203 protein-coding genes, 3 tRNA genes and 1 pseudogene (2 of these 207 running past the window's edge) are annotated in these 228,533 nt (G+C 72.3%); 73 read left to right on the plus strand and 134 right to left on the minus strand.

Annotated features, from left to right (window positions below; translation table 11 throughout):
* Positions 1–867: the 5' portion of a DUF6879 family protein gene (locus BJY16_RS01695; protein ID WP_185037372.1), read on the minus strand. 57 nt of this gene lie to the left of the window's left edge; the window shows 867 of its 924 coding nt (coding positions 1–867); it begins with the start codon at positions 865–867; its stop codon lies beyond the left edge, outside the window.
* Between the two features lie 124 nt (positions 868–991).
* On the opposite strand from BJY16_RS01695, the gene BJY16_RS01700 reads away from it, so the two are divergent.
* Complete coding sequence (locus BJY16_RS01700) at positions 992–1,942, plus strand: FAD-dependent oxidoreductase (protein ID WP_185037373.1); 951 nt, start codon at positions 992–994, stop codon at positions 1,940–1,942.
* 1 nt (position 1,943) lies between these two features.
* On the opposite strand, the gene BJY16_RS01705 is transcribed toward BJY16_RS01700, so the two are convergent.
* A complete protein-coding gene (locus tag BJY16_RS01705; protein ID WP_185037374.1) occupies positions 1,944–2,441 on the minus strand; it encodes a hypothetical protein in 498 nt (165 codons plus the stop codon).
* A gap of 147 nt (positions 2,442–2,588) precedes the next feature.
* The gene (locus tag BJY16_RS01710; protein WP_185037375.1) at positions 2,589–3,593 is read right to left on the minus strand and encodes a threonine ammonia-lyase; all 1,005 of its coding nucleotides are present in this window, start codon (positions 3,591–3,593) and stop codon (positions 2,589–2,591) included.
* Positions 3,594–3,677: 84 nt separating this feature from the next.
* On the opposite strand from BJY16_RS01710, the gene BJY16_RS01715 reads away from it, so the two are divergent.
* A complete protein-coding gene (locus BJY16_RS01715) occupies positions 3,678–4,553 on the plus strand; it encodes a LysR family transcriptional regulator (RefSeq protein ID WP_185037376.1) in 876 nt (291 codons plus the stop codon).
* Between the two features lie 11 nt (positions 4,554–4,564).
* Here BJY16_RS01715 and miaB read toward each other — a convergent pair whose 3' ends face one another.
* Together miaB and BJY16_RS01725 are read right to left on the minus strand one after the other, a co-directional pair.
* A complete protein-coding gene (gene miaB, locus BJY16_RS01720; RefSeq protein WP_185037377.1) occupies positions 4,565–6,064 on the minus strand; it encodes a tRNA (N6-isopentenyl adenosine(37)-C2)-methylthiotransferase MiaB in 1,500 nt (499 codons plus the stop codon).
* Positions 6,065–6,085: 21 nt separating this feature from the next.
* Entirely contained in the window at positions 6,086–6,553 is a 468-nt protein-coding gene (locus BJY16_RS01725) for a hypothetical protein (RefSeq protein ID WP_239178004.1), read from the minus strand.
* A 135-nt stretch (positions 6,554–6,688) separates the two neighbouring features.
* Between BJY16_RS01725 and BJY16_RS01730 the strand changes: the two genes are divergently transcribed.
* The 4 genes from BJY16_RS01730 to BJY16_RS01745 all read left to right on the plus strand — a co-directional run bounded on the left by BJY16_RS01730 (position 6,689) and on the right by BJY16_RS01745 (position 10,120).
* Complete coding sequence (locus BJY16_RS01730) at positions 6,689–7,432, plus strand: amino acid ABC transporter ATP-binding protein (protein ID WP_185037379.1); 744 nt, start codon at positions 6,689–6,691, stop codon at positions 7,430–7,432.
* Between the two features lie 90 nt (positions 7,433–7,522).
* Entirely contained in the window at positions 7,523–8,461 is a 939-nt protein-coding gene (locus tag BJY16_RS01735; protein WP_185037380.1) for a glutamate ABC transporter substrate-binding protein, read from the plus strand.
* A 71-nt stretch (positions 8,462–8,532) separates the two neighbouring features.
* Positions 8,533–9,189, plus strand: a complete 657-nt coding sequence (locus tag BJY16_RS01740) for an amino acid ABC transporter permease (protein ID WP_185037381.1) — start codon at positions 8,533–8,535, stop codon at positions 9,187–9,189.
* Between the two features lie 73 nt (positions 9,190–9,262).
* Positions 9,263–10,120, plus strand: a complete 858-nt coding sequence (locus BJY16_RS01745; RefSeq protein WP_185037382.1) for an amino acid ABC transporter permease — start codon at positions 9,263–9,265, stop codon at positions 10,118–10,120.
* A 76-nt stretch (positions 10,121–10,196) separates the two neighbouring features.
* Here the strand turns inward: BJY16_RS01745 and rny are convergent, their stop codons facing one another.
* From rny to BJY16_RS01775, 6 genes and pseudogenes are all read right to left on the minus strand, one after another.
* The gene (gene rny / locus BJY16_RS01750) at positions 10,197–11,921 is read right to left on the minus strand and encodes a ribonuclease Y (protein ID WP_185037383.1); all 1,725 of its coding nucleotides are present in this window, start codon (positions 11,919–11,921) and stop codon (positions 10,197–10,199) included.
* Positions 11,922–13,839: 1,918 nt separating this feature from the next.
* Positions 13,840–14,436, minus strand: a pseudogene (locus BJY16_RS01755) (regulatory protein RecX); the annotation flags it as partial.
* Between the two features lie 935 nt (positions 14,437–15,371).
* Complete coding sequence (gene recA / locus BJY16_RS01760) at positions 15,372–16,418, minus strand: recombinase RecA (RefSeq protein WP_185037384.1); 1,047 nt, start codon at positions 16,416–16,418, stop codon at positions 15,372–15,374.
* 177 nt (positions 16,419–16,595) lie between these two features.
* Entirely contained in the window at positions 16,596–16,796 is a 201-nt protein-coding gene (locus BJY16_RS01765) for a DUF3046 domain-containing protein (RefSeq protein WP_185037385.1), read from the minus strand.
* 154 nt (positions 16,797–16,950) lie between these two features.
* Positions 16,951–17,616 carry a UdgX family uracil-DNA binding protein gene (locus BJY16_RS01770; RefSeq protein WP_185037386.1) on the minus strand — a complete coding sequence of 222 codons (666 nt, stop codon included), beginning with the start codon at positions 17,614–17,616 and terminating at the stop codon, positions 16,951–16,953.
* An 81-nt stretch (positions 17,617–17,697) separates the two neighbouring features.
* On the minus strand, positions 17,698–19,041 hold the full coding sequence (locus BJY16_RS01775; RefSeq protein WP_185037387.1) for an aminotransferase class I/II-fold pyridoxal phosphate-dependent enzyme: 1,344 nt from the start codon (positions 19,039–19,041) through the stop codon (positions 17,698–17,700).
* A gap of 52 nt (positions 19,042–19,093) precedes the next feature.
* Here BJY16_RS01775 and BJY16_RS01780 point away from each other — a divergent pair, with 52 nt between their 5' ends.
* Positions 19,094–20,335 (plus strand): bifunctional pyridoxamine 5'-phosphate oxidase family protein/GNAT family N-acetyltransferase, encoded by a 1,242-nt coding sequence (locus BJY16_RS01780; protein WP_185037388.1) that lies wholly within the window; start codon positions 19,094–19,096, stop codon positions 20,333–20,335.
* Between the two features lie 14 nt (positions 20,336–20,349).
* Positions 20,350–21,006, plus strand: coding sequence for a leucine efflux protein LeuE (leuE, locus tag BJY16_RS01785; protein WP_185037389.1), 657 nt, complete (start codon positions 20,350–20,352; stop codon positions 21,004–21,006).
* 10 nt (positions 21,007–21,016) lie between these two features.
* Here the strand turns inward: leuE and BJY16_RS46825 are convergent, their stop codons facing one another.
* Positions 21,017–23,329, minus strand: coding sequence for a serine/threonine protein kinase (locus BJY16_RS46825; RefSeq protein WP_239178006.1), 2,313 nt, complete (start codon positions 23,327–23,329; stop codon positions 21,017–21,019).
* Positions 23,330–23,438: 109 nt separating this feature from the next.
* Here BJY16_RS46825 and BJY16_RS01795 point away from each other — a divergent pair, with 109 nt between their 5' ends.
* Positions 23,439–28,301: an Lhr family helicase gene (locus BJY16_RS01795; RefSeq protein ID WP_185037390.1), complete on the plus strand. Its 4,863-nt coding sequence runs from the start codon at positions 23,439–23,441 to the stop codon at positions 28,299–28,301.
* A 139-nt stretch (positions 28,302–28,440) separates the two neighbouring features.
* On the opposite strand, the gene BJY16_RS01800 is transcribed toward BJY16_RS01795, so the two are convergent.
* On the minus strand, positions 28,441–29,367 hold the full coding sequence (locus tag BJY16_RS01800; protein WP_185037391.1) for an LLM class F420-dependent oxidoreductase: 927 nt from the start codon (positions 29,365–29,367) through the stop codon (positions 28,441–28,443).
* Positions 29,368–29,440: 73 nt separating this feature from the next.
* On the opposite strand from BJY16_RS01800, the gene BJY16_RS01805 reads away from it, so the two are divergent.
* Both BJY16_RS01805 and BJY16_RS01810 read left to right on the plus strand, forming a co-directional pair.
* Positions 29,441–30,232, plus strand: coding sequence for an SAM hydrolase/SAM-dependent halogenase family protein (locus BJY16_RS01805; RefSeq protein ID WP_185037392.1), 792 nt, complete (start codon positions 29,441–29,443; stop codon positions 30,230–30,232).
* A 112-nt stretch (positions 30,233–30,344) separates the two neighbouring features.
* A complete protein-coding gene (locus BJY16_RS01810) occupies positions 30,345–31,187 on the plus strand; it encodes a DNA-formamidopyrimidine glycosylase family protein (RefSeq protein ID WP_185037393.1) in 843 nt (280 codons plus the stop codon).
* Between the two features lie 369 nt (positions 31,188–31,556).
* Here the strand turns inward: BJY16_RS01810 and pspM are convergent, their stop codons facing one another.
* From pspM to rimO, 6 genes are all read right to left on the minus strand, one after another.
* Positions 31,557–32,378, minus strand: a complete 822-nt coding sequence (gene pspM / locus BJY16_RS01815) for a phage shock envelope stress response protein PspM (RefSeq protein ID WP_239178007.1) — start codon at positions 32,376–32,378, stop codon at positions 31,557–31,559.
* Positions 32,379–32,415: 37 nt separating this feature from the next.
* Complete coding sequence (locus BJY16_RS01820; RefSeq protein ID WP_185037394.1) at positions 32,416–33,279, minus strand: PspA/IM30 family protein; 864 nt, start codon at positions 33,277–33,279, stop codon at positions 32,416–32,418.
* Positions 33,280–33,651: 372 nt separating this feature from the next.
* Positions 33,652–34,050 carry a helix-turn-helix domain-containing protein gene (locus tag BJY16_RS01825; protein WP_185037395.1) on the minus strand — a complete coding sequence of 133 codons (399 nt, stop codon included), beginning with the start codon at positions 34,048–34,050 and terminating at the stop codon, positions 33,652–33,654.
* A gap of 159 nt (positions 34,051–34,209) precedes the next feature.
* Entirely contained in the window at positions 34,210–34,695 is a 486-nt protein-coding gene (locus tag BJY16_RS01830) for a CinA family protein (RefSeq protein ID WP_185046219.1), read from the minus strand.
* Between the two features lie 67 nt (positions 34,696–34,762).
* Positions 34,763–35,356: a CDP-diacylglycerol--glycerol-3-phosphate 3-phosphatidyltransferase gene (pgsA, locus tag BJY16_RS01835; protein WP_185037396.1), complete on the minus strand. Its 594-nt coding sequence runs from the start codon at positions 35,354–35,356 to the stop codon at positions 34,763–34,765.
* Complete coding sequence (gene rimO, locus BJY16_RS01840) at positions 35,353–36,813, minus strand: 30S ribosomal protein S12 methylthiotransferase RimO (protein ID WP_185037397.1); 1,461 nt, start codon at positions 36,811–36,813, stop codon at positions 35,353–35,355. The genes pgsA and rimO overlap by 4 nt, the downstream gene beginning before the upstream one ends.
* Positions 36,814–36,980: 167 nt before the next feature.
* Here rimO and BJY16_RS01845 point away from each other — a divergent pair, with 167 nt between their 5' ends.
* The 3 genes from BJY16_RS01845 to BJY16_RS01855 are packed head-to-tail and all read left to right on the plus strand — an operon-like array spanning position 36,981 to position 39,374.
* Positions 36,981–38,186, plus strand: coding sequence for a glycosyltransferase 87 family protein (locus tag BJY16_RS01845; RefSeq protein WP_221501859.1), 1,206 nt, complete (start codon positions 36,981–36,983; stop codon positions 38,184–38,186).
* Positions 38,183–38,881 carry a helix-turn-helix transcriptional regulator gene (locus tag BJY16_RS01850; RefSeq protein ID WP_185037399.1) on the plus strand — a complete coding sequence of 233 codons (699 nt, stop codon included), beginning with the start codon at positions 38,183–38,185 and terminating at the stop codon, positions 38,879–38,881. The genes BJY16_RS01845 and BJY16_RS01850 overlap by 4 nt, the downstream gene beginning before the upstream one ends.
* Positions 38,882–38,912: 31 nt before the next feature.
* Positions 38,913–39,374, plus strand: a complete 462-nt coding sequence (locus tag BJY16_RS01855; protein WP_185037400.1) for a DUF3291 domain-containing protein — start codon at positions 38,913–38,915, stop codon at positions 39,372–39,374.
* A 171-nt stretch (positions 39,375–39,545) separates the two neighbouring features.
* On the opposite strand, the gene BJY16_RS01860 is transcribed toward BJY16_RS01855, so the two are convergent.
* The gene (locus tag BJY16_RS01860) at positions 39,546–42,038 is read right to left on the minus strand and encodes an FtsK/SpoIIIE family DNA translocase (RefSeq protein WP_185037401.1); all 2,493 of its coding nucleotides are present in this window, start codon (positions 42,036–42,038) and stop codon (positions 39,546–39,548) included.
* Between the two features lie 116 nt (positions 42,039–42,154).
* Between BJY16_RS01860 and BJY16_RS01865 the strand changes: the two genes are divergently transcribed.
* Positions 42,155–42,541, plus strand: a complete 387-nt coding sequence (locus tag BJY16_RS01865) for a YbjN domain-containing protein (RefSeq protein WP_185046220.1) — start codon at positions 42,155–42,157, stop codon at positions 42,539–42,541.
* Positions 42,542–42,597: 56 nt separating this feature from the next.
* On the opposite strand, the gene BJY16_RS01870 is transcribed toward BJY16_RS01865, so the two are convergent.
* From BJY16_RS01870 to BJY16_RS01890, 5 genes are all read right to left on the minus strand, one after another.
* Positions 42,598–44,151, minus strand: coding sequence for a S1 family peptidase (locus BJY16_RS01870; RefSeq protein WP_185037402.1), 1,554 nt, complete (start codon positions 44,149–44,151; stop codon positions 42,598–42,600).
* A gap of 94 nt (positions 44,152–44,245) precedes the next feature.
* Entirely contained in the window at positions 44,246–45,934 is a 1,689-nt protein-coding gene (locus tag BJY16_RS01875; protein ID WP_185037403.1) for a ribonuclease J, read from the minus strand.
* A 13-nt stretch (positions 45,935–45,947) separates the two neighbouring features.
* Positions 45,948–46,841, minus strand: coding sequence for a 4-hydroxy-tetrahydrodipicolinate synthase (gene dapA, locus BJY16_RS01880; protein ID WP_185037404.1), 894 nt, complete (start codon positions 46,839–46,841; stop codon positions 45,948–45,950).
* 26 nt (positions 46,842–46,867) lie between these two features.
* Positions 46,868–47,425, minus strand: a complete 558-nt coding sequence (locus BJY16_RS01885) for a DUF2752 domain-containing protein (protein ID WP_185037405.1) — start codon at positions 47,423–47,425, stop codon at positions 46,868–46,870.
* A gap of 17 nt (positions 47,426–47,442) precedes the next feature.
* The gene (locus BJY16_RS01890) at positions 47,443–48,660 is read right to left on the minus strand and encodes a winged helix-turn-helix domain-containing protein (RefSeq protein ID WP_185037406.1); all 1,218 of its coding nucleotides are present in this window, start codon (positions 48,658–48,660) and stop codon (positions 47,443–47,445) included.
* A 41-nt stretch (positions 48,661–48,701) separates the two neighbouring features.
* Here BJY16_RS01890 and BJY16_RS01895 point away from each other — a divergent pair, with 41 nt between their 5' ends.
* The 3 genes from BJY16_RS01895 to BJY16_RS01905 all read left to right on the plus strand — a co-directional run bounded on the left by BJY16_RS01895 (position 48,702) and on the right by BJY16_RS01905 (position 52,072).
* On the plus strand, positions 48,702–49,205 hold the full coding sequence (locus tag BJY16_RS01895) for a GNAT family N-acetyltransferase (protein WP_185037407.1): 504 nt from the start codon (positions 48,702–48,704) through the stop codon (positions 49,203–49,205).
* A gap of 9 nt (positions 49,206–49,214) precedes the next feature.
* Positions 49,215–49,775: a GNAT family N-acetyltransferase gene (locus BJY16_RS01900; protein ID WP_185037408.1), complete on the plus strand. Its 561-nt coding sequence runs from the start codon at positions 49,215–49,217 to the stop codon at positions 49,773–49,775.
* 1,079 nt (positions 49,776–50,854) lie between these two features.
* Positions 50,855–52,072, plus strand: coding sequence for an IS110 family RNA-guided transposase (locus BJY16_RS01905; RefSeq protein WP_311775284.1), 1,218 nt, complete (start codon positions 50,855–50,857; stop codon positions 52,070–52,072).
* A 139-nt stretch (positions 52,073–52,211) separates the two neighbouring features.
* Here BJY16_RS01905 and dapB read toward each other — a convergent pair whose 3' ends face one another.
* The 6 genes from dapB to BJY16_RS01935 all read right to left on the minus strand — a co-directional run bounded on the left by dapB (position 52,212) and on the right by BJY16_RS01935 (position 59,124).
* Entirely contained in the window at positions 52,212–52,964 is a 753-nt protein-coding gene (gene dapB / locus BJY16_RS01910; RefSeq protein WP_275408105.1) for a 4-hydroxy-tetrahydrodipicolinate reductase, read from the minus strand.
* A complete protein-coding gene (locus tag BJY16_RS01915; RefSeq protein WP_239177891.1) occupies positions 52,954–53,913 on the minus strand; it encodes a phosphatase PAP2 family protein in 960 nt (319 codons plus the stop codon). The genes dapB and BJY16_RS01915 overlap by 11 nt, the downstream gene beginning before the upstream one ends.
* 68 nt (positions 53,914–53,981) lie before the next feature.
* Positions 53,982–55,316 carry a M16 family metallopeptidase gene (locus tag BJY16_RS01920; RefSeq protein ID WP_239177886.1) on the minus strand — a complete coding sequence of 445 codons (1,335 nt, stop codon included), beginning with the start codon at positions 55,314–55,316 and terminating at the stop codon, positions 53,982–53,984.
* Entirely contained in the window at positions 55,317–57,641 is a 2,325-nt protein-coding gene (locus tag BJY16_RS01925; RefSeq protein ID WP_185037412.1) for a polyribonucleotide nucleotidyltransferase, read from the minus strand.
* A gap of 187 nt (positions 57,642–57,828) precedes the next feature.
* Complete coding sequence (gene rpsO, locus BJY16_RS01930) at positions 57,829–58,098, minus strand: 30S ribosomal protein S15 (RefSeq protein ID WP_185037413.1); 270 nt, start codon at positions 58,096–58,098, stop codon at positions 57,829–57,831.
* A gap of 93 nt (positions 58,099–58,191) precedes the next feature.
* A complete protein-coding gene (locus BJY16_RS01935) occupies positions 58,192–59,124 on the minus strand; it encodes a bifunctional riboflavin kinase/FAD synthetase (RefSeq protein WP_185037414.1) in 933 nt (310 codons plus the stop codon).
* 90 nt (positions 59,125–59,214) lie between these two features.
* On the opposite strand from BJY16_RS01935, the gene BJY16_RS01940 reads away from it, so the two are divergent.
* Together BJY16_RS01940 and BJY16_RS01945 are read left to right on the plus strand one after the other, a co-directional pair.
* Positions 59,215–61,956 carry an ATP-binding response regulator gene (locus tag BJY16_RS01940; RefSeq protein ID WP_185037415.1) on the plus strand — a complete coding sequence of 914 codons (2,742 nt, stop codon included), beginning with the start codon at positions 59,215–59,217 and terminating at the stop codon, positions 61,954–61,956.
* The gene (locus tag BJY16_RS01945) at positions 61,953–62,345 is read left to right on the plus strand and encodes a response regulator (protein WP_185037416.1); all 393 of its coding nucleotides are present in this window, start codon (positions 61,953–61,955) and stop codon (positions 62,343–62,345) included. Before BJY16_RS01940 ends, BJY16_RS01945 begins: the two co-directional genes overlap by 4 nt.
* 24 nt (positions 62,346–62,369) lie before the next feature.
* Here the strand turns inward: BJY16_RS01945 and truB are convergent, their stop codons facing one another.
* From truB to rimP, 10 genes are all read right to left on the minus strand, one after another.
* Positions 62,370–63,251 (minus strand): tRNA pseudouridine(55) synthase TruB, encoded by an 882-nt coding sequence (truB, locus tag BJY16_RS01950; protein WP_185037417.1) that lies wholly within the window; start codon positions 63,249–63,251, stop codon positions 62,370–62,372.
* Between the two features lie 60 nt (positions 63,252–63,311).
* Entirely contained in the window at positions 63,312–64,604 is a 1,293-nt protein-coding gene (locus BJY16_RS01955; RefSeq protein ID WP_185037418.1) for an MATE family efflux transporter, read from the minus strand.
* A gap of 468 nt (positions 64,605–65,072) precedes the next feature.
* Positions 65,073–66,092 carry a DHH family phosphoesterase gene (locus BJY16_RS01960; RefSeq protein WP_185037419.1) on the minus strand — a complete coding sequence of 340 codons (1,020 nt, stop codon included), beginning with the start codon at positions 66,090–66,092 and terminating at the stop codon, positions 65,073–65,075.
* Positions 66,089–66,562 (minus strand): 30S ribosome-binding factor RbfA, encoded by a 474-nt coding sequence (gene rbfA, locus BJY16_RS01965; protein ID WP_185037420.1) that lies wholly within the window; start codon positions 66,560–66,562, stop codon positions 66,089–66,091. The genes BJY16_RS01960 and rbfA overlap by 4 nt, the downstream gene beginning before the upstream one ends.
* 115 nt (positions 66,563–66,677) lie before the next feature.
* Positions 66,678–66,971, minus strand: a complete 294-nt coding sequence (locus BJY16_RS01970) for a DUF503 domain-containing protein (RefSeq protein ID WP_185037421.1) — start codon at positions 66,969–66,971, stop codon at positions 66,678–66,680.
* Between the two features lie 33 nt (positions 66,972–67,004).
* Complete coding sequence (locus BJY16_RS01975; RefSeq protein ID WP_185037422.1) at positions 67,005–68,030, minus strand: TRM11 family SAM-dependent methyltransferase; 1,026 nt, start codon at positions 68,028–68,030, stop codon at positions 67,005–67,007.
* Positions 68,031–68,107: 77 nt separating this feature from the next.
* The gene (gene infB, locus BJY16_RS01980) at positions 68,108–71,212 is read right to left on the minus strand and encodes a translation initiation factor IF-2 (protein ID WP_185046221.1); all 3,105 of its coding nucleotides are present in this window, start codon (positions 71,210–71,212) and stop codon (positions 68,108–68,110) included.
* Positions 71,213–71,319: 107 nt separating this feature from the next.
* The gene (locus BJY16_RS01985) at positions 71,320–71,706 is read right to left on the minus strand and encodes a YlxR family protein (protein WP_185046222.1); all 387 of its coding nucleotides are present in this window, start codon (positions 71,704–71,706) and stop codon (positions 71,320–71,322) included.
* On the minus strand, positions 71,684–72,700 hold the full coding sequence (gene nusA, locus BJY16_RS01990) for a transcription termination factor NusA (RefSeq protein ID WP_185037423.1): 1,017 nt from the start codon (positions 72,698–72,700) through the stop codon (positions 71,684–71,686). The genes BJY16_RS01985 and nusA overlap by 23 nt, the downstream gene beginning before the upstream one ends.
* Positions 72,697–73,320: a ribosome maturation factor RimP gene (rimP, locus tag BJY16_RS01995; RefSeq protein WP_185037424.1), complete on the minus strand. Its 624-nt coding sequence runs from the start codon at positions 73,318–73,320 to the stop codon at positions 72,697–72,699. Before rimP ends, nusA begins: the two co-directional genes overlap by 4 nt.
* 196 nt (positions 73,321–73,516) lie before the next feature.
* Between rimP and BJY16_RS02000 the strand changes: the two genes are divergently transcribed.
* The 3 genes from BJY16_RS02000 to BJY16_RS02010 are packed head-to-tail and all read left to right on the plus strand — an operon-like array spanning position 73,517 to position 75,135.
* Positions 73,517–73,969: a hypothetical protein gene (locus tag BJY16_RS02000; protein ID WP_239177887.1), complete on the plus strand. Its 453-nt coding sequence runs from the start codon at positions 73,517–73,519 to the stop codon at positions 73,967–73,969.
* 11 nt (positions 73,970–73,980) lie between these two features.
* The gene (locus BJY16_RS02005) at positions 73,981–74,409 is read left to right on the plus strand and encodes a ferritin-like domain-containing protein (protein WP_185037426.1); all 429 of its coding nucleotides are present in this window, start codon (positions 73,981–73,983) and stop codon (positions 74,407–74,409) included.
* Between the two features lie 18 nt (positions 74,410–74,427).
* Positions 74,428–75,135, plus strand: coding sequence for a nucleotidyltransferase domain-containing protein (locus BJY16_RS02010; protein ID WP_307836003.1), 708 nt, complete (start codon positions 74,428–74,430; stop codon positions 75,133–75,135).
* Positions 75,136–75,163: 28 nt separating this feature from the next.
* Here BJY16_RS02010 and BJY16_RS02015 read toward each other — a convergent pair whose 3' ends face one another.
* On the minus strand, positions 75,164–75,862 hold the full coding sequence (locus tag BJY16_RS02015) for a VIT1/CCC1 transporter family protein (protein ID WP_185037428.1): 699 nt from the start codon (positions 75,860–75,862) through the stop codon (positions 75,164–75,166).
* A complete protein-coding gene (gene map / locus BJY16_RS02020; protein WP_185037429.1) occupies positions 75,859–76,716 on the minus strand; it encodes a type I methionyl aminopeptidase in 858 nt (285 codons plus the stop codon). Before map ends, BJY16_RS02015 begins: the two co-directional genes overlap by 4 nt.
* A gap of 79 nt (positions 76,717–76,795) precedes the next feature.
* Here map and BJY16_RS02025 point away from each other — a divergent pair, with 79 nt between their 5' ends.
* Entirely contained in the window at positions 76,796–77,116 is a 321-nt protein-coding gene (locus tag BJY16_RS02025; RefSeq protein ID WP_185037430.1) for an STAS domain-containing protein, read from the plus strand.
* Here the strand turns inward: BJY16_RS02025 and BJY16_RS02030 are convergent.
* The 15 genes from BJY16_RS02030 to BJY16_RS02100 all read right to left on the minus strand — a co-directional run bounded on the left by BJY16_RS02030 (position 77,097) and on the right by BJY16_RS02100 (position 96,649).
* Positions 77,097–80,612, minus strand: a complete 3,516-nt coding sequence (locus BJY16_RS02030) for a SpoIIE family protein phosphatase (RefSeq protein WP_185037431.1) — start codon at positions 80,610–80,612, stop codon at positions 77,097–77,099. The genes BJY16_RS02025 and BJY16_RS02030 overlap by 20 nt on opposite strands.
* Before the next feature lie 79 nt (positions 80,613–80,691).
* Entirely contained in the window at positions 80,692–81,432 is a 741-nt protein-coding gene (locus tag BJY16_RS02035) for a gamma-glutamyl-gamma-aminobutyrate hydrolase family protein (RefSeq protein WP_185037432.1), read from the minus strand.
* Positions 81,433–81,447: 15 nt separating this feature from the next.
* Positions 81,448–82,140 (minus strand): gamma-glutamyl-gamma-aminobutyrate hydrolase family protein, encoded by a 693-nt coding sequence (locus tag BJY16_RS02040; RefSeq protein ID WP_185037433.1) that lies wholly within the window; start codon positions 82,138–82,140, stop codon positions 81,448–81,450.
* Between the two features lie 179 nt (positions 82,141–82,319).
* The gene (locus BJY16_RS02045) at positions 82,320–83,084 is read right to left on the minus strand and encodes a 3-oxoacyl-ACP reductase (RefSeq protein WP_185037434.1); all 765 of its coding nucleotides are present in this window, start codon (positions 83,082–83,084) and stop codon (positions 82,320–82,322) included.
* Entirely contained in the window at positions 83,085–84,449 is a 1,365-nt protein-coding gene (locus BJY16_RS02050; protein ID WP_185037435.1) for an aldehyde dehydrogenase family protein, read from the minus strand.
* 16 nt (positions 84,450–84,465) lie between these two features.
* The gene (locus tag BJY16_RS02055) at positions 84,466–85,812 is read right to left on the minus strand and encodes a glutamine synthetase family protein (RefSeq protein ID WP_185037436.1); all 1,347 of its coding nucleotides are present in this window, start codon (positions 85,810–85,812) and stop codon (positions 84,466–84,468) included.
* 13 nt (positions 85,813–85,825) lie between these two features.
* The gene (locus BJY16_RS02060; protein WP_185037437.1) at positions 85,826–87,358 is read right to left on the minus strand and encodes an amino acid permease; all 1,533 of its coding nucleotides are present in this window, start codon (positions 87,356–87,358) and stop codon (positions 85,826–85,828) included.
* 595 nt (positions 87,359–87,953) lie between these two features.
* A complete protein-coding gene (locus BJY16_RS02065; protein ID WP_185037438.1) occupies positions 87,954–89,009 on the minus strand; it encodes an ABC transporter permease in 1,056 nt (351 codons plus the stop codon).
* Entirely contained in the window at positions 89,006–89,899 is an 894-nt protein-coding gene (locus BJY16_RS02070) for an ABC transporter ATP-binding protein (protein ID WP_185037439.1), read from the minus strand. Before BJY16_RS02070 ends, BJY16_RS02065 begins: the two co-directional genes overlap by 4 nt.
* A 61-nt stretch (positions 89,900–89,960) precedes the next feature.
* Positions 89,961–90,620, minus strand: coding sequence for a response regulator (locus BJY16_RS02075; RefSeq protein ID WP_185037440.1), 660 nt, complete (start codon positions 90,618–90,620; stop codon positions 89,961–89,963).
* The gene (locus tag BJY16_RS02080; RefSeq protein ID WP_185037441.1) at positions 90,617–91,900 is read right to left on the minus strand and encodes a sensor histidine kinase; all 1,284 of its coding nucleotides are present in this window, start codon (positions 91,898–91,900) and stop codon (positions 90,617–90,619) included. Before BJY16_RS02080 ends, BJY16_RS02075 begins: the two co-directional genes overlap by 4 nt.
* A gap of 620 nt (positions 91,901–92,520) precedes the next feature.
* On the minus strand, positions 92,521–92,988 hold the full coding sequence (locus BJY16_RS02085; RefSeq protein WP_185037442.1) for a hypothetical protein: 468 nt from the start codon (positions 92,986–92,988) through the stop codon (positions 92,521–92,523).
* Positions 92,989–93,020: 32 nt separating this feature from the next.
* Positions 93,021–93,605 (minus strand): TetR/AcrR family transcriptional regulator, encoded by a 585-nt coding sequence (locus BJY16_RS02090; RefSeq protein WP_185046223.1) that lies wholly within the window; start codon positions 93,603–93,605, stop codon positions 93,021–93,023.
* A gap of 15 nt (positions 93,606–93,620) precedes the next feature.
* On the minus strand, positions 93,621–95,753 hold the full coding sequence (locus BJY16_RS02095; protein WP_185037443.1) for a YhgE/Pip domain-containing protein: 2,133 nt from the start codon (positions 95,751–95,753) through the stop codon (positions 93,621–93,623).
* Positions 95,750–96,649, minus strand: coding sequence for an ABC transporter ATP-binding protein (locus BJY16_RS02100; RefSeq protein WP_185037444.1), 900 nt, complete (start codon positions 96,647–96,649; stop codon positions 95,750–95,752). The genes BJY16_RS02095 and BJY16_RS02100 overlap by 4 nt, the downstream gene beginning before the upstream one ends.
* Before the next feature lie 112 nt (positions 96,650–96,761).
* Between BJY16_RS02100 and BJY16_RS02105 the strand changes: the two genes are divergently transcribed.
* Both BJY16_RS02105 and BJY16_RS02110 read left to right on the plus strand, forming a co-directional pair.
* Positions 96,762–97,748, plus strand: a complete 987-nt coding sequence (locus BJY16_RS02105; RefSeq protein WP_239177888.1) for an LLM class F420-dependent oxidoreductase — start codon at positions 96,762–96,764, stop codon at positions 97,746–97,748.
* Positions 97,749–98,042: 294 nt separating this feature from the next.
* Positions 98,043–98,741 (plus strand): ArsR/SmtB family transcription factor, encoded by a 699-nt coding sequence (locus tag BJY16_RS02110; RefSeq protein WP_185037445.1) that lies wholly within the window; start codon positions 98,043–98,045, stop codon positions 98,739–98,741.
* Between the two features lie 440 nt (positions 98,742–99,181).
* On the opposite strand, the gene BJY16_RS02115 is transcribed toward BJY16_RS02110, so the two are convergent.
* Positions 99,182–99,781 carry a PadR family transcriptional regulator gene (locus BJY16_RS02115; protein WP_185037446.1) on the minus strand — a complete coding sequence of 200 codons (600 nt, stop codon included), beginning with the start codon at positions 99,779–99,781 and terminating at the stop codon, positions 99,182–99,184.
* A gap of 123 nt (positions 99,782–99,904) precedes the next feature.
* On the opposite strand from BJY16_RS02115, the gene BJY16_RS02120 reads away from it, so the two are divergent.
* Positions 99,905–100,744 carry a GNAT family N-acetyltransferase gene (locus tag BJY16_RS02120; RefSeq protein ID WP_185037447.1) on the plus strand — a complete coding sequence of 280 codons (840 nt, stop codon included), beginning with the start codon at positions 99,905–99,907 and terminating at the stop codon, positions 100,742–100,744.
* A 51-nt stretch (positions 100,745–100,795) separates the two neighbouring features.
* Here the strand turns inward: BJY16_RS02120 and ispG are convergent, their stop codons facing one another.
* From ispG to BJY16_RS02140, 4 genes are read right to left on the minus strand one after another with little or no spacing between them, the layout of a single operon-like run.
* On the minus strand, positions 100,796–101,968 hold the full coding sequence (gene ispG, locus BJY16_RS02125; protein ID WP_185046225.1) for a flavodoxin-dependent (E)-4-hydroxy-3-methylbut-2-enyl-diphosphate synthase: 1,173 nt from the start codon (positions 101,966–101,968) through the stop codon (positions 100,796–100,798).
* Positions 101,969–101,976: 8 nt separating this feature from the next.
* Positions 101,977–103,263, minus strand: coding sequence for a M50 family metallopeptidase (locus tag BJY16_RS02130; protein WP_185037448.1), 1,287 nt, complete (start codon positions 103,261–103,263; stop codon positions 101,977–101,979).
* Positions 103,263–104,471, minus strand: a complete 1,209-nt coding sequence (dxr, locus tag BJY16_RS02135; protein ID WP_185037449.1) for a 1-deoxy-D-xylulose-5-phosphate reductoisomerase — start codon at positions 104,469–104,471, stop codon at positions 103,263–103,265. The genes BJY16_RS02130 and dxr overlap by 1 nt, the downstream gene beginning before the upstream one ends.
* 19 nt (positions 104,472–104,490) lie before the next feature.
* Positions 104,491–104,979, minus strand: coding sequence for a YcxB family protein (locus BJY16_RS02140; protein ID WP_185037450.1), 489 nt, complete (start codon positions 104,977–104,979; stop codon positions 104,491–104,493).
* A 53-nt stretch (positions 104,980–105,032) separates the two neighbouring features.
* On the opposite strand from BJY16_RS02140, the gene BJY16_RS02145 reads away from it, so the two are divergent.
* Both BJY16_RS02145 and BJY16_RS02150 read left to right on the plus strand, forming a co-directional pair.
* A complete protein-coding gene (locus BJY16_RS02145; RefSeq protein WP_221502197.1) occupies positions 105,033–105,857 on the plus strand; it encodes a YhjD/YihY/BrkB family envelope integrity protein in 825 nt (274 codons plus the stop codon).
* Complete coding sequence (locus BJY16_RS02150; protein WP_185037452.1) at positions 105,854–107,434, plus strand: phytoene desaturase family protein; 1,581 nt, start codon at positions 105,854–105,856, stop codon at positions 107,432–107,434. Before BJY16_RS02145 ends, BJY16_RS02150 begins: the two co-directional genes overlap by 4 nt.
* A gap of 928 nt (positions 107,435–108,362) precedes the next feature.
* Here the strand turns inward: BJY16_RS02150 and BJY16_RS02155 are convergent.
* Positions 108,363–109,928 (minus strand): Rieske 2Fe-2S domain-containing protein, encoded by a 1,566-nt coding sequence (locus BJY16_RS02155; RefSeq protein WP_185037453.1) that lies wholly within the window; start codon positions 109,926–109,928, stop codon positions 108,363–108,365.
* A 146-nt stretch (positions 109,929–110,074) separates the two neighbouring features.
* On the opposite strand from BJY16_RS02155, the gene BJY16_RS02160 reads away from it, so the two are divergent.
* Positions 110,075–110,311 (plus strand): DUF2631 domain-containing protein, encoded by a 237-nt coding sequence (locus BJY16_RS02160; protein ID WP_185037454.1) that lies wholly within the window; start codon positions 110,075–110,077, stop codon positions 110,309–110,311.
* A 58-nt stretch (positions 110,312–110,369) separates the two neighbouring features.
* Here BJY16_RS02160 and BJY16_RS02165 read toward each other — a convergent pair whose 3' ends face one another.
* The 7 genes from BJY16_RS02165 to rpsB form a co-directional block, all read right to left on the minus strand.
* A complete protein-coding gene (locus tag BJY16_RS02165; protein WP_185037455.1) occupies positions 110,370–111,629 on the minus strand; it encodes a DivIVA domain-containing protein in 1,260 nt (419 codons plus the stop codon).
* Between the two features lie 37 nt (positions 111,630–111,666).
* The gene (rlmN, locus tag BJY16_RS02170; protein ID WP_185037456.1) at positions 111,667–112,842 is read right to left on the minus strand and encodes a dual-specificity RNA methyltransferase RlmN; all 1,176 of its coding nucleotides are present in this window, start codon (positions 112,840–112,842) and stop codon (positions 111,667–111,669) included.
* A gap of 43 nt (positions 112,843–112,885) precedes the next feature.
* Complete coding sequence (locus BJY16_RS02175; protein WP_185037457.1) at positions 112,886–113,878, minus strand: phosphatidate cytidylyltransferase; 993 nt, start codon at positions 113,876–113,878, stop codon at positions 112,886–112,888.
* On the minus strand, positions 113,878–114,435 hold the full coding sequence (gene frr, locus BJY16_RS02180; RefSeq protein WP_185037458.1) for a ribosome recycling factor: 558 nt from the start codon (positions 114,433–114,435) through the stop codon (positions 113,878–113,880). The genes BJY16_RS02175 and frr overlap by 1 nt, the downstream gene beginning before the upstream one ends.
* Before the next feature lie 54 nt (positions 114,436–114,489).
* A complete protein-coding gene (gene pyrH, locus BJY16_RS02185) occupies positions 114,490–115,242 on the minus strand; it encodes a UMP kinase (protein WP_185046226.1) in 753 nt (250 codons plus the stop codon).
* 108 nt (positions 115,243–115,350) lie between these two features.
* Positions 115,351–116,181, minus strand: a complete 831-nt coding sequence (gene tsf, locus BJY16_RS02190) for a translation elongation factor Ts (protein ID WP_185037459.1) — start codon at positions 116,179–116,181, stop codon at positions 115,351–115,353.
* A 75-nt stretch (positions 116,182–116,256) separates the two neighbouring features.
* Positions 116,257–117,141 carry a 30S ribosomal protein S2 gene (rpsB, locus tag BJY16_RS02195; protein ID WP_185037460.1) on the minus strand — a complete coding sequence of 295 codons (885 nt, stop codon included), beginning with the start codon at positions 117,139–117,141 and terminating at the stop codon, positions 116,257–116,259.
* A 412-nt stretch (positions 117,142–117,553) separates the two neighbouring features.
* Between rpsB and BJY16_RS02200 the strand changes: the two genes are divergently transcribed.
* The 3 genes from BJY16_RS02200 to BJY16_RS02210 are packed head-to-tail and all read left to right on the plus strand — an operon-like array spanning position 117,554 to position 120,674.
* Complete coding sequence (locus BJY16_RS02200) at positions 117,554–117,913, plus strand: YraN family protein (RefSeq protein WP_185037461.1); 360 nt, start codon at positions 117,554–117,556, stop codon at positions 117,911–117,913.
* Complete coding sequence (locus BJY16_RS02205) at positions 117,913–119,463, plus strand: YifB family Mg chelatase-like AAA ATPase (RefSeq protein ID WP_185037462.1); 1,551 nt, start codon at positions 117,913–117,915, stop codon at positions 119,461–119,463. Before BJY16_RS02200 ends, BJY16_RS02205 begins: the two co-directional genes overlap by 1 nt.
* Positions 119,464–119,498: 35 nt before the next feature.
* Positions 119,499–120,674 (plus strand): DNA-processing protein DprA, encoded by a 1,176-nt coding sequence (locus tag BJY16_RS02210; protein ID WP_185037463.1) that lies wholly within the window; start codon positions 119,499–119,501, stop codon positions 120,672–120,674.
* Positions 120,675–120,894: 220 nt separating this feature from the next.
* Here the strand turns inward: BJY16_RS02210 and BJY16_RS02215 are convergent, their stop codons facing one another.
* Positions 120,895–121,080 carry a DNA-binding protein gene (locus tag BJY16_RS02215; RefSeq protein ID WP_185046227.1) on the minus strand — a complete coding sequence of 62 codons (186 nt, stop codon included), beginning with the start codon at positions 121,078–121,080 and terminating at the stop codon, positions 120,895–120,897.
* Between the two features lie 1,992 nt (positions 121,081–123,072).
* Between BJY16_RS02215 and BJY16_RS02220 the strand changes: the two genes are divergently transcribed.
* The 4 genes from BJY16_RS02220 (at position 123,073) to BJY16_RS02235 (ending at position 126,597) form a co-directional block, all read left to right on the plus strand.
* The gene (locus tag BJY16_RS02220; protein WP_185037464.1) at positions 123,073–123,333 is read left to right on the plus strand and encodes a hypothetical protein; all 261 of its coding nucleotides are present in this window, start codon (positions 123,073–123,075) and stop codon (positions 123,331–123,333) included.
* Positions 123,334–123,575: 242 nt separating this feature from the next.
* On the plus strand, positions 123,576–123,980 hold the full coding sequence (locus BJY16_RS02225) for a winged helix-turn-helix domain-containing protein (protein ID WP_185037465.1): 405 nt from the start codon (positions 123,576–123,578) through the stop codon (positions 123,978–123,980).
* Positions 123,981–124,121: 141 nt separating this feature from the next.
* Positions 124,122–125,381: a tyrosine-type recombinase/integrase gene (locus BJY16_RS02230; protein WP_185037466.1), complete on the plus strand. Its 1,260-nt coding sequence runs from the start codon at positions 124,122–124,124 to the stop codon at positions 125,379–125,381.
* A gap of 28 nt (positions 125,382–125,409) precedes the next feature.
* Positions 125,410–126,597: an aminotransferase class V-fold PLP-dependent enzyme gene (locus tag BJY16_RS02235; RefSeq protein WP_185037467.1), complete on the plus strand. Its 1,188-nt coding sequence runs from the start codon at positions 125,410–125,412 to the stop codon at positions 126,595–126,597.
* Here the strand turns inward: BJY16_RS02235 and BJY16_RS48245 are convergent.
* The 13 genes from BJY16_RS48245 to proS form a co-directional block, all read right to left on the minus strand.
* Positions 126,565–127,206 (minus strand): M23 family metallopeptidase, encoded by a 642-nt coding sequence (locus BJY16_RS48245; RefSeq protein ID WP_203759205.1) that lies wholly within the window; start codon positions 127,204–127,206, stop codon positions 126,565–126,567. The genes BJY16_RS02235 and BJY16_RS48245 overlap by 33 nt on opposite strands.
* A gap of 71 nt (positions 127,207–127,277) precedes the next feature.
* Positions 127,278–127,601 carry a DUF2469 domain-containing protein gene (locus BJY16_RS02245; RefSeq protein ID WP_014447123.1) on the minus strand — a complete coding sequence of 108 codons (324 nt, stop codon included), beginning with the start codon at positions 127,599–127,601 and terminating at the stop codon, positions 127,278–127,280.
* The gene (locus tag BJY16_RS02250; RefSeq protein ID WP_185037468.1) at positions 127,598–128,443 is read right to left on the minus strand and encodes a ribonuclease HII; all 846 of its coding nucleotides are present in this window, start codon (positions 128,441–128,443) and stop codon (positions 127,598–127,600) included. Before BJY16_RS02250 ends, BJY16_RS02245 begins: the two co-directional genes overlap by 4 nt.
* Positions 128,443–128,928: an NUDIX hydrolase gene (locus BJY16_RS02255; RefSeq protein ID WP_239177889.1), complete on the minus strand. Its 486-nt coding sequence runs from the start codon at positions 128,926–128,928 to the stop codon at positions 128,443–128,445. The genes BJY16_RS02250 and BJY16_RS02255 overlap by 1 nt, the downstream gene beginning before the upstream one ends.
* 44 nt (positions 128,929–128,972) lie before the next feature.
* Positions 128,973–129,635, minus strand: coding sequence for a signal peptidase I (lepB, locus tag BJY16_RS02260; protein ID WP_185037469.1), 663 nt, complete (start codon positions 129,633–129,635; stop codon positions 128,973–128,975).
* Positions 129,632–130,522, minus strand: coding sequence for a signal peptidase I (gene lepB, locus BJY16_RS02265; protein ID WP_185037470.1), 891 nt, complete (start codon positions 130,520–130,522; stop codon positions 129,632–129,634). Before lepB (BJY16_RS02265) ends, lepB (BJY16_RS02260) begins: the two co-directional genes overlap by 4 nt.
* Before the next feature lie 152 nt (positions 130,523–130,674).
* Positions 130,675–131,031, minus strand: coding sequence for a 50S ribosomal protein L19 (gene rplS, locus BJY16_RS02270; protein ID WP_185037471.1), 357 nt, complete (start codon positions 131,029–131,031; stop codon positions 130,675–130,677).
* 125 nt (positions 131,032–131,156) lie between these two features.
* Positions 131,157–131,921: a tRNA (guanosine(37)-N1)-methyltransferase TrmD gene (gene trmD / locus BJY16_RS02275; protein ID WP_185037472.1), complete on the minus strand. Its 765-nt coding sequence runs from the start codon at positions 131,919–131,921 to the stop codon at positions 131,157–131,159.
* Entirely contained in the window at positions 131,918–132,484 is a 567-nt protein-coding gene (rimM, locus tag BJY16_RS02280; RefSeq protein WP_185046229.1) for a ribosome maturation factor RimM, read from the minus strand. Before rimM ends, trmD begins: the two co-directional genes overlap by 4 nt.
* Before the next feature lie 6 nt (positions 132,485–132,490).
* Positions 132,491–132,748: an RNA-binding protein gene (locus BJY16_RS02285; RefSeq protein ID WP_014447131.1), complete on the minus strand. Its 258-nt coding sequence runs from the start codon at positions 132,746–132,748 to the stop codon at positions 132,491–132,493.
* A complete protein-coding gene (rpsP, locus tag BJY16_RS02290) occupies positions 132,726–133,250 on the minus strand; it encodes a 30S ribosomal protein S16 (RefSeq protein WP_185037473.1) in 525 nt (174 codons plus the stop codon). The genes BJY16_RS02285 and rpsP overlap by 23 nt, the downstream gene beginning before the upstream one ends.
* 174 nt (positions 133,251–133,424) lie before the next feature.
* Positions 133,425–134,081 (minus strand): ribonuclease FAU-1 family protein, encoded by a 657-nt coding sequence (locus BJY16_RS02295; RefSeq protein ID WP_185046230.1) that lies wholly within the window; start codon positions 134,079–134,081, stop codon positions 133,425–133,427.
* A gap of 42 nt (positions 134,082–134,123) precedes the next feature.
* Positions 134,124–135,530: a proline--tRNA ligase gene (proS, locus tag BJY16_RS02300; protein ID WP_185037474.1), complete on the minus strand. Its 1,407-nt coding sequence runs from the start codon at positions 135,528–135,530 to the stop codon at positions 134,124–134,126.
* An 83-nt stretch (positions 135,531–135,613) separates the two neighbouring features.
* Between proS and BJY16_RS02305 the strand changes: the two genes are divergently transcribed.
* Together BJY16_RS02305 and BJY16_RS02310 are read left to right on the plus strand one after the other, a co-directional pair.
* Positions 135,614–136,117 (plus strand): SigE family RNA polymerase sigma factor, encoded by a 504-nt coding sequence (locus BJY16_RS02305; protein ID WP_185037475.1) that lies wholly within the window; start codon positions 135,614–135,616, stop codon positions 136,115–136,117.
* The gene (locus BJY16_RS02310; RefSeq protein ID WP_185037476.1) at positions 136,107–137,462 is read left to right on the plus strand and encodes an outer membrane protein assembly factor BamB family protein; all 1,356 of its coding nucleotides are present in this window, start codon (positions 136,107–136,109) and stop codon (positions 137,460–137,462) included. Before BJY16_RS02305 ends, BJY16_RS02310 begins: the two co-directional genes overlap by 11 nt.
* Positions 137,463–137,521: 59 nt before the next feature.
* On the opposite strand, the gene BJY16_RS02315 is transcribed toward BJY16_RS02310, so the two are convergent.
* The 4 genes from BJY16_RS02315 to BJY16_RS02330 form a co-directional block, all read right to left on the minus strand.
* Positions 137,522–138,598 (minus strand): amidohydrolase family protein, encoded by a 1,077-nt coding sequence (locus tag BJY16_RS02315; RefSeq protein ID WP_185037477.1) that lies wholly within the window; start codon positions 138,596–138,598, stop codon positions 137,522–137,524.
* Between the two features lie 26 nt (positions 138,599–138,624).
* The gene (locus tag BJY16_RS02320) at positions 138,625–139,239 is read right to left on the minus strand and encodes a Uma2 family endonuclease (RefSeq protein WP_185037478.1); all 615 of its coding nucleotides are present in this window, start codon (positions 139,237–139,239) and stop codon (positions 138,625–138,627) included.
* A gap of 65 nt (positions 139,240–139,304) precedes the next feature.
* Positions 139,305–140,855 carry a signal recognition particle protein gene (gene ffh / locus BJY16_RS02325; RefSeq protein ID WP_185037479.1) on the minus strand — a complete coding sequence of 517 codons (1,551 nt, stop codon included), beginning with the start codon at positions 140,853–140,855 and terminating at the stop codon, positions 139,305–139,307.
* 65 nt (positions 140,856–140,920) lie between these two features.
* Positions 140,921–141,148: a hypothetical protein gene (locus BJY16_RS02330; RefSeq protein ID WP_185037480.1), complete on the minus strand. Its 228-nt coding sequence runs from the start codon at positions 141,146–141,148 to the stop codon at positions 140,921–140,923.
* Between the two features lie 219 nt (positions 141,149–141,367).
* On the opposite strand from BJY16_RS02330, the gene BJY16_RS02335 reads away from it, so the two are divergent.
* Together BJY16_RS02335 and BJY16_RS02340 are read left to right on the plus strand one after the other, a co-directional pair.
* Positions 141,368–143,089 carry a stealth family protein gene (locus tag BJY16_RS02335; RefSeq protein ID WP_185037481.1) on the plus strand — a complete coding sequence of 574 codons (1,722 nt, stop codon included), beginning with the start codon at positions 141,368–141,370 and terminating at the stop codon, positions 143,087–143,089.
* A gap of 28 nt (positions 143,090–143,117) precedes the next feature.
* Complete coding sequence (locus tag BJY16_RS02340; protein ID WP_185037482.1) at positions 143,118–144,380, plus strand: nucleotide sugar dehydrogenase; 1,263 nt, start codon at positions 143,118–143,120, stop codon at positions 144,378–144,380.
* Positions 144,381–144,505: 125 nt separating this feature from the next.
* Here BJY16_RS02340 and BJY16_RS02345 read toward each other — a convergent pair whose 3' ends face one another.
* The 3 genes from BJY16_RS02345 to BJY16_RS02355 form a co-directional block, all read right to left on the minus strand.
* On the minus strand, positions 144,506–145,723 hold the full coding sequence (locus BJY16_RS02345) for an IS110 family RNA-guided transposase (RefSeq protein ID WP_311775284.1): 1,218 nt from the start codon (positions 145,721–145,723) through the stop codon (positions 144,506–144,508).
* An 812-nt stretch (positions 145,724–146,535) separates the two neighbouring features.
* Positions 146,536–146,970, minus strand: a complete 435-nt coding sequence (locus BJY16_RS02350) for a GtrA family protein (protein ID WP_185037483.1) — start codon at positions 146,968–146,970, stop codon at positions 146,536–146,538.
* Between the two features lie 291 nt (positions 146,971–147,261).
* A complete protein-coding gene (locus BJY16_RS02355; protein WP_185037484.1) occupies positions 147,262–148,893 on the minus strand; it encodes a hypothetical protein in 1,632 nt (543 codons plus the stop codon).
* A gap of 85 nt (positions 148,894–148,978) precedes the next feature.
* Here BJY16_RS02355 and BJY16_RS02360 point away from each other — a divergent pair, with 85 nt between their 5' ends.
* The gene (locus BJY16_RS02360) at positions 148,979–150,940 is read left to right on the plus strand and encodes an acyltransferase family protein (RefSeq protein WP_185037485.1); all 1,962 of its coding nucleotides are present in this window, start codon (positions 148,979–148,981) and stop codon (positions 150,938–150,940) included.
* Here the strand turns inward: BJY16_RS02360 and BJY16_RS02365 are convergent.
* Both BJY16_RS02365 and BJY16_RS02370 read right to left on the minus strand, forming a co-directional pair.
* Entirely contained in the window at positions 150,923–151,588 is a 666-nt protein-coding gene (locus BJY16_RS02365; RefSeq protein WP_185037486.1) for a hypothetical protein, read from the minus strand. The genes BJY16_RS02360 and BJY16_RS02365 overlap by 18 nt on opposite strands.
* 3 nt (positions 151,589–151,591) lie before the next feature.
* Positions 151,592–153,766 carry a glycosyltransferase gene (locus BJY16_RS02370; protein WP_185037487.1) on the minus strand — a complete coding sequence of 725 codons (2,175 nt, stop codon included), beginning with the start codon at positions 153,764–153,766 and terminating at the stop codon, positions 151,592–151,594.
* A 101-nt stretch (positions 153,767–153,867) separates the two neighbouring features.
* Here BJY16_RS02370 and BJY16_RS02375 point away from each other — a divergent pair, with 101 nt between their 5' ends.
* Entirely contained in the window at positions 153,868–156,159 is a 2,292-nt protein-coding gene (locus BJY16_RS02375; RefSeq protein WP_185037488.1) for a glycosyltransferase family 2 protein, read from the plus strand.
* Between the two features lie 131 nt (positions 156,160–156,290).
* Positions 156,291–156,776 (plus strand): CAP domain-containing protein, encoded by a 486-nt coding sequence (locus BJY16_RS02380; RefSeq protein WP_185037489.1) that lies wholly within the window; start codon positions 156,291–156,293, stop codon positions 156,774–156,776.
* 78 nt (positions 156,777–156,854) lie between these two features.
* On the opposite strand, the gene BJY16_RS02385 is transcribed toward BJY16_RS02380, so the two are convergent.
* The 7 genes from BJY16_RS02385 to ftsY form a co-directional block, all read right to left on the minus strand.
* Positions 156,855–157,910 (minus strand): O-methyltransferase, encoded by a 1,056-nt coding sequence (locus BJY16_RS02385; RefSeq protein WP_185037490.1) that lies wholly within the window; start codon positions 157,908–157,910, stop codon positions 156,855–156,857.
* A 65-nt stretch (positions 157,911–157,975) separates the two neighbouring features.
* Positions 157,976–160,165: a glycosyltransferase family A protein gene (locus BJY16_RS02390; RefSeq protein ID WP_185037491.1), complete on the minus strand. Its 2,190-nt coding sequence runs from the start codon at positions 160,163–160,165 to the stop codon at positions 157,976–157,978.
* Between the two features lie 30 nt (positions 160,166–160,195).
* The gene (locus BJY16_RS02395; RefSeq protein ID WP_185037492.1) at positions 160,196–162,466 is read right to left on the minus strand and encodes a [protein-PII] uridylyltransferase; all 2,271 of its coding nucleotides are present in this window, start codon (positions 162,464–162,466) and stop codon (positions 160,196–160,198) included.
* Positions 162,467–162,472: 6 nt separating this feature from the next.
* Positions 162,473–162,811: a P-II family nitrogen regulator gene (locus tag BJY16_RS02400; RefSeq protein ID WP_014694245.1), complete on the minus strand. Its 339-nt coding sequence runs from the start codon at positions 162,809–162,811 to the stop codon at positions 162,473–162,475.
* A 35-nt stretch (positions 162,812–162,846) separates the two neighbouring features.
* Entirely contained in the window at positions 162,847–164,214 is a 1,368-nt protein-coding gene (locus BJY16_RS02405; RefSeq protein ID WP_185037493.1) for an ammonium transporter, read from the minus strand.
* A 174-nt stretch (positions 164,215–164,388) separates the two neighbouring features.
* Positions 164,389–165,204: an aminoglycoside phosphotransferase family protein gene (locus BJY16_RS02410; protein ID WP_221501865.1), complete on the minus strand. Its 816-nt coding sequence runs from the start codon at positions 165,202–165,204 to the stop codon at positions 164,389–164,391.
* Between the two features lie 56 nt (positions 165,205–165,260).
* The gene (ftsY, locus tag BJY16_RS02415) at positions 165,261–166,430 is read right to left on the minus strand and encodes a signal recognition particle-docking protein FtsY (protein ID WP_185037494.1); all 1,170 of its coding nucleotides are present in this window, start codon (positions 166,428–166,430) and stop codon (positions 165,261–165,263) included.
* A 123-nt stretch (positions 166,431–166,553) separates the two neighbouring features.
* Here ftsY and BJY16_RS02420 point away from each other — a divergent pair, with 123 nt between their 5' ends.
* Entirely contained in the window at positions 166,554–168,233 is a 1,680-nt protein-coding gene (locus BJY16_RS02420) for an alkaline phosphatase D family protein (protein ID WP_185037495.1), read from the plus strand.
* Positions 168,234–168,275: 42 nt separating this feature from the next.
* Complete coding sequence (locus BJY16_RS02425; RefSeq protein ID WP_185037496.1) at positions 168,276–168,797, plus strand: DinB family protein; 522 nt, start codon at positions 168,276–168,278, stop codon at positions 168,795–168,797.
* Here the strand turns inward: BJY16_RS02425 and BJY16_RS02430 are convergent.
* The 4 genes from BJY16_RS02430 to BJY16_RS02445 form a co-directional block, all read right to left on the minus strand.
* Entirely contained in the window at positions 168,794–169,480 is a 687-nt protein-coding gene (locus tag BJY16_RS02430) for a hypothetical protein (protein WP_185037497.1), read from the minus strand. The genes BJY16_RS02425 and BJY16_RS02430 overlap by 4 nt on opposite strands.
* Before the next feature lie 78 nt (positions 169,481–169,558).
* Complete coding sequence (locus BJY16_RS02435) at positions 169,559–170,176, minus strand: HAD family hydrolase (RefSeq protein ID WP_185037498.1); 618 nt, start codon at positions 170,174–170,176, stop codon at positions 169,559–169,561.
* Positions 170,177–170,182: 6 nt separating this feature from the next.
* Positions 170,183–173,764, minus strand: a complete 3,582-nt coding sequence (gene smc / locus BJY16_RS02440) for a chromosome segregation protein SMC (RefSeq protein WP_185037499.1) — start codon at positions 173,762–173,764, stop codon at positions 170,183–170,185.
* A 387-nt stretch (positions 173,765–174,151) separates the two neighbouring features.
* A complete protein-coding gene (locus BJY16_RS02445) occupies positions 174,152–174,346 on the minus strand; it encodes a hypothetical protein (RefSeq protein WP_185037500.1) in 195 nt (64 codons plus the stop codon).
* A gap of 634 nt (positions 174,347–174,980) precedes the next feature.
* On the opposite strand from BJY16_RS02445, the gene BJY16_RS02450 reads away from it, so the two are divergent.
* The 4 genes from BJY16_RS02450 to BJY16_RS02465 all read left to right on the plus strand — a co-directional run bounded on the left by BJY16_RS02450 (position 174,981) and on the right by BJY16_RS02465 (position 182,451).
* Positions 174,981–176,489 carry a DUF3492 domain-containing protein gene (locus tag BJY16_RS02450; protein WP_185037501.1) on the plus strand — a complete coding sequence of 503 codons (1,509 nt, stop codon included), beginning with the start codon at positions 174,981–174,983 and terminating at the stop codon, positions 176,487–176,489.
* 448 nt (positions 176,490–176,937) lie between these two features.
* On the plus strand, positions 176,938–179,979 hold the full coding sequence (locus BJY16_RS02455; RefSeq protein ID WP_185037502.1) for a hypothetical protein: 3,042 nt from the start codon (positions 176,938–176,940) through the stop codon (positions 179,977–179,979).
* Positions 179,976–180,545: a spherulation-specific family 4 protein gene (locus BJY16_RS02460; RefSeq protein WP_185037503.1), complete on the plus strand. Its 570-nt coding sequence runs from the start codon at positions 179,976–179,978 to the stop codon at positions 180,543–180,545. The genes BJY16_RS02455 and BJY16_RS02460 overlap by 4 nt, the downstream gene beginning before the upstream one ends.
* A gap of 688 nt (positions 180,546–181,233) precedes the next feature.
* Positions 181,234–182,451, plus strand: coding sequence for an IS110 family RNA-guided transposase (locus BJY16_RS02465; protein ID WP_311775285.1), 1,218 nt, complete (start codon positions 181,234–181,236; stop codon positions 182,449–182,451).
* 140 nt (positions 182,452–182,591) lie between these two features.
* Here the strand turns inward: BJY16_RS02465 and mutM are convergent, their stop codons facing one another.
* From mutM to rsmD, 9 genes are all read right to left on the minus strand, one after another.
* Positions 182,592–183,434 (minus strand): bifunctional DNA-formamidopyrimidine glycosylase/DNA-(apurinic or apyrimidinic site) lyase, encoded by an 843-nt coding sequence (gene mutM, locus BJY16_RS02470; protein WP_185037504.1) that lies wholly within the window; start codon positions 183,432–183,434, stop codon positions 182,592–182,594.
* Between the two features lie 9 nt (positions 183,435–183,443).
* Complete coding sequence (locus tag BJY16_RS02475) at positions 183,444–184,640, minus strand: putative hexosyltransferase (protein ID WP_185037505.1); 1,197 nt, start codon at positions 184,638–184,640, stop codon at positions 183,444–183,446.
* Entirely contained in the window at positions 184,618–185,355 is a 738-nt protein-coding gene (gene rnc, locus BJY16_RS02480; protein WP_185037506.1) for a ribonuclease III, read from the minus strand. The genes BJY16_RS02475 and rnc overlap by 23 nt, the downstream gene beginning before the upstream one ends.
* Positions 185,352–186,254 carry a phosphate acyltransferase gene (locus BJY16_RS02485; RefSeq protein ID WP_239178012.1) on the minus strand — a complete coding sequence of 301 codons (903 nt, stop codon included), beginning with the start codon at positions 186,252–186,254 and terminating at the stop codon, positions 185,352–185,354. Before BJY16_RS02485 ends, rnc begins: the two co-directional genes overlap by 4 nt.
* Before the next feature lie 21 nt (positions 186,255–186,275).
* On the minus strand, positions 186,276–186,449 hold the full coding sequence (gene rpmF / locus BJY16_RS02490; RefSeq protein WP_067685631.1) for a 50S ribosomal protein L32: 174 nt from the start codon (positions 186,447–186,449) through the stop codon (positions 186,276–186,278).
* 5 nt (positions 186,450–186,454) lie between these two features.
* Entirely contained in the window at positions 186,455–187,018 is a 564-nt protein-coding gene (locus tag BJY16_RS02495) for a YceD family protein (RefSeq protein ID WP_185037508.1), read from the minus strand.
* A 72-nt stretch (positions 187,019–187,090) separates the two neighbouring features.
* Entirely contained in the window at positions 187,091–187,588 is a 498-nt protein-coding gene (locus BJY16_RS02500) for an SPFH domain-containing protein (RefSeq protein ID WP_185037509.1), read from the minus strand.
* 92 nt (positions 187,589–187,680) lie between these two features.
* Positions 187,681–188,160 carry a pantetheine-phosphate adenylyltransferase gene (gene coaD, locus BJY16_RS02505; protein WP_185037510.1) on the minus strand — a complete coding sequence of 160 codons (480 nt, stop codon included), beginning with the start codon at positions 188,158–188,160 and terminating at the stop codon, positions 187,681–187,683.
* Positions 188,157–188,720: a 16S rRNA (guanine(966)-N(2))-methyltransferase RsmD gene (gene rsmD, locus BJY16_RS02510; RefSeq protein WP_185037511.1), complete on the minus strand. Its 564-nt coding sequence runs from the start codon at positions 188,718–188,720 to the stop codon at positions 188,157–188,159. Before rsmD ends, coaD begins: the two co-directional genes overlap by 4 nt.
* Before the next feature lie 393 nt (positions 188,721–189,113).
* Between rsmD and BJY16_RS02515 the strand changes: the two genes are divergently transcribed.
* Entirely contained in the window at positions 189,114–190,655 is a 1,542-nt protein-coding gene (locus tag BJY16_RS02515; protein WP_185037512.1) for a hypothetical protein, read from the plus strand.
* An 89-nt stretch (positions 190,656–190,744) separates the two neighbouring features.
* Here BJY16_RS02515 and BJY16_RS02520 read toward each other — a convergent pair whose 3' ends face one another.
* From BJY16_RS02520 to BJY16_RS02530, 3 genes are read right to left on the minus strand one after another with little or no spacing between them, the layout of a single operon-like run.
* A complete protein-coding gene (locus BJY16_RS02520) occupies positions 190,745–191,080 on the minus strand; it encodes a DUF952 domain-containing protein (RefSeq protein WP_185037513.1) in 336 nt (111 codons plus the stop codon).
* A complete protein-coding gene (gene recG, locus BJY16_RS02525) occupies positions 191,077–193,260 on the minus strand; it encodes an ATP-dependent DNA helicase RecG (RefSeq protein ID WP_185037514.1) in 2,184 nt (727 codons plus the stop codon). Before recG ends, BJY16_RS02520 begins: the two co-directional genes overlap by 4 nt.
* Positions 193,257–194,831 (minus strand): fatty acid kinase ATP-binding subunit FakA, encoded by a 1,575-nt coding sequence (locus BJY16_RS02530; RefSeq protein WP_185037515.1) that lies wholly within the window; start codon positions 194,829–194,831, stop codon positions 193,257–193,259. Before BJY16_RS02530 ends, recG begins: the two co-directional genes overlap by 4 nt.
* 158 nt (positions 194,832–194,989) lie before the next feature.
* On the opposite strand from BJY16_RS02530, the gene rpmB reads away from it, so the two are divergent.
* Positions 194,990–195,181 carry a 50S ribosomal protein L28 gene (gene rpmB / locus BJY16_RS02535; protein ID WP_122980959.1) on the plus strand — a complete coding sequence of 64 codons (192 nt, stop codon included), beginning with the start codon at positions 194,990–194,992 and terminating at the stop codon, positions 195,179–195,181.
* A 56-nt stretch (positions 195,182–195,237) separates the two neighbouring features.
* Here the strand turns inward: rpmB and BJY16_RS02540 are convergent, their stop codons facing one another.
* The gene (locus tag BJY16_RS02540) at positions 195,238–195,702 is read right to left on the minus strand and encodes a GNAT family N-acetyltransferase (protein ID WP_373873489.1); all 465 of its coding nucleotides are present in this window, start codon (positions 195,700–195,702) and stop codon (positions 195,238–195,240) included.
* Between the two features lie 13 nt (positions 195,703–195,715).
* On the minus strand, positions 195,716–196,654 hold the full coding sequence (locus BJY16_RS02545) for a thiamine-phosphate kinase (RefSeq protein ID WP_185037516.1): 939 nt from the start codon (positions 196,652–196,654) through the stop codon (positions 195,716–195,718).
* A 99-nt stretch (positions 196,655–196,753) separates the two neighbouring features.
* Between BJY16_RS02545 and BJY16_RS02550 the strand changes: the two genes are divergently transcribed.
* Positions 196,754–196,987: an Lrp/AsnC family transcriptional regulator gene (locus tag BJY16_RS02550; RefSeq protein WP_067685920.1), complete on the plus strand. Its 234-nt coding sequence runs from the start codon at positions 196,754–196,756 to the stop codon at positions 196,985–196,987.
* 3 nt (positions 196,988–196,990) lie between these two features.
* Positions 196,991–197,641: a DUF3515 family protein gene (locus BJY16_RS02555; protein ID WP_185037517.1), complete on the plus strand. Its 651-nt coding sequence runs from the start codon at positions 196,991–196,993 to the stop codon at positions 197,639–197,641.
* Positions 197,642–197,651: 10 nt separating this feature from the next.
* On the opposite strand, the gene BJY16_RS02560 is transcribed toward BJY16_RS02555, so the two are convergent.
* On the minus strand, positions 197,652–198,746 hold the full coding sequence (locus BJY16_RS02560; RefSeq protein WP_185037518.1) for a D-alanine--D-alanine ligase family protein: 1,095 nt from the start codon (positions 198,744–198,746) through the stop codon (positions 197,652–197,654).
* A 109-nt stretch (positions 198,747–198,855) separates the two neighbouring features.
* Between BJY16_RS02560 and BJY16_RS02565 the strand changes: the two genes are divergently transcribed.
* Complete coding sequence (locus BJY16_RS02565) at positions 198,856–199,302, plus strand: hypothetical protein (RefSeq protein WP_185037519.1); 447 nt, start codon at positions 198,856–198,858, stop codon at positions 199,300–199,302.
* Positions 199,303–199,971: 669 nt separating this feature from the next.
* Here the strand turns inward: BJY16_RS02565 and BJY16_RS02570 are convergent.
* The 4 genes from BJY16_RS02570 to BJY16_RS02585 all read right to left on the minus strand — a co-directional run bounded on the left by BJY16_RS02570 (position 199,972) and on the right by BJY16_RS02585 (position 203,390).
* On the minus strand, positions 199,972–200,331 hold the full coding sequence (locus tag BJY16_RS02570; protein WP_185037520.1) for a hypothetical protein: 360 nt from the start codon (positions 200,329–200,331) through the stop codon (positions 199,972–199,974).
* Between the two features lie 244 nt (positions 200,332–200,575).
* On the minus strand, positions 200,576–201,679 hold the full coding sequence (locus BJY16_RS02575; RefSeq protein WP_185037521.1) for a cystathionine gamma-lyase: 1,104 nt from the start codon (positions 201,677–201,679) through the stop codon (positions 200,576–200,578).
* Positions 201,676–202,668 carry an NAD(P)H-dependent glycerol-3-phosphate dehydrogenase gene (locus BJY16_RS02580; RefSeq protein WP_185037522.1) on the minus strand — a complete coding sequence of 331 codons (993 nt, stop codon included), beginning with the start codon at positions 202,666–202,668 and terminating at the stop codon, positions 201,676–201,678. Before BJY16_RS02580 ends, BJY16_RS02575 begins: the two co-directional genes overlap by 4 nt.
* Positions 202,665–203,390, minus strand: coding sequence for a lysophospholipid acyltransferase family protein (locus tag BJY16_RS02585; protein WP_185037523.1), 726 nt, complete (start codon positions 203,388–203,390; stop codon positions 202,665–202,667). The genes BJY16_RS02580 and BJY16_RS02585 overlap by 4 nt, the downstream gene beginning before the upstream one ends.
* A 217-nt stretch (positions 203,391–203,607) precedes the next feature.
* On the opposite strand from BJY16_RS02585, the gene cofC reads away from it, so the two are divergent.
* Genes cofC through BJY16_RS02605 form a run of 4 tightly spaced genes read left to right on the plus strand, consistent with a single transcriptional unit; the run spans position 203,608 to position 207,646 of the window.
* The gene (gene cofC / locus BJY16_RS02590; RefSeq protein ID WP_185046232.1) at positions 203,608–204,243 is read left to right on the plus strand and encodes a 2-phospho-L-lactate guanylyltransferase; all 636 of its coding nucleotides are present in this window, start codon (positions 203,608–203,610) and stop codon (positions 204,241–204,243) included.
* A gap of 10 nt (positions 204,244–204,253) precedes the next feature.
* On the plus strand, positions 204,254–204,451 hold the full coding sequence (locus tag BJY16_RS02595; protein ID WP_185037524.1) for a cold-shock protein: 198 nt from the start codon (positions 204,254–204,256) through the stop codon (positions 204,449–204,451).
* A gap of 55 nt (positions 204,452–204,506) precedes the next feature.
* Entirely contained in the window at positions 204,507–206,768 is a 2,262-nt protein-coding gene (locus BJY16_RS02600) for an RNA degradosome polyphosphate kinase (RefSeq protein ID WP_185037525.1), read from the plus strand.
* Entirely contained in the window at positions 206,768–207,646 is an 879-nt protein-coding gene (locus BJY16_RS02605) for an NUDIX hydrolase (RefSeq protein WP_185037526.1), read from the plus strand. Before BJY16_RS02600 ends, BJY16_RS02605 begins: the two co-directional genes overlap by 1 nt.
* On the opposite strand, the gene BJY16_RS02610 is transcribed toward BJY16_RS02605, so the two are convergent.
* The 4 genes from BJY16_RS02610 to leuC all read right to left on the minus strand — a co-directional run bounded on the left by BJY16_RS02610 (position 207,603) and on the right by leuC (position 211,125).
* The gene (locus BJY16_RS02610) at positions 207,603–208,013 is read right to left on the minus strand and encodes a hypothetical protein (protein ID WP_185037527.1); all 411 of its coding nucleotides are present in this window, start codon (positions 208,011–208,013) and stop codon (positions 207,603–207,605) included. The genes BJY16_RS02605 and BJY16_RS02610 overlap by 44 nt on opposite strands.
* 93 nt (positions 208,014–208,106) lie before the next feature.
* The gene (locus BJY16_RS02615) at positions 208,107–208,901 is read right to left on the minus strand and encodes an HU family DNA-binding protein (protein ID WP_185037528.1); all 795 of its coding nucleotides are present in this window, start codon (positions 208,899–208,901) and stop codon (positions 208,107–208,109) included.
* 162 nt (positions 208,902–209,063) lie between these two features.
* Entirely contained in the window at positions 209,064–209,654 is a 591-nt protein-coding gene (gene leuD, locus BJY16_RS02620) for a 3-isopropylmalate dehydratase small subunit (protein ID WP_185037529.1), read from the minus strand.
* 16 nt (positions 209,655–209,670) lie between these two features.
* Positions 209,671–211,125 carry a 3-isopropylmalate dehydratase large subunit gene (leuC, locus tag BJY16_RS02625; RefSeq protein ID WP_185037530.1) on the minus strand — a complete coding sequence of 485 codons (1,455 nt, stop codon included), beginning with the start codon at positions 211,123–211,125 and terminating at the stop codon, positions 209,671–209,673.
* A 49-nt stretch (positions 211,126–211,174) separates the two neighbouring features.
* Here leuC and BJY16_RS02630 point away from each other — a divergent pair, with 49 nt between their 5' ends.
* Positions 211,175–211,861 (plus strand): IclR family transcriptional regulator, encoded by a 687-nt coding sequence (locus BJY16_RS02630; protein WP_071807642.1) that lies wholly within the window; start codon positions 211,175–211,177, stop codon positions 211,859–211,861.
* 439 nt (positions 211,862–212,300) lie between these two features.
* On the opposite strand, the gene BJY16_RS02635 is transcribed toward BJY16_RS02630, so the two are convergent.
* The 3 genes from BJY16_RS02635 to BJY16_RS02645 all read right to left on the minus strand — a co-directional run bounded on the left by BJY16_RS02635 (position 212,301) and on the right by BJY16_RS02645 (position 214,542).
* Positions 212,301–212,969 carry an MBL fold metallo-hydrolase gene (locus BJY16_RS02635; RefSeq protein WP_185037531.1) on the minus strand — a complete coding sequence of 223 codons (669 nt, stop codon included), beginning with the start codon at positions 212,967–212,969 and terminating at the stop codon, positions 212,301–212,303.
* Positions 212,970–213,207: 238 nt separating this feature from the next.
* Positions 213,208–213,283, minus strand: a tRNA-Glu gene (locus BJY16_RS02640).
* Between the two features lie 317 nt (positions 213,284–213,600).
* Positions 213,601–214,542 (minus strand): 3-methyladenine DNA glycosylase, encoded by a 942-nt coding sequence (locus BJY16_RS02645; RefSeq protein WP_185037532.1) that lies wholly within the window; start codon positions 214,540–214,542, stop codon positions 213,601–213,603.
* Between the two features lie 268 nt (positions 214,543–214,810).
* Here BJY16_RS02645 and BJY16_RS02650 point away from each other — a divergent pair, with 268 nt between their 5' ends.
* From BJY16_RS02650 to BJY16_RS02675, 6 genes are all read left to right on the plus strand, one after another.
* Positions 214,811–215,734 (plus strand): ABC transporter ATP-binding protein, encoded by a 924-nt coding sequence (locus BJY16_RS02650; protein ID WP_239178008.1) that lies wholly within the window; start codon positions 214,811–214,813, stop codon positions 215,732–215,734.
* Positions 215,731–216,570 carry an ABC transporter permease gene (locus BJY16_RS02655; RefSeq protein ID WP_185037533.1) on the plus strand — a complete coding sequence of 280 codons (840 nt, stop codon included), beginning with the start codon at positions 215,731–215,733 and terminating at the stop codon, positions 216,568–216,570. The genes BJY16_RS02650 and BJY16_RS02655 overlap by 4 nt, the downstream gene beginning before the upstream one ends.
* A 7-nt stretch (positions 216,571–216,577) precedes the next feature.
* On the plus strand, positions 216,578–216,820 hold the full coding sequence (locus tag BJY16_RS02660) for a helix-turn-helix transcriptional regulator (RefSeq protein WP_185037534.1): 243 nt from the start codon (positions 216,578–216,580) through the stop codon (positions 216,818–216,820).
* Positions 216,821–216,859: 39 nt separating this feature from the next.
* A complete protein-coding gene (locus tag BJY16_RS02665; protein ID WP_185037535.1) occupies positions 216,860–217,654 on the plus strand; it encodes a fumarylacetoacetate hydrolase family protein in 795 nt (264 codons plus the stop codon).
* Between the two features lie 98 nt (positions 217,655–217,752).
* A tRNA-Gln gene (locus BJY16_RS02670) sits at positions 217,753–217,824 on the plus strand.
* A 55-nt stretch (positions 217,825–217,879) separates the two neighbouring features.
* A tRNA-Glu gene (locus BJY16_RS02675) sits at positions 217,880–217,952 on the plus strand.
* 723 nt (positions 217,953–218,675) lie between these two features.
* Here BJY16_RS02675 and arfB read toward each other — a convergent pair.
* The gene (arfB, locus tag BJY16_RS02680) at positions 218,676–219,116 is read right to left on the minus strand and encodes an alternative ribosome rescue aminoacyl-tRNA hydrolase ArfB (RefSeq protein WP_185037536.1); all 441 of its coding nucleotides are present in this window, start codon (positions 219,114–219,116) and stop codon (positions 218,676–218,678) included.
* Positions 219,117–219,202: 86 nt separating this feature from the next.
* Between arfB and BJY16_RS02685 the strand changes: the two genes are divergently transcribed.
* From BJY16_RS02685 to thrS, 5 genes are all read left to right on the plus strand, one after another.
* Positions 219,203–220,525: a M16 family metallopeptidase gene (locus tag BJY16_RS02685; RefSeq protein ID WP_239178010.1), complete on the plus strand. Its 1,323-nt coding sequence runs from the start codon at positions 219,203–219,205 to the stop codon at positions 220,523–220,525.
* Positions 220,522–221,862: a M16 family metallopeptidase gene (locus tag BJY16_RS02690; RefSeq protein ID WP_185037538.1), complete on the plus strand. Its 1,341-nt coding sequence runs from the start codon at positions 220,522–220,524 to the stop codon at positions 221,860–221,862. Before BJY16_RS02685 ends, BJY16_RS02690 begins: the two co-directional genes overlap by 4 nt.
* Before the next feature lie 82 nt (positions 221,863–221,944).
* Complete coding sequence (locus tag BJY16_RS02695) at positions 221,945–222,946, plus strand: endonuclease/exonuclease/phosphatase family protein (protein ID WP_185037539.1); 1,002 nt, start codon at positions 221,945–221,947, stop codon at positions 222,944–222,946.
* Positions 222,943–223,479 carry a GNAT family N-acetyltransferase gene (locus tag BJY16_RS02700; protein WP_185037540.1) on the plus strand — a complete coding sequence of 179 codons (537 nt, stop codon included), beginning with the start codon at positions 222,943–222,945 and terminating at the stop codon, positions 223,477–223,479. Before BJY16_RS02695 ends, BJY16_RS02700 begins: the two co-directional genes overlap by 4 nt.
* Before the next feature lie 138 nt (positions 223,480–223,617).
* On the plus strand, positions 223,618–224,817 hold the full coding sequence (thrS, locus tag BJY16_RS02705) for a threonine--tRNA ligase (RefSeq protein ID WP_185037541.1): 1,200 nt from the start codon (positions 223,618–223,620) through the stop codon (positions 224,815–224,817).
* Here the strand turns inward: thrS and cimA are convergent.
* Positions 224,796–226,370, minus strand: coding sequence for a citramalate synthase (gene cimA, locus BJY16_RS02710; RefSeq protein WP_185037542.1), 1,575 nt, complete (start codon positions 226,368–226,370; stop codon positions 224,796–224,798). The genes thrS and cimA overlap by 22 nt on opposite strands.
* Positions 226,371–226,588: 218 nt before the next feature.
* Here cimA and BJY16_RS02715 point away from each other — a divergent pair, with 218 nt between their 5' ends.
* The gene (locus tag BJY16_RS02715; protein ID WP_185037543.1) at positions 226,589–226,846 is read left to right on the plus strand and encodes a hypothetical protein; all 258 of its coding nucleotides are present in this window, start codon (positions 226,589–226,591) and stop codon (positions 226,844–226,846) included.
* A gap of 10 nt (positions 226,847–226,856) precedes the next feature.
* Entirely contained in the window at positions 226,857–227,600 is a 744-nt protein-coding gene (locus BJY16_RS02720; protein WP_185037544.1) for a tyrosine-protein phosphatase, read from the plus strand.
* Between the two features lie 70 nt (positions 227,601–227,670).
* Here the strand turns inward: BJY16_RS02720 and BJY16_RS02725 are convergent, their stop codons facing one another.
* Positions 227,671–228,533, minus strand: partial view of a hypothetical protein gene (locus BJY16_RS02725; RefSeq protein ID WP_185037545.1) — the 3' portion only. It continues 37 nt past the right edge of the window; only the last 863 of its 900 coding nucleotides appear in the window; its start codon lies beyond the right edge, outside the window — the gene reads right to left on this strand; its stop codon occupies positions 227,671–227,673.

The following is a 228,533-nucleotide window of genomic DNA, read 5'->3' on the forward strand; positions in this document are numbered from 1 at the left end:
GGCCTCCAGCGGCCGGCTGATCCGCCACAGGTGGTCGAAGATGTGGGTCAGCTCCTGGACCCGGCGCTCCCGCATGATCAGCCGGGTCTGGGCGAGGACCGGCCGGGCGTCCGGCTCGGTGATCGAGGCGGACATCGTCTCGTAGCCGACCGCGCCGTCGAAGATGATGAAGTCGACGATCGAGGTCCGCATCGCGTGCGGGATGGCGTCGTGGTCGAGCACCCGCACGTCGATGCCCATCTTCCCCTGGTAGCGGCAGGCGTCGGCGAACTCCTGCTGGCCGGCCATCTCCGGCCGGGGCAGCAGGAAGATCCGGCGGATCCGGACCCCGCGTTCCACCGCCTGGCGCTGGTACTCCAGGTAGTGCCGGCCGATGTCGCTCTGCCAGAACCCGCGGTCCACGCCGTCGGTGCTGATCGCGTCGAGGCTGGTGGTGGTGTGCCGGGCCAGGCCGAGCAGCCAGTCCCGGTCCTCGCCGTAGTAGGTCGCGTCGCCGCCCTCGGACAGCTCGGCCATGAACTCGGCCAGCTCACGCAGCCGGGACTCGGCGAGGCTGTGGATGATCGGCGGCGAGGTGGGCAGGATGCCGGTGGAGTGCCGGACCAACTGGGCCAGTACGTCGTGCTGCACCGCCGAGCTCTCGATCAGGTGGAACAGCTCGGTGGCCTTGTTGATCTCCGAAAACTTGCGGTCGACCAGGATGTTGATCTCGCGCAGCGATTCCAGCTGACGGCTCTCCACCACGGTCAGCCGATGCTCGAACATGATCAGGAACCGGACGATGAGCACGATCCCGCCGATCAGCACGGAGAGCAGCAGGCTGATCCCCAGCGGCTGGTCCAGGGCGTTGGTCAGGAGAAACGTCAAACCACCCGACGCCACGGTGGCGAGAGTCAGACGAAGGACATCGTTCTTGGTGCCCGCTGCGGCCATGTCTCCATTGGACCGCATCCACGTTACGGATTTCGACCCGCGCCGATACCCTGGGCTGATGGCCGCTACTGCGAAACCGCTCCTGGTGGTCGGGGCGGGCGTCATCGGGCTGACCACTGCGATCCGGCTCGCCGAGGAGGGCCTGCCGGTACGGGTCCTGGCCGACGAGCCACCGTCCCGGACCACCTCGGCCGCCGCCGGCGCGATGTGGGAGACCTGCCTCACCGATCATCCGGACCTGGACCGCTGGAGCCGGGTGTGCTTTCAGCGGTTGCTGGCGCAGGCGCCGGATCCGGCCGCCGGGATCCGGGTGGTGCGCGGGGTGGAGGCGACCCGCGACCGGATCGAGACACCGGACTGGGCCCGCCGGCTGCCGGACCACACCGAGATCGACCCGGCCACCCTGCCCCCGGGCTTCCTGTCCGGCTGGGGCTTCACCACCGCTCTCATCGACATGCCGGTCTACCTGAGCTACCTGACCGGCCTGCTGGAGCGCCACCGGATCACGATCGAGCGGGCGCACGTGACCGACCTGGCCGACCTGACCGGCGAGGCGCCGGTCGTGCTCAACTGCACCGGGTTCCGCGCCGCCCAGCTGGTCGGCGACCCGTCCGTCGAGCCGCTGCGCGGGCAACTCGTGGCGGTCCGCAACCCGGGGATCACCGAGTTCTTCTGCGAGCACACCGACGACCCGACGGCGGTGGTCTATCTGCTGCCGCACGGCGACACGCTGATCATCGGCGGCAGCGGCGAGAAAGGGTACGAGCGCCCGGCGCCCGACCCGCGGATCACCCGGGAGATGCTGGACCGGGGGATCGCGCTGTTCCCGCGGATCGCCGGGGCGGAGGTGCTCGGCGAGCGGGTCGGGTTCCGCCCCTACCGCTCGCCGGTCCGGGTGGAGCGGGACGGCCGGGTGATCCACAACTACGGGCACGGCGGGGCCGGGGTCACCCTCTCCTGGGGCTCCGCCGAGGACGTCTGCCGGATGGCCGTGGAGCTGCTGGGCTGACTCAGCCGACCGGGAGGGGTACGGCGGAGAGCGCGCTGCGGCGGGCGCCGGCCGGCCACACCCGGCGAACCTGTTTGCCCCGGGCGACCGCCCAGGCCACCGTCTCGGCGGTGCCGCCGCGCAGGCCGACGCCGCTGCCGTCCCAGACCGCGATGAGCAGGTCGCAGCGCTCCACCACCTCGCGGCTGGCCGCCTCGTAACACCCCTCGGGCGGCCCCGGCACGGTCAGCCGGGTCACGTCGGTGGCGTGCCGGAGCAGGGCGCAGAGGTCCCGATCGTTCTCCGGGGCGGCGGAGTGCTCCGGGACCGGCAGCACCGCCTCGAAGGTGCCCCGGCAGGCCCGGACCGCCTCGGCGAAGATCCGGTCGGCGCCCTCGGCCAGGCAGGTCACCCCGTGCACGCCCTTGTGCGCGCGCAGCTCCTTGACCAGCTCCCGGTAGATCAATCGGCGAGCGGACGGTTCGAGCCGGATGTGGCCCGTCACCCCGATGCGGATCATCGTTTCCCCCTCGCCACCCGGCTGTCCGATCATGCCGGGAGAAGTGCCCGGTTCGCTCCAGTGTCCGACAAACGGACGACTTCGAAGCTCACCTCGTCCATTATTTCCGGAATGTCGCGAATTGCCATCCGGCGATGATTCCGGCGATCAGATCATTTGCGCAGGTGAAGCGGGTGAAGCGGGAGTAGCGACTGACGCGTCCGGCACTGCCAGATCCGCCAACTCGGCCGGGACGGCGTTGCCCCCGGTGCAGACCACCGCCACCGACCGCCCGGCGAACAGCTCCGGACGACTCAGCACCGCGGCCGTCGCGGCCGCCCCGGCCCCCTCGGCCAGGGTGTGCGCGGCGGTCGCCAGCAGCCGCCGGGCCGCGCCGATCTCCTCGTCGGTGACCAGCAGGAAGTCCGCCAGGCCGGCCCGCATCAGCCGCTGCGGCAGGGCGAAGCCCCGGCCGGTGGCCAGCCCGGCCACCGCGGTCCGGTTCGGCCGGGCGAGGAGCTCGCCGGCCCGCCAGGAGTCGTGCGCGGCCGGCGAGGCGGCCGACTGCACGCCGATCACCGCGCAGCCCGGCGCCAGCGCCGCGGCCGCCAGGCAGGCCGCGGCCGCCCCGGTGCCGCTGCCGACCGGCACCACGATCGCGTCCAGGTCCGGCCGCGCCTGGAGAATCTCCAGGTAGAGCGTGCCGACCCCGGCCAGCAGCTCCGGCGTGTCGCCCGGGCTGACCAGCCGGGCCCCGGACTGCGCGGCCAGCCGCTCGGCGCGCCGCCCGGCCTCGTCCAGCGAATCCCCGGTCAGTACCGCCCGGGCGCCCCAGGCCTCGACCGCGGCCGCCCGGGCCGGATCGGTGCCGGCCGGCATCACCACCGTGCACGGCGCGTCGTACCGGTGACTGGCGTAGGCCACCGACTGCGCGTGGTTGCCGGTCGACCAGGTGACCGTGCCGCGGGCCCGCTCGGCCGCGGTCATGCTCGCCAGCAGGGTCAGCCCGCCGCGCACCTTGAACGCGCCGATCGGCTGCGTGTTCTCGTGCTTGACCAGCACCGCGGCGCCGGTGGCCCGGTCCAGCAGCGGATAGCCCCAGAGCGGGGTGGGCGGCAGGTGGCGGCGGACGACGTCGTGCGCGGCCCGGATGTCCGCGAAGGTCAACTCCATGTCCCGATCGTCGGCCCGGCCCCACCCATCGGTCCAATGCCGGATCACGAGCAAACCCATAGACCCGGTTGATACGTTGGCCGCATGCTCGACGTCTCCCGGTTGCGGGTGCTGGTCGCGGTGGCCCGGCACGGCTCAGTCACGGCCGCCGCCCAGGCGCTGCACTACGCCCAGCCGTCGGTCAGCCACCACCTGGCCCGGCTGGAGGCGGAGACCGGCAGCCGGCTCGTGCAACGGGCCGGGCGCGGCATCCGGCTCACCGACGCCGGCCGGATGCTGGCCGAGCGGGCCGAGGAGATCCTCGGGCGGCTCGACGCCGCGGAGGCGGAGCTGGCCGCGCACACCGGGCTGCGGTCCGGCCGGGTCCGGCTGGCCGCGTTCCCGTCCGCGCTGGGCACCTTCGTGCCGGTCGCGGCGGCCGCCTTCGCGGCCGAGCACCCGGGCGTGGACCTGCGCTTCACCGAGGCCGGGCCGCCGGCCGCGGTGCGCCTGCTGCGCAGCGGCGAGGTGGAGGCCGCGGTGCTGTTCACCTATCCGGGCGAGCCCGCGCCGGACCTCGACGGGCTGCGCCACGAGCTGCTGCTGGAGGAGCCGATCCACCTGGTGACGCCGGCCGACCGGCCGGGCGGCACGCTCGCCGACCACCGGGACCGGCCGTGGATCAGCGGCTGCGAGCGCTGCCGGGCCGAGCTGGTCCGGCTCTGCGCGGTGGCCGGTTTCACCCCGGAGGTCCGATTCACCACGGACGACTTCGTCGCCGTGCAGGCGCTGGTCGCGGCCGGCTTGGGCGGCACGGTCCTGCCCGGGCTGGCGCTCGCCGCACACCACAACCCTGACGTACGCACGGTCGCGCTGGACAGCCGTCGCACCGTCTACGTCGCGGTGTACGGCGACGTACCGGACCCACCGGCGACGACGGCCCTGTTACGTCACCTGCGGACCGCCGCCCGCGCCCTTTAGCCGGGCGCGGGTCAGAGCGCGCAGCCGTCGGCGGCCGGCGGGAGCGGGGCCGGGACCCCGATCGTCGGCAGGCCGAGCGAGACGCCCTTGAGTTTCGGGGTGCGGCCGGCCTCGAAGGCGTCGCCGGCGCGGGTGCGGCGGTGCAAGAGCGGGGCGCCGTCCGCGTTCAGGTGGTGCGGGGCGGCGTAGGTGATCACCGTCTCGACGATGTCGCCGGGGCGCGGGGCGCGGTCACCGGTCAGGTCGCCGGTGGCGAAGTGGACCAGGCGGCCGTCCCGGGCACGGCCGCTCATCCGGCCGGTGCGCTCGTCCTTGCGACCCTCGCCGACCGCGACCAGGACCTCGACCTTCTCGCCGACGAGCTTCTTGTTCTCGGCCCAGGTGATCTCTTCGAGGGTGGCGATCAGGCGGTCGTACCGCTCCTGGACGACCTTTTTCGGCACCTGCTCGTCCATGGTCGCGGCCGGGGTGCCGGGACGCTTCGAGTACTGGAAGGTGAAGGCGCTGGAGAAGCGGGCCTGGCGGACCACCTCGAGGGTCTGCTCGAAGTCCTCGTCGGTCTCCCCGGGGAAGCCGACGATGATGTCGGTGGTGATCGCGGCGTCCGGCATCGCGGCCCGGACCTTCTCGATGATGCCCAGGTATTTCTCCTGGCGGTAACTGCGGCGCATGGCCTTGAGCACCCGGTCGGAGCCGGACTGCAGCGGCATGTGCAGCGAGTGGCAGACGTTCGGCGTCTCGGCCATCGCGGCGATCACGTCGTCGGTGAAGTCCTTCGGGTGCGGGCTGGTGAACCGGACCCGCTCCAGCCCCTCGACCTCGCCGCAGGCGCGCAGCAGCTTGCCGAAGGCGAGCTTGTCACCGAACTCGACGCCGTAGGAGTTCACGTTCTGCCCGAGCAGGGTGACCTCCAGGACACCCTCGGCGACCAGGGCGCGGACCTCGGCCAGGATGTCGCCGGGACGGCGGTCCTTCTCCTTGCCGCGCAGCGACGGGACGATGCAGAAGGTGCAGGTGTTGTTGCAGCCCACCGAGATGGAGACCCAGCCGGCGTAGGTCGACTCGCGCTTGGTCGGCAGCGTCGACGGGAAGACCTCGAGCGCCTCGAGGATCTCCACCTCGGCGGCCTCGTTGTGCCGGGCGCGCTCCAGCAGGGCCGGCAACGAGCCGATGTTGTGGGTGCCGAAGACCACGTCGACCCAGGGCGCCTTCTTGACGATGTCGCCCTTGTCCTTCTGCGCCAGGCAGCCGCCGACGGCGATCTGCATGCCCGGGTTCTTCAGCTTGGTCGGCCGCAGGTGGCCGAGGTTGCCGTAGAGGCGGTTGTCGGCATTCTCCCGGACCGCGCAGGTGTTGAAGACCACGACGTCGGCCGCCTCCGGATCGGCGGCGCGCACATAGCCCGCGTCCTCCATCAGGCCGGAGATGCGCTCGCTGTCGTGCACGTTCATCTGGCAGCCGTAGGTGCGCACGTCGTAGGTGCGGGAGGCGCCGGGTATCTCAACAGTCATGGCAATTGACCAGGGTACTGCTTACGCGGCGGCGGGTCGCTCGGGCGTCGGGTCGGGTTTCCAGCGCGACCGGTGGCAACCCGGGTGGGCCGCGCAGGCCGGGTCGTCGCCGGTGCACGGGCGCGGGTGCCACCGCTCCGCGCCGTCGTCGGTCTCCCGCTCGTCCACGTGCACCGGGCGCAGGGTGCCGTCCGGGTCGGCGCAGACGTACCGGGAAGGGTTGAGGGTGTCGTCGGGGACCAGGACCGCGGCCGCGAGCCGGACCGCGACGGCGCTCGCGATGGTCTCCTCGTCCACCTCGTCCGGGGCCAGGTAGACGTCGACGAGTGTCGGGAAGTCGCCACCCACGTGATAGACGTCGCAGAGCATGGCATCCGGCCCGGTCGTCCCGATCTCGGTCACGCCGCGTTCCAGAGCCCCGGCCAGGGCATCCCGCACCCGGTCGGGCTCGATCCGCACCGCGACGGACCAGTTCCAGAGGCCAGCCATACCTGCCATCGTGTCCGTTTCTCTCCCTGGGTGGCGACTGCGTTACTGCTCCGTGACCATTCTCGTCACTATCCGATACCTCTGTCCCCCTAGGGTGTCTCCCATCGAGTGACCCGACGAGCGGATGGACACGGGGTGACAGGCGAGGCTCTCATCGTTCTGGAGAACGTGAACAAGTGGTTCGGCCCGCTGCACGTGCTGCAGGATGTGGATCTGTCTGTCGAGCGCGGTGAGGTGGTCGTCGTGATCGGGCCCTCCGGGTCCGGCAAGTCGACGCTGTGCCGGGCGATCAACCGGCTGGAGCCGATCGACTCCGGGACGATCACGTTCGACGGTCAGCCGCTGCCGGCCGAGGGGCGGCCACTCGCCCGGTTGCGCAGCGAGGTCGGCATGGTCTTCCAGTCGTTCAACCTGTTCGCGCACAAGACCATCCTGCAAAATGTGATGCTCGGTCCGGTCAAGGTCCGTAAGGAGAAACCGGCCGCGGCCCGGGAGCGCGCCATGGCGCTGCTGGAGCGGGTCGGCATCGCCAGCCAGGCGGACAAGTTCCCGGCCCAGCTCTCCGGCGGTCAGCAGCAGCGGGTGGCGATCGCCCGGGCGCTGGCCATGCAGCCCAAGGCGCTGCTCTTCGACGAGCCGACCAGCGCGCTCGACCCGGAGATGGTGGGTGAGGTGCTGGACGTGATGACCTCGCTGGCCAAGGAGGGGATGACCATGGTGGTGGTCACCCACGAGATGGGCTTCGCCCGGCACGCGGCGAACCGGGTGGTCTTCATGGCCGACGGCCAGCTGGTCGAGCAGGCCCCGCCGGCCGAGTTCTTCGCGAACCCGAAGAGCGACCGGGCCAAGGACTTCCTTTCCAAGATCTTGACGCACTGACATACAGATGTCGACGTACTGAACACACCCCAATGACCGGCCCCCAAGCCAATTCCAGGGTCTGATCTGGAGCAGAGGAGAGAGTTGATCATGGGTATGAAGCGGGTAGCGGTGTTCGCCGCCGCGGCGGCGTTCACCTTCACGCTGACCGCATGTGGCGAGGAGGGCACCCCGACCCCGAGCGGCGCCGGCAACGGCAGCGGCGCGGCGCCGGTCTCCGACACCTGCAAGTCGTCGGGTGCCACGTTCACCGCGGACACCGCCGCCGCGGTGAAGGGCAGCCCGACGTTCGACAAGATCAAGTCGGCGAGCAAGGTGACCATCGGGGTCAAGTTCGACCAGCCGAACCTGGGCTACAAGGACACCTCCGGCACCCGGTGCGGCTTCGACATCGAGATCGCCCAGTACCTCGCCTCGAAGCTGGGCGTCGACCCGGCGAAGATCGAGTACAAGGAGATCCCGTCGGCCAACCGGGAGACCGCGATCAAGGGTGGGGAGATCGACTACTACGTCGGCACCTACTCGATCACCGACAAGCGCAAGGCGGACGTCTCGTTCGCCGGGCCGTACTTCGTCGCCGGCCAGGACCTGCTGGTCCGCAAGGACGAGACGACGATCCAGGGCAAGGACACCCTCAAGGGCAAGAAGGTCTGCTCGGCGCAGGGCTCGACCCCGATCCAGCGGGTCCGTGACGAGGGTCTGACCGAGCCGGAGAACATCGTCGAGTTCAAGACCTACTCGGAGTGCGTGTCGCAGCTGCTCGACAAGAAGGTCGACGCGGTCACCACCGACGACGCGATCCTCAAGGGCTACGCCGCGCAGAACTCGACCGACCTCAAGGTCGTCGGCAAGCCGTTCAGCACCGAGAAGTACGGCATCGGCCTGCCGCGCGACGACAAGGCCCTGCGCGACTACGTGAACGACCAGCTGGAGGCCGCCTTCAAGGACGGCACCTGGCAGAAGATCTACGACGGCACGCTGGGCAAGTCGGGCTCGCCGGCCACGCCGCCGACGCTCGAGCGCTACTGATCCACATCTGCTGAAGCCGAGGCCGGGCGGACCATCCGCCCGGCCTCGGCCGGTACGGCTTAGGACGGGGAATGACGGAGTTCCTGCACGTACTGACCGACCACTGGGACCTGTTCCTCAAGGGCTTCGGGAACACGGTGAAGCTGTTCCTGGTCGCCGCGGTCGGAAGCCTGCTGCTGGGCACGCTGCTCGGCGCGTTCCGGGTGTCGCCGATCCCGGCGCTGCGCTGGTTCGGCGCGGCCTACGTCAACATCGTGCGCAACACGCCGCTGACGCTGGTCTTCGCGTTCCTGGTCTTCGCCGTCCCGAAACTGGACGTCAACCTGGAGTACCAGACCGCCGCCTTCACCGCGCTGACCGTCTACACCGCGGCGTTCATCTGCGAGGTGGTCCGGGCCGGCGTGAACACGGTCGCCCCCGGGCAGGCCGAGGCGGCCCGGGCCCTGGGCCTCACCTTCGACCAGGTGCTCCTGCAGGTGGTGCTGCCACAGGCGTTCCGGTCGATGGTGCCGCCGCTGATGAGCGTGCTGATCGCGATGCTGAAGAACACCACGGTGGCGGCCGGCTTCTCGGTGCTGGAGGCGGGCGCGATCCCGTCGTACATGTCGGAGTTCGGTGAGCCGCAGTTCTACGTGCTGATCTGGATCGTGGTCGGCTTCCTGATCCTGATCACTCCCCTGGTCCTGCTGCAGCGGTTCCTCGAGCGGAAGTTGACGGTGGCCCGATGAGCGAGCGTGCGAGCGAATCCATGAGTACAGTCGTCAGCTCATCGCGACGCCGGGGCGCAGCGGAGGTGGCGCGATGAGCTCGTCAGTGCTCTACGACCTGCCCGGCCCGCGCGGCCGCCGGCGCAACCTGATCATCGGCGTGCTGGCCACGCTGGCGATCGCCGGGCTGATCGCCTGGGTGATCTACCGGTTCTACAAGACCGGCCAGTTCGAGGCGCGGCGCTGGGACCAGTTCAAGTTCAAGGCCGTCCAGATGGAGATCGTCGACGGCCTGGTCGCCACGCTCACCGCGGCCGGCATCGCGACCGTGCTGGCGCTGCTCTTCGGTGCGATCTTCGCGGCCGGCCGGCTCAGCGAGCACCGGATCCTGCGGACCCCGTCGACCTGGGTGGTCGAGCTGTTCCGGGCGATCCCGCTGCTCATCCTGATCTTCTTCGGCTACTACGTCCCGCTGCAGTACGGCTGGTCGATCAGCAACCTGTGGGCCCTGGTCATCGGCCTGACGCTGTACAACGGGTCGGTGCTCGCGGAGATCTTCCGGGCCGGCGTCAACGCGGTGCCGCGCGGGCAGTCCGAGGCGGCCTACGCGATCGGCCTGCGGAAGAACCAGGTGCTCCGGCTGATCCTGCTGCCGCAGGCGATCCGCTCGATGCTGCCGGCCATCGTGAGCCAGCTCGTGGTGCTGCTCAAGGACACCGCGCTCGGCTTCATCATCACCTACCCGGAGCTGCTGACGGTCGGCAAGACGATCGGCGGGCGGCTCGCCTTCGGGTTCCCCTACGTGCCGGCCTACCTGGTGATCGGGGCGATCTACATCAGCATCTGCGGGCTGCTGTCGAGCTTCGCGTGGTGGCTGCAGCGCCGGCTGACCCGGGTGCGGACCACGGCGGCCAAGCCGCTGCCGCTGACCGATGTCAACCGGCAGGTCTGAGGCTGGTCACGACCGCCGCTTCACGGTACGGCGGGAGGCTCCCGTCGTACCGTGATCGTGGTCTGCTCCTGATCGTCTATCGGGCCAGTTCGGTGACGCGGGACTCGCGGACGACGGTGACGCGGATCTGACCGGGATAGGTCAGCTCCTCCTCGATCTGCTTCGCGACGTCGCGGGCCAGCACCGCGGCGCCGATGTCGTCGATGTCGTCCGGGCGGACCATCACCCGGATCTCCCGCCCGGCCTGCATCGCGAAGACCTTCTCGACGCCGACCTTGCCGCCGGCGATCTCCTCGATCCGCTCCAGCCGCTTGACGTAGGCCTCCAGGCTCTCCCGGCGCGCGCCCGGCCGGCCGCCCGAGCAGGCGTCCGAGGCCTGGGTGAGCACCGCCTCGATGGTCTGCGGCGGCACCTCGTTGTGATGCGCTTCGATCGCGTGCACGATGTCCTCGTGCTCGCCGTACTTGCGAGCCACGTCCGCGCCGATCAGCGCGTGACTGCCCTCCACCTCGTGGGTCAGCGCCTTGCCGATGTCGTGCAGGAAGGCGGCCCGCTTCATGGTCGGTACGTCCAGGCCCAGCTCGGCAGCCATGATCCCGGCGATGTGCGCGGTCTCCACCAGGTGCTTGAGCACGTTCTGGCCGTAACTCGTGCGGTACCGCAGCCGGCCCAGCAACTTGACCAGCTCCGGGTGGATGTTGGTGATCCCGACGTCGACCAGCGCCTCCTCGGCGGCCCGGTCGCAGAGCCGCTCCACCTCGTTGCGCGCCGAGTCGAAGACCTCCTCGATCCGGTGCGGATGGATCCGGCCGTCCAGCACCAGCTTCTCCAGCGTCAGCCGGCCCACCTCGCGGCGCACCGGGTCGAAGCAGGAGAGCAGCACCGCCTCCGGGGTGTCGTCGATGATCAGGTTCACCCCGGTGGTCGACTCGAAGGCCCGGATGTTGCGGCCCTCCCGGCCGATGATCCGGCCCTTCATCTCGTCACTCGGCAGGTGCAGCACGCTGACCACGCTCTCCGCCGTCTGCTCGCTGGCGATCCGCTGGATCGCGTCGACCACGATGTGCCGGGCCCGGGTGTCCGCGGTGCTCCGGGCATCCTGCTCGATGTCCCGGATCAGGATCGCGGCCTCCCGCTTCGCCTGACCCTCGATCGACTCGATCAGCTCGCCCTTGGCGGTGTCGGCGGTGAGCCCGGCGATCCGCTCCAGCTCCCGGCGCTTCATCTCCTCGGCCGCCCGGATCTCCGTCTCGCGGCTGCGCAGGTCGGCTTCCTTCTTGGTCAGCTCGGCCTCCATCGCCCCGAGCCGGCGCTCCCGTTCGACCAGGCGCTCGACCTCCTCGGCGTGCAGCCGCTCACGCTCGTCGATCCGGGCGGCGCGCCGCTCCACCTCCGCCGACTGCTCCTTCACCGTGGCGTTGAGCAGGGCGATCTCCCGCTCACCGGAGCGGCGGGCGGCGGTGCGCAGCTGCTCGACGTCCGCCTCGGCCTGCCGGTGGGCGTGCTCCAGGATGGTGTCGGCCTCGCTGTGCGCGTTCTCCAGGACCCGGCGGGCCTCGGCCCGGGCGGCGGCGGCCTCGGCCTTCGCGGCGGCTGCCTCGGCGCGCACCGAAGCCGCCTTGGCGTTCGCGTCGGCGACCTTCGCCTGAGCGTCGCCGACCTCCTGCTCGTGCCGATCGTGGGCGTCCTGCCGTTCGGACCGCAGCTGGCGCAGGGCACGGGCACCCAGCGTCAGGCCGACGATCACCGACACGGCGAGCACGACGATCGCTACTACGAGCACCCAGTACTGGGGGGCCATCTCGCCGCGTCTCCCTTCGCCGCCGGCGCGGTGTGCACGCGCGCGGGCTCTCTGCGGGATGCCCGACCAAGGCAGATGACCACAGGCGGCACCGGGCCCCGGCTCACACGCTCCGCCGTACGGCTACCAGCTTCGCCTCTCGGGAAGGCTGGATGCCGCCTGTTCCGGCTTCCTGACCTCTCCTCGCCGGAATCGGGGGTGGCTTTCGCCCTCCCGGTCCGGTTCGTCGGTTCTCTGGTCCGGTCCGGTTCGTCGGTTCTCTGGTCCGGGCCGGTGCCGTGGGTTCGGCTCGGGCCCGGCCCTGGCGGGGTCGGGTCCGGTGGGGCCGATCAGCTGCGGCGTCTTCGGAGTCACGGCCTCTCCCGGTCCAGCGGCGCCTTCTGCCGGCGGCGCCGGCACGGGCCGGGTCGCCTTCGGTGGCGTCGCCCCGGGTCGGTGGCGTCGCTGCGGTCGGTGGCGTCACCTCGATGGGTGGCGTCGCCTCGGGTCGGCGGCGTCCTCGACCCGGCCGGATGGCTGGGCTCGGCCGGGGCGGCGGGACCCGGACCGGTGGCGATGGTCTGACCTTTCCTCGGCCGGCTCCCCGCGGAACTTCGCATCGCCGGTCGGATCCTGGTCGTGGCCGCGCCACATGTCCGCTGTCACGGCCGCTCCGGAGTGCCGAAGCCGGTCCACGAATGTCGACGGAGTGTGACAAGCTTTGAAACGATTTCTCGTCCCGCGAAGCTGTGTCGGTCCCCGCCGGCGGTGCGGTCGGCTTCCGCGTCCGGGTCAGCTGCTGATGGCTCGGATCAGAGTGTGTGGAGTTGTGGGGTCGACCGCTGCTATGCCACGCCGCCCACCGCGCGGTCAGCGGTCGGCGGAGCCTGCGGCGGGCCGGACCCGCCAAGTGATGCCGTAATGTAATGCGATCTATGTTGTGTGTGTTGCTTGCGATGGTCGAGCAAACCTTGTGTAACGCGAGGCTAGGTCGCGAGTGCCGCTTCGGTCAAGGACTCATGATTCGGCAGCGGATAGGACGTAGGGCACAGACGTGCTTACGCCCAGCTCACGATATCGCCCGGATATTTCCGACGTGCCGGGCCATCGAGCCCTTTCGCCCCCGGCCGATCTCCGTCGTTTCGAGGCCGTCACCCATTATCCCGCCCGTCGACAACCGGACGCCCATCACACTGAGCGTGATGGAGACCGCTCCGGCGTCCGGGAAACCGGAGGTTCCCGCCGAATGGGTGGAGTTCCTCACCACCGGACTATATCGGGGCGAGATGCTGCTATCGGGGTGAATGCCACCAGGTAGTGGCGTGGCCGGGCAGACCCCGGCCTGGCTCCCGAAGCGGCGTCGGAACGTGCCCCACGCGGTCCGGGCGGATCGGTGCCGGTGTCTCTCCGCTCATCGACACTTGTTACAAAGCGCAACCGTGAGCCGGGCACGCAGCGCTCCCCCAGCGCCCCGAAATGACCGCTGATCGCCGCCGGGTGAGCTGTGGCGCTCTCCTCAAGGCGAGCGTCGCACTTTCTCAAGGTGAGCTGTGACGCTCTCCTCAAGGCGAGCTGTCGCGCCCCCTCAAGGCGCGAGTCCTGCCGGACCGGCGATCTGATCCCACGCACCGAAGCGACCTGGGCCAAGTCCCCCGGCGAGAGGACACCCAGACAGGGCCTGCCGACCCAGCCAACCCCCGGAGCCGCTTGGACCGATCCGCCGACGAGAACGCGTCCAGACAGGCCCACCGACCTGATCGCACACCTCGACGTCATCTGGGCTGACTCCACCAACGAGAAGCATCCGGGGCGGTCAGGAGAGGGTGGGGCAGCGGACGGCCAGGAAACCGTGGGGCACCGGACGGCCACGAGACGGTGGGCACCGCGCGGCCACGAGACGGTGTTCACCGCGGCCAGGAAGCGGCCAGGCACCGGGCGGTCAGGAGGAGGGGTCGTCTGCCTGGTCGGCCAAGGCGTCGGCGTCCACGCCGTCGGCGAACTCGGCGGCTTCGGCGTCGCGGGCGGCCAAGGCGTCCTTGACGGCGCGGATGGCTACGCCGGCCGGGTATCCCTTGCGGGCGAGCATCGCCACGAGGCGGCGGAAGACGGCCTCCGGGGTGCCGGTGGCGCTGCGCAGCTTGCGGTCGACCAGGGCGCGGGCGGTCTCCGCCTCCGCGTCCGCGTCGACGGCCTCCAAGGCCTCGCTGGCCACCTCGGCGTCGACGCCGCGCTGGCGCAGCTCGTTGGCGAGGGCGCGGCGGGCCAGCCCACGACCGTGATGCCGGCTGGACACCCACGCCCGGGCGAACGCCGCGTCGTCGATGATGCCGACCTCGTCATACCGGTCCAGGACCTCGGCGATCACCTCCTCGGAGATCTCCTTCCGGACCAGCACCTTGGCCAGCTCAGCTCGGGTCCGCGGACGCACCGCGAGCTGCCGCAGACAGATCTCACGCGCCCGCTCGGACTCCGTCTGCTGCGGCCCAGCCGACCGGCGCGCCGCACCGTCGCCGGCCCCCGAGCCAGCACCGTCCCCGCCACCGGAACGGCTCCCGCCACCCCAACGACTGGAGCCGCGCCCGCCACCGCCCGACCGCCCGGAACGATCCGAGCCACCCGAACCACCGGAGCCGAACCCGCCGCCCGACCGCCCGGAACGATCCGAGCCACCCGAACCACCGGAGCCGAACCCGCCGCCCGACCGCCCGGAGCTGCCCCACCGCTCGGAGCCGAACCCGCTAACCGGACGATCCGCGTCGCCCGGCCGCTCCGAGCCGGAACCGAGGCCATCCGAACCGGTCCACCGATCCGAGCCGGAAGCGCTGCCCCACCGCTCGGAACCGGAACCAAGGACATCCGAACCGGTCCACCGATCCGAGCCCGAAGCGCTGCCCGAATGATCGGAGTCGCTGCCTGACCCGCTGCCAGAACGATCCGGGCGGCCCGGACCGGCCGCCCCACTCGAACGGTCAGGATCGCTCCGCCGACCAGCGCCGGAGGCATCGCCCGAGTCATCCCGGGTGTCCGAGGCGCCTTGCTCGCTCGGGCGGCCCGCGCCTGAATGGCTCCAGCCATCCGGGATGCCGCGGCTGACCAGGCGATCCAGACTCTCGCCGGCCCGATCTGCCGAGCCGGCACGGCCGCCCGGAGCGCTCCGGCGGCCGGAGCGGCCCCAGGCGCCGGCAGCGCCTGAGGACTCGTCGCCGGCAGGCTCCGGGTCGGAGGAGGAGTCGGCCGGCCCCTCGTTGGCCTCGCTGGAGGAACCGAACGTCTGCCAGAGGCCCTCGTCGTCCTCCGGGCGGCGGCGACGGGCATAGCCGCCCCGCCGGCCACCGCCGCGGCGCGCCGGGCCCGAGGCGCGGTCGCCCTCGGAAGTGTCATCCGGCGCGTCGGAGCCGGTCCGGGGCGGGAGGGGATCCCACCCGCGCCCGGACCGGGCACCACGTCGTCCGGCCATCGCGGACTACCGGATCAGAAGTCGACCGGCGGCAGCTCGGGGCCGCCCGCGGCGTCCCCGGTGGTCTGGCCGACGCCCAGCTTCTCCAAGATCTTCTTCTCGATCTCGGCGGCGACGTCCGGGTTCTCCTTGAGGAACTCGCGCGCCTTCTCCTTGCCCTGGCCGAGCTGGTCGCCGTCATACGTGTACCAGGCGCCGGACTTGCGGATGATGCTCTGCTCGACGCCGACGTCGATCAGCGAGCCCTCGCGGGAGATGCCCTTGCCGTACATGATGTCGAACTCGGCCTGCTTGAACGGGGCGGCGACCTTGTTCTTCACCACCTTGACCCGGGTGCGGTTACCGACCACGTCGGTGCCGTCCTTCAGGCTCTCGATGCGGCGCACGTCGAGCCGGACCGACGCGTAGAACTTCAGCGCGCGACCACCGGTCGTGGTCTCCGGCGAGCCGAACATGACGCCGATCTTCTCGCGGAGCTGGTTGATGAAGATCGCGGTGGTGCCGGTGTTGTTCAGCACACCGGTGATCTTGCGGAGCGCCTGGCTCATCAGACGAGCCTGCAGACCGACGTGGCTGTCACCCATCTCGCCCTCGATCTCGGCACGCGGCACCAGGGCGGCGACCGAGTCGATGACGATGATGTCCAGCGCGCCGGAGCGGATCAGCATGTCGGCGATCTCGAGCGCCTGCTCGCCGGTGTCCGGCTGGGACACCAGCAGGGCGTCCGTGTCGACGCCGAGGGCCCGCGCGTACTCCGGGTCGAGGGCGTGCTCGGCGTCGATGAACGCCGCGACCCCGCCGGCCTTCTGCGCGTTGGCCACCGCGTGCAGCGCGACGGTCGTCTTACCGCTGGACTCCGGGCCGTAGACCTCGATGACCCGGCCGCGCGGCAGGCCGCCGACGCCGAGGGCCACGTCCAGCGCGATCGAGCTGGTCGGGATGACGGCGGTCTGCACCACCGGCCGCTCCCCCAGCCGCATCACGGAGCCCTTGCCGAACTGCTTGTCGATCTGTGCCAGCGCCAGTTCGAGCGCCTTTTCCCGGTCCGGTGCTGCCACCATTGCCGTCACCCCTGTATTGGACTTCGCGTTCTTCGCCACGGCCGACACGGTATGCGGTGGGTATGACAAAAATCCTCCGCCCTACCCAGGGCTGTGGATGGCCGAGCCGCTGTGGACAATAGCCGAACACTTGTACGACATCGAGCGACACGCCAGAACAAGCGTACGAAAAATGACTCAGTGCAGCTGGGAGGGCACCCGATCGGGGTACGACGCCACCACCGCGCGCCAGATGGTAGCCGTCTCGACACCCTGCGCAATCGCCTGATCGATGGTCCGGCCGCCGAGCGCCGCGAAAGCGTGATCGGCCGCGATGCTGCGGGCGTAAGCCGCTCCGAACGCCTGCTCCAGGCGCCCCCAGAAATCCGTCAATCGCACGTGACGAGGGTACCCACGCGGTATCCGGGCGACACGCTCCGTGCAGTGGCCCCCGCTCGGCGGAGAGGTGCTTTGTGACCTGCGGCACGGGCGGTGGGCGTACCCGAAATGTGTCTGGTCGTCCGGCGATCGGAAGCCGAGCGGGCGGCGAGAGTCAGGCGGCGATCGCCCCGGCCGCGACCTTCAGGTCGTCGACCAGGCCCTGATAGGCGATGTCACGATTGTCCGCGCGCAGCACCGCCGACGGGTGGATGGTGGCCAGCGCCTGGATCTCGGCGACCGGGAAGTCCTCCGGATGCTCGGCCGAGCCCGGCCACGGCATCAGCCGCCCGCGGGACTTGGTGACCCGGAACGAGGGGCCCAGCAGCGCCTTCGCCGCGGTCGCCCCGAGCAGCACCACCAGCTGCGGCTGCAGCAGCGCGAACTCGGCGACCAGCCAGGGCCGGCAGGCGGTGATGTGGGCCGGGCCGGGGGTCTGGTGGATGCGCCGTTTGCCGCGCAGCTCGAACCGGAAGTGCTTCACCGCGTTGGTGATGTAGAGGTCGGCCGGGTCGATCCCGGCGTCGTCCACGGCGTCGCGCAGCAGCCGCCCGGCCGGGCCGACGAACGGCAACCCCTTCTGGTCCTCGACGTCGCCGGGCTGCTCGCCGACGAAGACGACTCGGGCGTGCGGGGCGCCGCGGCCGAAGACCGTCTGGGTGGCGTCCTCGTGGAGCTCACAGCCCCGGCAACCGGACGCGGCCTGCTTGAGCTCGTCGATGCTGTGCGGCTGCGACGGCACCCACTGCTGTGCGCCGACCGGCGCTTCGGTCCCTGGCATGCCCTCCGTTTTACCCGGGCGAGCACCCGTCACGCCGACCGGGCCCACTCTCCCGGAGGACACCGATCCGCCACCGGCGGACTATCGCGTCACCCCGGTGGTGGCGGGGCGGACCGCGGTGGCCACCGCCCGGGCGAGCGCCGGCATGTCCGGCTCGGCCAGCGGGCTGACGGTGATCCGGACGCCGGGTGGCGAGGCGACGCGGAACAGCGCCCCGGGCGCCACCGCGAACCCCGCGTCGCGGAGCACGGTGATCGCGTGGGTCTCGTCGGGGACCGGGACCCAGACGTTGATGCCGGTGTCGCCGGAGGACGGGACGCCGTGCTCGCGGAGCCGGTCGCGCAGGGCGGTGCGCCGGGCCGCATAGGACCGGGCCGCCGCCGCGACCAGCTCGGACACCTCGGGGTCGCGCCAGAGCTGGAGCAGCAGCCGCTGGGACAGGGTGGACACCCAGCCCATCCCGATCCGCATCCGGCCGGCGACCCGGGCCACCGACGTCTCGTCCCCGGCCAGCAGGGCGACCCGCAGGTCCGGCCCGAACGGCTTGGAGGCCGACCGGATGAAGGCCCACCAGCGGGTCACCGGGCCGACGCAGTGCGGCGGCTGCTCGGCCAGCTCGGCGGCGTGATCGTCCTCCATCAGCAGCACCTCCGGATGCGCGCCGAGCAGCTCGCGCAGGACGGCGGCCCGGGTGGCGCTGACCGCGGCGCCGGTCGGGTTCTGCGCGCGGACGGTGATCACCACGGCCCGGGCTCCGGCGCGCAGGGCGGCGGCCAGCGACTCCGGATCGGGGCCCTCGGCGTCCAGCGCGACCGGCAGCGGCCGCATGCCCAGGGCGGCGATCAGGTCCAGCAGCGCCGCCCAGCCCGGGTCCTCGACGGCGACCGCGTCACCCGGCTTGAGATGGGCGGTGAGCAGCCGCTCGATCGAGTCGAGGGTGCCGGCGGTGACAGCGATCGCCGCGTCGCCGGCCGGCACGCCCTCGGCGAGCAGGCGGGGCCGGGCCGCCTCGATCAGCTCCGGCAGGGTGGTCGCCGCGGTGTAGCCCCGCGGCGGCCCGACCCGCTCGGCGACCGCTCGCAGGGCCGGGCCCAGCGGGGGCAGGAACCGCAGGTCGGGGTCGCCGGCGGAGAGATCCAGCAGGCCGGGTGGCGCCGGGAGCCGCAACGCCGACCGGGAGACCGCCACCGGCGGGCGGGACCGGATCCGGGTGCCGCGCCGGCCCTCGGTCTCGACCACGCCGCGGTGCCGCAGCTCCTGGTAGGCCTTGGCGACGGTGGCCGGGCTGACGTGCAGCGCGGCGGCGAGCGCCCGGACCGGTGGCAGGGCCGCACCGAAGGCCCAGTCGCCGCGCATCACGCCGGCCTCGATGCTCGCCGAAATCGCGGCGGCGGTCTCCCCGGTCACCTGATATTGTCCTGACACAGTCGCGATTCTGTACTAGTACAAGCCGGAAAGCAAGCACGGGAGGGCCCTGATGACCGACGCCTACGCCGTCACCGCACGCACCACCGCGCTCCGCAACCGGAAACGGATGCACTACGACAAGGAGAGCGCGCACGCCATCCTCGACGAGGCGTACGACTGCTCGGTCGCCTTCGTGGTGGACGGCGAGCCTCGCGTGCTGCCCACCCTGCACGTCCGGGTCGGTGGGACGCTCTACGTGCACGGCTCCACCGGCGGCCGGATGGCGCTGGCCGCCCGGGGCGACGGCATCCCGGTCTGCGTCAGCGTGACCCTGCTCGACGGCCTGGTGTTCGGGCGGTCCCAGTTCCACCACAGCGCCAACTACCGCTCGGTGGTCGCGCACGGCGTCGCCCGCCCGGTCACCGACCCGGCGGAGAAGTCGGTGGCCATGCACGCCCTGGTGGAGAAGGTCGGCGTCGGCCGGGCCGCGGACAGCCGCCCGCCCACCGGGCAGGAGATGGCGCAGACCAGCGTGCTGGCGTTGCCGCTGGCCGAGGTCTCGGTCCGGGTCCGCGACGGCGGGGTGGCCGACGACCCGGCGGATCTCGGCCTGCCGCACTGGGCCGGGGTGCTGCCGCTGCGCCGGGTGGCCGGCCCGCCGGAGACCGACGCCGGCGTCCCGGTCCCGCCCCCGGCCTACCTGCCCGGCCGCACCTCGGCGCGGTGGTCGACCCCGGTGCTGCTGACCGGCCGGCACGTCCGGCTGGAGCCGCTCGCCCCGGCGCACGCCGAGGGCATGTTCGAGGCGCTGGACGACGAGGAGGTCTGGCGGCACATCCCGACGCCGCGGGCGCGCTCGGTGGCCGACATGGCCGCGGACATCGCCGAGGTGATCCGCGGTCAGTGGCGCGGCGACCGGGCCGGCTGGGCCCAGGTGGACCCGGCGTCCGGCGCGGTGATGGGCATCACGACCTACCACGACGTCGACCCCGATCGGCGCTCGGTCGGGATCGGGCACACCATGCTGGGCCGCAAGTGGTGGCGGACCGGGGTGAACACCGAGGCGAAGCTGTTGCTGCTGGAGCGGGCGTTCGACGTGCTCGGCGCGGCCCGGGTGTTCTGGTACACGGACATCCGCAACGAGCGGTCACAGGCCGCCATCGCCCGGCTCGGAGCCAGCCGGGACGGGGTGATCCGCCGGCAGCGGCTGCGGCCGGACGGCAGCTGGCGCGACACCGTACTGTTCGCGATGACGGCGGACGAGTGGCCGGCCGCGGCGCAGCGCCTGCGGGACCGCCTGGCCGCCGCCTGACAAGCGGAAGGGGCATGACCATGCTGGGCATCACTGACTTCTGGACCTACGTGCTCGGCGTGGTCGCCATCATCCTGCTCCCCGGGCCGAATTCGATCTTCGTACTCTCGGTCGGCGCCCGGCGGGGCGTGCGCGCCGGTTACCAGGCGGCGTTCGGCGTCTTCCTGGGCGACGCGGTGCTCATGATCCTGTCGGCGACCGGCGTGTCCTCGCTGCTCGGGACGTACCCGCCGCTGTTCCTGGTGCTGAAGTACGCCGGCGCCGGCTACCTGGCCTGGGTCGGGGTGAACATCATCCGCGGCGCCTGGGGCAAGTGGCGCAGCCGGGGTGAGCTGGCCGCGGCGGTCGAGGAGACGCCGGCCGAGCTGCAGCGGCCGTTCCGGCGGGCCGCGGTGATCAGCCTGCTGAACCCGAAGGCGATCCTGTTCTTCGTCTCGTTCTTCATCCAGTTCGTCCAGCCGGGATATCCGCATCCGGCGCTGTCGTTCCTGGTGCTCGGCGCGGTGGTGCAGTTCTTCAGCGCGCTCTACCTGACCGCGCTGATCTTCGGGGGCCGGTTCCTGGCCGGGCAGTTCCAGCGGCGGCGCCGGCTGGCCGCCGGGGCGGCGACCGGGGTGGGCGCGCTGTTCGTCGGGTTCGGCATCAAGCTCGCCACGGCGAGCGTGAGCTGACCGTACGCGGTCATCCGCGCCGGGCGGCGCGGGAGGCCGCGGCGCTGTCGGCGTAGAAGGTGCTCCGTACCATCTGCACCTTGCCGAACTCGGCGGCCCAGACGGCGTCCGGGGTGGACCAGCCGAGCGCGTAGGCCCGGCCACCGGCCGCGAACCAGCGGGTGGTGGCCCGGCGGAGCACGCCCGCCTCGCCGCGGTAGCGGTAATCCCAGTCGGCGGCCTCGTGCAGCAGCGTGACCGGGGCGATCGCGATCAGCGCGTAGTCCCGGACCCGGCCGCCCAGCCGCAGCCGGCGGTCCTCGGCCCGGCAGCCCTGGAGCGGATCGGCCCCGCTCCGGCGGCCCACGTCCAGGCTCAGCACCCGGGTCGTCCGCGGGTCCCGGAAACAGTAGGTGCTGCCCAGCCGGTGGTAGGTCCAGCCGTCCGGGACCGGCAGGTGGAACCCGCTCCCGTCGGTGAAGTAGGACCATCCGGCCTGCAGGGTCCAGCCGTTCACCCCGCGGGCCGCGCCCGGCTTCGGCGCGACCGGCACCCCGGCGGGCGGCGGCGCGTCGCAGACGATCGGCGAGAAACCGCCGGGCCGAGCCACCGCGGGGGTCACCGGCGAGGCCCGCGACACGGACGGGGAGACGACCGGCGGGCGGACCATTTCCGGTACGAGGCCGCTCTGCCGGACCAGGTGCAGGCCGGCCAGGGCGCCGCCGAGCAGCGCGACCAGCGCCAGACCCACGATCATCAACCGGATCCCGGTACGACTCAGCACCGGGCGCCGCGGGGTCCACCGCCGCGACGTCGCCCGGGCGGTGCCCAGCCGGCCGGCGAACGGCCCGCGTGGTCTCGGGATCCGCCCGCCGGTCGCCTGGTTGCCGCGGCGCAGGAACCGGCTGGCGGCCGGCCGGCCGGCGGCGGACGGGGACCGGTTCGGGCGGAACCGGCCGGCCCGCGGTCCCCGGTTGCCGGCGGCACCCCGGTGCCCGGTGTCGTAGTGGCCATGGCTCGCGGCCGCCGGGACCGGGGTGGCGTGGTGGTGGCCGGGCTCGTCGTGGGCGATGAAGGTGCCCTCGATGTAGCGCCCGGTGAACCCGGGGCTGGAGATGCTGTCGCCGGCGTCGTCCGCGGTGGGTCCGGCCGGGGAGACCGGGTCCGGGCTCCCCCCGGCCGGCCAGTGCCCGGATGGGAGCCACCAGCCCCCCGAGCCGGTGGTGTCGCCGGCCGGATCCGCGCCGGCCGCCTCCGGCTCCCGCTCGGCCCCCAGCTCCCGCTCGGCCCCCAGCTCCCGCTCGGCCGCCGGCTCCCGCTCGGCCGCCGGCTCGGGGAGCACGGCGGCGACCGGCGCGGTGTCGGTCAGCGGCGACCCGGCCGGGGGCGCACTCGCCGCCGGCCGATCGAATCCGGCCAGGTTGGGGGTGTCTTCGTCCTCCGCGCGCCGCGTGCCCGCGGCCGGCGGCGGCGTCTCGCCGACCGGCGTCGCGGGGCCGCGCCGCTGGGCGGGCACCACCGGGTCGGCGTCCTTGACGATCGCCCGGAGCTGCCGGTCGGCCTCCTCGGCGGTCAGGCGCGCCTGCGGTTCGTACCGGAGAAGGCCGTGCAGGACCGGGGCGAGCGGCCCGGCCCGGGCCGGCGGATCCGGCGGCTCGGTGGCCAGCGCGGCGAGCGTGGCCATGGCGCTGTCCCGGGCATACGGCGACTGGCCCTCGACGGTCGCGTAGAGGGTGGCGCCGAACGACCACAGGTCGGACTCCACCGTGGAGGCGCCGTCCCGGGCGCGCTCCGGGGAGACGTACTGCGGCGAGCCGACGATCAGGCCGGGGGTGGTGACCATGCCGTCGTCGACGAAGGTGGCCAGACCGAAATCGGTCAGCAGCACGCGCCCGTCGGAGCCGATCAGCACGTTGTGCGGCTTCACGTCGCGGTGCAGCACGCCGGCCCGGTGCGCGGCGGTCAGCGCGTCCAGCACGGCCAGGCCGATCCGGGCCGCCTCCACCGGCGGGTACGGCCCCTTGGTGAGCAGCACCTGGTAGAGCGAGCGGGAGGCGACGTACTCCATGACGATCCAGGACAGGCCCTCGTCGTGCAGCACGTCGTAGACCCGGACCACGTGCGGATGGGTCAGCCGGGCGGCGCTGCGCGCCTCCCGCAGCGTCCGGTTGTGCAGCCGGTCCTTCTCCGCGGAGGTCATCCAGTCCGGCGGGACGATCTCCTTGATCGCGACGTCCCGGTCCAGCATCTGATCCCGGGCCAGCCAGACCCGTCCCATCCCGCCGGCGCCGACCGGTTCCAGAAGACGGTACCGACCGGCGACGAGCATCTGCCTGACCGCCATCGGCACCCACCCATCACGTCGGCTATCAGGATAATCACGGACAGAGCGCCCAGGGAACGACGATCACCCGGCCCCCGCGCGCGGGTTTTTGTCGTACCCCCGGGGAAGGATGGATGGCGTGCGAGAGGTGCTCGAGAAGTTCGGTCCGGCCACCAGGGCGTGGTTCACGGCCGCGTTCGCCGCGCCCACCGCCGCCCAGGACGGGGCGTGGCGGGCGATCGGTGCCGGCCGGCACGCGCTCGTGGTCGCGCCCACCGGTTCCGGCAAGACGCTGGCCGCGTTCCTCTGGTCGCTCGACCGGCTGGCCCGCGAGCCGGCTCCGGAGGAGGTCCGGCGCCGCTGCCGGGTGCTCTACGTGAGCCCGCTGAAGGCGCTGGCCGTCGACGTCGAGCGCAACCTGCGGGCACCGCTGACCGGCATCCGCCAGGCGGCCGGCCGGCTCGGCCTGCCCCCGCCGGAGATCACCGTCGGGATGCGCACCGGGGACACCCCGGCGGACGAGCGGCGCGGGTTCGCCCGCACCCCGCCGGACATCCTGATCACCACGCCGGAGTCGCTGTTCCTGCTGCTCACCTCGGCGGCGCGGGAGTCGCTGCGGGGTGTCCAGACGGTGATCATCGACGAGGTGCACGCGGTCGCCGCCACCAAGCGCGGCGCGCACCTGGCGCTCTCCCTGGAGCGGCTGGACGCGCTGCTGGAGCGGCCGGCGCAGCGGATCGGGCTGTCCGCGACGGTGCGGCCGATCGAGGAGACCGCCCGGTTCCTCGGCGGGTCGCAGCACGTCGAGATCGTCCGGCCGCCGAGCGCCAAGACCATCGAGGTCTCCGTCGAGGTGCCGGTGGAGGACATGACCCGGCTCGACGAGGCGCCGGCCGGCGACGACCTGGAGGGCGGGCGGCACACGCCGTCGATCTGGCCGGCGGTCGAGGAGCGGGTGCTCGACCTGATCGAGGGGCACCGGTCGACGATCGTCTTCACGAATTCGCGGCGCGGGGCGGAGCGGCTGTGCGCCCGGCTCAACGAGCTGGCGGCGGAGCGGGCCGAGCTGGCCCGGCTCACCGAGGAGGCGGCGGAGCGGGGTGAGCCGGTCCGGCGCGGGGAGGCGCCGCCGGACGACCAGCCGGACACCGGACCGGACGACTGGCGGGGCTCCGGCGAGGCCGGCGGCGGGCTGGGCTCCGGGCGTACCGGAAGAGGGACCGCGGCCGACGCGGACCCGGCGGCGATCGGCGATCTGCTGGCCGGCGGACCGGCGGCTTTCGCGCCGCGGGCAGGCGGCCCGCCCGCGGCGATCCGGAGGAGCGGAGCCGGCAGCGGGCGGGGGGACGGGCCCGGCACCGCACGGGGGAACGGGCCCGGTGCCGCGCGGGCGAACGGGTCCGGCGGTATGCCGGCGGCGGTCATGGCGCAGGCCGGCGCGGCCTCGGGGGCGCCGCCGGTGATCGCCCGGGCGCACCACGGCAGCGTGTCCCGGGAGGAGCGCAAACAGATCGAGGAGGCGCTCAAGTCCGGCCGCCTGCCGGCCGTGGTCGCCACCTCCAGCCTGGAGCTCGGCATCGACATGGGCGCGGTCGACCTGGTGGTGCAGATCGAGGCGCCGCCCACGGTCGCGGCCGGTCTGCAGCGGATCGGCCGGGCCGGGCACCAGGTCGGCGCGGTGTCGCGCGGCGTGGTCTTCCCCAAGCACCGCGGTGACCTGCTCTCCTGCGCGGTGGTCGCGGAGCGGATGACGGACGGCGCGATCGAGGAGCTGCGCTACCCGCGGAACCCGCTCGACGTGCTGGCCCAGCACGTGGTGGCGATGGTGGCGCTGGACCCGTGGCCGGTCGACGAGCTGGCCGGGCTGGTCCGGCGGGCCGCGCCGTTCGCCGAGCTGCCCGAGTCGGCGTTGCACGCCGTGCTGGACATGCTCTCCGGGCGCTATCCGTCGACCGCCTTCGCCGAGCTGCGGCCCCGGCTGGTCTGGGACCGCGGCACCGATCTGCTCACCGGCCGGCCGGGCGCTCAGCGACTCGCGGTGACCAGTGGCGGCACGATTCCGGACCGGGGCATGTTCGGGGTCTTCCTGGCCGGTTCCGAGCGGGCCTCCCGGGTCGGCGAGCTGGACGAGGAGATGGTCTACGAGTCCCGGGTCGGCGACGTGTTCCTGCTCGGCTCGACCTCGTGGCGGATCGAGGACATCACCCCGGATCGGGTGCTGGTCTCCCCCGCGCCGGGCGCGCCGGCCCGGATGCCGTTCTGGAAAGGCGACTCCCCCGGCCGGCCGATCGAGCTGGGCCGGGCCATCGGGGCCCGGCTGCGCGCGCTGGCCAAGGCCGGGGACGAGCCGGCCGTCGCCGCGCTGCGCGAGTCCGGCCTGGACGAGTGGGCGGCCGGCAACCTGGTGACCTACCTGCGGGAGCAGCGCGAGTCGACCCGTCACCTGCCGGACGACCGGACCATCGTGGTGGAGAAGTTCCGCGACGAGCTCGGCGACTGGCGGATGACCGTGCACTGTGTGCTCGGCGCCAAGGTCAACGCGCCGTGGGCGCTGGCGATCGCCCGCCGGCTCAGCGAGCGCTACGGCGTGGACGGCCAGGTGATGCCCTCCGACGACGGCATCGTGGTGCGGCTGCCGGACACCGCGGACGAGCCGCCCGGCGCCGACCTGGTCGCCTTCGACCCGGAGGAGATCGCCCAACTGGTCGAGGAGTCGGTGGGCACGTCGGCGCTGTTCGCCTCGCGGTTCCGGGAGTGCGCGGCCCGGTCGCTGCTGCTGCCTCGCCGCGACCCGCGCCGCCGCCAGCCGCTCTGGCAGCAGCGGCAGCGCTCGGCGCAGTTGCTCGACGTGGCCCGGGAGTTCGCCGACTTCCCGGTCACCCTGGAGGCGGCCCGCGAGTGCCTGCAGGACGTCTTCGACGTGCCCGGCCTGATCGGCCTGATGCGGGAGATCGCCGGGCGCAAGGTCCGCCTGGTCGAGGCGGAGACCCCGCGCCCCTCCCCGTTCGCCCGGTCGCTGCTCTTCGGCTACGTCGGCGCTTTCCTGTACGAGGGGGACGCTCCCCTGGCCGAGCGCCGCGCCGCCGCGCTGGCCCTGGACGCCACCCTGCTCGGCGAGCTGCTCGGCCGGGTCGACCTGCGCGAGCTGCTCGACCCGGCGGTGGTCACCGAGACCGAGGCGCAGTTGCAGTGGCGCACCACCCAGCGCACCCCGCGCGACGCCGAGGACGCGGCCGAGCTGCTCCGGCTCCTCGGCGACCTGTCCGCCGCCGAGCTGGCCGAGCGCGGCGTGCCGGAGGACTGGGCGCGCTCGCTGGAGTCGGCACGCCGGGCGATCCGGGTGCGGGTGGCCGGCGAGGAGCGCTGGATCGGCATCGACGACGCGGGGCGCTACCGGGACGCGCTCGGCGTGGCGCTGCCGGTCGGCGTGCCGGAGGCCTATCTGGAGCCGGTCACCGATCCGCTCGGTGACCTGGTCGCCCGCTATGCCCGCACGCACGGGCCGTTCCTCGCGGCGACCTGCGCGGCCCGGTTCGGGCTGGGCGTGTTCGTGGTGGAGCAGGCGCTCAAGCGGCTGAGCGGGGCCGGCCGGGTCACGTCCGGCGAGTTCTCCCCGGAGGGCGCCGGCACCGAGTGGTGCGACGCCGAGGTGCTGCGCATGCTGCGCCGGCGCTCGCTGGCCGCGTTGCGCCGGGAGATCGAGCCGGTGCCGCCCCGGGTGCTGGCCGCGTTCCTGCCACGCTGGCACCAGGTGGGCGGCAACGCCCGCGGGGTGGACGCGCTGGCCGCCGCGATCGAGCAGGTGCAGGGCGTGGCGGTGCCGGCCTCGGCGTGGGAGCGGCTGGTGCTGCCGGCCCGGGTGGCCGACTACGCGCCGCCGCTGCTCGACGAGCTGTGCGCCGGCGGCGAGGTGCTGTGGGCCGGGTCCGGCTCGATCGCCGGCGGCGACGGGTGGGTGACGCTGGCCTACGCGGACAGCGCTCCCCTGCTGCTGCCCCCGCCGGACGACGAGTTCGCGCTGACCCCGGCGCACCAGGCGGTGCTGGACGCGCTCGGCGACGGTCAGGCGCTGTTCTTCCGTTCGCTCTCCGACCGGATCGGCGCGACCGACGACACCGAGCTGGCCGCGACGGTGTGGGACCTGGTCTGGGCCGGCCACCTGACCAACGACACGCTGGCGCCGCTCCGGGCGCTGCTCGGCGGCAGCGGCGCCCACAAGGCGAAAGCCGCGCCGGCCCGGACCCGCTACCGGCGTCCTGGCCGCCCGCACCTGCCGTCCCGGACCGGGCCGCTGCACATGGCCGGCCGCTGGTCCCGGCTGCCGGAGCGGGACCCGGACCCGACCCGGCGGGCGGCCGCGCTCGCCGACCTGCTGCTGGAGCGGCACGGGGTGGTGACCCGCGGCGCGGTGATGGCCGAGGGGGTGACCGGTGGGTTCGCCGCGGTCTATCCGGTGCTGAGCGCGCTGGAGGAGCGCGGGGCGGCCCGCCGGGGCTACTTCGTGGAGGGGCTCGGGGCGGCGCAGTTCGCGGTGCCCGGGGCGGTGGACCGGCTGCGGGCCCTGGCCGAGCCGGCCGAGCTGGCCAAACGCACCGGGACCGGCGCGCTGGTGCTGGCCGCGGCCGATCCGGCGAACCCTTATGGCGCGGCGCTGCCCTGGCCGGAGCGGATCGTGGACAGCGGCGACGGGGAGCCGGTCGCCAAGGCCGGGCACCGGGCCGGGCGCAAGGCCGGGGCGCTGGTCGTGCTGGTCGGCGGCGAGCTGGTGCTCTATGTGGAGCGCGGCGGCCGGACGCTGCTGTCGTTCGCCGACGACCCGGAGGCGCTGGTGGCGGCCGGGCAGGCGCTGGCGGCTTCGGTGCGGTCCGGGGCGCTGGGGGCGATGTCGGTGGAGCGGGCGGACGGGGAGTCGGTGCATTCGTCGCCGCTGCGGGAGGCGCTGACGGCGGCGGGGTTCCGGGCTACGCCACGGGGGCTGCGACTGCGCGGCTGAAAACGGCCGCAGGGAAAGGCCGCCACAGGGAGCGGCCGCAGCAAAAGGCCGCCGCAGGGAAAGGCCGCAGGGAAAGGCCGCCGCAGGGAAAGGCCGCGCGGGCGAAAGGCGGCCGCCTGGACGGCGGCCGCCACCGCGCTCAGAGCTGGGGCAGCACGTCCGACGCGACCAGCTGCACGTGATCGAGGTCGGACAGGTCCAGGACCTGGGTGAAGAGCCGGGACGCGCCCGCCTCCGCGTACCGCCCGATGGTCTCGACCACCTCGGCCGGGGTGCCGACGATCCCGCCGTTCTCCCGCATCTCCTCGACCTCGCGGCCGATCGCGGCGGCCCGGCGGCGCACCTCGGCGTCGTCGCGGCCGACGCAGAGCACCGCCGCCGCGGAGAACGCCGGCGGCTCGGCCCGGCCGACGGCCTCGCTGGCCGCGCGGACCCGGTCGAACTGCGCCGGAATGTCAGCGATCTTGGAGAACGGGACGTTGAACTCGGTCGCGAACCGGGCCGCCAGGTCCGGCGTCCGCTTCTTGCCGTGCCCGCCGACGATCACCGGGACCGGCGACTGGACCGGCTTGGGCAGCGCCGGCGAGTCGCTGAGCTGGTAGAACTTCCCGTCGAAGTCGAACGTCGAGCCGACCGGCGTCTGCCACAGCCCGGTGATGATCTCGAGCTGCTCCTCCAGCCGGTCGAACCGCTCGCCGACCGCCGGGAACGGGATGCCGTAAGCCCGGTGTTCGGCGTCGAACCAGCCGCCGCCGAGGCCGAACTCGATCCGGCCGCCGCTCATCGCGTCCACCTGGGCGACCGCGATCGCCAGCGGCCCGGGCAGCCGGAAGGTGGCCGAGCTGACCAGCGTGCCGAGCCGGATCCGGGAGGTCTGCACGGCCAGCGCGGCCAGGGTGATCCAGGCGTCGGAGGGACCGGGCTGCCCGGACCCGTCGCCCATCTTGAGGTAGTGGTCGGAGCGGAAGAATCCGTCGAAGCCGCCGTCCTCGGCGGCCTTGGCGACCCGCAGCAGGTCATCGTGGCTGGCACCCTGCTGGGGCTCGGTGAAGATCACGAGGCGCATGCGTCAACCCTGCCAGATCGGTACGGCGTGCCCGGGCCGCATCCGCCGACAACTGGCAGTAACGTTGGCCACCATGGGCGGCTATGGATGGGTCAGCTTCACCACCGACTACGGCACCTTCGACGGTTTCGTCGCGGCCTGCCACGGCTCGATCGCCCGGATCGCTCCGGACCTGCGAGTGATCGACGTCACGCATCACGTGCCACCCGCCGACGTGACCCGCGGCGCGGCGGTGCTCGCCCAGACCGCGCCCTACCTGCCGCCGTCGGTGCACCTCGCGGTCGTCGACCCGGGCGTCGGCACGGCCCGCCGCGGCGTGGTGCTGAGCACGCCGAACGGGTTGCTGGTCGGCCCGGACAACGGCCTGCTGATCTGGGCCGCCGAGACGCTCGGCGGCATCGTCGCCGCCCACGAGCTGAGCAACAAGGACTGGATGCTGGGCGACGTCTCGCGCACCTTCCACGGCCGGGACGTGTTCGCCCCGGCCGCGGCCCGGCTGGCAGCCGGCGCGGACCCGGCCGAGGCCGGCCCGGCGGTCGACCCGGCCTCGCTGGTCCGCCTGCCCGACCCGGTGGCCGCGGTCGGTGACGGCTGGCTGGAGGCCGAGGTGCTGACCGTGGACCGGTTCGGCAACGTGCAGCTGGCCGCCGAGGGCGCGATGCTCACCGGCCTGGGCACGGAGCTCATGGTGAACGGCACGGTCCGCGCCCGGCGGGGCGGCACCTTCGCCGACGTGAACGCCGGTGAGCTGCTGGTCTACGCCGACTCCGCGGACCGGGTGGCGATCGCGGTCAACAACGGGCGGGCCGTGGTCGTGCTCTCCGTGGTCCCCGGCGACGTGGTCCGGATCGCCGAGCGCCGCTGACCGGACCGCATCCCGGAACCGGACCGCGCCGGGCACCGACACGTCCTCCTCACCTGCGGAGAGATGCTCCTGCGGATGCTTAAGTGCGGACCAGCCGGGCAGGATGGAGTCCATGCCGGAAGGGGACACCGTCTGGAACACCGCCCGCGTGGTGGAGCGCGCCCTCCTCGGCGAGGTGCTGACCGGTTCCGACTTCCGGGTTCCTCAGCTGGCCACCACCGACCTGACCGGCTGGACCGTGGCCGAGTCCGCCAGCCGCGGCAAACACCTCCTGCTCCGCCTCACCCGAGGCGCCGGGGGCGCGGTGGAGCGGCTCACGCTGCACTCGCATCTGCGGATGGACGGGGCGTGGCGCGTCTACCGGCCCGGTGAGCGGTGGACCGGGCGGCCGGCGCATCTGATCCGGGTGGTGTTGCGGACCGCGCGGGCCGTCGCTGTCGGCTACCACCTGCACGACCTGACGCTGATCCCGACCGAGCGGGAGGATCAGCTGGTCGGGCATCTGGGGCCGGACCTGCTCGGCGCGGACTGGGATCCGGCCGAGGCCACCCGCCGGATCGCCGCCCACCCGGACGTCACGATCGCCGAGGCGCTGCTCGACCAGCGGAATCTGGCCGGGGTCGGCAACCTCTACAAGGCGGAGACGCTCTTCCTGCGCGGGCTCTGGCCGTGGACCCGGGTCGCCGACGTTCCCGACCTCACCGGAACGGTGGAGCTGGCCCAGCGCCTGGTCGCCTCCAACCGCGGCCGCTGGACCCAGACCACCACCGGCTCGCTGCGCCGGGGCGAGACGAGCTACGTCTACGGCCGTCGCGGGCAGCCGTGCCGCCGGTGCCGCACCCCGGTCCGCAAGGTCGAGCGCGACCCGACCCGCGCCCGCGCCGAAGTGGAGGACCGCATCACCTACTGGTGCCCCCGCTGCCAGCCCGAGCCCGCCACCACCAGCTCCCACTGACGCCCGGGCCAGCCGGCTCCGGCTCGCGAAGGGTTCACCCGAGCCGGTCGGCCTCACGCGGCCAGCCCGAACCCAGGTCCCCGAGCCGGTGCCCTGACGGAGTGACCCGAGACCGACCGGGCCGGCCGAAGCAGGCCGCCGTGCGGGCCGCCGCTCTGCGAGCGAATTCGGCGCGACCACGGCCGGGGTGGCAAGAGTTTCCGGCGCGAGCACGGCCGGGGTGGCGAGGGCGGTCCGGCACGAGGACGGCCGGATCGGCTGGCCCAGCGGGAGCGGCCCCGCACGAGAACGCCGGGGCGAGCAGAGCTGGCGGAGCCAGCGGAACGGCATGGCATGGCTCGGCCAGCGGAGCGAGACGGCGTGGGGCGGTCAGCTGGGCTGGCGGGAACGGTCCGGGGAGTGGTCGGCCGGGTCGGTGGGCTGGCGGGGTGGGGTGGTGGTGAAGCGGGCCGTCTGGTCGCGGAGCTCGGCCAGGCCCTCGGCGATGCCGCGGAGGCGCTCGGTGGCCTCGACCAGGCTGAAATAGGCCGGGTGGCGGGTGTCGGTCATCGGCTGGCCGTCCTCGGCGACGTAGCCCGCGGAGGCGGCGACCAGCTCCTCGAACGCGGTGACGCCCTCGGTGAACTGCTCGACCAGCGCGGCGTGCGACTGCTCCAGGGCGGAGCGGCGGTCCGGCTGGCCGAGCGGGATCGCCTTCTCCACACTGGCCACCCGCTGGCCGAGGTCGCGTAGCCAGTGCTCGGCGGTGGCCGCCTCCAGCGCGGCGGTCTCGCCGGCGCCGGTGAGCCGGCCGGCCAGCCCGGTCATCGTGGCCGACGCGCGCTCCAGCCGGTCCCACGCGTCGGCGATCACCGAGCCGCGCAGGGCGTACCGGTTTTTCTGCCGGCGGACCTCGTTGAGCACCGTACGGCCCACCTCGGACCGCTCCAGCGCCCTCGCGAACCGCGGCAGGGGCAGGCTCGGCTCCGGGGTGGGCTGGGCGTCCAGCTCCCGGTAGTCACGCCAGCGCCAGCGAGCCAGGACCACCGAGGCGCCCGCCCCGGCGGCCCAGGCCGCGTCCGCTATCCCGAGGCCGGAATAGGGCACCAGCACGACGGTGGCCGCGGCCAGGCCGCCGCCCAGCACGCTCCACCGGCGCGCCGACCCGTGCAACCGCTTCAGCCGGCGAAGATATCTCCCCCGCTCGTCCACGTTTCGCCTCCCGCCGCTCGGAGCTGCTCGAAGAGGATCAGCCGGCGGCGGTGGTGTCGCCGCGCTTCTGGTTCATGCTGGCGCGGATCTCGTCCAGCCGGGCCACGCTGGCCGGGTCGGCGGCCGGCGCCGCGGAACCCTGACCGACGGCGGGCTGCGCCGGGCTGCCGCCCAGCTTCTCCCCCGCCATGCTAGACCGGATCTGCTCCAGGCGGGACGCGCCGGCCAGGTCCAGACTGGACTTCTGCACCTCGAGCATGCGGCCCTCGACCGAGTTGGAGGCCAGCTCGGCGCGACCCATCGCGTTCGCGTACCGCTGCTCGATCTTGTCGCGGACCTGGTCCAGCGACGGCGTGTTGCCGGGCGCCGCGAGCTCCGACATGGACTCCAGCGACTTGGCCACGGTCTCCTGCATCTTGGCCTGCTCGAGCTGGCTGAGCAGGCGGGACCGCTCGGCGATGCGCTGCTGGAGCACCATCGCGTTGTTCTCCACCGCCTTGCGGGCCTGACCGGCGGCGGCGAGGGCCTGGTCGTGCAGGGTCTTCAGGTCCTCCATCGACTGCTCGCCGGAGACCAGCTGGGTGGCCAGGGTCTGCGCGGTCTGCTCGTACTTCTGCGCCTCGGCCTCGTCGCCGCCGGCGCGAGCCCGGTCGGCGAGGACCAGCGCCTGCCGCGCCATGCCCTGGAGTTTCTCGACCTCGGACATCTGCCGGGACAGCTTCATCTCGAGCTGCCGCTGGTTGCCGATGACGGCGGCAGCCTGCTGCACGAGCGCCTGGTGCTGTCGCTGGGCGTCCTCGATGGCCTGCTGGATCTGCACCTTCGGGTCGGCGTACTCGTCGATCTTCGCGCCGAAGAGCGCCATCATGTAATGCCAGCCCTTGACGAACGGGTTCGCCATCTCGCGGTATCCCCTCAATGTCGCTCGGTCGGACGCGTCACGACCGGACCGGATCCGGGCGGCGACGCGAAACCATCGTGTCAGCCCGACGCCAGCGGCGTCACGTGACCTACGGGGGATCTCAGGGTCTCCCCTGGCATCGAGCCTGAGAACGAGGCTACGCCCCGGAGGGGTACAGCCGCGACCGGCACCGGGCCCGGAACAACGGCGCGGTGACGGAAAAAGCCCGGAACGACCGGCATGGTGCGGTCGAATCCGGGCCTTTCGCCGTCGGGTCGCCGAGGGCACGCCGGTAACCGGCGGGAGATCGCTGGATGAGGAGCGGACCGGGCCACGGAGACGGCCGGGCTGGACCGCGGAGATCGTGGCGGACTAGGCCGCGTAGACCACGTCACGCTTCTTGGTGCGGGTGGCGTGCAGGGTCGCCTTGAGCGGCGAGTCCTGGCGGACCGACACCGAGACGCTGCCGTCGGTGGCGACCTGGCGGGCGGCCTCGGCCGGCTGGCCGTCGACCGGGACGAGCACACCCTCCATGTTCTCCGCGAGGGAGAGAGTGTTGCTCACCTCACCGAGCAGCTCGGAGAGACGTGCGCCGAGGGCGTCGCAGATGGCCGCGAGCAGCTCGCTGGAGGCCTCTTTCTGGCCGCGCTCGATCTCGGACAGATAACCCAGGCTGACGTTCGCGGCGGTCGACACCTCGCGCAGCGTGCGGTGCTGTCCCTGCCGGCGCGCACGAAGTGCGTCGCCGATAACCCGGCGTAGCAGGACCATGGCACCTCCTCCTGCGGGCGGGGCCGCCGGCACACGCCGGAGGCTTCCCGCAACCGTACCTGCCGCGAGCGACGGCGACATCCCGCCCCGCCGAATTCCTCGGCCGGCCCGCCCGCGGCACCCACCGACAACCGGCTCAGCGACGGCGATATTCCCAGGTCACACCGGAGCCGGTGCGGCACGCAGAACGTCGGTGAGCAATTCAAGGACGGCGGTCACACTTTCGATACGGATGGCCGCCCGGTTACCGGTCAGGGTCAGCTCCCGCACTTCTGTCCGATCCGGCCCGGCGACCGCCACGTAGACCAGCCCGACCGGCTTGCCGCCCTGCGGCTCCGGGCCGGCGACGCCGGTGGTGGCCAGCCCCCAATCGGCGCCGCAGCGCTCCCGGGCGCCCTCGGCCAGTTTCCCGGCCACATCGCGGTCGACCGGCCCGCGCTCGTCGAGCAGGTCCCGCGGCACCCCGGCCAGCGTCCCCTTGAGCTCGGTGGCGTAGACCACCAGGCCGCCCCGGTAGACCGCGCTCACCCCGGGGATCTCCACGATCGTCGCGGCCACCAGGCCGCCGGTCAGCGACTCCGCGGTCGCCAGCGACTCGCGCCGCTCGACCAGCATGTGGACAGCCGCCGCGGCGGCCACCGCCATCTCCACCAGGTCCTCCTCAGACGCACTCACCGTGAACCCCGGGCGAGGGTGCCCGTTCTGCCGCGGTTCATGCCAGGCGGGCGGCCCGCCGCAGGCGCAACGCCTCGATCACGTAGTCGACGCCGGTGACCACGGTCACGATCAGCGCGGCGTACATCACCCAGGTGCCGATCACGTCGAACGGCTCCGGGACCGGCCACAGGTACCAGGCGATCGCCAGGGTCTGCAGGCCGGTCTTGAGCTTGCCACCCCGGGAGGCCGGGATCACCCCGTATCGGATCACCCAGAAGCGCAGCGCGGTGATCCCCCACTCGCGGGCCAGGATCACCACGGTGATCCACCAGGGCAGCTGGTCGTACGCGGAGAGCAGGACCAGGGCGGTGCCGGTCAGCGCCTTGTCCGCGATCGGGTCGGCGATCTTGCCGAACGAGGTGACCAGATGCCAGCGGCGGGCGATCCAGCCGTCCACGAAGTCGGTCGCCGACGCCACGCAGAACGCCACGCAGGCGCCGATCCGCCAGTCGTGGTCGGTCATCTGGGAGGCGACCACCATGGCCAGGAAGACCGGGACGAGAATGAGCCGGAGCACGGTCAGCGCGTTGGCCGCGTTGTAGAGCGACACCACGCGGGGTGCGGCCACCGGAACCGGCTCGTCGGTCACCGGTCGACCCGCGCTGCGGAGACCATCTCGATCGGCACGGCGATGAGGTCGACGCCCTCGGTCCCGGTGACCCGGGCCCGGACCAGGTCGCCGGGGCGCAGCGCGGCCAGGTCGACGCCCTGCTCGCCGGCGACCAGCGTGGTGGAGCCGTCCACCTCGGGCGCCTGGTGCTCGGCGCGGCCCTCGATCTCGCCGTCCTCGACCGTGTCGACGAGCACCTCGACGGTGCTGCCGAGCCGGTCCTCGGCGCGCTGGGCGCAGAGCTCCTCGGCGAGCGCGACGACCTTGTCGTACCGTCGCTTGATGGTGTCCGGGCGGACCTTGCCGGTCAGGCCGGCGGCCTCGGTGCCGTCCTCGTCGGAGTAGTCGAAGATGCCGATCGCGTCCAGCCGGGCCTCGCTCAGGAAGCGGATCAGCTCGTCCACGTCCTGCCGGGTCTCGCCGGGGAAACCGACGATGAAGTTGCTCCGGGCGCCGGCCTCCGGGGCCAGCTTGCGGGCCGACTCGAGCAGCTCCAGGAAGCGCTCGGTGGAGCCGAAACGGCGCATCCGGCGCAGCACCGGCTCGCTGGAGTGCTGGAAGGACAGGTCGTAGTAGGCCGCCACGCCGGGCGTGGTGGCGATCGCCTCGACCAGGCCGGGGCGGGTCTCGGCGGGCTGCAGGTAACTGGCCCGGACCCGGACGATGCCGTCGACCGCGGCGAGCTGCGGGAGCAGTTTCTCCAGCAGACGAGGATCACCGAGATCTTTTCCGTACGACGTGCTGTTCTCACTGACCAGCACCAGCTCGCGGACGCCGGTCTTGGCCAGCCACTCCGCCTCGGCGAGCAGCTCCTGCGGATCACGGGAGACGAACGCGCCACGGAACGCCGGGATCGCGCAGAACGCACAGCGCCGGTCGCAGCCGCTGGCCAGCTTGAGCGAGGCGACCGGGCCGGAGTCGAGCCGGCGGCGCAGCACCTTGCGCAGGTGCGCCGGGGTGTGCTCGTCGACCGTGGCGTGCCCGGGGACCACCACCTTGCTGGTGTGCCGCTGCACCGGGGTGATCGGGAGCAGCTCACGGCGGTCCCGCGGGGTGTGCGCGGCGTGCTTCTCACCGTTGAGCACCCCGGTCAGCCGGTCGCCGATGTCGGTGTAGTCGTCGAAGCCGAGCACGGCGTCGGCCTCGGGCAGATTCTCCGCGAGCTCCTTGCCGTAGCGCTCGGCCATGCAGCCGGCCGCGACCACCTTGGCGCCCGTGTCGGCGGCGGCGAGCAGGGTGTCGATCGAGTCCTGTTTCGCCTTCTCCACGAAGCCGCAGGTGTTGACGAGGACCACGTCGGCCTGGGCGGCGTCGGTGCCGACCTCCCAGCCGTCGGCGTCGAGTCGGGCGGCGAGCTCCTCCGAGTCGACCTCGTTACGGGCACAGCCCAGGGTGAGGAGAGCGACACGGCGAGAAGGGGGAGGAGTTACTGACACGCTGCAAGGTTACCGGGCTCGGGTGGGACGGCCTTCCACCGCTCGGCTGGTACCCCGTCGTTCGCCCTTCACCATCTGTTCAGCGGATCAGGCAGGCGGGAGGAACGCTCGCGTACACCTCGGGCCGTTACCGTCCGGCCCTCGTGACGAGATTCCGTACACGGGGGTTGAATCCCGATGCCCTGCTCATCGTGGCCCTGGTCGTGGTGGCGGCGCTGCTGCGTTTCGCCGGGCGGGACTGGCTGGCCGGGGATTTCGTGGCCTTCCTCCGGCCGTGGAGCCGCTACATCGCCGCGCACGGCTACTTCGCCTCGATGGGGGACGACTTCGCCAACTACAACGTCCCCTACCTCTATCTGCTGAGCGTGCTCACCTGGGTGCACGAGCACACCCCGATCCCGCTGGTGTACCTGGTGAAGAGCGTGTCGGTGGGGTTCGACGCGGTGCTCGCCTGGTACGCGGCCCGGATCGTCGGCCTGCACCGTCCGGACCGCCGGATCATGGCGCTGGCCGGCGTGCTGGTGCTGTTGCTGCCGACCGTGGTGCTGAACGGCGCGTTCTGGGCCCAGTGCGACTCGATCTACACCGCGTTCACCATGGCCGGGCTGTACTACCTGCTGCGCGACCGGCCCTGGGTGGCGATGGCGCTGTTCGGGCTGGCGATCACCGTCAAGCTGCAGGCGATCTTCGTGTTCCCGGTGCTGTTCGTGCTGCTGCTGGCCGGCCGGATCCGGGTCCGCCACCTGGCCCCGATCCCGCTCGTCTACGTCCTGGCGGCGATCCCGGCCTGGCTGGCCGGCCGCCCGTTCCGGGATCTGATGCTGATCTACGCGGATCAGAGCGGCGAGTACCCGGCGCTGTCCATGAACGCGCCGTCGATCTACACGTTCATCCGGCCGCGGGTCGAGGTGATCGCCGACTTCCGGACCGTCGGGGTGCTGTTCACCGCGGCCGCCGTGCTGCTGCTCGCCTACGTCGTGCTGATCCGGCGGATCCCGCTGGACCGGGAGCGGATCGTGCTGCTCGCCGCGAGCTACAGCATCCTGGTGCCGTTCCTGCTGCCCGGGATGCACGAGCGGTACTTCATGCAGGCCGAGGTGCTGGCCGTGGTGGCCGCGCTGTACCGGCCGCGGCGGTTGTGGCCGGCGCCGATCCTGGTGCAGGTGGCCTCGCTGATGAGCTACCTGCCGTACTTCCTCGGCGGGAACCGGCCGCAGCCGCTGGACTTCCGGGTGCTGGCGGTGCTGATGCTGGCCGCCCTGCTGCTCACCGTCTGGCAGCTGCTCCGGCCGGCGCCGCTGCCGCAGGTGAACCGGCTCGACGAGACGGCCTTTCTAGCGCCAAAGCAGGTTGGCAATACGATTGCGGCGTGACGACATCGGAAGACCTGGACGACCTGGACGCCCTGACCACCCTCGCCGACGGGGTGCGGCGGCGGGCGTACCGGGTGGTGGCCGACGGGGCCGGGCCGGTCGGGCGGGACGAGGTGGCCGAGGCGCTCGGCATCGGCCGCACGCTCGCGGCGTTCCACCTGGACAAGCTGGTCGCCGCCGGGCTGCTGGCGACCTCCTACGCGCGGCGGTCCGGGCGCACCGGGCCGGGCGCCGGGCGGCCGGCCAAGCTGTACCACCTGGCCCCGGCCGAGCACGCGGTCAGCGTGCCGCCGCGCGCCTACCGCACCGCGGCCGAACTGCTCGCCGAGGCGCTCGACGAGACCGGCGCGGAGAACGTGCTGAACGAGGTGGCCCGGCGGCACGGGCAGCGAGCCGCCGCTGACAAGACCGCGCACGGGCAGCGGACGGCCACCGGCGAGAGCGAGGACGTCCAGGAGCTGCTGACCGGCCACGGCTACGCGCCGACGGCGGCCGGCCACCCGGACCGGATCGAGCTGCGCAACTGTCCCTTCCACCGGCTGGCCGAGCAGTTTCCCCCGGTGATCTGCGGGATGAACCTGGCGATGATCAACGGCCTGCTGGCCGGCGCCGGCCTGGACGCGGCATGGACCGCGCGGATGGACGCCGCCCCCGGCCGCTGCTGCGTCAGCCTTTCTAAAACAAAGACTGATTGACAATAGAGCCGGGAGTTGGTGAGCTGATGTCATGAGCGCCTTCCACCTCGCCCAGATCAACACCGCCCGCTTGAAAGCCCCGCTGGACGACCCGTCGATGGCCGAGTTCGTCACCGGCCTCACCCTGATGAACGAGTTGGCCGACCGCTCACCCGGCTTCGTCTGGCGGCTGGTCGGCGAGGACGGCGACGGCACCATCGCCGAGGACGCCGACCCCCTCCGGATCTACACGATGTCGGTCTGGGAGTCGCCCGAGCACCTGCGCGCCTACGCCTACCAGAGCGAGCACCTGGACTACCTGCGCCGCCGCCGCGAGTGGTTCCACCCGAACGGCCCGGAGGCCGCCCTGGTCATGTGGTGGCTCCCGGCCGGCGAGCAACCCACCCTGAAGGAGGGCATCGCCCGGCTGGACCGCCTGCGAGCCGACGGCCCCACCCCGGAAGGCTTCACCTTCCGGGACCCGTTCCCGGCGCCGATCTCCGTGGCCCGGTGAGGCGGCGCACCGATTTTGATCTCCGGAACCACCCACGGGCATTGAAGGGTCCGGAGATCGCTCTGGACGCGCAGCGGCCAGATCTCCGGGCCCGCCCCGCGCGGGAGCATGCGATCCGCACCCCAGCGGACGCGCGTCGATGAAGAATGTGATCTCGATCCGGCCGGAGAATCAATCCACCCGGAGCGCGGCCAGCGATTCTTCCAGTTCGTCCGGCTTGATCAGGACATCTCGCGCCTTGGATCCCTCGGAAGGCCCGACGATCCCGCGCGTCTCCATCAGGTCCATCAGGCGGCCGGCCTTGGCGAAGCCCACCCGCAGCTTGCGCTGCAGCATCGACGTCGAGCCGAACTGGCTGGTCACCACCAGCTCGATGGCCTGGATCAGCAGCTGGAGATCGTCGCCGATCTCCTCGTCGATCTCCTTCTTCTTGCTCGGCGGCGCGTCGGTGACGCCCTCCTGGAACTCCGGCTCGCGCTGGTCCTTGCAGAACTTGACGACCGCCGCGATCTCCTTCTCGTCCACCCAGGCGCCCTGGATGCGCGTCGGTTTCGAGGCGCCCATCGGGAGGAAGAGGCCGTCACCGCGGCCGAGCAGTTTCTCCGCGCCGGGCTGGTCCAGGATGACCCGGGAGTCGGCCAGCGACGAGGTGGCGAAGGCCAGGCGGGACGGCACGTTCGCCTTGATCAGGCCGGTGACCACGTCGACCGACGGGCGCTGGGTGGCGAGGACCAGGTGGATGCCGGCCGCCCGGGCCAGCTGGGTGATCCGGACGACCGAGTCCTCCACGTCGCGCGGCGCCACCATCATCAGGTCGGCCAGCTCGTCGATGATCACCAGCAGGTAGGGGTACGGCTTCATCACCCGCTCGCTGCCCGGCGGGGCGACGATCTCGCCGCTGCGGACCTTGCGGTTGAAGTCGTCGATGTGCCGGACCCCGTTGGCCGCCAGGTCGTCGTAGCGCATGTCCATCTCGCGGACCACCCACTCCAGGGCGTCCGCGGCCTTCTTCGGGTTGGTGATGATCGGGGTGACGAGGTGCGGGATCCCCTCGTACGCCGTCATCTCCACCCGTTTCGGGTCGACCAGCATCAGCCGCACCTGCTCCGGCGTGGCCCGGGTGAGCAGGCTCACCAGCAGCGAGTTGAGGCAGCTGGACTTGCCGGCGCCGGTCGCGCCGGCGATCAGGATGTGCGGCATCTTCGCGAGGTTCGCCACGACGAAGCCGCCCTCGATGTCCTTGCCGAGCGCGACGACCATCGGGTGGTGATCGTGCGCGGCGACCGGCGACCGGAGCACGTCGCCGAGCGCCACGTTCTCCGGGTCGGTGTTCGGGATCTCCACGCCGACCGCCGACTTGCCCGGGATCGGCGAGAGGATCCGGACATCGGGAGACTTCACCGCGTACGCGATGTTGCGCGACAGCTGGGTGATCCGCTCGACCTTGGTGCCCGGGCCGATCTCCACTTCGTACCGCGTGACGGTCGGGCCACGGGTGAAGCCGGTGACCATCGCGTCCACGTTGAACTGCTCGAACACGCCGGTGAGCGCGGCCATGATCTCGTCGTTGGCGCGACTGCGGGCCTTGGCCGGGGCGCCCGTGGCGAGGAGCTTGGACGGCGCCGGCTTGTAGTCGCCGCTCTCCACCGAGGAGATGTCCAGCTGCTCGGCGCGCATCGGCGGCTCGGAGTGCTCCGGCGGCGCCGGCTTCTTCCGGGTGGCCGGCACCTTCGGCAGGGCCACCGTGTCGTGCAGGATCAGGTCTTCCTCGGGCTCATCCAGCCCGTCCGGCTCCTCCGGCGGCAGCGGGACCGGGGACGGCCGGCGGCGGCGCGGCTTGACCGGCGCGGCCACCACCGCCTCGTCGGCCTCGTCCGCCTCGTGCGGCGGGAGGACCGGGGCCGCCTGGTGCGACCGGCCCAGCACCAGGTCGCCGAGCAGCGCGAACCGCTCCGGGATCTTCGCGATCGGGGTCGCGGTGATCACCAGCAGACCGAAGATGAAGAGCAGGATCAGCAACGGTACGGCCACCCAGGCGCTCACCGCCCGCTCCAGCACCGAGCCGACGCCGTAACCGAGCAGGCCGCCGTCGCCGGTCAGCGCGACGTCCGGGGTCGGGTCGTCGGAGAGGTAGAGCAGGCTGCTGATCGCGATGATGACCGCCGACCAGCCGACCGGGTTACGGCCCCGGTGCTCCGGGTCGACCGGCTCGCGCATCAGCCGCACCGCGCCGTAGAAGAACAGCAGCGGCAGGAACACGCCGAGCCCGCCGAAGAACAGGTGGATCGCGTCGGCCAGGCGCTGCCCGAGCGGTCCCGCGCTGTGCGCCCAGACGGCCACCGCGGTCAGGATCGAGAAGCCCAGCATGAGCAGCCCGGCGCCGTCGCGGCGGTGCTCCGGGCCGATGTTGCGCGCGTTGCGCCCGGCGCCCCGGGCCACCCAGCCGACGCTGTGCGCCAGCCCCATCCACAGCGCGCCGACGCCCCGGGCCACACCGGGCCCGATCGCGGGCGGCGGCTTCCGCGCCGCTGGACGCTTGCGGGCGGCCGGTTTGGCGGCCGCCTTCTTGACCGGCCGGGCCGGTTGCCGGGCACGCGAGGTCGCGGCGCCGCGCGACGTGGACGCGGCACGGCCCCGGCTCGCCGGAGGAGTTCGGCCCGCCATGGATGACACCGTATCCGTCCGCGGCCAGCGCATCGAGAAGGCGCACCGTGACCCATCCTCGCTTTTCACCTTCGGCCAGGGCCTAAGCTCACCGAGTGCAACCACTCGACAGCGAGATGATCAAGGCGGCGCTGGACGCCCGCGGGTTCGCGTACTTCGTCGACGAGGACGGGGACATCGCCGGGAACTTCCAGGGGAACCTGATCTACTTCTTCCGGCTCGGCGAGAAGCGGGAGATGCTCCAGATCCGGGCGATGATGCAGCACGTCTTCACCGTCGAGGACGTGCCGCGACTCTACGAGTTCTGCAACACGTGGAACCGCGACCAGCTCTGGCCGAAGGCGTACGTGCAGGTCACCGACGACGGCGCGGCGGTCGTGATCGGCGAGGTGTCGACCGACTGGGAGCGCGGCGTGACCCCGGAACAGCTCGACCAGGTGCTGCTCTGCGGGATCGCGACCGGGTGCCGGCTGGGCGAGGCGCTGGGCGAGCTGAAGAACTGACCGACAGAAAAGGACCGGGGCCGCTGTCCGGCCCCGGTCCCTTTTTCCGTACGCGGTTACTGCACGTTGAAGCCAAGCGAGTAGGCGCCGCTGCCGGAGGTGGCCACCACCACGTACCGGAAGGTGCCGGAGCGCTGCTCGACGCTGAGCGTCTTGGCCCCGTCGCCGGTGGCCTGCGCCACGGTGCGGAAGCCGTTCCGGGTCAGCCGCTGCAGCACCAGGTCGAAGTCGGCGCCGTCGGGCGACTGCAGGCAGGCGGTGTGGGTGCCGGCCCGGGCCCGGAAGGTGCCGCCGTTCGGCTGGGCCTGCGCCTTGCCGGTCTGGCTGATCGAGCCGTCGCGCTGCACCGGCAGGTCGCCGCAGGCGGCCGCCGGGGCCGTCGCCTCGCCGGCGGGGGCGGACTCGGTCGGCGCGGCGCCACCGGTGTCACCTCCGCCGCTGGTCACCAGCGTCAGGTCGTTCGCCGCCAGGATCTCGTTGACCGGCTGGAAGAACGTCTCGCCGCCGACCGTGCAGTCGCCGGAGCCACCCGAGGTGACACCCTGCGCCTGGTCGCCGGAGAGCCACGGGCCGCCCGAGTCGCCGCCCTCGGCGCAGACGTCGGTGCGGGTCAGGCCGGTCACCGCGCCCTCCGGGTAGCGGACCGTCTGGTTCTTGGCCAGGATGGTGCCGCAGAACGTGCCGGTGGTGGAGCCGGAGCGGCAGACCGCGGCGCCGACCGGGGCCTCGGTGTTGCCGGCCACCGGCAGCTCGTTGCCCTTGAAGTCGTTGACCACCGGGCGCGGCGTCCAGTCGCCGTTCACCTCGACGAAGCCCATGTCGGCGTTGCCCGGGAAGACCGAGGCCTTCACCTCGCCCTGCGCCTGGTTGTTGAAGCCGCTGGTCTGCGTGCCGGCCGCACCGCAGTGGCCGGCCGTGACAAAGCCGCCCTCCACCGAGAAGCCGATCGAGCAGCGGGCGGTGCCCCCGTCCACCGCGATGAAGTACGGATCCGCGCCGCGCACGTCGAACAGCGGCTTCGGCTGCTGCTTGCTCACCTTCACGGTGACCGCGTCGGCGGGGACGCCGGCCTTGCGGGCGAACGCCACCGGGTCCGTCTTGGCGCCCGGCTGCGCGACAATGACCAGCTTGTTGGTCGGGGCGTCGACGTACCAGCCGGTCAGACCGCTGGCCGCTGTCACCCGGCGGTCCAGCTTGCTCTTCGCCTCGTCCAGCTCCGACTCGCTGCGCTTGACCAGCACCGGCACCGCCCCGGCCGCCTTGACCTCGGCAGCCGCGCCGGAATCGGTCACCGCGACCTTCAGGGTGGTGCCGTCCTTGGCGAGCCACGCGCCAGCGTAGCTGTCGCCGGTGGCCGCGGCCAGGGTCGCGGTGACCCCGCCGGCCCACTTCGAGCGGGCCAGCCGGGTCGTCGCCTGCTCCGCGTCGAGGCCCAGGTCACGCTTCATCGCCGCGAGCAACTGCGGGGACACACCCCCGCCTCGGCCCGCTTTCGTCGTGCCGCTGTCGCCGGTCGGCGTGGTGCCGGCCAGCGACGGCAGGGTGAAGGCGACCGCTGCCGCGGTCGCCGCCACCACCGCCGCAGCAACGGCGATCGATCTGCGCTGCATCTGGAGTACTCCCTCCGCCACGGGTGCCGTGGGGGCGGCACCGTGTCAGGGAGTACGCAGTCTGACCGAAAACGGTTGAGTCGTTAAGGCAGCCTTAAACCTCGACCACGGTCGGAACGATCATCGGACGGCGCCGGTACGCGTCGTTCACCCAGCGGCCGACGGTCCGGCGGACCACCTGTTGCAGCTGGTGGGTGTCGGTGATGCCGTCCTCGGCGGACCGGTGCAGGGCCGCGGTGAGCAACGGGATGACCGGATTGAACGCGTCCGGGTCCTCGGAGAAGCCCTTCGCCGAGATGCTCGGCTCGCCGACCACCTTGCCGGTCACCGAGTCGATCACCACGGTGGCCGCGATGAACCCGCCGTCGCCCAGGATCCGCCGCTCGGTCAGCAGCGACTCGCTGACGTCGCCGACCGCCAGGCCGTCGACATAGACGTACCGGCTGCGGACCCGGCCGACCACCCGGGCGTGGCCCTCGACCAGGTCGACCACGTCGCCGTCCTCGCAGAGCACCACCCGGTCCGGCGCGACGCCGGTCTCGATGCCGAGCTGGGCGTGGGCGCGCAGGTGCCGCCACTCGCCGTGCACCGGCATCAGGTTGCTGGGGCGGGTCACATTCAGCAGGTAGCGCAGCTCGCCGGCCGGGGCGTGGCCGGACACGTGCACCTTCGCCGTCTCCTTGTGGATCACCGTGGCGCCGGCCCGGGACAGCTGGTTGATCACCCGGTAGACCGAGGTCTCGTTGCCCGGCACCAGCGAACTGGCCAGCACGACGGTGTCACCTGGCGCGATGGTGATGTGCCGGTGGTCGCCGGTGGACATCCGGCCCAGCGCGCTCATCGGCTCGCCCTGCGAACCGGTGGACATGAAGACGATCTCGTCGGGCGGCAGGTGGGTGGCCTCGTCCAGGCCGACCAGCAGGCCGTCCGGGATGCGCAGCAGACCCAGGTCCCGGGCGATGCCCATGTTGCGGACCATGGACCGGCCGATCAGCGCGACCTTCCGCTCGTATTCCCAGGCGGCGTCCATCACCTGCTGCACGCGGTGCACGTGGGAGGCGAAGCTGGCCACGATGATCCGGCCCTTCGCCTTGCCGAAGATCGAGCTGAGCACCGGGCCGATGTCCCGCTCCGGCGCCACGAAACCGGGCACCTCGGCGTTCGTCGAGTCGGAGAGCAGCAGGTCGATGCCCTCGGCGCCGAGCCGGGCGAAACCGGCCAGGTCGGTGATCCGGCCGTCCAGCGGGACCTGGTCCATCTTGAAGTCGCCGGTGTGCAGCACCAGCCCGGCCGGGGTGCGCACGGCGACCGCCAGCGCGTCCGGGATCGAGTGGTTCACCGCGAAGAACTCGCACTCGAACGGGCCGAGCCGCTCGATGCCGCCCTCCCGGACGGTCAGCGTGTACGGGTCCAGGCGGCGCTCGGCCAGTTTCGCCTCGACCAGCGCCAGGGTGAACTCCGAGCCGACCAGCGGGATGTCCGCCTTGTGGGCGAGCAGATAGGGCACCGCGCCGATGTGGTCCTCGTGACCGTGGGTCAGCACGATCGCCTGGATGTCCTCGAGCCGGTCCAGGATCGGCGCGAAGTCCGGCAGGATCAGGTCGACGCCGGGCTGCTCGACGTCGGGGAAGAGCACCCCGCAGTCGATCACCAGCAGCTTGCCGTCGAACTCGAGAACCGTCATGTTGCGGCCGATGGCGCCGAGCCCGCCGAGCGGGACGACGCGCAGGGCGCCCTCCGGCAGCGGGGGCGGCGGACCCAGCTCCACGTGAGCGTTAGTCATTCGCCTCTTCCTGTCAGAGCACGATGCCGGCTGCGGCGGCGTCCTGGCGCAATTGGGTGAGCTCCTCGTCGCTCGCGTCGACCAGCGGGGACCGGACCGGGCCCGCGGGCAGGCCGGCCGCCGTCAACCCGGCTTTCACCAGGATCGTCCCCGGAGACCGGAAGATGCCGGTGAACAGCGGCAGAGCCTGGCGGTGCAGACGCAGCGCGCCGGCCGTGTCGCCGGCCTCGTAGGCCTCGATCATGCCTTTCGCCAGCGCGCCGGTGAAGTGCGAGGAGGTGCCGACCAGGCCGACGCCACCGATCGACAGCAGCGGCAGGGTGGCCGCGTCGTCGCCGGAGTAGAACGCCAGATCGGTCCGGCTCAGCACCCACGAGCTGGCGATCAGGTCGCCCTTGGCGTCCTTGACCGCGACGATCCGCTCGTGCTCGGCCAGCCGGACCAGGGTCTCGGTCGCGATCGCGGTGCCGGCCCGGTGCGGGATGTCATAAGCCATGATCGGCAGCCCGGAGGCGTCCGCCACGGCCAGGAAGTGCCGCAGCACGCCGGCCTGCGGGGGCTTGTTGTAATACGGCGTCACGACCAGCAGACCGTGCGCGCCGGCTTTCTCCGCGGCGTGCGCCAGCTCGATGGTGTGCGCGGTGTTGTTGGTGCCGACCCCGGCGACCACCTTGGCCCGGTCACCGACCGCCTCCACCACGGCGCGCAGGAGCGTCTCCTTCTCCGCGTCGGTCGTGGTCGGGGACTCGCCGGTGGTGCCGCTGATCACCAGAGCGTCGTTGCGCTGCTCGTCGACGAGGTGGACGGCCAGGCGGGCCGCACCCTCGATGTCCAGGGCGCCGTCCCGGGTGAACGGGGTCACCATGGCGGTAAGCAGCCGGCCGAAGGGCCGCGGGTCGTGCGTCATACCTGACAACCTATCGGACGGCCCGGTCACACGTAGAAAGCGGTGAACGGGGCCCAGGGGAGGTTACGCAGGATGCTCCAGACGGCCCAGACCGCCATGAATGTGATCATGACGGCCGAACTGATCGAGAGCTGCCGGATCCGCCAGCGGAACACCTTGCGACCGGCCCAGGCGACATACATGTACAGCAGGAAGGGCACGGCGAAAACGAAAACCGCGTGGTGCCGGGCGGCCGCGGGCAGGTCGCCGTGCAACAGGTACCACGCGGCGCGGGTGCCACCGCAGCCCGGGCAGACGAAACCGGTCACATATTTCAGCAGACAGGTGGGCTCGGCGCCGGCCTCCGCCTGGACCGGGTCGGTGACCAGCGTGTAACCCACCGCGCCGCCCATGCAGGCCAGCACGGCGAGCGGGGCCAGCCAGACCGGGGAACGGGTGGCCAGCCGGTCGAAGAACCGGGTCAGCCGGTCCGGATGGGCGACCGGATAGTGCCGGTAGGCCGGCCAGTCGGGCGGCACCGGCGGGCCCTGCAGCGGCTGGTCCGCCAGCCAGGGCGGGAGGGCGTCGCCGACTGCGGTGCTCATGGGCGCCACGGTACACCTCAGAGGCTTTTCAGAGCCGCCGTGAGCGGGCCGGCGAAATCACCCGCGACCGGGGCGGCGATCGTCTCCAGGCCCAGCCAGCCGGCCAGCCGGCGCAGCTCGGCGGCGAGCGCCTGAGCGGTCTCGTCCTGGTCGGCGGACGGCTCCAGCCAGGCGGCCGGCACCTCCAGCACACCGGTCTGCCGGTTGGCCTTGAGGTCGAGCCGGGCGGCGAACCGGTCACCGAGCAGGAACGGCAGCACGTAATAGCCGTAGAGCCGCTGCGGCCGGGGCACGTAGATCTCGATCCGGTACGTCATGTCGAACAGCCGCTCGGTGCGCTCGCGCTGCCAGATCAGCGGGTCGAACGGGCTGATCAGGGTGGCCACGTCGACCCGGCGCGGCAGCTTGGCCTCGTGATGCAGGTAAGCCACCGGCCGCCACCCCGGGACGGCCACCGGGCGCAGCACGCCCGCCTCGACCAGCTCGGCGATCGCCGTGCGGCACTCCTTGGTGGGCAGCCGGAAATAGTCACGCAGCTCGGGCTCGGCGGCCACACCCAGCGCCCGCGCGGAGAGCTCGACCAGCGACCGGAAGGCGTCCTCCGGCGCCGGGGTGGGCGCGTCGAGCACCGCGGCCGGCAGCACCCGCTCGGTCAGGTCATAGCGCCGGGCGAACGAGGTGGTCCGCTCGGCGGCGGTCACCTGGCCGGTGTAGAACAGCCACTCCAGCGCCTGCTTGACGACCGACCAGTTCCACCCCCAGTGGTCCTTGCGGCGGGGCACGTCGTGCTCGATCTCGGCGGCGGTGATCGGACCCCGGCCGCGGACCTCGTCGAGCACCCAGGCCACCAGGTCGGGCTGCTCGGCGGCGACCCGGCGCATGCCGCCCCAGGCATACTGCTGCGCCCGGGCCATCCGCCAGCGGAACAGCGGCTGCAGGTCGACCCGGATCAGCGAGGCCTCGTGGCCCCAGAACTCGAACAGCTCGCGGGGCCGGCGGTAGGCCGCGCGCTCCAGCAGACCGGCCGGATAGGGGCCGAGCCGGCTGTAGAGCGGCATGAAGTGGGCGCGCTGCAACACATTCACCGAGTCCATCTGGATCAGGTGCAGGCGGCGCAGCACCCGGCGCAGGTGGCGCAGGTCGGTGGCTCCGCCCGGCTTGGGGTCGGTGAAGCCCTGCGCGGCCAGGGTGACCCGGCGGGCCTGGGCGACGGAGAGCGTCTCGGGACTGGTCATCGATGAGCAGACTAGGACAGGGGTATGACAAAGTTGCCGGGATGGGGACGGTGATCCGGGCGCTGACGCCGGACGATGTCGACGAGGTCGCCGCCGTCCACGTGCGCAGCACCCGGGCGAGCCAGGCCGGGATCCTGCCGGCCGAGCACCTCGCCGCCCTGGACCCGGCGGTCTTCGCGGCGCGGCGCCGCAGCGTGCGGGCCGAGCCGGGCCGGCAGACCCTGGTCGCCGAGCGGGAGGGCCGGATCGCCGGGTTCGCCAGTTTCGGCCCGGACCGGGAAGAACCGGCCCTCGGCGAGCTCTACGCGATCTACGTCGACCCGGCGCACTGGGGAGGCGACGCGGGCTGGCTGCTGTTCGCGGCGGTGCGGGACGCCCTGCGTGACCGGGGCTTCCCGGAGATGCGCCTGTGGGTGCTGGCCGGCAACGAGCGGGCGCGGCACTTCTACGAACGGGCCGGGATGACCACCGACGGGATGCCGGTGACACACCGGGCGGGCGCCGGGATCGACGTGCCGAAACTGCGCTACCGGCGTCCTCTGTAGGCTGCCGCCATGGCTCTCGGCTTCGTCCGTCCCGCGCGTCCCGAGGACGCCCCGGAGATCGCTCGCATCCAGCTGGTCACCTGGCGCAGCGCGTACCGGCGCATGTTCCCGGCGCACGTGCTGGCCCAGCTCGACGAGCAGATGCTGGCCACCGGCTGGACCGAGGCGATCACCGCGCCGCCGTCCGCCCGGCACCGGGTGCTGATCGCCGTCGAGCAGGCCGAGACAGCCGAGCACGTGGTCGGCTTCGCGGCCGCCGGGCCGGCCGACGAGCAGGCCCTGGCGCCGGAGGAGCCGCCGCTGCCGCCCTCCGTCGCGGCGGTCACCGACCTGCTGGTCGAGCCGCGCTGGGGCCGCCGCGGGCACGGCAGCCGGCTGCTGGCGGCGGCCGTCGACCTGTGGCGCGAGGACGGCTTCGGGGCGGCGGTGGCCTGGGTCTACGACTCGGACACGGTGATGCGCAAGTTCCTGGAGTCGGCCGGGTGGGAGCCGGACGGGGCCGGGCGCGCCCTCGACGTCGAGGACCTGCTGGTCCCCCAGCTCCGCCTGCACGTCGATCTGTCCCAGTAAGCGCACTGCGGTCACGCCGCGTCCTCGGGCCCGGCCCGCTCACAGGCCGGCCCGCTTACAGGCCGGCCCGCTTACAGGCCGGCCCGTTACCGGCCGGCCCGCTTACAGCCAGCTCCGCTCGCACAGGGCGGCCTGTTTATAGCCTGTCCCAGTCACAGCCGGGCGCCGGTCATAGGCGTGCCTCGGGCACAGGCGCACTCTGCTCACAGGTCGGTCCCGCTCATAGGCTGCGCCTCTGGCGGCTCGGCCCGCTCACAGCCCGCCCCGCTCACAGCCCGCCCCGCTCACAGCCCGCCCCGCTCACAGCCCGCCCTCCCAGGGGGACCATCCCTGGACAAGCGTGGCGGATTTTCAGGGGCGCCGCCGGGCGGCCTGTGGAAAACCCGGGAATGTGGACGGGTTGCGCTTCGGTGAGACGGCGGCGCTTCACTGGGGCCGCGGAGCCTCGCTAGGACGGCGGCGCTTCGCTAGGACTGCGGAGCGCCGGTGAGACGCGGCGCTTCGCTGGGACAACGGCGCTGAGCTTGGACTGTGGAATCCCGGTGAGACAGCGGCGCCTCACTGGGACAACGGCCCCTCGCTGGAACTGCGAAGCCCCGGTGAGACAGCCGCGCTCCCCCGGGACAACGGCGCATCGCTCGGACTGCGCAGCCCCGGTGAGACAGCCGCGCTTCACTGGGACGACGGCGCTTCGCTCGGACTGCGAAGCCCCGGTGAGACAGCCGCGCTTCGCTGGGACAACGGCGCTTCGCTCGGACTGCGGGGCCTCGCTGGGACAGCTGGCTTCGTGGGACGGCGGGGTTCCGGTGACCAGCCGCGGACAGTGAAGAGGGCGGCGATCGCTTTGGACGCGCAGCGGCCAGATCGCCGCCCTCGGCCCGCGCTACTTAAAGAGAATTTGGTGTACGACCGCGGCCCGGCCAGGCTTGGTCGAGGTGATCGGTAGGGTGCTCAGGCCCGCGCTGCCCACTCATATGGCGGGGTGTGGCTCTCTCCCGGCTTGGACCCTGCCGGTCACCGTGGCGCGGAGTGGCTGAAGAGGGGTTTGCCCAGCTGTAAGTAGCGTTGCCCTCCCGCTGGTGTGGTTCTGCCGCGACGACGGGAAGGTCAACGGGTACATGGGTCAGCTGATCATTGGAGTCGATCCGCACAAGCGGTCCGCGACGATCGAGATCATCAACGAGCGTGAACAGGTGCTGGCCCGTGGCAGGTACGGCACCGACACCGGTGGCTACCAGCAGATGCTCGCCGCCGGCCGCCGTCACGCCGGCCGGGTGTGGGCGGTCGAGGGCTGTAACGGCATCGGCCGGCACCTGGCCCAGCGGCTGGTCGCCGACGGCGAAACCGTGCTGGACGTCCCGGCGAAACTCGCCGCGAAAGCCCGCAACTTTGACACCGGGCACGGCCGTAAAACCGACGGTCACGACGCGCACCACATCGCGGTGACCGCCCTGCGCACCCCGGGCCTGCGCCGCGTTCACGCCGACGGCGCCACCGTCGCGCTGCGGCTGCTGGCCGACCGCCGCGACCAGCTCGGCGCCACCCGCACCGAGACCATCAACCGGCTGCACCAGCTACTGCTCGAACTGATCCCCGGCGGCGCGAAGAAGAACCTGACCACCGACCAGGCCCGCACCCTGCTCGAACGCGTCAGCGTCCCGGCCGGCGACATCGTCACCGCCACCCGCTATCAGCTGGCCGGCGACCTGGCCGACGAGCTCACCACCCTGGACACCAAGATCAAAGCAGCCAACCGGCAGCTGAAGACCGTGCTGGCCGCCACCGGCACCCAGCTGACCAGCCTCAACGGCATCGGCCCCTCCGGCGCCGCCCGCCTGCTCGGCGACATCGGCGACATCAGCCGCTTCCCGACCCGCGGGCACTTCGCCACCTGGAACGGCACCGCCCCCATCGACGTGTCCTCCGGCGACAACCATCATCACCGGCTCAACCGGGCCGGGAACCGGCGCATCAACCGGGTCCTGCACATCATGGCCATCACCCAGCTCCGCTTCGACACCCCCGGCCGCGCCTACTACCAGCGCAAACGCGCCGAAGGCAAAACCGCGATGGAAGCCATGCGAGCGTTGAAACGACGCCTGTCCGACACCGTCTACCGCCAAATGATCAAAGACGACCACACGGCACAACAGACAGCGACGGGTCCGGGAGGACACACGGGGGCGACTCTGAACTCCAGCGCGGCCGACCCAAACCCCAAGATCGACACTTCGGAAAAGTCACAACCCGGACCCGCCAACCACCACCCTAAAACACCCCTCACACCAACCCCTTGACAGAGGGGTGCCGGGAGCATGCGATCCGCACCCCGCCGGGCCTGCGTATATGACGCTCTGGAAGTTGATCTTGAGAAGGCCGGAAAACCGAGACGACAGCCCGGGGAAACCCGGGAACCTTCAGCGGGAACCGGGCCGGTCAGTCGAGCAGTTCGTCGAGGCCGAGCGTCAGCCCGGGCCGCTTGACCACCTCGCGGACCGCGAGCAGGACGCCCGGCATGAACGACGAGCGGTCCAGCGAATCGTGCCGGATGGTGAGCGTCTCGCCGGCCGCGCCGAACAGGACCTCCTGGTGCGCGATCAGGCCGGAGGCGCGGACCGCGTGCACCCGGACGCCCTCGATGTCGGTGCCGCGGGCGCCGGCGAACTCCTCCTCGGTGGCGTCCGGCATCGGCGGGCAGCCGGCCGCGCGGCGGGCCTCGGCGACCAGCCGCGCGGTGTGCATCGCGGTGCCGCTGGGCGCGTCGAGCTTGCGCGGGTGGTGCTGCTCGATGATCTCCACCGAGTCGAAGTAGCGGGCAGCGCGGGCGGCGAACTGCATCATCAGGACGGCGCCGATGCCGAAGTTGGGCGCGATCACGACGCCGACCTCGGGACGGCCGGCCAGCCAGCCGCGGACCTCGTCGAGCCGCTCGGTGGTGAACCCGGAGGTGCCGACCACCACGTTGATGCCCTGCTCGATCGCCCAGCGCAGGTTCTCCATCACCACGCCGGGGTTGGTGAAGTCGACCAGCACCCGGGCTCCGGCCTCGACCGCGGAGGCGCGGGTGTCGTCGTGGTCGAGCAGGGCGACCAGGTCGAGGTCGGGGGCGGCGTCGACCGCCTTGCACACCTCGAGGCCCATGCGGCCCCGAGCGCCGAGAACACCGACACGAATGGGTTCAGGAGTCACCCGGTGAACCTAACCTAGGCGCGGTCTCGCGGGTCACCTGGGAGTGAGGCGAGTCCGGGTGGTGGCCGGCGTCCGCCGCGCGCCGCGCCCACCAGCGCTCGGCCCGGCCCACGAGGAGGAAGACCAGCGCCACGTAGAGCCAGCCGACCAGCACGTCGATCATGTAGTGCTCGCCGGTGTAGACCAGCGTGAAGGTCATCGCCAGCGGGTAGGCCAGCAGCAGCGGCCACCACCGGCGGCGGACCGCCGGCAGGAAGAAGGCGACCGCCATCATCGCCCACGCGGTGTGCAGCGAGGGCATCGCGGCGACCGGGTTGGACTGCTCCACCTGCAGTGCGTTCAGCGTGTTGCCGGCGCCGTGCAGGCCGAGCACGTCCCAGCCGTTGGTGGAGATCCGGGCCACCGGCTCGGTCAGCTGGCCGTGCTCGTGCGCCCACCACGGCGGGGCGGCCGGGTAGAGGAAGTAGGTGGCCAGGCCGAACACGCACAGGGTGAACCAGCGGCGCATGAACCGGGCCCACGGCGCCCGGGCCCGCACCCAGAGGATCACCGCGATGGTCGGCACGGTCAGGAAGTGCGAGACGTAGACCAGCGTGACCACGGCCAGCCACCACGGGGTCTCGCCCGGGTGGTAGAGGTGCTGCTGCAGCCAGGTGGTCGGCACCTGGCCGCCGGTCAGCCAGCCGAACATCGCCTTGTCCGCGTCGATCAACGGGGTGACGTGCGGGGCGAAGAAGTCGTCGGCCCAACTGCGCGAGACGTTGTAGACCACCAGCAGCAGCGCGATCGGCAGCCAGTCGCGCAGGAAGCGCAGGTGGGTCCGCCACGGCTGGTCGTTGCGCCACGCGATGGTGGCCAGCCACAGCCAGCCGAAGGCGATCAGCGGGTCGCTGGTCGGCACGCCGACGAAGTAGACCCCGACGGCGAAGACCACCCCCCAGACCAGCATGCCGACGGTACGTCTCCGCCGGAGCGAGGAGGTGGGGGGATGGTCCAGCGCTGTCACGGGTCCCAAGGTTAACCAGGGGGAAACGCGCCCTCGTCGAACGGCCCCACCACTGCCAAGGAGTGTCGATGTGCCAGCAGATCCGCGGCCACCCGCCCGACATCGGCGACGGTCACCGCGTCCACCCGGCCGAGCAGCTCGTCCACGCCCATCAGGTGGCCGTGCAGCAGCTCGGACTTGGCCAGCCGGCTCATCCGCGAGCCGGTGTCCTCCAGCCCCAGCACGTACGACCCCTTGACCATGCCCTTGCCGCGGACCAGTTCCTCGGCGGTGATCCCGTCCTGCGCCACCCGGTCGAGCTCGGTGCGGATCAGGTCGAGCACCTCGCCGGCCTTGCCCGGGGCGCAGCCGGCGTAGACACCGAACAGGCCGGAGTCGGCGTACTGGGCGGCGTACGAGTACACCGAGTAGGCCAGGCCCCGCTTCTCCCGGATCTCCTGGAAGAGGCGGCTGGACATGCCGCCGCCGAGGATGTTGTTGAGCACGCCGAGGGCGAAGCGGCGCTCGTCGTACCGGCTCAGGCCGACGCCGCCGAGCACGATGTGCGCCTGCTCGGTGTCCCGGTGCAGCACCACGGTGTGCGGTTTCTGCACCCGGACCCGCTTGTCGCCGTCCCGCGGCCCGGCCGGCTCGGCGCCACCGGTGTCCAGCGGGGTGCCGGCCAGCGCCTTGCGGACCAGCCGGACCACCAGCGCGTGGTCCAGGTTGCCGGCCGCCGCGATGACGATCTCCGGCGCCCGGTACCGCTTGCGGTAGAAGGTGTTGATCTGGTTCCGGGTCATCGGGGTGACCGACTCCGGGGTGCCGGAGATCAGCCGGCCCAGCGGGTGGTTGCCGTAGATCGCCTCGGCGAAGACGTCGTGCACCTCGTCGCCCGGCTCGTCCTCGTGCATGGCGATCTCCTCGAGGATCACGCCTCGCTCGGTCTCCACGTCGGCGGGCTCGAGGATCGAGTCGGCCACCGCGTCCACCAGCACGTCCACCGCCAGCGGCAGGTCGCTGTCCAGCACCCGCGCGTAGTAGCAGGTGTATTCCTTGGTGGTGAAGGCGTTGGTCTCGCCGCCCACCGCCTCGATCTCCGCGGAGATCTGCAGCGCGGTGCGCTTGTGGGTGCCCTTGAAGAGCAGGTGCTCGAGGAAGTGTGAGGCGCCGGACATGGCCGGGGTCTCGTCGCGCGAGCCGATCCCGACCCAGACGCCGAGGGCTGCGCTGCGGGTGGTCGGGATCGCCTCGGTGATGATGCGCAGGCCGGACGGGAGCGTGGTGCGACGCACGCCGTCCTGCAGGGTCTGGGTAAGAGAACGGGCCGGCCGACCGGCCGGCCCGTTCCCAACACGAGGTGTCACTTAGTCGCGGCGCTCGCCACGGTCACCGGACGGCCGGGACCGGCGGCGACGGGGCTCGCCGCCGCCCTCGCGGTTCTCCCGCGGGGCGCGCTCCTCGCGCGGCTTGGCCTCGCCGGACGCCGCGGCCGGAGCCGGGGCCTCCTCGCCCTCCGGGCGCACCTTGTCCAGGTAGATCTTGCCGCGCGCGTCGATGTCCGCGATCTGGACCTCGACCTTGTCGCCGACGTTGAGGAAGTCCTCGACCTTGTCGACCCGCTTGCCGTCGCCCACCTTGGAGATGTGCAGCAGGCCGTCACGGCCGGGCAGCAGCGAGATGAACGCGCCGAACGCGGCCGTCTTCACCACGGTGCCGAGGAACTTGTCGCCCATCTTCGGCAGGGTCGGGTTGGCGATCGCGTTGATCCGCTCGACCGCGGCCTCGGCGGCCGGGCCGTTGGTCGCGCCGACGTAGATCGTGCCGTCGTCCTCGATCGAGATGTCGGCGCCGGTCTCGTCCTGGATCGCGTTGATGGTCTGACCCTTCGGGCCGATCACCATGCCGATCTTGTCGACCGGGATCTTCACGGTGGTGACCCGCGGGGCGTGCTCGCTCATCGCAGCCGGGGACTCGATCGCGGCGTTCATCACGGCCAGGATCGTCGCCCGGGCCTCGTGCGCCTGCTGCAGCGCGCCGGCCAGCACGTCCGACGGGATGCCGTCGAGCTTGGTGTCCAGCTGCAGGGCGGTGACGAACTCGCTGGTGCCGGCGACCTTGAAGTCCATGTCACCGAACGCGTCCTCGGCGCCCAGGATGTCGGTCAGCGCGATGTACTGCGTCTTGCCGTCGACCTCGTCCGAGATCAGGCCCATCGCGATGCCGGCGACCGGCGCCTTCAGCGGCACACCGGCGGCGAGCAGGGACAGCGTCGAGGCGCAGACCGAGCCCATCGAGGTGGAACCGTTGGAGCCGAGGGCCTCGGAAACCTGACGGATCGCGTACGGGAACTCCTCGCGCGACGGCAGCACCGGCACCAGCGCGCGCTCGGCCAGCGCACCGTGGCCGATCTCACGCCGCTTCGGCGAGCCGACCCGGCCGGTCTCACCGGTCGAGTACGGCGGGAAGTTGTAGTTGTGCATGTAGCGCTTGGTCTTCTCCGGGGAGAGGGTGTCCAGCGCCTGCTCCATACGCAGCATGTTCAGGGTGGTGACGCCGAGGATCTGGGTCTCGCCCCGCTCGAACAGCGCCGAGCCGTGCACCCGCGGCAGCACGCCGATCTGCGCGGTCAGCGGGCGGATGTCCCGCGGGCCGCGGCCGTCGATGCGGATCTGCTCGCGCAGCACCCGCTGCCGGACCTCGGACTTGGTGATCGAGCGGAAGGCCGCGCTGATCTCCTTCTCCCGGCCCTCGAACCGCTCGTCGAGCAGCTCGTGCGCCTTCGCCTTGACCAGGTCGAGGGCTTCCTCGCGCTCCTGCTTGCCGGCGATCTTCAGCGCCTCGGCGACCTCGGCACGGACCGCGTCGCTGACCGCGCTGAGGACGTCGTCCTGGTAGTCCAGGAAGACCGGGAACTCGGCGACCGGCTTGGCGGCCACGTCGGCCAGCTCGCTCTGCGCGCGGCAGAGCTCACGGATCGCCGGCTTGGCGGCCTCCAGGCCACCGGCCACGATCTCCTCGGTCGGCGCGGTGGCGCCGCCGGCGATCAGCTTGACCGCCTGCGGGGTGGCCTCGGCCTCGACCATCATGATCGCGACGTCGCCCTCGGCGGTGACCCGGCCGGCCACGACCATGTCGAAGGTGGCCCGCTCGAGCTCCTCGATGGTCGGGAAGGCGACCCACTGGCCGTCGATGTGCGCGATCCGGGTCGAGCCGACCGGGCCGCTGAACGGCAGGCCGGAGAGCTTGGTGGACATCGACGCGGCGTTCATCGCGACGACGTCGTACGGGTGGGCCGGGTCGAGGGCCAGCACGGTCTCGACGACCTGGACCTCGTTGCGCAGGCCCTTGGTGAACGACGGGCGCAGCGGCCGGTCGATCAGCCGGCAGGTGAGGATGGCGTCCTCGCTGGGACGGCCCTCGCGCCGGAAGAACGAGCCGGGGATCCGGCCCGCGGCGTACATCCGCTCCTCGACGTCGACGGTCAGCGGGAAGAAGTCGAAGTGCTCCTTCGGCGCCTTGCTGGCCGTGGTCGCGGAGAGGACGGTGGTGTCGCCCAGCTGGACGATCACCGAACCGGCGGCCTGCTTGGCCAGGCGGCCGGTGGAGAAGACGATCTCGCGGGTGCCGAACGACCCGTTGTCGATGACTGCCGTACGAGATTCGGTGCCGAGAGCGGTCTGCTCTGTCAAGTGAGGTACTCCTCTTCGTCGAGGACCCGGCGGTCTACAGCGCGTTTCAACAAGGCCGGTCTTCGATCGAAGTACCCAGGAGTGAGCCTGGGAACCACTACCGGAGACCGGTGCTGCCGGGTGTGAGCCGCGCGGGTCCGTGGGGTGGTGTTACGCGGGGAGCGGCCGAAGCCGCTCCCCGGTCAAACTATCGGCGCAGGCCGAGACGCTCGATGAGCGTCCGGTAGCGAGCGATGTCCTTCTTGTGAACGTAGTTCAGCAGGCGGCGGCGCTGGCCGACGAGCAGGAGCAGGCCACGACGGCTGTGGTGGTCGTGCTTGTGCTGCTTCAGGTGCTCGGTCAGGTCGGCGATCCGCTTGGTGAGCATGGCGACCTGAACCTCGGGCGAACCGGTGTCGCCCTCCTTGGTCGCGTACTCCGCCATGATCTTGTTCTTGGTGTCTTGGTCGAGCGCCATGTTCTCCGAACTTCTGTGTTGCCGCTTCAAGGAATTTTCCGCAACCCGCGGCGTCGGGCAGGCGTGGCGGAACGGTTAAACCCTACCAGGGGGTTACCGGAGCAACACGCGGGTCTCTTCCACGTCGGCCCGGATCTGCGCGATCAGCGGTGCGATCGCGTCGTATCTGCGCTGCTCACGAAGGTGCGCCACGAAGTCGAGGCTGACCCGCTCGCCGTACAGGTCACCCGAGAAGTCGAGGGCGTAAGCCTCCACCCGGCGCTCCCGCCCGGAGAATGTGGGATTGGTGCCGATCGACACGCTGGCCGGCCAGCGACCGGCGTTCTCCCCGCCCCGGGTGAGCCACGCGGCATAGACGCCGTCGGCCGGGACCGCCGCGTACCGATGGGTCATCAGGTTGGCGGTCGGGAAGCCGAGCTCGCGCCCGCGCTGGTCGCCGCGGACCACCACGCCGGAGAGCCGGTGCGGCCGGCCCAGCGCCGCGGCCGCCGCGTGCACGTCGCCGGCGTCGACGCAACTGCGGATGTACGTCGAGCTGAACACCACCCCGTCCGCCGAGACCAGCGGCGCCTCCTCGACCGTGAAGCCGAACGTCCGCCCCAGGCTCTCCAGCAGCGTCACGTCGCCGGCCGCCTTGTGCCCGAACCGGAAGTTGTCGCCGACCACCACGTCCGCCGCGTGCAGTTTCTCCACCAGCACGTCGTGCACGAACTCGTTCGGGTCGAGCTGGGAGAACGCCGGGGTGAACGGGACCACGCAGAGCGCGTCCACCCCGAGCTGCTCGATCAGCTCCGCCTTGCGCACCGGCTCGGTGAGCACCGCCGGGTGCGAGCCCGGGCGCACCACCTCGGCCGGATGCGGGTCGAAGGTCAGCACCACCGACTGCAGACCCATGTCGCGGGCGCGCTTCACCGCGTGCCCGATGATCGCCTGGTGGCCGCGGTGCACGCCGTCGAAGACGCCGATGGTCACAACGGACCGGCCCCAGCCACCGGGAACCGACTCCAATCCCCGCCACCGCTGCATCGAAAAGCTCCTCAGCCTCGTCGTCAGCCCTAGCGTATCGACCGCGTATCCCTCCTGCGACGCGCCCGGATCGGTACGATTAGCACCGATATGAGCGTCGAGTGGACCCGCCTCGTCCTGCTCGCCGCGGAGATCACCTTCGCGGTGCTCTTCCTGCGCGCGCTGCTCGGCTACCTCCGCCGGCGCGACCCGCTGCACCGCGACGTCACCCTGGTCTTCGCGCCGTGCGCGCTGGTCTTCGGCTGCGACGTGCTGTGGCAGACGATCGGCGACCGGCCGGCCTGGACCGGGGCGCTGACCGCGGTGCCGCTGATGGCGCAGCCGTACCTGACGATGCGCCTGGCCGCCCGGCTCCGGCACGTCCCGCCGGCCCTGATCCACGGCACCCTGGCCGGCTTCCTGCTGCTGGCCGCCCCGCTGGTGGTGGCGCCGCGCCCGCTCCCGCTCGGACTGATCGCCGCCGAGGTGGCCTACTTCCTGGCCGCGGAGTTCACCGCGGCCGGGCTGCTCTACGGGGAGGCGCGGGCCCGGACCGGCGCGAACCGGGTGCGGCTGATGACCGCCGCGGCGGCCACCCTCACCTTCGGCGTGATGATCATGCTGATCGGCGCGGCGGCCGGCGGCAACCCGGGACTGCGCGCCGCCAGCCGGGTGCTGGCGCTGGCCAGCGGGCTCGGCTACCTGGTCGCGTTCGCGCCGCCGCGCTGGCTGCGCCGGATCTCCTCGGCCGCCGCCGCCCAGTCGATCACCGAACGGCTGCTGCGGGCGCCGGCCGAGTCGCCGGAGCAGATCTGGCAGACGTACGCCGGCCTGATGCGGGTGCAGACCGGCGCCGACGCGGTCGCGGTGCTGCTCCCCCGCCCGGACGGCGCCCTGGAGCAGACCGGGTACGCCGGACCGCCGCAGCGCGGGCCGGCCGAACCGATCGCCGCCGACCCGGCCCGCCTGATCCGCCACGGCCGGCCGGCCCGGCTGCGGGAGGGCGACCCGGCGCTGGTCCGGCACTTCGGCGACGACCTGCGCGACGACTACGTCACCGTGCTGCCGATGCCGGTGCCACCCGACGTCGAGGGCTGGGTGCTGCTGCTCAACCGCCATCGCAACCTGTTCAGCGACGACGACCTGAGCCTGCTGGCGGTGCTCGGCGGCCAGGCCGGGCTGCTCGCCGAGCGACAGGCCGCGATGGTCCGCGAGCGCCGGCTGGCCACCGAGCTGAGCAACTCGGTCGACGCGCTGACCCGGGCGAACGAGGCGAAGAGCAACTTCCTGGCGACCATGAGCCACGAGCTGCGGACCCCGCTCAACGCGATCATCGGGTTCAGCGACCTGATGCGGCTGGAGGAGCCGGACGGCGACCGTCGCCGGGTGCCGGCCGACTGGGTGGACCACATCCACAGCAGCGGCCGCCACCTGCTCGGCCTGATCAACGACATCCTGGACCTGGCCAAGGTGGAGGCCGGCCGGATGGACCTGCGGGTCGCCCCGGTCCGGGTGGACACCACGGTCGAGGAACTGGTCACCACGCTGGCCCCGCTCTTCGCCGAGAAGCGGCTGACCGTGATGACCGAGCTGGCCCCGGTGACCGCCCTCGCCGACCGGCTCCGGCTCCGGCAGATCGTGGAGAACCTGCTGTCCAACGCGATCAAGTTCACCCCGTCCGAGGGCACCGTCTCGATCACCGTGACCGGGTCGGACACCGACGTCTCGCTGACCGTCGCGGACACCGGGGTGGGCATCGCCGACGCCGACGCGGAACGCGTCTTCGAGGAGTTCCAGCAGGTCGGCGATCCGGACCGGCGGCAGGCCGGCACCGGTCTCGGCCTGGCCCTGACCCGCCGCCTGGTCGAGGCCCAGCGCGGCGAGATCACCCTGAGCTCCGCTCCGGGCCAGGGCAGTTCCTTTTCGGTACGCCTGCCCGCCGCCCCGGTCGCCCAGTCCAGCGCGGCCGGCGCGGCCGACGCCCCGTACGTGCTGCTGGTCGAGGACGACCCGCACTCGGCGGAGCTGATGCAGACCCAGCTGAGCAACGCCGGTTACCGGGTGGAGGTGGCCGGCACCGGGGAGAGCGGCCTGGCCGTGGCCCGCACGCACCGGCCGGACGCCATCGTGCTCGACGTGGAGCTGCCCGGGATCTCCGGCTGGGAGGTGATCCGCCGGCTCAAGGCGGACGCCGCGCTGGCCACCGTGCCGGTCTTCTTCGCCAGCATCCTGGACGAGGCGCCGGCCGGGCTGGCGCTCGGCGCGCACGACTACTTCGTCAAGCCGGTCGACCAGCCCGCCCTGCTCAGCGCCCTGTCCAACGCGATCGCCGCCCGGCCCGCCCCGCGGGTGCTGGTGGTCGACCACGACGACGCGATCCGCCAGGCGATCGAGGACGGCCTGCGGGCCGGCGGCGCCGACGTGGTGGCCTGCGCCGACGGCCGGGACGGCCTGGCCCGCAGCCGGGCGGAGAACTTCGACCTGATCGTCTGCGACATGCAGTCCCCGGCCGCGGACGGCTTCAGCCTGCTCGCCGAGCTGGAACAGGACCCGGCCGGGCGGCACACCCCGGTGCTCGGGCTGAGCGCCGCGGCGCTGGCCGAACGGGCGCCCGGCGACACCGCCCCGCTGATCGCCACCGCGATGGCCGGCGGGGTGGTCGCCGAGGCGATGGCCGGCGGCGCCGGCTGGGACAGCCTGGCCCCGCTGCTCGGCCACCACCCGGCCACCCATCACCCGGGGATCCCGCACCACCCGGCGCACCCGGCGGCCCGGCGGACCGCCGGCGGCGCGCACCCGCCGGCCGGCACAATCCCGCTGCGCAGCGCCGTCCCGTCTTTGGAGGACCAGTGAGCCACCGCATTCTCCTGGTCGAGGACGAGGAGCTGAACCGGATGCTGGTCAAGGCGGTGCTGTCCCGGGCCGGCGTGGACGCGGTGCGCGACGCCGAACTGGTCGACGCCACCACCCTGGCCGAGGCGCGGGCCAGCCTGCGGGACGGCGCGTACGACCTGATCCTGCTCGACCTCAACCTGCCCGACGGCCACGGGCTCAGCCTGGCCCGCGAGCTGAGAGCCGGCGAGGCGCCCGCGGACCGGCCGAAGCCGGTGGTGGTCGCGGTGACCGCCTCGGTGCTGCCGCAGGACCAGAAGGACGCGCTGGACGCCGGCTGCGACGACTTCCTGGACAAGCCCTACGCCGCGGCAGATCTGGTCGCGACGGTCGCCCGCCACCTGCGCTGACGCCGGCTCAGCCGGGCCGCCCGCTCAGGCCGGGGCCAGGACGATCTCCGCGCGGGCCTTGCCGTCGCGCTCGCTGACGATCGCCAGCACCTCGCCGGCCTGGTCGAACACCGCGTACGGCCCGTCGATCCCGACCGTCGGCAGCGGCCCGCCGTGCCGCAGCACCCGGGTCTCCTCCTCGGTCGCCACCCGCTGCGGGAACGCCCGCCGGGCCGCCTCCGCCATCGGCAGGCCGACCACGTCCGGGGCAAGCTCCTCGAGTTGCTCCAGGGTGGACGCCGCGTCCAGGGTCATCTCGCCGACCGCGGTCCGCCGCAGCGCGGTGAGATGCCCGCCGACCCCGAGCGCCGCACCGAGATCCCGGGCGATGGCCCGGATGTAGGTGCCGGACGAGCAGCTCACGTCGACGTCGACGTCGATCACGTCGCGCCCCTCGGGCCGCCGGATGTCCAGCACGTCCAGCCGGTGCACGGTGACCCGGCGGGCCGGGATCTCCACGGTCTCACCGTCGCGGACCCGCTTGTAGGCCCGCTGCCCGTTGATCTTGATGGCGCTCACCGCGCTCGGCACCTGGTCGATCTCGCCGACCTGCCGCCCCAGCCCGTCCCGGATCGCCTCGTCGGTGACCCCGGCGGCCGGCACGGTCGCGGTCACCTCGCCCTCGGCGTCGTCGGTGACCGTCGACTCCCCCAGCCGGATCGTCGCGGCGTAGCTTTTCGCCGACCCGATCACGTAGGTCAGCAGACGGGTCGCCCGGTTCACCCCGATGATCAGCACCCCGGTCGCCATCGGATCCAGCGTCCCCCCGTGCCCGACCCGCCGGGTCCTGGCCAGCCGCCGGACCCGGGCCACCACGTCGTGCGACGTCATCCCGGCCGGCTTGTCCACCACAATCAACCCATCCACCAGCCGAGCGTAGTCGCCGCCCGGGCCGCCCCCGCGACCACCGCACCCGGTCGGAGCGCGTCAGCGGGTGGCGCCCACCACGGCCCAGCGCGGCGAGCGCCACCGGGACACCGTCGCGATCAGGCGGACCAGGGTGAACAGGGCGAGACCGGCCCAGACGCCGCCGAGTCCCAGGTCCAGGGCGTACGCCAGCCAGATCATCGGGAGGAAGCCCAGCAGCGCCGCCAGGATCGTGGTGGTGCGCAGATAGGCGACGTCGCCGGCGCCGATCAGGACGCCGTCCAGGGCGTAGACCACGCCGGCGAACGGGAGCAGCGCGACGAACCACGGCCAGACGACAGCGGCCTGGTCGAGCACCGAGCGGTCGTCGGTGAACAGCGCCGGGATCACCGAGGCGCCCGCGCCGACCAGCGCCGCGAAGACCACCGCGGCCACCCCGCCGGCGATCGTCACCCGGCGGGCCACGTCCCGCGCCTGGTCCGCGTCGCCGGCCCCGAGCGCCGCGCCGACCAGCGACTGCGCGGCGATCGCGACCGCGTCCAGGGCGAGCGCGGCGAAGAACCAGAGCTGCAGCGCGATCTGGTGGGCGCCGACCGCGGCCACCCCGAAGCGGGACGCCACCGCGGTCGCGGAGAGAAAGCAGGCCTGGAACGCGGCGCCGCGGATCAGCAGGTCGCGCCCGAGCACCACCTGCCGGACGATCACCGACGGCACCGGGCGCAGCTGCCGGGTCTCCCGGACGAGGGCCAGCAGGAACAGCACGCCGCCGACCGACTGCGCGGTCACGTTGGCGATCGCCGACCCGGTCAGGCCGAGCCCGAGCGGATAGACCAGCAGCGGGCAGAGGATCGCCGAGAGCACGTTGGCGCCGAGCACGATGACCAGCGGCCGGCGGGTGTCCTGCACGCCGCGCATCCAGCCGTTGCCGGCCGCGGCGAGCAGCAGCCCGGGCACGCCGAGCGCGGCGATCCGCAGCCAGCCGGCGGCCGCCTCGGCGGTCGCCGGGTTGCCGGCCAGCGCGTACGCCAGCGGCTCGGCCAGCAGCACGCCGAGCAGGCCGAGCAGCAGGCCCAGCCCGAGAGCCAGCCAGGACGCCTGGACCCCCTCGGCGACGGCGGCCGGGCGGTCACCCGCGCCGAAGCGGCGGGCGGCGCGTCCGGTCGTCCCGTACGCCATCAGCGTGCCGAACCAGACCGCGACCGACATCACCGTGCCACCGACCGCGACGGCGGCCAGCGGAACCGGCCCGAGATGACCGACCACCGCGGTGTCCACCAGGACGTAGAGCGGCTCGGCGGCGAGCACCACGAGGGCGGGCAGGGCCAGCTTGGCGATCTGGGCAGACGGGCTCATGGTCTCCCATGATGCCCGCCCAGAGGTAAGGGTTACAACCGGGGCCGGTGCCTTACACCGGCGGGTCCTCTACTGACGCGTGTCCAGCGAGGTCTGCAGCGCGCGGCGCGCCTGCTCACGGGCGTCTTCGGAGGGCTGGGGCTTCGGCTTGGCAGCCATCAGAGGTTCCTTCCACGGTGTGGTTTGGGCGCTCGCGCCTGCGGAGCGCCCGGAAGCGGTCGAGCGGGGCGTCACTGGCCGAGTCCGGGATCGCCGGACGCGTGGCAGAGGTGACGCGACCCGGGGCGGTGGACCCGGGCGGCTCGCGGTCTCACGGAAGGCGGAGGTGTCAGCCGCGCAAAACCAAATCACCGTTCAGCTCTCAAACTAACGTTCAGTCAGCACCGCGCACCGGGGGTTCCCGGGATCCGAGACGAAAAGAAGGGGGCCATCCTTTCGGATGACCCCCGGTGAGCTGTTGAAACAGCGTCAATTCAGATAATCGTCAAGAAGCCGACGCACGGTGTCCACCACGTCACCCGGCTCCCCATATCCGGTGAAACCGGCCGCCAGACGGTGACCGCCACCACCCTGGGAGATCGCCAGCCGGCTCACGTCGACCGCGCCCTTGCTGCGCAGCGACACCGCCCACTCCCCCTCGGACACCTGCTTGACCAGCACCGTCACGTCCGCCTCGGCGACCGAGCGGACCGGGTCGATCAGGGTGTCCAGCACATAGGGCGGCTGGTCGTGCCGGGCCAGGTCGGCCAGCGTGGCATAGGTCCAGACCAGGCCGCGCCCACCGGCCGCGGCCGGCTCCAGCACCGCCCGGCCGAGCACCTCGCCGGCCAGCTTCATCGCGCCGAACGGCCGGGTGTCGAAGATCCGCCGGGAGATGTCACCGGGCCGCAGCCCGGTGGCGATCAGCCGGGCGGCCAGCTCGTGCACCGCCACCGTGGTCGCGTCGAACTTGAACGACCCGGTGTCGGTGGCCAGCGCCACGTAGAAGCACTCGGCGATCTCCGTGTCCAGCGGCACCCCGAGCCGCTCGATCAGCTGCTCGGCGAGCACCGAGGTGGCCGCCGCGCGCGGGTCGACCAGCCGGATCGTGCCGAACCCGGTGTTCGACGCGTGGTGGTCGAGGACCACGCTGACCGGCGCCGCCGCGACCAGGGCGGCCAGGCCGCCCAGCCGCGACTCGGCGGCCACGTCGAAGACCAGGACCAGGTCCGGCTCCGGGTAGGCGTCCGCCTCCGGGACCAGCAGATCCAGGCCCGGCATCGCCGAGTACGGCGTGGGGATGCTGAACTCGCCGGGGAAGGTGGCCCGCACCCGGGTGTGCCCGAGGCGCCGCAGCCCCAGGGCGAAGCCGAGCATGCTGCCCAGCGCGTCCCCGTCCGGGCTGACGTGGCAGATCAACTGGATCGGGGCCGCACCGCCGAGCGCACGGATCGCCGCGACGGCGGCGTCCCACTGCTCGGCGGCCGGCCCGGCTGACGGCAGCGTCACCCGAGGTCCTCGCGGGCACCCACCCGCTCGGCCTCGTCCTCGTCCTCGTCGGCCGGCTCCTCGGACTTGTACGGGTCCGGGTCGCCGGCATACTTCTTGCCGGCCGCGAGCCGCTGGACCTCCTCGTCCCGGTGCCGGGCGGCGGCCAGCAGGTCGTCGATCTCCTTCACGTTGTCCTGCACGTGGTCCGCCTTGAACGCCAGGCTCGGCGAGTGCCGCAGCCCCAGCGCGTGGCCGACCCGGCTGCGCAGCATGCCCTTGGCACTCTCGAGCGCCGCCGCCGTGGAGGCCTGCTCGGTCGCGTCGCCCAGCACGGTGTAGAAGACGGTCGCCTCCCGGAGGTCACCGGTGATCCGGGCGTCCGTGACCGTCACCATGCCCATCCGGGGATCCTTGATCTCCCGCACCAGCGAGGCCACCAGCTCACGGACACGCTCCGCGTGCCGACGCGTCTTGGCCGGATCCGACATCTCGCCCACCTCCGACTGTGTAACCGCGGGTCACCGTTGCCCCCGCCCAACTTGGTGAAGCGTACCCAGGCCCGATGACAGAACCACCATGCGGTTTTGCCCCGGCCCGGCCGGATCAGTCGTCGTCGCCGTAGAGCCGGCGCTTGACCGACAACAGCTCGATCTCCGGGCGGCCGGCCACCTGGTTCTCGCAGGTGTCGATCACCGCGCGGGCCTGTGCCGGGTCGGGCGCCACCACGGCCACCCCGATCTGTGCCCGGCCGTGCAGGTCGTGGAAACCCACCTCGGCGACGCTCACCTCGAACTTCTTCAGCATCGCGACGATCGGGCGAACATACGAACGCTTCTGCTTCAGGGAACGGGAGTCACCGGGCAGGAGCAGGTCGAAGACTGCGGTCTCGGTATACATCAGCGAGCAGGCTACGCCCGCTGATGGCGCTGGTCAGCCCCTTTTCCGCGCGACCAGGACGTCGCGCTCGATGCCCTGGTCGACGCGGTGCGCCAGATCACCGTGCTCGACCAGCTCCAGGCCGGCCGCCAGCAGGATGTCCTCGGCCAGCTCGCGCCGGGCCACCTTGGTGTTCCAGGACAGGCCGACCGCCCCGCCCGGGCGCAGCAGCGGCAGCCACTCCGGCACCGCCCGCTCCAGCAGGTCCAGCGGCCGCCGGGAGATGCCGCCCGCGTCGTCGTAGGACCCGTGGGCCACGCCGTACGGCAGGTCGGCGACCAGCACGTCGGCCACGTTGCCACGGATCAGGCCGTCCAGCGCGGTGGTGTCGGCGTGCAGCACGGTCACCTTCTGCACCGCGCCGGCCTTGTGGTCGTCCTTGCTGGCCGCCAGGGTCACCTCCAGGCGGCGGGCGGCCCGGCGGCCCTGCCGGCGCATCGGCACCAGCTCGGCGGTGTGCTTGAGCCGCTTGCGCTTCAGCCAGGTCTGCAGGAAGAGCTTGTACGCCTCCACGTCCTTCCCGTCGATCTCCACGCCCAGCGCGTCGTAGCCGTACATCAGCGCCTGGTTGAGGGTCGTCCCGCGGCCGCAGAGCGGGTCGAGCACGGTGAGGTGGCCGTCCAGCATCCGCTCCGCGGAGGCCGACGCCAGCACGGTGAGGTTCAGCACCAGCTTGGTGAACTGCTCGTTGGTCTTGCCGGCGTACTTCGGGATGGTGATCAGGTCGCTGTCGTAGCGGGCCAGCGGGCTCAGCCCGACCGGCCGCAGCAGATCGCCGTCGACCAGCTCGAACAGGGCGTAGGCGGCGGACAGGTTCGAGACGTAGGCGATGTCCCGCGGGCTCAGCTCGGCGGTGAACGTCAGATAGTCCACCCCGCCGATCTCCGCCGTCCCGATCTCCGCCGGCGGCGCGGAGAGCACCGGGGCGAACGCGGCCAGCTCCGCCTGGGACATCCGGGACGCCTGGTCGGCGTAGACGCGGTTGGCGGACGGGGCGAGCAGCATGGCGTAGCGGGACATGCCCCCATCCTCCCAGCGGAGAAAAGGGGCGGCCCCGGCGGGTAACCCGCCGGGGCCGCTTGAACCTCAGCCGGGGATCACGCCCGCGGCTTCTCGCGCATCTCGAAGGTCTCGATCACGTCGCCGATCTGCGGCGTGCCGAACCCACCGAAGGTCAGACCACACTCGAAGCCCTCGCGGACCTCGGTCGCGTCGTCCTTGAACCGCTTGAGCGAGCTGATCGTCACGTTCTCGGCCACCACGGTGCCCTCGCGGATGATCCGCGCCTTGGCGTTGCGGCGGATGAGACCGGTGCGGACCATACAACCGGCGATCAGACCGATCTTGGACGAGCGGAAGACCTCGCGGATCTCCGCCGTGCCCAGCTCGACCTCTTCGTACTCCGGCTTGAGCAGGCCCTTGAGCGCCGCCTCGATCTCCTCGATGGCCTGGTAGATCACGCTGTAGTAGCGGATCTCCACGCCGGCGCGGTCGGCCATCTCCTTGACCTTGTTCGAGGCCCGGACGTTGAAGCCGATGATCGTCGCGGTCTGCTCCGACGAGGCCGACGCCAGGTTGACGTCGCTCTCGGTGATCGCACCGACACCGCGGTGGATGACCTTGAGCTGGATCTCGTCCGGAATCTCGATCTTGAACAGCGCGTCCTCGAGGGCCTCGACCGAACCCGAGCTGTCGCCCTTGATGACCAGCGTGAGCGAGGTCTTCTCGCCCTCCTTGAGCTGGGCCATGAGCGTCTCGAGAGTGGCCTTGGCGCCCGAGTTGGCGAAGGCGGCCGCACGACGGCGCGCCTGACGCTGCTCGGCGATCTGGCGGACCGTGCGGTCGTCCTCGGCGGCCAGGAACGTGTCGCCGGCGCTGGGCACCGACGTCAGACCCAGGACCAGCACCGGACGGGCCGGACCGGCCTCGGCGACCTGCTTGCCGTTCTCGTCGAGCATGGCGCGGACGCGGCCGTGCGCGCCACCCGCCACGATCGAGTCGCCGGCCCGCAGCGTGCCCTTCTGCACCAGGACGGTCGCGACCGCACCGCGGCCCTTGTCGAGGTGGGCCTCGACCGCGACACCCTGGGCCGGCCCGTCGATCGGAGCAGTCAGCTCCAGCGACGCGTCGGCGGTCAGCAGGATCGCCTCGAGCAGGTCATCGATGCCGATGCCGGGCTTGGCGGCCACGTTCACGAACATCGTGTCGCCGCCGTACTCCTCGGCGAGCAGGCCGTAGTCGGTGAGCTGCTGCCGGACCTTGTCCGGGTTGGCGTCCGGCTTGTCGACCTTGTTCACCGCGACCACGATCGGCACCTCGGCGGCCTTGGCGTGGTTGAGCGCCTCGACCGTCTGCGGCATCACGCCGTCGTCCGCCGCCACCACGAGGATGACGATGTCGGTGACCTGCGCGCCACGGGCACGCATGGCGGTGAACGCCTCGTGACCCGGGGTGTCGATGAAGGTGATCGCCCGCTCTTCCCCCTGGTGGGGGACGACGACCTGGTAGGCGCCGATGTGCTGGGTGATGCCACCCGCCTCGCCGGCGACCACGTTGGTCTTGCGGATCGCGTCGAGCAGCTTCGTCTTACCGTGGTCGACGTGACCCATCACCGTCACCACCGGGGGACGGGTGACCAGCCGGTCCTCCGCCACCTCGGCGTCGAGGTTGATGTTGAACTGCGCGAGCAGCTCACGGTCCTCGTCCTCGGGGCTGACGATCTTGACGTCGAAGCCGAGGTGCTCACCGAGCAGCAGCAGCGTGTCGTCGGAGACCGACTGCGTCGCCGTGACCATCTCGCCCAGGTTGAACATCTCCTGGACGAGCGAGCCCGGGTTCGCGTTGATCTTGTCGGCGAAGTCGGACAGCGAGGCACCACGCGACAGCCGGATCTCCTGACCCTGACCGCGCGGAGCGCCCGAGCTCATCTGCGGAGCCGACAGGTTGTCGAACTCTTGACGCCGCTGCTTCTTCGACTTCCGGCCACGGGTCGGCCGGCCGCCGGGACGCCCGAAGGCACCCGCCGCGCCACCGCCACGGCCACGGCCACCGGCGCCACCGGGACGACCCGGAGCACCCGCGCCGACCGGACCGCCGCCACCGCCGCCGGGGCCACCGCCACCGGGACGGAAGCCGCCACCGCCGCCACCGCCGGGACGGAAACCGCCACCGCCGCCGCCCCCACCGGGACCGCCGCGGAAGCCGCCGCCACCGGGACGGAAACCGCCGCCACCGCCACCGGGGCCGCCACGGCCGCCACCGGGACCGCCGGGACGACCGGCACCGCCACCCGGGCCGCCACGGCCGCCGCCGGGACCGGCGGGACGCTGCGAGGGCATGGACGCGGGGCTGGGCCGCGGCGGCATCGAGGCAGGGCTCGGCCGCGGCGGCATGCCGGGCTGGTTGGGACGCGGCATCGAGGCCGGCGACGGACGCGGACCGGCCGCGGCGTTACCGGAGACACCGAACGGGTTGTTGCCGGGACCACGCGCGGGCGGGCGCGGGGCGCCGCCGGCCGGACCCGGACGGGGACCACCCTGGCCACCCTGGTTGCCACCGGCACGGCCGGCGGCCGGGGAACCCGGACGCGGCGGCATGCCGGCCGGACCCGGGCGCGGGCCACGCGGGCCGCCCTCGGACGGACCGGCAGGACCGCGACGCTCGGCGTCCCGGGTGCGGGCGGCCTGGGCGTCACGGGCCGCCTTGACCGCGGCCTCCTGCTCGGCCTTCAGCGCCTGGGCGCGCGCCTCGGCGGCCGCCACCTCGATGTCGTGCGCGCTGGCCGGCTTGGCGACCGGGCCGGGCCGCGGGCCGGGACGACCGGGCACCGGCGCGGACGGCCGGGCGGTCGGGCCGGGCGACGGGGCCGGCGAAGTCGGGGCAGCAGCCGGGCCGGGGCCGGGCGTGGGCCCGGGACGGCGCGGAGGCTGCGGACGGACCGCCGGCGGGCCGGGACGCGGCGCCGCGGACGGAGTGGGCGCGCCGCCGGACGGGGCGGAAGCGGGCGCGGCCGGAGCGGACGGAGCCGCCGGGACGCTGCCGCTCGCCTCGAGGGCGCCACGCAGCCGCCGGGCCACCGGGGCCTCGACGGTGCTGGATGCGGACTTAACGAACTCGCCCATGTCCTTCAATGTGGCGAGCACGGTCTTGCTGTCGACCCCGAGCTCTTTGGCGAGCTCGTGAACGCGGGCCTTGCCTGGCACTGCACTCCTCATCTCGAGGTCGTGCGAGCAGTACCCGCAGCGACCTCACTCGTGCACTAGAAGCCTGGTCATTTCAGGGACTTCATCGAGTGCTCATCTGGGTCGTCCTACCTTGCTGGGTCGTGACGGGGCGGCAACGCCTCGTCATCGGTGGTTCCGCACGGCACGGAGACCGTGCGGATGTGCTCGGCAAGCAGTCCGGCGTCAGCAACACCGGTGAGACGCAACGCACGCCCGAAGGCGCGACGTCGCTCCGCCTGCTCGAAGCAGGCCGGATCGGGATGCAGATGTGCTCCCCGGCCCGGCAGTCGGCGGCTTGGATCGGGCAGAAGCCGGAGGTCATCCCCGGATCCAGCCGCGACGAACCGCAGCAATGAAGCGGCCGGCGCGCGGTTGCGGCAGCCGACGCAGGTTCGCGTCGGGCCGACCAAGGGCAAGTCTACCCCTCGATCGCGGCGACCGCGTATCCGGTCAGTTCCCCGCCTCGGCCGCATCACGGTCCGCGACTGGAGCGGGTTCGTTGTCCGGGCGGATGTCGATGCGCCAGCCGGTGAGCCGGGCCGCGAGCCGCGCGTTCTGTCCCTCCCGGCCGATGGCCAGGGACAGCTGGAAATCGGGCACAGTCACCCTGGCCGTCCGGGTGGCCGCGTCGACGACCTCCACACGCAGGGCTTTCGCCGGGGACAGGGCGTTGCCGACGAACTGGGCCGGGTCGTCCGACCAGTCGATGATGTCGATCTTCTCACCGTGCAGCTCGCTCATCACCGCGCGGACCCGCTGGCCCATCGGGCCGATGCAGGCGCCCTTGGCGTTCACGCCCTGGACCGTGGAGCGGACCGCGATCTTCGTACGGTGACCTGCCTCACGCGCGATCGCGGCGATCTCGACGGTGCCGTCGGCGATCTCCGGGACCTCCAGCGCGAACAGCTTCTTGACCAGCGCCGGGTGCGACCGGGACAGGGTGATCTGCGGGCCGCGGAACCCCTTGGCCACGTGCACCACGATGCAGCGGATCCGGGAGCCGTGCTCGTAGGACTCGCCGGGGACCTGCTCGGACTGCGGCAGCACCGCCTCCAGCTTGCCCAGGTCGACGATCACGATGCCTTTCTCGGCCCGCGCGGCGTCGGCCTGCACCACGCCGGTGACCAGGTCGCCGTCGCGACCCGCGTACTCACCGAAGTGCTGCTCGTCGGTGGCCTCCCGGAGCCGCTGCAGGATCACCTGCTTGGCGGTCATCGCGGCGATCCGGCCGAAGTCGTGCGGGGTGTCGTCCCACTCCCGGACCACCGTGCCGTCCGCGTCCAGCTCCTGCGCCAGCACCGAGGCCACGCCGGACTTGCGGTCGATCTCCACCCGGGCGTGGCTCTCCGCGCCGTCGGTGTGCCGGTACGCCGTCAGCAGCGCGGTCTCGATGGCCGCGAGAATCGTCTCGAACGGGATCTCCCGCTCGCGCTCCAGGGCGCGCAGCGCCGCGAGGTCGATGTTCATTCCTCGCCCTCCCCTTCGTCGTCGTCATCGGCTTCGTCGTCGTCGCCGAACTCGGCTTCGTCCATCCGCTTGAACTCGATCTGGACCTTGCCCGCGCCCAGGTCGGCCCACGCCACCTGGCGCTCGGCGCCGTCCACGTCGAGGGTCACGCCGGTCTCGTCGGTGCGCAGCACCCGGCCGGTCAGCCCGTTCACCGCGACCAGGCGGCCGGTGTTGCGGCGCCAGTGCCGTGGCTCGGTCAGCGGCCGGTCCACCCCGGGCGAGCCGACCTCCAGCTGATACTCCCCGGCCAGCAGCTCGCCGCCCTGCTCATCGGCGCTGTCCAGAGCCTCGGAGATCTCCCGGGAGACGGTCGCCACATCGTCCAGGCTGATCCCGCCGTCGGTGTCGATCAGCACCCGGACCACGAACCGGCGACCGGCCCGGGACAGGGTGAGGTCCTCCAAGTCGAAACCGGCCTTGGCGACCACCGGCTCGACCACCTCGCGCAACCGGGCACGGGCCGCGGTCAGATCGATCCGCGGAGCGGCGGGAGCACTCCGGGCCTCCGGCTCCGGCCGGCTCCGCCGGCCATTCGGGCGACCACCGGGCCGGGCCCCGGCGCGACCACGCTGCGTCATCGGGCTCGACCTCTCGCTAGTTTTTTCGCTGCAACGACTATATGCCGCCGGGCAGTCCTCGGCCCCGCGGCTGACGCAGAGCGTAACGCGCCGACCCGCCGGGCGGAGCGGCGCCGCTCCAAAAGCACCTGATCCGCAGGTCAGCGGTCCCGGACATCATCCGGTAGAGGGGATGGTGTTGACTGGCGCGGTGCGGATGAGCGATGCGGGACACACTCGCCGCCGGGTGCTGGGCGCCACCGGCGGGCTGGCCGGAGCGGTCACGCTGGGCGGTTGCGGGCTCTTCGGCGACGACGAGCCGGAGCCGGCCCCGGCGCCCGACCCGCTGCAGCCGGTGCTGGACGAGGCGCTGGCGCTGGCCGGGGCGTACCAGCGGCTGGCGGTCACCCAGCCGCGGCTCGCGCCGATCGCCGAGGCGCACCGGGCGCACGCCACCGAGCTGGCCAAGGTGATCGGCGCCACGCTGCCGTCCGGCTCGGCGGCGCCGTCCGCGGCCGCCGTCCCCGGCACCGTGGCCGCCCTGCGCACCGCCGAGCTGGCCGCGCAGAAGACCGCGGTGGCCGCGTGCCGGGCCGCCCCGGCCGAGCGGGCCGCGCTGGTCGGATCGATCGCCGCCGCTCGGGCCACCCATGCGGAAGCGCTGCGCTAGGTTTCTCGATCGTGAACGAGGAACTGGCCGGGGCGCTCGCCGCCGAGGAGGCGGCCATCTGGGCCTACGGGCTGATCGGCGTGCACCTGCGGGCCGGCGCCGAGCGGGACCAGGCGCGGGCCGCCGAGGACGTGCACCGGCTGCGCCGGGACTACCTGGTCAGCCGGCTGGCCCAGCTGAAGGCGAGCACCGCGCCCACCCCGGCCGGCTACCAGCTGCCGTTCCCGGTCGGCGACCGCGCCTCGGCGCTGAACCTGGCCGTCCGGATCGAGGACGGGGTGGCCCAGGCCTGGCGGGTGGTGCTGCCGGTCACCGAGGGCACCGAGCGGGTCGACGCGCTGTCCGCTTTGACCGACTCGGCGGTTCGTGCGACGAAGTGGCGGAAACTCGCCCAGGTCACGCCGGTCACCCTGATCTTTCCGGGCCGGCCGACCGGCTGAGCAGGACAGAATGAGGTGGTGATCGACGAGATCGACACCTCTTCGCACCGGGCCGCGCTGGCCGGCCGGCTCAGCGACGCGATCCAGCACCGGTGGCCGGCCGAGGTGCAGGCGATCGGCGTGTGCGGCTCGATCGCGCACGGCGAGGACACCGAGAGCAGCGACGTCAACCTGGTGGTGATCACCTTCCGGCCGCGGACCGGGCCGAAATCGACCCTGCGCAAGGTCGACGGCATCCCGGTCGACCTGCGGGTGCGGGCCGCCGAGGAGGCGCTGGCCGAGGCCCGGCTGCTCACCCCGCGCTGGCCGCTGCAGGCGGACCGGTTCATCACCACGTTCCCGCTGCACGATCCCAAGGGTTTCTTCGCCGAGCTGCGCGAGGCGCACCAGACGCTGCTCGCCGAGGCCCGGCCCGCCGAGTTCAGCCACCTGGCCCGGCACAACTGGGCGATCGCGAACGGCGCCCGGCAGCGGGCCGTCCGGCTCACCCAGTGGTACGACACCGACGCCGCGCTGGTCACCATCGCCCAGGCCCGGGTGCACGCCGCGCTGGTCGCCGGATTCCTCACCCGGACCTGGTTCCGCAACCCGGCCGACGCGGTGAAGCGGACCGGGGTGGCCGCCGCCGACACCCAGGAACTCGGCGCGATCCTGAAGTACCAGGCGGACGAGCTGGCCGCCCGCGGCCGCCCGGTGGACGGCACGCTGGGCGCGCTCTTCGATTGAGACCCCTTTACGGTACGACCGGAGCGGCTCAGGCGACGTTGACGCCGATCAGTGCGCCCACCGCGTAGGTCAGCACCGCGGCCAGCAGCCCGAGCACCAGCTGCCGCAGCCCGCCGAGCCACCACGGCCGGGCGGTCAGCCGGGAGACGACCGCCCCGGCGGCGAACAGTCCCAGGCCGCCGACGGCCAGGGCGGCCCACAGGTCGTCGTACCCCAGAAGGAGCGTGAGCAGCGGGATCACCGCGCCCACCGCGAAGCAGACGAACGAGGACCCGGCCGCCGTCCAGGGACTGGGCAGCTCGTCCGGCACCACGCCGAGCTCCTCCTGGGCGTGCACCCGCAGCGCCTGCTCCGGGTGCCTCTTGAGCACCTCGGCGACCTGGCGGGCCAGATCGGGCGGCAGACCGCGGGCGGTCCACATCGCGACCAGTTCCTCGGCCTCGGCCTCCGGGTTGACCCGCAGCTCGTGCAGCTCCTTGTCCAGCTCGGCGGCGATCTGCTCGTTCTGCGTGCGGACGCTGGTCCACTCGCCGATGCCCATCGAGATCGCCCCGGCCACCAGCCCGGCCATCCCGGTCAGCACCAGCAGGTGGCGGTCGGTGCTGGCGCCGCCCACGCCGGCGATCAGCGCGATGTTGGTGACCAGGCCGTCCATCGCGCCGAAGGTGGCGGCGCGCAGCCAGCCGCCGGAGACGTCCGCGTGGTGGTGCTCGATCACCGCGGTCACGGCAGGGTCAGGATCTCGGCGCCGTCGTCGGTCACCACCAGGGTGTGCTCGAACTGGGCGGTCCACTTGCGGTCCTTGGTGACGACGGTCCAGCCGTCCTTCCAGATCTCGTACTCATGGGTGCCGAGGGTAATCATCGGCTCGATGGTGAAGGTCATCCCCGGCTCCATCACGGTGTCCAGCCGGGGGTTGTCGTAGTGCGGCACGTAGAGGCCGGAGTGGAAGGTCTCGCCGATGCCGTGCCCGGTGAAGTCACGGACCACGCCATAGCCGAAGCGGCGGGCGTAGGCCTCGATGACCCGCCCGATCGCGTTGATCGGCCGGCCCGGGGCGACCGCGCGGATGCCCCGCATCATCGCCTCGTGGGTCCGCTCGACCAGCAGCCGGGCCTCCTCGCTGACCTCGCCGACGCAGAAGGTGGCGTCGGTGTCGCCGTGCACCCCGTCGAGGTAGGCGGTCACGTCGACGTTGATGATGTCGCCGTCCTCCAGCACCGTGGAGTCCGGGATGCCGTGACAGATCACCTCGTTCAGCGAGGTGCAGCAGGATTTCGGAAAGCCCTTGTAGCCCAGGGTGGACGGGTAGGCGCCGTGGTCCAGGATGAACTCGTGCACCACCCGGTCGATCTCGTCGGTGGTCACGCCCGGCTTGCAGTGCTCGCCGGCCAGCTGGGTGGCCTGCGCGGCGATCCGCCCGGCGACCCGCATCCGCTCGATGGTCTCCGGGGTCTGCACGTGCGAGCCGCGCCACTCCTTCGGGCGTTTCTTCCCGACATACTCAGGGCGGACGATGGCGGCCGGGACCGATCGCCAGGGCGACTGCTTACCCGGCACGAGTGGGGCACGTACGGTCATGACGACAGCCTATCCGCCGGGTGACGGCACGAACCGCCCCGTCCTTGCCGCCCCCGGGCCACTGTGAAATCGTGTTCTGGTGGATCAAGAGGGTGAGGACCCGACATTCTCGGCGACCGGCGCCGTCGCCGGCGACCGGGTCACCGTCACGGTGACCGGCGAGGTCGACATGTCCACCGCCGACGCCCTCTTCGAGGCCGCCACCCCGCCCGGGGTCACCGGCGCCACGCTCGACCTGCGCGCCGTGACGTTCTTCGACTCGGCCGCGATCCACGCGCTGATCCGGCTGGCCGAGCGGTTCCCGCGGAGCCTCGAGGTGCTGCCGTCCGGGCGGGTCCGCCGGGTGCTGGACATCTCCGGCCTCGGTGACCAGCCCTGGCTCAGGCCGGATCGGGGCTGAGCGGCCGCCGCAGGGTGACCGCGGTGCCCTCCGGGGACCGGTGCACGGACAGCTCGGTCAGCGCCCCGATCAGGGCCAGCCCACGCCCGCGGAAACCGGCGTCGCCGGCCGGCCGCCACCGCCCGGTGTCCCGCACGATGACCACGATCGCGTCCGCCCGCACCGACGTCTCCACCGTGATCACCGGCTCGGCCGGGTCGATCGGGTGCTCGATCGCGTTCGCCGCCGCCTCGGAGACCGCCACCGTCAGGTCGAACACGTCCGGCTCCGGCACCCCGTGCGCGGCCAGGAAGTCCTCCAGCCGCTGGCGCAGCACACTGAGCCGGGTCGGGTCGGCGGGCAGCCGCATGACGAACTCGCGCGGCTCGGTGACCTCCAGCGCGATCAGCGCGATGTCGTCCCGGCGGGCCTGCCGGGTGGCCTTGGCCAGCAACCGGTCCAGCAGGTCCTCGACGTGCTCGGTGGGCTTGGCCACCTCGGTGGTCAGCTCGGCCAGGCCGGCGTCGATGCCCTGCTTGCGGTCCTCGATCAGCCCGTCGGTGTAGAGCAGCAGCCGGTCGCCGGGCTCCAGCCGGGCCTCCCGGGTCGGATAGGGCACGTCGCCGAGCGCGCCGATCGGCGGGCCGAGCGCGGCCCGGTAGAGGAACGCGCCGGGCTCCCCCGGCGTGACCCGGATCGGCGACGGGTGACCGGCCGAGGAGTAGCGCAGCGCCCGGGTGTCCGGGTCGAACCGGGCCACCAGCACGGTGGCGAACTGCCGCCGGCCCAGCGTGTCCACCAGGCGGTTGAGGCGGCTCAGGGCCGGCCCGCAATCGAAACCCTCCAGGACGTACGCCCGGAGCGCGTTGCGCAGCTGCCCCATCGTGGCGGCGGCCTGCACGCCCTTGCCCACCACGTCGCCGATCACCAGGTAGAGCCCGCCGTCCGGGCCGGTGATCACGTCGTACCAGTCGCCGCCCACCCGGGCCTCGCTGCTGCCGGCCACGTAGCGGCTGGCCACCACCGCGCCGGGGACCCGGGGCAGCGACTGCGGGAGCAGGCTGTGCTGCAGCGTCCGGGCGATCCGGTGCTCGCTCTCGTAGAGCCGCGCGTTGGCCAGCCGCAACCCGATCAGCCGGGACAGCTGGGTGAGCAGCTCCGGCTCGACCGGCCCGCCCGGCCCGGCCCAGACGCGCAGCTCGCCGAGCGCGGCGCCGGCCGTGTCCGGCAGCGGCAACACCAGGTCCGGCTCGGCGTCCTCGGCGGCGCCGCCGTCCCGCTCGGCCCGGGCCTCCGGCGCGGTCACCACCACCCGGCCGGCCGAGGTCATCGCCAGCACGTGCCGGGCCGCCACGTCGAGCACCTCGGCGGTGCCGGCCACGGTGTTCAGCGCGGCCGCGGCGTCGACCAGCCCGCCGAGCCGGCTGACCGTCTCCCGGCGCAGCTGGCCGAGCTCCACGTTGGCCCGGACCCGGGCGGTCAGCTCCCGGGTGGAGAACGGCTTGACCAGATAGTCGTCGGCGCCGGCGGCCAGGCCCTCGACCGCCGACTCCTCGCCGGCCCGGGCGGAGAGCACCACGATCGGCACGTCCCGGGTCCGCGGGTCGGCGCGCAGCGCGGCGATCAGCCCGAAGCCGTCCAGCCCGGGCATCATGATGTCGGTCAGCACCAGGTCGAACGGGCGCTCCCGGGCCAGCGCCAGGGCGGACGCGCCGTCCACCGCGCCGACCACCTCCCAGTACGGACTGAGCAGCCGGCTCACGTGCTCGCGCAGGTCGGCGTTGTCGTCGGCGAGCAGGATCCGGCCACCGCCGGCGTCCGGCGGGACCGGCCCGGCGACGGCGCCGCTGCCGTCCCCGGTCCACCAGACCGCCTCGTCCACCCAGAGCCGCGGGTCGGCGGCGCCGGCCGGGGCCGGGTCGTCACTGAGCCGGTCGGCCGGCAGGTGCCCGGCGCCGAACGGGATCCGGACCAGGAACTCGCTGCCCGCCCCCGGCTCGCTGCGCACCGAGACCGAGCCGCCGTGCAGCTCGGCCAGCTCGCGGACCAGAGCCAGCCCGATCCCGGTGCCCTCGTGGCTGCGCGACCAGACGCCGGTGACCCGGTGGAAGCGGTCGAACAGCAGCGGCTGCTCGTCGGCCGGGATGCCCACCCCGGTGTCCCGCACGGCCAGCTCGGCGTGCCCGTCGGTCACCCGGACGTGCACCTCGACCCGCCCCTCGCGGGTGAACTTCACCGCGTTCGACAGCAGGTTGAAGACGATCTTCTCCCACAGCTCGTGGTCCACGTACACCCGGACCGGCGACGGCGGCGTGACGATCACCAGGTCCAGCCCGGCCCGCTCGGTGGCCGGGCGGAACGAGGTGGCCAGCCGCGCGGTGTGCGCGGCCAGGTCGGTCGGGCGGTAGACGGCGCGCATCCGGCCGGACTCCAGCCGGGAGAAGTCCAGCACCGTGTTGACCAGCTTGAGCAGGCGCAGGCCGTTGCGGTGCAGCGGGAGCAGCCGGTCCCGCAGGCCGGGGCCGGTCGCCGGGTCCTCGAGCAGGTCCTCCAGCGGGCCCAGGATCAGGGTCAGCGGGGTGCGGAACTCGTGGCTGACGTTGGAGAAGAACGCGGTCTTGGCCCGGTCCAGCTCGGCCAGCTCGGCGGCCCGGCGGCGCTGCTGCTCGTAGGCCCGGGCGTTGGCCACGGCCCGGGAGATCTGCGCCGCGGCCAGCTCCAGGAAGTCCCGGTAGTCGCCCTCCAGGCGGAGGAACCGGCTCACCCCGAGGACCAGCGCGCCGACCGTGTCGGCGCCCACCCCGATCGGCAGCACCAGCGCCTCCGCGGCGGCCGCCGACGGCGGATCGGTCAGCTCCCGCAGCGGGACCCGGCTCCGCGCCGGCGGGCCGTCCAGGGTCAGCCGGGCGAACGGGACGTCCCCCGGGTTCTCGCCGAGCACGGCCACCGCCTCGGCGGCCAGCGCGGCCGGGTCGGCCAGGTCGGCCAGCCGGCGGCCGAGCGCGGAGAGGGTCCGCACCCGGCGCTCGCCGAGCACCCGCCCGGTGGTCTCGGTGACGATGCACATCACCCCGCTCACCGAGCCGTCCGCCGACCGGATCGGGTCGTACGAGATGTCGAAGTACGTCTCCTCCAGGAAGCCGTACCGGTCGAGGACGAACAGCAGGTCGTCGGCGTAGAACGCCTCGTCGGTGTCGGCCACCCGGCGCAGCAGCCCACCGACCAGGTCCCACGCCTCGGCCCACAGCTCCCGGCCGGGCCGGCCGAGGTAGGCCGGGTGCTTGGCGCCGGGCACCGGGATGTACCCGTCGTTGTAGAGCACCACGTGCTCCGGGCCCCAGAAGATGCAGATCTGGGTCTTCGAGGCGAGTGCCGTGATCACCGCGTCGACCAGCTCCGGCGGCCACCGCGACGGATCGCCGGCCGGGGAGGTGGACCAGTCCAGCTCGGCCATCCGGCGGCCCATCTCGCCGCCGCGCTGGAAAGCGGTGCGCAGGCGGGCCGGCACGGCGCCCATCGAAGCCTCCCGTGGGGGTCGGGTGACCGGGTGACCCGGTCCGGACGCACGGTAACACCGGCGCGGCCGGCCCGCCCGGCTACACCGCCGGGGCCATTTCCCGGTTCAGCAGGGCGGCCCGGGTCAGCGCGGCGAACACCCGCAGATCCGAGGTCCGCTCCGGATGCCACTGCACGCCCAGCGCGAAGCCCCGCCCGGGATGCTCGATGACCTCCACCACGCGGTCGTCCGGGCACCAGCCGGTGGCCACGAACGCGCCCGGGTCGGCCACCGCCTGATGGTGGAACGAGTTCACCGTGGTGTGCCGGCCGAGCAGGTCGTGCGCCCGGGAGCCCTCGGCGGTCACCACGTCGTGCCGGCCGTAGTCGCCGGCGCCGGCGGCGAGCGGATCGGTGCCGGTGGCGGCCCGGTGCCGGTCGTGCCCGATCAGGTCGGGCAGGTGCTGGTGCAGCGCGCCGCCGGTGGCCACCGCCATCACCTGGTGGCCCCGGCAGATCCCGAGCACCGGCAGGTCGGCGTCGAGCGCGGCGCGCATCAGCATCAGCTCGGCGGCGTCCCGCTCGGTGTCCACCTCGGTCCGCGGGTGCGGCTCCGCGCCGTAGTGCGCCGGGTCGATGTCGGCGCCGCCGGTGAACACGATGCCGTCCAGCGAGTCCAGCACGTCGGTCCCCGGGTCGTCGGGAGTGATCAGCACGGCGCGTCCGCCGCTGGCGTGCACCGCTCGGACATACGTCATCGGGAGCATGCCGGCCATCATGTCGTTGCGGCCGTAGTGCACCTGCTGGGCGTAAGCGGTGAGGCCGATCAGCGGTCTGCGCATGGAACTGTGGTCCTCCTAGCTCCGTTCGGCTGCGGCCGCCACCAGAGCGCCGAAGATCCGTTTGTCCCGGCTCACCTCGGGGTGCCACTGCACCCCGAGCACGAAGTGCCGGTCCGGGTCCTCGACCGCCTCGGGCAGCCCGTCCTCGGCCCGGCCGGTGACGGTCAGGCTCCCGGGGTCGGCGACGCCCTGGTGGTGGAAGCAGTTGATGGTGACGTCCCCGCCCATCAGGCCGGCGATCCGGCTGCCGGCGGTGAGGACGACGTCGTGCCGCCCGTACTCCGCCGGCGCGGGGCGATGTCGGTCATGTCCGAGCACGTCCGGCAGGTGCTGGTGGAGCGTCCCGCCGGCGGCGGCGACCAGGAGCTGCATGCCCCGGCAGACGCCGAGCACAGGCAGGTCTCGGTCGAGTGCCGCGCGCAGCAGCATAAGTTCGGCTTCGTCCCGGTCCGGGTGGGTGACGGTGTGGATGCCCGGTTCGGCGCCGTACAAAACCGGGGACACGTCCGGACCACCGGTAAACAGCAGACCATTCAGCACATGGAGCACATCGGTGTCCAGGTCGTCCGGCGGCAGCAGCACCGCCCGGCCACCGGCCTGGGCGACCGCGGCCGCGTAGTCGGCCGGCACGAAGGTGGTGGGGAGGTCACGCCACACGCCCCAGGACGCGGGCATCTCGTACGTCGTTATCCCGATGATCGGACGCATCGCACCACCGTAGCCACCTACCCGCCGGTCTTCCCCGGGCAGGCGCGCGGCGCCGGATCACCGGCGCCGCGCGACGGGCCCCTTCCGACCTGCCCCAGACGAGGACCAAAACCCGCCTGAACAGGGATTCGACCCTGTAGTAAAGATCCCGTTCCCCGGCCGGCGGGTGGCTAAACGTTTTACAGCGGAGTTACATACGCACCGGTGATGCCGCCGTCGACGACGAACTGCGACGCGGTCATGAACGAGGCGTCGTCGCTGGCCAGGAACGCCACCGCGGCGGCGATCTCCTCGGGTTCGGCGAACCGGCCCATCGGCACGTGCACCAGGCGGCGGGCGGCCCGCTCCGGGTCCTTGGCGAACAGCTCCATCAGCAGCGGGGTGGCCACCGGTCCGGGGCAGAGCGCGTTGATCCGGATGCCCTCCCGGGCGAACTGCACGCCCAGCTCCCGGGTCATCGCCAGCACCCCGCCCTTGCTCGCGGTGTAGGCGATCTGCGAGGTGGCCGCCCCGAGCAGCGCCACGAACGACGCGGTGTTGATGATCGACCCCTTGCCCTGCCGCTGCATGTGCGGGATCGCGTACTTGCAGCAGAAGAAGACGCTGGTGGTGTTGACCTTGAGCACCCGCTCCCACGCGTCCAGCCCGGTGACCAGGATCGAGTCGTCGTCCGGCGGCGAGATGCCGGCGTTGTTGAACGCGATGTCCAGTCTCTGGTGGCGCGCGACCACGCCGTCGAAGAGCGCTCTGACCTGCTCCTCGTCGCTCACGTCGCAGGCCACGAACTCGCCGCCGACCTCCTCGGCCACCGACTTGCCGGCTTCGGCGGAGATGTCGGCACAGACGACGAAAGCGCCCTCGGCGGCGAACCGCCGGGCGGTGGCCAGCCCGATCCCGCTCCCGGCGCCGGTGATCACGGCCACCCGGTCCTGCAAGCGCTCCACTCAAGCCCCCATCGAGATAAAGACGTTCTTCACGTCGGTGAACGACAGCAGCGCGTCCGGACCCAGCTCGCGGCCGAGGCCGGACTGCTTCATCCCGCCGAACGGGGTCCAGTACCGCACCGACGAGTTGCTGTTGACGCTCAGGGCGCCGGTCTCCACCGCGCGGGAGACCCGCAGGGCACGGCCGACGTCCCGGGTCCAGATCGAGCCGGAGAGGCCGTACTCGGTGTCGTTGGCCAGCCGGATCGCCTCGGCCTCGTCGCGGAACGGCAGGACGCTGACCACCGGGCCGAAGATCTCCGCACGCCAGTGCCGGTCGGCGGCGCCCGACGCGAGCAGGACGGTCGGCGGGAACCACCAGCCGCCGTCGCCTGACGGGGCGGACCCGCGGAACGCCACGTCGGCGCCGTCCACGTAGGACGCGACGGTGTCCCGTTGACCGGAGGAGATCAGCGGACCCATCTCCGACCTCTCGTCGGAAGGATCCAGGACCCGGAATGTCGTGACCGCCGGCTCCAGCAGGGCGAGGAATTTGTCGTACACCGAAGCCTCGACCAGCAACCGCGACCTGGCGCAGCAATCCTGACCCGCGTTGTCGAAGACCGCGCCCGGTGCCGCCGCCGCGGCGGCTTCCAGATCCGCGTCCGCGAAGATGACGTTGGCGCTCTTGCCGCCCAGCTCCAGCGTCACCCGTTTGACCTGCTCGGCGCAGCCCGCCATGATCGACTTGCCGACCTCGGTGGAGCCGGTGAAGCACACCTTGCGCACCGCCGGGTGGGTGACGAACCGCTGGCCGACCACGCTGCCCTTGCCGGGCAGCACCTGGAAGACGCCCTCCGGCAGGCCGGCCTCCAGCGCCAGCTCGCCGAGCCGGATCGCGGTCAGCGGGGTGAGCTCGGCCGGCTTGAGCACCACCGTGTTGCCGGCCGCCAGCGCCGGGGCGAACCCCCAGCCGGCGATCGGCATCGGGAAGTTCCACGGCACGATGATCCCGACCACGCCGAGCGGCTCGTGGAAGGTCACGTCGAGACCGCCGGCCACCGGGATCTGCCGGCCGGACAGCCGCTCCGGCGCGCCGGCGTAGTAGTTCAGCACGTCGCGGACGTTGCCGGCCTCCCAGCGCGCGTTGCCGATGGTGTGCCCGGCGTTGCGTACCTCCAGCCGCGCCAGCTCCTCCAGGTGGTCGTCGACCACCTGGGCGAAGCGGCGCAGCAGCCGCGCCCGGTCGCCGGGCGCGACCGCGCGCCAGCCGTCGAAGGCCGTCCGGGCCCGCTCGATGGCCGCGTCGGTCTCGGACTGATCCAGCGACGGCACGGTCGTGAAGACCGCGCCCGTCGCCGGGTTGATCACCTCAGTAGTCCCCACGCCAAGATCCTCACACTCAGAGGCGTTCGAATCCACGACGCAGTTCCCAGTCGGTCACCGCGGCGTCGAAAGCGGCCAGCTCCACCCGGCCCATGTTCGCGTAGTGCGCGACCACCTCGGCCCCGAACGCGGTTTTCGCGATCTCCGAGGCGGCCCACAGCTCGGTCGCCTCCCGCAGCGTCCCGGGCACGCGAGCCGCGGTCTCGTCGCGGTAGGCGTTACCGACGAACTCCTCCTCGAGCGACATCTCCGACTCGATGCCGTGCACCGCGCCGGCCACCAGCGCCGCGATCGCCAGGTACGGGTTCACGTCCCCGCCGGGCACCCGGTTCTCCACCCGCATGCCCTGCCCGTGCCCGGCGATCCGCAGCGCGCAGGTCCGGTTGTCCACCCCCCAGCGCAGCGCGGTCGGCGCGAACGAGCCGGGTTGGTACCGCTTGTACGAGTTGATGTTCGGCGCGAAGAGCAGGCTGAACTCGCGCATCGTGGCGAGCAGCCCGGCGATCGCCCGCTGCCCGGTCACGCTCAGGTGGGCCGGCCCGTCGCCGAGCATCGCCGACCGGTCGTCCTCTCCGCGCAGCGAGAAGTGGATGTGGCAGGAGTTGCCCTCCCGCTCGTTCGGCTTGGCCATGAAGGTCAGCGCCATGCCCTCCTGGGCGGCGATCTCCTTGGCGCCGTTCTTGTAGATCACGTGGTGGTCGGCGGCGGTGAGCGCGTCGGCGTACCGGAACGCGATCTCGTGCTGACCGAAATTGCACTCGCCCTTGGCGCTCTCCGGGAGCAGGCCGGCGCCGTACATGTCGTTCCGGATCCGGCGCAGCAGCGGCTCGACCCGGGCGGTGCCGAGCAGCGAGTAGTCCACGTTGTACTGGTTGGCCGGGGTCAGGTTCCGATAGCCCTGCGCGTGGGCGTGCTCGTAGCTGTCCCGGTAGAGGACGAACTCCAGCTCCGTCCCGGCGTACGCGGTCAGCCCGTGCGCCGCCAGCCGGTCCAGCTGGCGGCGCAGGATCTGCCGCGGCGAGGCCGGCACCGGCTGCCCCGCGGTGTCGAACAGGTCGGCGAGCACCAGCGCGGTGCCCGGCTGCCAGGGCACCGGCCGGAGCGTGCCGAAGTCCGGCCGCATCACGAAGTCGCCGTACCCGGTGGACCAGGAGGACATCTCGTACCCGTCCACGGTGTTCATGTCCACGTCCACCGCGAGCAGGTAGTTGCACCCCTCGCTGCCGCCGCCGGCCACCTCGTCCATGAAGTACCGGCCGTGCAGCCGCTTGCCCTGCAACCGGCCCTGCATGTCGGTCAGCGCCAGCAGGACGGTGTCGATGCTGCCGTTGCCGACAGCGACATCGAGGTCCTCGAGATCCATGGGTCCAGTCCTATCAGTCGTTCGCCGTCGGCATGGTCTGCTCGCCGTGTGCCGCCTTCTCCAACAGGTTCGACCGCGGCCCGGTGAACCACTTGCGGGCGCTGGCGAACCACCAGATCGTCGCGCCGCCGAGCACCACGGCCACCGCGAAGATCGTGTAGTTGAAGTTCTTCGCGGTGATCGGGCCGGCCGTGGGCAGCACGAACAGCACGCAGATCACCCCTACCCAGACGATCGCGGTCCAACCGATCACCGCGCTCCACCGGCCGAGGTGCCACGGGCCGGGCTCGAACTCCGGGTTGCGGCGGCGCAGGAAGACCGGGCCGACGTAGGCGATGTACAGCCCGATCACCGCGATCGAGGTGGCCGCCAGGTACGCCGTGGTGTTCCAGAGCGACGGCAGCACCAGGATCGTGGAGATCGTCACGCACAGCCAGATCGAGTTGGTCGGGGTGCCGGTCCGCGGGTTGACCTTCTTCCACAGCCGGGACCCGGGCAGCGCGCCGTCCCGGGCGAACGCGTACGACATCCGGGAGTTCGCGGTGACCGAGGCCATCCCGCAGAACCACTGCGCCACCATGCAGATGAAGAGCAGGAACGTGCCGACGTCGTGCCCGGCCGCGTCGATGAAGATCTGCGCCGGTGGCAGGCCCAGCGAGGTGGTCGCCGCCCCGTCGTAGTCCTGGATGGACCAGGTGATCGCGAACAGCAGCACGAAGCCGGCCAGCACCGAGACGACCACCGACATCACGATGCCCCGGGGCGCCGCCCGCGCCGCGTCGTGCGTCTCCTCCGCCACGTGCGCGGACGCGTCGTACCCGGTGTAGGTGTACTGCGCCATCAACAGTCCGATCAGGACGGCGTAGACGGTGGCCCCGGTGAAGTCGAACCCGGTCGCGTTCCGCACCTCGAAGAACACCTCGGAGATCGGCTTGTGCTGGTCCGGCAGCACGGCCAGCAGGACCACGATCACCGCGACGCCGATCAGGTGCCACCAGGCGCTGACGTCGGAGAGCACCCGCACCAGGTTCACGCCGAAGGTGTTCAGCAACCCGTGCACCACGATGATGACCAGGAAGATCAGGAAGGTCCGCGCGGTGGTGACCTCCATGTCGAAGGTCAGGCTGAGGAACGCCGACGTGGTGATCGCGGCGCCGAAGTCGATCGCCGCGGTGACCGCCACCTCACCGAGGAAGTTGAACCAGCCGATGAACCAGGCCCACGCGGCCTTGTTCCGCTTGGCCAGCGCCGCGGCCCACCAGTAGAGCGCGCCGGCCGTCGGGTAGGCCGAGCAGACCTCGGCCATCGCCAGCGCCACCAGGGTGACCATGCCGCCGACGAAGACCCAGCCCAGCGTGATGGCCAGCGGGCCGCCGGCGTTCATCGCGATCCCGTACGAGGTGATCGCGCCGGCCAGGATCGAGATGATCGAGAAGGAGACGGCGAAGTTGGAGAAGCCGGACAGCCGGCGGTGGAGTTCCTGTTTGTACCCGAGTTGCGCTAGTCGTTCTTCATCGGTTCCGGTAACGGCTGGTTCAGTGCTCATGCGCGAGCTCCCTTGCCGAAAGTTGTGACCTGAGCCACGGGTTTCGGTGATGATCGCTCCGCTGTGTTACGGCCGTCAATGATCAGCGTTAATTGCGTTGCCGGTTGTCCTGCCCGGTGCGAACCTTGGTCCCACGGGACGTTCCCGAGGCTCTCGGCAAGCTTCGACGTCCAGGTTGTCGACAACCTTCCCGCGGTGGTGCGGGGCGCGGTCACCTCTCTCTTCCCGCACGCGGCCCCACCGCGAGCGCCCGCCCCGCACCACCGCCACATCCCCGCCGCTCCCCGCTCCCGGTCCGCTTCCCCACACGGCCGAGGCAGACCCGCTTTCGGTACGCCCAACTCCCCGTGGCTACCCGCCAGGCACGCCCGCCGCCCGGTCCGCGAGCCCGGCCACCTCCGGGCTGGGCGTGAGGGGTGTCTCGCGGGGTCCGAGACACCCCTCACGCCCAGCCCGAGGCGCAACGCGCGTCGCGGTCCGGACCCGAGCGCGCCTGGCGGACCCGGTCACGCACAGCGCCCGCCACCGAGGATCCGGAGGCGGGCGCTTCGGCGTACCGAAAGAATCAGGCCCTGCGCAGAACGGCCCGGAACGATCAGGCCTTGCGCAGCGCGGTCAGGAACGAGGTCTTGACCTGGGTCCGCAGCAGCGACCCGGAGTAGACCCGGGCGCCGACCGCGAGCAGCGCCACCGCGGTCGCCGCCAGCAGCAGCAGGGAGAGCAGCGGCTGCCAGAGCGGCACGTCGCCGTGGAACAGGCGGATCGGCATGGCCAGCGGGGACGAGAAGGGCACGAACGAGAGCACCTGCATCAGGACGCCGTCCTTCGGCACGCTGACCGCCAGGAAGAACGGGATCAGCACCAGCATCTGCACCGGCACCGTGGTGCTGGCCAGCTCCTCCTGACGGGACGCGAGCGCGCCCACCCCGGCCCACAGCGCGGCCAGCATCACGAAGCCGATCACGAAGAACGGCAGGAACCAGCCGATCGCCGGGGCCACCGCGTTGAGCAGGCCGGGCGCCGCCTCGGTGGCGGTCATGCCGACCACGGCGACCACCGCGAGCAGCGCCACCTGGACGAACGCCAGCAGGGTGAGCGCCGCGACCTTGCCGGCCAGCAGGGCCCGGATCGGGACGCTGGCGACCAGGATCTCGACGATCCGGGTCTGCTTCTCCTCGACCACGCTCTGCGCGATCTGCATGCCGAAGGTGAACGAGGTGAAGAAGAACAGCATCGCGAACGCCAGCGGCACCAGGACCCGGGCGACCTCCGCCACCTCGCTCGGTTCCAGCAGCTTCACCTGCGGCTCGGTGCTGAGCGCCCGGACCACCTCGTCCGGCGCCTCGTCCATGCCGACCACCACCGGGCCGGGCAGCACCGCCGCCTCCACCTCGCCGTCGCGGACCAGCTGCTCCGCGGCGGCGGCGTCGGGCACCTGCCGCACCTCCATGCCCTGCTGCTCAAGCACGCTCACCGCGGCCGGGTCGGCGACCGCGACCTTGGTCGGGCCGCCGTTGATCAGCGCCGGCAGCACGATCGAGGCGATCACGATGACCAGGAAGAACGCGGTGCCGTAGAGGAAGGCCTTGTCGCGCAGCTTGACCCGGATCTCCCGGGCGGCGACCAGTTTGACGGCGTCGAAGGTGCTCACTGGATGACCTCTCGGAAGATCTCGGCGAGGGACGGGCGGACCGGGCCGAACGCGTGCACCGGGCCGCGGGCCAGCGCGGCCCGCAGCACGCTCTGGTCGTCGGCGCCGGCGTCCAGGTCGAAGGTGGCGTGCCGGCCGTCCAGGTCGACCAGGGTGACGCCGGGTTCGTCGCGCAGCCAGCCGGCGTCGCCGCCGACCTCGATCTGGTAGCGCGGCAGCGCGTACTGGTCGCGCAGCCCGGCCCGGTCGCCGGCGGCCCGGATGGTGCCGTCCGCGATGATCACCAGGTCGTCGCAGAGGCGCTCGACCAGGTCGAGCTGGTGGCTGGAGAAGAGCACCGCGGCGCCGGCCGCGGCCCGCTCGCGCAGCACCCCGAGCACGTTCTCGACGGCGAGCGGGTCCAGGCCGGAGAACGGCTCGTCGAGCACCAGCAGCTCCGGGTCGTGCACCAGGGCGGCGGCGATCTGCGCCCGCTGCTGGTTGCCCAGCGACAGCTTCTGCACGTGGTCGTTGGCGCGCTCGGCCAGCTCCAGGCGCTCCAGCAGGGCCATCGTCCGGTTGCGCGCCTCGGCCGCGCCGAGCCCGTGCAGCCGGCCCAGGTAGACGATCTGCTCCAGCACGCTCATCTTCGGGTAGAGGCCGCGTTCCTCCGGCATGTAGCCGAACCGCTGCCGCATCTCCCGGGTGAGCTGCTCGCCCCGCCAGGTCACCGTGCCCGCGTCGGCGGCCAGGACCCCGAGGATGATCCGCATGGTGGTGGTCTTGCCGGCGCCGTTGGCGCCGACGAATCCGGTCAGCCGACCGGCGGTGACGGCGAACGACACGTCCTTGAGGACCTGCCGCTCCCCGAACGACCGGTTGATCGCGTCGACGGTGAGGACGGTGTTCATGCCGACAACGCTAGAGATCGCGGCGGCTCCGGGCGTCCGGCGCGCGACGGACCGCGGCGGGTCATTCGCGCGACGGACGGACCACCCCCATCTCGTACGCGAGGACCACGGCCTGCGTACGGTCGCGCGCCCCGAGCTTCATCAGCACCCGGCTCACGTGGGTCTTCACCGTCGTCTCGCCGAGGTGCAGGGCGACCGCGATCTCCGCGTTGGTGGCCCCGCCGGCCAGCTGGACCAGCACCTCGTGCTCGCGCGGGGTGAGGTCGTCGAGCCGCACGCCCGGCTCCGGGGCCCGCTGCCGCGGGGCGCTGAACTCCGCGATCACCCGCCGGGTCACCGCCGGCGCGAGCAGCGCGTCGCCGGCCGCGAGCACCCGGACCGCCTCGGTCAGCGCCTCCGGGCTGCCGTTCTTCAGCAGGAACCCGCTGGCCCCGGCCTGCAGCGCGGCGAACAGGTAGTCGTCCCGGTCGAAGGTGGTCAGGATCAGCACCGACGGGCCGCCCTCGGCGGCGATCCGCCGGGTCGCCTCCAGGCCGTCCATCACCGGCATCTCGACATCCATCAGGACGACGTCCGGCCGCAGCCGCAGCGCCAGGTCGACCGCCTGGGCGCCGTCCGCGGCCTCACCGACCACCTCGATGTCGTCCTCCATCTCGAGGATGACCCGGAACCCGGAGCGCACCAGCAGGTGATCGTCCGCGAGGAGGACCCGCACGCTCACGCCGCACTCCCGATCGTCGTCGCGGAGTAGGGCAACCGCGCCCGCACCCGGAAACCGCCGCTGCTGCGCCGGCCGTGCTCCAGGGTGCCGTCGTGCACCGCCACCCGCTCGCGCATCCCGATCAGCCCCATCCCGCTGCCCTGCCCGCCGGTCCCGCCCCGCCCGTCGTCGGTGACGTCCAGCTCCAGCTCGCCGGCCAGGTAGCGGACCCGGATGTCCAGCGTCCCGGCGTGCGCGTGCTTGAGGGTATTGGTCACCGACTCCTGGACGATCCGGTAGGCCGCCTGGGAGAGCGAGTCGGGCAGCGGGGCCGGCTCGCCGTACGTACCGAAATGCACCTGGAGGCCCGCCTCCCGGGCCCGGTCGGCGATCTCCTCGATCCGGTCGATCCCGGCCCCCGGGGTGTCCTCGGCCCGAGGGCTGGAGGCCCGCAACGCGCCCAGCATGCGGCGCAGCTCGTCGACCGCGGTCCGGGCACCGTGCTCGATCGCGGTCAGCGCGGGAACCGCTTTCGCCGGGTCCTTGTCCAGCGCGCGGCGGCAGGCGGACGCCTGGATGCCCATCACCGAGACGTGGTGGGCGACCACGTCGTGCAGCTCCCGGGCGATCCGCACCCGCTCGTCCAGGACCGCCCGGCCGGCCGCCGCCTCCTGCGCCGCGCGCAGCTCCTCGGCCTGCTGCTCGAGCTGGTGCCGGCGCCAGACGGCCCGCCAGGCGGCGTCGCCCATCAGGTAGGTGAAGCCGAAGTAGACCACGTTCTGCACGTAGCCCAGGAAGATCGCGGACCAGAGTTTCGGCAGCTCACCGGAGGAGTCGGTGTCGGCCAGCGAGGCGGCCATGGCGTCGTGGTAGAGCGCGTAGGACAGGGTCAGCCAGCCGAACATCACCGCGATGATGCCGAGCCGCAGGTAGCGCGCTCGCTGCCGGTCCGGGCCCCAGGCGCCGAGCGTGTAGATCGCGGCGCACAGCGAGTAGACGCTGACCAGCTGCTCCGGGGAGAACCGCACCTGCGCGGCGATGAAGCACACCGAGATCACCACGGCGACGATCTCCGGGGCACGACGCCGCCAGGCCAGCGGGAGGGTGGTCGCCACCGCCCAGAAGATCTGCTCGGCCAGCGCCGGCGCGCGGTCGCTGTCGTAGTAGGACCCGGCGCTGCGCAGCAGGTAGAGGCTCAGCACAGCGGCCGCGGCCACGCCCAGCCCGGTGAGCAGGTCGGTCCGGCGCTGCTCGGCGGTCGGGCCGGGTCGCCGCCATTCCTCGATGTTCCACGATGGCATGCGAAGACGATGACACGTCCGGTCGACCCGCGGCATCCTGCCCGGGCACGACCCCGGAGACAGGCCAGGACCCCGGCGGGTAACCGGGGCCCTGGCTTTTCAATTCTGTTGCCGACTCACTGGCCGGCTCAGGTGGTCGACCGGCTGCGTGCCGCTAGCAGTCGACCGGAGTGATGGGCATCGGCTGCGATCACCTCTTGTCGGGTCGGGGACGTCGTGACTACGCGTTGCTGCGGTATCTCGTCCTCCTTAGCCAACTCAGCGTCTGTGCCAGTTGCGTTGCCGGCCGGAGCCGACCCCACGAACATATGCCTCTCCGGAGCGGATTTCTAGGGTCGCCGCTGTAGATCTTTTAGCCCGATCCGGGAGCTGACCTGCGACAACGTAAGAAGCCGTCAATGTCTGCAAGAAGATCGGCCCGCCCTCTGCCGGTCCCCGGCAAACCCTGCCCGGCTCCTTCGCCGCCGCCCCCTCAAGGCCGTCAACCGCACTTCCGGTACGCGGTCAGCACACCACCGTGCGTGAAAATCCGCGCCCGCCCCTTCCACCCGGCGGGCGACGGCCGGGGCCGGATCCGGCGGAACACGCCGCGCACCCCGGTGCGGCAACCGGCCGGCGGCTCACTTCCCGAAGACGGCCGGCTGCGGCTCACTCCGCAGCAGGTAGAAGGCGATCACACCGGCGATCGACACCAGCACCAGCAGCACCGGGAGGCCGAGCAGCAGCACCAGGCCGGCGCCGATGTTGGCGCCGATCACGCCGGCCGTGGCGACCCGGGCCGCGAGACCGCTCAGGTGACCGGCCACGATCAGCGGGAGCAGCACCAGCCACCAGCCGGCCCGCAGGCGCCGGGTGATCGACGCCCAGGCCAGGAACGGCACCGTGCCGGCGACGATCAGGCAGGCCAGCATTCCGAGCACCCGGTCGGCGGCGGCGCCGAGCGAGACCGCGCGGTAGGCGTAGTCCAGCTCGATGTGCTCGGCCAGCAGCTCCGGGTCGGTGAGATCGCCGACCAGCCACCAGGTGGCCACCGGCACGGCGAACACCAGGGCGATCATCGCGGCGGGCAGGGCCTTGCGCAGCGTCATCAGAGCCTCCGGGCGGACCGGGACATGGGTTGTCAAGCGACCCGGCGGACGATCGCGAGCAGGGACTCCTCGACGTCCTCGATCGGGCGGTCCGGCTGGAAGACCAGCCAGTCGACGGCGACCACCAGGCCCACCCCGAAGAGCGCCGCCGAGGCCACCCGGACGTCCAGGTCGGCCGGGAGGTCGCCGGAGTCGACACCGGCCTGGACGGTCTCGGCGATCACCCCGATCGCCTCGGCGCGGAGCAGGATCAGCGTCTGCTGCCACTCCCGGTTGGTCCGCCACATCTCGGAGAGCAGCAGCTGGGCGAAGGCGCGGTAACGCCGGATGTACTCCAGCTGGGCGCGGACCAGGGCGCGCACCGCCTCGCGCGGCGGCTTGCCGGCGACCGCCCCGCGGAACTCCGTGGTGAGCAGGCCGACGCCGTGCCGGAGCAGCTCCTCGAAGAGGTCGGTCTTGGACTTGAAGTTGTAGTAGACCGTGCCCTTGGCGACCTTGGCGCGTAGCGCGATGTCGTCCACGGTGGTCGCCGAGAAGCCCTGCTCGGCGATCAGATCCACCGCGGCCTCGTAGAGCCTCTGCCGGGTGTCCTCGCGCCGGCGGCTCCGCCCGTCCATCGCCACGAGCACAGGTTAAAGGACCAGTTCGGGATGTAGGTCCCCGGTGCGCATCCGGCGCTGCCGGCCGGCCAGCAGGACGGTGAGCAGCAGCGCGACCAGGCCGAAGCCGGCCAGCACCAGGGCGCCGTGGACGACCGGGCCGGCAACGCCGCCGTCGATCGCGTGCCGCATCGCCTCGACCACGTAGGTCATCGGCAACAGCGGGTGGATCGCCTGGAAGAAGCCCGGCGTGGTCTGCACCGGGTAGGTGCCGCCGGACGAGGTGAGCTGGAGCATCAGCAGGACCAGCGCGATGATCCGGCCGGGCGCGCCGAGCGCGGCGCCGATCAGCTGCATGATCGCGGCGAACACCGCGGCGGTGCCGAGCAGCAGGCCGAGCGTGGTCCACGGGTGCACCGGGGACAGCCCGAGACCGAACCGGACCACGGCGAACAGCAGGGCGGCCTGGACCAGCCCGATCAGCACGCCGGGCAGCAGCCCGGCCAGGGCCACCCGGTGCGGGGGCGCGCCGGACATCAGGTGGCGCCGGTTCAGCGGCCGGAGCAGCATGTAGTTGATCATCGCGCCCACCCAGAGGGCGAGGGCCAGGAAGTACGGCGCGAAGCCGACGCCGTAGGTGCCGGCCGGGTTGTGCACCACCCGGTCCAGGCTGACCGGGTCGGCCAGGATGCCGGACCGCCGGGACGCGTCGTCGTAGCCGGGGATCTGCTCCGCGCCGTCGGTCAGCTTGCCGGCCAGCTCGGTCGCGCCGTTCTGCAGGTCGGCCAGGCCGTCGGCGATCTGGTGGCCGCCGGTGGAGAGCTTCGCCAGTCCGGAGTCCAGCTGACGGGCGCCGGTGGAGAGCCGGAAGACGCCGTCCTTCAGGTCGGCCGCGCCGTCAGCCAGCCGGCCGGTGGCGCTGGTCGCCTGGTCGACCCCGCCGGCCACCTGCCCCATCGCGGCGGCCAGCCGATCCACCTGGGTCCGGGCCTGCACCAGGTCGTCGGCCAGGTGCGGCGCCGCGTCGGCCACCGTGCGGGCGGTCTTCGCCACCTCGCGCAGCCGGGTCCGCAACGCGTCCAGGTCGGCGGCGTCGACCCGGCGCTGGATCAGCTGGGCGTCGTCGACCAGCCGGTCGGCCAGCCGCTTCGCCTCGTCCAGCCCGGGGGTGTCGGCCGGCAGCTCGTCCAGGTAGTCGCGCAGCTCCCGGGCATCCCGCAGCGCCCGGTCCGCGGCGTCGTCCAGCTTGCCGACGTTCGCGGCGAGCTGGTCGGCGCCGTTGGCCACCAGGGTCGCGGCGTCCCCGATGGTCTGCGCGTTCGCCCGCACCAGCGGCTCCCACTCGCCGGTCAGCGAGTCCACCCGGGTGGCCAGCTCCCGGCCACCGGCCGCCACCCGCGCGGCGCCGGAGTTCAGCTCGGCGAGGCGGGCGTTCAGCTGGTCGAGCCCGTCGGAGATCCGCCGCGCGCCGGTCCCGGCCTCGTCCAGCCCGTCGGCGAGCTGGCCGGCGCCGTCCTGCGCGTGGTCGACCCCGGCCGCCTCCTTGGCCGCCCCGGCGTGCAGCGTCCCGGCGCCGTCGGTGATCTTCCCGGCGCCCTCGGCGGCCTTCTCGGTCTGCGTCTTCAGGTCGGTGAACCCGATCAGCATCTTGTCGTAGTACTTCGCCGAGGCGCTGGCCGAGGCGGCCGCGCGGACCTCGTCGAAGGCGGTCCGGGCGAAGACCCCGGAGAGGTAGTTGGTGGCGTCGTCGCTGACCGCGCTCAGCCGGGCGTTCTCCGGAGTGGCCGCGGCGTCCGGGGCGGCGGCCAGGTTGCCGGAGAAGTCGGCCGGGATGCGCAGCGCGATCTGGTACTCGCCGTCCCGCAGGCCGTCCTCCGCGGTCCGGGCGTCGACCACCTTCCAGTCGAAGATCTCCCGGTCGATCAGCTCGTCGGCCAGGTCCTGCCCGGCGTGGACCGGTTTGCCGTCCGGGTCGGTGGCCGGGCGGTCCTCGACGACCAGGGCGGCCGGGATGTGGTTGAGATGGCCGTAGGGATCCCAGAAGGCGTAGAGGTAGAGCGCGCCGTAGAGCAGCGGGACCACCGCGAGGGTGGCGAGCGCGGCGGCGGTGAGGCGGCTGCGCAGGAAACGGCGGATCTCCAGTCCGGCCAGGGAGAACGCTTTCACTTGTCGCTCCTCACGCTGTCGCCGTCCACCGGCTCGGGGTCTACCGGCTCGTCGTCCGCGGGCTCGTCAGCGGGCTCGTCGTCATCCGGCTCGTCGTCGTCCGCGGGCTCGTCGTCCGCGGGCTCGTCGTCATCCGCCGGCTGGGTCTCATCCACAGGGGCGTCCACCGGCTGGGTCTCGTCCACAGGGCTGTCCACCGGCTGGGCCGGCTCGTCCACAGGGGCGTGGAGCAGCGCGGCGCTCGCGCCGAAGGGCCAGCCGGTGAGCGTCGCCGCATACTCGTCCGCGGTCTGGACCACCGCCCGCCCCGGCTCCGCGGTCTGCGGATCGCTCAGGCGCACCACCCGGGTGACCCGCGCCGGATCCACCTCCCGCGCGGTGACCAGGATCGTCGTGCCCGCCGCGGCGAGCGTCCCGAGCAGCCCCCACAGCTCGGTCCGCTCCCGCGCGTCGAGACCGGCGTCCACCCCGTCGAGCGCGATCACCGCGGGGCGGGCCAGGCCCGCCAGGACCAGACCCAGGACCTGCTTCTGGTACGGCGTCAGCTCCCGCCCGTGCAGCTCCGGGTCGAGACCGTGCAGCGCCACCGCCCCGGCCTCCCGGCGTGGCCGCCCGAGCAGCGCGAGCCGCTCCTGCACGTGCTCCCGGACGGTGAACGCCGGCTCCGGGTCATTGACGCCGGTCACCTGCGCGAGCACCGCCGTACCGGGCAGGGAAACCGTGCCCGCCGACGACCGCAACCGGCCGGCGAGCAGCAACAGCGTGCTGGTCCGGCCGCTGCCGGGCGGGCCCACCACGGCGACCGTCTCGCCGGGCTCGACCGTCAGGTCGAGGTCGCGGACCAGCCAGCGCCGGTGGTGCCGCACCCCGGCGCCCCTCGCGCTCAGCACCGTCATGACGCCCCCTTGTTTGAACTGACCGGTCAGTCTAAAAACATACTCGCGTGGGACGCGGGGATAATTCACAGGTGGTGGACATCACGCCGAAGCGGACGGCAGGATCAGGGGCATGTCGATGCGCTGGGGCATGACCGTGCCGCTCGGCGGCGTTCCGCTGGCCGATCACGCCGCCGTCTTCACGACGCTGGCCGACGCCGGGTTCACCGACGCGTGGACCGCCGAGGTGGCCGGGACCGACGCGTTCACCCCGCTCACCCTGGCCGCCGCGTGGGAGCCCCGGCTGCGGCTGGGCACCGCGATCGCGCCGGTCTACACCCGCGGGCCGGGCCTGCTGGCGATGACCGCGGCCGCGCTCGCCGAGACCGCGCCCGGCCGGTTCCAGTTCGGCATCGGCGCGTCCTCGCCGGTGGTGGCCGGCGACTGGAACGCCGCCGAGTTCGTCAAACCGTTCGCCCGCAGCCGCGACACGCTGCGCTTCCTGCGCGCCGCGCTGGCCGGCGAGATGGTCGACCAGGCGTTCCCGACGTTCACCGTGAAACGGTTCCGGCTGGAGCGGCCGCCGGCCGTCCCGCCGCAGCTGATGCTCGCCGCGCTGCGCCCGCAGATGCTGCACCTGGCCGCCGCCGAGGCGGACGGGGTGATCCTGAACTGGCTGGCCGCCACCGACGTGCCGACCGCCCTCGCCGAGACCAAGGAGGCCGGGCCGGACTTCGCGGTGGCCACCCGGATCTTCGTGGTGCCGACCGACGACGCCGGCTACGCGCGGACCCTGGGCCGGCGGTTGATCACGTCGTACCTGACCGTGCCGGCCTACGCCGCCTTCCACCGCTGGCTCGGCCGCGAGGAGATCCTCACCCCGATGTGGCAGGCCTGGGAGCGCGGCGACCGGAAAGCCGCGCTGGCCGCCATCCCGGACTCGCTGGTCGACGAGCTGGTCGTGCACGGCTCCCCGGACGTGGTCCGGTCCCGCGTGCGGGCCTACGCGGACGCCGGCGTGACCATCCCGGTGATGGCCCTGCTCCCCACCCCGGAGCTGGAGCGCGGCGGCTTCCCGGCGCTGACCGAGCTGATCACCGCCCTGGGCCGCCCCGCCTGACCGGGCTTCTTCGCCGCCCGGCCCCCCGACCGAGCTGTGCACCGCCCCGGACCACCCGACCGAGCTGTGCACCGCTCCGGACCACCCAGCCGCCTGCCCGGGCTGATCACCGTCCTTTGCTCGCCGCCGCCTGACCGGGCTGATCACTGTCCTTGCGCGCCGCCGCCTGGCCGGGCTGATCACTGTCCTTGCGCGCCGCCGCCTGGCCGGGCTTGGTCACTGCCCGCGGTCGCTGTGCGCCCGGAGCGCCGTGGTTCGGCCGGGGCCGAAGTGTCCGGGCCGGAGAATGGCGGCATGACTGATGCGGCGGGGCTGGCGGCGTTCGCGGCGCTGCTGGCCGATCGGACCCGGGCGGCGATGTGCCTGGCGCTGCTCGACGGGCGCGCCTGGACCGCCGGTGAGCTGGCCGCGCACGCCGGGGTGGCGCGGTCGACCGCCACCGAACATCTGGACCGCCTGATCGGCGGCGGGTTGCTGACCGAGGCACGGCAGGGGCGGCACCGGTACGTCCGGCTCGCCGACCCCGGGGTCGCCACCCTGCTCGAGGACATCACCGCCCGCCTGGAACCGGCGGTGTCCCCGCCTCGCGGCCTGCGCGCGGCCACCGCCGACGCCGCTCTGCGCCGGGGCCGGACCTGCTACGACCACCTGGCCGGCCGGCTCGGCGTCGCGGTCACCGACGCCCTGACCGGGGCCGGCATGCTGGACCGAGCCAACGGTTTCGCGGTCACCGCGTCCGGGCTGTCCTGGCTGACCGACTCGCTCGGCGTCCCACCCGATCAGCTCCGGCCCGGCCGGCGCCCGCTGGCCCGCGACTGCCTGGACTGGACCGAACGCCGCCCGCACCTCGGCGGGCTGGCCGGCGCCCGGGTCTGCGAGACGTTCCTCTCCCGGCAGTGGCTGACCCGCATCGGCTCCGGCCGCGCGGTCCGCCTCACCGTGGCCGGCCGCGCCGCCCTGCACGACCTGCTCGGCCTCGCCGACCTGGACTGACCACCTGCCGGCCAGCCCGCACGGCCAGCGAACCCGCACGACGCGGCGCCGCAACCGGACGACGGGAGCGGGTCAGCCGGTGCGCGTCAGCGAACCCTCAGGAGTGGCGACGCAACCGGACGACAGGGGCGGGCAAGCCCGTGCGCGCCAGCGAACCCTCAGGAGCGGCGACGCAGCCGGACGACGGGAGCGGGCAAACCCGTGCGCGCCAGTAGACCCGCGCGAGCGGGGACGCAACCGGACGGCGGGGCGGGCAGCCCGTGCGGGTCAGCGGACCCGCACGAGCCGCGCTGCGGTCGTGCGGGGGCCGGGCCTCGCGGGCCGACGACCACGGGGCTCCGAGTCGTACCGGAAAAGAAAGAACCGCAACCACCAGGGTTGCGGTTCCTCTCGGCGGACCTGATCACGGTCGGCCCGGGATGTGTTGTGGCCGGACCGGCTCACTCGGCGTCGGCGAGGATGGCGTAGAGCTTGCGCTTGGTGTCGTTGAGGACCTGGAGCGCCTTCTCCCGCTGCTCCGGCGTGCCGTTGAAGCCGACCTGCTTGAGCGCGCTGAAGATGCCGACCGCCGCGTCGCGGAAGTCCTGCACCTGGTTGAGGGTGTCGTCGCCGAACTGGGCCCACGGCGGGTTCTGCGCGGCGGCCTCGGCCTCCGGGCGGCCGTCGGCGGTGAGCTGGTAGCTCTTGCGGCCGCCGCCGGCGGTCGCCTCGATCAGCCCCTCGTCCTCCAGGAGCTGGAGGGTCGGGTAGATCGAGCCGGGGCTCGGGCGCCACAGACCGTTGGTCCGGGCGTCGAGCTCCTGGATCATCTCGTAGCCGTGCATGGGGCGCTCCAGGAGCAGCGCGAGGACGGCGGGCCGGACATTGGGCCGGCCGCGGCCGCCGCGCCGGCCACCGCCGCGGCCGCCGAACTCGCCGGGGCCGAACGGGCCGCCCGGACCGAAGCCGCCGGGACCGCCGGAGCCACCGAAGGGGAATCCGGGCGGGAAGCCGAAACCGCGCATGCGACGTCCGTGGTACCCCTCGTGTTGGAACCTCATGATCTTCTCCGTTCTGTCGTCGATAGTAAGACGATATATCGGCAACGTGTCGGCGGCAAGGCTTTCTGAACTCATGGGGTTGCCATGCGTGTCGGCGGCCCCGGATCTGGCAATGTGGTAGCTGTGTTGACGGTGCCCATTCGCCAGCTCGGTGAGCCGGAGCGCGCGGCGGTCGAGCGGATCCTGGACGCCGACCCCTACGCGGGCGCCCAGATCGCCGAGCGGGTCGCCGCGCACGGGCTGAACTGGTGGCGTTCCGACGGGCGGATCTACGGCTACGAGCCGGGCCGCCGCATCGAGTCGATCATCTGGTCCGGCGCGCACCTGGTGCCGGTCGGCGCCACCGCGCCGGCCGTGGCCGCCTTCGCCGACCTGCTCGGCGCCGAGCCGCGGATCTGTTCGTCGATCATCGGGCGGGCCGAGGCGGTGCTCGACCTCTGGGACCGGCTGGGCCCGCACTGGGGCGCCGCCCGGGACGTCCGGCCCAACCAGCCGCTGCTGGTCACCGACCGGGCGCCGATGGTGCCGGCCGACCCGGAGGTGCGCCTGGTCCGGCCGAGCGAGGTGGATCAGCTGTTCCCGGCCGCGGTGGCGATGTACACCGAGGAGGTCGGGGTGTCACCGCTGCAGGACGACGGCGGACGGGGCTACCGCCGGCGGGTCGCCGAGCTGGTGAAAGGCAAGCGGACCTATGCGCGGTTCGCCGGCGACCAGGTGATCTTCAAGGCCGAGCTGGCGATCATCACCCGCCGGACCACGCAGGTGCAGGGTGTCTGGGTGCATCCGGAGTTCCGCGGCCGCGGCATCGCGACCGGGGCGATGGCCGCGGTGGTGAGCGACGCGCTGCGACGGGTGGCGCCCACGGTGAGCCTGTACGTGAACGACTACAACACCCCGGCCCGGCGCGTCTACCAGCGGTGCGGCTTCGTCTCAGCCGGCTCCTTCGCCACCGTCCTGTTCTGACCGCAGGAAAAAGGGCCCCGCCGGACGGCGGGGCCCTTCTCATGACTTCGGCTAATGCACCGTGACGGTGGGGCCGGGGAGCAGCTCCCGCAGCTCGTCGGGGAGCTCCGCGCCCATCTCGTCGGCGAGCCGGAGCGCCTCCTCGACCAGCGTCTCCACGATGATCGACTCGGGCACGGTCTTGATCACCTTGCCCTTGACGAAGATCTGGCCCTTGCCGTTGCCGGACGCCACGCCGAGGTCGGCCTCCCGGGCCTCGCCGGGACCGTTCACCACGCAGCCCATCACGGCCACCCGCAGCGGCACCGGGAAGCCGTCGAGGGCCGCGGTCACCTGCTCGGCGAGCGTGTAGACGTCGACCTGGGCGCGGCCGCAGGACGGGCAGGAGACGATCTCCAGGCCGCGCTCGCGCAGGCCGAGCGACTCGAGGATCTGCTGGCCGACCTTGATCTCCTCGACCGGCGGGGCGGAGAGCGAGACCCGGATGGTGTCGCCGATGCCCTCAGCTAGCAGCGCGCCGAACGCCACCGCGCTCTTGATCGTGCCCTGGAACGCCGGCCCGGCCTCGGTGACCCCGAGGTGCAGCGGGTAGTCGCACTGTTCGGCCAACTGCCGGTACGCCCGGATCATCACCACCGGGTCGTTGTGCTTGACCGAGATCTTGATGTCCCGGAAGCCGTGCTCCTCGAACAGCGAGCACTCCCAGAGCGCCGACTCGACCAGCGCCTCGGCGGTGGCCTTGCCGTATTTCTCCAGCAGCCGCTTGTCCAGCGAGCCGGCGTTGACGCCGATCCGGATCGGGACGCCCGCGTCGGAGGCCGCCCGGGCGATCTCCTTGACCTTGTCGTCGAACTGCCGGATGTTGCCCGGGTTGACCCGGACCGCGGCGCAGCCGGCGTCGATCGCGGCGAACACGTACTTCGGCTGGAAGTGGATGTCGGCGATGACCGGGATCTGCGACTTCTTGGCGATCGCCGGGAGCGCCTCGACGTCGTCCTGGGACGGCACCGCGACCCGGACGATCTGGCAGCCGGACGCGGTCAGCTCGGCGATCTGCTGCAGCGTCGCGTTGACGTCGGCGGTGAGTGTGGTGGTCATCGACTGGACGCTGACCGGGGCGCCGCCACCGACCAGGACGCCACCCACGTTGATCTGCCGGCTCTGCCGGCGCGGGGCCAGCGGCGGCGGGGGGACGGCAGGCATGCCGAGACTGATCGCGGTCACAGGCTCACTCACTTGAAGATGGTGATCGGGTTGATGATGTCAGCGGTCGCGGTCAGCAGGGTGAACGCGCCGCCGATCAGGATGACCGCGTAGGTGAGCGGCATCAGCTTGTAGTAGTCGACACGCCCCGGGTCGGGGCGGCGGAACCGCTGGTAGAGCCAGGAGCGGACGCGCTCGAACCAGGCGATCGCGATGTGCCCGCCGTCCAGCGGCAGCAGCGGCAGCAGGTTGAACAAACCGATGAAGATGTTCAGCGAGATGAAGATCTGCCAGAAGATCTCCGGCACGCCCTTCTCGATCGCCTCGCCGCCGAGCCGGCTCGCGCCGATCACGCTGATCGGGGTGTCCGGGTCGCGCTCCTCGCCGGTGATCGAGTTCCACAGGGCCGGGATCTTCTCCGGGATCTTGGCCATCGCGTGGAACGAGTTCTCCACCATGTACCAGGAGAAGTCGCCGGCGCCCTGGAAGGCGGTGACCGGCGTGTACTGCAGCACGTAGGGCTGGTCGGTGTTCCACCCGAGGCCGGCCACCGAGACCGGGACCATGGCGCCGTCCGGGTTGTCGAGCGGAGCCCGGTCGTCGGTGATCAGCTTGACCGTGGTGGTCCGGGTCTGGCCGTCCCGCTGGTACTCGAAGACGGTGTCGCCCTGGGCCGCCCGGATCGCCCTGGTGAGGTCGCCGTAGGTGGCCACCGGGGTGGCGCCGACCTTGGTGATCCGGTCCAGGTCCTGCAGGCCGGCCTGCTTGGCGGGCGGCACGACGGCGCCGTTGACGCCGACCTCGCACGTCCCGCTCGCGGCTTTCTGCGCCTCTTTGTCGAGCGTCTTGAGCACCGACTGGATCGGCAGGCAGTCGTCGACCGAGATGAACGCCGGCGCCTTCGCCTGGTCCTCGGAGGTGGACGGGATGTCGGTGTTCGGCAGGCCGACCGAGACGGCCATCACCCAGGCGCCGGCCAGCGCCAGCATGAAGTGGGTGATCGAGCCGGCCGACATGACGACCGTCCGCTTCCAGACCGGGAACCGCCACATCGCGCGGGGCTGGTCCTCCGGCGCCACGTCGTCGTCCTGCGGCGTCATCCCGACGATCTTGCAGAAGCCGCCGAGCGGGATGGCCTTCAGTCCGTACTCCGTCTCGCCCCGCTGGAACGAGAAGATGGTCGGGCCGAAGCCGACGAAGTACTTCGTCACCTTCATGCCGAAACGCTTGCCAGTGATCATGTGACCCAGCTCGTGCAGGCTCACCGAGATCAGGATGGTCAGCGCGAAAGCCGCCGTACCAAGCCAGAACGCCATCAGGCTCCTTCAGCCACAGTCGCGATCGTCCGCTGCGCTTGGGCGCGCGCCCATGCCTCCGCGGCCAGCACCTCATCGACGGTACCCGGCTCCGCGAAATCGGGGGCCGCCGCGAGCACGCGCTCGAGGGTTTCGACGATGCCCAGAAACGGTAGCCGACCGGCGACGAAAGCGGCCACACACTCCTCGTTGGCGGCGTTGAAGATGGCCGGGCGGCAGCGGCCGGTCCGGCCCGCCTCCTTGGCCAGCTCCACCGCCGGGAACGCGTCGTTGTCCAGCGGGCGGAACTCCCAGTTGTGCGCCATCGTCCAGTCGACCGCGGCGGCCGCCTGCGGCACCCGGTCCGGCCAGGCCAGCGCGAGCGCGATCGGCAACCGCATGTCCGGCGGGCTGGCCTGGGCCAGCGTCGAGCCGTCGAGGAACTCGACCATCGAGTGGATCACCGACTGCGGGTGGACGGTCACCTCGATGTCGTCGTACGGCACCGCGAACAGCTCGTGCGCCTCGATCACCTCGAGCGCCTTGTTCACCATGGTCGCCGTGTTGATCGTGACGACCGGGCCCATGTCCCAGGTCGGGTGCTTGAGCGCGTCCTCCGGCGTGACGTTCGTCAACTCCTCGCGCCGCCGCCCGCGGAACGCTCCCCCGCTGGCGGTCAGCACCAACCGGCGCACCTCGTCGGCCCGCCCGCCGCGCAGGCACTGGGCCAGCGCGGAGTGCTCCGAGTCGACCGGGACGATCTGCCCCGGCTTGGCGATCCGCCGGACCAGCGGGCCGCCGGCGACCAAGGACTCCTTGTTGGCCAGGGCGAGGATCCGGCCGGACTCCAGCGCGGCCAGCGTGGGGCCCAGCCCGAGGCTGCCGACCACGCCGTTGAGCACCACGTCACACGGCCACTTGGCCAGCTCGGTCATCGCGTCCGGACCGGCCACGATCTTGGGCAGTTTGAAGTCGCCGGACGACCAGCCGCGCTTCTGCGCCTCGGCGTAGAAGGCCAGCTGCAGGTCCTGGACGACGGAGGCCGCCGCCACCCCGACCGCCGCGACGCCGAGCTCCAGCGCCTGGGCGGCGAGCAGCGCGACGTTGCCGCCACCGGCCCCGATCGCGACCACCCGGAACCGATCCGGGTTGCGGCGGACGATGTCGATGGCCTGGGTGCCGATGGACCCGGTGGAGCCGAGCAGGACGAGGTCTCGCATGCCGCCCATCTTCCCGGACCGCCCGGCCTCAGGCTCCGCCGACCCTGGCCCGGACGAACGCGGTCAGCGCGGCGGCGTCCTCCGGGGTCAGCCCGTCGGTCGGCACCGCCACGAATCCGGCCGCGCCCACCGTCGTCGCCAGCAGGATGCCGGGCACCTCGGCGACCGTGGTCAGCGCCGGCCAGCGGTACAACTGCTCGATCAGGTCGCTGCTGACCCGGATGCCCTCCCCGTCGACCCGGTAGGTGGCCGGGCGGTCGGCCAACTCGGCCACCCGGACCGCCGTCCGCCGCACGATCCAGGCCGGCGCCAGCAGCAGGAAGACCGCGCCGAGCAGCAGCCCGGCCACCGTGCCGCCACGTCCGCCGAGCAGCAGCAGGAACCCGGCGACCGCGATCAGCAGCACGCCCGTGGTCCGCACGAGCAGGAACGACGGCCGGTAGAAGTGCGCGAGCGCCACCCGGAACCGCCGCAGGTCCGGCTCGGCGGCGAAGGTGAACGCGACATCGGAGGTCATGGACGCCTGATCTTAGTGATCGCGAGCCGTCAACGGGGTAATCGACGACCGTGCTGACACGGGTGTTACGCGGGCGTGATCTCGCCCTGCACGCCGCCGCCGTCACCTTCTACAGCGGCATAGCGGTGGTGCCGATCGCGCTGCTGGGGATCTGGCTGACCGGGCTGATGATCGGCGCGGACCGGGTCCGGCAGCTGACCGGACGGACCATCGCGGCCCTCCCCGACGAGATCGGCGCCCCGCGCGCCCTGGCCGCGCTGATCGACGCCGGCCTGCACCTCACCCCGCTGCTGGCGCTGGCCAGCCTGCTCCCGGCCACGCTGTACGGCGAGGGGCTGCGCCGGGCGTTCGTCTCGATCTACCGGTCGAGCGGCGAGTCCCTGGTCGGCTGGCGCGGTCGGCTGCTCTGGCTGCCGCTGCTGGCCGCCACCCCGGCCCTGCTGCTCGCGCTCTTCCTGGCGCTGCCGACGACCAGCTCGCTGTGGGTCCGCGGCGGCTGGTGGTCGGTGCTCGGCGTGGTGCTCTCCTTCCTGGCCACCTGGCTGCTGCTCACCCCGGTGGTGATCTGGGTCTTCCGGTACGTCGCGCCCGGCCGCCCGCCGTGGCTGCCGACGATCCTGATCGGCTCGTTCACCGCGGCCAACCTGGCCGGCTTTCTGCATGGGTTCGTCCTGTTCTGCTCCCTGCCGCTGAACCTCGGCGCGCCGTTCGGTGGATTCGACGCCATCGGAGGGACAGTCGCGGTCGGCCTGTGGCTCTACCTGTTCCACACGATCGTTCTTGTCGGATTCGCGGCGACACACGCCGTCAAGCCACAGTTATCGGGCGAATCGTCTAGGGCGGACGACACCGACGCGAGGTACCGTCGCTCGGCATGACCCCCATTCCCGACCGCGCCGACGTGGTGATCATCGGAGCCGGTCACAACGGCCTGGTGTCCGCGATCCTGCTGGCCCGCGCCGGGCTCGACGTCGTCGTGCTCGAGGCGGCCGGGGTGCTCGGCGGCGCCACCCGCACCGAGCGCCCGTTCCCCCGGGTTCCCGGCCTCGGCCAGTCCACCGGCTCCTACCTGCTCGGCCTGATGCCGCCGGAGCTGCTGCGCACCCTCGGCGTGGACATCCCGGCGCTGCGCCGCGACCCGCACTACTTCCTGCCGACCCCCGGCCCGGCCGGCTCGCCGTACCTGTTGTTCGGCCGTGACCGGGAGGCCACCCGGCAGCAGCTGGAGACGTTCTTCTCCCTCCGGGACGCGGCCGCCGACGAGGCCCTCGCGGTGGAGATCGGCGCGCTCCGCGCCGACCTGGCCCCGGCCTGGCTGGAGGAGCCGTCCTCGGTCGAGGAGATCGCCGACCGGCACATCCGTCCGCAGCTGCAGAGCACCTTCCTGGACCTGGTGCGCGGCTCGGTGGCCGACTACCTGGCCCGGTTCGGCTTCAAGAGCGAGTTGCTGACCAGCATGTACGCGGTGACCGACGGCCTCTCCGGGCTGACCGCCGGCCCGGACGACCCGGGCACCGGGCACAACTTCCTGGTGCACAACATGTGCCGGCTGCCCGGCGCGGACGGCACCTGGCTGATCGCCGAGGGCGGGATGGGCACCGTCGCCCGGGTCTTCGCCGACGCGGCCCGGGCCGCCGGCGCCCGGCTGTTCACCGACGCCGCGGTCAGCTCGGTGACCCTGGACGGCGGCGCGGCCAGCGGGGTGGTGCTCGCCGACGGCCGCACGATCGGCGCCCGGGTGGTGCTCGGCAGCTGCGACCCCTACCGGCTGATGTCGCTGGTCCCGGAGGGCGCGCTGCCCGCCCCGCTGGTCGACCGGATGGCCGCGGTCAAGCGCCCCGGCACCACTCTCAAGGTCAACCTCGCGCTGCGCGACCTGCCGGTCTTCAGCTGCCTGCCGGCCGGCGCGCCGTCGCCGTTCGGCTCGACGATCCACCTGCTGCCCGGCGCCGGGGACTCGCCGATGGCCGCGCTGCGCGCCATGTGGGCCGACGTGCAGGCCGGCCGGCTGCCCGACGAGCCGACCATCGAGTGGTACCTGCACACCACGGTCGACCCGTCGCTGCGGGACGCCGCGGGGCACCACTCGTCCGCGCTGTTCGTCCAGTCGGTGCCGTTCCAGCCGGCCGGCTCGTCCTGGGACGCCGAGCTGCCCGGTTACGTCGACCGCCTGCTGGCCATCTGCGACCGCTACGCGCCGGGCACCTCCGACCTGGTCGCCGACGTGTTCCCGCTGACCCCGCCGGGCATCGAGGAGCACTTCGGCATCACCGGCGGCCACATCCACCACGTGGACAACACGGTCGCCTTCGACCAGCGCATGCCGTACTTCACCGGCGTCGACGGCCTCTACGCCGGCTCCGCCGGCACCCACCCGGCCGGCAGCGTCATCGGCGCGGCCGGCCACAACGTCGCGGTCCGCATCCTCAAGGATTTGAGCTTGCGTACGGCCTGAGCGCCCCGACAACCGCAGCGGCCCGGTGCCGTGGCCACCCCGCGAGGTGGTCCCGGCACCGGGCCGCACCGCGTGTCGGGGCGGAAGCACAGGTCACGGACTCGCGGTCGGGGTCACAGGCGGCAGCCCGGGCCACGCGTGGTCGCCGCAGCCGCCTGTCAGATCCCCCACTTCCCAGACCCCGCCCACCCAGGGGGAGCCGCCCGATGACAGTGTGACGCGAAAGCAAGATCTTTCGAAGTTGAGCTGTGGACAACACGCTGATGTGGACGACGCGCGGATGCGGAGGACGCGCTGGCGCAGGCAACTACCGACTTAGCCAACGCACGGATGTAGGCGACGCGCGCTGGCGCGAGGAACGCGCGGGACGCGGGCAACAAGGCAGGACGCGGGCAACAAGGCAGGACTCCGGCAACCCGCGGGAAGCCGGCAACAACGCGGGACTCGGGCAACGCGCGGGACCCGGGCAACAACGCGGGACTCCGGCAACCCGCGGGAAGCCGGAACAACGCGGGACTCGGGCAACTCGCGGGACGCAGGCTGACGCGCTAACGCGAGTAACGCGCGGACGCAGGCGACGCCCCAACGCGGGCAATTGCGTGGACTGGGCCTGCCCCGACGCGAGCAATGCGCAGACGCAGGCGACGCCCCCAACGCCAGTAACCCGCTGAGGCGAGCGACGCGCTGACGCGAACGACGGGCGGACGCCAGTAACGCGCTGAGGCGAGCGACGCGCTGAGGCGGGTGACGCGCCGCTGAGGTTGGGCAGAGCCGGCGGGGAACGGCCGGCGGCGTCACCTGTGGCGGCGGGACGATGACCTGCCAGGTGACCTGGGCATCCGCCTGGCCGGCTCGGGGCTGATCGCACGGCGGCGCGCCCGCGGAACGGGTTCCACGGGCGCGCGCCGCGGGCGTACGGAAAGCGGATTTACTGGTTCTCGGTCTTCTGCGCTCGGATCTTGTGGCCGACGCCGGTCAGGCAGCGGCCGGAGGGCAGGTCGAACTTCCAGCCGTGCAGCTGGCAGGTGAGGACGTTGCCCTCGACGATGCCGAAGCGGGACAGGTCGGCTTTCAGGTGCGGGCAGCGGCGCTGCACGGTCCAGTCGCCGAACTGGATGTCCTCGGCGTCGACCGCCTTCTCGTGCTCGTCGTACCAGCCCTCGGCGTACTGCAGGCGCTCCTCGGAGAGGCACTTGAAGAAGGCGTAGACGAACTCGTTGTACTGCCCGATCCGGGCCGCGGAGAAGCGGCAGGACAGGAAGAGCGAGTTGACCCAGTCGCCCTCGTCGATGTGGATCAGGTGCTCGATCAGGGCGCGGCCGGTCTTGAAGCGGTACCGCACCTTCTCGTCGGCGTACTCCCGGACCTGCTTGCCGGGGAAGTCGACCACGATCGACTCGATGATCTCGCCGTCCGGGCCGAACGAGTCGGTCAGGTCGAAGCGGACCGGGCCGCCGACCCCGTTCGCCAGGTAAATCGACTCCTCGAGCAGCGGCTCGATCCGCTTCTTCAGCTCGCCGAGCACGTCGATCTCGGGGTGCCGCCAGGACGCCTTCTCGGCGGCGATGATCGGGGCCTTGCGCTCCCGCATCTCCTCCAGGTGTGCCTTCTTGTTGGCGAAGAACTCGTCGACCGGCATCGGGTGCTCGGTGGTCTGCTTCGTGCCGCCGTCGGTGAGCGTGGTCACGCTGCCCGGCAGCTGGACGACGGCGTTGGTGCCGCCGACCTTCGCGTACTCGGTGAGGAAGACCGACTGGTCGGGGAAGATGTTCCCCTCGTCGCCGTGGATGTCGTTGAACTGCCAGAGGGTGTCGTCGAGGAAGCACGGCGGGCCGGCGATCGGGAAGACGAAATCCGCCTTCAGGTCGTCGATGTAGCGCCAGGTGCGGTCGAACTGCCGCTCCCGCTTCTGCTTGCCGAACGCGGTCTTCGCGTTCTCCGGCAGCTCGTAGACCATCGGGTACCAGATCGCGCCGGAGAACTGCAGCATGTGCGCGTGCACGTGGCCCAGCTCGTTGAACCGGGTCAGGTCGGCCGGGCGGGCGTCGTTCTGGTTCAGCACCCGGATGCCGTCGTGCTCGACCCAGAGCGACGAGTCACCGATCGGGCCGTCGGTCGGGCTGATCAGCGCCTGGATCATGATTTTCAGGCCGCCGTCGAGCTCGTGCACCTCGTCCGACTTCGTCCGCAGGAAGCTGGTGAAGCCCAGGTCACGCAGCTCGTCCTCGAGCTGGCTGGTCGGGTACTCCGGCAGCAGGACGGTGGCCTTCTTGCTGATGAAACGCTTGAGGTGCTCGGCGTCGAAATGGTCCCGGTGCAGGTGCGAGACGTACAGGTAGTCGACGTCGCCCAAGGTCTCCCAGTCCAGCAGGGAGTTGTCCGGGAACGGGAACCACGAGGCGAAGTACGCCGGGTTCACCCACGGATCGCACAGAATGCTGCCCGCGGCCGTGTCGATCCGCATGCTCGCATGGCCGGTGCCGGTGATCCGCACTGTGTCGCTCCTCTGGTTCGGCGCTTGTTCCATCGCGCAGCGCTGTGTGACCGCATCGAAAGTACAGCCGGGTTGCCGGGTTCCGCCCGCCGACCCCGTGACACACTGAGGAGCGAATCACCGGAAGATCGACGAGGAGGGCCGACGTGTCGGCGTTGGAAGAGCACGAGGACGTCTACGCTCCGGACCAGCTGAAGCCGACCAACCGCCGGCGGGCCCAGCGCGGCGCGATCATCTCGGCCGTGGTCCTGCTGATGTTCTTCTGGGGCAACCAGGAGGGCAACACCGAGAAGGTGTGGCTCGTCGTGATCGCGGCCGGGCTGATCCTCGCGGTGATCGGCGACATCGTGCTGCGCAAGGCCGGTCTGCGGCCGAACGACTGAGACTTTCGCTACACGAAAAAGGAGGGCCCGCCGGGCCCTCCTTTTCTCGTCCGGGCCGTCAGCGGCGGCCGCCTCGCAGCAGGATGTCCTTGACCTCGCGCAGCGCGGCGTCGACCTCGGCCTCGAAGTACCCGTTCGGCACCAGGCCGAACTGCAGCATGTCCAGGTCGTTCTCGTTCACCGGCATCGGGCCGCGGCCGGTCATCGCCTGCAGGATGCCCTCGAACAGCCGGTCCACCTGCATCGGGTCGTAACCGCTGCCGAACCGGCGCGGCTGGAACGTGCGGCGCAGCTGGTCCACCCGGTAGAGCTCACCGCCGGGCTCACCGATCGGCGGGCCGAGGTGGGACTGCGGGGGCTGGCCGTACCCACCGGGCGGGCCGCTCATCGGGGCGCCCGGCATCGGCGAGCCCGGCATCCCGGCCGGCTGCTGCTGCTGCTGCATCGGGCCGCCCATCCCGCCGGGCGGCATCGGCGGGCCACCGTACGGGTCGCGCTCCGGCATCCGGATCTCGGCGGTCATGTCGGAGCGGCCGTGCCGGCCCGGCTCGAACCCGTTGTAGGACGTGGGCTCGTCGTAGCCGCCCTGGTCGTAACCCTGGGGGGCGTTGCGCTGCGGCAGCTGCTGCTGGGGCTGGCCGCCGTAGGTGGTCGGTTCGTCGTACCGCCCGCCGTACGGGTCGGGCTGGGGCATCTGCGGGCGCTGCGGCATCTGCGGAGCCTGCGGCGGCATCATCCGGTCGTCGCGGATCGGAGCGGGGATCCGCTCGGTCTGCGCCATGCCCGGGTTGCTCATCGGCGGGCCGCCGAACTGCGGCTGGCCGGGGTTGCCGAACTGCTGCTGCGGCTGTTGCTGCGGGCCGCCGAACTGCTGCTGCGGGCCGCCGAACTGCGGGCCGCCGCCCATGCCGGCGCCGGCCATCCCGTTGCGGGGCATGCCACCCGGGCCGCCGGCACCACCGGACAGCGCCGGCGGGCCGGAACGCTCGATCGAGCCACGGTCGATGGCGCCGGAGCGGTCCGCGGTCAGGCCACCACGCATCGAGTCGCGCATCGGGTCGACCGGGCGGCCGCCCCGCTCCTCGAACTCGGCGAGCTGCCGCTCCACCCGGTCGAGGTGCAGGTCCACCTGCCACTCGTCGTAGCCGCCGAACCGCACCCGGAAGACGACGTCGTGCACCTCCTGCGCACCGACCGGCGGGCCCACCTGCTCACCCGCGAGGGTCGCCTCGACCCGGTCCAGGAAGGCGTCGACCTCGTCGACCTTGTAGCCCCGGCGCAGTGCGCGCCGCCGGAAACGCTGTCCCTGACTCGTCACAACGTCTCCCACTCCGCTCGCTGGGACCTGCGCCCAGTCACTGTGCCACCTCCGCGTCGGCTGCGACGCCCGCGCTCACCTGCGTCAACTCTCCAGCGGCCAGCTGCCCGCAGGCACCGTCGATCTCCCGGCCCCGGGTGTCGCGCACCGTGGTCGACACGCCGGACTCCCGCAGGCGCCGGACGAACTCCCGCTCGACCGGTTTCGGGCTGGCATCCCACTTGCTGCCCGGGGTCGGGTTGAGCGGGATGAGATTCACATGGGCCAGCTTGCCGTGCAGGAGGCGGCCAAGCAGGTCGGCACGCCAGGGCTGATCGTTTACGTCCCTGATCAGGGCGTATTCGATGGAGACCCGACGACCGGTCTGCGCCGCGTAGTCGAACGCGGCATCGAGCACCTCGGCCACCTTCCAACGCTGGTTGACGGGCACAAGCTCATCGCGCAGATCATCATCAGGGGCGTGCAGTGACAACGCAAGAGTCACCGAGAGCTGTTCGGCTATCAACCGGCGCATTGCGGGCACCAAACCCACCGTGGACACCGTGATGTGCCGTTGTGAGAGACCCAGGCCCTCCGGGGCCGGGGTGGTCAGGCGCCGGACCGCCTCGATCACCCGGGGGTAGTTGGCCAGCGGCTCGCCCATCCCCATGAAGACCACCCGGGACAGCCGGGGCGGCGACCCGGTCACCGCGCCGGAGGCGGCGACCCCGGCCAGATAGACCACCTGGTCGACGATCTCGGCGATCGACAGGTTGCGGGTCAGGCCCTGCTGGCCGGTCGCGCAGAACGGGCACGCCATGCCGCAGCCGGCCTGGCTGGACACGCACGCGGTCACTCGATCGGGGTAACCCATCAGGACGCTCTCGACCAGCGCGCCGTCGTGCAGCCGCCACAACGTCTTGCGGGTGGCGCCGTCGTCGCAGGCCTGCTCGCGGACCGGGGTCAGCAGCGTGGGCAGCAGCTCGCTGGTCAGCTTGTCGCGGGCGCCCGACGGCAGGTCGGTCATCTCCGCGGCGTCGCGCACGAGCCGGCCGAAGTAGTGGGTGGAGAGCTGCTTGGCCCGGAAGGCCGGCTCGCCCAGGCCGGTCACCGCCGCCTTGCGCGCGGCGAGATCGAGGTCGGCGAGGTGGCGCGGAGGCATGCTGGGACGGCGGCGGGTCGGCACCGCGTCGGGCTGGTCGGGACTGATCGGGATGACCGGAAGAATCGTCATGGCGTATCCAGTCTCCCACGCGTTTCGGCTAGGTCGCCCATGGCTAGTTCGGCGCGATGATCGCGAAAAGCAGGTAGGCGGTGGGGACCGCGAAGAGGATGGAGTCCAGCCGATCCATCAGTCCGCCATGGCCGGGCAGCAGGTTGCTCATGTCCTTGATGCCGAGGTCGCGCTTGAGCATCGACTCGGCCAGGTCGCCGAGGACCGCGACGATCGAGAGCACCGCGCCGAACAGCAGGCCGTAGTGGACCGGCACGTCCATCAGGAAGTAGAGCAGCGCGCCGCTGCCGATCGCGGACGCGGTGATCGAGCCGGCGAAGCCCTCCCAGGACTTCTTCGGGCTGATCTTCGGAGCCATCGGGTGCTTGCCGAGGAAGACGCCGGCCGCGTAACCGCCGGTGTCGGAGAGCACCACGGCCACCACGGTGGCCAGCACCCGCCAGGCGCCGTCCTCCTCCGGGCGCACCAGCATCGCGGCGAAGCTGAGCAGGAACGGCACGTAGACCGCGATCAGGGTGATCGCGGTGAAGTCGCGGCGCACCGCGGCCGGCCCGTCGGCGAGGCGCCACAGCGTGGCGGCGGCGACCGTGGCGACCAGGCCGAGCGTGAGCGCGTCGGTGCCCTCGTACCACGCCAGGCCGGTCATCACGGCGGTGCCGGCGATCAGCGGGACCAGTGGCGGGCGGGCGCCGATGGCCGAGACCGCCCGGGCGGTCTCCCAGACCCCGATGGCGGCGGCCGCGACCACCACGCCCAGCAGGGCCGGCGGCCAGATCAGCAGCGAGGCCAGGATCACCAGGCCGAGGCTGAGACCGACCGCGATCGCGGCCGGCAGGTTACGGCCGGCCCGGCTTTTGCCCTTGTTGTCACCGCGGCCGGCGCGGCGCTTGCCGGGGCCGCGCTTGCCGGGTGTCTCGTCAGCCGAGCTCATCGGGTCGGGCGCCTTCTCGTCCGCGTGCCAGGCGGGATTCTGGTATGCCGGGGCGGCAGGCGTGTCGCCGGCGCTGTGCCCGGCACGCGGATCGAGGTACGACATCAGACTTCGAGCAACTCTGCTTCCTTGTGCTTGACCAGCTCGTCGATCACCGCGACATAGCGGTGGGTGACGTCGTCGAGCTCCTTCTCGGCGCGACGGCCCTCATCCTCGCCGGTCTCGCCGTCCTTGACCAGCTTGTCGATCTGCTCCTTGGCCTTGCGGCGCACGTTGCGGATGGCGACCCGGCCCTCCTCCGCCTTCGACCGCGCCACCTTGATCATCTCGCGGCGGCGTTCCTCGGTCATCTGCGGCAGGTGGATGCGCAGCTGGGTGCCCTCGTTGTTCGGGTTGACCCCGAGGTCCGAGTCACGGATGGCGCGCTCGATCGGGCCGAGCTGGCTGTTGTCGTACGGCTTGACGATGACCATGCGCGGCTCCGGAACGCCGACCGAGGCCATCTGGGTCACCGGGGTGGGCGCGCCGTAGTAGTCCACCACGATCTTGGAGAACATCGCCGGAGTGGCCCGCCCGGTCCGGATCGCGGCGAACTCCTCCTTGGCGTGCTCGACCGCGCTGTCCATCTTCTCTTCGGCCTCGAAAAGGATTTCCTCGATCACCGGCTCTCCTCGCTCTCTTCAAGTGGTGCGGAATCTGGCTTCGTGCGACGAAGCTCAGGCGGTGATCAGGGTGCCGATCTTCTCGCCCGCGCACGCGCGCACGATGGTGTCGTCGCCGTCCGCGCCGAAGACCAGCATCGGCAGCTTGTTCTCCTCGCAGAGGCTGAACGCGGCCTGGTCGGCGACCCGGAGCCCGCGCTGGAGGATCTCCTGGAAGGTGATGTTCTCCAGCTTGCGCGCCTGCGGGTCGATCCGCGGGTCGGCGGTGTAGACGCCGTCGACGCCGTTCTTGCTCATCAGCACCATGTCGGCGTGGATCTCCAGCGCGCGCTGGGCGGTCACCGTGTCGGTGGAGAAGTACGGCATGCCGGCGCCGGCGCCGAAGATCACGACGCGGCCTTTCTCCAGGTGCCGGATCGCCCGGAGCGGAATGTACGGCTCGGCGACCTGGGCCATGTGGATGGCCGTCTGGACCCGGGTCTCGATGCCCTCCTTCTCCAGGAAGTCCTGGAGGGCCAGGCAGTTCATCACCGTGCCCAGCATGCCCATGTAGTCCGCGCGGTTCCGGTCCATGCCGCGCTTCTGCAGCTCGGCGCCGCGGAAGAAGTTGCCGCCACCGACCACCACGGCGACCTGGATGCCGCGCCGGTTCACCGTGGCGATCTGCTTGGCCAGCGCCTGCACCACGTCGGGGTCGACGCCGACCGCGCCGCCGCCGAACACCTCGCCGGACAACTTCAGCACGACCCGGCGCGGCCGCATGGCCGGCGGGTTCTCGTCGACCGTGGCGGACTGCTCGGTCACCATCGTCATGAGACCCGCCTTCCCTTCACTTTCTGCAGGAGACCTTATGCGACCGGGAGGCCGGACGCTCAATCGCGTACCCGACCTCCCGTGCCATTGCTGTGCGGAGCCTTACTCCTGGCCGACCTCGAACCGGACGAACTTGGTCAGCTCGATGCCGGCCTCGGTGGCGACCTGCTTGACGGTCTTCTTGTTGTCGACGACCGACGCCTGCTCCAGCAGGACGAAGTCCTTGAAGAAGGAGTTCACCCGGCCCTCGACGATCTTGGAGATCGCCTGCTCCGGCTTGCCCTCCTCGCGAGCGGTCTGCTCGGCGATCCGGCGCTCCGACTCGACGACCTCGGCCGGGACCTCGTCGCGGGTCAGGTACTTCGGCCGCATCGCGGTGATCTGCATGCCGATGCCGCGGGCGTCCGAGTCGGCCGCCTCGTCGTCCTTGCCGGTGTACTGCACCAGGACGCCGACCTGCGGCGGCAGGTCCTGCGCCTTGCGGTGCAGGTAGACCGCGACGGTGCCGTCGAGGATCGTGAAGCGGTTGACGACGATCTTCTCACCGATCTTGGCGGCGTAGTCCTGCACCAGGTCGGCGACGGTCTTGCCGTCCTCGATCGTCGCGGCCAGCAGCGCGGCGGCGTCGGCCAGGCCGTTCTGCTCGCCGAAGGTGACCAGGCGCTGACCCAGCTCGACGAAGTCGGGGGTCTTGGCGACGAAGTCGGTCTCGCAGTTCAGCTCGAGCAGAGCCTTGCCGGAGTGGCTGACGATGCCGTTGGCAGCGGTGCGGCTCGCCCGCTTGCCGACGTCCTTCGCGCCCTTGATGCGCAGGAACTCGACAGCCTTGTCGAAGTCGCCCTCGGACTCCTCGAGCGCCTTCTTGCAGTCCATCATGCCGGCACCGGTGAGGTCGCGGAGCTTCTTGACATCCGCGGCGGTGTAGTTAGCCATGACTCTTCTCTCGATGTCAGTCGGGAAAGCGGCCGCCGCCAGTTAACGACGGCGGCCGGAAGCGTGTCGGTTGACTTACTCGGCGGGGACGGCAGCCGGCGCGGCGGCGGCAGCCGGAGCGGCGGCAGCCGGGGCGGCCTCGGCCGGAGCGGCCTCGTCGGCCTTCTTGTCGGCGCCCTCGTAGAGGTCCCGCTCCCACTCGGGCAGCGGCTCACCGGCGGCGACGGTGCCGGCCTCGGGCTTCGCGTCGGCGTCGCCACGGTTGCGGCCGGAGCGGGCGATCAGGCCGTCGGCCACGGCGGCGGCGATGACCTTGGTCAGCAGCTCGGCGGAGCGGATCGCGTCGTCGTTGCCCGGGATCGGGAAGTCGACCTCGTCCGGGTCACAGTTGGTGTCCAGCACCGCGATGACCGGGATGCCCAGCTTGCGGGCCTCGTCGACGGCGATGTGCTCCTTCTTGGTGTCCACGACCCAGATCGCCGACGGCGTCTTGGTCATGTCCCGCAGACCACCGAGGGTCTTGGTGAGCTTGGTCTTCTCCCGGTAGAGCTGGAGGGTCTCCTTCTTGGTGTAACCCGCGGCGGTGCCGGTCAGGTCACCCAGAGCCTCGAGCTCCTTCATCCGCTGAAGGCGCTTGTAAACGGTCTGGAAGTTGGTCAGCATGCCGCCGAGCCAACGGTGGTTCACGTACGGCTGGCCGACCCGCGTCGCCTGCTCGGCGATGGCCTCCTGGGCCTGCTTCTTGGTGCCGACGAAGAGGATGTGGCCACCCTCGGCGACGGTCGTCCGGACGAAGCTGTACGCCTTCTCGATGTAGTCGAGGGTCTGGCGCAGGTCGATGATGTAGATGCCGTTGCGCTCGGTGAAGATGAAGCGCTTCATCTTCGGGTTCCAGCGACGGGTCTGGTGCCCGAAGTGGACACCGCTCTCCAGCAGCTGACGCATGGTCACGACGGCCATGGTGGTGCTCCCTGATCTTCCCTGGTTGACACGCCCATCGGCGATGGGCGTCCTGGCGCCGGGCGACGGCCGCAGTGGTGACCCGAAGATCATCGGGACCAGGGAGGGCCGTCGCCGCCGGCCGTCGCTGAGGAACCAGCGAGGTGAACCGGCGGAGGGCACGCGAGGTCGACCGCCTGGGCGGTCGCCGGGGACCAGCATACGCCAACCAGATTTTTCCCGGCTGACGGGCCTTTCCCGGCCGGGTCCCGGGGGAGCGGCAACCGCAACACCGGAAGAAACAGGACGAGTACGCCGATAGTCCCCGCCGGGGATAGCACACGGCGCCCGATCATGGGCGGGATATCCACATTCCCGCGGCGTCCACAGGCTGCCCGGCCGGCGGCGCCGGACCCTGCCAGCGTCCGGCGGCATGACGACTCAGCGACGGGCGGTCGGGGCGTACGGCGAGCGGATCGCCGCCCGGCATCTGGAGGACCACGGGCTGGAGGTGCTGGCCCGCAACTGGCGATGTGCCGACGGCGAGGTCGACCTGATCCTGCGAGACGGCGACGACGTCGTGTTCTGCGAGGTGAAGACACGGCGGACGGCGACCTTCGGGCCACCGGCCGCCGCGGTCGACCGGCGCAAGGTGCGCAAGCTGCGGCAGCTCGCCGCCCGCTGGCTGGCCGAGTCCGGGGCGCACGCCCCGCAGATCCGGTTCGACGTGGTCGAGGTGCTCCCGCAGCCGCGCGGGGCGAGCCGGGTCGTGCACATCCGGGCGGCGTTCTGATGAGCTACGCGCGCGTGCTCTGCGTCGGCCTGGTCGGGGTGTCCGGCCGCCTGGTCGAGGTGGAGGCCGACCTCTCCGTCGGCCTGCCCGCCGTGGTGCTGACCGGCCTGCCGGACACCGCGCTGCACGAGGCCCGGGACCGGGTCCGGGCCGCCGTGGTGAACAGCGGCTGCGAGTGGCCGAACCGCCGGATCACGGTGAACCTGCTGCCCGCCGCCCTGCCCAAGCACGGCAGCGGCTTCGACCTCGCGATCGCGGCGTCGCTGCTGACCGGGGCCGGCGATCTGCCCGCCGCCCCGCTGGAGCGGGTGGTGCTGCTCGGCGAGCTCGGCCTGGACGGCGCGGTCCGGCCGGTCCGCGGCGTGCTGCCGATGGTGGCCGCGGCCGCCCAGGCCGGGATCACCCGGGTGATCGTCCCGCTGGCCAACGCCCGGGAGGCGACCGTGGTGCCCGGGGTGACGGTGCGCGCCGTCGACTCGCTGCGCCGCCTGGTCGACTTCGTCCGGGGCGCCGACCGGCTGCTCGACCCGCCACCCGAGGCGCCGCTCCCGGCGCGCGCCGGCCCCGACCTGGCCGACGTCGCCGGCCAGCAGTTCGGCCGTTACGCGCTGGAGATCGCCGCCGCCGGCGGCCACCACCTGGCGCTGCTCGGCCCGCCCGGGGCCGGCAAGACGATGCTCGCCGAGCGGCTCCCGTCGATCCTGCCCGAGCTCGGCGACGAGGCGGCGCTGGAGGTGACCGCGCTGCAGTCGATCGCCGGGGTGCTGCCGCCGGACAGCGGGCTGATCCGGCGGCCGCCGTTCCAGGCGCCGCACCACACCTCCAGCACGGCCGCGCTGATCGGTGGCGGCAGCGGCCTGGCCCGGCCGGGGGCGCTCAGCCTGGCGCATCGGGGCGTGCTGTTCCTGGACGAGGCGCCGGAGATCTCCCGGGTGACGCTGCAGGCGTTGCGGCAGCCGCTGGAGAGCGGGCGGGTGGTGCTGGCCCGGGCTCGGGGCACGACCGAGTATCCGGCGCAGGTCCAGCTGGTGCTGGCGGCGAACCCGTGCCCGTGCGCCTCCACCACCGGCGACCAGAACTGCACCTGCAGCCCGCTGACCCGGCGGCGCTATCTCGGACGGCTGTCCGGGCCGCTGCTGGATCGGATCGACATCCGGGTCGACCTGCTGCCGATGCGGGCCGCACAGTTGATCACCACCGCCGCGCCGGCCGAGTCGTCCGCGGTGGTGGCGGAACGCGTGATCCAGGCCCGGACCGCGTCGGCGGGGCGGTGGGCGGCACACGGCTGGCGGGTGAACGCCGAGGTTCCCGGCCCGCAGCTGCGGCGGCCGCCCTGGTTGCTGCCGGGCCGGGACACCGCGGTGCTGCGGGACGCCCTGGACCTGGGCACGGTGTCCGCCCGCGGCTTCGACCGGGTGCTCCGGCTGGCCTGGACGATCGCCGACCTGGACGGGCGGGACCGGCCCGGCGCCCCGGACGTGGCGGAGGCGCTGCAGCTCCGGACCGGCACCCTGGGCGCCGCGGCCGCGCCGGTGGGAGGCCAGCGGTGAACGGGCCGGGCAGCCGCGCCGGTGGGAGGCCGGCGGTGAACGGGCCGGGCAGCCGCGCCGACCGGGTGGCCCGGGTCGCGCTCTCCTGGCTGGCCGAGCCCGGGCACCGGGTGGTCTGGACGCTGGTCCAGCAGGCCGGGGCGCCGGCCGTGCTGGACCGGCTGCTGGCCGGCGACATCCCGGACCGTTCGCTGCGCACCACGGTCGCCGCCCGGGCCAAGGCCGGTGACGCCCGGCAGGTCGCGGAGGTCCAGCTCGACCAGGCCGAGCGGCTCGGCGCCCGCCTGGTGGTGCCCGCCGACCCGGAGTGGCCGGCCCGGGTGGACAGCCTGGCCGCCCTGGAACTGGACACCGGCGGACGGATCAACACGGACACCAGGCCGCCGCTCTGCTTCTGGGTCCGCGGCGGCCTGCCGCTCGGCGCGACGCTGGACCGCTCGGTGGCGGTGGTCGGCGCCCGGGCGTCCACCGAGTACGGCGAGCACGTGACCCTGGGCATCGCGGCCGGACTGGCCGAGCGCGGCTGGACGGTGGTGTCCGGCGGCGCCTTCGGGATCGACGCGGCGGCTCATCGCGGGGCGCTCGCCGTCGCCGGCGCCACGGTGGCGGTGCTGGCCTGCGGGGTGGAGCGGCCGTACCCGGCGAGCAACGCCCTCCTGTTCGACCGGATCGTCGAGCAGGGACTGCTGATCAGCGAGTGGCCGCTGGGCTCGGAGCCGCTGCGGCACCGCTTCCTGATCCGGAACCGGGTGATCGCCGCGGCAACCGCCGGCACGGTCGTGGTGGAGGCGGCCGCGCGCAGCGGGGCGACCCAGACGATGAGCCGGGTGCTGGCCCTGGACCGGCCCGCCATGGTGGTGCCCGGTCCGGTGACCTCAGCGATGTCGGTCGGCTGCCACGGGCTGCTGCGCAGTCACCCGGCCACCCGGCTGGTCACCTCGGCCGCCGACGTGCTGGAGGAGGTGGGGCGGATCGGCGAGTACCTGGAGCCGCCGCCGCGCGGGCCGGAGCGGACCCGGGACCGGCTGGACGAGGAGTCGGCGCTGATCCTGGAGGCCTTCCCGCGGCGCGGGACGGTGACTCCGGAGGTGCTGGCCGCGGAGGCACGGCTTGACCTGCGTACGGTCCTCCGCCGGCTGTCGCTGCTGGAAACGGCCGGGCTGGTGGTCCGCACCGAGGCCGGGATCACGCTGGCGCGGCGCGGTGGCTAGGTTCCGGCCACCCGAACGGGTGAATCCCAGCAGTGTCGGCGGTCACAACGCTTCACCGTCCTCAGTGGAGCGCCACGGCGGCGGCACCGCGCCGCACCACGGCTTGAGCCACGCGATTGCGGAGACTCGCCGCGCCGCCCGATCGCCCGACGCCGGCCGAGCCTCGCCCCCTCCGGGACGGGCACCCGCCGGCGATCACCCGGGGACCGGGCAGAGGCGATCAGTCCTCGGATTCGTCCAGGTCACGGCGGTGAACCTTCATCCACGCCTCGACGTCCTCGGTGAGCCACACCTTGCCCTGGGCAAGGTCGGCGATCGGCTTCGGAAAGTCGGCGCGACTGGTGATCTGGTACGCCCGCTGGCGGCTCACGCCACCCAGGCGGATGCGGATCTCGTGTGCGCCCATGAGGCGGATCGGCTTCACTCCCACGTGATCGACCGTAGGCGCGGGACTATTAGGCGTTCAGCAAGTTGGCGCGGGACAGCTGGTCGTCGATGCAGTACCATCGTCGCCATGACTAGATGTCGTACGACAAGTAACCAGGTTCCCTATTTCCCTGGTCATCGCCGTGACTGGCGGACCCTGTGGCGTCGGTGCCGGTGCGGATTACCGGCTCCGTGCATCGACCGGCGAGTGCCGGCGGCACCGATGCCCTACCCGGCACCCGCCCCTGTCGCACTCCCGGACAGCACAGCCGGGCCACATGGCGTCACCCCGCCGGGCGGACGAGAGCCGCGACTGGCGGTTCCGCCCGAGATTCCTCGGCAGCGCCGGCCCGCTGACGACGCCGGCGGCGGGTCGGCCACATCGCGAGCGAGTCGCCCGGCGGCGCCGCCCGACTCCACCGCCTACGGAGGAGCCACCCATTCACGGGAGAGCCGACACGATGACACCGATACGAGCCGGCCCTGGTTCGCCACCAACGCCGGATCCCGGGCCGACCCGCGAGAAGCCGGCGGGGAACGACCCACCAACGACGGATCGGAGGGAGTTCGAGGTGGCGAGAGAGACGGGGACGGTGGGACGAACACCCACCACCGGCCGGATCCGCCCGAGCAGACCGGCCAAGCGATCGGGCGGGCCACGGTGCCCCGTCCGCAACCGAGACACCAGGAGGACAACGTGGGCCGGGCCGGCAACCTCACACCGGGGCAGCGCCATCGCACCCGATGCAACGAGCCACTCAAACACCACTTACGTCGCCGCCGCGATCATCATCCTTGATCGCTGGACCACGGACCGGCACGACCGTCACCACTCGGCCGGCCGAAGACCGCGACAACCGTGGCTCACTGGGATGACCAGCGTCGCGAAGGGCCAAGGAAACGGCCCCAACCCGGTGTCCGTCTGAACGCACGACCGTCCGCACGCCGACAGGCTGCGTGACCGGCGACGCGAAGGGCGCTCGGTGCAAGCTCGGCAGCTCATCCAAGCCGACGTCACCGACGAAATCTCCGGTTCAGCCCGGCCGGATGCTCCACTGAATCACCGCTGACCACAGAGTCGACGCTTCGTCGCGAAGGCACCACTCACCGCCCGCCGTCCTCGAAGGATCGCGCTGACCAGCGGTGACACATTTCGCGAGACTGCCGCCACCATGGAATGCGAATTCAGCCCGCGGAGGCACCACGCCCCGCCCCCAAACTTCGCTCGTCCGCACCTGCGCGTCAGTCGCAGGCAGACCAGCGCGCCGCACGTCGCGGGCAGGCCAGCGCGCCGCACGTCGCAGGCAGGCCAGCGCGCCGCACGTCGCAGGCAGGCCAGCGCGCCGCATATCGCGGATCAACACCGCTTGCCGCGGAAACACTGGGCTCTTCGCTCGCAAGCCCTCGCCCTCGGCGGAAGCAGCACCGCTGCGGTGTCACCACACACCAGCAGCGGCCATGCCACTGGCAAGTGCGCTGCCCGTCTACAGGAGAGAACGCCAGCGCTCTTTCACGTGGCAGTCGCTGGCTTGCGACACCACTCGCCGCCAGGGCGACCAGCCACGACACCACTGACCCGCCATGGCACCACACCGTCAGCACGCCACAACCCCACGACACCCGCTGACTTGAAGTGACCGCCACACCGCCAGCGCGCCATTCCACGAAAGGCGCGGCCGACGGTGGCACCACACGCCGTCTGCAAGAAGTCGCACGGCCCGTTTCCGGCAGCGGCGACACCACACCGCCGCACAACAGGCCGCACGGCACACCCCAGGAAACGGCGGCCGCGCACACCGCTTACCAACTACCTATGACGGCACGCTGGCCAGCAGCCGACGGAAGTGGAGTCATCCAGCGAAGACACCACCAGCCGGCTGGAGCGGGCCTACTGGCGGCGAGGCACAAGTCCTGGGGCGGCTGATGGGGCCGGGCTCGGCGTGACGGCTCTGGACAATCCGGAGGAACGTCGTTGACCACCACGCCAGAAGTCGAACACCTGCACGGGCGGCCGGACTGGGGCTGCCGTGCCTGCGGCCTGCCATGGCCTTGCGTCACTGCGCGCGTGCGGCTGCTGCATGAATACCGCGCTTTTCCGTCGCTGCTGCGCATCTACCTGTCCGCGCAGATGTACGAGGCCATCGAGGACATGCTCGTCACCGGCAAGGCGTCGCCATCTCATCTGTACGAACGCTTCATCGGCTGGGCACCGAGCCAATCGCGCCCTCGATGACGACAGGTCAGGCCCGGCCACGACAGCGCCGGCTGGACCTATCGCGCGAACGCGTAGTGCCGGGGCGAACGACAGGAACGGGCGACGGTCGCGCCCAGCAGTCTTTCGACCGGCCTGGCAAAACCGCCGCCCGCCCTGTCGCCCGGACCGGCTGGGCCTCTCCGGAGCGACACTCTCATCATAGTTACATCGGTCTGTAGGTACAACGTGACGGCACATCGTGGTCACGTAAAATAATCGCCATGATCGATCACTCGGCGGACCGCGCCGTCTTTCGGCAGCTCGCTGACCTGCTGCGTGATCGGATCAAGTCGGGGGAGCTCGGTCCCGGGGAGCCGCTGCCCAGTGAGCTGCGGCTGGCTCAGGACTATGGGATCAGCCGGACCACGGTGCGCCAGGCGATCGGGCAGCTGCGGACCGAGGGGCTGGTGACGGTCGACCGGCCCCGGGGCACCTTCGTCCGGGTGCCGGAGCCGGTGCAGGTCATCCCGCTCGCGCGGGGCGAGCGCGTCGGCGCCCGCATGCCCACCGACGCCGAGCGCCGCAAACACCGCCTCGGCGAGGGCATCCCGGTCCTGGTCGTCACCACACCGGACGGCACCGAGACGGTCCACCCCGCCGACCGGGTCCACCTCACCCGCCCCTGACCCACAGGTCGCCCCCACCCGGCCTGCCACCGGCCCGCGGACCAGCTTCAGCTGTAGCGCTGCAGGTGCAGGTGGGTGGAGCGGAATCCAGCGGCGCGCCATGGTGGGAATCTATGGGTGGGGTGTGACAAGAATGGCGGCATGGACGCCTATCGACGACGGCCGGCCCGGAAGAGCGCGCGGGGGCTGCACGAGTCGCTTCCGCTGGAGCTGCGGGAGGTGGTGGACCGGTTCGGGCATCACCTGGCGGTCGTGGAGGGGCGGTCGGCGCATACCGTGCGGGCCTACCTCGGTGACGTCGTCTCCCTGCTGACGCACGCGGCGGACCAGGGCTGCTCGACGGTCGAGGACCTGGACATCGCGGTGCTCCGCGGGTGGCTGGCCGCGAGGCTGACCGAGGGCGCCGCCCGGCCGTCGCAGGCGCGGCGGGCCGCGGCCGCCCGGACCTTCACCGGGTGGGCGCACCGGATCGGCCTCTCCCCCACCGACCCGGGCGCCGGGCTGGCCAGTCCGCGCGCGCATCGCGACCTACCGCACGTGCTCCGCGCCGACCAGGCCGCAGCCCTGGTGACCGCCCCGGGAAGCCAACCGGCCCCGCGCGGCGCCGGCCCCTTGCCGCACACCGGCGAGACCATGCCCGGCTCGCCCACCGGGATGACAACTCCGGGCCGCGGAGACAGCGGACTGGCCGGGGATGGCGCGGTCGCCGGCCAAGGCGAGGCCGGCGACAACGGGACCGCGGCGAGCAGCGGGGCGACCCGGGGCGAGGACGTCGTGGCGGTGCGGGATCGGGCGGTTCTGGAGTTGCTCTATGCCACCGGGATCCGGGTGAGCGAACTCTGCGACCTCGATCAGGCCGACGTCGACCACGGGCGGCAGGTGGTCCGGGTCTTCGGCAAGGGAGGCAAGGAGCGCGCCGTCCCCTACGGCCACCCGGCCCGCGACGCCCTGGCCGCCTGGCTCCGCCACGGCCGCCCCACCATCGCGGCGAACACCGGAAGCAACGGGACTGGGAGCGGCACCGGAGGGGTCGGCACGGGGAGAAACAACGCGGTGGCCGGCGCGGGAGCGGGGAGGAAGTCCGGATCTGGCAAGGGCGGTACGCACCGAGGCAGGCAGAAGCAGGGCGATCCGCTCTTCCTGGGCCTCAAGGGCGGCCGCCTCCAACCCACCGTCGTCCGCCGGATCGTCGCCGCCGCCGCCCGCGCCGCCAACCTGCCGCACACCAAACCGCACGACCTGCGCCACTCCGCCGCCACGCACCTGCTGGACGGCGGCGCCGACCTGCGCGCCGTCCAGGAGCTGCTCGGCCACAGCTCGCTGTCCAGCACCCAGATCTACACCCATGTCTCCACCGAGCGACTGCGCGCCGCTTTCAAGCAGGCCCATCCACGAGCCTGACAACCCCACGGCACGTACGATCCTGAACATGAGCGCCGAAGATCCGCCCCGTCCCATCCCCGGCGCCCGGCTCCTGTTCTCGCTGGATCCCGCGGTGTCCTATCTCAACCACGGCTCCTTCGGCGCGTTGCCGTTCAGCGTGCAGCGCGCGCAGCAGCGCCTGCGCGACGAGATGGAGCTGAACCCGATGCGGTTCTTCGGGCCCGGCCTGGTGGACCGGGTCGTCCACACCCGACGGCATCTGGCCGCCTTCCTGGGCGCCGACCCGGACGGCAGCGCGCTCATCACGAACACCACTGCCGCGGTCAGCCTGGTGCTGCAGTCGGCCGGCCTGGGCCCGTCGGACGAGGTGCTGCTCACCGACCACGCCTACGGCGCGGTCGCGATGGCGGTGCGCCGGGAGTGCCGGCGCACCGGCGCGACCGCCCGGACGGTCGCGGTGCCGCTCGGCGCGTCCGGGCCGGAGATCATTTCCCGGGTACGCTCCGCGCTCCGCCCCGGCCGCACCCGTCTGCTCATCGTCGACCAGCTGACCTCGGCCACCGCCACCCTGCTGCCGGTCACGCAGATCGTCGCCGCGGCCCGCGCCCAAGGCATCCCGGTGCTGGTCGACGCCGCCCACGTGCCGGGCATGCTGCCGGTGGACGTCTCCGCGATCGGCGCCGACTTCTGGGTGGGCAACCTGCACAAGTGGGCCTGGGCGCCGCGCGGCACCTCGCTGCTGACGGTGGCCCCGGAGTGGCGCCGGCGGATCGAGCCGCTGGTCGTCTCGTGGGACCACGACCAGGGCTTCCCGCTGGCGGTGGAGTCGCAGGGCACGCTGGACTACACGCCGTGGCTGGCCGCGCCGGCCGGGATCTTCGCGATGCGCACGCTCGGACTGGACGCGATCCGGGAGCACAACGCGGCGCTGGCCGCGTACGGTCAACGGGTTGTCGGCGGTGCCCTCGGCCTGGCGCCGGCGGATTTGCCGGACCCGGGCGGACCCGGGGTGTCGATGCGGATCGTGCCGCTGCCCTCCGGGGTGGCCACCACCCACCCGGAGGCGCACGCGCTGCGCCAGCACCTCGCCGACAAGCTGAGCGTGGAGGTCGCGGTGCACGCGTGGGGCGGTCGTGGGCTGCTCCGGCTGAGCGCGCAGATCTACAACCAGCCGGACGATTACCACCTGCTGGCCGAGCGCCTACCCACCCTGCTCGCCGAGTGGCAGTGGTGAGGCCGGTCGCAGCGGCGAAGCCGACGGCAGCGGCGAAGCCGACGGCAGCGGCGAAGCCGGTCCCAGCAGCGAAGCCGACGGCAACGGCCAAGCCGACGGCAGCAGCGAAGCCGACGGCAGCGGCGAACCGAGTGGCAGTGGTGAGGTGACTGGCACCGGTGAGAGCGGCAACAACCGGACCCGCCCCAGCCCGAGCAGCGCCAGCGGGTCGAGGTAGCCCCCGCCCTGCCGGACACCCCAGTGCAGACAGGCGGCGACCGGGCAGCCCGGATGCCCGGCGTCCAGGGTGCCCAGCGGATCACCGGCGGCCACCCGGTCGCCGGCCCTGACCGCGGCGGTCACCGGCTCATAGGTGCTGCGCAGCCCGCCGGCGTGCGCCACGCTGACCACCCCGCGCCCGGCCAGCACCCGGGCGTGGACGACGAGGCCCGGACCGGTGGAGCGGACCGTCGCCCCGACCGGCGCGGCCAGGTCGACGCCGCGGTGCCCGGCCAGCCAGGGCTGCGGTGGCGCCTCGAAGCGCCGGGTGATCCGCGGCGGCGTGACCGGCCAGCCGTAGGGCCCGGGGACCGGGAGCGCGGCCAGGACGAAGGCGAGGAACAGGAACATGGGGGCGAGTCTGGCCAGCCGTCAGCCGACCGGCGACCCGCCCTGTGGACAACCGCCCGCTGTGGAAGAGCTCAGCCGCCGAAGCCGGCGTCGTCCGGCAGCGAGATGTCCGGTTTCTCCAGCTCTTCGACGTTCACGTCCTTGAACGTCATCACCCGGACATTCTTGACGAACCGGGCAGGACGGTACATGTCCCAGACCCAGGCGTCATGCATCTCGACCTCGAAGTACACCTCGCCGTCGGAGTTGCGCACGTGCAGGTCCACCTGGTTGGCCAGGTAGAACCGGCGCTCGGTCTCCACGACGTAGGAGAACTGGCGGACGATGTCGCGGTACTCCCGGTAGAGCTGCAGCTCCATCTCGGTCTCGTACTTCTCGAGATCCTCTGCGCTCATCGTGTTTCGCCCTCCATGGCCTCATCTTCCCCCACCGACGGCGACGGCTGAGGCTGCTCGCCCGACGCCACGCCGACGGTACCCTCAGCCGCCCCCGGAAGCAGCAGCGGCTCGGTAACGGATACGTCGAACAACGATGGCACCGGCTCCGCCGGCCGGGTCACCGGACGGCGCGCCCGCGGCGGCACGTTGCCGCGCCCGGAGGCGGCAGCCACGTTCACGTAGGAGAACCGGTGCTCGGCGCAGGGCCCGTGCTTCGTCAGCGCGGCGCTGTGCTCGTCCGTTATATAACCTTTGTGCACGGCGAAGCCGTAATCCGGGAACTTCCCGTCGAGTTCCACCATCAGCCGGTCCCGGGTCACCTTGGCCAGCACGCTGGCCGCTGCGACACAGGCCGCCACCCGGTCACCTTTCCACACCGCGAGGCCGGGCACGCCGAGCCCGTCCACCGGGAAACCGTCGGTCAGCACGTAGTCCGGGCGGACGGTGAGCGAGGCGAGTGCGCGACGCATCGCCGCCAGGTTGCACACGTGCAGGCCGCGGGCATCCACCTCGGCCGGCGGGATGATCATCACGGACCAGGCCAGGGCTCGGGCGACCACCTCGTCGTAGACCCGCTCGCGGGCCGCGGCGGTGAGCAGTTTGGAATCGGCCAGGCCGGGCACCTCGCCGCGCTTGCCGGCCGGCAGGATCGCCGCGGCCGCCACCAGCGGACCGGCGCAGGCGCCCCGGCCGGCCTCGTCGGCCCCGGCCACGTGCCCGAAGCCGCGCCGCTGCAGCGCCTGCTCCAACGCGTACAGCCCGGCCTCCCGGCGCACCACGGTGCGCGGCGGCGCCAACATCAAAGACCCATTTCCGGTACGCCGTCGAGCTGATCGCGCAGCAGCACCGCCAGGTCAGCCGGGAAGATCATCTCGTCGCTCGCCTCGATCTCGGCGGCCGACCACCAGCGGTGCCCGGTGATGCTGAGCTGCTCCTCGGCGTCCATCCCGGCGGTGTCGACCTGCCAGCCGTCCACCCGGAGCAGGAAGAAGTCCTGGTCCTGCGCGTAGTCCCGGCTGTTGTAGGAGAACTCGGTCCGCTCGTGCCGGATCGGCCCGGTCAGCTCGTCGGCACCGACCCGCAGCCCGATCTCCTCGAACAGCTCGCGCGCGGCCGCATCGGCGGTGCTCTCCCCCGGCTCCAGGCCGCCGCCCGGGGTGAACCACCAGCGCAGGCCGGGCCGGGCCGGGTCACCCCCGTGCAGCAGCAGCGCGCGGCCCGCCGGGTCGACCAGGAGGACCCGGCCGGCGCGGCGGGTGATCACATGCTGGTTCGAGTCGGTCACCGGTCAAGCCTAAGCGCCCGGGATCGATCTTCCGAACCGCCCTCTCACCGGGCGGCGGCGTCCGGGATGTCGCGGTAGGTGTCCGGGACGGTCAGCCAGGTCGCGCGCCCGGCCGGCCAGAAGATGGTGAACGCCCGGCCGACCACCGAGTCGATGGTGATCGTCGAGTCGGCCAGCTTGCCGGCCTCGTCGGCCGCGGTGCTCTGCTCGTAGTGCTCCAGCGAGTCGCCGGACGCCTCGCGGTGGTCGCCCATCACCCAGAGCCGCCCGGCCGGGACGGTGATGTCGAACTTCTCGTCGGCCACCTGGTTCCGGGTGCCGTCGGCGTCGGTGTAGATGTACGGCTCGTCGAGCGAGTGTCCGTTGATGACCAGCCGGTTCTGCGGGTCGCAGCAGACCACGTGGTCGCCCGGGGTGCCGATCACGCGCTTGATGAAGTCCTCGCCCTCGGCGCCGGACTGCCAGTCGGTGGGCGCCTTGAAGACGATGATCTCCCCGCGGCGCGGGTCCCGGAAGTCGTAGACGAGCTTGTTGACCAGCACCCGGTCCCAGACGTTGAGCGTGTGCTCCATCGACGGGGACGGGATGTAGAACGTCTGCAGCACGAACGCCCGGACCAGCACGGCGACCAGGATCGCCACGCCCAGCAGGATGGGAAGCTCGCGCCAGAAGGACCCGCGACGTTTTTCGGTCTGCTCGTCAATCACGCTCGGAGCCTACGTCGTCGAGTCACGAACGACATGCCGGAACGCGCGGATAACGCCGCACTCAGCAGCAGCGGGAAAAGACTGCCGGCCGTCTCGGGATCCTGTCGCGGCTGCGGCACGGGCGGGCCGGCGGCCGCCGTCGGATGCTCCTGGGCGAACTGTTTCCAGACGTCCGGAACATCGAGACTCTTGAATCGATCGGTGGGCCAGACGATCACGAAGGCGCGACCGATCACGTTCTCGATCGGCACCGGACCCTGGCACCGCGCGTCCTGGGACACCGCGCGATGGTCACCCATCACGAACATCTGCCCGGCCGGGATGGTGATCTCGGCGAATTTCCGGCTGGTGCACTGACCGGCGATCGGCGGCTGGCTCAGGTCGGAGTTGAAGCCGTCGGCGATGTACGCCTCATCGATGCTCACCCCGTTCACCGTGATCCGGCCCTGGTCGTCGCAGCAGGCGACCTTGTCACCCGGAAGGCCGATCACCCGTTTGATGAAGTCCCGCTCCCCGGGGCGGCTGACGCCGACCAGGTCACCGATGGTCCGGCCGAGTTTCGCCCCGAACGTGTTGCTGACCGGCTCGGTGGTCTCCGGCGCCCAGTTGTCGGTGCCGCGGAACACCACGATCTCGCCGCGCAGCGGGTCGCGCATGTCGTAGACGACCTTGTTGACCAGCACCCGGTCCTTGAGCTCCAGGGTCTTCTGCATCGACCCGGAGGGGATGTAGAACGCCTGGACCAGGAAGGTACGGATGAGCACGGCCAGGCAGAACGCAACCACCAGCAGCAGCGGGAGCTCCTGCCAGAGGGGCATCTCCTTGCGCCGCAGCACCGACCGTCGCCGGGCCGGACGATAGCCTTCCATCGGATCCACGCTTCGCATCTCCTGACGCTTCCGGCCGAACCGCCCCCGGATACAGCACTACCGCCCGAGTTTCCCGGCTAGGGAAAGTTACGAGCGGTAGGACTGGAATGGTTCATCATCCGGCACAGCCGTCAGCCTAGGCCCTCAAGGCTGTGCCGGATCTGAGAGGCTCAGACGGACTGCTTCTCCCGCAGCTCCTTGATCTTGGCCTTCTTGCCACGGAGCTCACGCAGGTAGTAGAGCTTCGCGCGGCGGACGTCACCACGGGTGACGACCTCGATCTTGTCGATCGCCGGGCTGTTGAACGGGTAGGTCCGCTCCACGCCGACGCCGAAGCTGATCTTCCGGACCTTGAAGGTCTCGCGCAGGCCGGAGCCCTGACGGCCGATCACGACGCCCTGGAAGACCTGGACACGGGAACGGTTACCTTCGACGACCCGGGCGTACACCTTGAGCGTGTCACCGGCCCGGAAGTCCGGGATGTCGGTGCGCCGCGACTGGGCGTCGAGCTCGTCCAGCGTGTTCATCGCTGCATCCTCGTATAACTAGTGCTCACCGTGAGTTCGGTGACGCAGACGGGTACTGCTGACCCTCCACCACTTCAGAGGGCCCTCGTCCCACCCCACGGCGTGGGGCGAAGACGGCAACCTCCCTACTTTGCCACACCGGGTGGCGGGAGCTCCAATCCGGCCTCGGCCAGGGCCTTGCGGTCCTTCTTGTCGAGGTTCTCCGGCGGGTAGGCGGCGAACAGGTCCGGCCTGCGGGCCGCGGTCCGCACCAAGCTCTCGGTACGCCGCCAGCGCGCGATCCGCCCGTGGTCACCGGACCGGAGCACGTCCGGCACCTCCCGGTCCCGCCAGGCCGCCGGCTTGGTGTAGACCGGGGCCTCGAGCAGGCCGGCCGCGTGCGACTCCTCGGTCAGCGAGTCGGCGTTGCCGAGCACCCCGGGCAGCAGCCGGGTGATCGCCTCCATGATCACGATGACCGCGACCTCGCCACCGAACAGCACGTAGTCGCCGAGGGAGACCTCGCGCACCGGCATCCGGGACGCCGCGTCGTCGATCACCCGCTGGTCGATGCCCTCGTAGCGCCCGCAGGCGAAGACCAGGTGCGGCAGCGCGGCCAGCTGGTACGCGTCGGCCTGGGTGAACGGCTTGCCGACCGGGGACGGGACGACCAGCGTCGCCTCCGGCGTGGCGACCGCGTCGAGCGCCTCACCCCACGGCTCGGGGCGCATCACCATGCCGGGACCGCCGCCGTACGGGCTGTCGTCCACCGTCCGGTGCACGTCGTAGGTCCAGGTGCGCAGGTCGTGCACGGTGAGATCGAGCGTCCCGGTGGTCCGCGCCTTGCCGATCAGGGAGAGGTCGAGCGGGGCGAAGTAGTCCGGGAAGATCGAGATGATGTCGACCTTCACAGATCGAGGAGGCCTTCCGGGAGGTCCACGATCACCCGGCCGCCGGGAAGGTCGACGGTCGGCACGATCGCGGTGACGAACGGGATCAGCGCGGTCCCGCCACCGGACTTGGCCAGCACGATCAGGTCGGAGGACGGGGCGTGGTCGATCCGCTGCACGGTGCCCAGCGCGGTCCCGTCGAGCGACTCCACCCGCAGCCCGATCAGCTGATGGTCGTGGAACTCGTCCGGGTCCTCCGGGGGCGCCAGGTCGGCGCTGTCCACCTGGAGGAAGACGCCGCGCATCGCCTCGGCGACGTTGCGGTCGTGGATGCCCTCGAAGAGCGCGATGCCGCGGCCCTGATGCCAGCGGATCTGCTCGAGCTTGAGCTGCTGGGGAACTTCGAAACGGGTGCCGGGGGCGGGAGCGCCCGCCGGGCCGGCGGTCACCCGGCGGTCCCGGGGGACCTCCGTGGTGAACACCGACCCGACGGTGAAGCGTTCCTCGGGCTCATCGGTCCGCACGACGACCGAGACCTCGCCCCGGATGCCGTGCGGTTTGCCGATCTGGCCGACGACGAGCAGCATCGATCAGTACGCGTCGACGATGTCGACGCGGATGCCGCGCCCACCGATCGACCCGATCACCTGACGCAGCGCCTTGGCCGTGCGCCCGCCGCGCCCGATGACCGTTCCCAGGTCCTCGGGGTGCACGCGGACCTCGAGCCGCTTGCCGCGGCGCGAGTCGACCAGACGGACCCGGACGTCGTCCGGGTTGTCGACGATGCCCTTGACGAGGTGCTCCAGCGCGGGCCGGAGCGCCCCGTCAGCTCGCGTCGGCGCCGGCACCGGCCGGGTCCTCTGCCGTCTCGGCGACAGCCTCGCGGTTCGGCTCGGCCGGGTCCGCGGCCTTGGTCTGCGCCGGCTTGGCCTCGGCGGCCTCCGGAGCAGCGGCGACCTTCTCGGTCTTCGCCTTCTTCGGGGTGGCGGCCGGCTTGGTGTCGGCGAGCCCGGCGGCAGCCTTCGCCTCGGCCTCGTAGACCTCGGTGCGGCTCTGCTTGCTCGGCGCGACCAGCAGCGGCGCCGGGGCCGGCAGGCCCTTGAACTTCTGCCAGTCGCCGGTCTTCTCCAGGATCCGCTGGACGGGCTCGCTCGGCTGCGCGCCGACGCCGAGCCAGTACTGCACGCGGTCGGACTTGACCTCGATCAGCGAGGGGTGTTCCTTCGGCTGGTAGATGCCGATGTACTCGATGGCGCGGCCGTCGCGCTTGGTGCGCGAGTCGGCGACGACGATGCGGTACTGCGGGTTGCGGATCTTGCCCATCCGCAGGAGCCGGATCTTAACGGCCACGGTGTATTCGCTCCTGGTGACTGCGTGGGTGAGCCGACCGGAACCCGCGTGGGGATGCGGGGCCGATGCCTCGTGGATTGGCGGTGCGTGCGGGGTTAGAGGGCGCCACACGACATGCCGGATACCAACAAGCCATTCTGCCAGACCGGAAGCCCGGAAGCCCAACCGGCCCCGCTATGTCCTTGCCAGCACCGGGCGGTCCCAGCCGGCCGGCAGCTCGGCCGGCGCCGTCCAGGCCGGATCCGGGCGGAAATCGGTCCAGGTGCCGTCGAACGGGAACTCCCCCGCCTCGACCTTCTTGATCACCCGGCGGCCCTCCGCCCAGACCTCGGCCTCGTCCCGCACCCAGTAGTGCTCGGGCGCGGCCAGCCGCTCGGCGAACTCGTCCTCGTCCTTCCACCGCCAGCTCCGGTCCGGCGCCACCACGATGTCCAGGTCCTGGTCGGTCACGTCGATCCCGGCGACGTCGCCGTCGTCCCAGCGGACCGCCGACTCCTCCAGGTTCACGTACCAGTTGGTGAAGTCGCCCCGATCGTCGCGGAACCACCAGACGGAGTGGTTCGCCCCGGGCGGGAACAGGCGCAGCACGCCCGGCCCCCGCCACGTCGCCGACCGGGGCGCCTTCTCGACGGTCGCCCAGTCGAGGAACGACGGCATGTCCCGGGAGAACCGCCCGTCCAGCGCGGTCTCCACCGCGATGGTGGAGCCGCGGGCCACCCAGATGAGCAGCCCGCGCTCGTCGTCCGAGACCACCCGGCCGGGGTGCACGAAGGCGATCCGGTCGCGGTGGGTGTCGCGGTGCAGGATCAAGCGGCCCGGCTCGAAGTTCACGCTCAAAAAACGATCGTCCTTCTGTTTCCGCCGCGGATCAGCTCAGTAGGAACGCCCCAGGTAGGCGACCAGGCCCGGCTCCTCGTCCGACTCCGGCATCGAACCGTCCTCGCGGGTGAGGCAGCGGACCGTGACGGCCTTGCCGTTGGCCTCCTTCTCACCGGCCTCGCCGACCGCCGACCACGGCACCCGGGCCCAGCCGGTCTGCGACGCCTCGATCGCCTCGCCCAGCGTCTTCACCTCGACGGTCCGCTCCACCCGGAACGCCAGCGCGTCGTCGTAGAGCCGCTGCTGGTCGGCCTTGAGCGCGGCGACCACCGCGGTGGCCACCTCGGCGAGCGCGACCGGCGACTTCGAGCCGTCCACCCGGCGGGCCACCACGGCGTTGCCGTTGGCCAGGTCGCGCGGACCGACCTCGACGCGGATCGGGATGCCCTGCAGCTCGGCGTCGACCGCCCGGCGGCCGAAGGGGATGTCACTGCGGTCGTCGAGCTTCACCCGTACGCCGGCTGTCTTGAGATCTGCCTGGAGCTGGGCCGCCGCCTCCGCGACCCCCTCGCCTGCCTTGACCACCATGATCTGCACCTGGATCGGCGCCAGCCGCGGCGGCAGCCGCAGGCCGTTGTCGTCGCCGTGCACCATGATCAGGCCGCCCAGCATCCGGGTCGAGGTGCCCCACGACGTGGTCCAGGCGTGCTCGACGGTGCGCTCGGCCGACGAGTAGGTGATGTCGAACGCCTTCGCGAAGTTCTGCCCCAGCTCGTGCGAGGTGCCCATCTGCAGCGCCTTGCCGTCGCGCATCATGGCCTCGACGGTCATCGTGTTGGTCGCGCCGGCGAACCGCTCACCCTTGGTCTTGCGGCCGGGCACCACCGGGATGGCCAGCATCTCGGTCATGAACGCCTCGTAGACGTTCTTGTGGATGTCCCGCGCGTGGTCCCGGGCGTCCTGCTCGGTGGCGTGCGCGGTGTGCCCCTCCTGCCAGAGGAACTCGGTGGTCCGCAGGAAGGTCCGCGGCCGCAGCTCCCAGCGCACCACGTTCGCCCACTGGTTCAACAGCAGGGGCAGGTCACGGTACGAGTCGACCCACTTGGCCATGAACTCGCCGATCACCGTCTCGCTGGTCGGGCGGACCACCAGCGGCTCGGCGAGCTCCTTGCCGCCGGCATGGGTGACCACGGCCAGCTCCGGCGAGAAGCCCTCCACGTGGTCGGCCTCGCGGCGCAGGTAGTTCTCCGGGATGAAGAGCGGGAAGTACGCGTTCTGAACGCCCTGCTCCTTGATCCGGGCGTCCATGTCGGCCTGCATGCGCTCCCAGATCGCGTAGCCGACCGGCCGGATCACCATCGTGCCGCGCACCGGGCCGTTGTCGGCGAGCTGCGCCTTGGCGATGAGGTCCTGATACCAGCGGGGGAAGTCCTCCGCACGGGGAGTGAGCACGCGAGCCATGAGGACGCATCCTAGTCGCGACCGGGCCGCAACCCGCCGGGTGGGCATCCCGTGTCCCTCAACGGAGACGAACGGGGTGATGGATGGACTTCGACGGGTTCTACCGGGACACCTCCCGGCGTCTGATGCGGTACGCCTACGGCCTGACCGGCGACCCCGGTGAGGCGCAGGACCTGGTGCAGGAGGCCTACGCCCGGGCCTGGCAGCGCTGGCGGCACGTCTCGGGTTACCAGGATCCGGAGGCCTGGCTGCGGCTCGTGGTGAACCGGCTGGCCACCGACCGGTGGCGCCGGTTGTTCGTCCGGCGGGACCGGGCCGCGGCCGAGCCGCCCCGGCCGCCGGTCGCGCCGCCCTCGGAGAACACCGTGCTGCTGGTCCGGGCCCTGCGCACGCTGCCGGCGGCGCACCGCAACGCGCTCGCCCTGCACTACCTGCTGGACCGGTCGGTCGCCGAGATCGCCGCGGAGACCGGCGCGTCGATCGGCACCGTCAAGTCCTGGCTGTCCCGCGGCCGGACCGGCCTCGCCACGGCGCTCGGCTCGCTGGAACCCACGCTGCTCCCGGAGGGGACGACCGATGCCCACTGACCTCGACGAGCTGTTCACAGCACTCGGCCGGCAGGCCGACGCGATCCCGATCGCCCCCGCCGAACTGGCCCGCCGCCGCGGGCGGCGGCGCAGCCGGAACCAGGCGGCGATCGCCGCCGCGGTCGCGGTGTGCCTGGTCGCCGGCGGAATCGCCGGCCTGCTGCACCGGCCCGGCCGGCACGCGACGCCGGCCGTGTCCCCGTCGGCCCGGGCGCTGACCCCGGTCGGCGCGCCGATCTGGCTCGGCGGCACGCTGGCGGCGGACACCTCGGCGGTGGCCGGCGGCCGGGCCTTCACCGAGTGGCAGACCGCCGACGGCACGATCCACCTGCTCGCGGCCGACCTGACGACCGGCGCCGGGGTGTGGACCGCGCAGCGCCCGGGCAAGCCCGGCGAGCTGTCCAGCCTGTGGGCGGTGAGCCAGACGGTGATGCTCTCCAGCGAGTCGACGGTGAGCGTCTACGACGCGGCCGACGGCCGGGTGCGCTGGGAGCTGCCGGTGGCCGGGAACGACCGGGTGCTGCCGCACGAGCGAGGGCTGATCCGGCTGTCCGGGACCGGGCAGACCGCCCTGTACGACTGGCGCAGCGGCAAACGGCAGTGGTCGCTGGACGGCCTCGGCGACGGGCCGGTGGCGGCGATCGTCACGCGCACCGAGGGCCAGCGGATGATGGATGTCCGCACCGACGACCGGCTGGTCCAGGTCAGCCGCGCCGGTCAGGTCCGGGTGGTGAGCGTCGGCACCGGCACGGTGACCCGGAGCCTGACCGTCCCGCCGCCGGCCGAGCGCGGGATGACGATCGCCTACCAGGGGTGGCTGATCACCCAGGAGGCCGCCGGCCGGGCGTACCGGGTGCGGGCCACCGATCTCGGCTCCGGCGCCTCGGCCGTGGTGTTCACCGCGCCGGCCGGCAACGAGCTGCACTCGGTCGACATGTTCCGGGAGCGGTTGTTCCTGCTGGACGGGAGCCCCACCGGGACCCGGGTGGTCACGGTCGACCCGCGGCAGGGCCGGCAGCTCGGGGAGTTCCCCACCGCGGACCGGGTGAACGGGCTCGCCGCGTCCGACCGGCGCGTGCTGGCCGGCGGGCAGGGGATCACCGAGCTCTACGACGAGAACGGGCGGTCGCTCTACCGGGCGCCGGACGCCGACATCCACTGGCTCACCCCGGAGACCCTGCTACGGGTCACGGCGAGCGGCACGGTGGAACGGATCCGGGTCGCGGACGGCCGCGTCGAGCCGCTCGGCGAGATCCCGTTGCAGCTCGGCGAGTGCGCCTTCACCACGGACCGGCTGGCCTGCCCGGTCGCCGACGGGCTGCGGATCTGGAGCCTCACCGGATAGCGGCCCGCGGCTCGGTCCCAGCGGACCGCGGCTCGGCTTCAGCGGACCGCGGCTCGGTCTCAGCGGATGACGGCGCCTCGCAGCACGATCCGGCGGGGCGCCTTCACCACGCGCAGGTCGGCGCGCGGGTCGGCGTCGTAGACCACCAGGTCGGCCAGCCCGCCCTCGACCAGCCCCGGGAAGCCCAGCCACTCCCGGGCCCGCCAGGACGCGGCGGCCAGCACGTCGGCTGCCGGGATACCGGCCTCGTGCAGGTAGAGCATCTCCTCGGCGGCCAGCCCGTGCCGGATCCCCCCGCCCGCGTCGGTGCCCACGTAGATCGGCACGCCGGCCTCGTGCGCGGCCAGCACCACCTCGGGGAAGTTGTCGCGCAGGGCGATCATGTGGTCGGCGTACCCGGCGAACTTCTCCCGGGCCTGGTCGGCGATCTTCCCGAACGTCCTAATGTTGATCATCGTGGGCACCAGGGCGGTCCCCCGCCGGGCCATCTCGTCGATCAGCTCCAGGGACAGGCCGGTGCCGTGCTCCACCGAGTCCACCCCGGCCCGCACCATGATCTCCACGCCCTCCTCGGAGAACGTGTGCACCGCGGCCCGGGCGCCGGCCGCGTGCGCCGCCTCGACCGCCGCCGCCATGGTCGCCGCGTCCCAGCTCGGGGCCAGGTCGCCGACCTCCCGGTCGATCCAGTCGCCGACCAGCTTCACCCAGCCGGTCCCGGCCTTGGCCTGCGCGGTCACCGCGGCCGCGACCTCCTCGGCGGCCACCTCCACGCCGATGTCCCGCAGATAGCGGCGCGGGGCCGCGACGTGCCGCCCGGCGCGGGCGAGGCGGGGCACTCCCGGTTCGTCATCCAATTCGGGGTACGGGTACGGCGAGCCGGCGTCGCGCAACGCCAGCACCCCGGCGTCCCGGTCGATCGCCGCCAGCTCGCGAGCCTGGTCGAGCCCGCTGATCGGCTTCGCCCCGTAGGCGATCCCGAGGTGACAGTGCGCGTCCACCAGCCCGGGCACGATCCACCCGCCGTCACTGATCGTCTCGGCCTCGGCCACCGGCTCGAACGTGACCCGATCCCCGACCAGCCAGAGGTCCCGCACTTCGCCGTCCGGCAGAACCGCCCCACGCACATGCAACGCCATGGGAACAGTCCTACCGGATCAGCACCTCAGACGTCCGGCCGGGCCACCGCACGGATGCGATCACGCCGTCGCGTCCACGCGGGCAGGTCGAGCGTGACTTGCCAGGGCTCGTCGACGGTCACCAGGTCGCTGGTCTCCAGCAACTGCCGATAGGCGCCGTCCGCGCCGAGCGCGAACTGGGTAAAAGTAATGCGATCAGCCAAGGGGTCGACGATCCAGTAATTCACGATTCCGACATAGGCGTATTTTTTCAGCTTGCCGGTTCGGTCAAACCTCTTCGAGGACTCCGAGATGACCTCGACCACCAAGGGCACGTCCCTCGGCTTGACCGGCGACCTCAGAGCGCCTTCCTCCCGGACCAGAACCATGTCCGGACGCAACTCGTTGCGACGGTCCAGCAGAACCGCCTGCTCCACGGTGATGAGGACGCTCTCCGGGCAAAACTCCTGGACTGCGGAAGCGACCCGGAAGCTCAGGTACTGATGGAACGGCAGGGCGAGGGGGGACAAGACGAGCCTTCCGTCGATCAACTCGTATCGGAGATCCTCAGGAAGGTCTGCGATGTCGTCGACGGTCAGGTCGTCTCGTCCGAGCAGGTGATCAATCATCTCGAGCTCGCTCAAGTGCGGCGCAGCGGTCATCGGCTCCTCCTTGATGGAATCGCCTCCCACCATACTAGCGCCGCGACAAGATGCGCCATGCCTAGTTACCGCTTGTCGTCCTTCGGCTTGTTCAGCTTGTTGAAGTCGAGTTTCGGCAGCTTGAAGCCCGGCGGCATGCCACCACCGGCGAGCGCGTTCGGGTCCAGGCCCGGCGGCAGCTGGGGCATCCCGCCCGGGAACCCGGCCGGCATCCCACCCGGCATCCCGCCACCCGTCCGCGGGCGGTTGTTCTTGCCCTTGCGCTTGTTCTTCGAGCTCTTCGTGGCGCTGCGACGGCCGCCCGGCAGGCCCATCATGCCGCTCATCTGCTTCATCATCTTCTGCGCGTCGGCGAAGCGGTTGAGCAGCTGGTTCACCTCCATCACGGTGACCCCGGAGCCGTTGGCGATGCGCAGCCGGCGGGACGCGTTGATGATTTTCGGCTCGGTGCGCTCCTTCGGCGTCATCGAGCGGATGATCGCGGTGACCCGGTCGAAGTGGCTGTCGTCCAGCTCGGCCAGCTGGTCCTTCATCTGGCCCATGCCGGGCATCATGCCGAGGATGTTGGCGATCGGGCCCATCCGGCGGACCGCGATCAGCTGGTCCAGGAAGTCCTCCAGCGTGAACTGCTCGCCACCGAGCAGCTTGCTGGTCATCTTCTCCTTCTGATCCTCGTCGAAGGCCTGCTCGGCCTGCTCGATGAGGGTCAGCACGTCACCCATGCCGAGGATCCGGCTGGCCATCCGGTCCGGGTGGAAGACGTCGAAGTCCTCGAGTTTCTCACCGGTGGAGGCGAACAGGATGGGCTGGCCGGTGACGTGCCGGACGGAGAGGGCGGCGCCACCGCGGGCGTCACCGTCGAGCTTGGAGAGCACCACGCCGGTGACGCCGACGCCGTCGCGGAACGCCTCGGCGGTCTGCACCGCGTCCTGGCCGACCATGGCGTCGATGACGAAGATGACCTCGTCCGGCTGGACCGCGTCCCGGATGTCACGGGCCTGCTGCATCATCTCCTCGTCGATGCCGAGACGTCCGGCGGTGTCGACGATCACGATGTCTTTCGCGGTGCGCTTGGCGACCTCGATCGAGTCCTTGGCGACCTTGACCGGGTCGCCGACGCCGCTGCCCGGCTCCGGCGCGTAGACGTCCACGCCGGCCCGGCCACCGACCACCTGCAGCTGGTTGACCGCGTTCGGCCGCTGCAGGTCGGCGGCGACCAGCAGCGGCTGGTGGCCCTGACCCTTGAGCCAGCGGGACAGCTTGCCGGCCAGCGTGGTCTTGCCGGCGCCCTGGAGGCCGGCCAGCATGATCACGGTGGGCGGCTGCTTGGCGAAGACCAGCCGCCGCCCCTCGCCACCGAGCGTGTTGATCAGCTCTTCGTGAACAATCTTGATGATCTGCTGCGCGGGGTTCAGCGCCTGGGACACCTCGGCGCCCCGCGCGCGTTCCTTCAGGCTGGCGATGAATGCCTTGACCACCGGCAACGCGACGTCCGCCTCGAGCAGCGCGAGGCGGATCTCGCGCGCGGTGGCGTCGATGTCGGCATCGGTGAGCCGGCCTTTGCCGCGGAGCTTGGTGAAGATCCCGGACAGGCGGTCACTCAGGGTGTCAAACACGGTGCGACTTCCCGTTGGTCGGTGGTTGAGGCGTAGACCGCAAGCCTAGCTGTAGCGGGGGAGGCTCACCGGTTCCGCATCCGGTACGTCTTCGTCGCCGCCTCGATCCGCCGCTGGGTACGGGTCCCCGGGGCGATCTCCTTCTTCACCTTCCCGTAGAGCCAGAGCCCGCCGCCGACCACCAGCGCGGCCGCGATCAGGTAGAAGAACGCGCCGAACAGCGCGTGGGCCACCCAGCTGACCACGACCACGCCGCCGATCAGCGCCAGCACGTACATCACTGCCTTGCCCATCCGAGCCTCCCGGTCCTCGACTGCCTTCCACCATGCCGCGCCCGCGCAACGACCCGCATCGGCCGACCCCCTGAGACGTTCCCCTAGGGGTGGGACTTCCGGGATTACCCACGAGAGCCGGATAACCGGTGTATATCGGCGCTTAACCGCATAGACCGCAACTTCCCTCTCGACCGTGGCGTTAAGGCTCGGGTGGACGTGCGGCGAAAGGACGACGGCGTGACCCTGCGGCGGCTTCTCCGTCAGACGCCCTGGCCGATCCGGCGACGGATCTTCCAGGCGGCCGAGAACCGGGTCCTGCCCCGCATCGCGCCGGAACGCCGCCTGCGGCTGACCCGCGCGCTGATGCCGCTCGGCCCGGCCCGGCGGGACAACCCGGCGGCGGCCGGCCGGGTGATCCGGGTCCGCACCCCGCACGGCCGGCTCGGTGCCCGGGTGGTCACCACGACCAGCCCGGCCGAGGTCCGCCGGGCCAACCTGGACCGGGTCACCGCGGCGCTGGACCAGGCCGGGGTCGACTGGTTCCGGGTGCCGGCCACCGAGCCCGGGCGGACCGCGGTGGCCGTACCGGAAACCGATCGCGACCTGGTGATGCGCATCCTGGCCGGAGCGGCGGACCGGGACCGGGGAATGCTCCGGCGGAGCGGCCCGAAGGGGCGCGAGGACCGGGTGGTGGCGGCCTGCTGGCCGGTCGCCGACCCGGGCGGCAGCCTGGTGCTCGGCCCGGACCACGCCTGCGACGTGGAGTTCTGGCGGCCGGAGAGCCGCGGCCTGGTGGCCCCGCGCCGCAACCCGGTGGCCGACGTCGTGCCGCCCGGCGAGCCGGTGGTGACCGCCCCGGAGCCGGCCTTCGGCGCGTTCTGCGCGCCGGACGACACCACCGCCTGGCGCACCCGGCGGATCTTCACGGCGGTCAGCCCGGAACGGATCGGCTTCCCGATCGACGTGGTCTACACCTGGGTGGACGGCAGCGACCCGGCCTGGCAGCGGCGCAAGGCCCGGGCACTGGCCGAGAACCCGTGGGTCGGCGAGATCAACGGGCAGGCGGCCAACGACTCCCGCTGGATCAGCCGGGACGAGCTGCGCTACTCGATGCGCGCGCTGCACTGCTTCGCGCCCTGGGTCCGGCACGTCTACCTGGTCACCGACGACCAGACGCCGTCCTGGCTGGACCGCAACCACCCGCGGCTGACCGTGGTCAGCCACCGGGAGATCTTCGGCGACTCGGGCCGGCTGCCGACCTTCAACTCGCAGGCGATCGAGTCGAAGCTGCACCGGATCCCCGGGCTGGCCGAACACTTCCTCTACCTCAACGACGACGTGATCCTGGGCCGGCCGGTCACCCCCGACCTGTTCTTCACGGCCGGCGGGCTGACCAAGTTCTTCCCGTCCGCGGCCCAGGTCGACCTGGCCCCGCGCGGGCCCGCCGACCGGCCGGCCGACTCGGCGGCGAAGAACAACCGGCGGCTGATCGAGAAGACCTTCGGCCGGGTGCTGACCCGCAAGATGATGCACGCGCCGCACCCGTCCCGGCGCAGCGTGCTGGAGGAGATCGAGGAACGGTTCGCCGAGCCGCTGCGCAGCACCGCCGAGCACCAGTTCCGGCACCCGGACGACGTGTCGCTGCTCTCCTCGCTGCAGCAGTACTACGCCTACCTGACCGGGCTGGCCACCCCCGGCGTGCTCCGCTACAAGTACACCGACCTGGCCGACCCGGTCACCCCGTTCCGGCTGGCCCGGCTGCTGCGCTCGCGCAACGTCGACGCGTTCTGCCTGAACGACGTGGACACCGGCGACGCCGCGGTGGCCGAGCAGGCGGCGCTGCTGGCCGACTTCCTGCCCGCGTACCTCCCGTTCGCCTCGCCGTTCGAGCTGCGGGTCCCGCACCTGATCGCGCCCCGGCAACCGGCCGGCGCGCTGGCCCTCCCGCCGGCCGCCTGAGCACACCCACCATCACAAGGAGAGTCCCTTGAGCTACGACGTGGTCATCCTCGGCCTGGGGTATGTCGGGCTGCCGCTGGCCCAGCAGGCGATCCGGGCCGGGCTGTCGGTGCTCGGCTTCGACGTCGACGAGCACGTGGTCAAGGCGCTCGGCGCCGGCTTCTCGCACGTCGACGACCTGAGCGACGCGGACATCGGCGAGATGCTGGCCGGCGGGTTCCGGCCGACCACCGACGAGACCGAGATCGCGCAGGCCCGGACCGCGGTGATCTGCGTGCCCACCCCGCTCTCCGAGGGCGACGGCCCGGACCTGCGGGCGGTCACCGGCGCGACCGGCTCGATCGGCCGCAACCTGCGCCCCGGGATGCTGGTGGTGCTGGAGTCGACCACCTACCCGGGCACCACCGACGACGTGGTCCGGCCGCTGCTCGAACAGCTCTCCGGGCTGACCGCCGGGATCGACTTCCACCTGGCGTTCTCGCCGGAGCGGATCGACCCGGGCAATGCCTCCTACGGCGCGCACAACACCCCGAAGGTGGTCGGCGGCTACACCCCCGCCTGCACCGAGGCGGCCGCCGGGTTCTACGGGCGGTTCATCGAGCAGGTGGTCCGGGCGCGCGGCACCCGGGAGGCGGAGACCGCGAAACTGCTCGAGAACACCTACCGGCACGTCAACATCGCGCTGGTCAACGAGATGGCCCGGTTCTGCCACGAGCTGGACATCGACCTCTGGGACGTGATCAACGCGGCGTCCACCAAGCCGTTCGGCTTCCAGGCGTTCTACCCCGGGCCGGGCGTCGGCGGGCACTGCATCCCGATCGACCCGAACTACCTCTCGCACAACGTCCGCAGCAAGCTCGGCTACCCGTTCCGCTTCGTCGAGCTGGCCCAGGAGATCAACGCGACCATGCCGGCCTACGTCGCCCGGCGCGCGCAGAACCTGCTCAACGCGGACGGTGAGGCGGTCCGCGGGTCCACCGTGCTGCTGCTCGGCATCACCTACAAGGCCAACATCGCCGACCAGCGCGAGTCGCCGGCCACCCCGCTGGCCCGCCAGCTGGCCGCCCTGGGCGCGACCGTCGCCTACCACGACCCGCACGTGCGGACCTGGGACGTGGCCGGGGTGCCGGTCTCCCGCGTCGACGACCTGGAGTCCGCGGTCGCCTCCGCCGACCTGGTCATCCTGGTGCAGAACCACCGCGAATACGACGCCGACCACCTGGCCCGCCTGGCGAAGCGCTTCTTCGACACCCGAGGCGTGACGACGATCCGCGAGGCCCATCGCCTGTAGCCGCTTCCCGATAGTTCCCGCTCCGGCCCGGTCGCCTCCGCTCCTGGCTGCTTGCGGCCACCCTCCAAATCATCATTTACGCAGGTCCGGCGGGGTTCGGATCGCATGCTCCCGGCACCCCTCTGTCAAGGGGTTGGTGTGAGGGGTGTTTTAGGGTGGTGGTTGGCGGGTCCGGGTTGTGACTTTTCCGAAGTGTCGATCTTGGGGTTTGGGTCGGCCGCGCTGGAGTTCAGAGTCGCCCCCGTGTGTCCTCCCGGACCCGTCGCTGTCTGTTGTGCCGTGTGGTCGTCTTTGATCATTTGGCGGTAGACGGTGTCGGACAGGCGTCGTTTCAACGCTCGCATGGCTTCCATCGCGGTTTTGCCTTCGGCGCGTTTGCGCTGGTAGTAGGCGCGGCCGGGGGTGTCGAAGCGGAGCTGGGTGATGGCCATGATGTGCAGGACCCGGTTGATGCGCCGGTTCCCGGCCCGGTTGAGCCGGTGATGATGGTTGTCGCCGGAGGACACGTCGATGGGGGCGGTGCCGTTCCAGGTGGCGAAGTGCCCGCGGGTCGGGAAGCGGCTGATGTCGCCGATGTCGCCGAGCAGGCGGGCGGCGCCGGAGGGGCCGATGCCGTTGAGGCTGGTCAGCTGGGTGCCGGTGGCGGCCAGCACGGTCTTCAGCTGCCGGTTGGCTGCTTTGATCTTGGTGTCCAGGGTGGTGAGCTCGTCGGCCAGGTCGCCGGCCAGCTGATAGCGGGTGGCGGTGACGATGTCGCCGGCCGGGACGCTGACGCGTTCGAGCAGGGTGCGGGCCTGGTCGGTGGTCAGGTTCTTCTTCGCGCCGCCGGGGATCAGTTCGAGCAGTAGCTGGTGCAGCCGGTTGATGGTCTCGGTGCGGGTGGCGCCGAGCTGGTCGCGGCGGTCGGCCAGCAGCCGCAGCGCGACGGTGGCGCCGTCGGCGTGAACGCGGCGCAGGCCCGGGGTGCGCAGGGCGGTCACCGCGATGTGGTGCGCGTCGTGACCGTCGGTTTTACGGCCGTGCCCGGTGTCAAAGTTGCGGGCTTTCGCGGCGAGTTTCGCCGGGACGTCCAGCACGGTTTCGCCGTCGGCGACCAGCCGCTGGGCCAGGTGCCGGCCGATGCCGTTACAGCCCTCGACCGCCCACACCCGGCCGGCGTGACGGCGGCCGGCGGCGAGCATCTGCTGGTAGCCACCGGTGTCGGTGCCGTACCTGCCACGGGCCAGCACCTGTTCACGCTCGTTGATGATCTCGATCGTCGCGGACCGCTTGTGCGGATCGACTCCAATGATCAGCTGACCCATGTACCCGTTGACCTTCCCGTCGTCGCGGCAGAACCACACCAGCGGGAGGGCAACGCTACTTACAGCTGGGCAAACCCCTCTTCAGCCACTCCGCGCCACGGTGACCGGCAGGGTCCAAGCCGGGAGAGAGCCACACCCCGCCATATGAGTGGGCAGCGCGGGCCTGAGCACCCTACCGATCACCTCGACCAAGCCTGGCCGGGCCGCGGTCGTACACCAAATTCTCTTTAAGTAGCGCGGGCCGGACCCGGCGATCTGGCCGCTGGCGCGTCCATGACGATCGCCGGGCCCTGCACGGTCCGCGGGTGGTCACCGCAACCCCGTTGTCCACACCACCGTGTCGTCCACAGCCCGCCCGCCGAGGCCCTCGGAAATCCCTCACACTGTCCGAGGATGGTCCCCCTGGGGAGGGCGGGCTGCGCGCGTCCCGAGCGGGCCACGAGCCGGACCGGCCGTGACCTGCCAGCCACTGTGTTGCCGCCGTTCGCAGACCGGACCACGAGCCCCGACCCGCGCGGCCTGCCAACACCGGCGTGGCTCCCGTTCGCGACCGGACCACGAGCCCGACCCGCGCGGCCTGCCAACACCGGCGTTGCTGCCGTTCGCAGACCGGACCACGAGCCCCGACCCGCCGCGACCTGCCAACAACCGTGTTGCCGGCGGCCGTGGCCTGCGGCCGGGACAGCGACCAGGGAGCCCCGCGGCCTGCGACAACCGTGCCGGCCGCCGGCCGTGACCGGCGGCCCTGACCGGCGGCCCTGACCGGCGGCCGGAACCGCGACCAGGGAACCCCATGGCCTGGCGCCCAGAGCCGCAACCAGGTGCGGATCCGTGACCCGGCGGCCGAGGCTTCAGGTGGTGGCGAAGGTCCAGCGGGAGTTGAGGAAGTAGTTGATCAGGGGGATCACGGTCAGCGCGATCGGCTGGACGATCGGGTAGGGGACGGCGAAGACTTCGGTGCCCAGCCACAGGACCAGCGTGTTGACGGTGAAGGCGACCGCGGTGACGATCAGGAACTTGGAGCCGGCGATCGCGTGGCCCGCCGTGGAGCGGAAGACCCACCAGCGCTGCAGCACGTAGGAGACGACGATGCTGGCGACGAAGCCGGCCGTCGAGGCGAGCACCGGTCGCAGGTGCAGCAGGTGGACCCCGAGCAGGCCGATGCCGAAATGGGTGAGTGCGCTCGCTCCGCCACTCAGCCCATAGCGGACCAGACGGGCCAGCCGCGGGCTCCGCAGGATCGGCGGGACGTTGCTCGGCACGCGCCACCCCTCGTTCCGGGACATCGGGCGACCGTAGCCGGTCCGCGCCAGCCGTCCGCTCCGCCCCGCCGACAGACGCCCCGACAGGCAGCCCGGCGAGTTGGGACGGGGGCCGGGCCGGATGGGATCAGAAGGCCCGGGTACAGAGCGGGCCAGGGGCCGGACCGGCTGAAATCAGAAGGCCCGGGTACAGAGCGGGCCAGGGGCCGGACCGGCTGAAATCAGAAGGCCCGGGTACAGAGCGGGCCAGGGGCCGGACCGGCTGAGATCAGAAGGCCCGGGTGCGGAACGGACGGCGGGCCGGACCGGTTGGGATCAGGGCGCCTTCGTGCAGAACGGGCGGCCGGCGAGTTCGCGGGTCGCGGTGTCGACAGCCTGGTCGAAGCGGCGCATCTCGGGCGGGTAGCCGGTGCGGCGGTCGCGGGGCAGGCCGGCGCGGAACTGGTCGCGCAGCGTGCAGCGGCGGACGTCGCCGGCCGCGGACCGGTCGAAGTCGACGATCTCCTGGGCCACCCGGTCGTGCACGAACGCCGGCTTCTCCGCCGCGGCGGCCGCCCGGTGGTCCCGGTTCGCGCTGGCCGAGACCGCGGCGACGAGGGCCAGCAGCAGGACGCCGCCGAGGGTGCCGAGCCGGTGTGTCCGGGCGGTCCGGTGGCCGCGGGCGAACAGGCCGGTCAGCAGCGCCACGGTGAGCAACGCCCCGGCCGCCCCGGCGAGCGCGCTGTCCCGCCAGCCCAGGCCCCACCAGCCGGCCGCGGCGAGCCGCTGCAGCTGCGGGTTGAGCGCGCCCATCGCGGCGGCCGGCAGCAGCACCGCCAGCCCGGTCCCGGCCAGCGCCCAGGCCTGCCGCCGGTCCGGGGTGTCGTAGCGCGGCAGGTCCGTCCAGAACCGGCGGACCAGCAGGAGCAGCACCACCAGCGCGAGCGGCAGCGCGGCGGTCAGCGTGTGCCCGTACGGCCCCTCGGTGGCGCGCTGCCAGGTGAACGGCGGCACCCAGGAGGTGAGCCGGTTGGGCAGCGCGGCGAGCGCGCCGGCCGGCGCCACGTCCGAGCCGGAGTAGCAGTCGCCGGCCGCGCACTTCGCCGCGATGATCACCCGGACCGGTACGGCCACCGGCAGGAACCCGGCCCAGAGCAGCGCCACGAACCGGGCTCCGGTGCCGCCGGCGGTCTCCCGCCAGGACAGGCCGAGCAGCCGGGCGCGGATCAGCATCACCAGGGTGGCCAGCGGCACGGCCAGGCAGGCCATCTCGTTGAACGCGGCCAGCGCCGCGCCGAGCAGCACGGCGCCGGTGCCGAGCCGGGCGCCCAGCCGGATCCGGCCGACGATCCGGGCGGCCGCCGCACCGACCAGCAGGGCCAGCGCGGCGGTGACGAAGTAGAGGCCGCCGAAGAGCACCGTGGTGCTGGTCCGGCCGGCCGCCACGAAACTCCCGCCGACCGCGAACGGCAGCACCGCGGTGGCCAGCGACGGCGGCCCGGCGAACGGGCGGCCCCGGCTCACCACGCACTCGGCCAGCATCACGGTGGCCAGGGTCAGCACGATGGCGGCGGCGAACGAGACCAGCCGCAGCGAGATGTTGGCGGGCAGTCCGAACAGGTCGGTGAGCCCGAAGGTGACCGCGTCGAGCAGCCACTCCACCATCCGGCCGAGCGGCCGGAAGTTGCCCAGCGCCAGATACTGCGGGACGGAACGGAACGCCTCGCCGGCCAGCTCCCACGGGCGGGACAGGTAGCGGGCGCCGTTGGCGTAGACGTTGAACCGGTGGTCGGCGCTGGGCTGCAGGGCGACCAGCGGGGCGAGCACCACCAGCGGGACCAGCGCGCAGTGCAGCAGGATGCCGCGCCAGACCGGCCGCCAGGGCCGTGGGGGCGCCGGGTCGGCCGCGGGCCGCCGCCCGGCGCCGGGGTCCGGCCGTACGGTGGCGCTCGGGGCCTCGGCTGTCACACCAGAGGCAACGACCTCGCCGGTGTCGGGTTGCGACGCACCCGACAGGCCGACACCCGATCGCGGGGCGGCGCGTTAGAGGGCGATGAGCCTGTCGCCGAACTTCCGTTCCGATCTCGAGGGCCTGCGCGCGATCGCGGTGCTCCTGGTCGTGCTGGGCCATGCCGGGGTGCCGTTCGCCGCGGGCGGCTACGTGGGCGTGGACGTCTTCTTCGTGATCTCCGGGTTCCTGATCACCTCGCTGCTGCTGCGCGAGCGGGCGGCGACCGGCCGGGTGTCGATCCGCCGGTTCTACGCCCGGCGCGCCCTGCGGCTGCTGCCGGCCGCCGCGCTGGTGCTGGTCTGCACGCTGGTCGCGGCCCGGCTGTGGCTGCCCGCGATCCGGCTGGGCGAGCTGGCCGAGGACGCGCTGTCGGCCGCCGGGTACGTGGCGAATCTGCGGTTCGCGTCCACCGGCACGGACTACCTGAACGCGGACGCCCCGCCGTCGCCGTTCCAGCACTTCTGGTCGCTCGCGGTGGAGGAGCAGTTCTACCTGTTCTGGCCGCTGCTGCTGATGCTGCCGAAACGCAAGCCGCTGCTGGTCACGCTGGTGGCCGCCTCGTTCGCGGCCGCGGTGTGGGAGACCGCGCGGTCGGCGCCGTGGGCGTACTTCGGCCCGCACACCCGGGCGTGGGAGCTGGGCGCCGGCGCGCTGATCGCGGTCTTCGCGCCCCGGCTGGAGAACCGGTGGCTGGGCCTGGCCGGGTTGGCCGGGATCCTGGGCGCCGCGCTGTGGCTGGACGACGGCACGTCGTACCCTGGCTTCTTCGCCCTGCTCCCGGTCGCCGGCGCGGCGGCCGTGCTGATCGGCGGGTGCCGGCCGCTGGCGGCCCGGCCGCTGCAGGCGGTCGGGCGGCTGTCCTACGGCTGGTACCTGTGGCACTGGCCGGTCCTGCTGATCGCCCCGGCCGCGCTCGGCGTCGAGCCGTCGGTGCCGCTCGGGCTGCTGCTCTCGGCCGCCGCGCTGGGCCTGGCCTGGGTGACCTACCACTTGGTGGAGAACCCGGTGCGGCACCACCCGCGGCTGCGGCTGCGCCCGGTCCGGGCGCTCGGCCTGGGCGCCGGGCTGTCCGCGGCGGTGGCCGCCACCGCGGTCACCATCGCGCTGCTGCCGCACCCGGTGCCGGCCGGCGCGACGATCCGGGACCTGCGGGCGGCGGCCGCGCACGCCGCCGACCCGTACGCGGTGATCACCCGCGCGGTCCGGGCCGGCCGCCAGGTCCGGGAGCTGCCCGGCAACCTGGCCCCGGCGCTGGCCCGGGTGAACGCGGACAAGGCCCGGGTGTGGGCGGACCACTGCCACGTCGAGGCGCCGGTGACGGTGGCGCCGGCCGGCTGCGTCTACGGCGATCCGCGCGCGGCGACGACCGTGGTGCTCTACGGCGACTCGCACGCGGCCCAGTGGTTCCCGGCGCTGGACCGGATCGCGAAGCGGCGCCACTGGCGGCTGGTGTCGCTGAGCAAGTCCTCCTGCTCGGCGGCCGACCTGCGGCTCTGGCACGACGGGCTGAAGCGGGAGTACACCGAGTGCGCCGCGTTCCACGCGTCGGCGGTGGCCCGGATCAGGGCGCTGCGGCCCGCGCTGGTGGTGATCGGGTCGAGCTTCAACTACCGGCCGGTGGACACCCGTACCGAAGAAGCCGCCCAGTGGCGGGCGGCCTGGCAGCGGACCGCGGCCTCGCTCGGGGGACGGGTCGCCTTGATTCTCGACACGCCCTATTTCGCGGAGCGGGTCCCGGTCTGCGTGGCCCGGCAGGCTCGCCTGAAGCGCGTCAACCGGTGCGGGAAGAGCGCCTCAGTCGCCCTGCGCGGGCCACAGCAGCGGGCCGCCGTCGCGGGGCTGACCGGCGTCACCCTGATCAACCCGGTCCCCTGGCTGTGCACGGACTTCTGCCCGCCGATCGTCGGCAACGTGCTGGCCTACCGGGACTCCAACCACCTGACCACGACATACGCCCAGACGGTCGCCCCGCTGCTGGAGGCCGCGCTACCGAAGATCGAGTAGGTCGGAGAGGACCGGCGGGTGCTGCCGGTCCACCACCACGGTCCGCTCGGTGGCGTGGTCCCGGCACAGCTGGGCCAGCCGCTCGGCGAGCAAATCGTCCCAGGCGCGGTCCGGCCGGTGCCGCTCCCAGGTGGCCCGGTCCGGCAGGTACTCCAGCAGCACCCCGAGCTTGCGCAGCAGCGAGAACGCCGGATCGTCGGTGAGCACCACCGGCCGGTGGTCCGGCGTGACCAGCAGCCGCTGGTTGACCGTCACCAGGAAGTCGCGCAGCGCGTCGTGGTCCAGCCCGATCGCGACGTACAGGTGGGCCGGGCGCCGCTGGGCGGCCGGCTGCCGGGTCACCTGCTCGGGCACCACCGGCCCGCCGCCGGTCCGCGGCCGCAGCCGCCGGAGCAGCCCGCGGACCAGCCGGGGCGAGGTGTGCCAGGGGTCCTTGACGAACGACACCAGCGCCCGGCCGAGCCGGTACGACCCGCTGCTGCGCAACCGCCGGCTCTTCTCCCGTTCCCGGTCGCGCTGCTCGGTGAGCCGCTCGCACCGGGCCCGCCAGGAGTCGCGCTCCAGCTCCACCGAGCGCATCCGCCCGGTCAGCGCCGCGACCTCCCACTGCAGTTTCTCGAACTCCGGCTTAACTGATAAGTCGGACATGTTTTACGCTCCGCTTCGTCCGTTCTCCGCGGCCAGCCCCGCCAGCCAGCGCGCCGCTGCTTCCGCCCCGTTGCCGAACCCGACCTCCGCGCAGCGCCGGGCGAGCTGGGCCCGCACCTCCGGCCGGACCGCCTCGGCCAGCACCCGGTCCAGCTCGTCGCTCTCCGGGTCCTCGACGCACAGGGCCGCGCCGGTCGACGCCGCGAACCGGGCCCGGGCCACCTGGTCGTCCAGCGAGGTCGCCCGGTTCGGCACGAACACCGTCGGCACCTGGAACGCGAGCAGCTCGTGGAACGAGTTGTAACCGGACGCGGCGACCACCAGGTCCACTCCGCGCAGATATCGGCTGATCGGGTACACCTTGACCACCCGGGCGCCGGGCACCGTGGGCATCGGGTCGGTGGCGATCATCGACTCGGCGAGCAGCACCTGGAAGCCGGCCTCACGCAGGTGCCGGGCGATCCGGCCGACCGGGGAGGCGATGTCGTTGATGTTGCCGGCGCCGAGCTGCAACAGCGCGGCCGGGCGGCCCTCCTCGATGCCCAGCACGGCCCGTGCCTCATCCGGCCCGACCAGGTCGGACCGGTCCAGCAGCATGATCGGGTCGACCGGGTGCACGCCGGCCCGGTCGGCCACGGTCGGCCCCTCGTCGGCGGGCGCGGCGAACTCGCCGGGCTCCAGGACCCCGTCGAACGCGCCGCGCTTCGCGATCCACTCGGCGCCGGTCTCCCGGCGCCACATCGGCCGGCGCACCCAGACCCAGGTGACGTCCGGGCGGGCGGCGGCGGCCGCGACGATGCCGTCGTGCGGGACGCTGTCCACCGCGACGACGGCCGGGCGGTGCAGGTCGACCAGGTGCTCCAGGCGGGACTGCAGGAAGCCGGCCCAGCGCTGCTTGGGCAGGCCGAGCACGGCGCGGGACGGCAGGTACTCGGTGAGGAAGCCCTCCCGGTGGGCGACCGAGGCGCCGTACGACTGGGTGGCGATCACCGCGGGGCAGCTCTCCGGCAGCCGCCGCCCGATCGCCATCAGCCGGGACAGGTGGCCCAGGCCGGCGCCGTTGTCGCTGAGCATCAGCACCGGCCGGGGGCGGGGCGCGGGGTCGCGGCGGACGAGCGCCGGGGCGCGGTGCGCGGCCGGCCGGGCGCCCGCCCCGCGCGCCGCGAGCCGGGCCAGGTGGGAGGCGACGCCGTACCGGGTCTCGACGAACTCGCGAGCCTGCGCGGCCACCGCCCGGTACCGCTCCTGGTCCGCCCACAGGGCACGGACCAGCGGTTCCACGCCGGCCGGGGTGGTGTAGAGCGCGGCGTCGCCGAAGATCGGGCGGAAGTGCTCGCCGATGATCACCGGCACCCCGGCGGCCATCGCCTCCAGGATGGTCCGGCCGAACGCCTCGACCAGGTCGGGGTCGTGGAAGTAGACGAAGAAGTCGATGGTGCGGAGGAAGTCGGCCGGTTGTTCACCGCCGAACGGGATGATCTCCCAGTTCGCCGGGCGCCGGCCGAGCAGCCGTGTGGCGATCTCACCGCCACCGAGGATTCGTACCCTTAAGTCCGGTTTATCGGGATAAGCTTGGAGCAGCTCGTCGGCCGCGCGGGGCCACTTCACCGCATCCGCGCGCCCATGCCGCCCGATGACCGGCAAATCGCCGTTTTTCGGGGCACGGGACGGCCAGTCCGCCACGTCGATGATCTCGTGCCAGTCCTCGGCCGACAGCCCGGGCAGCATCCCGCGGATCTGCGGACTGATCGGCGTCCACTCCACCGACGGGCCGAAGTACAGCTCGACCCGGTCCCGCACCTGCGCGAAGTCGTAGTAACGGGTCGGGTCGGCCGAGTCCCCGGGCGCCTGGTTGAGCACCATCACGGTGTGCTCGGCGTGCACCCGGGGCACCACGGCCAGGTCGGCCGTGAAGATCCGCGGCTGCCGGATCACCAGCAGCCGGGCGTTGACCGCGGCGTCCGGGGTGGCCAGCTCGGCCAGCCCGTCCCGGAGCAGCTCGGCGATCCGCGGGCTGAACGGCAGCCCGTCCCGGTTGTGCGGGGAGGGCACGTGCACCAGGATCGTGCGCAATCCGGCCTCGGCCTGGGCCCGCACCTCGGCCGCGATGGCCGCCGAATTGCCGCCCGGGTACCGGAAGTCCGAGAGGATCGCCACGTCATGGACGGTCGCGGTCATGATCGTGTACTCCGTTGCTCGACGACCGGGTTCTCCGCCGGGCACAACGACCCGCGAGGCGATCACGTCACGCGGGCGCCGGGCCGGGCGTTGGGTACACCATGCGGACGCACATCACCCCGGCCTCCTACGGATCCGCCCTGCTCGAACGGCATCTGCGCGCGCTGCGCCGGACCGGCCCGGACGGACCGGCGACGGCCGCGATCCAGGCCCGGTCGGCCGACGCCCGGGTGCTGCTCGCCCACGCGGCCGGCGTCCCCGACCTGGACGCCCTGCTCACCGCGGTCCGGGCGGGCCGGGCGCCGGACGGCGATCCGTGGGCGCTCGGCGAGCTGGCCCGGGCGATCGCGCTGCAGGATCTGGAGGCGCACGACCGGGCGGACGGGCTGGCGCTGTTCGACGCGCTGCTGCGGGCGCACGGTCCGGCCGCGATCGCCCCGGCGCACCAGGGTCTGCACGCCCAGCTGGCCTTCCCGGTCGGCCGGGCCGCCGACCTGCTCGCCCGCTACCCGAGGATTCCCCGGCCGATCCGCGAGGCGCTCGCCGTGGACCTGGCCGAGCCGGGCGAGTGGCTGGCCCGGTTCACCAGGCTCCTCCCGGCGCCGGGCATCACGCTCGCCGACGGGCCGGGGCCGCGCTTCGACCGGATCGTGCCGGGCGTGGTCCCGCGGGTCGACGACCCGCACCGGATCACCACGATCGTCACCACCTACCGGCCCGGCCCGGCGCTGCTGGTCACGGTCCGGTCGCTGGTCGCGCAGAGCTGGGCCAACCAGGAGATCCTGATCGTCGACGACGGCTCCGGACCGGCGCCGGTGCTGGACGAGGCCGCCGGCCTGGACCCGCGGATCCGGGTGCTCCGGCTCGCCGTGAACGGCGGCACCTACCTGGCCCGCAACGCCGGCCTGGACGCCGCCACCGGCGACTTCGTCACCTTCCAGGACTCCGACGACTGGTCCCACCCGCTGCGGCTGGAACGCCAGGTGGCGCCGCTGCTCGCCGACCCGGCGCTGGTCGCGACCACCTCGGCCGGGATGCGGGTGACCGGCGACCTGGTGGTGACCCGGCCCGGCCATCCGCAGCACCGCTCCTACAACCTGTCGTCGCTGATGCTGCGCCGCCCGCTCGCCCTGGCACGGCTCGGCTACCTGGACACCGTCCGCAAGGGCGCCGACGCGGAGTACGTGGAACGGGCCCGCGCGGTGTTCGGCCGGCCCGCGGTGCCGCACCTGGGTGGCGAGACGCTGGCCCTGATCCGGCTCTCCGGCACCTCACTGTCCAGCGCGGACATGGCCCCGGGCTGGATGCACCCGGCGCGGCAGGCGTACCTCTCCGCCTTCCAGGCCTGGCACCGCCGGGTCGCCGGCGGCCGCGAGCCGGCCGTGCGCCCGCGGGAGCCGCAGCGGCGGGTGTTCGCCGCGCCGCGCCGGCTGACCGAGACCACGCCGGCCACGGTGACCGTCGACCTGGTCCTGGCCGCCGACTTCAGCGCACCCGAGCACGCCGCGCCGCTCCGGGCGCTGCTCGCCCAGCCGTCGGTCTCGGTCGCCGCGCTGCACCTGCCGGTCCTCGGCGGGGCCACCCGCAACCTCGACCCGGACGTGCAACGCCTGATCAACACCGGCGCGGCCGAGCAGATCCAGCTGACCGACCGGGTCCACACCGGACTGCTGCTGGTCCGCGGCCCGGCCGGGCTGGCCTTCGCGACCAGTCTGCCCAGCGGGATCCGGGCCGACCGGGTGGTGATCGAGGAGGATCCGGCGTGGCCGGCCGCGGCGGCGGCCGGCGCGGCGGCGGCCCGGCGGATGTTCGGCGGCGAGGTGACCTTCGCGGCGCTGCCGTGCACGGTGGACGCCCGCCGGTGGCAGACGTCGCGCCGGGAGCCGGCCGCCGACCGGCCGGTCCTCGGCCGGTTCCTCGCCGACGACCACGATCCGTTGCGGTCGCTGCGCCGGTCACTGCGCGATTCCCCGGATCTCGACGTACGCCTTCTGCACCGTGCCGCCGATCCCACCACCCGCCCGCCCCTGCACTGGCTGGTCTACCAGCCCACCGACGTCACGCCCCGGTCCTTCCTGCACCAGCTCGACTTCTACCTGGGCGACGCCGACCCTCCGGCGGACCTGCTCGCTCCGCTGGCGGCCGGCTGCGTCCTGCTGCTGCCCCCGGACCGGGAGCCGGAGTACGGCCCGGCCGCTGTCTACTGCACCCCGGCCGACCTGTCCCGGACGCTGCGCCGGCTGCACCGCAGCCCGCAGCGCTACGCGGCCCAGTCGGCCCGGTCCCTGGCATTCGCCCGCCGCCACGAGCCGGGCCGCTGGGCGGACGCGGTCCTCGCGCTGCGCACCCGGCCGGCCCTTCCCCACCCGCGGACCGGGCCGGAACCCGGCTGACCCGCCCGGATCCCGGCAACCGAACAGCGACGCGTCGACACCCTTACGGCAGTCATGTCGGCCGGAGCGCGGGCCGAAGAGAACGGTGAGCCTGGCGACGAGCCAGGCGCCGTACTCCGAAAGGGTTCGCCTTGCGCTCGCTGTTCCGTCGCTTCGCCGTCATCGCCGCTCTCGCCCCGGCCGCCGCCTTCGGTGTGGCGCTCGCCGCGACCCCGGCCGACGCCGCGCCGGTGTCCGAGGCGTCGCTGCAGGCCGACATCGTCCGGCTGACCAACGTGCAGCGTGCCGCGCACGGCTGCGGCGCGCTGACGGTGGACTCGCGGCTGACCACCGCGGCCCGCGGGCACAGCGCCTACATGGCGCAGTCCGGGGCGTTCAGCCACACCGGCAAGGGCGGGTCCACCTTCGTCGCCCGGGAGAAGGCGGCCGGTTACCCGAAGCCGTCCGCGGAGAACATCGCCTGGGGTTACCGCACCGGCAAGGACGTGGTGAACGCCTGGATGAAGAGCCCGGGGCACCGCGCGAACATCCTGAACTGCAAGTCCAAGACGGTCGGTGTGGGCGCCGTTTACAGCAAGGGCGGCGCGCCCTACTACACCCAGGACTTCGGCTACTGAGCCGATGGCCGCGCTCGGCTCGGGGGCATGTCGCCCGGTGAGCCGGACCGCGGCCGAAGACAGCCCGCTTCGCGGGTGCTAGACGAGCGCCCCCGCCGATCCCCCTGCGGCGGGGGCGTTCGCTGTGCTCAAGGTCTTTCTGGTGTACGCCAGGACCGCGTGCCGGCCGAGCATCTCGCCCTCCCGGCTGAGGCCCTCGTCGGCGGCCAGCCAGCGCTCGATGGCGGCCTGCTCGTCGCGCCGGTTCGCGTCGTCGAAGACGATCGTGGCGCGGTCGGCGAGGCGCGGGCCGGCCACCGGCAGCGCCGGGTAGCGGCTGTCCGGCCCGACCGCCGCCGGCGGGCCGTCGACCAGCAGGAAGTCGATCCCGGTCAGGTCCTCCAGGGCGGCCGGGTCGTACCAGTCGAAGCTGCGGTCGTCGACCGGCACCGGGGCCAGCGGGGCGTCGCGCACCTCGGCGACCCCGGTCAGCCCGTGCGCGGCCAGGGCGGCGCGGGTGCGGTTCGCGTACTCCGGCTCGTGGTCCAGCGAGACCAGCCGGCCGCCGGTCTGCTCCAGCACGTAGGCGAGCCAGATCGTCGAGGTGCCGCTGCCCAGCTCCACCACCAGCTTCGGGCGCCGGGACCGGACCAGGAAGAGCAGCTCCAGCAGGTCGGTCGGGTTGAGCGCGTAGTCGCCGGAGGACGGCATCGGGGCGCGCGGCGTGAACCCCTGGAAGAGCTGGATCGACGCCTCCAACTCACGCGGCACGGCGAGCTGCACGGCGCGCACGCCGCGGTCGGCGATCCGCTGCACCCGGGCGATCGCGTCGGTCAGCTCCCGGTGCCGGTCGTCGGCGGCGAGCCGCTGGCGTTCCACGGCGGACACCACCCGGCGCTGGGTGGCGTCCAGCACCACCCGCAGCTCGCGGATCTCCCGGCGGTCGCCGCGGAGCGCCAGCAGCCGCCGGTTCAGCTGCAGGACCCCGGCCAGCGCCAGGGCGAGCAGCAGGGCGAGCAGGCAGAGCGCGACCCGCTCCGCGTCCAGCGCGGCGGCGGTCGCGACGCCGGCCACCAGCAGCGCGGTGAGCCCGGCGGCGGCGACCGTCCGCGGGCCGAGCGCGCGTGCCCGGCCGGCCAGTGTGCGAAGCCTCATGAACTGCCACCTCCGGTGCCTGCGGTGGCCGCGGGGGCGACCACACCAAGCCCTAACGGCGCAAGCTACGTGGCGTTACGCGCGAGCGCCGCCACCCGGCCGGCGAACAGATCCGGGTGGTGCCCGTCCCGCAGCGCGAGCCGGTCCCGCCGACGCCGCTCCGCCGCCAGCTCCGGCTCGGCCTGGTAACGCCGCAGCGCCGCCGCCGCTCCGGGCGGCAGCACGATGCAGCCGGTGGCGGTCGCGTCCAGCGCGGCCCGCTCCGACGGCCCGGTCCGCAGCGCGAAGTCCAGCTGGGCGTAGAACTCCAGCGGCGCCACGTCGGCGGCCCGGTAGACCAGCCGGCCGGCCGGCTGCCGGGGCAGGCGGAGCCCGTCGGCCGCCCGGATCCGCACGTCGAACCCGGTCAGCCCGTCGAACACGGCCAGCTCCCGGGGATGGTTCACCTCGGCGCCGAGCACCGGGTGGCGCGGGATCGGGGTCCGGCGAGGGGCCGCCGGGACGGCCACGGTGGGTAGATCGAAATCGGTCAGCGGCAGGTCCGGGCACGCGGCGCGGACGGCCCCCGACTGCGGGCACCAGAGCGCCGGCACCCGGAACAGCCGCTCGGCCGCCGCGCCGCACGGCCCCAGCGCGGCGCGCGGTTGCTCGTCGATCAGGATCAGCACGGTACGCGGGGCGAGCCCGGTCTCCCCGGCCGGCGGATGACGCAGCACCTCGGCCTGCCGGACCAGCAGCACCCCGCAGTCCACCCGGTCGGTGAGGGTGACCGCGCCGAGCCGGCCGGCGTTGACCAGGTCCTGCACGGCCGGGTGCACCGGGAGCCGCCGCACCGTCGGGCGCCGCCAGTCCTCCAGGTGCAGGATCGCCACCCGCAGACCACGTCCGAGCAGCGCCTCGATCTCGGCCAGCGCGGACCGCTGGGACTCGCGCATCACCCGCCAGTCGGCCGCGACGATCACGTCGTACCGGGGAACGGGCTCCTGGCCGGCGGCGGACCGGAGCAGATGGGCGGGCGCCGGGAAGGGGCGGTCCGAGCCGTCCGGCGGCCGGAAGGCCGGCGTGGCGCCGGCCGCGATCCGGGCGTGCCAGGCGAGGTAGGCGGAGCGGTAGGCGGCCCGGGCCGGGTGCAGCCAGTAGGGCAGGATCTCGGCCCGGGACAGCGAGCCGGTGGAGAGCCGGATCAGCGCCAGGTGGACCGGCAGGTGGCGGAGCGCCCGGTCGCCGAAGGCCGCGGCGATCCGCTCGATGTACTCCGAGTCGCCGCCCTTGCGGACCACGTCGAAGTAGCCGGCCCGGGCGAGCACCGTGGCCTTGCGCAGGAGCAGGGCGGACGGGTTGAGCTTGCCGCCGCGCCGGCCCAGCCGGGTCAGCGTCAGGTCCTCGGTGACCCGGCGGCCGTCCGAGGTGGAGGCGACCAGCGACGGGTCGTCGAGCAGCGGCTGGACCTGGAGTTCCAGGCGGCGCGGGTGCGACCAGTCGTCGGAGTCCTGAAAGGTCACGAACTCGCCGGCGGCGGCGTCCAGGCCGGCGTTGCGGGCCACGTAGGTGCCGGCGTTCCGCGGCTGCCGCAGCAGGCGGACCCGCGGGTCGAGGGCCACCGCCCGGGCCAGGACCTCGTCGTGCTCCGGCGGCGACGCGTCGTCCACCACCAGCACCTCGAGGTGGCGCCAGGACTGCCGCAGGATCGAGCGGACCGCGGTGAGCAGCCCCTCCCCCGGCCGGTAGGCGGTCACCACCACGGTGATCAGTTCCGGTCGGTGCACCGGTGCCGGATCCGCGGTGCAGAGCCGGTCGAAGGGCGGCAGGTGGTCCCGGTCGTCGAGCCGGGGCGCGGGCGCCGGCAGCCCGGCGGCGAACCGCCGCAGCCAGGGCCGCAGCGGGCGGCCCGGCTCGCGGAACGGGTTGGCCAGGTCGGTGGCGATCTCGTGGCGCACCTGCCGGTCCACCGCGATCCGCGGCGAGCGGGCCAGCTGGGCGTAGACGGTGCGCTGCCGGGCCGGCACCCGCCGCACGCCGACCATCTCGAACAGCGCCAGCGCGTCGGCCCGGTCGCCGGGCAGCACGTCCTGCAACGCGATCACCTGGGCCAGGACCGCCACCCGGTCCGGCCGGGCCAGCGCGGGCCGCCGACCGGCCCGGGCCGCCCGCAGCAGGCCGGTCAGGTCGCCGGACGCCAATTCCTCCCGCAAACCGACCGCACGGTTGCGCACCGCCGCGGCGACCAGCGCCGCCGGATTCTCCTCGCCGATCATCGGTGGTTCAACGCGGCGGCCCGCCGGGGGTTACACCGCGGCCAGCACAGCCTGCTGCACCCGATCCCGCTCGGCCGCGTCGGCCCACGCCCCGACCAGGTAGAACGCGTCGACCACGTCGCCGCCCAGGGTGGAGATGCGGGCCGCCCGGATCTCCGCGCCGGCCTCGTCGAGCGCGTGCGTCACCCGGTAGAGCAGGCCCGCCGAGTCGGCCGCGCGCAGCTCCAGGACCACCGCGTCGGTCGCCGCGGCCCGCTGCCAGATCACTTTCGGCGAGGCGGTGCCGCCGCGCGCGCTCATCGCCCGGGCCCGGACCCGCTGGGTCACCGAGACGTCGCCGGCCGCGACCCGGCGCAGGTCGGCGGTGAGGGCGACCGGATCGTACGGCGTCCCGTACCGCGGCTGGGTGTAGAACTCGACGATCGCCCGCCCGTCCACCGTCGAGGTGTTCGCGGCGACCACGTCCAGCCGGTGCATGGCCAAGCAGGCGGCCACCCCGGCGAGCAGCCCCCGGCGGTCGGCGGCGGCCACCGACACCTGGTCGCCGTCCAGGTGCACCACCGGCAGGTCGCCGCTGACCAGCTCCGGGTCCGGCTCCGGCGGCTCCGGCAGCGCGCCGGTGTCGAGCAGCGTGTGCACCCGGCGGACCAGCTCGGCCATCAGCCGGCCCTTCCAGTCCGACCAGGCGGCCGGGCCGGTGGCGTGCGAGTCGGCCCGGGCCAGGGCGTGCAGCAGGTCCAGCGTGGCCGGGTCGCCGACCTGCTCGGCCACCGTGGAGATGGTCACCGGGTCACCCAGGTCGCGGCGGGTGGCCACGTCCGGCAGCAGCAGGTGCAGCCGGACCATCTTCTCGACGGTGGCCACGTCGGCCGGCGGCAGACCGATCCGGGTGGCGATGTCGGCGGCGATCGGGGCGCCCACGACGCTGTGGTCGCCGGGCAGGCCCTTGCCCACGTCGTGCAGGAAGGCGCCGATCAGCAGCAGGTCGGGGCGGTCCACCTCGCGGGCGAACCGGGTGGCCTCGTAGGCGGCCTGGACCAGGTGCCGGTCCAGGGTGAACCGGTGGATCGGGTGGTGCTGCGGGAGGCTGCGCATCCGGGCCCACTCCGGCAGCCAGGCGTCGATCAGGCCGTACCGGTCGGCGGTCTCCCAGGCCGGCAGCAGGCCGGGGCCGGCGCCGAGCAGCGAGACCAGCGCGGCCCGGGCGGCGGCCGGCCACGGGTGCGGCAGCGGCGGGCAGAACGCGGCCAGCCACTCGCAGGTGGCGCGGGCGATCGGCAGCTGCACGGTGGCGGCCGCGGCGGCCACCCGCAGCGACAGGCTGGGGTCCGGGACCGGGCCGATCGCGGTCCGGGCCAGCACCAGCTCGCCGTCCTGCTCGACCACGTCCCGGGCGACCGGGCGGCGGGGCGGCACGGCCGGGGCGCCGGGCCGGCGGCGGGTGCCGCGCAGCCGGTCGACCGCCCGCCAGGCGTCGTCGACGGCGTGCGCCACGGTCCGCGCGTCGCCGGAGACCCGGCGCAGCAGGGTGTCCGGGTCCTCCAGGTCCAGCAGACCGGCGACCGCGGCGCGCTCCTGGGCGACCAGCCGGTCGACCCGGCGGCCGACCGCGAGGTGCAGGGCGTCCCGGGCGTCCAGCAGCCGCAGGGTGGCGGCGCGCACCGCGGGACGCATGGTGTCGGCGATCCCGGCGCGGCCGATGCCGCGCAGCAGGGTGACGTCGCGCAGCCCGCCGGCCGCCTCCTTGAGGTCGCCCTCGAGCAAGAAGGCCAGCTCGCCGTGGCTGGCCCAGCGGCTCTCGGTCAGCTCGCGCAGCTGCGGCATCAGCCGGACCGCGGTCCGCCGCCACAGGTCCCCGGCGGCCGCCACCAGCTCGGCGGAGAGCGCCGCGTCGCCGGCCACGTGCCGGGCGTCGAGCAGGCCGAGCGCCACCTTCACGTCGTCGTGGGCGACCGAGAGCGCCTCGGGCAGGGTGCGCACCGAGTGGTCCAGGCCGAGCCGGGCGTCCCAGATCGGGTACCAGAGCGCCGCGGCGATCCGGTCGATCCCGGCCGTCCCGTTGTGCAGCAGGACCAGGTCCAGGTCGCTGTACGGCGCGCAGTCGCGCCGGCCCAGCCCGCCGACCGCGAGCAGGCTGACGCCGGGCAGGTGGCTCGGGAACAGCTCACGCAGCCAGACGTCGAGTGCCGCGGCTCGCTTGTCGCGCGCCGCGGCACCGATGTGTTCCTTCAGCTTGTCGAGCGAGTCGCCGGCAGCCGGACGTGCGGGCGGGGCCGGCGGCTCGCTCAACGGGTTCGTCATGGTCGTTTACAGGGCGTCGAGGCCGCGCTCGCCGGTCCGGACCCGGATGACGTCGTCGACCGTCGTCACCCAGACCTTCCCGTCACCGATCTTGCCGGTCCGCGAGGCGGTCACCACGGCGTCGACGATCTTCTCGACGTCGATCTCGTCCGTGATCACCTCGACCTTGATCTTCGGGAGGAACTCGACGGTGTACTCGGCGCCCCGGTACACCTCGGTGTGCCCCTTCTGCCGGCCGTAACCCTGCACCTCGCTCACGGTCAGCCCGGCGACGCCCAGGGCGTGCAGAGCCTCCTTCACCGCGTCGAGCTGGTACGGCTTGATGACCGCGGTCACCAGCTTCATGCTCAGTCCTTCCACATCAGCAGCCATGAGAGAGATTAACCGGCGACCTTCTGGCTGGTGTCAGCCTTGCCGTCGGCGTCGACCGACTTGCCCGGGGCGAGCCCGGCCATCGCGAAGGCGCCACCGCCCGAGCCGGCGGCCGGGGTGAAGTCGTACGCGGTCTCGCCGTGGTCCGAGATGTCGATGCCGCCGATCTCGGCCTCCTGGCTGACCCGGAACAGCTTGATCGCCTTGAGCGCGAGGGCGATGACCGCCGCGATGATCAGCGAGTAGGCGGTGACCGCCGCGCTGCCGACGAACTGCCGGCCGAGCTGGGTGAAGCCGCCGCCGTAGAACAGGCCGGCGCTGGCGCCGAGCACGTCGGTGATCGCGCTGTTCGCGGTGTTGGTGGCGAACAGGCCGATGAACAGCGAGCCGATCCAGCCGCCGACGAAGTGGACGCCGACCACGTCGAGCGAGTCGTCGTAGCCGAACCGGTACTTCAGGCCGACCGCCAGGGCGCAGACCGCACCGGCGATCACGCCGAGCAGCACGGCCGGCATCGGGGCGATGAAGCCACAGGCCGGGGTGATCGCGACCAGGCCGGCGACGGCGCCGGAGGACGCGCCGACCAGGGTCGGCTTGCGGTCCCGGATCCACTCGACGGCGCACCAGCCGACCAGCGCGGCGGCGGTGGCGAGCTGGGTGTTGACGAACGCGATGCCGGTGACGCTGTCCACGGTCAGCTCGGAGCCGGCGTTGAAGCCGAACCAGCCGAACCAGAGCAGGCCGGCGCCGAGGGCGACGAACGGGACGTTGTGCGGGCGCATGTTCTCCCGCGGCCAGCCGGCCCGCTTGCCGAGCACCAGGGCGACACCGAGAGCGGCCGCACCGGCGTTGATGTGCACCGCGGTGCCGCCCGCGAAGTCCAGCGCGTGGAGCTTGGCGCCGATCCAGCCGCCGCCCCAGACCCAGTGCGCGACCGGGACGTAGACGAGGGTGAACCAGCCGATGGCGAAGAGCACCCAGCCGCCGAACTTGAGGCGGTCGGAGAGCGCGCCGCTGATCAGCGCGACGGTGATGATGGCGAACATCATCTGGAAGGCCATGAAGACGTAGACCGGGATACCGGTGGTGCCCCACAGGTCGCCGGCCCAGTCGATGCTGGTGCCGCCGTACTGGGTGAGGTTGCCGATGAAGTTGTTCAGCCCCGCGCTGCCGCTGGCGCCGAACGCCAGGCTGAAGCCGTAGAGCGCCCACAGCACCGAGATGATCCCGATGGAGGAGAAGCTCATCATCATCATGTTCAGGGTGCCCTTGGACCGGTTGAGGCCACCGTAGAAGAGCGCCAGGCCGGGGGTCATGAGCAAAACGAGCGCAGACGACAGGAGCAACCAGGCGGTATTGCCGATGTTGATCTCCACGCTGCCTCCTCTCGGATTAGGTGTCCTCTCACACCCGACCGAGGGGGCTGCGATGCCAGTCGGCCGGTACGACGCAGAGCGTTCCGGCTGGCTGTTTCGGCCACGGTCTACGCGCGATTTCCGGCGCGTCACGGGTTGTTTCCGACGTGTGAAGAAACTCTCACAGTCGGTACGTCACCGGAGGGCGTACTCCAAGGTGTGCCGCTCGTAGTCGAGCAGCCGCAGGTCACGCATCGGCCGGCGTAGATGGCCCTTGTGCACGATCCGGACGAAGGCCGGGTCGCCGGCCGCCGCCATCCGCCGGATCCCCTCCACGTGGTCGACGATCCGCTTGCGGATGGTGCGCACCAGGCGGTGCCGGTCCCGCGGGATCAGCCCGTAGGCGTCGGCGAACAGCCGCAGCCGCCGCGGCCGATTCGGCCGTTTCCAGCCCAGGGTGTAGGAGTCGCGGTCGCTGAACAGCGGCACCCAGGTCCACGCGGCGTAGGCCACGTCGTAGATCCGCGAGCCGGGCGAGGCCAGGTCGAAGTCGATCAGGGCGAGGGTGCCGTCCGGCCGCCAGACCACGTTGTGCGGGGCGGCGTCGTGGTGGCAGATCACCTCGGTGTCCGGCGGCGGCGGGCCGAACGAGCGCCAGACCGCGCCGGGCGGCGGCACGAAGCCGTATTGCGCGTCGTGGAACATCCGCAGCATGGTGGCCACGGTGACCAGCGCCTCCTCGGTCACCCAGTGCGGGGCCAGCGGGTACTCACCACACTCGCCGTCGAGGTAGGTGAGCACCTCGCGGCCTTTCTCGTCCATGCCCAGCGCGCTGGGCGAGCCGGTGAACCCGACCCGCTCCAGATGGTTGAGCAGCGCGTGGACGGCCGGCGTCCACGGGCCGGCATTACGCCGGACCGTGTCGCCGATCCGGGACACCGTGCTGACGTTGCCACCGTGCAGCGGTATCTCGCGCAGCGGCTCCTGCGTCACCCACAGCCTCCCTGACATATCCGCGAACCTGTGCCAGCCCCGCAGTAAACCCGTGAAATTCGTTGGAAACGAGCCTACGCGGTCTCCCCCAGGAGGGCTTCGACGAAGGCGGCCGGCTCGAACGGCGCCAGGTCGTCCGGGCCCTCGCCGAGGCCCACCAGCTTGACCGGAATCCCCAGCTTGCGCTGCACCGCGATGACGATCCCGCCCTTCGCGGTGCCGTCCAGCTTGGTGAGCACCACACCCGTGACATCCACCACCTCGGTGAACACCCGGGCCTGCTCGAGTCCGTTCTGTCCGGTGGTGGCGTCCAGCACCAGCAGCGTCTCGTCGACCGGGCCGTGCTTCTCCACCACCCGCTTGACCTTGCCCAGCTCGTCCATCAGGCCGACCTTGTTCTGCAGCCGGCCGGCGGTGTCCACCACGACGGTGTCCACGCCGATGTCGATGCCGCGCTTGACCGCGTCGAAGGCCACGCTCGCCGGGTCGCCGCCCTCCGGCCCGCGGACCGTCTCGGCGCCGACCCGCTCACCCCAGGTGGCCAGCTGCTCGGCGGCCGCCGCCCGGAACGTGTCGGCCGCGCCGAACAGCACGGTCCGGCCGTCCGCGATCAGCACCCGCCCGATCTTGCCGCAGGTGGTGGTCTTGCCGGCGCCGTTGACGCCGACCACCATCAGGACCGCCGGGCGCCCGTCGTGCGCGGCGGTCCTCAGCGTCCGGTCCAGGTCCGGCTCGAGCGCCGCGACCAGCTCCTCGGCGAGCTGCTCGCGCACCTCGGCCACGGTCCGGGTGCCGAGGATCCGGACCCGCTCCTTGAGCCGCTCGACGATCACCTGGGTGGCCTCGACGCCGACGTCCGCGGTGATCAGGCTGTCCTCGATCTCCTCCCAGTCGTCGTCCTCCAGGTGGTCCCGGGAGAGGACGCTGAGCAGGCCCCGGCCCAGCGCGGTCTGCGAGCGGGCCAGCCGGGCCCGGAGCCGGACCAGCCGGCCGGCGGTCGGCTCGGGCTTCTCGATCGCCGGGGCCGCCGGCTCCTCGACGACGACCGGCGCCGGCGGCTCCTCGACAGCGACCGGGGCCTGCGGCGCCTCCGGCCTCTCGATCAGCGGCGGCAGCTCCTCGTCCGCGGGCAGCGTGGGGGCCGGCGGCGGGAGCTGCTTGCGGCGCACCTTCGGCACCACCAGCCCGACCGCGCCCACGACCAGGACGACGAGCAGGATCACTGCGGCGACCACGTATTCCATGCCGAAATCCTGACAGATGAGTCGTGCGGCCGTGGCGTGGGCCACGTACTGGCGATTCCGGGCACTGATTGGGAAGGATGTGGGCACCCTCGTGAACCAGCTTGGAAGGCCGGTGGCCGTGCAGTGACCGCGCAACTTCTCATCGGACCGGTGCTCCGCCGGGTTGTCGGTGACCGCGCCACCATCTGGGTGGAGACCAGCGAGCCCGCGCACGTCCGGGTCGAGGCGGGCAGCGGGGCCGCCGGGTCCGCTCCGACCTTCTCCGCGTACGGCCACCACTACGCCCTCGTGGTGGTCAGCGGCCTGGCGCCGGGCGCCGCCCACTCGTACCGGGTGCTGCTGGACGAGCAGCAGGTGTGGCCGGCGGCCGGTTCGCCCTACCCGCCGTCGGTGATCCGCACCCGGGCCGCCGACGACGCGGCGCAGCCGGTCTCGCTGCTGTTCGGCTCCTGCCGGCAGGCCACCCCGCAGGCCACCGGCCGGCAGCTGCCGCCGGACGCGCTGGACGCGTACGCCCGGCGGCTGATGGCCGACCCGGAGCACCGCCCGGACCTGCTGGTCCTGCTCGGCGACCAGGTCTACGCGGACGAGACGTCGCACAAGGTGCGCCGGTTCCTGCGCCGGCGCCGGGCGGCCGGGCACGACGGGCCGGCCGACCAGGTGGTGACCTTCGAGGAGTACACCAAGCTCTACCTGGAGTCGTGGCGGGACCCGGAGGTGCGCTGGCTGTTCGCCACCGTGCCGAGCGTGATGATCTTCGACGACCACGAGCTGATCGACGACTGGAACACCTCGGCGTCCTGGCGCGCCGACATGGCCCGGCAGCCCTGGTGGCGGGACCGGATCTCCGGCGGGCTCGGGTCGTACTGGGTCTACCAGCACCTGGGCAACCTCAGCCCGGACGAGCTGGACGCCGACCCGCTCTTCCAGAAGGTGTCGGCCGCCGGGGACGCCACCGACCTGCTCCGCGAGTTCGGCCTGCGGGTCGACGACCCGGGCTCGGCGGAGAACACCGACGTGCCGTACCAGTGGAGTTTCGCCCTGGACCTGGGCCGGACCCGCCTGGTGGTGCTGGACAACCGGTGCAACCGGGTGCTCACCCCGGGGGCCCGGGCGATGCTGCCGGCCGCCGAGTGGGACTGGTTCCTCGACCAGGCCCACGGGGAGTACGACCACCTGGTCGTCGGCTCGTCGCTGCCGTGGCTGATGCCGCCGGCCATCCACCACCTGGAGGCGTGGAACGAGGCGGCCACCGAGTCCCGCCGGACCCGGTGGGCGGGCTTCGCGGAGAAGGTGCGGCGCGCCTTCGACCTGGAGCACTGGGCCGCGTTCGGCAAGTCGTTCACCGCGCTGGGCGAGCTGTTCCGGCGGCTCGGCGAGGGCGGGGTGGGCGCGCCCGGCCACCGGGTCGGGGCGGGCGGGGCCTACGCCGCGCCGCACTCGATCAGCGTGCTCTCCGGGGACGTGCACCACTCGTACGTCGCCCGCGCCGACTTCGGGCACCCGGTGGCCACCCCGGTGATGCAACTGACCTGCTCGCCGATCCACAACGAGGTGCCGCTGCCGCTGCGGCCGCTGATGCGGGTCTCCTGGTTGCCGCCGGTCGCCCGGCTGGCCCGGGGCCTGGCCAAGTCGGCCGGCGTGGGGAAACCGCTGATCCGCTGGAAGCGGCTGTCCGGGCCGTACTTCGGCAACGCGATCGGCACGCTGACCCTGGACGGGTCGACCGCGTACGCCCGGATCGAGGGCACCACCAAGGACGGGCGGCTGCACGAGGTGGTGGCGACGACCTACGCCCCGTGAAATGCGTGGCGACCGGTGCGCGGCTGCGCCAGGATGGCCCCGATGACTATCTGGACCGCGCCCGAGGCGCATCGCGTACCCGAACCGCAGACCGGCGCCGAGCGCCCCATGCTGCAGGGCTGGCTCGACTATCACCGGCAGACCCTGCTGCTCAAGTGTGCCGGCCTGACCGCCGAGCAGCTCAAGACGGCCAGCGCCGAGCCGTCCACGCTGACCCTGCTCGGCCTGGTCCGGCACATGGCCGAGGTGGAGCGGTGGTGGTTCCGCATCAAGGCGACGCAGGACACCACGGTGGGCGACCTCTACTGCCCGGAGGGCAACGACAACGGCGACTTCGACGACGTGGCCACCGCCGACGCCGCGGCCGACTTCGCCACCTTCGCCGAGGAGGTCCGGCTGGCCGACGAGGCGGTGGCCGGGCTGCCGCTGGAGCACGAGTTCCCCGGCCGGCGCGGCCCGATCAGCCTGCGCTGGGTCTACACCCACATGATCGAGGAGTACGCCCGGCACAACGGCCACGCCGACCTGCTCCGCGAGCGGATCGACGGCGTCACCGGCGACTAGTCGCCCAGGTGGGGCAGGGTGGACTTGCCCTCGTCCCGGACGGTGAAGGGGGTGATCGCGTCCCCCTCACCACTCTCCTGGACGATCACCTTGTCGTCGTCGCCCTCGGCGTAGACGTAGAGGCCGTTCACCTCGATCATCCGGCCCTTGCCGTCCGGCGCCTTGGCGTAGGTGAAGATCTGGTCCGGCTTGCTCGCGTCACATGCCGCGATCTTGAGCTCCAGCGACTTGCTGCCGCCCGGCGAATGCACCGCCAGGCACCAGGGCTCGCCGCCCTCGGTCAGCTTGGCGGTCTGCATCAGATACCGCGAGCTGCCCGGCTTGATCGGGGTCAGCACGAACAGCGCCCGGTCGTCGCGGTGATCGGTCAGCTTGACGACGCCGTCCGCGCCGACGGTCAGCATCCGGCGGCCGCCGGACGGGACGGTGGCGAAGACCAGCTGCCGGTCCGGCTTGATCGCGGCGCCCGGGCCGACCGGGGCGATCCCGGCCGGCGCGCTGCTCTTCACCGGAGCACTGCTGGTCTTTTCCGCGGGGCTGCTGACCGGTGCGCTGCTGACCGGTGCGCTGCTGACCGGTGCGCTGCTCGTCGTCTTCTGAGCTGACGGATCCGGCGATCCGGACGAACAGGCCGCGAGGCTCAGAGTGAGGGCGAGCAGGCCGATCCTGGCCACAGCAGACATGACGGTTCCTTCCGGCTGACGTGCTCCCATCGTGGACCGGAGCACCGGCCCACCGGCTCCAGGACCGTCGATGCGGCATCAATCCGGGAGATCGAGAACCTTCCGCAGGTACGGCACGTGGTCCGGCCCGGTCCAGCGGTAACCGGAGAGACCCGCCGCGCGCGCTCCGCGGATCACCCGGTCGTCGTCGTCCACGAACAGGACGTGCTTGGGCAGCTCGCCGACCGCCTCGCAGGCCTGCTGGAAGTACTCCGGGGCGGGCTTGTGCACCTTCATCTCCCAGGAGCTGAGGATGAAGTCCACCTCGCCGGTCAGGCCGAGCGCGTCCAGGTCGGCGCGGAGCCGGTCGGTGGCGTTGGTGGCCAGCCCGACCTTGCGGCCGGCCGCGCGCACACCCCGGACGAACTCCAGCGCCTCCGGGTCCACCTCGCCGAGCCGGCCCGGCTGCCACTCGGCCACCGCCGCGGCCGCCTCCGCCTCGTCCAGCGGCAGCCGGTCGGCGACCAGCTTCATCCACTCGTCGTCGGTGATCTCGCCGGCCATCGCGGGCCGGTAGAGGTCCCACGACATCGCGGTCTCCAGCAGGGCGGCCGGCTTCAGCCCGTACTTCACCTCGACGGCGATCATCGGGGCCGGGTCGAAGCGGCGCAGCACGCCGTCCAGGTCGATCAACAGGGCCCGGGCGCGGTCGCGCATCTGTGTCTAGTCCTCCGTGTCGCGGTTGAGTCGCTGGGAGATCACCTGCGTGACGCCGGCCCGCATGGTCACGCCGTAGAGGGCGTCCGCGACCTCCATGGTCCGCTTCTGGTGCGTGATGATCAGCAGCTGGCTCTTCTCCCGAAGTTGCTGGAAGAGCGTAATCAACCGGCCCAGGTTGACGTCGTCGAGGGCCGCCTCGACCTCGTCCATGATGTAGAAGGGCGAGGGGCGGGCCCGGAAGATGGCACACAGCATGGCCACCGCGGTCAGCGAGCGCTCACCACCGGAGAGCAGCGACAGCCGCTTGATCTTCTTGCCCGGCGGGCGGGCCTCCACCTCGACGCCGGTGGTCAGCATGTCCTCCGGGTCGGTCAGCACCAGCCGGCCCTCACCGCCCGGGAAGAGCACCTGGAAGACCTGCTGGAACTCGCGGGCGGTGTCCTCGAACGCCGAGGTGAACACCTCGAGGATCCGGTCGTCCACGTCCTTGACCACGGTGAGCAGGTCCTTGCGGGTGGCCTTGAGGTCCTCCAGCTGGTCGGAGAGGAACTTGTAGCGCTCCTCCAGCGCGGCGAACTCCTCCAGCGCCAGCGGGTTGACCTTGCCGAGCATGGTCAGGTCGCGCTCCGCCTTGTTGGCCCGTTTCTCCTGGGTGGCCCGGTGGAAGGGGACCGGGTCGGGGACCGGCTTGCCGTCCTTCTCGGCGGCCGCCACCTCGGCCTGGGTCGGCGGGACGAGCTGCTCCGGGCCGTACTCGGTGATCAGGGTCTCCACGTCGAGGGAGAAGTCCTCGGCGGCCTTGGCCTCCAGCTGCTCGATGCGCATCCGCTGCTCGGCCCGGGCCATCTCGTCCCGGTGCACCTCGCTGGTCAGCCGCTCCAGCTCGGTGACCAGGCGCTTCGCGGTGGCCCGCACCTCCTGGAGCTCGGCCTCCCGGCTGGTCCGCTCCTGCGCGATCCGGTCCCGCTCCTCGGCGGCCGCGGCCACCGAGACCTGCACCCGGGCCAGCGCGGTGCTCGCGCCGGCCGCGACCGCGCGGGCGATCTCGGCGCCCCGGGCCCGGGCCGCCCGGCGGGCCGCGGCCCGTTCCCGGGCCTGCCGCTCCTGGTTGGCCTGGCGCAGCAGTGAGTCGGCCCGGCCGGCGATGGAGGAGACCCGCTCCTCCGCGGTGCGCACCGCCAGCCGCACCTCCATCTCGTTCTGCCGGGCCTGCGGGACCAGCGCGGCCAGCCGGTCGCGCTCCTCGGTCGACGGCTCCTCGTCGATCGGGGTGTCCTCGGCCAGCCGCAGCCGCTCCTCCAGCTCGGCCACCCGGATCAGGTCGGCCTCGCGGGCCGCCTCGGCCTTCTGCCGGGAGGCGCCGAGCCGCTCGCTCTCCGCTTTCGCCGAGCGGGCCGCCGCGCCCAGCTCGGCCAGCCGCCGGGCGGCCGCGTTGCGCTCCCCCTCGGCGGCCCGTTTCGCCTGGGCCGCGACCTGCACCGCCTGCTTGAGCTCGGCGACCCGGGCGCGGGCCTCGCCGAGCTGCTCCTTGAGCTCGGCGATCCGCTCCTCGGCGGCGGCCCGGCCGGCCTTCGCCTCGTCGACCGCCGCCTGCACCTCGATGTAGCTGGTCGCCTTCGCCGAGCCACCGGCCGCCGCGAACGTCCCGAGGACGTCGCCCTCCGGCGTCACCGCGCGCAGCTCGGCGTTCGTGGCGACCAGGGCGGCGGCCGCGGCCAGGTCGGCGACCAGCGCCACGTCGCGCAGCGCCCGGTTGAGCGCCGGGCGGATCTGCTCCGGGCAGTCGATCACGTCGGGCGCCCAGACCGCGCCCTCCGGCAGGCTCGGCCGCAACGCGTCCAGCGACCCCCGCATGCCCGGCCCGGCCGGGGCCGCGATCACCAGCGAGGCCCGGCCCGCGTCGGCGATCTTGAGGGTACGGACCGCCTCCACCGCCTCGTCCAGGCCGGTCAGCGCCACCGAGTCGGCGAGCGTGCCCAGCGCCGCGGAGAGCGCCGCCTCGTGACCGGGGCGGACCGTCAGCATCGACGCCAGGCTGCCCAGCAGGCCGGGCACCTGGCCGGTCTTGGCCAGCAGCGCGCCCGCCCCGTCCTTGCGCTGCAGGCCGAGCGCGAGCGCCTCCTCGCGGGCCTTGAGGCTGGCCGCGTCCTTCTCGGCGGCCCGCTCCGCGTCGGACAGCTCGCGCACCACGGCGGCGGCCCGGTCGTGCGCGGCGACCGCCTCGTCGTGCCGGGCGTCCAGCTCGGCGTTGTCCCGGTCGGCGTCCGAGGACTCGGCGGAGACCAGGTCCACCTCGGCCTGCGCCGCCTCGGCCCGCATCAGCGCGTCCTCGTGCGCGGCGGCCAGGCGCTCGATCTCCTCGGCGGCGCTGCTGGTCCGGGCGCGGGCCGCGTTCACGTTGCCGACCAGCTTGGCCAGCCCCTCGCGACGGTCGGCGATCGCCTTCGCGGCCGCGCGCAGCTCGCCCTCCGCGGCGGCCAGCTGGCGCTCCTGGTCCTGGCGGTGCTCGACCGCCTCGGCCAGCCGCATCTGGTCCTCGGTGAGCGCCTCGCGCAGCTCCTCCTCCTGCTCCCGGACCCGCTCGGCCTCGGCCTCGAGCATCTCCGGGTCGCGGCCCGGGCGCTCGTCGTCCGGGGTGGCGGCCAGGTGCCGCAGCCGCTCGGTGGCCAGCTGCTCGGTGGACCGGAACCGCTCCTGCAGGGCGGACAGCTTGTACCAGGTGTCCTGGGCGGCCTGCAGCAGCGGCGCGTCCTCGGCGTGCGCGAACTCCAGGTCGGCGAGCATCCGCTGGACCTCGCGGTTCTCCTCCTCGACCTCGCCGCGCCGCTGCCGCATCGCCGACTCGTCGGCGATCTCCTTGTCCAGCGTGGTGCGCAGCGTGAACAGGTCGTCGGCGAGCAGCCGGAGCCGGGCGTCGCGCAGGTCGGCCTGGATGCCGGCGGCCCGCCGGGCCACCTCGGCCTGCCGGCCCAGCGGCTTGAGCTGGCGGCGCAGCTCGGCGGTCAGGTCGTTCAACCGGTTCAGGTTGACCTGCATCGCGTCGAGCTTGCGGATCGCCTTCTCTTTGCGCTTGCGGTGCTTGAGGACCCCGGCCGCCTCCTCGATGAAGGAGCGGCGGTCCTCCGGCTTGGCGTGCAGCATCGCGTCCAGCCGGCCCTGGCCGACGATGATGTGCATCTCCCGGCCGATGCCGGAGTCGCTGAGCAGCTCCTGGATGTCCAGCAGGCGGCAGGAGTTGCCGTTGATCTCGTACTCGCTGGCGCCGTCCCGGAACATCCGGCGGGTGATCGAGACCTCGGTGTAGTCGATCGGCAGGGCGCCGTCGTTGTTGTCGATGGTCAGCGTGACCTCGGCCCGGCCCAGCGGCGCCCGCCCGGCCGTGCCGGCGAAGATGACGTCCTCCATCTTGCCGCCGCGCAGCGCCTTCGCGCCCTGCTCACCGAGCACCCAGGCGATGGCGTCGACGACGTTCGACTTGCCGGACCCGTTCGGCCCCACCACACAGGTGATGCCCGGTTCCAGCCGCAACGTGGTGGCGGAGGCGAAGGACTTGAAGCCCTTGACCGTCAGGCTCTTGAGGTGCACGGATCTCCGCAAGGTCGGGTCGGCGGGTGCTCTGCTGGGTGGCAGGCTACCCGCAAGGGTCAGGTGCGGCGGCGTTACGCCGCGCCCAGGCCGTCCCCTCACCCGGAATATCCGTCTTGTCCCCCGCGCCGGTCGCGGTGGCCGGGGATCCGTCGCCAGAGGGATCCGCACTCTGCCACTGTCGCCCGCCGTTCGGGCCACGTCCGTCGCGCCCGGCGCATTCCCGCTGTTCCGGGCGGTAAACCCGGCAGGTGTGCCGGAGCTGGACAAAAAACTGCGCGCCGCCACGGATGTGGAGGCGCGCTTTTCTTTGGTGCGTTTTGTGGTGCGAGGGGGGATGAACGCCGGTCAGCCACCCCGCAGCGACGTCCCGGCGGTCGGTGGAGCTCAGGTCAGAGCGGGCTCGCTCAGACGCAGAATGTCGTCTGCCTCCGCGGCTGCCGCCGCCAGACGATCATTCTCCGCCCGGAGGCGGGTGACCTCGAACTCCAAGCTCTGCACCCGGGAACGCAGTCGGGTGACCTCGTCGAGCAGGCGCCGATCGGGCGCCGCACCTACGTGGCCGTAGAGGGCCTTCGCCATCGTGACTCCTTGTGACGCGGTGCGTCTCGTATGTGGTTGCTTCGCCGGAAACGGCCGGCCAAAACCTGCGCTCAGCGCGCGAACTGACACACCACAGCACTCACGGGCACGCGAGAGCACAGAGATCCGCCCTGCAGCAACGGAACTCTCTTAGGTGCAGATGCTCAAGCCACGAAGGGAGCCGGGGCATGAGTGGGCGCGACTGGCGACATCTCCATAGTCCGCCGATACCCATGCTCCGTCAAGCCGAGCGCACGCAGCGGCACGGCCGACGTCAGTGAATCACGCCACCAGGGGTTCGTGAACAGCGATTATGCGCGTTCCCGGCGGAATCTCGATCTCGCGGGAGACCGGTGGATCATTTCACTCGACGAAGTTCGATCAACACCCTACGCACGGACACCTCCCGAAGGCCACTGATTTGATCAACAAGATCGTGGACCCGCGCGGTGAAGGACAGTTGGCAATGCCCGCGACCGCGTTCCGGCAAACCCGCCGAGGGCGGTCCGAACACCGTGGCCTTTCGGGCAAATTCGGGCAAACACGGGCGACAAATAGGGGCAAAGTACGCGTATTTCTGTCGCCTAGCTGACATGCCCCGCTGGGCCGGGGTGCTTCCGTCGTTGCCTCCAGCGTGAATCCGACCCCGTCGCGTGAGCGCATCTGTCTGCTCACCGGCGGCGGGTACCCGTACCGCCGGGACGCCCTCGGAGGTTGGTGCCGGACGCTCGTCGAGGGCTTGCACCGGTTCCGCTTCGAGCTGCTCACCGTCACGGACCGGGAACTGCCGTCCGCGCCCGCTTACCCGCTCCCGTTCAATGTCGGCTCGGCGCGCGCCGTCGCGCTCGGCCGGGAACCGGCCCGCTCCGAACGTCGCCGGGCCCAGCTGCCCGAGGACGCCGCCGAGGCGGTCGCCCGGTTCTGCCGCGGCATGCTCGACGAGACCGCCACCGACGAGTTCGCCGGCGGGCTGCGGCGGATCGCCGAGCTGGCCGGGAACCGGCCCAGCCCGCTGACCCGGCTGCCGCTCGCCGACAAGCTGCTCGACGCCTGGCGGGGGCGGGCCGACGGCGTACCGGAGAATCCGCCGCTCCCCAAGCTCAGCGTGCGCGACGCGCGGACCGCGGCCACCCTCCTGCGGCACGCCATGCGTGCCCTCGCCGTGCCGGTCCCGGAAGCCGACCTGGTGCACTGCGTGGGCGGCACCACGCCGCTGCTGGCCGCGCTCGCCGGACGGTGGCGCAGCGGCACCCCGCTGCTGCTCACCGAGGCGCGCACACCGGTCACCCGGCAGCGGCCGCACGAGGAACGGCTGTCGCCCGCGGTCCGCCTGATCCTGCGGCGGTTCCGGGGTGCGGTGGCCCGGACCGGGTACGCCGAGGCGGAGCTGATCGCGCCGCTGAGCGCCTACCACCACGGCTGGGCGCTCGACCACGGGGCGCAACCGACCCGCCTGGTGCAGGTGCCGGCCGGGGTGGACCCCAAGGAGTACCCGGGCGCCGCCGAACTGGACGCGCCGCCGACCGTGGTGTGGGCCGGCAGCGGCGGGCCGGACAGCGGGCTGACTTTGGTGCTGGACGCGTTCACCGAGGTCGCGGCGGCGCTGCCGGGGGCGGTGCTGCACCTGGTCGGGGTCACCGCCACGCACGAGGAACACTGCGCCGACCAGATCGAACAGACCGGGCTGGGCCGCGCGGTCCGGCTGCACCCGCTGCCCGCCGACCCGCGCGAGCGGTTCACCGTCGGGCAGGTGGTGGCGCACGTGCCGGGGCCGGCCGATCCGCCGTACCGGCTGGTCGAGGCGATGATGTCGGGCCGGCCGGTGGTCGCCGTGGACATCGGGCCGGCCGGTGAGACGCTCGGCGACACCGGCGTGGTGGTGCCCGCCGACGACCCGTCCGAGCTGGCCATCGCGATCGTCGGCCTGCTCCGGGACACCCAGCGCCGGCGGGCCCTGGGCGACGCGGCCCGGCAGCGCGCGCTCAACCACTTCACCGTCGACCGGGTGGTGCGGGTGTACGGCGCCCTCTACACCGATCTGGCCGCGCCGCCGCCGGCGCCGGCCTTCGAACTGGCGCTCGCCGTGCCGGCGCCGCGGACTCCGACACCGGCCACGCTGCGCTGGCTGACCAGGGAGGACTGAAATGACGATCACTCCCCCACGGGGTAACTCCGGGAGCTCCCGGACGGCGTCCCGCAACCGGCGCCGCCGGCCTCAGGCGCCCGGCGAGCCGCGGCACGCGGCGAACGGCGGGCCCGGGTTCGAGGAGGGTCCGCGGCGACGGCCGTCGCCGGGCGGTGAAGGGCTGGGGGCTCGGCTCTACGAGGTGATGTCGGAGTCCGAGCGGGAGACGGCGGTGGCGGAGACGCTGCTGTTCGTGAAGCCGGACTTCGACGGGGATCCGCCCGGGGCGGCATCGGCGGACGGTGGGGCGGCGCACGCGGCTCCTTCGGACAGTGGGGCGGCGCACGCGGCTCCATCGCTCAGCGGGCCGGCACACGCGGCTCCATCGCTCAGCGGGCCGGCACACGCGGCTCCATCCGTGACGCCGCCCTCGGCTGCTGAGACGCACCTCTTCCCGCGGATCTCGTTGACTGAGGCTGAGCTGGCCGGCGCCGATCTTCCGGGGGGTGGTCCGCTCGCCGAGCCGGGTGGTGCGGCGGAGACGGGGCTGTCCCTGGGGCTGAGCGGTCCGGCTTCGGTCACCGAGACGGTGGTCTTCGAGCGGCCGGCCGATCTGGTGCCCGCCGCGGAGACGATCCTCTTCACGCGACCGGTGGAGTGGGAGGCGGCGGCGGGGCGCTACCTCGACGCCGCGGAGCAGGCGACCGAGGTGGCGCCGCGACCGCCGGCGCCGGTTCGGCGGGAAGTCACCCCGTTGACCGAGAACTTCCTGTTCGGTACGCCGGCGCAGCACGCTCAGGAGCCGCGCTCGCCGATCGACGGTGCGGCGGAGACGCTGCTCTTCGCCGGGCTGGCCCGGACCCTGGCGACCGAACTCGACGAAGGAACCGGCACGCCGGAGCCGGACGCAGGGCCGGCCGAAGCCTTGCGGCATCACTCCGCGGACCTGCTCCGGGACGTCGCGGCGGGGTTCGACTCCGGAAGTCCGGACCTCGACACGGCGACGGCCGTGGGGCACCGCTCCGGGGACTCGATCCGGGACGCGGCGGTCATCGGACTCGACTCCGGCGATCCCCTCCGGGACACGGCGGTCATCGGACTGGACTCCGGCGATCCGCTCCGGGACACGGCGGTCATCGGACTGGACTCCGGCGATCCGCTCCGGGACACGGCGGTCATCGGACTCGGCTCGGAGGATCCGCTCCGGGACACGGCGGCCGCGGGGATGCTGCGGCTCGACGCTCGGGATGACGACGGTGACGAGCCGCTTCCGGAGACGGCGGGGGCGCTCCGGGGGTCGGAGCACGACTTCGCGGAGCCGGTCTGGGACAGGGCGGTGGAGGGGGCTTCGGCGTACCGGAAACTGGCGGAGCCGGAGCTGAGCGAACCGGAACCTCGGCGGCGGGCCTGGGCCGAACTGGATCGGAAGGCGGCGCAGCCGCGGGCGGACAACGGTCTCGCACGGTCCTTCCCCGGTGCGCCGGGACGGGCCGGCCGGGTGGTGAACCGGAGACGGTCCCGGCAGGCCGACGCTGATCTGAACTCCGCGGGGATGACCGGCACGCCGTCGCGGCCGGCCGCGGAGGGCCCGCGCGGCCGCAACCGCGAGCGGATCGCCCCGCAGGACATGCCTGGTCTGAACCGCGAGCAGAACGCCGCGGAAGACCTGCGCGGGCTCGAGCGAGAGCGGGTCGCCGCGGAGGATGTGCGTGATCTGGACCGTCAGTGGCTCGTCGCGGACCTGGCTCGGCCGGAGACCGCAGAGCCGGCCGCAGCCGGCCCGGAATGGATCACGGACCCGCACGGGGCGGACGCGGACTGGGAGCTGGCCGACGCACCGGCAGCCGACGCGAGTTGGGAATCGGTCGACGCCCCGGCAGCGGACGCGGATTGGGATCTGGCCGACGCACCGGGAGCGGACACGGACTGGGACCTCGCCAGCGGTCCGAGGGAGGACCCGGACTGGGCGCCGGAAGCGAGCTGGGGACCGGGCGCGACCGCGGAATCGGGCGCGAGCTGGGACGCGGATGCGAGCTGGGACGCGGACGCGGGCTGGGACGCGGACGCGGGCTGGGACGCGGACGCGGGCTGGGACGCGGACGCGGGCTGGGACGCGGATGCGGGCTGGGACACGGAGGGCTCTCCGGACGCGGATCCGGGGTTCGGGGCGGAGGACTCGGCGGAGCTGAGCCCGGAGCGGCTGGCCAAGGCCGCGGCTGCCGACGCCGCCTGGCGGGCGTTCGCCGAAGGTGAGCGGGAGACCGAGATCCGCACCGGGCGGCGGGCCCGGAGCCGCTGGCGGGGCACCCTCAGCGGCACCCTGACCACGGCCGGGGACCAGGACGTGCCGAAGCGGCCGTTCTTCCTCTGGCCGGTGCTGCTGCGCTGCCTGCTCTACCTGGGGCCGCTCAGCGTGGCGGTCGCCGGAGTCGGCGCGCTGGGCCGGGTCGCCTGGCCGGTGCCGGCCGCCACGCTGCTGCTCGGCTGGGCCGCGGCGCAGGCGCTGACCAGCGTCGGCGTCACGGTGGCCCGGCGGGCCGGGGCGGAGGCGGCGGTCCGGCTGGTCGGCGCCGGGTTCGCGGCGGTGACCGGGGTGTGGTGCGCGCTGGTCTGGATCGCGCCGGGCGGGCTGCTCGGACCGGACCGGCTGCTCGCCGCGTCGGTCGGGGCGGGCGGACTGGCCACCCTGGCCACCGTGACCGCGGCGCTGGTGACCCGGTCGGAGACCGCGGTGATCCGCTGGTACCTGCCCTGCTGGCTGCTGGCCGGCCTGGCGCTGGCCGCGGCCGGCGGGGTCGGCTGGGCCGGCTACGTCCCGGTGGAGACGCTGCTGCCGGCCGCGATCGTGGCGGTGCTGGTCCGGGCGTTCCGGCCGGCGGTGCTGCTCGGCCGGGAATGCCGGATCCCCCGGCTCACCTCGGTGGAACGCCGGCGCGGGCTGGCCTACCTGGTCGTTGGCGCCTCCCAGGCGAGCTGCGTGGCGCTGCTCTGGCAGGCCGGGCCGGCGGTCACCCCGGCGCCGGCCGCGCTGCCGCTGCTGCTCGCGGTGCCGATGCTGGAAGCGCTGATCGGCTGGCACACCGACCGGATCGACGCCGGGCTGGACTCCGCGGAGAGCGCCGCCGACCTGGACCGGCACATCCGGAACGTCACGGTGATCACGCTGGCCGGGCTGGTGCCGCCGCTGGCCGCCGGTGGGGCGCTGGCGCTGGCCGCGTACCGGCTGCCCGGTGGGGCGGCCGGCCTGCACGGCGCGGTGCTCGCGCTGGCCGCCGGGACCCTGCTCGGCGGGGTGTTCGCGATCACCTTCCTGCTGGCCGCGCGGGCCCGGATCGGGTTCGCCACCACCCTGGCCGCGGCTCCCCCGCTGGCCACCCTGGCCCTGCCGCTGCTTCCCCCGTCCGCGGGCGGGCCGCTGCCGGTCGCCGTGGCCGTGCTCGCCGCGACGCACGTGGCCGGCCTGCTCATCGTCGCCCTGACCGCCGCCGATCTTCGGAGGACCTCGTGAAGACCCTGTTTCCCGCGTACGCCCACCCCGGCCCGGAGCTGGAGCTGGACGCCGACACCTGGATCGTCCGCGAGCACCCCGGCGACCGCCGTACCCTGCACCAGTCGCTCGGCCGGATCGACCTGGACTGGGGCAGCCGGTCGCTGGCCGACGTGCTGACCGACGTGGACGCCTGGCGCGCCGACGGGGTGGAAGGGTTGTTCCTGGACCGGGCGCCGGCCGGGTCCGGCGGGGTCGGCCCGGTCGCGTTGACCGTCCGGCTCGCCGCCCGCCGCGGCCTGCACCGGGTGGTGCTGAACCCGGGGGTGCCGACCCATCCGCTCTACCGCGATCTCGGGGTGCGGATCTGCACGTTCGAGGGACCGTGGTCGGCCTACCAGACGTGGGACGGCGACGGCACCCGGCCGGGTGACGGGCACATCGTGCACGGCGTACCGGCCGCGCTGCTCACCGCCGCCCGCCGCCTGATGGGCCGCCGCGGCGCCGGCTTCGGCCTGGCCACCGACGCCGGCCCGGACCTGGCTCCGGCCGGCGCCCCCGGCGGCGGCGCCCACAGCGCCGATTAACCCTTCCCGGTACGCCCCGGTCCCCACCGCCCGCCCCAGCCCCACCCCGCGTGTGCCAAGTGCTGGCGGCACTCCTGCCCAGCGGTAGCCGGCTGGCGCCCACGGGTGTCTCGCCCTGCCCGAGACACCCGTCACGCCCAGCCGGAACCGCAACTCGTCCCGGGACCGCGCAACTCACGGCCGTCGGCTGGCTCCCACGGGTGTATCGGCCTGCCCGAGACACCCGTCACGCCCAGCCCGAACCGCAACCCGCACCGCGACCGCGAGCAGCGCAACTCACGGTCGTCGGCTGGCTCCCACGGGTGCCTCGGCCTGCCCGAGACACCCCTCACGCCCAGCCGGTCCGGGGGTGCGCTGCGGGCCGGAGCGGGCGGGCGTCGCGGGGGGCGGGGTTGGGGTTCGGGGTTGGGTTTGGTGACCAGCGGCGGACCTTGGAGGGGGCGGCGATTGGTTTGGACGCGCCAGCGGCCAGATCGCCGGCCCCGGCCCGCGCTACTTAAAGAGAATTTGGTGTACGACCGCGGCCCGGCCAGGCTTGGTCGAGGTGATCGGTAGGGTGCTCAGGCCCGCGCTGCCCACTCAGATGGCGGGGTGTGGCTCTCTCCCGGCTTGGACCCTGCCGGTCACCGTGGCGCGGAGTGGCTGAAGAGGGGTTTGCCCAGCTGTAAGTAGCGTTGCCCTCCCGCCGGTGTGGTTCTGCCGCGACGACGGGAAGGTCAACGGGTACATGGGTCAGCTGATCATTGGAGTCGATCCGCACAAGCGGTCCGCGACGATCGAGATCATCAACGAGCGTGAACAGGTGCTGGCCCGTGGCAGGTACGGCACCGACACCGGTGGCTACCAGCAGATGCTCGCCGCCGGCCGCCGTCACGCCGGCCGGGTGTGGGCGGTCGAGGGCTGTAACGGCATCGGCCGGCACCTGGCCCAGCGGCTGGTCGCCGACGGCGAAACCGTGCTGGACGTCCCGGCGAAACTCGCCGCGAAAGCCCGCAACTTTGACACCGGGCACGGCCGTAAAACCGACGGTCACGACGCGCACCACATCGCGGTGACCGCCCTGCGCACCCCGGGCCTGCGCCGCGTTCACGCCGACGGCGCCACCGTCGCGCTGCGGCTGCTGGCCGACCGCCGCGACCAGCTCGGTGTCGCCCGCACCGAGACCATCAACCGGCTGCACCAGCTACTGCTCGAACTGATCCCCGGCGGCGCGAAGAAGAACCTGACCACCGACCAGGCCCGCACCCTGCTCGAACGCGTCAGCGTCCCGGCCGGCGACATCGTCACCGCCACCCGCTATCAGCTGGCCGGCGACCTGGCCGACGAGCTCACCACCCTGGACACCAAGATCAAAGCAGCCAACCGGCAGCTGAAGACCGTGCTGGCCGCCACCGGCACCCAGCTGACCAGCCTCAACGGCATCGGCCCCTCCGGCGCCGCCCGCCTGCTCGGCGACATCGGCGACATCAGCCGCTTCCCGACCCGCGGGCACTTCGCCACCTGGAACGGCACCGCCCCCATCGACGTGTCCTCCGGCGACAACCATCATCACCGGCTCAACCGGGCCGGGAACCGGCGCATCAACCGGGTCCTGCACATCATGGCCATCACCCAGCTCCGCTTCGACACCCCCGGCCGCGCCTACTACCAGCGCAAACGCGCCGAAGGCAAAACCGCGATGGAAGCCATGCGAGCGTTGAAACGACGCCTGTCCGACACCGTCTACCGCCAAATGATCAAAGACGACCACACGGCACAACAGACAGCGACGGGTCCGGGAGGACACACGGGGGCGACTCTGAACTCCAGCGCGGCCGACCCAAACCCCAAGATCGACACTTCGGAAAAGTCACAACCCGGACCCGCCAACCACCACCCTAAAACACCCCTCACACCAACCCCTTGACAGAGGGGTGCCGGGAGCATGCGGTCCGCACCGCAGCGGACCTGCGCATATGACGAAGTTGATCTTGAGAGGTTTGGGCAAAGAGCGGCAAGGGCTCGGACGCAGAACGGTGGGATCGGGCGGAGGCGGATTCGGCCGGGTCAGCGGGGTTTTGGCTGGCAGCGGGGGCAGCTGAAGCTGGAGCGGTTCATGAAGCTTTCGCGGCGGATCGGGGTGCCGCAGCGGTGGCACGGCTCGCCCTCCCGGCCGTAGGCGTTCAGGGAGCGGTCGAAGTAGCCGCTCTCGCCGTTCACGTTGACGTAGAGCTCGTCGAAGCTGGTGCCGCCGGCGACGATCGCTTCGGAGAGGACGTCGCGGACGTGGCCCAGCAGGCGGGCGACGGCGGGGCGGGTGAGTTTGTCGGTGGGGCGGGCGCCGTGCAGCTTGGCGCGCCAGAGGGCCTCGTCGGCGTAGATGTTGCCGACGCCGGAGATCAGGCTCTGGTCGAGCAGCGCCCGTTTGATCTCGGTGTGCCGGCCGCGCAGCCGGGCCGAGAAGGCGTCGTCGTCGAAGAGCGGGTCCATCGGGTCGCGGGCGATGTGCGAGATCTCGTCGGGCAGCTCGGCACCGCCCTCCGAGACGGACAGGCCGCCGAAGGTCCGCTGGTCGACGAAGCGCAGCTCCGGGCCGCCGTCGGTGAAGCCGAACCGGACCCGCAGGTGTTTCTCGTCCGCGGCGCCGACCGGCTGCATCAGCAGCTGGCCGCTCATCCCCAGGTGGGCGATGATCGCGTCGCCGGAGTCGAGCGGCAGCCAGAGATACTTGCCGCGGCGGGCGACGTCCAGGATGGTGCGTCCGGTGAGGATGGCGCTGAAGTGCGCGTCGCCGGGCAGGTGCCGGCGGATCGCGCGCGGGTGGTGCACCTCGGCGACGGCGATCGTGCGGCCGGTCACCCACTTGGCCAGACCCATCCGGACGGTCTCGACCTCGGGAAGTTCAGGCAACGGGGGTCCTCACATCGTGTAGGGCCAGACGGTGATCAGGTAGGCGCCGTACCAGAGACCGAAGAGCGCCCAGGCGCCGATCGCCAGGGCCGCGACCCGGGGGCGGGCGCGGGCGGCGGCGAGCACGCCGGGCAGGAGCGTCACCAGTACGGGCAGCAGCAGCCGTGGCTTGGAATGGTAGAAGCCGGCCTGGCCGTAGACCAGGATCATGGCGATCACCCCGTAGACGGCGAGCGGCAGCCACGGTTTCCCGGCCAGTGCCACCCCGGCGGCGGCCAGCCCGGCGAGCAGGAGCAGCGCGACGCTGACCTGCACCCAGTTGTCGCCGGAGGTGAGCGCGTCGTCGAGGAAGGTGACGGTGCTGCGCCCGTAGTCGAACGAGGTGCCCCAGCCGGCGGTCTGGATCCTGAACCAGGCCGGCCAGTCGCCGACCCGCCAGCCGACCCAGCCGAGGAAGAGCGGGACGCCGGCCAGCGCGACGGCCGCCGCGGCCAGCGGGCTCCAGACGCTCTCTGCGCTCTTCGTGGCGCGGATCTCGCGGACCGCCAGCACCGCGGCGACGGCCAGCGCGATCGCGGCGGCCGCGCCGGTCGGGCGGGTCAGCGCGGCGCCGAGCCCGAGCAGACCGGCCGGCAGCCACGCCTTGCGGTGCGCCGCGGCCAGCATGCCCGCGACCATCGCGATGAAAAGGCTTTCCGAGTACGCCATGGAGAGCACCACGGAGACCGGGGCGGAGCAGCAGATCGCCACCAGCGCCCAGCCGGCCCGCTTGCCGTACAGGCTGCTCCCGAGCAGGTGCAGGGCGACCGCGGCGCCGATCGAGGAGAGCCAGGCCACCCCGAGCGCGGCGTTGCCGGAGCCGACGCCGAGCAGCGTGACGCCGCGGATCAGCATCGGGTAGAGCGGGAAGAAGGCCAGCTCGTTGGCCTGCAGGACGTGGTTGGCGTCGTAGGTGTAGCCGTGCGGGTAGCCGTTCATCGCGACCCGCTGGAACCAGCCACCGTCCCAGACCAGCAGCCGCTGGAAGACGCCGTCGTCGCTCAGCCACCAGATGAACAGCAACTGGGTGACCCTGGTCAGCGCCAGCAGACTGATCGCGACGGCCACCCCGGTGCCGCCGCCGGCCTTCTCCCAGAGGGTCGGCGGGCGCTCGGTGTCGTCGTCCGGCGCCTCCGGGGCCGCCTCACTCGGGCTTGTCGTCGCCATCGGCCTCGTTCCGCTCGCTCAGGGTCCGCCAGGCAGCCGCGGCGGCACGCTGTTCGGCCTGCTTCTTGCTGCGGCCGTCGGAGCCGCCGTAGCGGACGCCGGCCACCACCACCCAGGCGGTGAACGTCTTAGCGTGGTCCGGGCCGGAGTCCTCGATCACATAGTCCGGCACGCCGAGCCCGAGCGCAGCGGTCAGCTCCTGCAGGCTGGTCTTCCAGTCCAGCGCGGCGCCCCGGCCGGCCGACTCGGCCATCAGCGGGTCGAACAGCCGGTGGATCACCTCGCCGGCCGTCTCCAGGCCGTGCTCCAGGTAGATCGCGCCGAGCAGCGCCTCCAGCGTGTCGGCCAGGATGCTGGCCTTGTCCCGGCCGCCGGTGGTCTCCTCCCCCTTGCCCAGCAGCAGGTGCGGGCCGAGGCCGCCGTCGCCCAGGCCGCGGGCCACGTCGGCGAGCGCGTGCATGTTGACCACGCTGGCCCGGAGCTTGGCGAGCTGGCCCTCGGGCAGGTCCGGGTGGTTGTGGAAGAGGGCGGAGGTGATCACCACGCCGAGAACCGAGTCGCCGAGGAACTCCAGGCGCTCGTTGGTGGGCAGGCCGCCGTTCTCGTACGCGTACGAGCGGTGGGTCAGCGCGCGTTCCAGCAGGTCTGCCTCGAACGGGACACCGAAGGCCTCTTCCAGGGGGAGGGTGGGGGGACGGCGGCGCTTGTCATTCATGCGATACCTCGTTGTACGACATCAATTCGGTGACGGCGGTGCAGATCGGCGGCGAAGGCGATGCCGCTGGCGAGGTCGCCGCTGGTGGCCGCGCCGTGGCAGACGACCACGATGCCGGGCACGCCGAGGAGCACCGCAGCAGGCGTTTCGTCCGCTTTTTTCGGGTTGTTCGCGGCTTCCAGGGCTTTCAGCAGGACGTTGCCGGTGAAGCCGTCGGTGACCACAACGTCAGCGGCCCGGCCCAGCACCACGTCGCCGCCCTCGACCAGGCCGGCGTAGTTCAACGGGAGGTCTTCCAGGAGCCGCGCGGCCGCCTTGCGCAAGCGGTCGCCCTTGCCGCGCTCGGTGCCGATGGTGAGCAGGCCGACCCGGGGCTGGTCGAGACCGAGGACCGCGGCGGCGTAGGCGGCGCCGAGCCGGGCGTGGGTGGCGAGCGTCTCCGCGTCCGGGTCGACGGTCGAACCCACGTCGAGCAGGACGAGACGGCCGGCGGCGGTGGGCAGCACGGCGGCGAGCGGCGGGCGGCGGATGCCGGGCCAGCGGCCCAGGGCGCGTGCGGCGGAGAGCACCGTCACGGCGGTGTCACCGGCGGAGACCAGGGCGTCGGCCCGGCCGGCGGCGACGGCGTCGGCGGCGGTCCCGCCGAGCACGGAGGTGAGGCGATGGCGCTGCGCCGGATGAACGGCAGCGAGCACCGCGTCGGCGGCATCAGCCGGGCCGACGAGCGTGAGCTGAAGGGACGGATCGTCCGCGATGGCACGCAGAGCGCCGTCAACCACGACGGCGGGAGCCTGGTCCCCGCCGAGGAGGTCGACGGCGATCCGCGCGGTGCCCGGCTCCCTACGGGGAGCCGGGGCACCGGTGGAACGCCACTGCCCGGGAACGACCCGCCCGGTGATCGGGCGCGTCACTCGGCGACGTCAGACCTCGAGGACCTGACGGCCGTTGTAGGTGCCGCAGACCGAGCAGGCGGCGTGCGGCAGCTTCGGCGACTTGCACTGGGGGCAGGCCACGGTCGAGACCGCGGTCGCCTTCCAGTTCGCCCGGCGCGAGCGGGTGTTGCTGCGCGACATCTTGCGCTTGGGGACGGCCACGGTTCCTACTCCTCGTTTTTCGGTAGATTGCGCAAAGCGGCCCAGCGGGGGTCGACTTCCTCATGGCTGTGCTCAGCCGGGAGATCGTCGAAGTGCACCCCGCAGTCGGGGCACAGCCCTGGGCAGTCCGGCCGGCAGAGTGGGTTGGGTGGCAAGGTCAGCACCACCGCGTCCCGCACCGCCGGCTCCAGGTCGATCAGGTCGCCCTGCATCCGGCCCACCTCGTCCTCGTCGGTGGTCTCCTCCGTGGTGCTGTCCTCGTAGGCGAACATCTCCCCGAGGGACACCTCGAACGACTCGTTGATCTCGTTGAGGCACCGGCCGCACTCGCCCTGGAGCGAGCCACGCACGGTGCCGCTGACATAGACCCCCTCGGAGACCGACGTGAGCGTCAGATCGAGCTCGAGGTCGGAACCCTCAGGGACCGAGATCAACTCCAGGCCGAGGTCCGCCGGCGCCTCCGCCATCCGTTTCAGGGCACGCGTCGCACCAGGCTGCCGCGGGAGCTTCGTCGTGTCGACGACCAGCGGTTGCCTGGGATCCAGGTGACTCTGCGGTGACTTGGGCATCGTGATCCTCAGCCATGGGTAGGCCGACCGAAAACATTACCTGAGCTTGCGGGACGTCGTCGAATCGGGCTGTCAGAACGGAAGGGGTCGCTCCGCGTCCTCACCCTGGAAGGTGCCGATCTCGCGGAGCGCGTGCATCTTGTCACGGCCCCGCTCGATCGATGCCAGCGCCCGGGTCAGGAACTGCTCGAAGTTGGCCAGGGCGGTGTCGACGTAGTCGTCGACCTCCTCGCGGAGCCGCTGCGCCTCGCCGCGCGCCTCGGCGATGATCCGGGCGCCCTCGTGCTCGGCCGAGACGGTGATCTCGTTCACCGACACCAGCCGGGCGTGTTCGGCCTCACCCTCGCTGACGATCCGGTCGGCCTCCCGGCGACCGGCCTCGACGATCCGGTCCCGCTCGTCCAGGACCGCGGCTGCCTTGCGCAACTCGGAGGGCAGCTCGGCGCGGAGCTCCTCGAGCCGCTCGATCATCTCGCCGCGGTCGAACATGAAGTTCGTCCGCGACATCGGCACGGAGCGCGCGTCCTGGACGAGCTCGATGAGCTCGTCGATACGGTCGAGCGGATCCACCGGTGTCACTCCCGTCGTTGAACCGCCACCCAGCGTGGTGCGATCACGTTACTGTGCCGCCGTCCGGCCGGATCCCGGCGCGCCGGTAGCTCCTAATTCTGCTTCAGCCGGCTCACCAGCCGGGCCAGCACCGGGTCCGGAAGGTACGCCGAAGCGTCGCCACCCCACTTGACCACGTCTTTGACCAGACTGGAAGACAGGAACGAATACAGCGGGTTGGTCGGCATGAACAACGTCTCCACACCGGAGAGCCCGATGTTCATCTGCGCCATCTGCAACTCGTAGTCGAAGTCGCTCACCGCCCGGATGCCCTTGACCACGACGGCGGCGCCCTGGTCCCGGCAGAAGTCGACGAGCAGCCCGTGGAAGGCCATCACCCGGACGTTCTGGTACGGGGCGGTCACCTCGCTGAGCATCTCCAGCCGCTCCTCGACCGCGAACAGGCCGGACTTCGACTGGTTGATCAGGACCCCGACGATCACCTCGTCGAACAGCCGGCTGGCCCGCCCGACGATGTCGAGGTGACCGTTCGTGACCGGGTCGAAGGAGCCGGGACACACCGCTCGTCTCATGATCGGCGACCGTACCAAAGAGTAGTGTCCCCGTACCGCCGGGAGCGATCCTCGGCGAGCCCGTCCACCCAGGTCAGCGGTCCTGTTCGGCGGGATCTCTCGAAGACCACCACGGCGTCCGGCGCCAACCAGCCGCCGGCCAGCAGTCCCTGTTGCACAGCGTCGACCTCGTCGCTACCCAGGGCGTAGGGCGGATCGGCGAAGACCACGTCGTACGGTCCCCCGGCCGGCGGATCGGCGAGCACCTGCAGCACCTTCGAGGTGACCAGGCGTGCCGAGCCGGCCACTTTGAGCATCGCCATGTTCTCCCGGATCACCCGGGCCGCCTTGGCGTCCGATTCGACCAGAAGAGTGTGTTCTGCCCCGCGGGACAACGCCTCCAGGCCGACCGCGCCGGATCCGGCGTACAGGTCAGCGAACCGCGCACCGGACAGATCGGTCATCGAGTCCAGGGCGCTGAAGAACGCCTCCCGGACCCGGTCCGATGTGGGCCGGGTGTTCGCCCCGAACAGAGTCTGCAGCCGCCGGCCGCCGTGGGCCCCCGCGATGATCCTGGTCATCGGCGCCCGCCGTAGTTCCTCACAAGCACAGCAAGACGCTACGCCAGAGATCGGGCGCCCATCCCCGCCGCCCACTATGAACCGTCCCATGGGGTCCTCGGGCATTGCTCACCGCCGTGCGATTTAGCCGCAATTGCAGGCTTGTTCGTACACGCAGCGCATTCCCGAGATTCCATACCGTTCAACGAAGATCTCAGATGCGCATCAACACCCTTGGAGGGCGCTTAATTGTTTCGCTGACGCTGGGACGTGGCTAAGGTCAACGCCGCTGTGTCGTCGGTACGCCGCCGACACGACGACGCGGGGAGGTGTCGTCGCAGACCGACTGCCCATCCACAGCGGTCTCCGTTTCTCTTCCTGTGAGTCCCCCTGTTCCCCTCCGCAGGAGAAGGCGTGAAACTCAAGTCATCACTTCGCCGCACCGCGACGCTCCTCGCGGGTGCGGTGGTCGGTCTGACGGGTGTCGTGGCCATCGCCGCCCCCGCCAGCGCCCACAGCGCCGCCATCAAGGGCGTCGCCGCCTGTGCCTCTGGCAAGAACGTCGTCACCTGGACGATCACCAACGACTGGGAAACCGACGCCACCCTCGACGACCTTGTGATCCCGGCGGGCACCACGCCCGTCGACACGAACGGGCACGAACTCACCAAGGGCTACCTCCTGCCCAAGGCGCAGAAGCAGTACGGCAAGTGGAGCCAGACCATCCTGGGTAAGGCCGTCTTCACCCAGACGGTCGACGCCAAGGACAGCGCCACGCTGTCGTTCACGGCGAAGTGGCCGGGGTGGAAAGGCAGCAGCTCCGACAGCGAGACGGTTGAGCTGGTCAAGGGCTGCGGCGAGGACAACACCGGCGGCGAGTGCGACTTCAACAAGACGGCGTTCACGCACACCTTCGCGCTGGTGGACGGCAAGTGGAAGGCCACTGTGACGCTGGACTCCAAGTCGCGGCTCTGCCGCGAGGAGCCGGTCACCCTGGTCTCGTACTTCACGCCGCAGCCGAACGACCTCAAGGGCGACAACTGGCCGCAGTACGAGTACCAGAGCCAGACCAAGACCATCTCCGACAAGCAGGGCTCTGTCGACCTCGAGGTTGAGGCGCCGGACTGCAACACCCAGGTCGACCTGTTCTTCGGCGACAAGGTCATCACGCCGATGGAGAAGAACGGCGCTCGCTACGGCACCACCAAGCTGGGCGAGAGCTCCGGTCTCGGCGCGCGCTCCAAGGGTCCGCGTGCCTGGTACAACGGCGGCACCAAGGCCTGCACCACCCCGGCCGTCGCCCCCGTCTCCTCCTGCGTCGGTGACCTGACGCTGAACCTGTCCAACAACGGCAAGTTCGGCAAGTACGACGTCACCTTCACCGTCAAGTACGGCAACGAGACCAAGACCGTGACCGTCGCCGCCGGCAAGGCCGACACCCTCACCGTCCCGGCCGGCGCCGGTGACGTGAAGGTCAGCGCCCCGGGCCTGGAGGAGAAGACCTACAGCTGGAGCCGTCCCGAGAACTGCGCGCTGCCGGCCGTCACCGTCGAGAACGACTGCACCAACGTGACTGTCGTCATCGACAACCCGAAGGACGTCACCACGGCGACCGCCAAGGTGACCTACGGCGACGAGACCAAGACCGTCACGGTCAAGGCCGGCGCCGAGGAGAAGGCGACCTTCAAGCTGACTGAGGCGAAGTTCGCGACTGTCTCCTACGACGGCATCAAGATGGAGCCGCTCAAGCTCGCGGTCAAGGAGATCGACTGCAGCACCCCCAGCGCCACCCCGAGCGCGTCGGTCTCCACCACCCCGGTGGCCAGCGACGAGCCGTCCCTGCCGGTGACCGGTGCCGCCGCCGGCAGCATCGCGGGCATCGCGATCCTGCTGCTCGGTGGCGGTGTGGCGATGTTCTTCATCGCTCGCCGTCGCAAGACCAAGTTCACCGCCTGATAGCGACAGCTACCGCGCACTGAACTGAACGGGCGCGCCGACCGAAAGGTCGGCGCGCCTTTTCGTTGCCCTCACGAAGGCCGGGAGGATCAGGGCTGGAAGGGCGCGAAGGAGCCGTCCGGCAACGGCGGGAACTCGCGCACGGCCACCACCGCGGCGACCGGCAACGTCCCGTAGACATGCGGGAACTGGCGGCCCGAAGGGTCCGGCGGACTCCCGTCCTCCCAGACCACCGGAACGTCCAGCCTCGCCTCGTCGATCTCCAGCAGCACCAGGTCGGTCCGCCCGCGGAACCGCAGCGTCGCCGGCACGTGCACCCACTCCGGATCCGAGCAGTGGATGAACCCCTCGGTCGCCAGCGTGTCCCCGGCATAACGGTCCGCAACCGACTCCCACACCGACCGTGGGCAGAGGTGGACGATCATCCTTTCTCCAAGTACTCGGCGCGGTCCTCGTCGACCAGCGCGGCCACCGAGGCGGCCAGCGCCGGGTGCCCGGTCAGGTCGGGGTCGTCGCCGACCAGCTCGGCCGCCTCGACCCGGGCCTCCTTGATCAGTTTCTCGTCGCGCAGCAGCGACAGCAGCCGCAGGTGCGAGTGCTTGCCGGACTGCGACGCGCCCAGCACGTCACCCTCCCGGCGCTGCTCCAGGTCGATCTCGGAGAGCTTGAAGCCGTCGGTGGTGGAGGCCACCGCGTCCAGCCGCTCGCGGGCCGCCGAGCCCTCCACCGCCTCGGTGTGCAGCAGGCAGATGCCGGGCGCCGAGCCACGGCCCACCCGGCCGCGCAGCTGGTGCAGCTGGGAGACGCCGAACCGGTCGGCATCCATGATGATCATGACGGTGGAGTTCGGCACGTCGACGCCGACCTCGATCACCGTCGTGGCGACCAGCACGTCCACGTCGCCGGCGGCGAACCGGCGCATCACCGCGTCCTTCTCGTCCGGCGGCATCTTGCCGTGCAGCATCTCGATCCGCAGACCCTTCAGATATTCCTGCTGGAGAGCGGGGAGCACCTCGGTGACGGCCAGCGGAGGGCGCCGCGCGGGTTCGTCGTCCGTCGGCGGCTTCTCCTCGTCCTCCGGCCCCTCGCCGATCCGGGGGCAGACGACATAGGCCTGATGACCGGCCGCGACCTCCTCCTTCACCCGTTTCCAGGCGCGGTCGAGATAGGCGGGCCGCTCCAGCGCCGGGACCACGTGTGAGGCGATCGGCGACCGGCCCCGGGGCAGCTGGGAGAGCACCGACGTCTCCAGGTCCCCGTAGACGGTCATCGCCACCGTCCGCGGGATCGGCGTGGCGGTCATCACCAGCACATGCGGTGGACGGGCCGCCTTGGCCCGCAACGCGTCCCGCTGCTCCACCCCGAACCGGTGCTGCTCGTCCACGACCACCAGGCCGAGATCACGGAAGTCGACCCCTTCGTACAGAAGGGCGTGGGTCCCCACGACGATGCCGGCGGTCCCGTCGGCGACCTTGGCCAGCGCCGCACGCCGGGCCGCCGCGCCCAGCGAGCCGGTCACCAGGGTGAGCTGCGTCCCGGCCGGGTCGCCGTCCAGCTCGCCGGCCCGGCCCAGGGCGCCCAGCTGCGCGCTGATCCCGCGATAGTGCTGGGTGGCCAGCACCTCGGTGGGAGCGAGCAGCGCGGCCTGCCCACCGGCGTCCACCACCTGCAGCATCGCGCGCACCGAGACCAGCGTCTTGCCGGAGCCGACCTCGCCCTGCAGCAGCCGGTGCATCGGGTGCGCCCGGGCCAGGTCGGCGGCGATCTCCTCGCCCACCGACGCCTGGCCCTCGGTCAGCTCATAGGGCAGGCCGGCGTCGAACTTGTCCAGCAGGCCGCCCTCGACCCGCGGGCGGGCGGTGCCGGGCGCGGCCGCGGCCCGGGCCCGGCGCTGCGCCAGGGTCAGCTGCACGGCGAACGCCTCGTCCCACTTCAGCCGGTGTTTCGCCGAGTAGAGCGCGGCCTCCGAGCTGGGGCGGTGGATCTCGCGCAGCGCGGTGCCGATGCCGACCAGGTTCCGTTTCGCCCGGACCGCGGCGGGCATCGGGTCGGCCGGCGGCTCGAAGGTGTCCAGCAGGGTCCGCACGCACTTGGCGATCACCCAGGTCGGCACCTTCTCGGCGGCCGGGTAGACCGGGATCAGCGCGCCGGCGAACTCCTCGATCTCCTCGGCCGCCTCGTCCTGCGTGGCGTCCGCCTTGAGCAGCTGATAGGCCGGGCCGTTCAGCTGGCGCTTGCCGCGGAACTCGGTGACCTTGCCGGCGAACAGCCCCCACCGGCCGCGCAGCAGCTCCCGCTCGCGCCACGCCTGGTTGAAGAAGGTGCAGGTGAGGGTGGCCCCGGAGCCGTCCCCGATGGTCACCTCGAGCATGTTGCCCTTGCGCGCCCGCATCGGTTTGACACCGATCCCCTGCACCTGGGCCAGCACCGTGACCTGCTCGCCGACCTGCAGCTGGCGCAGGTCGGTGTGCTCGCCGCGCTCGTCGTAGCGCCGCGGGAAGTGGTAGATCAGGTCACCCGCGGTGTGCAGATCCAGGTGCTCGGCGAGAGCCTTGGCCGTCTTGGCGCCGAGCACCTTGTCCAGACGGGTGTCGGTCGTGGTCATTCGACTCCTGCCAACAGGTGGTAACGGGGCTGGCCGCCGGCGTAGCACTGCAGCTCGATGAACGGCCAGGTGCGGTGCACGTGACCGCGCAGGTCGCCCTCCAGCTCGGGGGACGCGTCGGCGCCGAGGACCAGGGTGACCAGCTCGCCGCCGCCGCCGAGCATCCGGTCGAGCAGGCGGTGGCTGACGTCGGTGAGATCGGTGCCGATCACGTGCACCTCGCCGTCGACCAGGCCGAGCAGGTCGCCGGCACGGCACGGGCCGGCCACGGTCAGGGCGTCGCGCTGGGCGGTGCAGACCTCGCCGTAGCGACAGGCGCCGGCCGCCTCGGCCATCGCGATCACGTCGTCGGCGAACGGGCGACTGTGGTCACGCACCGCGAGCGCGGCCAGCGCCTGCACCGGGGAGCGGGTCGGCACCACGCTGACGTGCACGCCGGCCGCCTCCGCCTCGCGGGCCGCGGAGACCGCGACGGCGTGTGTGTTGGCGTCATTGGGCAACAGGACGACCGACGCGGCCCCGCAGGCGTGCACGGCGGCCAGCATCTCGGCGGTGGACGGGTTGCGGCCGACCACCACGGCGCCCTCGGCCTCGAAGAGCGCGGTCAGCCCGTCGCCGGCGGCGACCACGACGGCGCCACGCGCCTCGGTGGCGGGCCGCTTCTCGGTGAGCGGGGTGACACTTATCTGATAAGGCCGGCCGGCCACCACGCCCGCCTCGACGGCCGGGCCGATCGCCGCGGCCGGGACGTGGACGTGCACCTTCCACGTGGGCGGGTCGCCGACCACGACGAGCGAGTCACCCAGGTCGGCCAGCGCGGCCCGGAGCTGCTCGACCGCCGCCGCCTCGGCGTCGAGCAGGAACTGCACCTCATAGCCGTGGCCCTCGCAGGGCTCCGCCTCCCGGGCCGGCTTGTCGACGGCGGGCAGCGGCGGCGGTGGCGCGAACTCGACCTCCTCCACGGTGTCGACCAGGGCGTCCAGCAGCAGGCAGAGCCCGCGCCCACCGGCGTCCACCACCCCGGCCCGGGCCAGCACCGGGAGCTGCTGCGGCGTCCGGTCGAGCGCCTCGGCGGCGGCCTTGGCCGCCGCCCGCGCCACCGTGATCAGGCTGTCGGACTTGATCCGGCCGGCGCCCTCGGCCGCGGCCGCGACCACCGAGAGCACGGTGCCCTCCACCGGCCGCGCGACGGCCGCGTAGGCCGCGTCGGTGGCCTCGCGCAGCGCCCGGGCCAGCTCGGCGCCGCGGACCGCGACCGCGCTGGCGAACGAGTCGGCCATGCCGCGGAGGATCTGCGAGACGATCACCCCCGAGTTGCCCCGGGCGCCGAGCAGGGCGCCGCGGGCCATCCGGGCCATCAGCCGGCCGAGCGGGGTGCGCGGCTCCTCGTGCAGCGCCGACGCCACCGCCTCCTGGGCGGCGGCCAGGGTGAGCACCAGGTTGGTCCCGGTGTCACCGTCGGGGACCGGGTAGACATTCAGGTCGTCGATCTCACGCTGGTGGGCACGGAGCGCCTCCAGCCCACCGTCGCACCAGCGGTGCACGGCGGCGGCATCGAGGGTCTCCAGCACGCGAAAATCGTACTAACCACCCCTGACAATCGCGGGGCACGCACCCTGACCGGGGGCGATTGGCTGTCCGCCCACCCGGTCGGGTAAGCTCGCCGGGTTGCCTAGGCGAGTCTTCCCTGGGCGCCATCAAGTTTTTTCTTCAAACCCAGGAGTATCCCGTGGCTAGCGTGTGCGACGTCTGTGGCAAGGGACCGGGCTTCGGCCACAACGTGTCCTTCTCGCACCGGCGGACCAACCGCCGCTGGAACCCGAACATCCAGTCGGTGCGCACCCCGGCCGGTGGCGGGACCACCAAGAAGCTCAAGGTCTGCACCTCGTGCATCAAGGCCGGCAAGGTCACCCGCGCCTGAGCTCAGCTTGTGGAGAGCCGCTTCGCCCCCCGGGGTGAAGCGGCTCTCTGTCGTTCCTAGATCTTCTTCGCGTACGACAGCACGCCCTCGTGGCCGGCGTAGTACCCGAAGTCCTCGATCCGCTGATATCCCGCGGACTCGTACAGGGCGATCGCCTCCGGCTGCCGGTCCCCGGTCTCCAGGATCACCCGGGAGCACCCGGCGGCCCGCGCCGACTCCTCGACCGCGGCCAGCATCCGCCGGGCCACGCCCCGCCCCCGCGCCTCGGCCAGCGTGAACATCCGCTTCAGCTCGGCGTCCGAGCCGTGCCGCCGCCAGCCCGCGCTGGCCACCAGGCGGCCGTCCCCGACCCGGACGGCCACCAGGAAGTCGCCGTCCGGCGGGAGGAAGTCGGCCGCCGCGATCGGGGTGTCGTCGCCGGTGCCGCCGTACCGCTCGGAGAGGTCCCGCATGTTCTGCGCGACCAGCTCCACCACCTCCGGCTCGTCGAACCGAGCCGATCTGATCTTGAACTCAACCACCGCGCCAGCGTAGTCAGCGGAAGTGATCCCAGCCCACGGCCCCGGTCCACGGCTTGCGGTCCACGGTGACGCCGGCGCCGTCGTGCACCGAGCCGATCTCGAGCCAGCCGTCCGGCAGCCGGGTCCCGGCCGGGAAGGTGGCGGCCAACGGGTGATCGTCGCCACCGGCCAGGATCCACTGGTACGGGTCGACCCCGAGCGCCGTGGCCGCGTCCCGCATCTGATCGGGCACCTCGAAGGCGTCCGTCCGGATGTCGATCCCGACCACGCTGGCCGCCGCCAGGTGCCCGACGTCCTGCAGCAGCCCGTCCGACACGTCGATCATCGAGGTGGCGCCGAGCTTGGCCGCCTCCGGTCCGGCGGCGTACCGGACCTCCGGCCGGCGATACGCCTCGACCAGCATCTTCGGCGTCCGGAAGCCGCGGGACAGCACGGTGTACCCGGCCGCCGCGTGACCGACCCGGCCGGCCAGCGCGAGCAGGTCGCCCGGCTGGGCGCCGCTGCGGCGGACCGGGTCCAGGCCGCCCAGGTCGCCCAGCGCGGTGACCGCGACGGTGAGCGTCGGGCTGGCCGACATGTCCCCGCCCACCACGCTCGCGCCGCAGCGCGCGGCCTCCGCGGTCAGCCCGTCGGCCAGCCCCTCGGCCCAGGAGGCGTCCAGGCTGGCCGGCACGCAGAGGGCGACCAGCAGCGCGGTCGGGGTGGCGCCCATCGCCGCGATGTCGGCCAGGTTCGCCGCGGCGGCCCGGTGCCCGACGTCAGCCGGCCCGCACCAGTCCCGGCGGAAGTGCCGCCCCTCGACGAGCACGTCGGTGGAGGCGACCACCCGGCCGTCGGCCGCGCGCACCACGGCGGCATCGTCGCCGGGCCCGAGCAAAGTGGCCGAACCCGCGTCGAGACGTGACACGATTCGACCTATCAGTCCGAATTCACCGGACTCTGCGATACTCACGTCCACGTCCTTCGATGATGGCGGCCCGCTGCCGGGCCGCTTCGTACGGTAGTTTCACGACCGGGGATCACCGACGCGGTGGCGGATAGGAGTCGGATCGTGGTCCAGGCATACATCCTCATTCAAACGGAGGTCGGGAAGGCCCGTGACGTGGCCGCCGCGATCGAGAAAATTCCCGGAGTGGTCCGGGTCGACGCGGTCACCGGGCCGTACGACGTCGTCGTGCTCACCGAGGCACACACCGTCGACGAGCTCGGCAGCCTGATTGTGAGCAAAGTCCAGTACGTGCCGGGTATCACCCGGACACTCACCTGCTCCGTGGTAAACCTCTGAACCATGGTCGACGTCGACACCCCGCAGGGCAGCCCCGAGACCGGGGAGAAGAAGCCGGACAACACCACTCGGATCGCCGCCATCTGGGCGACCGCGGTGGCCGTACCGGTGGTGCTGATCGTGGGGCTCGTCGCCTTCTTCATGGTCAAACCGGATCCGGAGGCCGACCCGGCACCGGTGGCGAGTGGCCCGATCGCCGTGCCCAGCACGGCGGTCGAGGTCGCCGCGCCCGCGCTCACCGGGCGCTCGGCGCAGGTCTGCCTGGCGGTCACCTCGCAGCTGCCCACCCAGATCCGCAACCTGCCGGCCCGCAAGGTCAGCGCCGGCCCGGAGCAGAACGCGGCGTACGGCGAGCCGCCGATCACCGTCTCCTGTGGCGTCCCGCCGCTCACCATGTGCACCACGGTGAACGACACGTCCGGGACGTGCGTGCCGCTGGTCGCCGACGTGCTCCTGATGAACAGGGTGTGCTGGCACTACGCGGAGACCGCCGAGCAGACCACGTTCACCACGCTGGACCGTGAGGTCCCGGTGCGGGTGGTGGTGCCGGCGGCCTACGACAAGCGGGCCCAGTGGGCGAACGAGTTCTCCGACATCGTGGTCGAGACCGACAAGTCGATCACCAAGGGCGTGCCGAGCGGCTGCAAGCCCTGACCCGCGGCGGTCAGTGCAGGCCGGTGCCGCGCCGCAGGGCGGTCCGGATCAGCCGGTCCACCACCTTCGGGTACTCCAGCCCGGTGGCCGCCCACATCTGCGGGAACATCGAGGTCGGCGTCATCCCCGGCATGGTGTTGATCTCGTTGAGGAAGATCTCGCCGTCAGCTGTGACGAAGAAGTCGACCCGGGCCAGGCCGGCGCAGTCCAGCGCGGTGAAGGTGCGCAGCGCGTACTCCCGGACCTGCTTGGTCAGCTCCGGGGAGAGCTCGGCCGGGATCGTGGAGCGGCTGCCGACCAGGTACTTCGTCTCGAAGTCGTACCAGTCGGCGTCGTCCATGTGGATCTCGGCGAGCAGCGACGCCTCGGGCGCCCCGCCGGCCTCCCCCTCGATCACCCCGCACTCGATCTCGCGACCCACGATCGCGGCCTCGACCAGCACCTTCGGGTCGATCTCCCGGGCCTTGGCGATCGCCGCGTCCAGGTCGGCCCAGTCGGTGACCTTGGTGATCCCGGTGGACGAGCCGGCCCGCGACGGCTTCACGAAGACCGGCAGGCCGAGCCGCTCCTTGTCCGCCTCGGCGAGCTCGACGCCGGCGCGCAGCACCGCGTACGGCCCGACCGGGATGCCCTCGGCGGCCGCCAGCTTCTTGGTGAACTCCTTGTCCATCGCCGCCGCCGACGCGAACACGTTCGCCCCCACGTACGGAATCCCGGCCATCTCCAGCATCCCCTGGATCGTGCCGTCCTCGCCGTAGGCGCCGTGCAGCACCGGGAAGACCACGTCCACCCCGGCCAGCTCGGAGACACCGTCGGCCGGGTCCCGGACGATCAGCTCGGTGGCGGTCGGGTCGGCGGCGAGCACCACCGCGTTGCCGGAGCCGGCGGTGATCTCGGGCAGTCGCGAACCGGCGATGGCGAGCTGGGACGGGTCGCCCGCGGCAAGCACCCAGCGACCCTCCCGGGTGATTCCGACCGGCACCGTCTCGTACTGATCGGGGTCCAGCGCACCCAGGATGGCCCCCGCGCTCACGCAGGAAATGGCGTGCTCAGTGCTGCGGCCGCCGAACACGATCGCGACACGGGTCTTCCGGGGGGTTGTCACTCTTCTCTGCGCCTCTCGCTAGCGGGCTTGCCGGGGGTGACCCTACTCTGCGTAAGCCAGATATGGGATCGCGGCGGCCGCTGCCAAGGCAGGGGGAGACGAACAGTTCATGGGTCCAGCACTCCACGTGATCGCGGGTCCGGGGCCGGGCCAATTGGCCACGATGGCCCACCCTCGTGACGAGCCGTGGTCACCGCCGGAACTGGCCGCGCTGGCCCGGGCCGGCGTCCAGGTCCTGGTCTGCAGCGCGCGCCACCACCCGGGCACGCCGGACCACGCCGGGATCGAGCTGATCGCCTACCCCGATCCGGACGGGACGGCCCCGCGCCGCGAGGCCACCGAGATGGTCGCGCTGGCCACCCGGCTGGCCCGCGAGGTCCGTTCCGGCCGTTTCGTCGTCACCCAGTCGAGCGCCGAACTCGGCCGCACGACCCTCCTGGCCACGATGACCCTGGCCCTCCTCGGCATCCGTCCGGGCGAGGCCCTCCGCCGCATCGGCGCCACCCCCACCCAGCCGGTCCCCCAGAACTGGCTACACGACTTCGTCTCCCGCTGACCCAGCTCGTCTCCCGCTGACCCCCGCCTCGTCTCCCGCTGACCGACCAGCTCATCCGGGTGCCGCGACACCACCCCACGCACCCGTTCCGCTGCCGCGACACCACAAACACATTCAAAGACCTTTTCCGGTACGACTCGGAGCCCCGTGGCAATCGGCCCGCGAGGCCCGGCCCCCGCACGACCGCAACGCGTGTCGTGCGGGTCCGCCGGCCCCCTCGGTCACTTCACAGCGCTCCCGGCCCGCTCGGGTCCCGGCTCACCGGGCTCCTGGCTCACCGCGCTCCCCACCCGCCGCGCCCATGGCCCGCTCGAGTCCCGGCTCACCGCGCTCCCCACCCGCCGCACCCATGGCCCGCTCGAGTCCCGGCTCACCGCGCTCTCCACCCGCCGCGCTCACAGTCCGCCGCGCTCACGGCCCCGCCCCGTCCACGGCCCCGCCCCGTCCACGGCCCCGCCCCGTCCACGGCCCCGCCCCGTCCACGGCCCCGCCCCGTCCACGGCCCAGCCCGCTCACAGCCCGCCCCGCTCACAGCCCGCCCCGCTCACAGCCCGCCCCGCTCACAGCCCGCCCTCCCAGGGGGACCATCCCTGGACAGTGTGGCGAGAAGGAGGGTGGCTTCGCTGGCGGCCTGTGGACAACTTCGGGCTGTGGACAACGGGACGGACGTCAGGCGGCGAAGGTCTGCGGCAGGACGCCGTCGTCCCAGAGCTGGTCCAGGTGGGCGAGGAAGCCGGTCAGGCTGCGTTCCAGCTCGCGGCGTTCGGTGGCCGGCAGGGCCGCGAGCGGATCGGAGAAGATCAAGCCCTCCGGGTGCTTGGCGCGGGTGCCGACGAACTTGCCGCAGGCGGTGCACCAGGCGTAGCTGACCAGGGTGGGGCGGCGGGCGTTGGCCGGGGCGGTGAAGTAGGCGCGCAGGCGCCGCTCCCCGCAGGCCGGGCAGTCTCGCTCGCCCGGCGCCGCGAAGAAGCTGTTGCCCTGGGTCAGGGCCGCGACCTCGTCCCCGCTGAAGGTGTTCCAGGACGTCATCGGACGGCGACCTCTGGGCCGCTGCGGATAGGGGTCACCCGGAGGCGAGCCGGGGTCACCGGGCTGCGGACCGGGGTCACCGGGAGGCGAGCCGAGGTCACTGGGCTGCGGACCGGGGTCACCGGGAGGCGAGCCGAGGTCACCGGGCTGTCGACCGGGGTCACCGGGAAGCGAGCCGAGGTCACCGGGCTGTCGACCGGGGTCACCGGGAAGCGGACCGGGGTCACTGGGCTGCGAGCCGGGGTCACCGGGAGGCGTCCAGCGCCCGGGTGACGTCGGCGATCAAGTCCTCGGTGTCCTCGATGCCGCAGGAGAAGCGGACGAAGCCGGGGGCGGTGTCGTCGCCGAACTGGGCCCGGCGGTCGGCCGTGGTGTGCACACCGCCGAACGAGGTGGCCGCGAACACCAGTTTCGCGGCGTCCAGGAAGCGGGCCACCCGCTCGGCGCTGCCCAGGTCGAACGCGACGATGCCGGGGATGCGGCGCATCTGCTTGCTGGCGACCGGGTACGACGGGTCGGTGGGCAGCCCGGGCCAGCGCACCCCGGTCACGTCGGAGCGGCCGGCGAGCAGCTCGGCGAGGGCGGCCGCGTTGGCGGTCTGCCGGGCCAGGCGCAGGTCCATGGTGGCCATCGAGCGGTGGGCGAGCCAGCAGTCGAACGCGCCGGGCACGCCGCCGGTCAGCTTCCGCCACGTCTCGATCTTCTCTAGCAGTGCCGGGTCGCGGGTCGCGACGTAGCCGAGCAGCAGGTCGGAGTGACCGGTCAGGGCCTTGGTGCCGGACGCCACGACCAGGTCGGCGCCGAGCGCGAGCGGGTTCTGCCCGAGCGGGGTGGCCGCGGTGTTGTCGACCGCGAGCAGCGCCCCGGCGGCGTGCGCGGCGTCCGCCAGGGCGGCGATGTCGGCGACGTCCAGGCCGGGGTTGGCCGGGGTCTCCAGCATCACCAGCCGCAGCCCGGCGAGGTCCGGGTACGGCCCGGCGGTCGGTACGAGCACGCTGTCCACGCCCAGGTCGGCCAGTGCGCCGCGGGCGAACGCGCGTACCGGGAAATAGCCGTCACCGGGCAGCGCGACCCGGTCCCCCGCCTTGACCAGCGCGAGCAGCATCGCGCTGATCGCCGCCTGGCCGCTGGCGAAGGCCAGCGCCGGCCCACCCTCCAGCTCGCCGATGGCCGCCTCCAGCGCCTCCCGGGTGGGCTGCTCGGTACGGGCGTAGCCGTGCCGGCCAGGCCCGCTCACCGGGTCGAGGTGGTAGGGCGCGGCGAAGACCGGGCCGGGCAGGAACGGCTCCCCGACAACGGGCTCCGGCAGGCCGGCGTGAACGGAACGGGTGCCGTCGGAATAGCTCACTCGGGTTTCATCTCTCGTGTCATCAGCAGTTTCACCGCGACCCGCGGGTCGGCGCCCTCGTGGCACACCTTCTCCACCTGCTCGACGATCGGCATCTCGACGCCGTGCGCGCGGGCCAGGTCACGGATGGACAGGCAGCTCTTCACGCCCTCGGCGGTCTGCCGGGTGGCCGCCTGGGCCTGCTCCAGGCTCTCGCCGCGGCCCAGGTGCTCGCCGAACGTCCGGTTCCGGGACAGCCGGGAGGAGCAGGAGGCGACCAGGTCGCCGAGCCCGGCCAGGCCGGCGAAGGTGAGCGGGTCGGCGCCGAGCGCCACCCCGAGCCGGGACGTCTCGGCCAGCCCCCGGGTGATCAGCGAGGCCTTGGTGTTGTCGCCGAGGCCGATCGCCGAGGCCATCCCGTAGGCCAGCGCGATCACGTTCTTCACCGCGCCGCCGAGCTCGCAGCCGAGCACGTCGTCGCTGGTGTAGGGGCGGAAGTACGGGGTGGCGAGGGCGTGCTGCACCTGCCGGGCGCGGTCCTCGTCGGTGCACGCCACCACGGTGGCGGTGGGCTGGTCGGCGGCGATCTCCGGGGCCAGGTTGGGGCCGGAGACCACCACGACCCGCTCCGGCGCGACGCCGGCGGTCTCCACGATCACCTCGCTCATCCGCTTGAGCGTGCCCAGCTCGATGCCCTTCATCAGGGAGACGACGGTGGCGTCGGAGGGGAAGAAGCCGGCCCAGTCGGCCAGGTTGCCGCGCAGCGTCTGGGACGGCACGGCGATCGCGATCAGCTCGGCGCCGTCCACCGCCTCGGCCAGGTCGGTGGTCGCGGTGACCAGTTTGGACAGCCGGATGCCGGGCAGCGAGCCCTCGTTGCCGTGCTGCTCGCGGATCTCCGCGGCGACCGCCTCGCGGCGGGCCCGCATGGTCACCTCCGAGCCGGCGTCGCCGAGCACTTTGGCGAACGCGGTGCCCCAGGCTCCGGATCCGATGACGGCCGCCTTCATGACGCGTCCTCCGAGGTCGAGGCCCGCCGGGCGGGCCGGTCGTAGAGCGCCGGCGGTTCGCCGTCGCGGATCGTGCCGAGCAGGTCCCGGACGTCCAGCATGATTTTCTCGGTCATCTCGTCGAGCACCTGGCGGGTCGGCTCGGCGCCGGACCAGCGGCTCAGGTCGACCGGGTCGCCGGTGGTGACCGTGACGGCCGCCCGGGTCGCTTTCAGCTTGTTGGTACGCGGGTCGAACACCGTCTGCGCGCCCCAGTTCGCGATCGGGATCACCGGGGCGCCGGTGAGCAGGGCCAGCCGGGCCGCGCCGGTCTTGCCGCGCATCGGCCACAGGTCGGGACTGCGGGTGGTGGTGCCCTCCGGGTAGATCACCACGGCGCCGCCCTCGTTCAGCGCCTGGACCAGGGTCTCCAGCGACTTCACCGCCTCCACGCTGCCCCGCTCGACCGGGACCTGCTTGGTCCGGACCAGGAGCGGCCCGATGACCGGCACCCGCCAGATGCTGGCCTTGCCGAGGAACCGGGGCCAGCGGCCGGCCTTGTAGATGTAGTGCGCCACGACCAGCGGGTCGAAGTGCGACACGTGGTTGGGGACGAGGATCACACCACCCGACTTCGGGAGCTTCTCCATCCCGAGCCAGGTGCGCTTCGTCCAGACGGTCATGACGGGAACCACCAGCATCACCGCGAAACGCTGCCAGAATCCGAGCCTGTGCTGCGCCACGGCATCCCCCGTCCCTCGATCGGCGACCACGTCGCCCGTGCACCTGCGACGAAATCATGCCCCCTCCCAGCCCGCCGTACCAGGTAGGGGTATTACCAGTAACTTTGGCAAGTCTCCGCCGGTGAGATGGAGATCTATTCGGTGACCCGGCGGCTCGCCGCGGAGCGAAGCGAAGCCGTGTGTATTGCAGACTGGGCGGGTGCCTGTGCGGAATTGGATGACGGTGATCCCGGTCAAACGGCTGGACGCGGCGAAGAGCCGGCTGCGCGGGGCGGTGGCCGAGGACCGGCATCCCGATCTCGTGCTCGCCATGCTGGGCGACACCGCGACCGCTGTGCTGAACGCCACCACAGTGGCCGGGCTGATCGTGGTCACCGACGACCCGGTGGTGGCCGGCGTCGTCCGCGGCCTGGGCGCCAAGGTGGCGCCGGACCCGGGCGCCGGGCTGAACGCGGCGCTGCGCTTCGGCGCCGACGAGGTGGCCGGCCCGGCCGCGCACCGCGCGGTGCTCACCGGGGACCTGCCCGCCCTGCGGCCGGAGCAGCTCGACGCGGCCCTCGCCGCCGTCTCCGGGCGGGCCTTCGTGCCGGACGCGGCCGGGACCGGCACGGTGCTGCTGGCCGTCCCGCCGCGGATGCCGCTCGACCCGTGGTTCGGCCCGGGCTCGGCGGCCGCCCATCGGGCCTCCGGCGCGACCCCGCTGAGCGGGGACTGGCCGGGCCTGCGGCAGGACGTGGACACCGCCGGTGACCTGGACACCGTGCTCCGGCTGGGGGCCGGCGGGCGGACCCGGGCACTGCTGCGTGATGTCGGACTCAGCCAGGCGTGCACGCCGGCCGCCTGCGCCAGGTAGCGTCTCTGGCATGCAGGGCACCATCGCCACCTTCGACCCCGGCACCCGCAGTGGCACGCTGCTCCTCGACGACGGCTCTGAGCTGGCCTTCGGGGCAGCCGCGTTCGGCCGCTCCGGGCTGCGGCTGCTGCGGCTCGGCCAGCGGGTGTCGATCGAGGCGCAACCGGACGGTGTGGTGAACCGTTTGTCAATTCCTGGAATCGCCTGAGTTGATCATTGCTTAGTTCGTTTCACGTTCCGCCCGGACCGGCAATGATGGACGCATGCAGACCCCGCCCCGGACCCCCGAGACCCGCCGGCGTGGCCCGAACGGCCGCTTTCTCCCGCGTACGCCTGCCGGCGCCGTCGATGTAGCTGAACCGGTCAAGCCCGTGGTGGAGGTTGTCGTGCCGAAATCCAAACCGGCGGAGACGCCGGTGCAGCCCGAGCCGGCCCTGGCGGAGGACCCGGACCAGGGCTACTACCTCCCGGACGACCGGTTCGCCAACCGCGAGCTGTCCTGGCTCGACTTCAACGCGCGGGTGCTGGCGCTCGCCGAGGACCCGGGCACCCCGCTGCTGGAGCGGGCCAAGTTCCTGGCGATCTTCGCGAGCAACCTGGACGAGTTCTACATGGTCCGGGTCGCCGGGCTGAAGCGCCGGTTGAGCGCCGGTCTGCCGGTGCGCGGCGGTGACCGTTCCCCGCTGCGGCAGCAGATCGAGATGATCACCGAGCGCACCGCCGACCTGGTCACCCGGCACGCCGCCTGCTTCGCCGACGAGGTCCGGCCGAAACTGGCCGCCGAGGGCATCGAGCTGGTCAGCTGGAAGGAGCTGGACGAGCCGGAGCGGGGCCGGCTGCGCACCTTCTTCCGGGAGCAGGTGTTCCCGGTGCTCACCCCGCTCGCGGTGGACCCCGCGCACCCGTTCCCGTACATCTCCAGCCGCTCGCTCAACCTGGCCGTGGCGCTGCGCTACCCGGACGGCGACAACCCGGAGCTGTTCGCCCGGATCAAGGTGCCGAACAACGTCCCGCGCTTCGTGACCGTGCAGAACGACAGCCGCGGGGTGCGCTTCCTGCCCATCGAGGACCTGATCGCGAACCACCTGGACCAGCTCTTCCCGGGCATGCAGATCCTGGAGACGCATGCCTTCCGGGTGACCCGCAACGCCGAGCTGGAGGTCGACGAGGACCGCGACGAGGACCTGCTGCAGGCCCTGGAGCGGGAGCTGGCGCAGCGCCGGTTCGGCCCGCCGGTCCGGCTCGAGGTGGCCGCCTCGATCAGCGACCACGTGCTCGACCTGCTGGTCCGCGAGCTGGACATGGACAGCCACGACGTGCTGCGGGTGCCCGGCCTGCTCGACCTGTCGGCGCTCTGGCAGGTCTTCGGCGAGTGCGACCGGGACGACCTGAAGGACCGCCCTTTCGTCCCGGCGACCCATCCGCAGCTGGCCGACGGCGAGGTGCCGCGCAGCGTGTTCAACCGGCTGCGTGAGTCGGACATCCTGGTGCACCATCCGTACCACTCGTTCTCGACGAGCGTGCAGCGCTTCATCGAGCAGGCCGCCGCCGACCCGAACGTGCTGGCCATCAAGCAGACGCTCTACCGGACGTCGGGCGACTCGCCGATCGTCGACGCGCTGGTCGACGCGGCCGCCGCCGGCAAGCAGGTGGTGGTGCTGGTCGAGGTGAAGGCCCGGTTCGACGAGGTGGCCAACATCGCCTGGGCGCGCACCCTGGAGCGGGCCGGCTGCCACGTGGTCTACGGCCTGGTCGGGCTCAAGACGCACTGCAAGACCGCGCTGGTGGTCCGGCAGGAGGGCAACCAGCTGCGGCGCTACTGCCACATCGGCACCGGCAACTACCACCCGAAGACCGCCCGGCTCTACGAGGACTTCGGCATGCTGACCGCCGACCCGGAGGTGGGCGCCGACGTCACCGACCTGTTCAACGTGCTGACCGGGTACAGCCGGCAGACCACGTACCGGCGGCTGCTGGTCGCCCCGCACGGGGTGCGCCGCGGCCTGCTGGACCGGCTGGAGGAGCAGGCCAAGATCGCCCGGGCCGGTGGCGACGCGCTGGTCCAGTTCAAGGTGAACTCGATGGTCGACGAGGAGACCGCGGACGCGCTCTACCGCGCCTCGCAGGACGGCGTCCGGATCGACCTGGTGATCCGCGGGATGTGCACGCTGCGCCCGGGTGTGCCCGGCCTGTCGGAGAACATCCGGGTCCGCTCGATCGTCGGCCGTTTCCTGGAGCACTCCCGGGTCTTCCGGTTCGGCGCCGGCGACGACGCGGAGTACTGGATCGGCTCCGCCGACCTGATGCACCGCAACCTGGACCGCCGGGTCGAGGCACTGGTCAAGGTGACCATGTCGTCCGCCCGCGAGGAGCTGCGCAACGTGCTGGAGCTGTCGATGGCCGAGGGCACCGAGGGCTGGGACCTGGGTGGCGACGGCGTCTGGCGGCGCAACACCGGCGACCCGACCGGCAAGCAGGTCCATCTGCAGGAGGCCCTGCTCCGGCGGGTCATCAAGGGCAGCTGATGCCGGAGCCGGTACATGCCGCCGGTGGGGTGCTCTACCGCCCCGGACCGGACGGCACGCCCGAGGTCTGCCTGGTGCACCGCCCCCGGTACGACGACTGGAGCCTGCCCAAGGGCACCGTCAAGCGCGGCGAGCCGGACCTGGCCGCCGCGGTCCGGGAGGTCGCCGAGGAGACCGGCGCACAGGGCATCCCGGAGCTCGGGCTGCCCGAGGTGGCCTACCGGCTGCCCGACGGGCGGCCGAAAACCGTGCGGTTCTGGCTGATGCGGGCCGCCACCAGCGGCCCGGTGCAGGACACCGGCGAGGTGGACAAGCTCACCTGGCTGCCGGTGCGGGAGGCCGCCGGCCGGCTGACCTATCCGGACGAGCGCCCGCTGCTCGACCTGGTGGCCGGCCTGCCGCCGATCACCGCGGTGGTGGCGCTGGTCCGGCACGCGCACGCCGGCGAGCGCAAGCACTGGTCCGGGCCGGACTCGCTGCGCCCGATCAGCGCGAAAGGGCAGCGGCAGGCCGGCCTGGTCGCCGAGCGGCTGGCCACCTTCCAGCCCCGGCGGCTGGTCGCGGCCACCCCGCTGCGCTGCTCGCAGACCCTGCAGCCGGTGGTCGCGGCGACCGGGCTGCCGTTGCTGGTGGACACCGCGTTCGCCGAGCCGGACGAGCCGTCCGGGCTGCCGGCCCGGCTGCGGGCCGCGCAGGAGCGGCTGGCCGAGCTGCGGACCGCCGGCCGGGTGGTGGTGTGCAGCCAGGGCAAGCTGATGCCGCCGCTGCTGGCGCGGCTGACCGGGGACGGCGACGCCGAGGCGTACCGGACCCGCAAGGGCGACGGCTGGCTGCTCACCTGGTCCGGCGCGACGCTGCTAGCGGCCTCGCGCTGGTGACCTGCTCGATCCGCCAGTGCCCGACCAGGTCGCCGGTGAGCCAGCGGGCCCGCCACAGCTCGTCGCGGCGGGGCTCCCAGTCGCGATAGGGCAGTAACGCCAGCCGCCAGCTCAGCACCCCGGCCAGGTACCAGCCGTAGAGCGGAACCGCGCCGGCCAGCCCGTCCCGGGCGCGGTAGGACGTGCCCGGGGCGTAACCGGCCACCGCCAGGCCGCACCAGCCACAGGTGACCAGCCAGTCCAGCACCGGCCAGCCGGTGGCGTGCTCGGCCAGGTCGCCGAGCGTCCAGCCGGGCACGACGGCCAGCGCGAAGAGCCCCGCGGCCAGGCTCGCGCGGGCCACCAAACCTCGCGGTCTGCGTTCCATGCCCGGACGGTAGGCCCGGGAGGCGGTGCGCTCGCGGCAAACACAAAGGCGTCCACCGTACGATGGACGCCTTCTGCTGTGCCGGTCGTGAGCTCAGCGTGCCTTGCGGTTCGAAGCGGCCTTGGCGGTCGCGGCGCTCTTGGCGCGGGCCGGCGCCGGAGCCGGCGTGACGGTCTTGCGCGCCGTGGTCTTCTTGGCCGCGGCGGCCTTGGTCGTCGTCTTCTTCGCCGGCGAGGTCTTGGCCGGAGCCGACTTCGCCGCCGCCGTCGTCTTCTTCGCCGCCGTGCTGGTGCTCTTCTTGCTCGCGGCCGTCGACGCGGTCTTCTTGGTGGCGGCCGTCGTCGCGGTCTTCTTCGCGGCGGTGGCCTTGGTGACCGGCGCCGACTTGGCGGCGGTCTTCGTCGCCGGCGCCGACTTGGCCGCGGTGGACTTGGCCGCCGTCGACTTGCTGGCGGTCGCCTTGCTGGCGGCCGACTTGGTGGCCGTGGCCTTGGCCGCCGACTTGGCCGGGGTCGCGGTCTTCTTCGCCGTGGCGGTCTTGGTGGCCGCCGCCGACTTGGCCGGGGTGGCCTTGGTCGCCGCGGTCTTCTTCGCCGTGGCCGCCTTCGCCGGTTTCCCGCTGGCGACCAGTTCCCGGAAGGTGTTGCCGGGCCGGAATGCGGCGACCGACGTCTTCTTCACCTTCACCGGCTCACCGGTGCGCGGATTCCGGGCGGTTCGCGCATTGCGCGCCCGCTTCTCCCAGGATCCGAAGCCGGTGAGGGATACCTTGTCTCCCTTGGCGACGGCGTTCTGCACCTCACTGATGAACGCGTCCAGCGCAATCGTCGCCGTCTTCCTGTCGCCCAGCTTGACGGCGAGCGCCTCAATGAGCTCGGCCTTGTTCACGGTTTCCTCCCGGACGTGAGAACTGGCCCGTCGCAGGCCATTCTGCGCGCACGGTATGCCCTGTGACCTGGAGACACAAACATTCGTGGCAAAAATCCGTTGTGTCCCAACGAAATTCGCCCCCATCGGCGACACCGACGGGGGCGAATTCCTGATCGGGACTTAAAGAGTGACCACCGGCTTGAAAGCCGGACGACCCTTCTCGTACGCACTAATCGCGTCCTCGTGGCGCAACGTCAGTCCGATGTCGTCGAGCCCCTCCATCAGACGCCAGCGGCTGAAATCGTCGATCGGGAACGAGTACGCCGCGTCGTCCACCCGGACCACCCGCTCGGCCAGGTCGACGGTGATCTGCTTCTCCGGCTCGCTCTCGGCGAGGTCCCAGAGGCTTTCCACGATCTTCTGGTCCAGCTGGACCGGCAGCAGGCCCTCCTTGAGCGCGTTGCCCCGGAAGATGTCGCCGAACCGGGCCGCGATCACCACCTTGAAGCCCCAGTCGCGCAGCGCCCAGACGGCGTGCTGCCGGGACGAGCCGGTGCCGAAGTTCGGCCCGGCGACCAGGATGGTGGCGCCGGCGTGGGCCGGGTTGTGCAGCACGAAGCCCGGGTCCTCGCGCCAGGCGCTGAAGAGGCCGTCCTCGAAGCCGGTGCGGGTGACCCGCTTCAGATAGACCGCCGGGATGATCTGGTCGGTGTCCACATCGGAACGGCGGAGCGGCATGACCTTGCCGCTGTGGGTGACGAACTTGTCCATGGGTCTCTCTCCGGGCTCAGAGGTCGGCGGGGGCGGCCAGCTTGCCGACCACGGCGGTGGCGGCGGCGACCTGCGGCGAGACCAGGTGGGTACGCCCACCCTTGCCCTGCCGGCCCTCGAAGTTGCGGTTGGAGGTGGACGCCGCGCGCTGCCCGGGGCTCAGCGTGTCCGGGTTCATGCCCAGGCACATCGAGCAGCCGGCGAACCGCCACTCGGCCCCGGCGTCCGTGAAGATCTTGTCCAGGCCCTCGGCCTCGGCCTGCTCGCGCACGACGTAGGAGCCCGGGACGATCATCATCCGGACGCCGTCGGCCACCTTGCGGCCACGGATCACGTCGGCCGCGGCCCGCAGGTCCTCCAGCCGGCCGTTGGTGCACGAGCCGACGAAGACCACGTCGACCGGGACGTCGCGGAACGGGGTGCCCGGGGTGAGGTCCATGTACGCCAGGGCGCGCTCGGCGGCGCCGCGCTCCACCTCGTCCGGGAAGTCCTGCGGGTCCGGCACCACGCCGTCCAGCGCCGCGCCCTGACCCGGGTTGGTGCCCCAGGTGATGAACGGGCTGATCGCCGAGGCGTCCAGGATGATCTCGGTGTCGTACTCGGCGTCCTCGTCGGTGACCAGGGTCTCCCAGTACGCGACCGCGGCGTCCCAGTCGGCGCCCTGCGGCGCGTGCCGGCGCCCCTTGAGGTAGGCGAACGTGGTCTCGTCCGGCGCGATCATGCCGGCCTTGGCGCCCCACTCGATCGACATGTTGCAGATCGTCATCCGGCCCTCCATGGAGAGCTTGCGGATCGCCTCGCCGCGGTACTCGACGATGTGGCCGTTGCCGCCGCCGGTGCCGGTCTGCGTGATCAGCGCGAGGATCAGGTCCTTGGCGCTCACCCCGGGACGCAGCTCGCCGACGACCGTGACGGCCATCGTCTTCGGCTTCGACTGCGGCAGCGTCTGGGTGGCGAGCACGTGCTCGACCTCACTGGTGCCGATGCCGAAGGCCAGCGCGCCGAACGCGCCGTGGGTCGCGGTGTGCGAGTCGCCGCAGACGATCGTCATGCCGGGCTGGGTGAGACCCAGCTGCGGGCCGATCACGTGCACGATGCCCTGGTTCACGTCACCGAGCGGGCGGATCTCGACGCCGAACTCGGCGCAGTTCTTCCGCAGGGTCTCGATCTGGGTGCGGGAGACCGTGTCGGCGATGGTCAGCAGCTCACCACGGCGGGTGTTGAACGACGGGTCCGCGTACCCGGTCGGGGTGTTGTGGTCCTCCGTCGCGAGCGTGAGGTCGGTCCGTCGAACGGGCCGGCCGGCCATCCGCAGGCCGTCGAACGCCTGCGGGCTGGTGACCTCGTGCAGCAGGTGCAGGTCGATGAAGAGCAGGTCCGGCTCGCCCTCGGCCGTGCGCACCACGTGGTCATCCCAGACCTTCTCGGCCAGGGTCCTGGGTTTCCCGCTGTCGGGAGTGACTCCCACCATCTGGACATCCTAAATTCTGGAATGTATGTTTCGGCTTGTGGGACACAGTATGAGCGGTGTAGGCGTTCTCGACAAGGCGGTTGTCATCCTCGCCGCATGTGTCGACGGCGCCAGCCTGGCCGAGTTGGTCGAACGCACGAAGCTTCCGCGGGCGACCGCACATCGCCTGGCCCAGGCACTGGAGATTCATCGGATGCTGGTCCGGGACACTCAAGGAAGATGGCGCCCCGGACCTCGCCTGGGCGAGCTGGCGAACGCCGCGCCGGACGTTCTGCTGACCGCCGCCGAGCCTCTGCTTTCCGCATTGCGGGACGCGACCGGGGAGAGCGCGCAGCTCTACTTGCGCCGCGCCGACGAGCGCATCTGCGTCGCCGCCGCCGAGCGGGCCAGCGGCCTGCGGGACACCGTCCCGGTCGGCTCGGTGCTGCCGATGGTGGCCGGCTCGGCCGCCCAGATCCTGCTCGCCTGGGAGCCACCGGAAGCGGTCATGCCGCTCCTGCCCCGCTGCAAGTTCACCGGCCGCACCCTGGCCGAGGTGCGCCGCCGCGGCTGGGCGCAGAGCGTCGCCGAGCGCGAGCCGGGTGTGGCAAGCGTCTCCGCCCCGATCCGCGACCGCACCGGAAGGGTGATCGCCGCCATCTCGATAAGCGGTCCGATCGAACGCCTCGGCCGCCGCCCCGGCGAGCGGCACGCGATGGCCGTGGTCCGGGCCGGCCAGCGCCTCTCCGGGCTGTAAGCCTTCGCCCTCTCCCCCGCTTCCTCCCGAACGCGATCCTCTCGCGCCCGATGGCCGCTCCGCGCCATCGGGCGCGCCTCTTTTTGGGCGACGCCCTTCGCCCGCGGTGGTCGGCGGTCGCGCGCTCTCGGGGGCTGCGGTCCCGGGGCCTGCGCTCCAGGTCCCGCGCTCCCGGGGCCCGTGCTCCGGGGCCCGTGCTCCCGTGCCTGTGCTCCCGGGCCCGCGCACCGGGGCCAGTGCTCCCGGGCCCGCGCTCCAGGGCCCGCCCTCCCTCGGGGGACCATCCTCAGCCAGTGTGACGGAGACGCACGGGGCCGAGCGGATGGGCTGTGGACAACCTGCGGATGTGGAAAAGCACGAAAGTCGCCACAGCGGGACTTCGGAGGCTCGCACCACGCGCGGGCTCGGCGGCCTTCACCGCGCGGATGCAGGCTGCGGGCTACGGGGTCCAGACGGCGTTGTCGTGGGCGAAGAGGACCCGGCGCGGGTCGAGGGCGAGCAGGCGGGGCAGCCACGCCGGGGACACGCCCACGCCGGCGCGGTGGCCGAGGACGTCGCTGGTGAAGGTGGTGGCGTGGTCGTGGCTCTGGCCGGCCACGATCACGGTGCCGTCCGGGGTGGTGACGATCACGGACTGGTGGCCGGCGGTGTGGCCCGGGGTGGGGACGATCAGTACGCCGGGAAGGATCTCGGTGTCGCCGTCGAGTTCCTCCAGGACGGCGCCGGGGTGGTCGACCAGGGTGGCCAGGTATTCGTCGGAGCTGCGGGCCAGGGCCAGCTCGGTGCGCTGGGTGAAGACCGGGAGGTCGGCCAGGCCCGGGTTGCCGCCGCAGTGGTCGAAGTGCAGGTGACAGTTGACGACGTACCGGAGGTCGGCGGTCGTGGTCCCGGCGGCGGCGAGCGCCGGGCCCAGCGGGACCCGGTGCGGCCGGTAGTGGGCGTCGACGCCCGGGGCGTGGCCCATGCCGGTGTCGACCAGGATCTGCCCCGTGGGGTGGTCGATGAGATAGCCGAGGCAGGGCTCGACCCGGGGCGCACCGGTGCCGGTCTCCTCGGCGGGGCGGATGAAATACCCGAAGTCGACTCGGCGAACGGCGATATCGGTCATCGTCGCAGTATCGCCGCCGGGAGGTCGCGGGCCACCGGTTCTCTGCCGACGGCAGAGCCCCGATCGGAAGCCAACGGCAGCGCCTTGGCGGAAAGCTGGCGGCGGACGCCTTGCCGGGAAGCTGACGGCAGCGCCCTGACGGGAGGCTGACGGCAGCGCCTCGACCGGAAGCTGACGGCGGCGACTTGCCGGGAAACGGAAGTGGCCCGCACCGTGATCGGTGCGGGCCACTGCTCGCTGGTAGTCCCGAAGGGATTCGAACCCTCGCTACCGCCTTGAGAGGGCGGCGTCCTAGGCCGCTAGACGACGGGACCAGAACTTGTCCTGCACCGCCCGTTCCTGCGGCGGCGCGGTGAACTCTATCAGCCCCTTCGACGAATCCCCGAATCGCCCGCCCCGGTGCGGCCCGCCCGGTGACCAGCCCCACACCACCAGGGAGAACGCCGGGGCGAATGCGGATGGGGGCGGGCTTCCGGGCGTACCGGAAAGGCTGACGAAGCGGACCTGGCGCGCGGACGCGGCCGGGACGCAGAGCGGACCCGGCGCGCAGTGGCGGTCAGTACGCAGCGCGGACCCGGCGCGCGATGGCGACCGGAACCCCGAGCGAATCCGGCGTTTCTGGGAATGTCGGTCAGCGGTGATTGAACGGGGCGACGGCCTCGCGGTTGCGCGCGGCGTCCTCCGGGCCGAGCAGCGCCTCGCAGACCCGGATCAGGCGGCTGCGCAGACCGGCGGCGCGGCGAGCCAGCTCGCGCTGCCGGGCCACATACTCCGCTTTGCCCTCCGCGGTCTCGATCTTGACCGGGGGGTGCCCGTAGGAGGCCAGGTCATAGGGGCTGGCCTGCATGTCCAGCAGGCGGATCTCGCCGGCCAGGGCGAAACAGTCCAGGGCCAGCGCACCGGGGACCGCGGGGCCGAGTTTCTGTGCCCACTTGTGCACGTCCATCGCGGCGTGCAGGCAACCCGGCTGGTCCAGGTCGACCTGGGTGGCCCGGGTCGGCTGGAGACGGTTGAGCCCGACCGCCTCCGGGGTGAAGAAGCGGAACGCGTCGAAGTGCGTGCAGCGGATGGTGTGCTGCTCGACCACCTTGTCGGTCTCGGACTGGCCGAGCCGCAGCGGGAGCGGGTGCCGGTGCTCCGGGTCGCGATAGACCATCGCCCACTCGTGCAGGCCGAAGCAGCCGGAGAAGACCGGGCGGGACGCGGTGGCGGTGAGCAGGCCGTGGATGTACCGCACGCTCTCGCCGCGGGCGTGCAGGAAGGCGTCCTGGTCGAGGGCGACGACGCCGTCCTCGGAGGTGGCGTAGAACTTCCAGCCGGCGTGCTCGGCCAGCCCGTCCGGCGCCGCGGCCAGGCCGGCGCCGACGCCCGGGTGCCAGCGGCGCAGCATCGCCGGGCGGGTGCCGTAGTAGTCGTAGAGGAAGTCCTCGATGGCGTGTTTCTCGCCCGTCGCCCGGCGGGCACGGTGGCCCGCGGTCATCTGGTCGGCGCGCTCGGCGTGCGCCCGGGCGAGGGGTATCCAGGTGACCGAGGGCAGCGTGGTGGTGAGTGCCCTCACCTGCTTGATCCCCATCGCACCAATGTATCTAGCCGAAGCGATCAACACGATCACCGTTAGGCGCGAATGAGGTCCGCCACGGCGTGTTCCTCCGGCTCGGGCGGAGGACTGCCTCGCTTTTCGTCGGGATTGTGTGGTTTGTGGAGCGCCGGCGGCCAGCCGAGCCCGGGCGCGCCGGGCAGCGCGAACCCCAGCCGGGGACCGAGCCCCAGCGTCAGGCAGACGACAGAAGCCATGCGAAACAATGTAGTACACCTACTACGACTTTGATAGCGTGGTGGACATGACGGAGGCGGTAATGACGAGCACCGGCGCGGACCCCACGGTCGCCGGGCCGGTCATCGAGGTCCGGGACCTGCGGATGCGTTACGGGGCCAAGGAGGTCCTGGACGGCATCGGCTTCACCGCCCACCCCGGCGAGGTGATCGCCCTGCTCGGGCCGAACGGGGCGGGCAAGACCACCACGATCGAGATCCTGGAGGGCTTCCGGCGCCGCTCGGCCGGCCACGTCCGGGTGCTCGGCAGCGATCCGGAGCGCGGCGACGAGCGCTGGCGGGCCCGGCTCGGGGTGGTCCTGCAGTCCTGGCGCGACCACGGCAAGTGGCAGGTCCGGGAGCTGCTGGAGCACATCGGCGGGCACTACGCGCCGTTCGCCACCGACCGGATCCCGCGGCCCTGGCCGGTCGGCGAGCTGCTGGCCGCGGTCGGCCTGACCGGCGCCGCGCGGACCCGGGTCAGCCGGCTCTCCGGCGGCCAGCGCCGCCGGCTGGACGTGGCGATCGGCATCGTCGGCCGCCCCGAGCTGCTCTTCCTGGACGAGCCGACGGTCGGCTTCGACCCGGCCGCCCGGCGCGAGTTCCACGACCTGATCCACGAGCTGACCGACATGGCCGACACCACCGTGCTGCTCACCACCCACGACCTGGACGAGGCGGAGAAACTGGCCGACCGCATCCTGATCCTGACCGGCGGGCGGATCATCGCGAGCGGCTCGGCCGACGAGCTGTCCCGGCAGGTGGCCGGCGAGACCGAGATCCGCTGGACCCGGGACGGGCAGCGGTTCGTGCACGCCACCGCGGACGCCACCGCCTATGTGCACCAGCTCTTCCGGCAGCACGGCACCGCGATCGGCGACCTGGAGGTGCGCCGCTCCAGTCTGGAGGACACGTACATGAAGCTGGTGCACGAGGCGGAGGTGACGCGATGACCCCGATCGTGATGGGTCTGCGGCGCGGCTGGATCGAGATCCGGCACACCTTCACCACGCCGATCGACCTGTGGGCGTATCTGTTCCCCACGGTGCTGCTGCTCGGCACGGTCTTCTTCATGCGGAACTCGACGGTGCCCGGCACCTCGTTCTCGCTCGGCGCCCGCACGCTGCCCAGCGTCTTCGGGATGGGCCTGGTGCTGGGCGGCCTGATGACCACCGCCCAGCAGCTGATCGTGGACCGGGAGGACGGCACCCTGCTGCGCGCCAAGGCCGTGCCGGACGGGATGCGCAGCTACCTGACCGGCAAGGTGGTGCTGGTCGGCGGGATGACGCTGGTCGGCTTCCTGCTCCAGCTGGTCCCCGGCCTGTTCCTGGTGGACGGCCTGTCGATCGACGCCGGCGGCTGGCTCACCCTGCTCTGGCTGGTCCCGCTCGGCTTCCTGGCCACCCTGCCGCTGGGCGCGGCGATCGGCTCGCTCTTCGACGACCCGCGGAACATGGCGCTGGTGACGCTGCCGCTGTTCGGGGCGATCGCGATCTCCGGGATCTTCTACCCGATCACCGGCTTCCCGGGCTGGCTGCAGGGGCTCGCACAGGTCTTCCCGCTGTACTGGCTAGGGTTGGGCATGCGTTCGGTCTTCCTGCCCGATGCCCTGGCGGCGGTGGAGATCGGGCAGTCCTGGCGGCACCTGGAGACGTTCGGGGTGCTGACCGTCTGGGCGCTGATCGGGATGGTGCTGGCCCCGGTGCTGTTGCGCCGGATGGCCCGGCGGGAGTCCGGTTCGGCCGTGGCCGCCCGGCGGGAGCGGGCGCTGAGCCGGGTCGGGCGCTGAGGGAGCGATGGCAACCGAGATCACGTACAACCGGATCGCGATGCTCCGCGCCGAGCGCGGCATCTCGCGGCGGCAGCTCGCCGACGCCCTCGGCGTGCACTACCAGACGGTCGGCTACCTGGAGCGCGGCGAGTTCAGCCCGAGCCTGCACCTGGCCCTGCGCATCTGTCAGTACTTCGAGGTCCCGGTCGAGGTGGTGTTCGCCCTGGAGCCGTTCCCGCGGCTCGGCGCCACCTCGTCGTCGGCGTAGATTTCAGGGGTCGGTCCATTACGTAGATGGGGATTACCCGTGCGCTTCGCCCGTTTTGTTCATGCCGCTGGAGTGTCGTTCGGCGTCGTCGAGGGTGACGGCGCCTCCGGCCTGACGGTGGCCGAGATCAGCAGCCTGCCCTTCGAGAAGGTGACGTTCACCGGCCAGCGGTGGGCGCTGCCGGACGTCCGGCTGCTCGCGCCGATCTTCTCCAGCAAGGTGATCGGGGTCGGCCGCAACTACGCCGAGCACGCCGCCGAGATGGGCAACGATGTGCCCAAGGAACCGCTGATCTTCATCAAGCCGTCCACCTCGGTGATCGGGCCGAACGACGCGATCCGGATCCCGTCGGTCACCAGCCAGGTCGAGGAGGAGGCCGAACTGGCCGTGGTGATCGGCGCCACCGGCGCACGCCGGGTCGACCGGGCCGGCGCCGAGAAAGCCATCTTCGGGTACACCTGCGCCAACGACGTCACCGCCCGCGACCTGCAGCGCAAGGACCCGCAGTGGACCCGGGCCAAGGGCTTCGACTCGTTCTGCCCGCTCGGCCCGTGGATCGAGACCCAGCTCGACGTCAGCGACCTGGAGGTGCGCTGCGAGGTGGGGCGCAGCCCGGAGAGCATGGAGGTCCGGCAGATCGGCCGGACCAAGGACATGGTCTTCGACATCCCGGGCCTGGTCTCCTACGTCTCGCACGTGATGACCCTGCTGCCCGGCGACGTGATCCTGACCGGCACCCCGGCCGGCGTCAGCCAGATCGTGCCCGGCGACACCGTGTCGGTAAGCGTGCAGGGCATCGGCGAGCTGCGCAACTCCGTGGTCGCCCTCGACTGACCTGCGCGATCGCGCCTCGGGAGCAGTTTGGGTAACCCGATTTGGCGGCCGGGGAGGGCTCGGGTAAAGTTCTCTCCGGCGCGGCAAGCCGGGCCAAATGGGGTATGGGGTAATTGGCAGCCCGACTGATTCTGGTTCAGTTAGTCTAGGTTCGAGTCCTGGTACCCCAGCGTTACCAACCCTCGGGTTGGTGCCGCTGGAGCGCTTCGGCGCAGCAGCAGTTCTGGTCCCGTCGTCTAGCGGCCTAGGACGCCGCCCTCTCAAGGCGGTAGCGAGGGTTCGAATCCCTTCGGGACTACTTCAGAGCAACGGCTCGCATCCTTCGGGTGCGGGCCGTTTCGCTGTTCCGGTCCGCTTTCGATCCCGCCCACACCAGTTTCGGTACGCGGTGAGTGCTGTGTGATCGGTGACGCGCCGACGGCCCTGTCGCCTCGGCGTGTGAGCGGTGACGCACCGAGGTCCTGTTCCCCGCCGTGTGATCGGTGACGCACCGACGGCCCTGCCGCCCCCGGCGTGTGAGCGGTGACGCACCGACGGCCCTGTCGCCCGCACGCCCACAGTCCCGCCCTCCTCGGGGGATGCCCCCGCTGACAGTGTGGCGGAAAGACGCGTGACCGCGCGGCAGGGCTGTGGACAACCCCGCAGTGTGGATTTCCTCCGGACCGACCAGCGCTGGTCATCGTGGTGTCGGCGCTCACGGTCTTGGCTGGCGCTCACAGGTGCTTCAAGGCCGTCGAGACACCCTTGAGAGCCAGCCGGGACCATGGGCGCGGCCGCGACTGGGACCCCGGCCAGGCGCCGCGGCGGGTACACCGGGGCACGGGCGGGCGCGAGCAGCGGCGGGCGTACCGGGAAGCAGCGGCCGGGCGGGCAGCGAACCCGGCGGCGCGGCCGGGCAGCAAGCCGCGGCCGTACCGGAAAGCAGCGGCCGGGCGGGCAGCGAACCCGGCGGCGCGGCCGGGCAGCAAGCCGCGGCCGTACCGGAAAGCAGCGGCCGGGCGGGAAGACGGCCTGGAAGCGGTCAGTCGGTCGGGTAGGAGCGGCGGTTGCGCTTGGTCTCGGCCCGCTGTTTCTTGGCGGTGATGCGGCGTTCGACCGAGCCCTTCGTCGGGCGGGTGGCGCGGCGGGCCCGGGGCGGGGCGGCGATCGCCGAGGCGACCAGGGTGCCGAGGCGGGCCGCGGCGGCCTCCCGGTTGCGCAGCTGGGAGCGGTGCTCGGAGGCGGTGATCGTGAGCACACCGGACACCAGGCGGGGGCCGAGGCGCTCGACCGCGCGCTCCTTGAGGCTGGCCGGGAGCAGGTCGGAGCCGAGAAGGTCCCAGGACAGCTCGACCCGCGAGTCGGTCGTGTTGACACCCTGGCCACCGGGGCCGCCGGAACGGGAGAAGCGCCAGGAGAGCTCCGCCGCCGGGATGGTCAGGCGATCGTTCACCCGTACGTCCTCAAGCACGCGGCCAAGCATCGCACCCGGACGGAAACCGCGCCACGGGGTTGTCAATCGATCCGGACCCGGGCAGCGGGGCGGTTTTCGAAACGGGAAGGGGCATGATGGTTCGGGTGACGTCCCCATCCGCACCGGTCGCCACGACCGGGTATCCGTGGCCCATCGAAACCACGCGGCTGGCGAACGGCCTCCGGGTCGTCGTCAGCGAGGACCGGACCGCCCCGGTCGTCTGCGTCAATCTCTGGTACGACGTCGGCTCCCGGCACGAACCGCCCGGCCAGACCGGTTTCGCCCACCTCTTCGAGCACCTGATGTTCGAGGGTTCGCAGCACGTCAAGAAGACCGAGCACATGAAGCTCGTGCAGGGCAACGGCGGCTCACTGAACGCGACCACCAACCCGGACCGGACGAACTACTTCGAGAGCATGCCGGCCGAGCACCTGGAGCTGGCGCTCTGGCTGGAGGCCGACCGGATGGGCGGCCTGGTGCCGGCGCTCACCCAGGAGACCCTGGACAACCAGCGTGAGGTGGTGAAGAACGAGCGCCGCCAGCGGTACGACAACGTGCCCTACGGCGACGCCTGGCTGCGCCTGCTGCCGCTGCTCTACCCGGCGGGCCATCCCTACCACCACGCCACGATCGGGTCGATGGAGGATCTGAACGCGGCCGGCCTGGACACCTTCAAGGCGTTCCACCAGCAGTACTACGCACCGAACAACTGCGTGCTCACGGTCACCGGGGACGCCTCGCCGGCCGAGGTGTTCGCGCTGGCCGAGAAGTATTTCGGGGCGATCGACCCGGTGCCGGACATCCCGCCGGCGCCGCCCGGGCACCTGGCCGGCCCGGCCACCGAGCCGGTCCGCGAGACGGTCACCGCGGACGTCCCGGCCCCGCGGATCTACCTCTCGCACCGGACCTACCCGTTCGGCTCGGCCGGCTACGACGCGGTCACCGTGCTCGCCACCGTGCTGGGCAGCGGCCGGGGCAGCCGGCTCTACCAGCGGCTGGCCGACGGCAAGCGGATCGCCCAGCCGGACTACATCGGGTCGTACGGGGTGGATCTGGCGCACGCCCCGGCCCCGCTGATCGTCACCGCCACCGCGAAGGACGGCGTCCCGGTGGAGACGCTCGAGGACGGGCTGTCCGAAGTGCTGCAGAGCCTGATCGACGAGCCGGTCACCGACGACGAGCTGAACCGGGCCAAGGCGCTGCTGACCACCGGCTGGTGGCGGCAGGTGTCCACGGTCGGCGGGCGGGCCGACACGCTGGGGCGCTACGCCACCCAGTTCGGTGACCCGGCCACCGCCGGTTACCGGCTGCCGGCCTGGCTGGCGGTGACCGCCGACGACATCGCCGAGGCGGCCGCGCGCACGCTGCAGCCCTCGTCCCGCGTCACGCTGACCTACCTGCCAGGGGAAGAGAAATGAGCCTCGTCACCACCCGCCCGGAGCCCGGCACCGCCCGGCCGTACGCGTTTCCGGCGGTCCGCCGGGTCACCGCGCACGGCGGCACGGTGATCGCCGCGCACCTGCCCGGCCAGGTGCTGGCCACCGCGGTGCTGCTGCTCGACGCCAGCGCCGCCCGGGAGGCGGCGGGCCGCGAGGGCACCGCCACGGTGCTCGCCAAGTGCCTGGAGGAGGGCACCCGGCAGCGCGACTCGGCGGCGTACGCGCTGGCGCTCGAAGGGCTCGGCGCCGAGCTGGTGCCGTCGGTCGACTGGGACGCGTTCCGGGTCGGGGTCTCTGCCCCGGCGCCGCGGCTGGCCGGCGCGGTCCGGCTGGCCGCCGAGGCCGCCCGCACCCCGAAACTGGATCCGGCGGACGTGTCCCGGGTCCGCGACGACGAGGTGACCGCGCTGCGGATGGACTGGGCGCAGCCCGGGCCGCGGGCCGACGCCGCGCTGCGCGGGGATCTGTTCGCCGCCGACGGGCGGTACAGCCGGCCGCTGCACGGGGACCCCACGTCGGTGGCCGCGGTGACCGTCGACGACGTGCTCGCTTTCCACCAGCAGTGGATGCTCCGGCCGGGCGTGCTGCTGGTGGCCGGCGACCTGGACGGGCTGGACCTGGCCGAGCTGGCCGAGGCGGCGTTCGCCGGCACCACCGGTCAGGCGCTCGACCTGGACGCGCCGCTGGGCCTGGCGGTCCCGGAGCGGCCGCACGTGATCCTGGTGGACCGGCCCGGGTCGGTGCAGTCGACGCTGCGGATCGGGCACCGGGCGCCGGAGCGGGCCACCCCGGACTACGTGCCGATGACGCTCGCCGCCACGGTGCTCGGCGGGGCCTTCACCTCCCGGCTCAACCACCTGATCCGCGAGGTGAAGGGGTACACGTACGGGATCCGCGGGTCGTACGCGATGACCCGCCGGGCCGGCCGGTTCGAGGTGGCCGCCGGGGTGCAGACCGCGGTGACCGGGCCGGCGATCCGGGACACGCTCGGCGAGATCCGGCGCACCCAGCAGGACGGGGTGACCGAGGCGGAGCTCGCGGTGGCCCGGTCGTGGCGGGCCGGGCAGCTGTCGGTGGAGATGCAGACCCCGGGCGCGATCGCCGGGGCCCTCGCGTCGCTGGTGGTGCACGGCCTGCCGGACGACTACTACGAGACGCTGCGCCGGGAATATCTGGAGGCGACCGTCGAGCAGGTGTCCGCGGCGGCCGGGCGGTACCTCGCGGTGGACGGCCTGACCCTGGTCGTGGAGGGCGACGGCGCGACGATCCGCGAGGAGCTGGCCGAGTTCGGCGAATTGACCGAGGCCACCGTCTGAGCAGCGAAGCGGCCCAGGTCAATCTTGTGACCTGGGCCGCCTTCACCGGACCGGGTGGCGAACCCCGGATAACGTCGCGGCCATGACGATCACCGACGTGCCGGTCGCTGCCCGGCCGCGAGGCCGCCGCCGTGTGGTCGGCACGGTGCTGCTCTGGCTGCTGCTGGTGCCCGGGCTGTGCTGGGCGGTGCTCCGGCTCGGCGGGTGGGACCGGGGGCCGCTGATCCCGCTGATGGCCTTCACGCCGTACGTCGCCTTGGGGTCTCTCGTCCCTCTGGTCCTGACCGTGATCCGGCGGCGCTGGGTGCCGGCCGCCGTGGCGGCGGTGACCGCCGCGGCCCTGGCGGCGTGCGTGCTGCCGCGCGCCCTGCCGGACCTGGACCGGGGCGCGGCCACCGGCGTCGAGCTGCCCGTGATGACGTCGAACATGCTGTTCGGTGGCGCCGACGCGAGCGAGATCGTCCGTCTGGTCCGGGAGCACGACGTGGCCGTGCTGGCCGTCCAGGAGTTCGCGCCGCGCGCCGAGACCTCGCTGGCCGCGGCCGGGATCGATCAGCTGCTCCCCTACCACGAGCTGGCCCCGGAGAGCTGGGCGAGCGGCACCGCGCTCTACTCGCGGTACCCGTTGACCGACCCGGGCGCGAAACGCAACAAGGGCGGCTTCCAGCAGACCTGGGGGACGATCCAGCCGCCCGGCGCGGCGCCGGTCTTCATCGAGTCGGTGCACCCGCTGGCCCCGGCCGTGCCTGACAGCTACGCGGGCTGGCGCACCGACCTGGCCGACGAGCCGAGGTCGGACGGCGACAACCCGCGGCGGATCCTGCTCGGCGACTTCAACGCCACGCTGGACCACGGCCCGCTGCGGAAACTGATCTCGCACGGCTACCACGACGCGGCGGACACCGTGGGCAAGGGCCTGATCGGCACCTGGGGACCCTACGACGGGGACCCGATCCCGCCGGTGACCATCGATCATGTACTGGTCGACGAGGAGATCGGGGTGCGAGACGTGTCCGTGCACGACGTGAAGGATTCCGACCACCGCGCGGTGGTCGCCGAGCTGACCCTGCCGGCGGCGTCATGACCGCCGTCGTCCGCCCGCTGGCCATGGCCGACGTGCCGGAGCTGACCGAGGTGCTGAACGGCACCCGGGACTACCTGGCGCCCTGGGATCCGATCCGGGACGAGAGCTTCTACACCGTCGAGGGGCAGCGGCAGCTGCTGACCGACCTGCTGCGCCCGGGCAACGCACTGCCGCACGTCATCCTGGACGACGGCCGAATCGCCGGGCGGATCAACCTGGTCTCGATCGTCCGCGGCCCGTTCCAGTCGGCCAGCCTGGGCTACTGGGTGGCCGAGCGGCACGCCGGCCGCGGGCTCGCCTCGGCCGCGGTCGCCGAGGTGCTCCGGCTCGCCTTCACCAGCTACGAGCTGCACCGGGTGGAGGCGAGCACGCTGCTGCACAACGAGCGGTCGCAGCGGGTGCTGGCCAAGAACGGGTTCCAGCGGTTCGGGATGGCGCCGCGCTATCTCAAGATCGCCGGCGAGTGGCAGGACCACTACCTGTTCCAGATCGTCGCGGAAAACTGGGTGGAACGGTCTGCCGCCGCGACCTAACCTCGACCGCATGCGAAGCAGCGCGATGACGACCACGCCGGGACCACCCGGCGTCGAATCGCGCTGACGAATCGGCCTCGGGCGACCTGCCCGAGGCTTTTTCGTGCGGGTCGCCCTTCCCTGACGAAGGAGACCCTGATGATCGACCATCGGAAACTCGGCCGCGAGCTGGACCTCTTCGACTCCGACCCGCTGATCGGCGCGGGGCTGCCGTTCTGGCTGCCGGCCGGCGCGGCAGCCCGCCGCGAGGTGGAGTCCTATCTGTACGACCTGGAGCGCCGGCACGGCTACCAGCACGTCTACTCCCCCGTGCTGGGCAAGAGGCAGATGTACGAGCTGTCCGGCCACTGGGCGAACTTCGCCGGCGACATGTTCCCGCCGATGCCGGTCGGCGACGACGAGCTGGTGCTGCGCCCGAGCATCTGCCCGCACCACGCGTTGATCTTCAAGGCGCGCCAGCGGTCGTACCGTGACCTGCCGTTGCGGATCGCCGAACTGGGCCAGATGTACCGGCAGGAGCGCTCCGGCGTGCTCGGCGGCCTGTCCCGGGTGCGCTCGATCTCGCTCAACGACTCGCACATCTTCTGCCCGCCCGGGCAGGCCGCCCAGGAGGTCGCCGGTGTGCTGCGGCTGATGCGGGAGTCGCACGCGGCGCTCGGCCTGCGGCCGGCGTCCTACCAGCTGTCGCTGCGCGGGCCGGGGAAGAGATACGGCGGATCGGAGCAGGGGTGGGCGGAATCCGAGCGGTTGCTGCGGGGCGCGCTCGCCGACGAGGGATTCCGGTACGAGGAGGTGCCGGGCGAGGCGGCGTTCTACGGGCCGAAGATCGACGTGCAGGTGGCGGACGCGGCCGGGCGGGAGTGGACCATCGCCACCGTCCAGATCGATCACCATCAGCCGGAGCGGTTCGACCTGTCGTACGTCGACGCGTCCGGCCGCAAGTCCCGGCCGGTGATGGTGCACCGGAGCCTGGCCGGCTCGATGGAGCGGCTGTTCGGCCAGCTGATCGAGGAGCACGGCGGGGCGTTCCCGGTCTGGTACGCCCCGGTCCAGCTGGCTGTCCTCCCGCTGGTGGCTTCGTCGTTCGGTGATGAGGCGACCGCCGCGGGCTTACGTGTCGCGGTCCTGCGTGACGGCTCGCTCGGCGCGCGGATCCGGGCGTCCGCCAAGGTCCCGTACATCGCGGTGATCGGCGAACGGGAGGCCGCGGACGGTCTGGTCTCGCTGCGGCTGCGGGACGGGCGGCAGCTGGACCCGATGCCGGGGGCGGAGGCGATCGCACTGATCAGCGCGGTCGCCGCCGCCCGGCAACCCGATCAACTCCTGCTCAGGCCATAGGTCAGGGCGTCCACCAGGGCGGTCCAGCTCGCCTCGACGACGTTCTCGTGGACGCCGACCGTGGTCCACTCGCGGTTGTGGTCGCCGGTCTCGACCAGCACCCGGGTGATCGCGTTGGTGCCGTGGCTGCCCTCCAGGATCCGCACCTTGTAGTCGTTCAGCTCGAACGACTTCAGCGCCGGATAGTGGTTCGACAGCGCGGTGCGCAGCGCCTCGTCGAGCGCGTTGACCGGGCCGTTGCCCTCCGCCGTGGCGATCACCCGCTCGCCCTTGACCCGGACCTTCACGGTCGCCTCGGAGATCACCTTGCCGTCCTCGCGGTGCTCGACCAGCACCCGGTACGACTCCAGGGTGAACGGCCGGCTGACGTCCGCGCCCGGCAGCTCGCCGCGGACCAGCAGCTCGAACGAGGCGTCGGCGGCCTCGAAGGACCAGCCGACCGCCTCCAGGTCCTTCACCTTCTGGGTGACGGTGGAAAGGGTGTCCGGATGGCCGGCCAGGTCGATGCCGAGCTCGCGACTCTTGAGCTCGATGCTGGCCCGGCCGGCCATCTCGGTCACCAGGATCCGCATGTCGTTGCCCACAACCGACGGGTCGACGTGGTTGTAGAGCAGCGGATCCACCTTGATCGCGCTCGCGTGCAGGCCCGCCTTGTGGGCGAACGCCGCGGCCCCGACATAGGCCTGGTGGGTGTCGGGGGCGATGTTGGCGATCTCGGCGAGCGCGGTGGAGACCCGCGTCGCCTTCTCCAGGCATCCGTCCGGTAGGACCTTCAGCCCGAGCTTGAGTTGCAGATTGCTGACCGTGGCGAACAGGTCGGCGTTGCCGGGGCGCTCGCCGTACCCGTTCGCGGTGCACTGGAAGTGCCGCACCCCGGCCTCGACCGCGGCGACCGTGTTGGCGACCGCGCAGGCGGTGTCGTTCTGGCAGTGGATGCCGAGCCGGTCGGCGCTCACCCCGGTGCGCTCGACCACCTCGGTGATCGCCTTGGTGACCATCGAGGGGAGCATGCCGCCGTTGGTGTCGCACATGACCACGCGCTCGGCGCCGGCGTCGATCGCGGTCTTCACCACGCTGGCCGTGTAGTCCGGGTCGAAGCGGAAGCCGTCGAAGAAGTGCTCGCAGTCGACGAACGCCCGGCGGCCGTTGGCGACCAGGTGCCGGACGGTGTCCCGGACCATCGCCAGGTTCTCCTCGGCGGTGGTGCGCAGCGCCCGCTCCACGTGCCGGATGTCCGACTTGGCCACCACGCAGACCACCGGGGTACCGGCGTCCAGCAGAGCCTGGACCTGCGGGTCGGCGGCCACGTCCACCCCGGCCTTGCGGGTCGCGCCGAAGGCGACCAGCACCGCGTGTTTCAGCTGCAGCTCGGTTTTCGCCCGTTCGAAGAACTCGGTGTCCTTGGGCATCGCGCCCGGCCAGCCACCCTCGATGAAGCCCACGCCGAACTCGTCCAGCAGACGCGCGACGGCGAGTTTGTCGGCGACCGTGTAACTGATTCCCTCGCGCTGCCCACCGTCGCGCAGCGTCGTGTCGAACACCTGGTAGTCCATCGGGGAGGTCCTTTCAGTCGGTCACCCACACAACAACAAAAAGACCCCCCGCGGATGCGGGAGGTCTGCGCGTCGGCGAGAAGTCAGCCGGCGCGCTAGGTGCGAATAATCAGCACGAGGTGGGTCACGGTTGCAGCATGCCACGCGCACGCCGCGTGAGACGGAAAAACCCACAACTTGAGACGGTACGTACGCCCGCCCGGGGGTATGCGGCGAGCATGAGCGACCCGCAACTCCGGCAGAACGATCCCGACCGGGCCGGTGGCCTGATCAGCGACGCGCAGGGCGAGTTCGTGCAGCAGCATCCCGGTGGCGCGTTCGACCCGCGGACCTTCCGGCACGGCGGGCGGCCGGCGGACGAACCGGTCGACGACTCGGACGACGCGGTGGAGCCGGACGAGGCCGAGACGCCGCGGCCGCCGATGAGTGGTGAGCGGATGAGCTCGCCGGGCCGGGAGATCGACAAGGCGGGCTAGTTTGGTCGGCGTGGTTGCCGAATCGTACTCACGAAACCTGGGCTTCTCCGCGACCTACAACTTCCGCGACGTCGGCGGATACCGCGGTCTCGACGACCGGCGGGTACGCTGGCGCCGGCTGTTCCGGGCCGACTCGCTGCACCGGATCGGGGACGCCGACGCGGCGGCGTTCACCGCCCTGGGCGTCCGGACCGTGATCGACCTGCGCCGCCCGACCGAGGTGGAACGCTTCGGCCGGGTCCACGAGCGCTACGGCCTCGACTATCGCAACCTGGTGCTCAAGCACATCGACTGGGAGGAGGTCGAGCACCCGGAGGGCACCGACCACGAGCGCTGGCTGGCCGACCGCTACCTGAACTTCGCCGAGGACGGCCGGGAAGGCATCCTCGACTCACTGCGCCTGATCGCCGACCCGACGGCCGCGCCGGTCGTGGTGCACTGCATGGCCGGCAAGGACCGGACCGGCACCATCTGCGCGCTCACCCTCTCCCTGCTCGGCGTCTCCGACGAGGACATCGCCGCCGACTACGCGCTGACCACCGAGGCGATGGCCCCGCTCACCGCGTACCTGCTGGAGAAGGCCCCGGAGTCGATCCAGGGCAACGAGCACATGTTCGACTCCCCACCGGCCGCCATGCTGCTCTTCCTCGACGACCTCCGGGCTCTGCACGGCTCGGTCGAGGGCTACGTCCGCGAGATCGGCCTCACCGACGCCGAGATCACCTCCCTGCGCCGCCACCTCCTCGAAGACTGACCCACCCGAGCAGGCAGCCGGTCACCTGCGCCCGGCGGATGCAGGTGACCGGCTGGTCGCGACGGTGCCACTAGACGTCCGGCTCGCACTGGAAGGGGGCCGACATGTCATCCAGGAAGTCCAGGTCGTCCAACTCCCGAGCCGTGGCCGCCTGTTGGATCAAGCGGGCGAGCCGGTCCTGATCGGTGCAGGCGAGCATCTTCTCGCGGAACAGCTCCGGCGTCTCGATCCCGCGGGCATCAAGGACGGCGAGGACGGCTTCAGCTCGCGCCTGCGCTTCCCCCTGTTTGAAGTAACGACGGGCGAAGTCGCTCTGGTAGTGATGACTCGTAGTGGCCATGAACTCCTCCAGGAACATCCGAGCCGCCGGCGGCAGAGCCGCGAGCACAAAATCAGTGTATAGAGCGGCACGCCCCGGCTCGATGGTGTCAAGTGCGGTGAACAGGGCGTTGAAGAGTGCGTCCCGGTCCGGCCGGGAGGCATGGGCGAGAGTTGACAGAATCGCCATTTCGGGCAGATGGCAGGCCTCTTCGGGATCGATGATCACGGGAACCTGCTCGGGACCGAGCGCCATGGGAAACACTGTCGAGCCGGGCGGCCCGATGGCGATCGGCACCGCAGCCCACCTTGCGATGGCCTCGGTCGGGCAGATCGCCAACAGCGCCACCGGACAGCCCAGGCGGGCGTACAGGGTGGCCACGTAGGCCGGCCAGGAGAAGCGCTTGTGGCCGTCGATGCGAAGTTGCACCTCGATGATGATCGCGAACGTGGCGGCGCCCTCATGAATCAGGGTGACGACCGCGTCGGCTCGGTACTCCGTAGGTGCGACGTTCGTGAAATCGGCGGAGGACAGGTGCGCCTCGTCGAATTCCGGCACGGGAATTCGCAGAGCCTGGTCGAGCAGGTCCGCAGCGAATGCCGGCCGGTCCCGGA

The sequence above is a fragment of the Actinoplanes octamycinicus genome (genome assembly GCF_014205225.1).
In the GTDB taxonomy this organism is placed as follows: domain Bacteria; phylum Actinomycetota; class Actinomycetes; order Mycobacteriales; family Micromonosporaceae; genus Actinoplanes; species Actinoplanes octamycinicus.

Coding starts and splice junctions, on each gene's coding strand:
- BJY16_RS01710 (WP_185037375.1), bottom strand. CDS start 3,593: ATGGAGTTGACCTTCGCGGACATCCGGGCCGCGCACGACGTCGTCCGC.
- BJY16_RS02655 (WP_185037533.1), top strand. CDS start 215,731: ATGACCCCGATCGTGATGGGTCTGCGGCGCGGCTGGATCGAGATCCGG.
- BJY16_RS02105 (WP_239177888.1), top strand. CDS start 96,762: ATGTCGATGCGCTGGGGCATGACCGTGCCGCTCGGCGGCGTTCCGCTG.
- BJY16_RS02215 (WP_185046227.1), bottom strand. CDS start 121,080: ATGGGCGCACACGAGATCCGCATCCGCCTGGGTGGCGTGAGCCGCCAG.
- BJY16_RS02630 (WP_071807642.1), top strand. CDS start 211,175: ATGAGCGGTGTAGGCGTTCTCGACAAGGCGGTTGTCATCCTCGCCGCA.
- BJY16_RS02445 (WP_185037500.1), bottom strand. CDS start 174,346: ATGGCGAAGGCCCTCTACGGCCACGTAGGTGCGGCGCCCGATCGGCGC.
- BJY16_RS01985 (WP_185046222.1), bottom strand. CDS start 71,706: ATGCGGCCGAGGCGGGGAACTGACCGGATACGCGGTCGCCGCGATCGA.
- BJY16_RS48245 (WP_203759205.1), bottom strand. CDS start 127,206: ATGTTCCTGTTCCTCGCCTTCGTCCTGGCCGCGCTCCCGGTCCCCGGG.
- BJY16_RS01740 (WP_185037381.1), top strand. CDS start 8,533: ATGACGGAGTTCCTGCACGTACTGACCGACCACTGGGACCTGTTCCTC.
- BJY16_RS02400 (WP_014694245.1), bottom strand. CDS start 162,811: ATGAAGCTGGTGACCGCGGTCATCAAGCCGTACCAGCTCGACGCGGTG.
- BJY16_RS02305 (WP_185037475.1), top strand. CDS start 135,614: ATGGACTTCGACGGGTTCTACCGGGACACCTCCCGGCGTCTGATGCGG.
- ftsY (WP_185037494.1), bottom strand. CDS start 166,430: ATGGAATACGTGGTCGCCGCAGTGATCCTGCTCGTCGTCCTGGTCGTG.
- BJY16_RS02250 (WP_185037468.1), bottom strand. CDS start 128,443: ATGTTGGCGCCGCCGCGCACCGTGGTGCGCCGGGAGGCCGGGCTGTAC.
- BJY16_RS01940 (WP_185037415.1), top strand. CDS start 59,215: ATGAGCGTCGAGTGGACCCGCCTCGTCCTGCTCGCCGCGGAGATCACC.
- BJY16_RS02685 (WP_239178010.1), top strand. CDS start 219,203: ATGGTTCGGGTGACGTCCCCATCCGCACCGGTCGCCACGACCGGGTAT.
- BJY16_RS02350 (WP_185037483.1), bottom strand. CDS start 146,970: ATGTCCCGGAACGAGGGGTGGCGCGTGCCGAGCAACGTCCCGCCGATC.
- BJY16_RS01970 (WP_185037421.1), bottom strand. CDS start 66,971: ATGTATACCGAGACCGCAGTCTTCGACCTGCTCCTGCCCGGTGACTCC.
- BJY16_RS02690 (WP_185037538.1), top strand. CDS start 220,522: ATGAGCCTCGTCACCACCCGCCCGGAGCCCGGCACCGCCCGGCCGTAC.
- leuC (WP_185037530.1), bottom strand. CDS start 211,125: ATGGTGGGAGTCACTCCCGACAGCGGGAAACCCAGGACCCTGGCCGAG.
- pyrH (WP_185046226.1), bottom strand. CDS start 115,242: ATGGTGACCGAGCAGTCCGCCACGGTCGACGAGAACCCGCCGGCCATG.
- BJY16_RS01805 (WP_185037392.1), top strand. CDS start 29,441: ATGGGCGGCTATGGATGGGTCAGCTTCACCACCGACTACGGCACCTTC.
- rlmN (WP_185037456.1), bottom strand. CDS start 112,842: ATGACGATTCTTCCGGTCATCCCGATCAGTCCCGACCAGCCCGACGCG.
- BJY16_RS02115 (WP_185037446.1), bottom strand. CDS start 99,781: ATGAGGTTCCAACACGAGGGGTACCACGGACGTCGCATGCGCGGTTTC.
- BJY16_RS01915 (WP_239177891.1), bottom strand. CDS start 53,913: ATGCTGGTCTGGGGGGTGGTCTTCGCCGTCGGGGTCTACTTCGTCGGC.
- BJY16_RS02310 (WP_185037476.1), top strand. CDS start 136,107: ATGCCCACTGACCTCGACGAGCTGTTCACAGCACTCGGCCGGCAGGCC.
- BJY16_RS01745 (WP_185037382.1), top strand. CDS start 9,263: ATGAGCTCGTCAGTGCTCTACGACCTGCCCGGCCCGCGCGGCCGCCGG.
- BJY16_RS46825 (WP_239178006.1), bottom strand. CDS start 23,329: ATGGCGGTCAGGCAGATGCTCGTCGCCGGTCGGTACCGTCTTCTGGAA.
- BJY16_RS02410 (WP_221501865.1), bottom strand. CDS start 165,204: ATGTCAGGGAGGCTGTGGGTGACGCAGGAGCCGCTGCGCGAGATACCG.
- BJY16_RS02330 (WP_185037480.1), bottom strand. CDS start 141,148: ATGGGCAAGGCAGTGATGTACGTGCTGGCGCTGATCGGCGGCGTGGTC.
- BJY16_RS02090 (WP_185046223.1), bottom strand. CDS start 93,605: ATGGACGGGCGGAGCCGCCGGCGCGAGGACACCCGGCAGAGGCTCTAC.
- rny (WP_185037383.1), bottom strand. CDS start 11,921: ATGGCCCCCCAGTACTGGGTGCTCGTAGTAGCGATCGTCGTGCTCGCC.
- BJY16_RS01810 (WP_185037393.1), top strand. CDS start 30,345: ATGCCGGAAGGGGACACCGTCTGGAACACCGCCCGCGTGGTGGAGCGC.
- BJY16_RS02375 (WP_185037488.1), top strand. CDS start 153,868: ATGCGGACGCACATCACCCCGGCCTCCTACGGATCCGCCCTGCTCGAA.
- BJY16_RS02695 (WP_185037539.1), top strand. CDS start 221,945: ATGACGATCACCGACGTGCCGGTCGCTGCCCGGCCGCGAGGCCGCCGC.
- BJY16_RS01825 (WP_185037395.1), bottom strand. CDS start 34,050: ATGGTCCTGCTACGCCGGGTTATCGGCGACGCACTTCGTGCGCGCCGG.
- BJY16_RS02225 (WP_185037465.1), top strand. CDS start 123,576: ATGATCGATCACTCGGCGGACCGCGCCGTCTTTCGGCAGCTCGCTGAC.
- BJY16_RS02595 (WP_185037524.1), top strand. CDS start 204,254: ATGCAGGGCACCATCGCCACCTTCGACCCCGGCACCCGCAGTGGCACG.
- recA (WP_185037384.1), bottom strand. CDS start 16,418: ATGGTGGCAGCACCGGACCGGGAAAAGGCGCTCGAACTGGCGCTGGCA.
- BJY16_RS01935 (WP_185037414.1), bottom strand. CDS start 59,124: ATGCAGCGGTGGCGGGGATTGGAGTCGGTTCCCGGTGGCTGGGGCCGG.
- BJY16_RS01705 (WP_185037374.1), bottom strand. CDS start 2,441: ATGATCCGCATCGGGGTGACGGGCCACATCCGGCTCGAACCGTCCGCT.
- BJY16_RS01900 (WP_185037408.1), top strand. CDS start 49,215: ATGGCTCTCGGCTTCGTCCGTCCCGCGCGTCCCGAGGACGCCCCGGAG.
- BJY16_RS02650 (WP_239178008.1), top strand. CDS start 214,811: ATGACGGAGGCGGTAATGACGAGCACCGGCGCGGACCCCACGGTCGCC.
- BJY16_RS02060 (WP_185037437.1), bottom strand. CDS start 87,358: ATGAGCACTGAACCAGCCGTTACCGGAACCGATGAAGAACGACTAGCG.
- BJY16_RS02130 (WP_185037448.1), bottom strand. CDS start 103,263: ATGGCGTTCTGGCTTGGTACGGCGGCTTTCGCGCTGACCATCCTGATC.
- BJY16_RS01870 (WP_185037402.1), bottom strand. CDS start 44,151: ATGCAGCGCAGATCGATCGCCGTTGCTGCGGCGGTGGTGGCGGCGACC.
- BJY16_RS02085 (WP_185037442.1), bottom strand. CDS start 92,988: ATGACGCTGCGCAAGGCCCTGCCCGCCGCGATGATCGCCCTGGTGTTC.
- BJY16_RS02660 (WP_185037534.1), top strand. CDS start 216,578: ATGGCAACCGAGATCACGTACAACCGGATCGCGATGCTCCGCGCCGAG.
- BJY16_RS02430 (WP_185037497.1), bottom strand. CDS start 169,480: ATGTCTGCTGTGGCCAGGATCGGCCTGCTCGCCCTCACTCTGAGCCTC.
- recG (WP_185037514.1), bottom strand. CDS start 193,260: ATGACCACGACCGACACCCGTCTGGACAAGGTGCTCGGCGCCAAGACG.
- BJY16_RS02110 (WP_185037445.1), top strand. CDS start 98,043: ATGACTGATGCGGCGGGGCTGGCGGCGTTCGCGGCGCTGCTGGCCGAT.
- BJY16_RS02205 (WP_185037462.1), top strand. CDS start 117,913: ATGAGCTACGCGCGCGTGCTCTGCGTCGGCCTGGTCGGGGTGTCCGGC.
- dapA (WP_185037404.1), bottom strand. CDS start 46,841: ATGACGCACGACCCGCGGCCCTTCGGCCGGCTGCTTACCGCCATGGTG.
- BJY16_RS02520 (WP_185037513.1), bottom strand. CDS start 191,080: ATGATCGTCCACCTCTGCCCACGGTCGGTGTGGGAGTCGGTTGCGGAC.
- BJY16_RS01795 (WP_185037390.1), top strand. CDS start 23,439: ATGGATGGCGTGCGAGAGGTGCTCGAGAAGTTCGGTCCGGCCACCAGG.
- BJY16_RS02390 (WP_185037491.1), bottom strand. CDS start 160,165: ATGATCGGCGAGGAGAATCCGGCGGCGCTGGTCGCCGCGGCGGTGCGC.
- BJY16_RS02100 (WP_185037444.1), bottom strand. CDS start 96,649: ATGACGGTGCTGAGCGCGAGGGGCGCCGGGGTGCGGCACCACCGGCGC.
- dxr (WP_185037449.1), bottom strand. CDS start 104,471: ATGGGCGGCATGCGAGACCTCGTCCTGCTCGGCTCCACCGGGTCCATC.
- BJY16_RS01885 (WP_185037405.1), bottom strand. CDS start 47,425: ATGAGCACCGCAGTCGGCGACGCCCTCCCGCCCTGGCTGGCGGACCAG.
- BJY16_RS01955 (WP_185037418.1), bottom strand. CDS start 64,604: ATGAGCCCGTCTGCCCAGATCGCCAAGCTGGCCCTGCCCGCCCTCGTG.
- BJY16_RS02365 (WP_185037486.1), bottom strand. CDS start 151,588: ATGTCCGACTTATCAGTTAAGCCGGAGTTCGAGAAACTGCAGTGGGAG.
- BJY16_RS01860 (WP_185037401.1), bottom strand. CDS start 42,038: ATGGCGGGCCGAACTCCTCCGGCGAGCCGGGGCCGTGCCGCGTCCACG.
- BJY16_RS01770 (WP_185037386.1), bottom strand. CDS start 17,616: ATGCCAGGGACCGAAGCGCCGGTCGGCGCACAGCAGTGGGTGCCGTCG.
- BJY16_RS02230 (WP_185037466.1), top strand. CDS start 124,122: ATGGACGCCTATCGACGACGGCCGGCCCGGAAGAGCGCGCGGGGGCTG.
- nusA (WP_185037423.1), bottom strand. CDS start 72,700: ATGAACATCGACCTCGCGGCGCTGCGCGCCCTGGAGCGCGAGCGGGAG.
- BJY16_RS02150 (WP_185037452.1), top strand. CDS start 105,854: ATGACCCCCATTCCCGACCGCGCCGACGTGGTGATCATCGGAGCCGGT.
- BJY16_RS02140 (WP_185037450.1), bottom strand. CDS start 104,979: ATGACCTCCGATGTCGCGTTCACCTTCGCCGCCGAGCCGGACCTGCGG.
- BJY16_RS02385 (WP_185037490.1), bottom strand. CDS start 157,910: ATGAGGCTTCGCACACTGGCCGGCCGGGCACGCGCGCTCGGCCCGCGG.
- cofC (WP_185046232.1), top strand. CDS start 203,608: ATGACGGTGATCCCGGTCAAACGGCTGGACGCGGCGAAGAGCCGGCTG.
- BJY16_RS02580 (WP_185037522.1), bottom strand. CDS start 202,668: ATGAAGGCGGCCGTCATCGGATCCGGAGCCTGGGGCACCGCGTTCGCC.
- BJY16_RS02055 (WP_185037436.1), bottom strand. CDS start 85,812: ATGGATCTCGAGGACCTCGATGTCGCTGTCGGCAACGGCAGCATCGAC.
- map (WP_185037429.1), bottom strand. CDS start 76,716: ATGACCGTACGTGCCCCACTCGTGCCGGGTAAGCAGTCGCCCTGGCGA.
- BJY16_RS02040 (WP_185037433.1), bottom strand. CDS start 82,140: ATGCGTCCGATCATCGGGATAACGACGTACGAGATGCCCGCGTCCTGG.
- rplS (WP_185037471.1), bottom strand. CDS start 131,031: ATGAACACGCTGGACGAGCTCGACGCCCAGTCGCGGCGCACCGACATC.
- BJY16_RS01725 (WP_239178004.1), bottom strand. CDS start 6,553: ATGGCTGGCCTCTGGAACTGGTCCGTCGCGGTGCGGATCGAGCCCGAC.
- BJY16_RS02030 (WP_185037431.1), bottom strand. CDS start 80,612: ATGGGCGCCGTGCCGGCCCGCCTGCGCACCGCTTTCCAGCGCGGCGGC.
- BJY16_RS02435 (WP_185037498.1), bottom strand. CDS start 170,176: ATGCGCGACCGCGCCCGGGCCCTGTTGATCGACCTGGACGGCGTGCTG.
- BJY16_RS02425 (WP_185037496.1), top strand. CDS start 168,276: ATGACTATCTGGACCGCGCCCGAGGCGCATCGCGTACCCGAACCGCAG.
- BJY16_RS02200 (WP_185037461.1), top strand. CDS start 117,554: ATGACGACTCAGCGACGGGCGGTCGGGGCGTACGGCGAGCGGATCGCC.
- BJY16_RS02360 (WP_185037485.1), top strand. CDS start 148,979: ATGAGCCTGTCGCCGAACTTCCGTTCCGATCTCGAGGGCCTGCGCGCG.
- BJY16_RS01975 (WP_185037422.1), bottom strand. CDS start 68,030: ATGTCCCGCTACGCCATGCTGCTCGCCCCGTCCGCCAACCGCGTCTAC.
- miaB (WP_185037377.1), bottom strand. CDS start 6,064: ATGACTGTTGAGATACCCGGCGCCTCCCGCACCTACGACGTGCGCACC.
- BJY16_RS02245 (WP_014447123.1), bottom strand. CDS start 127,601: ATGAGCGCAGAGGATCTCGAGAAGTACGAGACCGAGATGGAGCTGCAG.
- BJY16_RS02715 (WP_185037543.1), top strand. CDS start 226,589: ATGAGCGACCCGCAACTCCGGCAGAACGATCCCGACCGGGCCGGTGGC.
- BJY16_RS01895 (WP_185037407.1), top strand. CDS start 48,702: ATGGGGACGGTGATCCGGGCGCTGACGCCGGACGATGTCGACGAGGTC.
- BJY16_RS02700 (WP_185037540.1), top strand. CDS start 222,943: ATGACCGCCGTCGTCCGCCCGCTGGCCATGGCCGACGTGCCGGAGCTG.
- BJY16_RS02635 (WP_185037531.1), bottom strand. CDS start 212,969: ATGACCGATATCGCCGTTCGCCGAGTCGACTTCGGGTATTTCATCCGC.
- tsf (WP_185037459.1), bottom strand. CDS start 116,181: ATGGCTAACTACACCGCCGCGGATGTCAAGAAGCTCCGCGACCTCACC.
- BJY16_RS02070 (WP_185037439.1), bottom strand. CDS start 89,899: ATGAACACCGTCCTCACCGTCGACGCGATCAACCGGTCGTTCGGGGAG.
- rimP (WP_185037424.1), bottom strand. CDS start 73,320: ATGACGCAGCGTGGTCGCGCCGGGGCCCGGCCCGGTGGTCGCCCGAAT.
- BJY16_RS02565 (WP_185037519.1), top strand. CDS start 198,856: ATGGGTCCAGCACTCCACGTGATCGCGGGTCCGGGGCCGGGCCAATTG.
- BJY16_RS01830 (WP_185046219.1), bottom strand. CDS start 34,695: ATGGCGGTGGCCGCCGCGGCGGCTGTCCACATGCTGGTCGAGCGGCGC.
- BJY16_RS02175 (WP_185037457.1), bottom strand. CDS start 113,878: ATGTCGTACCTCGATCCGCGTGCCGGGCACAGCGCCGGCGACACGCCT.
- rsmD (WP_185037511.1), bottom strand. CDS start 188,720: ATGACCAGGATCATCGCGGGGGCCCACGGCGGCCGGCGGCTGCAGACT.
- BJY16_RS02370 (WP_185037487.1), bottom strand. CDS start 153,766: ATGACCGCGACCGTCCATGACGTGGCGATCCTCTCGGACTTCCGGTAC.
- arfB (WP_185037536.1), bottom strand. CDS start 219,116: ATGCTTGGCCGCGTGCTTGAGGACGTACGGGTGAACGATCGCCTGACC.
- coaD (WP_185037510.1), bottom strand. CDS start 188,160: ATGAGACGAGCGGTGTGTCCCGGCTCCTTCGACCCGGTCACGAACGGT.
- BJY16_RS02475 (WP_185037505.1), bottom strand. CDS start 184,640: ATGGCGACGACAAGCCCGAGTGAGGCGGCCCCGGAGGCGCCGGACGAC.
- BJY16_RS01820 (WP_185037394.1), bottom strand. CDS start 33,279: ATGGCGAACCCGTTCGTCAAGGGCTGGCATTACATGATGGCGCTCTTC.
- BJY16_RS02395 (WP_185037492.1), bottom strand. CDS start 162,466: ATGACGAACCCGTTGAGCGAGCCGCCGGCCCCGCCCGCACGTCCGGCT.
- BJY16_RS02555 (WP_185037517.1), top strand. CDS start 196,991: ATGGTCGACGTCGACACCCCGCAGGGCAGCCCCGAGACCGGGGAGAAG.
- rbfA (WP_185037420.1), bottom strand. CDS start 66,562: ATGTCGGATCCGGCCAAGACGCGTCGGCACGCGGAGCGTGTCCGTGAG.
- BJY16_RS01780 (WP_185037388.1), top strand. CDS start 19,094: ATGACCGACGCCTACGCCGTCACCGCACGCACCACCGCGCTCCGCAAC.
- BJY16_RS01865 (WP_185046220.1), top strand. CDS start 42,155: ATGATCAAGGCGGCGCTGGACGCCCGCGGGTTCGCGTACTTCGTCGAC.
- BJY16_RS02495 (WP_185037508.1), bottom strand. CDS start 187,018: ATGCCCAAGTCACCGCAGAGTCACCTGGATCCCAGGCAACCGCTGGTC.
- leuE (WP_185037389.1), top strand. CDS start 20,350: ATGACCATGCTGGGCATCACTGACTTCTGGACCTACGTGCTCGGCGTG.
- cimA (WP_185037542.1), bottom strand. CDS start 226,370: ATGGACTACCAGGTGTTCGACACGACGCTGCGCGACGGTGGGCAGCGC.
- rpsO (WP_185037413.1), bottom strand. CDS start 58,098: ATGGCGCTCGACCAAGACACCAAGAACAAGATCATGGCGGAGTACGCG.
- BJY16_RS02605 (WP_185037526.1), top strand. CDS start 206,768: ATGCCGGAGCCGGTACATGCCGCCGGTGGGGTGCTCTACCGCCCCGGA.
- BJY16_RS02320 (WP_185037478.1), bottom strand. CDS start 139,239: ATGACCGCTGCGCCGCACTTGAGCGAGCTCGAGATGATTGATCACCTG.
- BJY16_RS01700 (WP_185037373.1), top strand. CDS start 992: ATGGCCGCTACTGCGAAACCGCTCCTGGTGGTCGGGGCGGGCGTCATC.
- BJY16_RS01875 (WP_185037403.1), bottom strand. CDS start 45,934: ATGACTAACGCTCACGTGGAGCTGGGTCCGCCGCCCCCGCTGCCGGAG.
- BJY16_RS02080 (WP_185037441.1), bottom strand. CDS start 91,900: ATGCCATCGTGGAACATCGAGGAATGGCGGCGACCCGGCCCGACCGCC.
- rnc (WP_185037506.1), bottom strand. CDS start 185,355: ATGAATGACAAGCGCCGCCGTCCCCCCACCCTCCCCCTGGAAGAGGCC.
- BJY16_RS02000 (WP_239177887.1), top strand. CDS start 73,517: ATGAGCGATGCGGGACACACTCGCCGCCGGGTGCTGGGCGCCACCGGC.
- BJY16_RS01735 (WP_185037380.1), top strand. CDS start 7,523: ATGGGTATGAAGCGGGTAGCGGTGTTCGCCGCCGCGGCGGCGTTCACC.
- BJY16_RS01855 (WP_185037400.1), top strand. CDS start 38,913: ATGAGCGCCTTCCACCTCGCCCAGATCAACACCGCCCGCTTGAAAGCC.
- BJY16_RS02570 (WP_185037520.1), bottom strand. CDS start 200,331: ATGACGTCCTGGAACACCTTCAGCGGGGACGAGGTCGCGGCCCTGACC.
- BJY16_RS01890 (WP_185037406.1), bottom strand. CDS start 48,660: ATGACCAGTCCCGAGACGCTCTCCGTCGCCCAGGCCCGCCGGGTCACC.
- BJY16_RS02035 (WP_185037432.1), bottom strand. CDS start 81,432: ATGCGCAGACCGCTGATCGGCCTCACCGCTTACGCCCAGCAGGTGCAC.
- BJY16_RS01800 (WP_185037391.1), bottom strand. CDS start 29,367: ATGCGCCTCGTGATCTTCACCGAGCCCCAGCAGGGTGCCAGCCACGAT.
- rpsB (WP_185037460.1), bottom strand. CDS start 117,141: ATGGCCGTCGTGACCATGCGTCAGCTGCTGGAGAGCGGTGTCCACTTC.
- BJY16_RS02315 (WP_185037477.1), bottom strand. CDS start 138,598: ATGGCGTTGCATGTGCGTGGGGCGGTTCTGCCGGACGGCGAAGTGCGG.
- BJY16_RS02610 (WP_185037527.1), bottom strand. CDS start 208,013: ATGGAACGCAGACCGCGAGGTTTGGTGGCCCGCGCGAGCCTGGCCGCG.
- BJY16_RS02645 (WP_185037532.1), bottom strand. CDS start 214,542: ATGGGGATCAAGCAGGTGAGGGCACTCACCACCACGCTGCCCTCGGTC.
- BJY16_RS02235 (WP_185037467.1), top strand. CDS start 125,410: ATGAGCGCCGAAGATCCGCCCCGTCCCATCCCCGGCGCCCGGCTCCTG.
- thrS (WP_185037541.1), top strand. CDS start 223,618: ATGATCGACCATCGGAAACTCGGCCGCGAGCTGGACCTCTTCGACTCC.
- BJY16_RS01715 (WP_185037376.1), top strand. CDS start 3,678: ATGCTCGACGTCTCCCGGTTGCGGGTGCTGGTCGCGGTGGCCCGGCAC.
- lepB (WP_185037470.1), bottom strand. CDS start 130,522: ATGCGAAGCGTGGATCCGATGGAAGGCTATCGTCCGGCCCGGCGACGG.
- proS (WP_185037474.1), bottom strand. CDS start 135,530: ATGGCTCGCGTGCTCACTCCCCGTGCGGAGGACTTCCCCCGCTGGTAT.
- BJY16_RS02600 (WP_185037525.1), top strand. CDS start 204,507: ATGCAGACCCCGCCCCGGACCCCCGAGACCCGCCGGCGTGGCCCGAAC.
- leuD (WP_185037529.1), bottom strand. CDS start 209,654: ATGGACAAGTTCGTCACCCACAGCGGCAAGGTCATGCCGCTCCGCCGT.